This is a genomic window from Streptomyces sp. AC558_RSS880, assembly GCF_019049255.1.
Classification (GTDB): Bacteria; Actinomycetota; Actinomycetes; order Streptomycetales; family Streptomycetaceae; genus Streptomyces.
Genome location: NZ_JAGMUJ010000030.1, coordinates 1 through 226442, shown reverse-complemented (window position 1 = coordinate 226442; position 226442 = coordinate 1). Strand labels below are relative to the sequence as shown.

229 protein-coding genes, 1 other RNA gene and 6 pseudogenes are annotated in these 226442 nt (G+C 70.6%); 115 read left to right on the top strand and 121 right to left on the bottom strand.

Translation table 11 applies throughout. The annotated features are described in order from the left end of the window. Positions 1-92: 92 nt before the first annotated feature. Positions 93-245, top strand: coding sequence for a hypothetical protein (locus tag KUM38_RS13020; protein ID WP_106979586.1), 153 nt, complete (start codon positions 93-95; stop codon positions 243-245). Between the two features lie 106 nt (positions 246-351). On the opposite strand, the gene KUM38_RS13015 is transcribed toward KUM38_RS13020, so the two are convergent. The 4 genes from KUM38_RS13015 to KUM38_RS13000 form a co-directional block, all read right to left on the bottom strand. Then, positions 352-957 (bottom strand): MarC family protein, encoded by a 606-nt coding sequence (locus tag KUM38_RS13015; RefSeq protein WP_217129497.1) that lies wholly within the window; start codon positions 955-957, stop codon positions 352-354. 54 nt (positions 958-1011) lie between these two features. Continuing rightward, positions 1012-1869, bottom strand: coding sequence for a PHP domain-containing protein (locus tag KUM38_RS13010; RefSeq protein WP_217129496.1), 858 nt, complete (start codon positions 1867-1869; stop codon positions 1012-1014). Between the two features lie 161 nt (positions 1870-2030). Continuing rightward, entirely contained in the window at positions 2031-2672 is a 642-nt protein-coding gene (locus KUM38_RS13005) for a DUF6758 family protein (RefSeq protein WP_217129495.1), read from the bottom strand. Between the two features lie 156 nt (positions 2673-2828). Then, a complete protein-coding gene (locus tag KUM38_RS13000) occupies positions 2829-3413 on the bottom strand; it encodes a suppressor of fused domain protein (protein WP_217129494.1) in 585 nt (194 codons plus the stop codon). Positions 3414-3907: 494 nt separating this feature from the next. On the opposite strand from KUM38_RS13000, the gene KUM38_RS12995 reads away from it, so the two are divergent. Continuing rightward, the gene (locus KUM38_RS12995) at positions 3908-5029 is read left to right on the top strand and encodes a magnesium and cobalt transport protein CorA (protein WP_217129493.1); all 1122 of its coding nucleotides are present in this window, start codon (positions 3908-3910) and stop codon (positions 5027-5029) included. 23 nt (positions 5030-5052) lie between these two features. Further along, entirely contained in the window at positions 5053-5568 is a 516-nt protein-coding gene (locus tag KUM38_RS12990; RefSeq protein ID WP_217129492.1) for a hypothetical protein, read from the top strand. Here the strand turns inward: KUM38_RS12990 and KUM38_RS12985 are convergent. After that, positions 5565-6308: a hypothetical protein gene (locus tag KUM38_RS12985; RefSeq protein ID WP_217129491.1), complete on the bottom strand. Its 744-nt coding sequence runs from the start codon at positions 6306-6308 to the stop codon at positions 5565-5567. The two genes, KUM38_RS12990 and KUM38_RS12985, sit on opposite strands and share 4 nt — an antisense overlap. A gap of 213 nt (positions 6309-6521) precedes the next feature. Between KUM38_RS12985 and KUM38_RS12980 the strand changes: the two genes are divergently transcribed. Genes KUM38_RS12980 through KUM38_RS12970 form a run of 3 tightly spaced genes read left to right on the top strand, consistent with a single transcriptional unit; the run spans position 6522 to position 9580 of the window. After that, the gene (locus KUM38_RS12980) at positions 6522-7805 is read left to right on the top strand and encodes a magnesium transporter MgtE N-terminal domain-containing protein (RefSeq protein WP_217129490.1); all 1284 of its coding nucleotides are present in this window, start codon (positions 6522-6524) and stop codon (positions 7803-7805) included. Next, complete coding sequence (locus tag KUM38_RS12975; RefSeq protein ID WP_217129489.1) at positions 7795-8403, top strand: DUF1003 domain-containing protein; 609 nt, start codon at positions 7795-7797, stop codon at positions 8401-8403. The genes KUM38_RS12980 and KUM38_RS12975 overlap by 11 nt, the downstream gene beginning before the upstream one ends. 43 nt (positions 8404-8446) lie before the next feature. Then, positions 8447-9580 (top strand): Mrp/NBP35 family ATP-binding protein, encoded by a 1134-nt coding sequence (locus tag KUM38_RS12970; protein ID WP_217129488.1) that lies wholly within the window; start codon positions 8447-8449, stop codon positions 9578-9580. A gap of 100 nt (positions 9581-9680) precedes the next feature. On the opposite strand, the gene KUM38_RS12965 is transcribed toward KUM38_RS12970, so the two are convergent. The 5 genes from KUM38_RS12965 to sigE form a co-directional block, all read right to left on the bottom strand. Next, positions 9681-10355, bottom strand: coding sequence for a hypothetical protein (locus KUM38_RS12965; protein WP_254397069.1), 675 nt, complete (start codon positions 10353-10355; stop codon positions 9681-9683). Positions 10356-10581: 226 nt separating this feature from the next. Further along, positions 10582-11022: a sec-independent translocase gene (locus tag KUM38_RS12960; RefSeq protein WP_217129486.1), complete on the bottom strand. Its 441-nt coding sequence runs from the start codon at positions 11020-11022 to the stop codon at positions 10582-10584. 126 nt (positions 11023-11148) lie between these two features. Continuing rightward, positions 11149-13107, bottom strand: coding sequence for a trypsin-like peptidase domain-containing protein (locus KUM38_RS12955; protein WP_217129485.1), 1959 nt, complete (start codon positions 13105-13107; stop codon positions 11149-11151). Positions 13108-13237: 130 nt separating this feature from the next. Beyond that, on the bottom strand, positions 13238-14194 hold the full coding sequence (locus KUM38_RS12950; protein ID WP_217129484.1) for an anti-sigma factor: 957 nt from the start codon (positions 14192-14194) through the stop codon (positions 13238-13240). Next, a complete protein-coding gene (gene sigE, locus KUM38_RS12945) occupies positions 14191-14850 on the bottom strand; it encodes an RNA polymerase sigma factor SigE (protein WP_217129483.1) in 660 nt (219 codons plus the stop codon). The genes KUM38_RS12950 and sigE overlap by 4 nt, the downstream gene beginning before the upstream one ends. Positions 14851-15192: 342 nt before the next feature. Here sigE and KUM38_RS12940 point away from each other — a divergent pair, with 342 nt between their 5' ends. Beyond that, the gene (locus tag KUM38_RS12940) at positions 15193-15825 is read left to right on the top strand and encodes an O-methyltransferase (protein ID WP_308408965.1); all 633 of its coding nucleotides are present in this window, start codon (positions 15193-15195) and stop codon (positions 15823-15825) included. Positions 15826-15925: 100 nt separating this feature from the next. Here KUM38_RS12940 and KUM38_RS12935 read toward each other — a convergent pair whose 3' ends face one another. Further along, positions 15926-16093, bottom strand: coding sequence for a DUF3117 domain-containing protein (locus KUM38_RS12935; RefSeq protein WP_003966491.1), 168 nt, complete (start codon positions 16091-16093; stop codon positions 15926-15928). A gap of 380 nt (positions 16094-16473) precedes the next feature. Between KUM38_RS12935 and KUM38_RS12930 the strand changes: the two genes are divergently transcribed. Then, a complete protein-coding gene (locus KUM38_RS12930; protein ID WP_217129482.1) occupies positions 16474-17277 on the top strand; it encodes an enoyl-CoA hydratase/isomerase family protein in 804 nt (267 codons plus the stop codon). A gap of 55 nt (positions 17278-17332) precedes the next feature. Here the strand turns inward: KUM38_RS12930 and KUM38_RS12925 are convergent, their stop codons facing one another. Both KUM38_RS12925 and KUM38_RS12920 read right to left on the bottom strand, forming a co-directional pair. Then, positions 17333-17917 (bottom strand): DNA-3-methyladenine glycosylase I, encoded by a 585-nt coding sequence (locus tag KUM38_RS12925; RefSeq protein WP_217129481.1) that lies wholly within the window; start codon positions 17915-17917, stop codon positions 17333-17335. A gap of 14 nt (positions 17918-17931) precedes the next feature. Continuing rightward, positions 17932-18288, bottom strand: coding sequence for a DivIVA domain-containing protein (locus KUM38_RS12920; protein WP_217129643.1), 357 nt, complete (start codon positions 18286-18288; stop codon positions 17932-17934). Between the two features lie 141 nt (positions 18289-18429). Here KUM38_RS12920 and folP point away from each other — a divergent pair, with 141 nt between their 5' ends. Next, complete coding sequence (folP, locus tag KUM38_RS12915; RefSeq protein ID WP_217129480.1) at positions 18430-19290, top strand: dihydropteroate synthase; 861 nt, start codon at positions 18430-18432, stop codon at positions 19288-19290. A gap of 143 nt (positions 19291-19433) precedes the next feature. On the opposite strand, the gene KUM38_RS12910 is transcribed toward folP, so the two are convergent. Both KUM38_RS12910 and dapE read right to left on the bottom strand, forming a co-directional pair. Continuing rightward, positions 19434-20192, bottom strand: a complete 759-nt coding sequence (locus KUM38_RS12910) for a TIGR00730 family Rossman fold protein (protein WP_217129479.1) — start codon at positions 20190-20192, stop codon at positions 19434-19436. Between the two features lie 109 nt (positions 20193-20301). Continuing rightward, positions 20302-21381 (bottom strand): succinyl-diaminopimelate desuccinylase, encoded by a 1080-nt coding sequence (gene dapE, locus KUM38_RS12905; RefSeq protein WP_217129478.1) that lies wholly within the window; start codon positions 21379-21381, stop codon positions 20302-20304. 153 nt (positions 21382-21534) lie between these two features. Here dapE and KUM38_RS12900 point away from each other — a divergent pair, with 153 nt between their 5' ends. Continuing rightward, positions 21535-22440 (top strand): heavy metal transporter, encoded by a 906-nt coding sequence (locus KUM38_RS12900; protein ID WP_374227052.1) that lies wholly within the window; start codon positions 21535-21537, stop codon positions 22438-22440. Between the two features lie 155 nt (positions 22441-22595). After that, entirely contained in the window at positions 22596-22898 is a 303-nt protein-coding gene (locus KUM38_RS12895) for an ATP-binding protein (protein ID WP_217129476.1), read from the top strand. A gap of 210 nt (positions 22899-23108) precedes the next feature. On the opposite strand, the gene KUM38_RS12890 is transcribed toward KUM38_RS12895, so the two are convergent. Both KUM38_RS12890 and fdxA read right to left on the bottom strand, forming a co-directional pair. Then, the gene (locus KUM38_RS12890; RefSeq protein WP_217129475.1) at positions 23109-24206 is read right to left on the bottom strand and encodes a bifunctional succinyldiaminopimelate transaminase/glutamate-prephenate aminotransferase; all 1098 of its coding nucleotides are present in this window, start codon (positions 24204-24206) and stop codon (positions 23109-23111) included. 117 nt (positions 24207-24323) lie between these two features. After that, positions 24324-24641, bottom strand: coding sequence for a ferredoxin (gene fdxA, locus KUM38_RS12885; RefSeq protein ID WP_004926152.1), 318 nt, complete (start codon positions 24639-24641; stop codon positions 24324-24326). A gap of 140 nt (positions 24642-24781) precedes the next feature. Between fdxA and KUM38_RS12880 the strand changes: the two genes are divergently transcribed. The 4 genes from KUM38_RS12880 to KUM38_RS12865 all read left to right on the top strand — a co-directional run bounded on the left by KUM38_RS12880 (position 24782) and on the right by KUM38_RS12865 (position 29189). Further along, complete coding sequence (locus tag KUM38_RS12880; protein ID WP_217129474.1) at positions 24782-25894, top strand: GNAT family N-acetyltransferase; 1113 nt, start codon at positions 24782-24784, stop codon at positions 25892-25894. 17 nt (positions 25895-25911) lie between these two features. Further along, positions 25912-26784, top strand: a complete 873-nt coding sequence (locus KUM38_RS12875; protein WP_217129473.1) for a transglutaminase-like domain-containing protein — start codon at positions 25912-25914, stop codon at positions 26782-26784. A 184-nt stretch (positions 26785-26968) separates the two neighbouring features. Beyond that, a complete protein-coding gene (locus KUM38_RS12870; RefSeq protein WP_217129472.1) occupies positions 26969-27442 on the top strand; it encodes a MarR family winged helix-turn-helix transcriptional regulator in 474 nt (157 codons plus the stop codon). Positions 27443-27602: 160 nt separating this feature from the next. Beyond that, positions 27603-29189 carry an MFS transporter gene (locus KUM38_RS12865; protein ID WP_217129471.1) on the top strand — a complete coding sequence of 529 codons (1587 nt, stop codon included), beginning with the start codon at positions 27603-27605 and terminating at the stop codon, positions 29187-29189. Positions 29190-29276: 87 nt separating this feature from the next. On the opposite strand, the gene KUM38_RS12860 is transcribed toward KUM38_RS12865, so the two are convergent. The 8 genes and pseudogenes from KUM38_RS12860 to KUM38_RS12825 form a co-directional block, all read right to left on the bottom strand. Further along, the gene (locus KUM38_RS12860; RefSeq protein ID WP_217129470.1) at positions 29277-31547 is read right to left on the bottom strand and encodes a hypothetical protein; all 2271 of its coding nucleotides are present in this window, start codon (positions 31545-31547) and stop codon (positions 29277-29279) included. 194 nt (positions 31548-31741) lie between these two features. Beyond that, positions 31742-32155 (bottom strand): DUF6113 family protein, encoded by a 414-nt coding sequence (locus KUM38_RS12855; protein ID WP_217129469.1) that lies wholly within the window; start codon positions 32153-32155, stop codon positions 31742-31744. Next, a complete protein-coding gene (gene mshB / locus KUM38_RS12850) occupies positions 32152-33009 on the bottom strand; it encodes an N-acetyl-1-D-myo-inositol-2-amino-2-deoxy-alpha-D-glucopyranoside deacetylase (RefSeq protein WP_217129468.1) in 858 nt (285 codons plus the stop codon). Before mshB ends, KUM38_RS12855 begins: the two co-directional genes overlap by 4 nt. 225 nt (positions 33010-33234) lie before the next feature. Further along, positions 33235-34122: pseudogene (locus KUM38_RS12845) on the bottom strand (helix-turn-helix domain-containing protein); the annotation flags it as partial. Positions 34123-34348: 226 nt separating this feature from the next. Beyond that, positions 34349-34819, bottom strand: a complete 471-nt coding sequence (locus KUM38_RS12840; protein ID WP_308408964.1) for an ATP-binding protein — start codon at positions 34817-34819, stop codon at positions 34349-34351. Between the two features lie 97 nt (positions 34820-34916). Next, positions 34917-36326 (bottom strand): amidase, encoded by a 1410-nt coding sequence (locus KUM38_RS12835; RefSeq protein ID WP_217129467.1) that lies wholly within the window; start codon positions 36324-36326, stop codon positions 34917-34919. 290 nt (positions 36327-36616) lie between these two features. After that, positions 36617-40090 (bottom strand): protein kinase, encoded by a 3474-nt coding sequence (locus KUM38_RS43260; protein ID WP_217129466.1) that lies wholly within the window; start codon positions 40088-40090, stop codon positions 36617-36619. A gap of 223 nt (positions 40091-40313) precedes the next feature. Beyond that, entirely contained in the window at positions 40314-40508 is a 195-nt protein-coding gene (locus tag KUM38_RS12825) for a hypothetical protein (RefSeq protein ID WP_030145837.1), read from the bottom strand. A gap of 184 nt (positions 40509-40692) precedes the next feature. Here KUM38_RS12825 and KUM38_RS12820 point away from each other — a divergent pair, with 184 nt between their 5' ends. Beyond that, on the top strand, positions 40693-42831 hold the full coding sequence (locus KUM38_RS12820) for a S9 family peptidase (RefSeq protein WP_217129465.1): 2139 nt from the start codon (positions 40693-40695) through the stop codon (positions 42829-42831). Positions 42832-42931: 100 nt separating this feature from the next. Here the strand turns inward: KUM38_RS12820 and KUM38_RS12815 are convergent, their stop codons facing one another. The 10 genes from KUM38_RS12815 to KUM38_RS12770 all read right to left on the bottom strand — a co-directional run bounded on the left by KUM38_RS12815 (position 42932) and on the right by KUM38_RS12770 (position 54983). Beyond that, complete coding sequence (locus KUM38_RS12815) at positions 42932-43987, bottom strand: ABC transporter ATP-binding protein (protein ID WP_217129464.1); 1056 nt, start codon at positions 43985-43987, stop codon at positions 42932-42934. After that, positions 43980-44954, bottom strand: a complete 975-nt coding sequence (locus KUM38_RS12810; protein WP_217129463.1) for an ABC transporter ATP-binding protein — start codon at positions 44952-44954, stop codon at positions 43980-43982. The genes KUM38_RS12815 and KUM38_RS12810 overlap by 8 nt, the downstream gene beginning before the upstream one ends. 6 nt (positions 44955-44960) lie before the next feature. Beyond that, positions 44961-45941 (bottom strand): ABC transporter permease, encoded by a 981-nt coding sequence (locus KUM38_RS12805; RefSeq protein WP_217129462.1) that lies wholly within the window; start codon positions 45939-45941, stop codon positions 44961-44963. Continuing rightward, positions 45934-46857, bottom strand: coding sequence for an ABC transporter permease (locus KUM38_RS12800; protein WP_217129461.1), 924 nt, complete (start codon positions 46855-46857; stop codon positions 45934-45936). Before KUM38_RS12800 ends, KUM38_RS12805 begins: the two co-directional genes overlap by 8 nt. Positions 46858-46863: 6 nt before the next feature. Beyond that, positions 46864-48492, bottom strand: a complete 1629-nt coding sequence (locus KUM38_RS12795; protein ID WP_217129460.1) for an ABC transporter substrate-binding protein — start codon at positions 48490-48492, stop codon at positions 46864-46866. A 213-nt stretch (positions 48493-48705) separates the two neighbouring features. Then, positions 48706-49836: an ABC transporter ATP-binding protein gene (locus KUM38_RS12790; protein ID WP_217129459.1), complete on the bottom strand. Its 1131-nt coding sequence runs from the start codon at positions 49834-49836 to the stop codon at positions 48706-48708. A gap of 27 nt (positions 49837-49863) precedes the next feature. Then, complete coding sequence (locus tag KUM38_RS12785) at positions 49864-50925, bottom strand: ABC transporter ATP-binding protein (RefSeq protein WP_217129458.1); 1062 nt, start codon at positions 50923-50925, stop codon at positions 49864-49866. 11 nt (positions 50926-50936) lie between these two features. Next, on the bottom strand, positions 50937-51914 hold the full coding sequence (locus KUM38_RS12780) for an ABC transporter permease (RefSeq protein ID WP_217129457.1): 978 nt from the start codon (positions 51912-51914) through the stop codon (positions 50937-50939). Between the two features lie 114 nt (positions 51915-52028). Further along, positions 52029-53828, bottom strand: coding sequence for an ABC transporter substrate-binding protein (locus tag KUM38_RS12775; protein ID WP_217129456.1), 1800 nt, complete (start codon positions 53826-53828; stop codon positions 52029-52031). Between the two features lie 114 nt (positions 53829-53942). Then, positions 53943-54983: an ABC transporter permease gene (locus tag KUM38_RS12770; protein ID WP_217129455.1), complete on the bottom strand. Its 1041-nt coding sequence runs from the start codon at positions 54981-54983 to the stop codon at positions 53943-53945. 441 nt (positions 54984-55424) lie between these two features. On the opposite strand from KUM38_RS12770, the gene typA reads away from it, so the two are divergent. Beyond that, on the top strand, positions 55425-57332 hold the full coding sequence (typA, locus tag KUM38_RS12765; RefSeq protein ID WP_217129454.1) for a translational GTPase TypA: 1908 nt from the start codon (positions 55425-55427) through the stop codon (positions 57330-57332). An 83-nt stretch (positions 57333-57415) separates the two neighbouring features. On the opposite strand, the gene KUM38_RS12760 is transcribed toward typA, so the two are convergent. Beyond that, on the bottom strand, positions 57416-59596 hold the full coding sequence (locus KUM38_RS12760; protein ID WP_217129453.1) for an ABC transporter family substrate-binding protein: 2181 nt from the start codon (positions 59594-59596) through the stop codon (positions 57416-57418). Between the two features lie 290 nt (positions 59597-59886). Between KUM38_RS12760 and KUM38_RS12755 the strand changes: the two genes are divergently transcribed. From KUM38_RS12755 to KUM38_RS12740, 4 genes are read left to right on the top strand one after another with little or no spacing between them, the layout of a single operon-like run. Further along, a complete protein-coding gene (locus KUM38_RS12755) occupies positions 59887-60180 on the top strand; it encodes a hypothetical protein (RefSeq protein WP_217129452.1) in 294 nt (97 codons plus the stop codon). Between the two features lie 44 nt (positions 60181-60224). Then, positions 60225-61061: a hypothetical protein gene (locus KUM38_RS12750; protein ID WP_217129451.1), complete on the top strand. Its 837-nt coding sequence runs from the start codon at positions 60225-60227 to the stop codon at positions 61059-61061. A 15-nt stretch (positions 61062-61076) separates the two neighbouring features. Further along, entirely contained in the window at positions 61077-63104 is a 2028-nt protein-coding gene (locus KUM38_RS12745; RefSeq protein ID WP_217129450.1) for a fumarate reductase/succinate dehydrogenase flavoprotein subunit, read from the top strand. Beyond that, positions 63101-63865: a succinate dehydrogenase/fumarate reductase iron-sulfur subunit gene (locus tag KUM38_RS12740; protein ID WP_217129449.1), complete on the top strand. Its 765-nt coding sequence runs from the start codon at positions 63101-63103 to the stop codon at positions 63863-63865. The genes KUM38_RS12745 and KUM38_RS12740 overlap by 4 nt, the downstream gene beginning before the upstream one ends. Here the strand turns inward: KUM38_RS12740 and KUM38_RS12735 are convergent. The 10 genes from KUM38_RS12735 to KUM38_RS12690 all read right to left on the bottom strand — a co-directional run bounded on the left by KUM38_RS12735 (position 63852) and on the right by KUM38_RS12690 (position 75151). Continuing rightward, complete coding sequence (locus tag KUM38_RS12735; protein ID WP_217129448.1) at positions 63852-64964, bottom strand: glycoside hydrolase family 18 protein; 1113 nt, start codon at positions 64962-64964, stop codon at positions 63852-63854. The two genes, KUM38_RS12740 and KUM38_RS12735, sit on opposite strands and share 14 nt — an antisense overlap. Before the next feature lie 90 nt (positions 64965-65054). Further along, complete coding sequence (locus KUM38_RS12730) at positions 65055-65615, bottom strand: GNAT family N-acetyltransferase (RefSeq protein ID WP_217129447.1); 561 nt, start codon at positions 65613-65615, stop codon at positions 65055-65057. A gap of 32 nt (positions 65616-65647) precedes the next feature. Beyond that, on the bottom strand, positions 65648-68263 hold the full coding sequence (locus KUM38_RS12725) for a SpoIIE family protein phosphatase (protein ID WP_217129446.1): 2616 nt from the start codon (positions 68261-68263) through the stop codon (positions 65648-65650). Positions 68264-68529: 266 nt separating this feature from the next. Then, on the bottom strand, positions 68530-68958 hold the full coding sequence (locus KUM38_RS12720) for an ATP-binding protein (RefSeq protein ID WP_217129445.1): 429 nt from the start codon (positions 68956-68958) through the stop codon (positions 68530-68532). A gap of 142 nt (positions 68959-69100) precedes the next feature. Then, positions 69101-69514 carry a (deoxy)nucleoside triphosphate pyrophosphohydrolase gene (locus KUM38_RS12715; protein WP_217129444.1) on the bottom strand — a complete coding sequence of 138 codons (414 nt, stop codon included), beginning with the start codon at positions 69512-69514 and terminating at the stop codon, positions 69101-69103. Between the two features lie 49 nt (positions 69515-69563). Further along, positions 69564-69752, bottom strand: coding sequence for an SPOR domain-containing protein (locus tag KUM38_RS12710; protein WP_217129443.1), 189 nt, complete (start codon positions 69750-69752; stop codon positions 69564-69566). A 510-nt stretch (positions 69753-70262) separates the two neighbouring features. After that, a complete protein-coding gene (locus KUM38_RS12705; RefSeq protein ID WP_217129442.1) occupies positions 70263-71015 on the bottom strand; it encodes a GntR family transcriptional regulator in 753 nt (250 codons plus the stop codon). Between the two features lie 146 nt (positions 71016-71161). Then, positions 71162-72361, bottom strand: a complete 1200-nt coding sequence (locus KUM38_RS12700; protein ID WP_308408959.1) for a DUF4190 domain-containing protein — start codon at positions 72359-72361, stop codon at positions 71162-71164. Positions 72362-72454: 93 nt separating this feature from the next. After that, positions 72455-74032, bottom strand: coding sequence for a S8 family peptidase (locus KUM38_RS12695; RefSeq protein WP_217129440.1), 1578 nt, complete (start codon positions 74030-74032; stop codon positions 72455-72457). A gap of 288 nt (positions 74033-74320) precedes the next feature. After that, the gene (locus tag KUM38_RS12690; RefSeq protein WP_217129439.1) at positions 74321-75151 is read right to left on the bottom strand and encodes an oxidoreductase; all 831 of its coding nucleotides are present in this window, start codon (positions 75149-75151) and stop codon (positions 74321-74323) included. A gap of 91 nt (positions 75152-75242) precedes the next feature. On the opposite strand from KUM38_RS12690, the gene KUM38_RS12685 reads away from it, so the two are divergent. From KUM38_RS12685 to KUM38_RS12645, 9 genes are all read left to right on the top strand, one after another. Then, positions 75243-76148: a LysR family transcriptional regulator gene (locus KUM38_RS12685; protein ID WP_217129438.1), complete on the top strand. Its 906-nt coding sequence runs from the start codon at positions 75243-75245 to the stop codon at positions 76146-76148. 159 nt (positions 76149-76307) lie between these two features. Continuing rightward, positions 76308-77579, top strand: coding sequence for a phosphatase PAP2 family protein (locus tag KUM38_RS12680; protein WP_217129641.1), 1272 nt, complete (start codon positions 76308-76310; stop codon positions 77577-77579). A 601-nt stretch (positions 77580-78180) separates the two neighbouring features. Further along, complete coding sequence (locus tag KUM38_RS12675; protein ID WP_217129437.1) at positions 78181-79191, top strand: hypothetical protein; 1011 nt, start codon at positions 78181-78183, stop codon at positions 79189-79191. A 22-nt stretch (positions 79192-79213) separates the two neighbouring features. Beyond that, the gene (locus KUM38_RS12670; RefSeq protein WP_217129436.1) at positions 79214-80254 is read left to right on the top strand and encodes a hypothetical protein; all 1041 of its coding nucleotides are present in this window, start codon (positions 79214-79216) and stop codon (positions 80252-80254) included. An 18-nt stretch (positions 80255-80272) separates the two neighbouring features. After that, positions 80273-81127: an ACP S-malonyltransferase gene (locus KUM38_RS12665; protein ID WP_217129435.1), complete on the top strand. Its 855-nt coding sequence runs from the start codon at positions 80273-80275 to the stop codon at positions 81125-81127. Continuing rightward, the gene (locus KUM38_RS12660) at positions 81124-84705 is read left to right on the top strand and encodes an SDR family NAD(P)-dependent oxidoreductase (RefSeq protein WP_217129434.1); all 3582 of its coding nucleotides are present in this window, start codon (positions 81124-81126) and stop codon (positions 84703-84705) included. Before KUM38_RS12665 ends, KUM38_RS12660 begins: the two co-directional genes overlap by 4 nt. A gap of 1 nt (position 84706) precedes the next feature. Further along, positions 84707-86089 (top strand): MATE family efflux transporter, encoded by a 1383-nt coding sequence (locus KUM38_RS12655; RefSeq protein ID WP_217129433.1) that lies wholly within the window; start codon positions 84707-84709, stop codon positions 86087-86089. Next, the gene (locus tag KUM38_RS12650) at positions 86086-87270 is read left to right on the top strand and encodes a glycosyltransferase family 4 protein (RefSeq protein ID WP_217129432.1); all 1185 of its coding nucleotides are present in this window, start codon (positions 86086-86088) and stop codon (positions 87268-87270) included. Before KUM38_RS12655 ends, KUM38_RS12650 begins: the two co-directional genes overlap by 4 nt. 608 nt (positions 87271-87878) lie before the next feature. After that, complete coding sequence (locus tag KUM38_RS12645; protein ID WP_217129431.1) at positions 87879-88601, top strand: glycoside hydrolase family 11 protein; 723 nt, start codon at positions 87879-87881, stop codon at positions 88599-88601. A gap of 367 nt (positions 88602-88968) precedes the next feature. Here KUM38_RS12645 and KUM38_RS12640 read toward each other — a convergent pair whose 3' ends face one another. After that, complete coding sequence (locus KUM38_RS12640) at positions 88969-90387, bottom strand: DUF234 domain-containing protein (protein ID WP_217129430.1); 1419 nt, start codon at positions 90385-90387, stop codon at positions 88969-88971. A 145-nt stretch (positions 90388-90532) separates the two neighbouring features. Here KUM38_RS12640 and KUM38_RS12635 point away from each other — a divergent pair, with 145 nt between their 5' ends. Continuing rightward, complete coding sequence (locus tag KUM38_RS12635; RefSeq protein ID WP_217129653.1) at positions 90533-90937, top strand: hypothetical protein; 405 nt, start codon at positions 90533-90535, stop codon at positions 90935-90937. Positions 90938-91187: 250 nt separating this feature from the next. Here the strand turns inward: KUM38_RS12635 and ychF are convergent, their stop codons facing one another. Further along, positions 91188-92276, bottom strand: a complete 1089-nt coding sequence (gene ychF / locus KUM38_RS12630) for a redox-regulated ATPase YchF (RefSeq protein ID WP_217129429.1) — start codon at positions 92274-92276, stop codon at positions 91188-91190. Positions 92277-92457: 181 nt separating this feature from the next. On the opposite strand from ychF, the gene KUM38_RS12625 reads away from it, so the two are divergent. Next, positions 92458-93045, top strand: a complete 588-nt coding sequence (locus tag KUM38_RS12625; protein WP_217129428.1) for a DUF6542 domain-containing protein — start codon at positions 92458-92460, stop codon at positions 93043-93045. A gap of 3 nt (positions 93046-93048) precedes the next feature. Here KUM38_RS12625 and ppgK read toward each other — a convergent pair whose 3' ends face one another. Together ppgK and KUM38_RS12615 are read right to left on the bottom strand one after the other, a co-directional pair. Beyond that, entirely contained in the window at positions 93049-93795 is a 747-nt protein-coding gene (gene ppgK, locus KUM38_RS12620; RefSeq protein WP_217129427.1) for a polyphosphate--glucose phosphotransferase, read from the bottom strand. 71 nt (positions 93796-93866) lie between these two features. After that, positions 93867-94886, bottom strand: coding sequence for a 4-hydroxy-3-methylbut-2-enyl diphosphate reductase (locus KUM38_RS12615; RefSeq protein ID WP_217129426.1), 1020 nt, complete (start codon positions 94884-94886; stop codon positions 93867-93869). A 65-nt stretch (positions 94887-94951) separates the two neighbouring features. Between KUM38_RS12615 and xseA the strand changes: the two genes are divergently transcribed. The 3 genes from xseA (at position 94952) to KUM38_RS12600 (ending at position 97164) form a co-directional block, all read left to right on the top strand. Continuing rightward, a complete protein-coding gene (xseA, locus tag KUM38_RS12610; RefSeq protein WP_217129425.1) occupies positions 94952-96175 on the top strand; it encodes an exodeoxyribonuclease VII large subunit in 1224 nt (407 codons plus the stop codon). After that, positions 96172-96441 (top strand): exodeoxyribonuclease VII small subunit, encoded by a 270-nt coding sequence (locus KUM38_RS12605; protein WP_217129424.1) that lies wholly within the window; start codon positions 96172-96174, stop codon positions 96439-96441. The genes xseA and KUM38_RS12605 overlap by 4 nt, the downstream gene beginning before the upstream one ends. A 132-nt stretch (positions 96442-96573) precedes the next feature. Further along, a complete protein-coding gene (locus KUM38_RS12600) occupies positions 96574-97164 on the top strand; it encodes a malonic semialdehyde reductase (protein ID WP_217129423.1) in 591 nt (196 codons plus the stop codon). An 89-nt stretch (positions 97165-97253) separates the two neighbouring features. Here KUM38_RS12600 and KUM38_RS12595 read toward each other — a convergent pair whose 3' ends face one another. Continuing rightward, positions 97254-97778, bottom strand: coding sequence for a DUF4245 domain-containing protein (locus KUM38_RS12595; protein ID WP_217129422.1), 525 nt, complete (start codon positions 97776-97778; stop codon positions 97254-97256). Between the two features lie 126 nt (positions 97779-97904). Here KUM38_RS12595 and glpX point away from each other — a divergent pair, with 126 nt between their 5' ends. Next, the gene (gene glpX / locus KUM38_RS12590) at positions 97905-98939 is read left to right on the top strand and encodes a class II fructose-bisphosphatase (RefSeq protein WP_217129421.1); all 1035 of its coding nucleotides are present in this window, start codon (positions 97905-97907) and stop codon (positions 98937-98939) included. A 184-nt stretch (positions 98940-99123) separates the two neighbouring features. Here the strand turns inward: glpX and KUM38_RS12585 are convergent, their stop codons facing one another. Both KUM38_RS12585 and KUM38_RS12580 read right to left on the bottom strand, forming a co-directional pair. After that, positions 99124-99498 carry a WhiB family transcriptional regulator gene (locus KUM38_RS12585; protein ID WP_217129420.1) on the bottom strand — a complete coding sequence of 125 codons (375 nt, stop codon included), beginning with the start codon at positions 99496-99498 and terminating at the stop codon, positions 99124-99126. A gap of 94 nt (positions 99499-99592) precedes the next feature. Then, positions 99593-100288 carry a DUF1707 domain-containing protein gene (locus tag KUM38_RS12580; protein ID WP_217129419.1) on the bottom strand — a complete coding sequence of 232 codons (696 nt, stop codon included), beginning with the start codon at positions 100286-100288 and terminating at the stop codon, positions 99593-99595. A gap of 146 nt (positions 100289-100434) precedes the next feature. Here KUM38_RS12580 and KUM38_RS12575 point away from each other — a divergent pair, with 146 nt between their 5' ends. The 7 genes from KUM38_RS12575 (at position 100435) to KUM38_RS12545 (ending at position 109922) form a co-directional block, all read left to right on the top strand. Further along, the gene (locus KUM38_RS12575) at positions 100435-102114 is read left to right on the top strand and encodes a fumarate hydratase (protein ID WP_302181207.1); all 1680 of its coding nucleotides are present in this window, start codon (positions 100435-100437) and stop codon (positions 102112-102114) included. A 309-nt stretch (positions 102115-102423) separates the two neighbouring features. Further along, positions 102424-103845 carry a M28 family peptidase gene (locus KUM38_RS12570; RefSeq protein WP_217129417.1) on the top strand — a complete coding sequence of 474 codons (1422 nt, stop codon included), beginning with the start codon at positions 102424-102426 and terminating at the stop codon, positions 103843-103845. A 125-nt stretch (positions 103846-103970) separates the two neighbouring features. Then, positions 103971-105374 (top strand): aspartate ammonia-lyase, encoded by a 1404-nt coding sequence (locus tag KUM38_RS12565; RefSeq protein WP_217129416.1) that lies wholly within the window; start codon positions 103971-103973, stop codon positions 105372-105374. A 72-nt stretch (positions 105375-105446) separates the two neighbouring features. Beyond that, a complete protein-coding gene (locus KUM38_RS12560) occupies positions 105447-106139 on the top strand; it encodes a DUF402 domain-containing protein (protein WP_254397066.1) in 693 nt (230 codons plus the stop codon). Between the two features lie 274 nt (positions 106140-106413). Then, on the top strand, positions 106414-108525 hold the full coding sequence (locus KUM38_RS12555; protein ID WP_217129415.1) for a SpoIIE family protein phosphatase: 2112 nt from the start codon (positions 106414-106416) through the stop codon (positions 108523-108525). Between the two features lie 385 nt (positions 108526-108910). Next, complete coding sequence (locus tag KUM38_RS12550; RefSeq protein WP_217129414.1) at positions 108911-109381, top strand: hypothetical protein; 471 nt, start codon at positions 108911-108913, stop codon at positions 109379-109381. 22 nt (positions 109382-109403) lie between these two features. Continuing rightward, positions 109404-109922, top strand: a complete 519-nt coding sequence (locus tag KUM38_RS12545) for a hypothetical protein (protein WP_217129413.1) — start codon at positions 109404-109406, stop codon at positions 109920-109922. A gap of 73 nt (positions 109923-109995) precedes the next feature. Here KUM38_RS12545 and KUM38_RS12540 read toward each other — a convergent pair whose 3' ends face one another. The 3 genes from KUM38_RS12540 to KUM38_RS12530 form a co-directional block, all read right to left on the bottom strand. Further along, positions 109996-110547 carry a hypothetical protein gene (locus KUM38_RS12540; RefSeq protein WP_217129412.1) on the bottom strand — a complete coding sequence of 184 codons (552 nt, stop codon included), beginning with the start codon at positions 110545-110547 and terminating at the stop codon, positions 109996-109998. Then, on the bottom strand, positions 110531-110719 hold the full coding sequence (locus KUM38_RS12535; protein ID WP_217129411.1) for a hypothetical protein: 189 nt from the start codon (positions 110717-110719) through the stop codon (positions 110531-110533). The genes KUM38_RS12540 and KUM38_RS12535 overlap by 17 nt, the downstream gene beginning before the upstream one ends. 102 nt (positions 110720-110821) lie before the next feature. Next, entirely contained in the window at positions 110822-113113 is a 2292-nt protein-coding gene (locus tag KUM38_RS12530) for a transglycosylase domain-containing protein (RefSeq protein WP_217129410.1), read from the bottom strand. 260 nt (positions 113114-113373) lie between these two features. Between KUM38_RS12530 and KUM38_RS12525 the strand changes: the two genes are divergently transcribed. From KUM38_RS12525 to KUM38_RS12505, 5 genes are all read left to right on the top strand, one after another. After that, entirely contained in the window at positions 113374-114309 is a 936-nt protein-coding gene (locus KUM38_RS12525) for an SPFH domain-containing protein (protein ID WP_217129409.1), read from the top strand. Beyond that, positions 114306-114560: a hypothetical protein gene (locus tag KUM38_RS12520; protein ID WP_217129408.1), complete on the top strand. Its 255-nt coding sequence runs from the start codon at positions 114306-114308 to the stop codon at positions 114558-114560. The genes KUM38_RS12525 and KUM38_RS12520 overlap by 4 nt, the downstream gene beginning before the upstream one ends. Before the next feature lie 156 nt (positions 114561-114716). Beyond that, positions 114717-115241, top strand: coding sequence for a PadR family transcriptional regulator (locus tag KUM38_RS12515; protein WP_004926339.1), 525 nt, complete (start codon positions 114717-114719; stop codon positions 115239-115241). After that, entirely contained in the window at positions 115238-115933 is a 696-nt protein-coding gene (locus KUM38_RS12510; RefSeq protein WP_217129407.1) for an ABC transporter ATP-binding protein, read from the top strand. The genes KUM38_RS12515 and KUM38_RS12510 overlap by 4 nt, the downstream gene beginning before the upstream one ends. Beyond that, positions 115930-118263 carry an ABC transporter permease gene (locus tag KUM38_RS12505; protein ID WP_217129406.1) on the top strand — a complete coding sequence of 778 codons (2334 nt, stop codon included), beginning with the start codon at positions 115930-115932 and terminating at the stop codon, positions 118261-118263. Before KUM38_RS12510 ends, KUM38_RS12505 begins: the two co-directional genes overlap by 4 nt. A gap of 29 nt (positions 118264-118292) precedes the next feature. On the opposite strand, the gene KUM38_RS12500 is transcribed toward KUM38_RS12505, so the two are convergent. Continuing rightward, a complete protein-coding gene (locus KUM38_RS12500; RefSeq protein ID WP_217129405.1) occupies positions 118293-119237 on the bottom strand; it encodes a LysR substrate-binding domain-containing protein in 945 nt (314 codons plus the stop codon). Between the two features lie 133 nt (positions 119238-119370). Here KUM38_RS12500 and KUM38_RS12495 point away from each other — a divergent pair. Both KUM38_RS12495 and KUM38_RS12490 read left to right on the top strand, forming a co-directional pair. Further along, a pseudogene (locus tag KUM38_RS12495) lies at positions 119371-119508 on the top strand (redoxin domain-containing protein); the annotation flags it as partial. A gap of 81 nt (positions 119509-119589) precedes the next feature. Further along, complete coding sequence (locus tag KUM38_RS12490; RefSeq protein WP_217129403.1) at positions 119590-121176, top strand: recombinase family protein; 1587 nt, start codon at positions 119590-119592, stop codon at positions 121174-121176. 17 nt (positions 121177-121193) lie between these two features. Here the strand turns inward: KUM38_RS12490 and KUM38_RS42895 are convergent, their stop codons facing one another. From KUM38_RS42895 to KUM38_RS12385, 22 genes are all read right to left on the bottom strand, one after another. After that, complete coding sequence (locus KUM38_RS42895) at positions 121194-121325, bottom strand: hypothetical protein (protein WP_302181206.1); 132 nt, start codon at positions 121323-121325, stop codon at positions 121194-121196. Then, positions 121322-122068, bottom strand: a complete 747-nt coding sequence (gene thyX, locus KUM38_RS12485; protein WP_217129402.1) for an FAD-dependent thymidylate synthase — start codon at positions 122066-122068, stop codon at positions 121322-121324. Before thyX ends, KUM38_RS42895 begins: the two co-directional genes overlap by 4 nt. 8 nt (positions 122069-122076) lie before the next feature. After that, positions 122077-122319 carry a hypothetical protein gene (locus KUM38_RS12480; protein WP_217129401.1) on the bottom strand — a complete coding sequence of 81 codons (243 nt, stop codon included), beginning with the start codon at positions 122317-122319 and terminating at the stop codon, positions 122077-122079. Positions 122320-122340: 21 nt separating this feature from the next. Further along, on the bottom strand, positions 122341-122592 hold the full coding sequence (locus tag KUM38_RS12475; RefSeq protein ID WP_217129400.1) for a hypothetical protein: 252 nt from the start codon (positions 122590-122592) through the stop codon (positions 122341-122343). Positions 122593-122611: 19 nt separating this feature from the next. Continuing rightward, complete coding sequence (locus KUM38_RS12470) at positions 122612-123043, bottom strand: hypothetical protein (RefSeq protein WP_217129399.1); 432 nt, start codon at positions 123041-123043, stop codon at positions 122612-122614. 29 nt (positions 123044-123072) lie between these two features. Next, positions 123073-123639: a hypothetical protein gene (locus KUM38_RS12465; protein ID WP_217129398.1), complete on the bottom strand. Its 567-nt coding sequence runs from the start codon at positions 123637-123639 to the stop codon at positions 123073-123075. A 377-nt stretch (positions 123640-124016) separates the two neighbouring features. Beyond that, a complete protein-coding gene (locus KUM38_RS12460) occupies positions 124017-124763 on the bottom strand; it encodes a hypothetical protein (protein ID WP_217129397.1) in 747 nt (248 codons plus the stop codon). Between the two features lie 89 nt (positions 124764-124852). Then, positions 124853-125179 (bottom strand): hypothetical protein, encoded by a 327-nt coding sequence (locus KUM38_RS12455; RefSeq protein WP_217129396.1) that lies wholly within the window; start codon positions 125177-125179, stop codon positions 124853-124855. 22 nt (positions 125180-125201) lie between these two features. Next, on the bottom strand, positions 125202-125783 hold the full coding sequence (locus KUM38_RS12450; RefSeq protein WP_217129395.1) for a hypothetical protein: 582 nt from the start codon (positions 125781-125783) through the stop codon (positions 125202-125204). A gap of 77 nt (positions 125784-125860) precedes the next feature. Further along, positions 125861-126277, bottom strand: coding sequence for a hypothetical protein (locus KUM38_RS12445; RefSeq protein ID WP_217129394.1), 417 nt, complete (start codon positions 126275-126277; stop codon positions 125861-125863). Between the two features lie 36 nt (positions 126278-126313). Further along, positions 126314-126625 carry a hypothetical protein gene (locus tag KUM38_RS12440; protein ID WP_217129393.1) on the bottom strand — a complete coding sequence of 104 codons (312 nt, stop codon included), beginning with the start codon at positions 126623-126625 and terminating at the stop codon, positions 126314-126316. Next, the gene (locus tag KUM38_RS12435; RefSeq protein WP_217129392.1) at positions 126625-126900 is read right to left on the bottom strand and encodes a hypothetical protein; all 276 of its coding nucleotides are present in this window, start codon (positions 126898-126900) and stop codon (positions 126625-126627) included. The genes KUM38_RS12440 and KUM38_RS12435 overlap by 1 nt, the downstream gene beginning before the upstream one ends. A gap of 15 nt (positions 126901-126915) precedes the next feature. After that, positions 126916-127248 carry a hypothetical protein gene (locus tag KUM38_RS12430; protein WP_217129391.1) on the bottom strand — a complete coding sequence of 111 codons (333 nt, stop codon included), beginning with the start codon at positions 127246-127248 and terminating at the stop codon, positions 126916-126918. Positions 127249-127325: 77 nt separating this feature from the next. Continuing rightward, a complete protein-coding gene (locus tag KUM38_RS12425; RefSeq protein WP_217129390.1) occupies positions 127326-127613 on the bottom strand; it encodes a hypothetical protein in 288 nt (95 codons plus the stop codon). A 73-nt stretch (positions 127614-127686) separates the two neighbouring features. Beyond that, entirely contained in the window at positions 127687-128418 is a 732-nt protein-coding gene (locus KUM38_RS12420; RefSeq protein ID WP_217129389.1) for a DUF2786 domain-containing protein, read from the bottom strand. Between the two features lie 136 nt (positions 128419-128554). Then, entirely contained in the window at positions 128555-128800 is a 246-nt protein-coding gene (locus tag KUM38_RS12415; RefSeq protein ID WP_217129388.1) for a hypothetical protein, read from the bottom strand. 74 nt (positions 128801-128874) lie between these two features. Further along, entirely contained in the window at positions 128875-129336 is a 462-nt protein-coding gene (locus tag KUM38_RS12410; protein WP_217129387.1) for a hypothetical protein, read from the bottom strand. Positions 129337-129366: 30 nt separating this feature from the next. Further along, positions 129367-129431: hammerhead ribozyme type II (locus tag KUM38_RS12405), an RNA gene on the bottom strand. Between the two features lie 63 nt (positions 129432-129494). Next, positions 129495-130133: a hypothetical protein gene (locus KUM38_RS12400; protein WP_217129386.1), complete on the bottom strand. Its 639-nt coding sequence runs from the start codon at positions 130131-130133 to the stop codon at positions 129495-129497. Positions 130134-130216: 83 nt separating this feature from the next. After that, positions 130217-130618: a hypothetical protein gene (locus tag KUM38_RS12395; RefSeq protein ID WP_217129385.1), complete on the bottom strand. Its 402-nt coding sequence runs from the start codon at positions 130616-130618 to the stop codon at positions 130217-130219. 875 nt (positions 130619-131493) lie between these two features. After that, positions 131494-131940, bottom strand: coding sequence for a hypothetical protein (locus KUM38_RS12390; protein WP_217129384.1), 447 nt, complete (start codon positions 131938-131940; stop codon positions 131494-131496). Continuing rightward, positions 131937-132176: a hypothetical protein gene (locus tag KUM38_RS12385; RefSeq protein ID WP_217129383.1), complete on the bottom strand. Its 240-nt coding sequence runs from the start codon at positions 132174-132176 to the stop codon at positions 131937-131939. The genes KUM38_RS12390 and KUM38_RS12385 overlap by 4 nt, the downstream gene beginning before the upstream one ends. 401 nt (positions 132177-132577) lie before the next feature. Here KUM38_RS12385 and KUM38_RS12380 point away from each other — a divergent pair, with 401 nt between their 5' ends. From KUM38_RS12380 to KUM38_RS12370, 3 genes are all read left to right on the top strand, one after another. Further along, complete coding sequence (locus KUM38_RS12380) at positions 132578-133087, top strand: DNA cytosine methyltransferase (RefSeq protein ID WP_217129382.1); 510 nt, start codon at positions 132578-132580, stop codon at positions 133085-133087. Positions 133088-133364: 277 nt separating this feature from the next. After that, entirely contained in the window at positions 133365-133499 is a 135-nt protein-coding gene (locus tag KUM38_RS42890; protein ID WP_302181205.1) for a hypothetical protein, read from the top strand. 324 nt (positions 133500-133823) lie between these two features. Next, complete coding sequence (locus tag KUM38_RS12370; RefSeq protein WP_217129380.1) at positions 133824-134048, top strand: hypothetical protein; 225 nt, start codon at positions 133824-133826, stop codon at positions 134046-134048. On the opposite strand, the gene KUM38_RS12365 is transcribed toward KUM38_RS12370, so the two are convergent. After that, positions 134045-134533 carry a hypothetical protein gene (locus KUM38_RS12365; RefSeq protein ID WP_217129379.1) on the bottom strand — a complete coding sequence of 163 codons (489 nt, stop codon included), beginning with the start codon at positions 134531-134533 and terminating at the stop codon, positions 134045-134047. The genes KUM38_RS12370 and KUM38_RS12365 overlap by 4 nt on opposite strands. Before the next feature lie 167 nt (positions 134534-134700). On the opposite strand from KUM38_RS12365, the gene KUM38_RS12360 reads away from it, so the two are divergent. The 21 genes from KUM38_RS12360 to KUM38_RS12265 all read left to right on the top strand — a co-directional run bounded on the left by KUM38_RS12360 (position 134701) and on the right by KUM38_RS12265 (position 155316). Then, positions 134701-135129: a hypothetical protein gene (locus tag KUM38_RS12360; RefSeq protein WP_217129378.1), complete on the top strand. Its 429-nt coding sequence runs from the start codon at positions 134701-134703 to the stop codon at positions 135127-135129. A 33-nt stretch (positions 135130-135162) separates the two neighbouring features. Continuing rightward, positions 135163-135528 (top strand): hypothetical protein, encoded by a 366-nt coding sequence (locus KUM38_RS41810; RefSeq protein WP_254397064.1) that lies wholly within the window; start codon positions 135163-135165, stop codon positions 135526-135528. Further along, positions 135473-136813: a terminase gene (locus tag KUM38_RS12355; RefSeq protein ID WP_254397063.1), complete on the top strand. Its 1341-nt coding sequence runs from the start codon at positions 135473-135475 to the stop codon at positions 136811-136813. The genes KUM38_RS41810 and KUM38_RS12355 overlap by 56 nt, the downstream gene beginning before the upstream one ends. A gap of 33 nt (positions 136814-136846) precedes the next feature. Then, positions 136847-138268, top strand: a complete 1422-nt coding sequence (locus KUM38_RS12350; protein ID WP_217129377.1) for a phage portal protein — start codon at positions 136847-136849, stop codon at positions 138266-138268. After that, the gene (locus KUM38_RS12345) at positions 138265-139422 is read left to right on the top strand and encodes a hypothetical protein (RefSeq protein ID WP_217129376.1); all 1158 of its coding nucleotides are present in this window, start codon (positions 138265-138267) and stop codon (positions 139420-139422) included. Before KUM38_RS12350 ends, KUM38_RS12345 begins: the two co-directional genes overlap by 4 nt. Before the next feature lies 1 nt (position 139423). After that, positions 139424-139954, top strand: coding sequence for a hypothetical protein (locus KUM38_RS12340; RefSeq protein ID WP_217129375.1), 531 nt, complete (start codon positions 139424-139426; stop codon positions 139952-139954). A gap of 78 nt (positions 139955-140032) precedes the next feature. Continuing rightward, on the top strand, positions 140033-141094 hold the full coding sequence (locus KUM38_RS12335) for a hypothetical protein (protein ID WP_217129374.1): 1062 nt from the start codon (positions 140033-140035) through the stop codon (positions 141092-141094). A gap of 76 nt (positions 141095-141170) precedes the next feature. Continuing rightward, entirely contained in the window at positions 141171-141632 is a 462-nt protein-coding gene (locus tag KUM38_RS12330) for a hypothetical protein (protein ID WP_217129373.1), read from the top strand. After that, positions 141629-141964 carry a phage head-tail adapter protein gene (locus KUM38_RS12325; protein WP_308408958.1) on the top strand — a complete coding sequence of 112 codons (336 nt, stop codon included), beginning with the start codon at positions 141629-141631 and terminating at the stop codon, positions 141962-141964. The genes KUM38_RS12330 and KUM38_RS12325 overlap by 4 nt, the downstream gene beginning before the upstream one ends. After that, positions 141964-142347: a DUF5403 family protein gene (locus tag KUM38_RS12320; RefSeq protein ID WP_254397062.1), complete on the top strand. Its 384-nt coding sequence runs from the start codon at positions 141964-141966 to the stop codon at positions 142345-142347. The genes KUM38_RS12325 and KUM38_RS12320 overlap by 1 nt, the downstream gene beginning before the upstream one ends. Further along, complete coding sequence (locus KUM38_RS12315) at positions 142347-142841, top strand: hypothetical protein (RefSeq protein WP_217129371.1); 495 nt, start codon at positions 142347-142349, stop codon at positions 142839-142841. Before KUM38_RS12320 ends, KUM38_RS12315 begins: the two co-directional genes overlap by 1 nt. Before the next feature lie 77 nt (positions 142842-142918). Further along, the gene (locus KUM38_RS12310) at positions 142919-143659 is read left to right on the top strand and encodes a hypothetical protein (RefSeq protein WP_217129370.1); all 741 of its coding nucleotides are present in this window, start codon (positions 142919-142921) and stop codon (positions 143657-143659) included. 107 nt (positions 143660-143766) lie between these two features. Continuing rightward, a complete protein-coding gene (locus KUM38_RS12305) occupies positions 143767-144105 on the top strand; it encodes a phage tail assembly protein (RefSeq protein ID WP_217129369.1) in 339 nt (112 codons plus the stop codon). Between the two features lie 194 nt (positions 144106-144299). Further along, positions 144300-144485 (top strand): hypothetical protein, encoded by a 186-nt coding sequence (locus tag KUM38_RS41805; protein WP_254397061.1) that lies wholly within the window; start codon positions 144300-144302, stop codon positions 144483-144485. Between the two features lie 4 nt (positions 144486-144489). Beyond that, positions 144490-149265, top strand: a complete 4776-nt coding sequence (locus KUM38_RS12295; protein WP_217129367.1) for a hypothetical protein — start codon at positions 144490-144492, stop codon at positions 149263-149265. Next, positions 149262-150110 carry a phage tail domain-containing protein gene (locus tag KUM38_RS12290; protein WP_308408957.1) on the top strand — a complete coding sequence of 283 codons (849 nt, stop codon included), beginning with the start codon at positions 149262-149264 and terminating at the stop codon, positions 150108-150110. The genes KUM38_RS12295 and KUM38_RS12290 overlap by 4 nt, the downstream gene beginning before the upstream one ends. Next, the gene (locus tag KUM38_RS12285; RefSeq protein WP_308408956.1) at positions 150110-152572 is read left to right on the top strand and encodes a siphovirus ReqiPepy6 Gp37-like family protein; all 2463 of its coding nucleotides are present in this window, start codon (positions 150110-150112) and stop codon (positions 152570-152572) included. Before KUM38_RS12290 ends, KUM38_RS12285 begins: the two co-directional genes overlap by 1 nt. 12 nt (positions 152573-152584) lie before the next feature. Continuing rightward, positions 152585-153895 (top strand): tail fiber domain-containing protein, encoded by a 1311-nt coding sequence (locus KUM38_RS12280; protein ID WP_217129366.1) that lies wholly within the window; start codon positions 152585-152587, stop codon positions 153893-153895. Next, positions 153892-154245, top strand: coding sequence for a DUF2746 domain-containing protein (locus KUM38_RS12275; protein ID WP_217129365.1), 354 nt, complete (start codon positions 153892-153894; stop codon positions 154243-154245). The genes KUM38_RS12280 and KUM38_RS12275 overlap by 4 nt, the downstream gene beginning before the upstream one ends. A 64-nt stretch (positions 154246-154309) precedes the next feature. Continuing rightward, positions 154310-155119 carry an N-acetylmuramoyl-L-alanine amidase gene (locus KUM38_RS12270; protein ID WP_217129364.1) on the top strand — a complete coding sequence of 270 codons (810 nt, stop codon included), beginning with the start codon at positions 154310-154312 and terminating at the stop codon, positions 155117-155119. After that, the gene (locus tag KUM38_RS12265) at positions 155116-155316 is read left to right on the top strand and encodes a hypothetical protein (RefSeq protein ID WP_217129363.1); all 201 of its coding nucleotides are present in this window, start codon (positions 155116-155118) and stop codon (positions 155314-155316) included. Before KUM38_RS12270 ends, KUM38_RS12265 begins: the two co-directional genes overlap by 4 nt. 55 nt (positions 155317-155371) lie before the next feature. Here KUM38_RS12265 and KUM38_RS12260 read toward each other — a convergent pair whose 3' ends face one another. The 3 genes from KUM38_RS12260 to KUM38_RS12250 all read right to left on the bottom strand — a co-directional run bounded on the left by KUM38_RS12260 (position 155372) and on the right by KUM38_RS12250 (position 157485). Then, positions 155372-155704 (bottom strand): hypothetical protein, encoded by a 333-nt coding sequence (locus tag KUM38_RS12260; protein WP_217129362.1) that lies wholly within the window; start codon positions 155702-155704, stop codon positions 155372-155374. 74 nt (positions 155705-155778) lie between these two features. Beyond that, entirely contained in the window at positions 155779-156480 is a 702-nt protein-coding gene (locus KUM38_RS12255) for a hypothetical protein (RefSeq protein WP_217129361.1), read from the bottom strand. A 42-nt stretch (positions 156481-156522) separates the two neighbouring features. Further along, positions 156523-157485: a helix-turn-helix domain-containing protein gene (locus KUM38_RS12250; RefSeq protein ID WP_217129360.1), complete on the bottom strand. Its 963-nt coding sequence runs from the start codon at positions 157483-157485 to the stop codon at positions 156523-156525. 183 nt (positions 157486-157668) lie between these two features. On the opposite strand from KUM38_RS12250, the gene KUM38_RS12245 reads away from it, so the two are divergent. From KUM38_RS12245 to KUM38_RS12150, 21 genes are all read left to right on the top strand, one after another. Continuing rightward, a complete protein-coding gene (locus KUM38_RS12245) occupies positions 157669-158118 on the top strand; it encodes a hypothetical protein (RefSeq protein WP_217129359.1) in 450 nt (149 codons plus the stop codon). 248 nt (positions 158119-158366) lie between these two features. Further along, positions 158367-158792, top strand: a complete 426-nt coding sequence (locus KUM38_RS12240) for a hypothetical protein (RefSeq protein WP_217129358.1) — start codon at positions 158367-158369, stop codon at positions 158790-158792. Further along, positions 158789-159721, top strand: a complete 933-nt coding sequence (locus KUM38_RS12235) for a hypothetical protein (protein WP_217129357.1) — start codon at positions 158789-158791, stop codon at positions 159719-159721. Before KUM38_RS12240 ends, KUM38_RS12235 begins: the two co-directional genes overlap by 4 nt. Before the next feature lie 45 nt (positions 159722-159766). Next, positions 159767-160255 (top strand): hypothetical protein, encoded by a 489-nt coding sequence (locus tag KUM38_RS12230; protein ID WP_217129356.1) that lies wholly within the window; start codon positions 159767-159769, stop codon positions 160253-160255. A gap of 5 nt (positions 160256-160260) precedes the next feature. Continuing rightward, the gene (locus KUM38_RS42885) at positions 160261-160386 is read left to right on the top strand and encodes a hypothetical protein (protein ID WP_302181204.1); all 126 of its coding nucleotides are present in this window, start codon (positions 160261-160263) and stop codon (positions 160384-160386) included. After that, entirely contained in the window at positions 160383-160820 is a 438-nt protein-coding gene (locus KUM38_RS12225) for a hypothetical protein (protein WP_217129355.1), read from the top strand. The genes KUM38_RS42885 and KUM38_RS12225 overlap by 4 nt, the downstream gene beginning before the upstream one ends. Positions 160821-160882: 62 nt before the next feature. Continuing rightward, a complete protein-coding gene (locus KUM38_RS12220; protein WP_308408955.1) occupies positions 160883-161293 on the top strand; it encodes a deaminase in 411 nt (136 codons plus the stop codon). Beyond that, on the top strand, positions 161277-162140 hold the full coding sequence (locus KUM38_RS12215) for an AAA family ATPase (RefSeq protein ID WP_308408954.1): 864 nt from the start codon (positions 161277-161279) through the stop codon (positions 162138-162140). Before KUM38_RS12220 ends, KUM38_RS12215 begins: the two co-directional genes overlap by 17 nt. A gap of 15 nt (positions 162141-162155) precedes the next feature. After that, complete coding sequence (locus KUM38_RS12210; protein ID WP_217129353.1) at positions 162156-162533, top strand: hypothetical protein; 378 nt, start codon at positions 162156-162158, stop codon at positions 162531-162533. Beyond that, the gene (locus tag KUM38_RS12205) at positions 162530-162682 is read left to right on the top strand and encodes a hypothetical protein (RefSeq protein ID WP_217129352.1); all 153 of its coding nucleotides are present in this window, start codon (positions 162530-162532) and stop codon (positions 162680-162682) included. Before KUM38_RS12210 ends, KUM38_RS12205 begins: the two co-directional genes overlap by 4 nt. A gap of 107 nt (positions 162683-162789) precedes the next feature. Then, complete coding sequence (locus tag KUM38_RS12200) at positions 162790-163095, top strand: CHC2 zinc finger domain-containing protein (protein WP_254397092.1); 306 nt, start codon at positions 162790-162792, stop codon at positions 163093-163095. Further along, a complete protein-coding gene (locus KUM38_RS12195) occupies positions 162989-163594 on the top strand; it encodes a topoisomerase (protein WP_217129652.1) in 606 nt (201 codons plus the stop codon). Before KUM38_RS12200 ends, KUM38_RS12195 begins: the two co-directional genes overlap by 107 nt. Beyond that, entirely contained in the window at positions 163591-163956 is a 366-nt protein-coding gene (locus KUM38_RS12190) for a hypothetical protein (RefSeq protein WP_217129350.1), read from the top strand. Before KUM38_RS12195 ends, KUM38_RS12190 begins: the two co-directional genes overlap by 4 nt. 59 nt (positions 163957-164015) lie before the next feature. Beyond that, entirely contained in the window at positions 164016-164204 is a 189-nt protein-coding gene (locus tag KUM38_RS12185) for a hypothetical protein (RefSeq protein ID WP_217129349.1), read from the top strand. Beyond that, positions 164201-164410, top strand: a complete 210-nt coding sequence (locus tag KUM38_RS12180; protein ID WP_308408953.1) for a hypothetical protein — start codon at positions 164201-164203, stop codon at positions 164408-164410. The genes KUM38_RS12185 and KUM38_RS12180 overlap by 4 nt, the downstream gene beginning before the upstream one ends. Positions 164411-164413: 3 nt before the next feature. Then, positions 164414-165607, top strand: coding sequence for a hypothetical protein (locus KUM38_RS12175; RefSeq protein WP_254397059.1), 1194 nt, complete (start codon positions 164414-164416; stop codon positions 165605-165607). Continuing rightward, positions 165604-165924: a hypothetical protein gene (locus tag KUM38_RS12170; protein ID WP_217129348.1), complete on the top strand. Its 321-nt coding sequence runs from the start codon at positions 165604-165606 to the stop codon at positions 165922-165924. Before KUM38_RS12175 ends, KUM38_RS12170 begins: the two co-directional genes overlap by 4 nt. Continuing rightward, positions 165921-166304 carry a hypothetical protein gene (locus KUM38_RS12165; protein WP_217129347.1) on the top strand — a complete coding sequence of 128 codons (384 nt, stop codon included), beginning with the start codon at positions 165921-165923 and terminating at the stop codon, positions 166302-166304. The genes KUM38_RS12170 and KUM38_RS12165 overlap by 4 nt, the downstream gene beginning before the upstream one ends. Further along, positions 166301-166723, top strand: coding sequence for a hypothetical protein (locus tag KUM38_RS12160; RefSeq protein ID WP_217129346.1), 423 nt, complete (start codon positions 166301-166303; stop codon positions 166721-166723). Before KUM38_RS12165 ends, KUM38_RS12160 begins: the two co-directional genes overlap by 4 nt. 2 nt (positions 166724-166725) lie before the next feature. After that, positions 166726-168870, top strand: a complete 2145-nt coding sequence (gene nrdJ, locus KUM38_RS12155) for a ribonucleoside-triphosphate reductase, adenosylcobalamin-dependent (RefSeq protein ID WP_254397058.1) — start codon at positions 166726-166728, stop codon at positions 168868-168870. A gap of 75 nt (positions 168871-168945) precedes the next feature. Further along, positions 168946-169218 carry a hypothetical protein gene (locus KUM38_RS12150; protein WP_217129345.1) on the top strand — a complete coding sequence of 91 codons (273 nt, stop codon included), beginning with the start codon at positions 168946-168948 and terminating at the stop codon, positions 169216-169218. A 119-nt stretch (positions 169219-169337) separates the two neighbouring features. On the opposite strand, the gene KUM38_RS12145 is transcribed toward KUM38_RS12150, so the two are convergent. Both KUM38_RS12145 and KUM38_RS12140 read right to left on the bottom strand, forming a co-directional pair. Next, positions 169338-169580 carry a hypothetical protein gene (locus tag KUM38_RS12145; RefSeq protein ID WP_217129344.1) on the bottom strand — a complete coding sequence of 81 codons (243 nt, stop codon included), beginning with the start codon at positions 169578-169580 and terminating at the stop codon, positions 169338-169340. Positions 169581-169748: 168 nt separating this feature from the next. Beyond that, on the bottom strand, positions 169749-169979 hold the full coding sequence (locus KUM38_RS12140) for a hypothetical protein (protein WP_217129343.1): 231 nt from the start codon (positions 169977-169979) through the stop codon (positions 169749-169751). Positions 169980-170137: 158 nt separating this feature from the next. Between KUM38_RS12140 and KUM38_RS12135 the strand changes: the two genes are divergently transcribed. Both KUM38_RS12135 and KUM38_RS12130 read left to right on the top strand, forming a co-directional pair. Beyond that, positions 170138-171352 carry a helix-turn-helix transcriptional regulator gene (locus tag KUM38_RS12135; RefSeq protein ID WP_217129342.1) on the top strand — a complete coding sequence of 405 codons (1215 nt, stop codon included), beginning with the start codon at positions 170138-170140 and terminating at the stop codon, positions 171350-171352. A gap of 14 nt (positions 171353-171366) precedes the next feature. Then, complete coding sequence (locus KUM38_RS12130; RefSeq protein ID WP_217129341.1) at positions 171367-171732, top strand: hypothetical protein; 366 nt, start codon at positions 171367-171369, stop codon at positions 171730-171732. Between the two features lie 47 nt (positions 171733-171779). Here KUM38_RS12130 and KUM38_RS12125 read toward each other — a convergent pair whose 3' ends face one another. Further along, positions 171780-172775, bottom strand: coding sequence for a hypothetical protein (locus KUM38_RS12125; RefSeq protein WP_217129340.1), 996 nt, complete (start codon positions 172773-172775; stop codon positions 171780-171782). Between the two features lie 366 nt (positions 172776-173141). Between KUM38_RS12125 and KUM38_RS12120 the strand changes: the two genes are divergently transcribed. Both KUM38_RS12120 and KUM38_RS12115 read left to right on the top strand, forming a co-directional pair. Beyond that, on the top strand, positions 173142-173711 hold the full coding sequence (locus KUM38_RS12120) for a peroxiredoxin (RefSeq protein ID WP_217129339.1): 570 nt from the start codon (positions 173142-173144) through the stop codon (positions 173709-173711). A gap of 6 nt (positions 173712-173717) precedes the next feature. After that, complete coding sequence (locus KUM38_RS12115; protein ID WP_217129338.1) at positions 173718-174251, top strand: alkyl hydroperoxide reductase; 534 nt, start codon at positions 173718-173720, stop codon at positions 174249-174251. A 255-nt stretch (positions 174252-174506) separates the two neighbouring features. Here KUM38_RS12115 and KUM38_RS12110 read toward each other — a convergent pair whose 3' ends face one another. The 6 genes from KUM38_RS12110 to KUM38_RS12085 form a co-directional block, all read right to left on the bottom strand. Then, positions 174507-175895 carry an AI-2E family transporter gene (locus KUM38_RS12110; RefSeq protein ID WP_217129337.1) on the bottom strand — a complete coding sequence of 463 codons (1389 nt, stop codon included), beginning with the start codon at positions 175893-175895 and terminating at the stop codon, positions 174507-174509. A 146-nt stretch (positions 175896-176041) separates the two neighbouring features. Then, positions 176042-176740 (bottom strand): transglycosylase SLT domain-containing protein, encoded by a 699-nt coding sequence (locus tag KUM38_RS12105; protein WP_217129336.1) that lies wholly within the window; start codon positions 176738-176740, stop codon positions 176042-176044. 418 nt (positions 176741-177158) lie between these two features. Continuing rightward, on the bottom strand, positions 177159-178484 hold the full coding sequence (locus tag KUM38_RS12100; RefSeq protein ID WP_217129335.1) for a PhoH family protein: 1326 nt from the start codon (positions 178482-178484) through the stop codon (positions 177159-177161). A 305-nt stretch (positions 178485-178789) separates the two neighbouring features. Continuing rightward, positions 178790-179563, bottom strand: a complete 774-nt coding sequence (locus tag KUM38_RS12095) for an isoprenyl transferase (RefSeq protein WP_217129334.1) — start codon at positions 179561-179563, stop codon at positions 178790-178792. Between the two features lie 741 nt (positions 179564-180304). After that, positions 180305-181114, bottom strand: a complete 810-nt coding sequence (locus tag KUM38_RS12090; RefSeq protein ID WP_217129333.1) for a class I SAM-dependent methyltransferase — start codon at positions 181112-181114, stop codon at positions 180305-180307. Between the two features lie 42 nt (positions 181115-181156). After that, entirely contained in the window at positions 181157-182032 is an 876-nt protein-coding gene (locus tag KUM38_RS12085) for an LLM class flavin-dependent oxidoreductase (protein ID WP_217129332.1), read from the bottom strand. A 379-nt stretch (positions 182033-182411) separates the two neighbouring features. Here KUM38_RS12085 and KUM38_RS12080 point away from each other — a divergent pair, with 379 nt between their 5' ends. The 3 genes from KUM38_RS12080 (at position 182412) to KUM38_RS12070 (ending at position 185456) form a co-directional block, all read left to right on the top strand. Beyond that, positions 182412-183092, top strand: a complete 681-nt coding sequence (locus KUM38_RS12080) for a DUF4232 domain-containing protein (protein ID WP_217129331.1) — start codon at positions 182412-182414, stop codon at positions 183090-183092. A gap of 93 nt (positions 183093-183185) precedes the next feature. Beyond that, complete coding sequence (locus KUM38_RS12075; RefSeq protein ID WP_217129330.1) at positions 183186-184709, top strand: alpha-1,2-mannosidase; 1524 nt, start codon at positions 183186-183188, stop codon at positions 184707-184709. A gap of 381 nt (positions 184710-185090) precedes the next feature. Next, on the top strand, positions 185091-185456 hold the full coding sequence (locus KUM38_RS12070; protein WP_217129329.1) for a DUF192 domain-containing protein: 366 nt from the start codon (positions 185091-185093) through the stop codon (positions 185454-185456). Positions 185457-185658: 202 nt separating this feature from the next. Here KUM38_RS12070 and KUM38_RS12065 read toward each other — a convergent pair whose 3' ends face one another. The 14 genes from KUM38_RS12065 to KUM38_RS12000 form a co-directional block, all read right to left on the bottom strand. After that, a complete protein-coding gene (locus KUM38_RS12065; RefSeq protein WP_217129328.1) occupies positions 185659-186306 on the bottom strand; it encodes an OmpA family protein in 648 nt (215 codons plus the stop codon). An 8-nt stretch (positions 186307-186314) separates the two neighbouring features. After that, positions 186315-186893, bottom strand: coding sequence for a hypothetical protein (locus KUM38_RS12060; protein WP_217129327.1), 579 nt, complete (start codon positions 186891-186893; stop codon positions 186315-186317). A gap of 34 nt (positions 186894-186927) precedes the next feature. Then, on the bottom strand, positions 186928-187530 hold the full coding sequence (locus tag KUM38_RS12055) for a pilus assembly protein TadG-related protein (RefSeq protein ID WP_217129326.1): 603 nt from the start codon (positions 187528-187530) through the stop codon (positions 186928-186930). Next, complete coding sequence (locus KUM38_RS12050; RefSeq protein ID WP_217129325.1) at positions 187527-187760, bottom strand: hypothetical protein; 234 nt, start codon at positions 187758-187760, stop codon at positions 187527-187529. Before KUM38_RS12050 ends, KUM38_RS12055 begins: the two co-directional genes overlap by 4 nt. 160 nt (positions 187761-187920) lie before the next feature. Continuing rightward, positions 187921-188784 (bottom strand): response regulator transcription factor, encoded by an 864-nt coding sequence (locus KUM38_RS12045; protein WP_308408952.1) that lies wholly within the window; start codon positions 188782-188784, stop codon positions 187921-187923. Further along, a complete protein-coding gene (locus KUM38_RS12040; RefSeq protein WP_217129324.1) occupies positions 188781-190319 on the bottom strand; it encodes a sensor histidine kinase in 1539 nt (512 codons plus the stop codon). Before KUM38_RS12040 ends, KUM38_RS12045 begins: the two co-directional genes overlap by 4 nt. A gap of 11 nt (positions 190320-190330) precedes the next feature. Further along, positions 190331-191218, bottom strand: a complete 888-nt coding sequence (locus KUM38_RS12035) for a DUF5936 domain-containing protein (protein ID WP_217129323.1) — start codon at positions 191216-191218, stop codon at positions 190331-190333. Positions 191219-191240: 22 nt separating this feature from the next. Then, positions 191241-192185: a type II secretion system F family protein gene (locus KUM38_RS12030; RefSeq protein ID WP_217129322.1), complete on the bottom strand. Its 945-nt coding sequence runs from the start codon at positions 192183-192185 to the stop codon at positions 191241-191243. A gap of 11 nt (positions 192186-192196) precedes the next feature. Further along, on the bottom strand, positions 192197-193534 hold the full coding sequence (locus tag KUM38_RS12025) for a CpaF family protein (RefSeq protein ID WP_217129321.1): 1338 nt from the start codon (positions 193532-193534) through the stop codon (positions 192197-192199). Between the two features lie 14 nt (positions 193535-193548). Further along, a complete protein-coding gene (locus KUM38_RS12020; RefSeq protein ID WP_217129320.1) occupies positions 193549-193944 on the bottom strand; it encodes a TadE/TadG family type IV pilus assembly protein in 396 nt (131 codons plus the stop codon). Position 193945: 1 nt separating this feature from the next. Further along, positions 193946-194362: a pilus assembly protein gene (locus KUM38_RS12015; protein ID WP_217129319.1), complete on the bottom strand. Its 417-nt coding sequence runs from the start codon at positions 194360-194362 to the stop codon at positions 193946-193948. After that, the gene (locus tag KUM38_RS12010) at positions 194359-195612 is read right to left on the bottom strand and encodes an AAA family ATPase (RefSeq protein WP_217129318.1); all 1254 of its coding nucleotides are present in this window, start codon (positions 195610-195612) and stop codon (positions 194359-194361) included. Before KUM38_RS12010 ends, KUM38_RS12015 begins: the two co-directional genes overlap by 4 nt. 9 nt (positions 195613-195621) lie before the next feature. Beyond that, on the bottom strand, positions 195622-196329 hold the full coding sequence (cpaB, locus tag KUM38_RS12005; RefSeq protein ID WP_217129317.1) for a Flp pilus assembly protein CpaB: 708 nt from the start codon (positions 196327-196329) through the stop codon (positions 195622-195624). A 62-nt stretch (positions 196330-196391) separates the two neighbouring features. Beyond that, positions 196392-197225 (bottom strand): hypothetical protein, encoded by an 834-nt coding sequence (locus KUM38_RS12000; protein ID WP_217129631.1) that lies wholly within the window; start codon positions 197223-197225, stop codon positions 196392-196394. Positions 197226-197630: 405 nt separating this feature from the next. Between KUM38_RS12000 and KUM38_RS11995 the strand changes: the two genes are divergently transcribed. From KUM38_RS11995 to KUM38_RS11985, 3 genes are all read left to right on the top strand, one after another. Beyond that, on the top strand, positions 197631-199340 hold the full coding sequence (locus tag KUM38_RS11995; RefSeq protein WP_217129316.1) for a chitinase: 1710 nt from the start codon (positions 197631-197633) through the stop codon (positions 199338-199340). Positions 199341-199502: 162 nt separating this feature from the next. Next, positions 199503-200012: a SigE family RNA polymerase sigma factor gene (locus tag KUM38_RS11990; RefSeq protein ID WP_217129315.1), complete on the top strand. Its 510-nt coding sequence runs from the start codon at positions 199503-199505 to the stop codon at positions 200010-200012. 62 nt (positions 200013-200074) lie between these two features. Next, positions 200075-201349, top strand: coding sequence for a hypothetical protein (locus KUM38_RS11985; protein ID WP_217129314.1), 1275 nt, complete (start codon positions 200075-200077; stop codon positions 201347-201349). Positions 201350-201358: 9 nt separating this feature from the next. Here the strand turns inward: KUM38_RS11985 and KUM38_RS11980 are convergent, their stop codons facing one another. Then, complete coding sequence (locus KUM38_RS11980) at positions 201359-202681, bottom strand: Nramp family divalent metal transporter (protein ID WP_217129313.1); 1323 nt, start codon at positions 202679-202681, stop codon at positions 201359-201361. A gap of 184 nt (positions 202682-202865) precedes the next feature. Here KUM38_RS11980 and KUM38_RS11975 point away from each other — a divergent pair, with 184 nt between their 5' ends. Further along, positions 202866-204206, top strand: coding sequence for a M14 family metallopeptidase (locus KUM38_RS11975; protein ID WP_217129312.1), 1341 nt, complete (start codon positions 202866-202868; stop codon positions 204204-204206). Positions 204207-204215: 9 nt separating this feature from the next. On the opposite strand, the gene KUM38_RS11970 is transcribed toward KUM38_RS11975, so the two are convergent. From KUM38_RS11970 to KUM38_RS11945, 7 genes are all read right to left on the bottom strand, one after another. Next, on the bottom strand, positions 204216-204791 hold the full coding sequence (locus tag KUM38_RS11970; protein ID WP_217129311.1) for a hypothetical protein: 576 nt from the start codon (positions 204789-204791) through the stop codon (positions 204216-204218). A gap of 147 nt (positions 204792-204938) precedes the next feature. Next, positions 204939-205073, bottom strand: a complete 135-nt coding sequence (locus tag KUM38_RS42880; RefSeq protein WP_302181203.1) for a hypothetical protein — start codon at positions 205071-205073, stop codon at positions 204939-204941. A 52-nt stretch (positions 205074-205125) separates the two neighbouring features. Further along, positions 205126-206259, bottom strand: a complete 1134-nt coding sequence (locus KUM38_RS11965; protein ID WP_217129310.1) for a hypothetical protein — start codon at positions 206257-206259, stop codon at positions 205126-205128. 137 nt (positions 206260-206396) lie between these two features. Next, positions 206397-207884 carry a GntP family permease gene (locus KUM38_RS11960; RefSeq protein ID WP_217129309.1) on the bottom strand — a complete coding sequence of 496 codons (1488 nt, stop codon included), beginning with the start codon at positions 207882-207884 and terminating at the stop codon, positions 206397-206399. A 134-nt stretch (positions 207885-208018) separates the two neighbouring features. Further along, positions 208019-208429: a RidA family protein gene (locus KUM38_RS11955; protein ID WP_217129308.1), complete on the bottom strand. Its 411-nt coding sequence runs from the start codon at positions 208427-208429 to the stop codon at positions 208019-208021. Then, positions 208426-209190 (bottom strand): IclR family transcriptional regulator, encoded by a 765-nt coding sequence (locus KUM38_RS11950; protein ID WP_217129307.1) that lies wholly within the window; start codon positions 209188-209190, stop codon positions 208426-208428. Before KUM38_RS11950 ends, KUM38_RS11955 begins: the two co-directional genes overlap by 4 nt. Further along, positions 209187-210305, bottom strand: coding sequence for a sugar kinase (locus tag KUM38_RS11945; RefSeq protein ID WP_254397082.1), 1119 nt, complete (start codon positions 210303-210305; stop codon positions 209187-209189). Before KUM38_RS11945 ends, KUM38_RS11950 begins: the two co-directional genes overlap by 4 nt. Positions 210306-210464: 159 nt before the next feature. Between KUM38_RS11945 and KUM38_RS11940 the strand changes: the two genes are divergently transcribed. Next, entirely contained in the window at positions 210465-211730 is a 1266-nt protein-coding gene (locus KUM38_RS11940; protein ID WP_217129305.1) for an amino acid deaminase, read from the top strand. A 9-nt stretch (positions 211731-211739) separates the two neighbouring features. After that, a complete protein-coding gene (locus tag KUM38_RS11935; protein ID WP_217129304.1) occupies positions 211740-213350 on the top strand; it encodes an amidohydrolase family protein in 1611 nt (536 codons plus the stop codon). Positions 213351-213376: 26 nt separating this feature from the next. On the opposite strand, the gene KUM38_RS11930 is transcribed toward KUM38_RS11935, so the two are convergent. Both KUM38_RS11930 and KUM38_RS11925 read right to left on the bottom strand, forming a co-directional pair. Beyond that, on the bottom strand, positions 213377-214309 hold the full coding sequence (locus tag KUM38_RS11930) for a serine protease (protein ID WP_217129303.1): 933 nt from the start codon (positions 214307-214309) through the stop codon (positions 213377-213379). Between the two features lie 234 nt (positions 214310-214543). Beyond that, complete coding sequence (locus KUM38_RS11925) at positions 214544-215356, bottom strand: hypothetical protein (protein ID WP_217129302.1); 813 nt, start codon at positions 215354-215356, stop codon at positions 214544-214546. A gap of 124 nt (positions 215357-215480) precedes the next feature. On the opposite strand from KUM38_RS11925, the gene KUM38_RS11920 reads away from it, so the two are divergent. Together KUM38_RS11920 and KUM38_RS41800 are read left to right on the top strand one after the other, a co-directional pair. Further along, a complete protein-coding gene (locus KUM38_RS11920) occupies positions 215481-216692 on the top strand; it encodes a pyridoxal phosphate-dependent aminotransferase (protein WP_217129301.1) in 1212 nt (403 codons plus the stop codon). A 91-nt stretch (positions 216693-216783) separates the two neighbouring features. Next, entirely contained in the window at positions 216784-217209 is a 426-nt protein-coding gene (locus KUM38_RS41800) for a hypothetical protein (protein ID WP_254397081.1), read from the top strand. Between the two features lie 83 nt (positions 217210-217292). On the opposite strand, the pseudogene KUM38_RS43575 reads toward KUM38_RS41800, so the two are convergent. Further along, positions 217293-218969: pseudogene (locus KUM38_RS43575) on the bottom strand (Ig-like domain repeat protein); the annotation flags it as partial. 280 nt (positions 218970-219249) lie between these two features. Here KUM38_RS43575 and KUM38_RS41795 point away from each other — a divergent pair. After that, positions 219250-219924, top strand: coding sequence for a hypothetical protein (locus KUM38_RS41795; RefSeq protein ID WP_254397056.1), 675 nt, complete (start codon positions 219250-219252; stop codon positions 219922-219924). Positions 219925-220194: 270 nt separating this feature from the next. Here KUM38_RS41795 and KUM38_RS11905 read toward each other — a convergent pair whose 3' ends face one another. Beyond that, a complete protein-coding gene (locus KUM38_RS11905; protein WP_217129300.1) occupies positions 220195-221010 on the bottom strand; it encodes a hypothetical protein in 816 nt (271 codons plus the stop codon). Between the two features lie 73 nt (positions 221011-221083). On the opposite strand from KUM38_RS11905, the pseudogene KUM38_RS43570 reads away from it, so the two are divergent. Beyond that, a pseudogene (locus KUM38_RS43570) lies at positions 221084-221242 on the top strand (IS5/IS1182 family transposase); the annotation flags it as partial. A gap of 368 nt (positions 221243-221610) precedes the next feature. On the opposite strand, the gene KUM38_RS11900 reads toward KUM38_RS43570, so the two are convergent. Then, the gene (locus KUM38_RS11900) at positions 221611-222339 is read right to left on the bottom strand and encodes a hypothetical protein (protein WP_217129299.1); all 729 of its coding nucleotides are present in this window, start codon (positions 222337-222339) and stop codon (positions 221611-221613) included. Between the two features lie 231 nt (positions 222340-222570). Between KUM38_RS11900 and KUM38_RS41785 the strand changes: the two genes are divergently transcribed. The 3 genes from KUM38_RS41785 (at position 222571) to KUM38_RS11885 (ending at position 225375) form a co-directional block, all read left to right on the top strand. After that, the gene (locus tag KUM38_RS41785) at positions 222571-223113 is read left to right on the top strand and encodes an SMI1/KNR4 family protein (protein WP_254397055.1); all 543 of its coding nucleotides are present in this window, start codon (positions 222571-222573) and stop codon (positions 223111-223113) included. 181 nt (positions 223114-223294) lie between these two features. Further along, entirely contained in the window at positions 223295-224677 is a 1383-nt protein-coding gene (locus tag KUM38_RS11890) for an SMI1/KNR4 family protein (protein ID WP_217129298.1), read from the top strand. Further along, positions 224674-225375, top strand: coding sequence for a hypothetical protein (locus KUM38_RS11885; RefSeq protein ID WP_308408951.1), 702 nt, complete (start codon positions 224674-224676; stop codon positions 225373-225375). The genes KUM38_RS11890 and KUM38_RS11885 overlap by 4 nt, the downstream gene beginning before the upstream one ends. 7 nt (positions 225376-225382) lie before the next feature. Here KUM38_RS11885 and KUM38_RS11880 read toward each other — a convergent pair. Both KUM38_RS11880 and KUM38_RS11875 read right to left on the bottom strand, forming a co-directional pair. Beyond that, a pseudogene (locus KUM38_RS11880) lies at positions 225383-225565 on the bottom strand (DUF397 domain-containing protein); the annotation flags it as partial. Positions 225566-225592: 27 nt separating this feature from the next. Further along, positions 225593-226442, bottom strand: a pseudogene (locus tag KUM38_RS11875) (ATP-binding domain-containing protein); the annotation flags it as partial.

The window sequence follows — 226442 nt, the reverse complement described above, 5'->3', positions numbered from 1 at the left end:
GACCCGTCATGGACCAGGGGCCCCAGCGGCCCGTGAGCCACCCACCGAGTAGTTCTCCTTCAGGAGGATGACCAGACGAAGGGAGAAGCCCCATGCGCTTCGAAATCATGCGACTCGACGACGTCGACGGCACGCCCGTGGACACCACCGTCGTGGACGCCGCCTCCGTCAACCGCATCGTTCAGCAGGCCGCCGCCATCGGACAGCGCCTGTGGATCCGCCCGGCCGACACACCGGCCTCATAACGCGCGGCACGCGGAAGACCGGCCACACGGGCCGGTCCTCGCGCATGTACGCCCCGGAGCCCCCGTACCGTCACCGGTACGGGGGCTCCGCGCGTCCGGCGCCGGGTCAGCCGCCCCGGATCACCTGGGTGACGCCGTTGATGATCTGCTGCACGGCGATCGCGGAGAGCATCATGCCGGCCAGGCGCGTCACCAGCACCACGCCGCCGTCCTTGATGACCCGGATGATCAGCAGCGAGTACCGCATCACCAGCCACAGCACGACGTGGATGGCGAGGATCGCCGACCACACCGAGACCTGCCCGGTGACGCCGTCGGCCTTCTGCACGGCGAGGATGACCGACACGATCGCACCCGGCCCCGCCAGCAGCGGCATGCCCAGCGGGACCAGCGCGACGTTGACGTCCTTGGTCTGCTTGGGCTCGTCGGTCTTGCCGGTGAGCAGGTCCAGCGCGATCAGCAGGAGCAGCAGTCCGCCCGCGATCATCAGCGCGGGCACCGACACGTGCAGGTAGTCGAGGATCTGGTGGCCGAGCAGTCCGAACACGGTGATCACACCACCGGCCACACAGACGGCCTGGAAGGCCATCCGCTTCTGCATCTTCGCGGGCCGGCCCGCGGTCAGGCCGAGGAAGATCGGGGTGATCCCAGGGGGATCCATGATGACAAAAAGGGTCAGGAAGAGAGAGCCGAAGACGGCGACGTCGAGCATGACAGCCTTGCTGAGGAGCGGATGGAGAAAGGTGCGGGAGGAGGGGGAGAAGCCTCAGACTCCGCCGGTCCCCGGCACCGGGAACGCCCCGGTCGCCCGCCGCGTGATCTCGCCGTACACCTCGGGGTCCGTCATGAACTCGCCGAGGACGCAGGTCTTGCGGCTGCCGTGGTAGTCGCTGGAACCGGTCACCAGGAGCCCCAGTTCCTTCGCGAGGCCGCGCAGCCGCGCCCGCGTCTCCGGGCCGTGGTCCATGTGGTCGACCTCGATGCCGTCGAGGCCGGCCGCGGCCAGCTCGGCGATCGCGGACTCCGGCACCGTCCTGCCCCGCTTGCTCGCGGCGGGGTGCGCGAAGACGGCGACTCCGCCCGCGTTCTTGATCAGCCGCAGGGCCTCGAAGGGGTCGGTCTCGTGCTTCTCCATGTGGGCCCGGCCGCCGTCGGCCAGCCACTCCCGGGTGAAGGCGTCGCTCACGGTGGGCACGACGCCCAGCTCGACGAGTGCGCTGGCCACGTGGGGGCGGCCCACCGAGCCGTCGCCGGCGATCCGCGCGACCTGCTCCCAGGTGACCGGTACGCCCAGCGCGTTCAGCTTGGCGATCATGCCCTGGGCCCGTGGCACCCGGTCGTCCCGGACCAGCTCGCGCTCGGCGAGCAGCGCGGGCTCCTCGGGGTCGAAGAGGTAGGCCAGCATGTGCATGCTGATGCCGTCGAGCCGGCAGGAGAGTTCCGCTCCGGGGACCAGTGTGAGTCCCGGCGGGAGCACGGAGAGCGCCTCGGCGTACCCGCGGGTGGTGTCGTGGTCGGTCAGCGCGATGACGTCGAGACCGGCGGCGGCCGCCTTGCGGACCAGCTCGGCCGGCGTGTCCGTACCGTCGGACGCGGTGGAGTGGGTGTGCAGATCGATACGCACGACGCAGGACTCCAAGCGGTGACGGACGGACGGGGACGCTCCAGGATAACCGGATTCTCACACGTCCCTGTCACACCCGAACCCGCCGTGCGCCCCCTACCGGCCCGCCGTACGGCGACTACCGGTCCGCCGCGCGCCCTCACCGGCCCGCCGTACGGTGTCTACGCCTCCAGCAGGCGCGGTGACAGCGCACCGCAGGGCACCAGCTCCACCTCGGCCCCCACGTCCCGCAGGTCGGCGAGGACCAGCTCGTCGTACATCAGCATCCCGGACTGCTCCGGCCACACCACCGCCCACAGCCACATCCCGAGCGCCTCGCCCGCGAAGACGGCACGGTCGTCCGGCGTCTTGGCGACGTGCCAGAGCGGGGTCGGGCGGCCGGCCGCCAGCACCTTGGCCTGGGGTGGCTTCTCGATGTTCATGTACGGCCCCGGGTCCGGGCCGTCGACGCCCGCGTACCGCGCGCCGAGGCCCACGCCGAGTTCCTCGGCGACCAGGATGAGCTCACCCATGCCGCCGAGCGGTCCCGGCCCGGTGCACGCGACGGCGGTCGCCCGGCCCCCGCTGCGGTCGTCGCCCGCGCTGGCCACGCCCGTGAACAACCAGCCCACCGGCAGCGGCCACGGCATCCACACCGGCACCCTCGTGCGGTGCACGACGACTTCGAGGGCCTCGACGCTCGGCGGTATCACCGGCTGCAGCGGGTGCACGGTGCCGTGCACGTCGCACTGCCAGGCATCCGAGAAAAGGCCGGGAGCCCTGACCCGGCCACCACACTTCGGGCAACTGGGTTCGCCCCTCATAGGGCCCCACGGTCCTACCCCTGCCGCGCCACGTCAAGGACGATCACCCGGCCGGCGCACGCGTCTTCCGGAACGAACGGACGACCGCGGGTGACCATTCGCTCCGGTGGCCGCACCGCGGACCGCCCGTCAGGCGATGAGTTCGAGCCACTGGTGTCAGGCCAGCGGGACGGACTTCCGGGACGGATCCCGCAGGTCCGTGCCCTGGTTCAGCCAGCGCTCCTGGAGGGCCTGGGCACCGTGCACCCGCTTCCAGGCCGCCTCGTTCGGGGTCATCGGCAGCAGCGGCAGGAACCGTACGGGATCCAGGGGCTCGTCGAGCTCCAGGTCCTCCACCAGGCCGCCCGGCTCGGCGACCAGCACCGAGGTGAACGGGGCGCCGGGCCACAGCGGTTCACCCACGTCCAGCGAGGCACCGGGGGCCACGACCACGCCCTCGACCTGCGGGGACGCGGCCAGCACGGCGAGCGGACGGAGCACCTTGTCGGTGTCCGCGACACCGCCGCGGACGGACAGCACCAGCTCGACGCGCGGCCCCCTGACCGGGTCCGCGATCACCGCCGTGGGATCGGTCATGGGCTGCGCGGACATGCCGAGCGTGGCGTAGCGCACGATGTCGCCCTCGTGGAAGCGCAGCACCTCGATGCGGTCCGTGCCCAGGAAGGTGACCGCCGCTCGGGCGTCCGGTTCGCCGAGCGTCGTGCACAACCGGGCCTCGACCAGAGGAAGAACATCAGCCATGCGGCGAGCATAGAACTCGTCAGTACCGGGCAAAGCAGAGCCTTGACACGGCAGTCGGCTGATACGCTTGGCCGGTGGTTCGGGCAGCACGCAGAAGCGTCCGATCGTCCCGAACGCCTGTGTGATGCCCCCCACTCAGGGGGAATCCCCAAGGGGATTGTGGATCGTCCCCCACGGGGGACCGGCCGGAGGAGGTGGGGCTGGCATGGACCGAAGTCGACCGTGCAGTAGCACCCGCTCTTCCGCCCGCTGATGCAGCTGCTCCTGTCTGGCTCCCGCCTTTCATCCGCGCGTCTTCATCGGAAGAGCATTTCGTTTCGTTCTGTCTGATCTGCCCCCGTAGCTGTATCAGCGACGAAGCTCGCCACCGCGACGGTGCGGTGCTCCCCGCTTTGTGGACGTGCCAAACATCCGCGGTCCAGGACGTCCTCATTCCGGGTTGTTCCACCCGTCGTTCCGGCGCCTTTCGTTGCATGTATGCGAAGGAGCCCGCCATGTCGATGATCCGCGACCTGCGCGCCGTGGTCCGTCCCTCCTCCCGTGTCTCGCTGCGCAAGGAGAGCGGCCCGTACGACGCCACCCGTGACCCCGCGACGACCACCGCCGTCGTCGACTGCGCCGTCTACCGCGACGGCCGCCGCCTGGTGACCGAGGGCGGCCCGCTCACCCCGCACGAGGCGATGCGGCTGGTACGCCGCGACGGAGGCTTCGTGTGGATCGGCCTGCACGAGCCGAACGAGGCCGAATTCGCCGGGATCGCCCGGGAGTTCGGGCTGCACCCGCTGGCCGTGGAGGACGCCGTCCAGGCCCATCAGCGGCCCAAGCTGGAGCGCTACGACGACTCGCTGTTCACGGTCTTCAAGACCGTCCACTACGTCGACCACGACGAGCTCTCCGCCAGCAGCGAGGTCGTCGAGACCGGTGAGGTGATGTGCTTCACCGGCCGGGACTTCTTCATCACCGTCCGGCACGGCGGGCAGGGCTCCCTGCGGGCCCTGCGGCACCGCCTCCAGGACGACCCCGAACTGCTGGCCAAAGGGCCCTCGGCCGTACTGCACGCCATCGCCGACCACGTGGTGGACGGTTACATCGCGGTGGCCGACGCGGTGCAGGACGACATCGACGAGGTCGAGACGGAGGTCTTCTCGCCCGGCCGCAAGGGCACCCCGCGCGGCACCGACGCCGGACGGATCTACCAGCTCAAGCGCGAGGTGCTGGAGTTCAAGCGGGCCGTGTCCCCGCTGCTGCGGCCGATGCAGCTGCTGAGCGAGCGGCCGATGCGGCTGGTCGACCCGGACATCCAGAAGTACTTCCGGGACGTGGCCGACCACCTGGCCCGGGTGCAGGAGCAGGTCATCGGCTTCGACGAACTGCTGAACTCCATCCTCCAGGCCAACCTCGCCCAGGCGTCCGTGGCGCAGAACGAGGACATGCGGAAGATCACCTCGTGGGCCGCGATCATCGCCGTACCGACGATGGTGTGCGGGGTGTACGGGATGAACTTCGACCACATGCCCGAGCTGCGGTGGAAGTACGGCTACCCGCTGGTCCTGGGGATCACGGTGGCCCTCTGCCTGGGCATCCACCGGACGCTGAAGCGCAACGGCTGGCTGTGAGGACACCTGGATAGGCTGGGCCCATGACAAGTGCGCTGCTCGACCGGGCCCTCATCGAGGAGGCCACGAAGAAGTCCGGCCTCGTCTGGGTCAAGGGGCCCGGCGCCGCGGCCCGCGCGCTGTGGCACGTGTGGCACGAGGGTGCCGCGTGCGTGGTCGGCGACGGGCCCGGGGAGCAGCCGCTGCCGGGGCTGGCCGACGGCGTGTCCGCCGAGGTGACGGTCCGCAGCAAGGACAAGGGCGGCCGGCTGGTCTCCTGGACGGCGACGGTCGTCGAGCTGCCGTCCGGTTCCGAGGAGTGGGCGGCGGCGGTCGCCGAACTCAAGGGCAAGCGGCTCAACGCGCCCGACGGCGAGGCGATGACCGGGCGCTGGGCCCGCGAGTGCCGGGTCCTGCGCCTGGAGCCGACCGGGGCGACGGCCCCGCTCCCCGACGGCTCCCTGGCCGAGGCCCCGCTGCCGACGCCGGTGACGACCCGGCGCCCCGCCCCGGCGGGACTGCCCCGGCTGCTGCTGAAGCGGAAGCGGCGACAGCGCTAGGAAGCGGGGAGCTGCTTGCCGTAGTCGAGGGTCTCGTCCTCGGCCGGTTCCTTCAGCTCGAAGTCGGTGCCCCAGGACGAGAACGTGAGGGTGCCCGCCTTCCCGGCCCGCACCAGGCGCACCGGGTACGGCTTGCCCTCCAGCGAGACGTCCAGGGTGCCGCCGGAGCCCTCGTCGCCGGTGACGCGGATGGTGCGTACGCCCGACTGCTCGTGATGGCCGTCCGTGGCCAGCTTGCCGTGCAGGGTCAGCAGACCGCCGAGGAGGACATTCTTGTCCGTGAAGCCGATGAACTTCTTGTACGACGGATCGCCCTGCGGCACCTTCACGTACTTCTCGGCGAGCTTGTCGGCCGCCGCCTCGCCGTCCTCCTCGCCGTCCCCTTGGCCCCAGAACTCGGCGCCGGCCTTCAGATACAGCTCGTCGTCGACCCGCAGCAGGCGAAACGTCTCCCCCTCGGTGGTGACCGAGCCGATGCCGCCCTGCTCCTTCAGCCGCATGTCCAGCGTGTACGTGCGTCCGCTGGTGACCACGGTGCCGTGCAGCCGTACGGCGCCGACCGACTCGGCGGCCTTCTGGGATCTGCTCTGGATCTGGTCGGCGGACAGTCTGCCGACACCGTTGGTGCCCTCGTTCGGATCCTCGGAGCATCCCGTGAGCGCCGTCCCCGTCACGAGCAGCGCGCACACGGCGCCGGCCAGCACGGCCCTGCGGGAACGGCCCCGGTAGATCGGAATCACAGGTGGGCTGCCTCTCTGACGGGGGACCTGAACGGCGTACCGCAGGGTACCGGGGCCAGGTGGACGGGGCGGAGCCAGTCCGTCCGGACCGGTCGCCGACGCACGGCCGATCGGTACGGGCTAGCCTGAAGCCCACCCGAGCGGGCAATTCGGAAAAGAAACACAGCAGGCGGTACCCGCGACGAAACACCCGCACGGAAAGGAGTGGCGGCCATGGCAGGGGGCGCCCCCCGGTTCTTCGTCTCGCACGTCTCCGGTGTCGCCGTCTTCGATCCGGCCGGCGACCAGGTGGGGCGCGTGCGCGATCTGGTCGTCATCCTGCGTCCCGGCCGGCGTCCGCCGCGACTGCTCGGCCTGGTGGTCGAACTCTCCACCCGCCGCCGCATCTTCCTGCCCATGAACCGGGTGACCGCCGTGCAGTCCGGCCAGGTCATCACGACCGGGGTGCTCAACGTGCGGCGCTTCGAGCAGCGGCCCACCGAGCGGCTCGTCTTCGGTGAGCTGCTCGACCGGCGGGTGACGCTCGTGGAGAGCGACGAGGAGGTCACCGTCCTCGACCTGTCGGTGCATCAGCTGCCGGCCCGCCGCGAGTGGGAGATCGACCGGGTGTTCGTGCGCAAGGGGAAGAAGGGCGGCGCGTTCCGGCGCGGCAAGGGCGAGGCGCTGACCGTCGAGTGGTCCGCCGTCACCGGGTTCTCCCTGGAGGAGCAGGGGCAGGGCGCCGAGAACCTCCTCGCCACCTTCGAACAGCTGCGCCCCGCCGACCTCGCCAACGTCCTGCACCACCTCTCCCCCAAGCGGCGCGCGGAGGTGGCCGCCGCCCTCGACGACGACCGGCTCGCCGACGTGCTGGAGGAGCTGCCCGAGGACGACCAGATCGAGATCCTCGGCAAACTGAAGGAGGAGCGCGCCGCCGACGTCCTGGAGGCCATGGACCCCGACGACGCGGCCGACCTGCTCGGCGAGCTGCCCGAGGCGGACAAGGAGCGGCTGCTGAGCCTGATGCAGCCCGACGACGCCGCCGACATGCGGCGCCTGATGTCGTACGAGGAGCACACGGCGGGCGGTCTGATGACGACCGAGCCGATCGTGCTGCGGCCCGACGCCACCGTCGCGGACGCCCTCGCCCGGATCCGCGAGCCGGACCTCTCCCCCGCGCACGCCGCGCAGGTCTACGTCTGCCGTCCGCCCGAGGAGACACCCACCGGCAAGTACCTGGGCACGGTCCACTTCCAGCGCCTGCTGCGCGACCCCCCGTACACGCTGGTCGGCTCGATCCTGGACGACGACCTCCAGCCCTTGGACCCGGACGCGGCGCTGCCCGTGGTCGCCGGGTTCTTCGCCACGTACGACATGGTGGCGGCGCCCGTGGTCGACGAGACGGGGTCGCTGCTGGGCGCGGTGACGGTGGACGACGTCCTGGACCACATGCTGCCCGAGGACTGGCGGGAGACCGAGTTCCACCTCGACGAGGAGGTGGTGACCGATGGCTCCTGAGCGCGAGGGAGGGCGGGAGCGCCAGCCGGTCGGCGCCACGGCCGCCGGACGGTCGCGGGGGCCCCGGCTGGACCAGCCGCGCGCCCCCCGGCGGCGGTTCCTGCCCGAGTGGGACCCGGACGCCTTCGGCCGGCTGTCGGAGCGGGTCGCGCGCTTCATCGGCACCGGGCGGTTCCTGGTCTGGATGACGGTCGTCATCATCCTGTGGGTGCTGTGGAACGTGTCCGTGCCGAAGGAGCTGCGCTTCGACGAGTACCCGTTCATCTTCCTGACGCTGGCACTGTCCCTCCAGGCCTCCTACGCGGCCCCGCTGATCCTGCTCGCGCAGAACAGGCAGGACGACCGGGACCGGGTCAACCTGGAGCAGGACCGCAAGCAGAACGAGCGGTCGATCGCGGACACCGAGTACCTGACCCGGGAGATCGCCGCCCTGCGGATCGGGCTCGGGGAGGTGGCCACCCGGGACTGGATCCGCTCGGAGCTCCAGGACATGGTCAAGGAGCTGGAGGGGCGACAGAACGGCCACAAGGGTCATCAGGGTTCTTTCCCGGCGATGCGGGCGGAACACCCGCCGGGACGTGACGCAGACGACCGCTGACGTCCTTACCGGCGGGTGCACCCGGCGCCGTACCATCGTCTCTATGGCTACGGAAGACGCGGTGCGCGAGGCACTGGCGACGGTGAACGACCCCGAGATCAACCGGCCCATCACCGAGCTCGGGATGGTCAAATCGGTGGAGATCGGTGCGGACGGTGCGGTCGCGGTCACCGTGTACCTGACGGTTTCCGGCTGCCCCATGCGGGACACCATCACGCAGCGCGTGACGGACGCGGTCTCCCGGGTCGAGGGCGTCACCCGGGTCGACGTGACGCTGGACGTCATGAGCGACGAGCAGCGCAAGGAACTGGCCAGCGCCCTGCGCGGCGGCCAGACCGAGCGCGAGGTGCCCTTCGCCAAGCCGGGCAGCCTGACCCGGGTCTACGCGGTCGCCTCCGGCAAGGGCGGCGTCGGCAAGTCGTCGGTGACGGTGAACCTGGCGGCGGCGATGGCGGCCGACGGTCTGAAGGTCGGTGTCGTGGACGCCGACATCTACGGCCACTCGGTGCCGCGCATGCTGGGCGCCGACGGACGCCCCACCCAGGTCGAGAACATGATCATGCCGCCGTCGGCGCACGGCGTGAAGGTCATCTCCATCGGCATGTTCACCCCGGGCAACGCCCCGGTGGTGTGGCGCGGCCCGATGCTGCACCGCGCGCTCCAGCAGTTCCTGGCGGACGTGTACTGGGGCGACCTGGACGTGCTCCTCCTGGACCTGCCGCCCGGCACCGGCGACATCGCGATCTCCGTGGCCCAGCTGGTGCCGAACGCCGAGATCCTCGTCGTCACCACGCCCCAGCAGGCGGCGGCCGAGGTGGCCGAGCGGGCGGGGTCCATCGCCGTGCAGACGCACCAGAAGATCGTCGGCGTGGTCGAGAACATGTCCGGCCTGCCCTGCCCGCACTGCGGCGAGATGGTCGACGTCTTCGGCACGGGCGGCGGCCAGACCGTCGCCGACGGCCTGACCCGCACGACCGGTACGAACGTGCCGGTGCTCGGCGCCATCCCGATCGACGTCCGGCTGCGCGAGGGCGGCGACGAGGGCAAGCCCGTGGTGCTGTCCGACCCGGACTCCCCGGCGGGCTCGGCGCTCCGCTCGATCGCCGGCAAGCTCGGCGGGCGGCAGCGGGGCCTGTCGGGCATGTCCCTGGGGATCACCCCGCGCAACAAGTTCTGAGGGTCCCACGCGGAAGGGCGCCGTCCGGTGTGGACGGCGCCCTTCCGCGTGCTCGCTCAGGCGTCTCCGCGTGCCCGCTCAGGCGTCTCCGCGTGCCCGCTCAGGCGTCGTACGCGGCGATGTTCTTCACCACGGCGAAGCCGAGGCCGTACGCGCTCATGCCCCTGCCGTACGCGCCCACGTGCACGCCCTCCTGCGTGGAGCCCGCGAGCACCCAGCCGAACTCGGACTCCCGGTAGTGGAACGGCGTCGGCACCCCGTCCACGGGCAGGGACAGCGTCGACCAGTCCTCGCCCTCCAGATCGTCCGCGAGGACCCAGGCCGTCTCCGTCTGCTGCTCCAGCCAGTCGTCGCGCAGGGAGTGGTCCATCTGGCCGGGCCAGGTGAAGGACAGCAGCCCCACCCCGGCGAGCCAGGCGGCGGAGGAGACCGAGGTGGCCTCCAGCAGACCGGTGCCGTCGGCGCTGCGGCGCACCGGGTTGGCGGCCACGGTCACCACGACCGCGAACCTCTCCTTGGTCTCCTGGTCGCTCCCGGCCGTGTACTCGCTGCGCACCGAGGGCTCGTCGCCGTGCCCGACCGATCCGTGCGCGACGGCTCCGTCGGCCGCCAGTCCGACCTGCATCAGCCAGCGCGGTCCCGTGAAGGCCTCGTCGAGGCCGTACCAGGGGAAGGGCGCACGCAGGTAGCCGTCGACCGTACGCCGGACGGAGGGGACGTGCTGTCCGTCCTCCTCGGCCGGCGCCTGCGCGACTGCCCGACTCGTCGTCTCCATGTGCCCGGACGCCTCCTCAGCTCTCGTCGGACCGGACGGCCCGCCCCCCTTCGGGCGTACTCGTCCGTTCCGCACAACAACTCGGCAGCATAGCCACCTTGACGCCACAGGCTGGAAAACCGCCCGGCGCGTGGGCCGCACGGACGCCCTGATCAGGTCGTGCGCGGCCCGGGTGGAGTATGAAACGCGTCACGTACGCGGGAGCGTGCGCTCCCCCACGCCGGGCTCAGGTGGCGTCCGCGTCGAAGGGCGGGCGATCGTCGGCCGCCGGTGTCCCGGGCCTCTTGGTCATGTCCACGCGGCCGTCGGCCGAGCCGGAGGCGGACGACGGGGAGGGGTCGGTGTCGCGGCCGTGGACGGCGTCCGCGACCTCGGCCATCTCCTTCTTCAGGTCGAAGCCGTTACGGATCTCCTTGAGCCCCAGGTCGTCGTTGTCCAGCTGCTTGCGGATGAACGTCTTGGGGTTGAGGTCCTCGAACTCGAAGTCCTTGAACTCCGGACCGAGCTCCTGCCGGATGTCCTGCTTGGCGTTCTCCGAGAAGTCACGGATCTTCCGGATCGTGCGCGTCACGTCCTGGATGACCTTGGGGAGCTTGTCCGGACCGAAGACGAGCACGGCGAGGACGATGAGCGTCACCAGCTCGAGCGGTCCTATGTCATTGAACACCTGAAGCTCCTCGCGATGCCTTCGGTCCTCGGTCCTCGGGGCGGCCTGCGGTCTTCCGTGGTCCGGGCCGGGTCCACGGTACCCGGCCACCCCGTGCGTCCGGTACCGTCCCGGGGTTCATCCGCCTCAGTCGCCCTCCGAGGAACCGAGCGTCAGGGTGACCGTCCGCTCGTCGCCGTCCCGCTGGAGGGTGAGCTCGAGGCGGTCGCCGGGGCGGTGGGCACGGGTCTTGACGATGAGTTCCTCGCCGGAGTGGACGCGCCGGCCGTCGACCTCCGTGATGACGTCGCCGGCCTTGATCCCGGCCCGGTCGCCGGGGCCGCCGGTGCTGACCGGGGGTCCGCCGTCACTGCCCTCGGCGGCGACGCGGGCGCCGTCACCGCCGTACTCCATGTCGAGGGTGATGCCGATCACCGGATGGCTGGCCTGCCCGGTGTTGATCAGTTCCTCGGCGACGCGCTTGCCCTGGTTGATGGGGATGGCGAAGCCGAGTCCTATGGAGCCGGACTGACCGGCGTCGGGGTCGGCACCGCCGTCGGCGGAGCGGATGGCCGAGTTGATGCCGATCACACGGGCCTTGGCGTCGAGCAGGGGGCCACCGGAGTTGCCGGGGTTGATCGGCGCGTCGGTCTGCAGGGCGTCGACGTACGACACGTCGCTGCCGTCGCCCTTCTCGCCGCCGGCGGTGATGGGCCGCTCCCTGGCGCTGATGATGCCGGAGGTGACGGTGCCGGCCAGGTCGAAGGGGGCGCCGATGGCGACGACGGGGTCGCCGACCCGCACGTTGTCGGAGTTGCCGAGCGGCAGGGGGGTGAGTCCGCTGACGCCCTTCACCTTCACGACGGCGAGGTCGTAGCCGCTGTCCCGGCCCACGACGGTGGCTTCGGCGGTGTCGCCGCTGTGGAAGGTGACGGTGATCTCGCCGTCGTCCCCGGCGGGTTCGACGACGTGGTCGTTGGTGAGGATGTGGCCGCGCCCGTCGAGCACGAAACCGGTGCCGGTGCCGGCCTCGCCGGCGCCGCTGACGTGCAGGGTGACGACGCTGGGCAGTGCCTGTGCGGCGATTCCGGCGACGCTGCCGGGGGCGCGTCCCGACGCCTCCTTGCCGGCCTGCGGAAGCTCCACGGTGCCCACGCCGCCGTTGCGCTCCAGATACGTGCCGACGATCCCGCCGATGCCGCCGGACACGAGCGCGAGCAGCAGCGCGGCACCGACGAGCACCCGGCCGCGCCGCCGCTTCCGGTCGACCACGACGTGCCCGGCCTGCTGCAACGGCGCGGCGGCGGCAGCCGCCGCCCAGGGGTCGTAACGGCCCCAGGGGTCGGCGGTCGGGGTGTCCTGGGGCGGGGACGCCTGGGTGTCCGGGTGCGCTTGCGCGGGAATGGCGGCCGCCGCGGGGGCCCCGTGCGGCCCGGCGTCCGCCAGGGCGGGAGCGCCGTGCGGCGCGGGCGTGCCCGGGGGCACGGGCGTGCCGTGCGGTCCTGTGCCCGGGCCCGGGGGAGCCGCCGGGGGTGTGCCGTGCTGCGCGGGTGCGGTGGGGGGCGCCGCGTCCGGGGCCGTGGGAGGGGCCGCGAGCGCCATGCCGTGCGCGGGTGTCGCCGCCGGGTGCTGTACGGGCGGGGCGGGTGCCCAGGGGCCCGGTTCGCCGTACGGCGGGGTGCTGTAGGGATCGGGGTCGTGCAGGGGCCTCTGCTGCCCGGGGACGGAGGGCTCGAAAGCCACCGGCGGTGGGTCGGAGACCGCGGGGGCCGGGACGGCCGGGGACGAGGACCCGGCGGAGGTGCCGGACGCGCCGGGTGCCGGAACGGCCGAGGACACGGACCCGGCGGGCTCGTCGGCAGGGGCGCCGGATGTCGCGGGCTCCGCGGCTCCGGGACCGGACGTGGGGGCGCCGGGGCCGGGCTCGGCGGGTGGGGCCTCGAGGCCCTCGGGCCGCAGGGGGCGGTCCAGTTCGTAGTCGCCCCGGTGGTCGTCGCCCGCGGCGGCCGGCTCGCGGTCCGGGCGGGCCAGTTCGAAGTCGCCGTCGTGTCCCTCGGGACGCGTGGTCGGCTCCTCCCCCGGTGGGCCCGGCTTCCCCTCGTTCATGCTCTCCCCACGGCTGGACACGGCACCGCGCGACGGCGGCGGTCGCGAAACTACTGGCTCGGCACCCGGCAGGGCCTGGGCGCGCCCCCTGGATTCAATCAGGTTCGCGCGCCCCTGCGCACTGGACGGTTCAGCGGGACGTCGGCGTGGGGACCGGTGTCGTGCCGGCGGTGACGAGGCCGGGGTCCTTGAGCCCGGCGGAGACGGCCCACGTGGTCAGGGTGAGCGGCGGGGTCGAGGTGAGCGGTCGTATCAGCGGGGACAGGGTCGTCGCACCGCCCGTCATCGGTGTGCCCGGCACGGGGTGGCGCTCCGTCGGCGCCGGGATCCCGGGCAGCAGCGGCGCGGAGACCGCGGTCGGGGCGGCCGGGGTCTCCGCGGCCGCGCTCTGGCCCGTCATCTGGCCCAGCAGCGGTCCCACGCCGCGGCGCCGCTGGGACTCGGGCACCGCCGCGCCCGTGCCCTGCGTGCGCATCGGCGTGACGTTGCTGCCCTTGCCCGTACCGCGCGCCTCCGTGTCGGTGGGCGTGCTCGTGGTGACTCCGCCGAGCGCGATCGCGGCCAGCGACACCGCCCCGGCGGCGACGAACGCGAACCGCAGCCCGCGGGAGGACGGCCGGTCGGTCTCGTGGCGGCTGACGTCGTGGAGGGCGAAGCCCCGGCCGCCCGCGACGGCCGGCAGCGCCGGCTCCTGCCGCCGGACGGGCGCGTAGGCGAACTCGAAGCGCTCGCTCCGCCTGGTCCCGAAGACCCCGGAGCCCCCGCCGAACCGCCCCGGCGTACCGCCCGGCAGTCCTCCGCCGCCCAGCGGCGAGCCGCCGTCACCGAGGTCGCCCCCGGCCGGCAGCCCTTGGAGGCGGGCCAGGAAGCTCTCGGAGGGCGGCGGGGGCGCCGCCTGGGCGAACACGTTCTTCAGACGGCGCTGCGCGTCCACCTCCGCCCTGCACTTCGCGCAGGTGGCGACGTGTGCCAGTACGCGCTCGCGCGCGTCATGACCGAGCTCTCCGTCCACCAGGGCGGAGAGTCGGTCTCCCAGGTGCTGCTCTGCGAGGTGTCCCTCGGAAGACTTCGGCTGTGAACCGCTCACGCGCTCGCGCCCCCTCCTCCCAGTGCGGGAACACGCGGCACGAAGGAGCGGCGCTCCGCGCGCGCCTTGGGCGAGCGGTGCGCGAGGGCCTTGCGCAGCTGGGAACGGCCGCGGTGGATCCGGGACCGGACGGTGCCGAGCTTGACGCCCAGGGTGGCCGCGATCTCCTCGTACGACAGGCCTTCGATGTCGCACAGGACGACGGCGGCGCGGAACTCGGGGGCGAGGGTGTCGAGGGCCTGCTGGACGTCCGCGTCGAAGTGGGCGTCGTTGAACACCTGCTGCGGCGTGGGCTCCTTGCTGGGCAGCCGCTCGGCCGCGTCCTCGCCCAGCGCGTCGAAGCGGATGCGCTGCTTGCGGCGGACCATGTCCAGGAAGAGGTTGGTGGTGATGCGGTGCAGCCAGCCCTCGAAGGTGCCCGGCGTGTACGTCGACAGGGAGCGGAAGACGCGGACGAAGACCTCCTGGGTGAGGTCCTCGGCGTCGTGCTGGTTGCCGGTGAGGCGGTAGGCGAGCCGGTAGACCCGGCCGCTGTGCATGCTGACGATCTCCTCCCAGGTGGGCGGAGTCCACGCCTGCCCGTCCGCGTCGGTGGAGAAAGTCGCGGTCTGGGCCGGGTCGCCGGCGCGGTCGTGGTCAGCAGCGGTGTCGTTCACGGATTTCGGCCTGCCCGCCGATCCGAGGAAGCGCCGCAGCACTCCTCCGCGATCCACAGGCGCAGCCGCACCTCCCCTGTCGGCTCTGGTGGTGTCCAGTGGAGCCCCTACCATAGCCACCTCGCCCGTTAGCTCCGGATAAGCGGTTTTACGAGAATTTGATCTGGGCTGCCACGGCTCGTACGGCTGCGTCAGCACTTGCTCGGCGTCCTCGTCCACTACCTGCCCCCCGTCACGGCACACGCCACTTGCTCATCCCTTTAAACGACCGGTCCCATCTGCGGGTTCCCGACGCCAACGGATACAGTCACGCCCAGGCATCCACGGGGACAGGAGAGGGTCATTACCGCCAACCGGCAGACGAGCTGGGCGTTCGCCGACGCCTATGTCGCCGAGGACGAGGTGCTGCACCGGGCCCGGGACCGGGCCCGTGTCGCAGGGCTGCGCTCGGTGTCGCCCGGCACGGGCGCGGCGCTGCGGTTGCTCGCCGCCAGCGTGGACGCCAAGGCGGTCGCGGAGATCGGCACCGGCTGCGGGGTCTCCGGGATCCACCTGCTGCACGGGATGCGGCCGGACGGGGTGCTGACCACGGTCGACCAGGAACCGGAGCACCAGCAGTCCGCCCGGCAGGCCTTCCGCGACGCCGGTTTCGCCGGGAACCGGGCCCGGTTCATCCCCGGCCGCGCGCTGGACGTCCTGCCCCGTCTCGCGGACGCCGGTTACGACCTGGTCTTCTGCGACGGCGACCGGCAGGAGTACCAGGACTATCTCGCCGAATCGTTGCGTCTGCTGCGCCCGGGAGGCCTGGTCGCCTTCGAAGGGGTCTTCGCGAACGGACGCACGGTGGACTCCGGACCGCAGCCCACGGAGGTGCTGCGGCTGCGGGAGCTGGTGCGGACCGTGCGCGAGAGCACGGAACTGGTGTCGTCGCTGCTGCCGGTGGGGGACGGGCTCCTCTGCGTCGTCAGGCGGTGACCGGCGGACGCGGTCCGCTCCCTTCCACCCGGACGCGAAACAGCCGCCCCGGCACCGCGTGCGGCGCCGGGGCGGCTGAAAGGGTATGGTCGCTTGCGCGTCAGCCGACGACCTTCTTGAGGGCGTCGCCGAGCGCGTCGGCCTCGTCCGGGGTCAGCTCGACGACGAGCCGACCGCCGCCTTCGAGCGGAACGCGCATGACGATGCCCCGCCCCTCCTTGGTCACCTCGAGCGGGCCGTCGCCCGTCCGCGGCTTCATGGCCGCCATGCTCGTTCCCCTTCCTGAAACCCAGCTAAACCGTCTGAGCCGACGGCCCACTGAAGGGCACCTGCGGTCCTTGAAGCAGGACACACGCCACCGGCATCGAACACATTGCTTCCAGGCCATTATCCCGCATGGCGGGACCCGATGACCAACATCGGTCGGCATCGCTTGGGCAACGCGCGCGAGCAAAACCACTCAATTCGGCGATGTGACTGCGATACTGCGCCGCCGCACACACGTCCACCGATCGGAAACCGACGGGAATTGTTTGACGCAGGTCACACATCGGCCGCCCGCCACGGTCGGTGATCTCCGTCATGCTGTCCTGCAGACAAGGGCGTACCGGCCGGTACGCCCCGAGCCGCCACACGGAGGGACACACCATGGCCGACACCGTGCTCTACGAGGTGAGCGACGGGCTCGCGACGATCACGCTCAACCGCCCGGAGGCGATGAACGCGCTGAACGTCGCGGCGAAGGCCGCCCTCCGGGACGCGGTCCGATCCGCCGCGGACGACGACGCCGTACGGGCCGTGCTGCTGACCGCGGCCGGGGACAGGGCGTTCTGTGTCGGGCAGGACCTCAAGGAGCACATCGGGCTGCTGGTCGAGGACCGGGAGTCCGGTTCGGGGCAGACGATGAGCACGGTGCGCGAGCACTACAACCCGATCGTGAAGGCGATCGCCGGGGCCGCGAAGCCGGTGGTCGCGGCGGTGAACGGGGTCGCGGCGGGCGCCGGCTTCGGCTTCGCGCTGGCCGCGGACTACCGGATCGTCGCGGACACCGCGGCGTTCAACACCTCGTTCGCCGGGGTCGCGCTGACCGCGGACTCCGGGATCTCCTGGACGCTGCCGCGCGTGATCGGCCCCGGGCGCGCCACCGACCTGCTGCTCTTCCCGCGCAGCGTCTCCGCGCAGGAGGCGTACGAGCTGGGCATCGCCAACCGGCTGGTCCCGGCGGCGGAGCTGCGCGCGGAGGCGGAGAAGGTGGCGCGGGCGCTGGCCGAGGGTCCGACGGTGGCGTACGCGGCGCTGAAGGAGTCCGTGGCGTACGGGCTGAGCCACTCGCTGGAGGAGGCCCTGGAGAAGGAGGACGAGCTCCAGACCCGGGCGGGCTCCTCGGAGGACCACGCGATCGCGGTGCGGGCGTTCGTGAACAAGGAGAAGCCGAAGTACCTGGGTCGCTGACCCTTCGTACCCGGTGTCGGGGCTGGCCTGTCCGAGGGCTCCGCCCCCGGACAGGCTATTTCCGTGCCGCGCACGTCTCCAGGTGATCGTTCACCAGCCCGCAGGCCTGCATCAGGGCGTACGCCGTGGTCGGGCCGACGAAGCGCAGGCCCCGCTTCTTCAGGGCCTTGGACAGGGCCGTCGACTCCGGGGTCACCGCGGGGACGTCGGCGAGGGTCTTCGGTGCCGGCCGGCCGTCCGGGTCGGGGGCGTGGGACCAGATCAGGGCGTCCAGGTCGCCGGGCGCCCACCCGGCCAGTTCGCGCGCGTTGGCGAGGGTCGCGTCGATCTTGGCGCGGTTGCGGATGATGCCCGTGTCGGCCAGCAGCCGCTCGCGGTCGGTGTCGGTGAACTCCGCGACCGTGGCGATCTTGAAGTCGGCGAAGGCGGCGCGGAAGCCGGGGCGGCGCCGCAGGATGGTGATCCAGGACAGACCGGACTGGAACGCCTCCAGGCTGAGGCGCTCGAAGAGGGCGTCGTCGCCGTGGACCGGGCGGCCCCACTCCTCGTCGTGGTACGTCACGTAGTCCGGGGTGGACAGGGCCCAGGGGCAGCGCGGGAGGCCGTCCGGGCCGACAGGGACGGCCGGCTGCTCGCTCACTGCTGCCTCCTCGCTCACTGCTGCTCGTCCTCGCGGTGCGGGGCGGGCTTGTCCAGGGAGATGTGGGCCGCGGCGGCGCGGGCGCCGGCCAGCGCGGACTCCAGGTCGGCGATCCGGGCGTCGCGCTCGGAGAGCTCCGCGCCGAGGCGGCCGAGGGCGTCGTCCACGTCGGCCATGCGGTAGCCGCGGGCGGCGAGCGGGAAGCGCAGGCCGTCCACGTCCGCGCGGTCGACCGGCCGGTCGGGCGGCAGGGTGTCCCGCAGACGCTCGGGGGCCGCCTCGGGCAGCGGGCCGTTGTCACCGCCGCCCACCACGGCGAGGGTCACCGCGGCGACCACGACGGCGAGCGCGACGACCAGGAACAGGAACATAACCATCGCCGGGGCCCCCACGGTCGGATGAGTCGGAGTCGGATGTGTGGCTCCGATCGTGCCATGCGAGTCTGACAGTCGGGCCGCCGGGCGTTTCGAGGCGGCCCGGAACGGGATCGTACGAGGAAGAGGTCACAGGGGATGCTCAGGCTGGGCAGGCGGGAATTCGCACCGCACGAGCGGGTCATCATGGCGATCGTGAACCGGACCCCGGACTCCTTCTACGACCAGGGCGCCACGTTCCGCGACGAGCCGGCGCTCCTGCGGGTGGAGCAGGCAGTGGCGGAGGGCGCCGCGATCATCGACATCGGCGGGGTGAAGGCCGGGCCGGGCGAGGAGGTCACGGCCGAGGAGGAGGCGCGGCGGACGGTCGGCTTCGTCGCCGAGGTGCGGCGGCGCTTCCCGGACGTCGTGATCAGCGTGGACACCTGGCGGCACGAGGTCGGTGAGGCCGTGTGCGAGGCGGGCGCGGACGTGCTGAACGACGCGTGGGGCGGGGTCGACCCGCGGCTCGCGGAGGTCGCCGCGCGGTACGGCGCGGGGCTGGTGTGCACCCACGCGGGCGGTGCTCAGCCGCGGACGCGGCCGCACCGGGTGACGTACGACGACGTCATGGCCGACATCCTCGAGGTGACCGTGGGGCTGGCGGAGCGGGCGGTCTCGCTGGGGGTGCCGCGGGAGTCGGTGATGATCGATCCGGGGCACGACTTCGGGAAGAACACGCGGCACAGTCTTGAGGCGACCCGGCGGCTGGGGGAGATGGTCGGCACGGGGTGGCCGGTGCTCGTTTCGTTGTCCAACAAGGATTTCGTCGGCGAGACGCTGGACCGGCCCGTGAAGGAGCGGGTGGTGGGGACGTTGGCGACGACGGCGGTGTCGGCGTGGCTGGGGGCGCAGGTGTATCGGGTGCATGAGGTTGCCGAGACTCGGCAGGTGTTGGACATGGTGTCGGCGATTGCCGGGGAGCGGGAGCCGGCTGTTGCTCGGAGGGGGCTGGCGTAGGGGTTTTTCGCCCTCGCCGCCCCTTCCCGTCCCGGCCCCGGGGGCTCCGCCCCCGGACCTCCGGCCTTTGCCCACCCAGCCACCCGACTCGGGAGTTGGGAAGGCGCCCTCAAAGCACCCTCAAAGCACCCTTCCGCAGGGTTCTAGCGGCCCGCCTCCTTCGAAACCAGGGCCACCGCCTCCTCCACGTCGTCCGTGACGTGGAACAGGAGGAGGTCCTTCTCCGCCGCCTTGCCCTGGGCGATGACCGTGTGGCGGAGCCAGTCGACCAGGCCGCCCCAGTAGTCCGTGCCGAACAGGACGATGGGGAAGCGGGTGACCTTCTGGGTCTGGACGAGGGTCAGGGCCTCGAAGAGTTCGTCCAGGGTGCCGAGGCCGCCGGGCAGGACCACGAAGCCCTGGGCGTACTTGACGAACATCATCTTGCGGACGAAGAAGTACCGGAAGTTCAGGCCGATGTCGACGTAGGGGTTGAGCCCCTGCTCGAAGGGCAGTTCGATGCCCAGGCCGACCGAGACGCCCTTCGCGTCGCACGCGCCCTTGTTGGCCGCCTCCATGGCTCCCGGACCGCCACCGGTGATCACCGCGAAGCCCGCCTCGACCAGGCCCCGGCCGAGCCGGACGCCGGCCTCGTACTCCGGGGAGTCCACCGGTGTGCGCGCCGAGCCGAAGACGCTGATGGCGGGCGGGAGTTCGGCGAGCGTGCCGAAGCCCTCGATGAACTCCGACTGGATGCGCAGCACCCGCCAGGGGTCGGTGTGGACCCAGTCGGACGGAGCACGCTCGTCCAGCAGCCGCTGGTCGGTGGTGCTCGCCTGCACCTGGTCCCGCCGGCGGAGGACCGGCCCCAGGCGCTTCTCCTCCGGCGGCTGCTGCTTCCCCTCGGGGTTGCCGGTAGCCATGTGCGCTCCCTCCGTCGTGCCAGTCGTTCCACCTCAGCGTAGATCTACGCGGGTTACGTCCGAGGGACCTGAGCATGTCCGGAACACAGCGGCGCAAACCCGGTCCGCGTCACGACGTCAGCCAGGACCGCAGCCGCTCCTCCCCCGCGAGGATCTTCGCGGTGTCCACGCGCTCGTCCCGCTTGTGCGCCAAGTGGGGGTTGCCGGGGCCGTAGTTGACCGCCGGGATGCCCAGCGACGAGAAGCGGGAGACGTCCGTCCAGCCGTACTTGGGCTGCGGGGTGCCGCCCACCGCCTCGATGAAGGCCGCCGCGGCCGGGTGGGACAGGCCGGGCAGCGCCGCGCCGCTGTGGTCGTCGACGACGAAGTCCGTCACTCCGCAGTCCGCGAAGACCTCGCGGACATGGGCGAGGGCCTCCTCCTCGCTGCGGTCGGGGGCGTAGCGGAAGTTCACGGAGACGACGCATTCGTCGGGGATGACGTTGCCGGCCACTCCCCCGGAGATGCCGACCGCGTTCAGGCCCTCGCGGTACTCCAGGCCGTCGATCACCGGGTAGCGCGGTTCGTAGGCGGCCAGCCGGGCGAGGATCGGGGCGGCGGCGTGGATCGCGTTGGAGCCCATCCAGCTCCGCGCGGAGTGGGCGCGCTCACCGGTGGTCTTCAGCAGCACCCGCAGCGTGCCCTGGCAGCCGCCCTCCACCTGTCCGTCGGAGGGTTCGAGGAGCACCGCGAAGTCGCCCTCCAGCCACTCGGGGTGCGCCTCGGCCACGTGCTTCAGGCCGTTGAGGTCGGCGGCGACCTCCTCGTTGTCGTAGAAGACGAAGGTCAGGTCGCGGTTGGGGGCGGGGACCGTGGCCGCGATGCGCAGCTGGACGGCCACGCCGGACTTCATGTCACAGGTGCCGCAGCCCCACAGCGTGCCGTCGCCGTCGAGCCGGGAGGGGACGTTGTCCGCGATCGGGACCGTGTCGATGTGGCCGGCGAGGATCACCCGCTCCGGGCGCCCCAGCCGCGTACGGGCCACGACGTTGTTGCCGTACCGGTCGACCGTGAGGTGCGGCAGGGCGCGCAGCGCGTCCTCGATCGCGTCCGCGAGCGGCTTCTCGGTGCCGCTGACGGAGGGGAAGTCGACGAGCTGCGCGGTCAGGCGCGCGGCGTCCAGCGTGAGGTCAAGCGGGGTGTCGGCCATGCGGTCGACCCTAGCGCGCCGGGAGTCCGGACCACTGTCCGCACCTGGCTCACATGGAACCGTACTCTCCAGTACCTTGTACGCGTGCCAGAGCCGTCTCTTCCTTCAAAGCGCACACGTCGCGGCCGTTTCCTCCGCTGGAGTGCGGGCCTCGTGGTGCTGTCCGCGGTCGCCGGATACGTCGTGGTGCGGTACGACGCCGGGAGCGCGGGCGATCCTGGCTGCGAGGTCGTGTCCGGCAAGGGCGACGGGGCGACGTACGAGTTCACGCCCGAGCAGGCGGTGAACGCGGCGACGATCACCGCCGTGGGCACCGCGCGCGAGCTGCCCGAGCGGGCGGTGACGATCGCGCTGGCGACCGCGCTGCAGGAGTCGGCGCTGCGCAACATCGACCACGGCGACCGTGACTCGCTGGGCCTGTTCCAGCAGCGTCCCTCGCAGGGCTGGGGCACGCCGGAGGAGATCATGGACCCGGTGTACGCGGCGGGGAAGTTCTACGAGCACCTGGAGGAGGTGCCGGGCTACACCCGGCTGCCGCTCACCGTCGCCGCGCAGCGGGTGCAGCGCAGCGGCTTCCCGCAGGCGTACGCCAAGCACGAGCCGGACGCCGCGCTGCTGGCCGCCGCCCTCACCGGGCGCTCGGCGGCGACGCTGACCTGCGAGGGCCGTCCGGCGGCGACGCGGGCGGCGGGTGCGGACGCGGTGCGTGCCGCGCTGGCTCGGGACTTCGGGCGGGACACCCTGGAACCGGCCGGTGCCGAGGTGGGGGCGACGCCCTCGCCCTCGGTGAGCGTTCCGGCGGACTCCGGCGGCTCCGACGGGGGGACCGTGCGGCTTCCGGTCACGGCCGAGGAGGGTGCCGACACCGGGGCACGCGGCTGGCAGCTGGCCCACTGGGCCGTGGCCAACGCCTCCGAGCTGCGCATAAAGCGGGTGTCGTACGCGGGACGGGAGTGGACGGCCGGGAACACCGACAGCCAGTGGCGGCCGACGGACGGCAAGAACGCGGAGGACTCGGCCGACGGCGCGGATGTCGTGACCCTCACGACCCTGCCGTAGCGCGACCGCGCAGGCGTGCGGAGGGGTCACCCGCAGGCGTCATGTGCGGCCGATAATGCGACGCATTGCCAACTCTTTGCGTTGCCCCGCCGCAACCTTCCCGGCGGTCGAGCGGTAGTCACGGCGTCATCGTTCTCTCCCGTCGAAGGAGCACCATGTCCCTCCCCCTGACCCGTCGGATCGCCCGTGCCGCGCTGCTCGTCGCTGCGGGAGCGGCTGCCGGGGTCGGTGCGGCCGGTTCCGCCAGTGCGGCTCCGGAGCTGCCGGCCGCCCAGAACCTCGGCGCGCTGACCGCTGTCGACGGGGCCGCCGGCGGCGCCGTGGACGACGTGACGAAGGACGTCACGAAGACCGCGGGTGACGCCGACAAGGTGGCGCCGGCCACCGGTAAGACCGTGAAGAAGACTGCCGGGTCCCTCACCAAGGACGCGCCCGTGAAGGAGCTGCCGGTCGGCTGAGGGTTGGCCTGCGGCCGGCTTTTGTCACGGCGACGGGGTCTGGGGCGTGTTCCCAGGCCCCGTCGTTTTGCGTGCCTGCGTGGGCGCAGTGACCGTGTGCCGGCCGGGTGCCCGGCGTTGGTGGCTGTGCCCACCCTCCCCCCTTGCCCGAAGGGCATGGGAGGTGCCCCCACCGCCCCGCGGAACGACTGCCCACGGCCGGGCCGGGGTTCAGACGGCCAGTCGGGTCACTGCCGCGCGGACGCGTTCGTCCGTCGCGGTCAGGGCCACGCGGACGAAGTTCTCGCCCGCCGGGCCGTAGAAGTCGCCGGGGGCGACCAGGATGCCCCGGTCGGCGAGGTGGGCGACCGTGGTCCAGCAGGACTCGTCCCGGGTGGCCCACAGGTAGAGGCTGGCCTCGCTGTGCTCGATGCGGAAGCCGTGGGCGAGGAGGGCCTCGCGCAGGGCGGTGCGGCGGGCCGCGTAGCGCTCCCGCTGGACGCGGACGTGCTCGTCGTCGCCCAGGGCCGCCACCACGGCCGCCTGGGTCGGCGCGGAGGTCATCATCCCGCCGTGCTTGCGGATCTGCAGCAGCGGACCGAGGACCGCCGGGTCACCGGCCAGGAACGCGGCGCGGTAACCGGCGAGGTTGGACCGCTTGGAGAGGGAGTGGACCGAGACGATGCCGTCGTACGACCCGCCGTTGACGTCGGGGTGCAGCACCGAGACCGGGTCGGCCTCCCAGCCCAGCTCGATGTAGCACTCGTCGGAGAGGACGAGGACGCCGTGCTCGCGGGCCCAGGCGACGATCCGGGTCAGCTCCTCCTTGGACAGCACCCGGCCCGTCGGGTTGGACGGGGAGTTCAGCCAGAGCAGCTTCAGGCCCGCCGGGTCCAGCTCGGTCGGATCGTCGTAGACCTCGTACCCGGCGCGGGCGAGGCGGGCGCCGACCTCGTACGTCGGGTAGGCCAGGCGCGGGAAGGCGACCTTGTCGCCGGGGCCGAGTCCGAGCTGGGTGGGGAGCCAGGCGACCAGTTCCTTGGAGCCGACGACCGGCAGGACGTGGTGGTGGGTGACCCCGCGGGCGCCCAGTCGGCGCTCCACCCAGCGGGTGAGCGCGTCGCGCAGCTCCGGGGTGCCCCAGACCGTGGGATAGCCCGGGGAGTCCGCCGCGGCGATCAGGGCCTTCTGGATCGGCTCGGGCACCGGGTCGACGGGGGTGCCGACCGAGAGGTCGACGATGCCGTCGGGGTGCGCGGCGGCCGTCTTCTTGTAGGGCTCCAGCTTGTCCCAGGGGAAGGTGGGCAGCCGGTCGGAGACTGCGGACACGGGTACGGGCTCACTTTCTGGTCCGGCAAACGCCTCGGTCCCGTACGGCGATCGGGAGGATCGGGCCGTACGGGACCGAGGCGGCACGTCGTTGCGGGGCCGCTTCTCGCGGGACGGCTACGCCTGCGGCGGCAGCGCGGCGATGAACGGGTGGTCCCGCTCGATCAGGCCGAGCTTGCTGGCGCCGCCGGGCGAGCCGAGCTCGTCGAAGAACTCGACGTTCGCCTTGTAGTAGTCCTTCCACTCCTCCGGAGTGTCGTCCTCGTAGAAGATCGCCTCGACCGGGCAGACCGGCTCACAGGCACCACAGTCGACGCATTCGTCCGGGTGGATGTACAAGGACCGCTGGCCCTCGTAGATGCAGTCGACCGGGCACTCCTCGATGCACGCCTTGTCCTTCACGTCGACACAAGGCTGCGCGATGACGTAGGTCACGCTGTCGTTCCTCCTCGATAGGGCGCTGGCGGGCCTCCTCAGGCTCCGCCGCCTGGCGCGCGGGAGCGCGGCGTCGTCGATGCCCGCCCCTAGTATCTCCGTTCTTGGGCATGATCCGAACAGGAGGGGTGAACTGACCTGTGGAAATCTCTGCCGCCGGGCGCCTCGAGGTCCGTATCACCACTGCTGACGTGGGGAAACGGGTCTCCGTACGGAGCTTGATCGAACATGGTCCCCCAGGTGAGAAGTTCACCGACACGGTCGGTGTTCTCACATCATGGGACAACGGTGTGCTGCGGATCACAAGGAAGAGCGGGGAAAGTGTCCGCATCGCGGAGTCCGCGCTGGTCGCGGGCAAGGTCGTGCCCTCCGCCCCGGCGCGTCGGCGCGGTCCCGCGGCCTCGTACGAGGAGCTGGCGCGGGTCTCCGCGCGGGCGTGGCGGCCCGTGGAGAGCGAGCGGCTCGGCGAGTGGGAGCTGCGGGCGGCAGTCGGGGAGGTGCCGCGCGATGGGGGTCCCCCCGGGCATTCGGCTCCGAGGGAGCGTCCATGGGGGGCGGTGGCCGGGCGACGGGTGGGATTCACGCGGCGGGCCAACTCCGTGCTGCCGCTCGGTGACCCGGGCGTGCCGCTCGACGAGGCGCTGACGGCCGTACGCCGCTGGTACGCGGTGCGCGGGCTGCCCGCGTACGTGCAGACCGCGACCGGTGCCGAGGGGACGCAGGAGCTGCTCTGCGCGGAGCTGGAGCGGCGGGGCTGGGTCCGGGAGGTGACCGCCGAGCTGTGGGTGGGTCCGTTGGCGCCGGTCGCCGACCTGGGCGGGGAGCCGTCCGGGGTCGTGCTGTCGCGGGAGGCCGACGAGGCGTGGCTGGCGCGGTATCAGCGCAAGGGGGTGAGCGAGGTCGCTCTGCGGGTGCTGGGGAGCGGGGCGTCGGTGTGGTTCGCCACGGTGCCGGGCTCCGGCACGGACGCGCCGGCCGCCATCGGGCGGTGTGTCGTGGACGGGCGGTGGGCCGGCTTCGCGGCGGTCGAGGTGGATCCGGCGCGGCGGCGGCAGGGGCTGGCGACCGCCGTGATGGCCGCGCTGGCCCGGCGGGCGCTGGACGAGGGCGCCTCGGCCGCCTGGCTCCAGGTCGAGGACGACAACGCGGGGGCACGGGCGCTGTACGCCGGTATGGGCTTCGCCGCGCACCACGCGTACCACCACTACCGCGCGCCGGAATCGTCGGCTCCGGCGGGTGACGAAGCACCGTGAGCGGGCACGAACCGGGTATGCGCCCTCCGCATCCCCCGTCGCCCGAGCGCTCCGCGGAACTGCGCCGGCGGTTCGCCGAGGAGGCCCGCTGCGAGCGGCCGGACCTGTCCACGCTCTGCCTGCTGATCGGCGCGGAGGCGGACGGCGCGCTGGACGAGGCGGGCATGGACGCCGTGGAGGTGGAGCTGGACCGGCTGGCCGGTGAGCTGCCCTACCGGCCCGGTTCGCCGCGCGCGTGGGCGCTGGCGCTGCGGGAGCTGCTGGGCGTGCGGTACGGCTTCCACGGCGTTCCGGACGACTACCAGCGGCTGGAGTCGTCGCTGCTGCACGAGGTGCTGCGGCGGCGGCGCGGGCTGCCGATCCTGCTGTCGGTGGTGTGGATGGAGGTGGCCCGGCGGGCGGGGGCGCCGGTGTACGGGGTCGCCCTGCCGGGGCACTTCGTCGTCGGATTCGGGGAGCCGGGGGCGGGCGCGGGGTCGGGCTCGGGGCAGGTGCTGGCCGATCCGTTCGACGGGGGGCGGGTGCTGACCGGTGCCGACGCGGAGCTGCTGGTGGCGGGGGCGACGGGGGCGGCGCTGGACGCGTCGATGCTGACGCCCGCCGGGGTGTTGGACGTCGTCCTGCGCGTTCTGAACAACGTGCGGGCGTGGGCGGCGGCGCGGCCCGAGCACTCGGGTGTGGGGCTGTGGGCGGTGGAGCTGTCGCTGCTGCTTCCGTCGCACGCGGCGCGGCTGCGGTACGAGCGGGCGCGGTTGCTGGTGCAGCGGGGGGAGTTCCTGGCGGGGGCCGGGGAGCTGGAGGCGTATGCGGAGGTGGTCGCCGCGGTGGACGAGGCGGCCGGGGAGCAGGTGCGGAGGGAGGCCCGGGCGGCGCGGGCGCTGCTGAACTGACGTCCGTCGGTTGAACTGACGCCCGTCGGTGTGGGCCGTGGGCCGGGGGTGTTGCGCAGCCCGGCGCTTGCAGGGTGCCGTCGCGCCCACCCGTGCCGCCCCAGCGGCACGACTGCCCGCGGGAACGGGGGCACGCGGGGCTTTTCTTTGACATAGGTATGGCGGGATACCTATGGTTGCGTATATGTCCGAGAACAGTGCCTCCGAGCAGCGCATCGCGCACGTGGCTTCCGAGCTCACGGCGTGTCTGCCCGCGCTGCACCGGGCACTGGAGCGGCGGGTCGGGAGCGAGTACCCCCACCCGAAGCCGCCCGAGGGACAGCTGGCGCTGCTGCGGTACGTCGCGCGGCACGAAGGCGCCACGGTGGGCGAGGCGGCCACGGCGCTGCTGATGAAGCCCAACAACGTCAGCGCGCTCGTCTCCCAGCTCACGGAGCGGGGCGAACTGGAGCGCCGCCAGGACGGCGCCGACAAGCGGATCGCCCACCTCCACCTCACCGCGACCTCGCGTCGGCGGATCGCCGAGGTGCGCGCTCTCGAGGAGCGCCTCCTCGGCCAGGCCCTGCGGTCCGTCACCGACGGGGAGATGGACGCCCTCGGTTCGGCGCTCGGTGCGCTGAAAGCACTGACGCACCACCTTCACGCCGCGACCCGCTGACGGACCCGCCCGGGCTGCCTCTCCGCCCTGTCGGCGATCCCCCGCGCTCCTGTACCAGCCACCCGCTCTCCAGCCGGGGTGGCCGACTCGGCGCGCCCGAAAACCGCGCCCCTCCCCCGTACTCCGTTCGTCCCCCTTTGAGAAAGAAACGGCTTCCTCCATGTCGTCCACTTCCGTGGATCGCTCCGCCGCGCGCCGGGGCAACCCCTGGCTCGCGCTGATCGCCGTGTCGTTCGGCCTGCTCATGGTGCAGCTCGACGGCTCCGTCGTCGCCATCGCCAACCCGGCGATCGGCAAGGACCTCGACGCCAGCACCGCTGAACTGCAGTGGGTCACCAACTCCTACCTGCTCGCGCTCGCCGCCTCGATGATCCTCGGCGGCAAACTCGGCGACCGGTTCGGCCGACGCCTGTACTACCTCGTCGGCGTCGGCGGATTCGTCGTCACCTCGGTCGCCATCGGCCTGGCCGGCAGCATCGAGGGCGTCATCCTCTTCCGTGCCCTGCAGGGCCTGTGCGGCGGCATCCTCATGCCCAACACCCTGGGCATCCTGCGCGCCGTGTTCCCCCCGAGGAAGTTCGGGCTCGCGGTCGGCATCTGGGGCATGGTCTCGGCCGTCTCGACCTCGCTGGGCCCGATCATCGGCGGCCTGCTCGTCGAGCACGTCGACTGGACGTGGGTCTTCTACATCAACGCGCCGATCGGTGTCGTCGCCCTGGTGTTCAGCGCGACGGTCCTCGCCGAGTCCAGGAACTCCGCCGGGGAGCAGCGCTTCGACATCGCCGGCGTCGTCCTGCTCGCCGCGGGTCTGCTCGTGCTCGTCTTCGGCATCGTCAAGGGCGAGACCTGGGGCTGGACCTCCGCCGGAACCCTCGGCTCCATCGCCCTCGGCCTGGTGCTCCTGGCCGTCTTCTGCCGGTACGAGACCCGGCAGCGGCACCCGCTGCTGCCGATGCGCCTGTTCCGCGACCGGTCGCTGAGCACCGGTGTCGTCATGACCGCGCTGAACTTCTTCGTCATGCTCGGCGGCATCTTCTTCATCATGCTGTACCTGCAGAACGTGCGCGGCTACACGCCCGTCGAGGCCGGTATCAGCACGCTGCCGATGTCGCTCGCCTCGCTGGTCGCCTCTCCGGCCGGCTCCCAGCTCACGGCCCGCTTCGGACCGCGCGTCACGATCCCGCTGGGCCTGGCCCTCTCGGCCGCCGCCATGTTCTCCATGCTCACCTGGACCGTCGACTCGTCCTACGCCACGATGTGGCCGCCCTACATCGCGCTGGGCCTCGGCGTCGGCATCGTGCTGCCCGCCACCGCCGCCGTGATCATCGGCAACGCGCCGGTCGAGGACGGCGGCGTGGCGTCCGGCCTGCAGTCCACGATGCTGCAGATCGGTGGCGCGCTGGGCACCTCCGTGCTGGTCACCGTGATCGCCGGCAAGGTCGGTTCCTCGCTGTTCGGCGAACTCACCGGGGCGGGCGTCCCGACCCCCGTGGCGCACGGTCTGGAGAAGGCCGAGGACGCCGTGACGATGGGGATCGCCCCGGTCTCCGCCGACATGCCGGCGCAGCTCAAGGCCGCGGTCGTCGAGGGCAGTGGCCAGGCGTTCGTCAACGGTCTGCACTCCGCGGTCGTCGTCACCGGGGTCCTGTGCCTGATCGGTGCCGTGGCGGCGGTGGCCGGCATCGAGCGCCGCTCGCGGGAGACGGCCGAGAACGCGGAGGCCCCGGTGATCGTCGCCGCCCACTGAGCGACGGAGCACACCGGAGCACGCCGGACGGAAGAGCGGTGCCGCACGGATCCGTGCGGCACCGCTCCTGTGTGTGCGGAGACCGTGTCAGCTGGGGTTCGTCTCGATGACGGCGACCCGGTCGGTCTTGCTGATCAGCGCCTGGCGGAGGGCGCCGTAGACGTCCTGGGGGGTGACCGGCGTCTTCTTGCCGTTGCCCCGGGTGATGAGGACGCCGTCGAACGCCTGGCCGTAGAGCTCCTCCAGGGCCTTCAGGTCGGGCTTGTCGACCAGCTTGCCGTTGACGGCCTGCACTCCGAGGAACTTCCACAGCGAGTTCTCGGGGCTCATCGGCACCGAGTGCGCCGCGTCGGTCTGCACGGTCACGTTGGCCGACATCGCCGGCTCGGCGAACTCCTTCATCATCCGGTCGACCTCGGCCTTGGTGACCTTCGGCTGCTGGTCGGCCGTCGGGACGTTCACCGCGGCGGACTTCCCGGTCTCGACCTGGGTGCGGTACGCCTCCGTCACCACGTCGGTCGCCTTGGCGACGTCGATGCCCTGGCCGCCCTCGGGGTAGACCGGGACGGCCTTGCCGGACTTGAAGGTGATCGAGCCCTCGGTCACCGAGCCGGAGCCGCCGGCGGCGTCCTCCAGGGCGGCGTGCAGCTTCTCCTCGTCGACGGGCATGACCGGCTCGACGACGCGCTGGTTGCCGATGAGGGAGCCGATGACGTTGACCGGGTTGTAGTCGCTGCCGGTGGCCGCGTCGACGGTGGCGTCGGTGTCGAACTGCAGGCCCGCGTTGTCCGGCTCCAGCTCGACGCTCTTGCCGTCGACCGACAGTTTCAGCGGCTGGTTCAGCCGGTCGTCGAGCGCCGCGTCGAGCTTCTTGACGGCCTCGTCGCGGGTGCCGCCGCCGATGTCGACGCCGAGCACGGTGGTGCCCTTCGGGACGTCGGAGCGGTTCATCAGCAGTCCGGCGCCGTAGGCGACGCCGGCGAGGAAGACCACGCAGCCGCAGAGCAGGACGAGCTTGTTGCGCCCCTTCTTCTTCGCCGGCTTCGAGGAGCTCGCCGGGGGCGGGGAGACCGGGTCGGGCAGCTTCGGGGGCGTGTGCGGCCGCGGGCCGTCGGCCGGGGCGCCGGGAGCGTTGAAGTCCGCGCCCGGCGGGACGACCGGGATGCCGCTGGTGACGGTGTGCCCGGAGACGTTGTCGTGGCGGGGGCCGTAGCCCGGGGTGCCGGGCTGGGCGGGCCGCTGCGGGGTGAGGATCGCGGTGTCGTCGCTCAGACCGCCGCCGGGGACGCCTGGAGCGCCGGGGCTGCTGCCCTGGTCGGCGAAGTCGGCGGGGGCGCCCTGGGCCGTCCGCTGGGCACCGGGGCGCGCGGGGGCGCCCTGCGCCGCCTGGGCACCGGGGCGGACCGGAAGGGCGGGGAGGCCCGGGCCACCGGGAGCACCGGGGCCCTTGCCCGCCTGGCGAGCGACCGGGCTCGAACCGGTCGCCGGTCCGGTGGTCGGGCCCACGGGACCCTGCGGACCACGCTGACCGGGCTGGGAAGCCTGGCCCGGCCGCCTGTCGCGGCCGCCCGGAGCCTCGTCCGCGAAGAACGGCAGGTCGTCGCGGTGCGGCTCGTCATCGTGCCCCGCGCCCGGACGCGTACCGGCACCCGCCGGCCCGGCGGCCAGCGCTTCGGTCACGTCGAAGGAGCCGGTGCCGCCACCGTGTCCGGGGGCCACGGGCCCGCCGGTCGCACCGGTCGCGCCGGTGGGTCCGGAACCCTGCGCGCCACCGGGACGGGAACCGCCCGGCGCGCCCATGGATCCGCCGGCGCCACCGGGACGCCCGGCGCCCGGCCGCGCGCCACCGGACGCACCGGCGGGGGCGGAGGGAGCGGAGGGAGCCTGTGGGGCGCCGCCCGCGGCGGGGCCCGAACCGCTCGGCGCGCCCGCGCCGTTGGCGGATCCGCCACCCGGGCCACCCTTGCCCCCGCCCGACTTGCGCGGCGCGAACCAGTCGCTGGCCGGCTTCTCCTCGGCCGTCGGCCGGTCGGGCTGAGCGGGAGGCTCGACCGCGTCGGCGGACGGGGCCGGGGCCGGCTCCGACGCCTCGGCATCGGCGGTGCCCTTGCTCTCCGCGTCCGTGACGGGCTTGCGCACGACGACCGGCGGAATGGGCCGCGATCCGGGGATGTTGATGCGGATCCGCGTCGTCAGCGTGGTCTCGGTCTTGCGTTCCTCCGGCCGCGCGGCCGAACGGCCCGCGCCCGTACCCTCGTCCGGAATCGCCGGAATCCCGTAGGGCGGCGTGCCCGACGGGTAGGCGGCTCCGCCGCGCCCGTTGGGCCCGGAGGACGGAGTGTCAGTTTCACGACTCAAGGCAGGTTCTCCCGGTTGGCTCCGCCGCCCGTCACGACCTCACGGTGGGAGTCCTCCCAGCTCGGGCGAAGCCGAGGGTTCGAGGGAGGCTCGGCGGCGCGCACCACCTTACTGGCCATGTCCGGCCCGCATCCCAGTACCGCCGGGGAAACCCACACCGGACCCGCACGCCCATGACACGGCGAAGTGGTACGTCACTTGCCAAGTCGGACGGGACGGCCGTCCGGTTGCCGTCCGGGAGCGAGGGTGGCACAGATCACAGCCACGGCGATGCCGCCGAGGAGGAAGAGATAGGAGCCGCCGCCCGCGGCGAACAGGAAGTCGCCCTCCGGCCGGCTGGCGGTGAGCAGGATGACGGCGAGCATCCAGCCACCGGCGGCCCAGACGCCCCCGGCCCGGCTGCGGAGCACGCGGGTGGCCCCCAGGACCAGCCCGGCCTCACCGGCGAGGGCGAGCAGCAGACCGCCGGGGAACCACGCGGGCTGCACCAGCGCCCCGGCCGCACCGACCACGGCGCCGAGCAGGAGCAGTCCCAGGCAGGCGGCGGCCCGTCCGGCGGAGGGCGGTCGCAGCGGCTGGGCGAGCGCGGAGGACGACCGGTCGCTCACGACGCCTCCTCGATCCCGGCGAACAGGTCGCTCTCCCGCTTCTCCGGACGTGTGCCGCGTACCAACTCGTAGTACTCGGTGGTGAAGAGCGGCTGGGCGAGCTCGTTGGAGAGCACGAAGTACGGTTCGGCCACGGTGATCTGGGTGGCGTGCGCCCGCATCGCGGCGGCCTTGGCGGCGGCGTACGCGGTGCCGTCGATCGCGGTGGTGACCTGCTCGTCGTCGACGACACCCGGTACGTCGCCGAGGGCGGCCGCCTTCTCGAAGGGCAGCCCGGGCAGGTCGCCGTCGAGGCGGGCGAAGGACTCCTCGGCGACGGACCGGGGCACGCGGTTCCAGTAGACCTTGGGGATGTCCCAGCCCTGCCCGGCGGCGAGTTCCACGGCGCGCATGGCGACGCGGTGGGCCTGGATGTGGTCGGGGTGGCCGTAGCCGCCGTTGTCGTCGTACGTGACGAGAACCTGCGGCCGCACCTCGAGGATCACCTCGGCGAGCAGCCCGGCGGCCTGTTCGACGTCGGCCTGCCAGAAGCAGCCGGGGTCGTCGTTGTCGGGCAGTCCCGTCATCCCGGAGTCGCAGTACCGCCCGGCCCCGCCGAGCAGCCGGAAGTCCTCGACCCCGAGCTCCCGCATCGCGTCCTTCAGCTCCCCGAGCCGGTGCCCGCCGAGGGCGGCCCCGCTCAGGTGGGCCAGTCCGGGCGGAATGACCTCGCCCCGCTCACCGAGCGTGCAGGTGACCAGCGTCACACGGGCACCTTCGGCGGCGTACCGGGCCATGGTCGCGCCGTTGTTGATCGACTCGTCGTCCGGGTGGGCGTGCACCAGCAGCAGACGCCGGTCGGGCAGTTCTGTCATAAGGCCAGCCTACGAGGCACTGTCGTCCTGGTAGCGCGGAAGACCACTTGTGGAAATGGTCCACTCCCCGATCGTGACGTCCTCGCCGTGGACGAAGTTCTTGCGCACCGCGTAGCGGGGGCCGCCCGGGGTCGAGTGCATGTCGGTGAAGACGGCGCCGGTGCCGGTGCGGAGATCGAAGCTGCCCGGCACCTCTATGTCCGTCCACGCGATACGTTCATGCCAGGCGACCCCCTGGAGGTCGGTTCGGCAGGCGCGGCAGCGGCCGGGGTGGGGTGCGCGGAAGGCGTGGTCGCAGCCGTCCCAGTTCTGCAGGGGGTGCCGGACGGGCGGCGGGGCGGCGGCCGGTGCGCGGAACGGGGGCGGGGGCGGGAGCCGGTCGGCGAGGCGGCGGGCCAGGAGGGCGGCGGGCCGGCGTACGCCCTCGGGCGGCAGGTCGGCGGTCAGGGCCCGGCGTACGGCGGCGGGGGCAACGTCCCGCTCCAGCCAGGCGGCGACACCGGGGGCCAGGTGGGCCGTGTCGCCGGTGGAGAGGAGCAGCCGGGAGTCGTGGCGGTGGAGGTCCGCGAGGAGGTCGGTGGCGGCCCGGAGGAGCTCGGGAGCGGCGTACGCGGGGCTCGGCACCGCGGGGAGGGGCTTGCGGGGTGCTCGTTGTTCACGCTTCGGCCGTGGTGCGCGCTCTTCGCAGGCAGCAGCCCGGGTGGGCGCTTCGGTGGGGTGGCGGGCCGCCGCCGGCTGGTTGCACGAGGTCGTGCGGGTGACGATGCGGCCGGTGGAGGTGCGGACGCGTTCGCGGCGCAGGTAGCCGTGGGCCTCCAGTTCGCGCAGGGCGGCGGCGATCCGGGCGGCTCCCTCGGGGAACCGGGCGGCGAGGGTCTTGATGTCGGCGGGGGCGCCCTTCGGCAGCGACTGGAGGTGCGTGCCGAGCCCGATGGCGAGGAGCGAGAGCTCCGGGTGCTGGGCGAGGTGGTTGCCGATCACCGTGAAACGGGTGGTGTGGCGGGTGTTGTCGTGCTGGAGCCCGCCGGTGGTGCGGTGGGCCCGGTTCGGGTGCTTGTTGCCCGCATCGTGGGCCTGGGCGTGCGGGGGCACGCTAGGGTTTTGCGTATCCATCGGGAAGGTTCCAGCTTCCTTGGTGGTCAGGCCCTCGCAGTGGGATGCCAGTCCCGGCGGGGGCCGTCTCATGTGTGCGGTCGTGGTGGTGCGTTGCGCTGAGCGTCGGGCCTGGGCGGCCCGGAAATCCAGCCGAACCGGGGATGTTCACCCGCCCGAGTGAGTGCGACCACGGGCGGGAGGGGTGGGGTTTGGTGGGGTGCTTTCCCCCGGGATTCTTTGTCTTTCAATCGCCGACGGCACCGGAGCGCGAAGGTGCGGGTTCCGGTGGCGAAAAGCCCTGTTCGGCCCAGACGGTCTTGCGCGGGAACCGCCCCTCGGTCGCTCCCCAGCGGTCCGCCGGCGCGTCGACGAGCAGCAGGCCCCGGCCCGACTCGGCTGCCACGTCCGGTACGTGCGGCGCGGGCATCCGGTCACCGCGCGTGTCGGTCACCTCGATGCGGAGCGTGGCGCCGACCACGTAGAGCGTCAGCCGGAAGCTGCGGCCGGGGAGGCGGCCGTGGGTGGCCGCGTTGGCCGCGTTGGCCGCCAGTTCCGCGACGACGTGGCTCGCCCGCTCGTGCGGAAGTCCCCAGCTCCGGCGCGTGTCCACCGCGAGCAGGCGGGCGAGGCGGGCGCCGCGCGGGGTGGACGACAGCGCTCGCCTTCGCCCCCGCCGCGCGGGCCGGCTTCCTGCCGTATGCGGTCGAGGGCTGATCCGTCGCCCCCTCCCGCCCACCACACCCCTCGAAAAACCGTGAACACTGAACCGGTTTAGTGCTCACGGTTTTCGACACCCCCTCCCCGCATCCCCGTCAGACATCCCGAAGGCGCCGGAACGGCTGGTCCGCCTCCAGGGCGAACGCCAGCTCCAGAAGCGTGCGTTCCGCTCCCGGGCGGCCGGAGACCATGACGCCGATCGGGAGACCGTCCGGCGTCGCACTCGCGGCCGGTACGGAGATCGCCGGGGTCCCGACGACGTTGTTGACCGGGGTGAACGCCACGTAGGCGAGGAGCCGTTCGATCAGTGTGGCGTACGGGACGGTCGGGCTGAGGTGGCCGAGCGGTGGGGTGGTGTGGGCGAGGACCGGGGAGAGGATGACGTCGAGGCCCCGGAAGCCTGCCGCGTACGCCTCCCGCGTGCGCTTCAGCCTGCGCAGCACACCCGGCGTGTTCCTCCACTTCCCCACGTACGTCTCGCGCAGGCCCCGGCTCAACCCGTCCATGCGACGGCGGTCGAAGTCCGCGCCCAACGTCCTGCCGGTGACGCCGATCAGGAACGACAGCAGGCCCCAGTAGGTGAGGAAGTCGTCCGTGAAGTGCGGGTCGATGGACAGTTCCACCGGTTCCACGGTGTGACCGAGCCGCTCCAAGCGCCGGGCCGTCTCCGTCACCGCCGCGCGGGTGTCCGCGTCGGAGCGGACGCCGTTCGGGGAGTCCAGCAGGAGTCCGATGCGCAGGCGTCGGTCCGAGGGGCCCTCGACGAGGCCGACGGGTGGGAGCTTCGGGTTCCGCCAGTGCCGTTCCGCTGCCGCGAGGAACGCCGCGCTGTCGCGTACCGAGCGGCTGACCACGCCGTCGGTGACGAGGTCGATGGGCAGTTGGCGGCCCTGCGCGTTCGCCACCATCCGGCCGCGGGTGGGCTTCAGGCCGACGAGGCCGCAGCAGGCGGCGGGGATGCGGATCGAGCCGCCGCCGTCGTTGGCGTGCGCGATCGGCACCGCTCCGGCGGCGACGAGCGCCGCGCTGCCGCCGGACGAGCCGCCCGCCGAGTGGTCCGTGTGCCACGGGTTGCGGACGGGCTCGGCTTCCTCGTACTCCGTGGTGGGGCTGAACCCGAACTCGGGCAGCCGGGTCTTGCCGAGCACCGTGACGCCCGTGCTCAGGAACTGGCGGGTGAACGGGGCGTGCCGCCGGGCGGCGCGGGGCGCGAACGCGACGCTGCCGTGGCCCGTCGGCAGCCCCTGGTAGTCGGTGTTGTCCTTGACGAAGGTCGGCACCCCGGCCAGGAGGCCACCGGAGCCGTGCGCCGGGACGTCGAGGTGCACCTGGACCGCGTTGAGCCGGGGCTCGACGGCCCTGACCCGGGCCGCCGCGTCGCGGGCGGCCTCGGCGGCACTCACCTCGCCCCGGCGGATCGCCCGGGCGAGGCCGACCGCGTCGTGGTCGCCCAGGGCGTCGTCCTGGAAGGCGTGCACCCTGGTCCGTTCCTCGGAAGTGGTCACCGTCGACTCCGCCCCTGCATGCGTGGATGAGTGCCCGCCATCATTCCTTACCGGCGAGTAACAGGCGAGGGGGCGGTGGGCACGAGTCAGTGGGCACGAGTCGGCGCGCCCGGCCCATACAGCCGGGGCCGGTCCACCGTCTCCCGTCTGCCACCTCCCGTCACCCGCCTCCCGTCACCCGTCACCCGCCTGCCGCCTCCCGCCTGCCGACATCGCCTGCCGCCTGCCGCCTGCCGACACCGTCACCCGCCACCCGCCACCCGCCACCCGCCACCCGCCACCCGCCAGGCTCACCCGCTCCGGCCGTCGTCGGCGGCCAGTTCCCAGTCGATCTCCCACACCCGCACGGTCCCGGCCGAGTCTCCGCAGACGACGTGACGGCCGTCGGGGGTCGGTACGGCCACCAGCGGGCCGTCCCCCTTCGCGTCGGGCAGGGGGGAGCACCGCCCCGTGCGGACGTTCCACACCTCGATCTCTCCCCGGCTGTCGCACACCGCGAAGCGGCCGTCCGCCGTGAGGCGGGCGCCGGATGAGGAGTAGCCGTCGAAGGTCCTCAGGCAGTCTCCGGTCGTCGTGTCCCAGAGGCGCCGGGCGCGTTCCCGGTGGTCGCCGCCCGAGAGGGCGTGGCGGCCGTCCGAGCTGAGCCACACCGACGTCACGGCGCGGGTGTGGCCCGTCATGACGCGCAGGCACCGGCCGCTGTCGAGGTCCCACAGGCGGACGGCCCTGTCGTCACCCCCGGTGACGGCGAGCCGGCCGTCCCCGGCGGTCCACACCGCGTTGACGGAGAGTTCCAGGCCGTCGAACGCGCGCAGCGGCCGGTCGTCCTCGACGTCCCACAGCCGCAGCTTCCGGCCCGTACCGCCGATGAGCGCGCGGCGGCCGTCGGGGAGCAGCCGGGCCGACGAGCCGTAGGCCTCCCGGTCCAGCACCCGCAGGCACGTCCCGGAGGCCACGTCCCACAGGCGGGCGGTCCGGTCCCGGCCGAGCGACAGCAGGCGGCTCCCGTCGGGGCTGAGGCTGATCTCCTCCACCAGGTGCGCATGGCCCGCCAGCACGCCGACGCACCGCGCGCCGGCGAGGTCCCACAGCCTGATGGTGCGGTCCCCGCTCGCGGACGCGGCGAGCCGGCCGTCCGCGGAGAGGTCGATCCGTGTGATGTACCCGGTGTGGCCGGCGAGTTCGTGGGCCGGCCAGCCCGTGCGCAGGCCCACGCGCGTGGTGCGGTCCTCCAGCCGCCGCCAGTGGGCGAGGAGACGCGGGGCGCGTTCGTGGCCGGGGACGGAACGGGCGAGGGTGAGCCGGTCGAGTGCGCGTGCCGTGTCGCCGTCGGCCAGGGCCCGTTCCGCCTCGGCGACGAGGGCGTCGACCCGCTCGCCGAGGCCGGACAGTTCGACCGGGGGACGGGGACGGCTGAGGTGCGGAGGTGCCGTGTACCCGCCGGGCAGCGCCCACCGCCGCAGCGTGTTGTCCTGCGCGGCGGACAGACCGTGCCGGGCGTCGGGGGAGAACCGCACGGCGGTCACCGGACCGCGGTGCCCCTTGAACGTGCGCAGGCACCGGCCCGTGTCCAGGTCCCACAGACGCACCGCGTGGTCGTCCCAGCCGGACAGCGCGAAGCGGCCGTCCGCGCTCATCGCCAGCGACCGGACGGAGCGCCGGGGCCCGTGGAGCGTGCGCAGCAGCCGGCCCGAGTCCACGTCCCACAGGTGGATCGTGCCGGTGCCGTGCCCGCTCAGCGCGCGGCGGCCGTCCGCGGCGAAGCACACCGTCCACACGAACGAGGAGTCGCCGCCGTGCAGGAGGCGTACGGAGGCGTCGGTCAGGGAGACGAGCTGGAGTGTGCCGCCGGTGCCGCCGGCCAGCGCCCAGCGGCCGTCCGGGGCGACCTCGAGCGCGTGCACCGGTTCGTCGGCCCGGCCCGACCGGTTGACGGACCGCAGCGTGCCGCCGCCGAGGGTGACCCCGATGACCGTCCCCTGGTTCGTCCCGAACAGGACCGCCCGCCCGGCCGGGGTCAGCCGCACCGGCGCCACCGTGAACCCGCCCTCCGCGGGCGGGGGGAAATCGGCCGCGTACAGGCACCGTCCGTCGGTCAGGTCCCAGAACCGGACGTCGCGGTCCACGCCGACGGACACGGCGGTCCGCCCGTCGCGGCTCACGTCCACCGCCCTCACCGGCTTCCCGTGGGCCCGGACGACGCGCAGGCACGCGCCGTCCGGTGCGGACCACAGCCGCACGGTGCCGTCCCAGCTCCCGGTCAGCACGGTTCCCGCCCGTGGACCGAACCGGATCCGGATCTCCTTCGCGACGTGGTCCCGGTCGGTCATCCGCTCGCGCGGGTACGACTGCCAGGGCACCGGTGTCACCTCGACGCAGCGCGCGTCCACCACGTGTCCCGACTCGATCGCCCGGAGCGCGTCGGCCGCGTCCGGGTCGTCGGGCCGCTGCTCCAGCAGCGCGCGGGCGGCGGGCAGATCGCCGCGTTCCAGGTGGACCTGGGTCAGCAGGCGGCCGACGACGACGGCGGCGGGCACGGCGCTCGCGGCGTTCGCGGCGACGGAGGCAGCGGCGGTCCAGGCGGCCTCCAGGGTGGCGACCAGGTGCTCGTCGGTGATCTCGCCCCGTCGCCAGCGCAGCAGACCGGCGTTGTAGTGGGCGGCCGGATGGTGCGGGTCGGCGGCCGTCGCCCGCCCGAACGCCTCCTCCGCCTCGGCCGGGCGTCCGAGGTCGAGCAACGACAGGGCGCGGTTGCTCAGTTCGTCGGCGCGCAGCTCGGCCGGGACCGGCACGGGGCGGGGGTACGGACGGCCGGTCAGCCGCTCGTACGACGCCACCAGCCCGGCGGCGACCTCGGCCGCCGAACCGGGCCGGTCGGCCGGGTCCACCGCCAGGCACCGGGCGAGCAACGCCGCGACGTCCTCCGGTGGTCGGAGTACGCATCCGCCCGACACCCGCAGGTCGGCCAGGGTCTCCCCGGCGACCGGGCCCGCGAACCACGTGACGTCACCGACGAACATCTCCAGGACGGACACGGCGAAGCTGTAGAGGTCGCTGCCCGGCCCGACCCGATGCCCCAGGAACTGCTCGGGGGACGCGTAGGCCGGTGTCATGCCGAGACGGGTGACGAGCACGCTCGCGGGGGGCACCCCGCCGGTCCCGGCCTCCCCCGTCGGCCGTTCCCCCTCGCTCTCCTCCGCCACCCGCGCCACGGGCACGCCAGGGTCGGCGCCCCGACCGGTGGTCCGCCGCCCGCCGCGCCACGACCGCGCCAGCCCGAAGTCCGTCACCTTCGCGACACCGTCCCCGACGAGGATGTTCGCCGGTTTGACGTCCTGGTGCACCAGGCCCCTGCGGTGCGCGTGCTCCAGGCCCCGCGCGCACTGCACGGCCAGATCGAGGACACGGGCCAGCGCCTCGCGCGGCGCCCCCTCGTACAGGCTCCGGTCGGCGATCCGGTCCCGCAGGCTGCCGCCGGACACGTACTCGGCGAACACCCTCGGCACCCCGTCCAGCGTGCGGACGTAGTAGCAGGCGCAGACGTTCGGATGCAGGCCCAGCGACACCCACTCCTCGGCCTCGGCGACGAACCGCGCCCGCTTGTCCGCGTCCCGGTACACGTCCGGCCGCGGGCTCTTCACGGCGAGGTCGATGTCCCACCCCAGGTGACGCACCCGGTGGACGAGCCCCATGGCCCCCTGCCCGTGCACCCGGGTGACCTCGTACCGCCCGTCCACGACGTCCCCGACGCGCCACTCCCCCACTGCCTCCCCCTCCCCGCGGCCCGCCCCTCCGGGCCGGCGGTGTCACGGCGTCCGGCCGCGACGGAGGGCAGGACGGAGCGGACACGCGCCCCCCTCGGGCGGCGCCGGTCCGAAGCTTACGGAGCCCGATGCGGGGAAGCCGGAGGGGAGGACGGACGGGACGTGGACTCCGGCTGGGTCCCGGGACGTGCCTCGGGGCCCGGCCGGAAGACGAAGCAGCCGCTCAGAAGTTGATGCTGCCGATCATCCCCGCGATGTTCGTCGTCAGCTCGCTGATGGTCGGGGCGATCGTCGACGAGGCGAGGTAGAAGCCGAGCAGCATGCACACCACGGCGTGCCCTGCCTTCAGGCCCGACTTCTTGACCAGCAGGAAGACGATGATCGCCAGCAGCACCACCGCCGAAATCGAGAGTGCCACGGCGGTTCACCTCCAAAGGTCCCAGGGCGCGGGGTAGGGGGACGTAGGAACATGGGGGCAGGTAAAGCGACACAGCAGCCAGCAGGTTCATACCCACTATGCGCTAACGATCATAACTATCCGTACGTGCGCATCGGTCGGCGCACGGCCGCACAAGGGGGCGCATGGCCAATATGGTCAGGGCATGACGACCGAGGCTGACTCCTTCCCCCGACGGCACGCCCGTACCCTGCGCTTCACGCTCGGCGCGCCGCGTTCGTTCAGCGTGGCTCCCGACGGCTCGCGCGTCGTGTTCCTGCGCTCCGGTTCCGGTACGGACCGGGCCAATTCGCTGTGGGTCCTCGACACGGAAGGGGGCGGGGAGCGCGTGGCGGCCGACCCGCGCGCCCTCCTGGGCGGGGCCTCCGAGAACCTCTCCGCCGAGGAGCGCGCACGGCGCGAGCGGAGCCGCGAGGGCGGTGCCGGCATCGTCGGCTACGCCACCGACGCGGCCGTCGAGTTGGCGTCTTTCGCCTTGTCAGGACGGCTTTTCACGGCCGAACTGCGGGCCGGGACGGCACGTGAACTGCCCGTGCCGGGGCCGGTGATCGACCCGCGTCCGTCACCGGACGGACGGTACGTCGCCTACGTCTCCCGGGGCGCGCTGCGCGTCGTGGGGGCCGAGGGGGCGGACGAACGGGCGCTGGTGGCCCCGGAGTCGGAGGGCGTCACCTACGGCCTGGCCGAGTTCGTCGCGGCCGAGGAGATGGGCCGCTCGCGGGGCTTCTGGTGGGCGCCGGAGTCGGACCGGCTGCTGGTGGCGCGCGCGGACGACACGCCGGTACGGCGCTGGTGGATCTCCGACCCGGCGCATCCGGAGCGGGAGCCGCAGCGGGTGGCGTACCCGGCGGCGGGCACCCCGAACGCGGACGTCCGGCTGTTCGTGATCGGCCTCGACGGAGCCCGCACCGAGGTCTCCTGGGACCGTGCGCGCTACCCGTACCTGGCACATGTGCACTGGTCAGCGGCGGGTGCCCCGCTGCTGCTCGTCCAGGCGCGCGACCAGCGCGCCGCGCTGATCCTGGCCGTGGACCCGGACTCCGGGGCGACCCGGATGGTGCACGCCGACGAAGATCCAATTTGGCTGGAACTTTTCCCCGGGGTTCCGTGCTGGAGCCCTTCCGGGCAGCTGGTGCGGATCGCGGACGAGGGGGGCGCGCGACGACTCGCCGTCGGTGAACGACCGCTCACCGGAGCCCAGTTGCACATCCGTGCCGTACTGGACGTCTCCGACGACGACGTGCTGGTCTCGGCGTCGGCCGGCGAGGAGGCGGCCGACCCCGAGATCGGCGAGGTGCACGTCTACCGGGTGAACGAACTCGGCGTGGAGCGCCTCTCGCGGGAGCCCGGTGTGCACTCGGCGGTGCGCGCCGGGGGCGTGACCGTACTCGTCTCCGCGACCCCGGACCGGCCAGGTTCGCGGGTCCAGGTGCTGCGTGACGGGAAACCGACGGCGACTGTCCCCTCGTACGCCGAAGACCCCGGTATGTCCCCCCGCGTGACGCTGACACAGGGGGGCGCACGCCGAATTCCGTGCGCCGTGCTTATGCCCCGGGACTACGCCGGTGACACCCCCCTGCCGGTGCTCATGGACCCCTATGGCGGCCCGCACGGGCAGCGGGTGCTCGCCGCCCACAACCCGCACCTGACCTCGCAGTGGTTCGCCCACCAGGGGTTCGCCGTGATCGTCGCGGACGGGCGCGGGACTCCGGGCCGCTCGCCCGCCTGGGAGAAGTCCGTCCGGGACGACATCGCCGCCGTCGTCGTCCAGGACCAGGTCGACGCCCTCCAGGCGCTCGCCGCCGACTTCCCGCTCGACCTGGACCGGGTCGCCGTCCGGGGCTGGTCCTTCGGCGGTTACCTGGCGGCCCTCGCGGCGCTGCGCCGCCCCGACGTCTTCCACGCGGCCGTGGTGGGCGCCCCGGTCACCGACCTGCGCCTGTACGACACCCACTACCAGGAGCGCTACACCGGCCACCCGGACGAGCAGCCGGAGGTCTACCGCCGCAACTCGGTGATCGACGACGCGGGCCTGGTCGACGCCGCCGGACCGCACCGCCCGATGATGATCATCCACGGGCTGGCGGACGACAACGTGGTGGTCGCCCACTCGCTGCGCCTCTCCTCCGCACTGCTGGCGGCCGGCCGGCCCCACGAAGTGCTGCCCCTGTCCGGCGTCACCCACATGACCCCGCAGGAGGAGGTCGCCGAGAACCTGCTCCGGCTCCAGCTCGGCTTCCTCAAGCGCTCCCTGGGGCTCACGAACGGGGACGAACCGCGTTAACACACAGGCAACTTCACGGAAGCGGTTCCGATATACGGACACGGCACGCTGATCAGCGTACGGCCGTGCGGGTGCCGTAAGCGGGCCGGGGTGCGCCATGTCACCCCGGCCCGTCGCCGTGCCCTTCCACGGCCGCGGGCACCACGGCCCTCTCCGCCGCGAAGTGACAGGCCGAGTCGTGTGCCGCCGGGCCTCCCGTCGCGCCGAACCCGGCCGGCACCGCGAGCGCCGGCACCTCCCGCGCGCAGCGCTCCCGCGCCTTCCAGCAGCGGGTGCGGAAGCGGCAGCCGGAGGGAACGTCCGTCGGGGACGGGACGTCCCCGCTGAGGATGATCCGCTCGCGGTGCTCCCGGGCCTCCGGGTCCGGTACGGGCACGGCGGAGAGCAGGGCCTGGGTGTACGGATGCGTGGGGTGCTCGTAGATCTCGGTGTCCGTGCCGGTCTCCACGATCCGCCCCAGGTACATCACCCCGACCCGGTCGGAGATGTGCCGGACGATCGACAGGTCGTGCGCGATGAACACGTACGCCAGGCCGAACTCGGACTGCAGCCGGCCCATCAGGTTGACGACCTGGGCCTGCACCGACACGTCCAGCGCGGAGACCGGTTCGTCGGCGACGATCACCTCGGGGCGCAGCGCCAGGCCCCGCGCGATGCCGATGCGCTGGCGCTGGCCGCCGGAGAACTGGTGCGGATAGCGGTTGATGTGTTCGGGGTTGAGACCGACCACGTCCAGCAGTTCCCGCACCCTCCGGCGCCGGTCGCCCTTGGGGGCCGCCTCGGGGTGGATGTCGTACGGCTCCCCGACGATGTCTCCCACCGTCATGCGGGGGTTGAGGGAGGTGTACGGGTCCTGGAACACCATCTGGATGTTGCGGCGTACGGCCTTGAGCGCCCGGCCCGACAGACGGGTGATGTCCTCGCCCTTGTAGCGGATCGAACCGGCCGTCGGGCGTTCGAGGTTGACCAGCATCCTCGCGACCGTGGACTTGCCGCAGCCGGACTCGCCGACGATGCCCAGCGTCTCGCCCCGGCCGAGGCGGAAGTCCACGCCGTCGACCGCGCGCACGGCGCCGACCTGCTTGCGGAACACGACGCCCCGCGTCAGCGGGTAGTGCTTGACCAGGCCGCTGACCTCCAGGACGCTCTCAGCCATCCAGGCACTCCCTCCAGAAGTGGCAGGCGCTCCCCCGCGTCGCCGAGACCTCGTACGGCGGTGGCTCGTCGGTGCGGCAGACGTCGCGGGCCAGCGGGCAGCGGGGGTGGAAGGCGCAGCCCGGCGGGATGTGCGTGAGACCGGGCGGCAGGCCCTCGATGGCGTAGAGCGCCCGGCCCTTGAGGTCCAGGCGCGGGACGGAGTCCAGCAGACCCCGGGTGTACGGGTGGGCGGGACTCTTGTAGAGGTCGTGCACCGGCGCCGACTCGACGATCCGGCCCGCGTACATCACGGCGATGCGGTCGGCGACGTCGGCTACCACGCCCAGGTCGTGGGTGATGAGGATCAGGCCCATGCGCAGCTCGCGCCGGAGCTCCGCGAGCAGCTCCATGATCTGGGCCTGGACGGTGACGTCGAGGGCGGTGGTCGGTTCGTCGGCGATGATCAGGGCGGGTTCCAGGGCCAGCGCCATCGCGATCATGATGCGCTGGCGCATGCCGCCGGAGAACTGGTGCGGGTACTGCCCGGCCCGCTCCCGGGCGGCGGGGATGCGCACCCGGTCCATCAGCTCGACGGCCCTGGCCCGCGCGTCCCTGCGCGACATGCCCCGGTGCACGGTGAACATCTCGGCGAGCTGGTCGCCGACGGAGAGCACGGGGTTCAGGGAGGACAGCGCGTCCTGGAAGATCATCGCCATCTCGGCGCCCCGGACCTTGCGCCGCTCCTCCTCCTTCAGCTTCAGCAGGTCCCGCCCCCGGAACACGACCTCGCCGCCGGTGATCCGGCCGGGCGGGGTGTCGAGGATGCCCATGACCGCCTGCGCGGTCACCGACTTCCCGGAGCCGGACTCGCCGAGCACGGCCAGCGTCTCGCCCGCGTCCACGCCGTAGCTGACGCCGTTGACGGCCTTCGCGACCCCGTCCCGGGTGTGGAACTCCACGCGCAGGTCCCGCACTTCGAGCAGCACGGCGGCTCACCTCAGCTTCGGGTCGAGGGCGTCGCGCACCGCGTCGCCGAGCATGATGAACGCCAGGACGGTGACCGCAAGGGCCCCGGAGGGCCACAGCAGCGCGTGCGGGGCGTTGCGGACGTACGGGGAGGCGGCGGAGATGTCGATGCCCCAGGAGACGCTGGGCGGCTTCAGGCCGACGCCGAGATAGGACAGGGTGGCCTCCAGCGCGATGTACGTGCCGAGCGCGATGGTCGCGACGACGATGACGGGCGCGACGGCGTTGGGCGCGATGTGCCGGAGCATCAGCCGCGCGTCGGAGGCGCCGAGGGCCCGCGCGGCCTGGACGTAGTCGTTCTGCTTGGCGGTGATGACGGAGCCGCGGGCGATGCGGGAGATCTGCGGCCAGCCGAGCAGCACGATGAAGCCGATGACGGGCCAGACGGTGTCGCTGGTGATGACGGAGAGCAGCACCAGTCCGCCGAGGACGACCGGGATGGCGAAGAAGACGTCGGTGATCCGGGACAGGACCGCGTCCCAGACGCCGCCGAAGAAGCCGGCCAGGGCGCCGAGGACGCCGCCGAGGACGGAGACGCCCAGGGTGGCGAGGACGCCGACCGCCACGGACGTACGGGCGCCGTAGACGGTGCGGGTGTAGACGTCGCAGCCCTGGCCGTCGAAGCCGAAGGGATGGCCGGCCCGGGAGCCCTCCTGGGCCCTGGACAGGTCGCACTCGAGGGGGCTGCCGGAGGCGATCGCCGACGGCCACAGGGAGATGAAGACCAGGAAGAGGACGACCAGGGCGGAGACGAGGAAGACGGGGTCGCGGCGCAGGTCGCGCCAGGCGTCGGACCACAGGGAGCGGGGCCGGTCCGGCGGCCGGGGACCGTCCGGGCCCTCCGGCCGCTTCTCCAGGATCCCGGCCTCCTCGACGCCCAGGCCGATGGTGCCGCCCGGGCCGGCTCCCGCGACGGCGGGCTCGGGTTCGTAGTGCTGCTCAGGCATAGCGGATCCTCGGGTCGAGGACGGCGTAGAGGAGGTCGACGACGAGGTTGGCGACCAGGAACACCAGCACGAGCACGGTGACGAAGCCGACGACGGTCTGGGTGTTCTGCCGCAGGACGCCCTGGTAGAGCTGGTAGCCGACGCCGTGGATGTTGAAGATCCGCTCGGTGACGATCGCGCCGCCCATGAGGAAGCCGACGTCGGCGCCGATGAAGGTGACCACGGGGATGAGGGAGTTGCGCAGCAGGTGCCGCACGACCACCCGGCGGTGGGGCAGGCCCTTGGCGACGGCGGTGCGGACGTAGTCGGAGCGCCGGTTCTCGGCGATGGAGGCACGGGTCAGCCGGGTGACGTACGCCAGCGAGACCGAGGCCAGCACCAGGCCGGGCAGGAGCAGCTCGCCGAAGGGCGCCTCGGAGGAGACCGAGGGCCGGATCCAGCCCCACTCCACGCCGAGCAGCAGCTGGAGCAGCAGGCCGGTGACGAAGGTGGGCACGGAGACGACCACGAGGGTGAGCAGCAGGACGCCGGTGTCGACGGGACGGCCCCGGCGCAGTCCGGTGACCACGCCGAGGGTGATGCCGACGACGATCTCGAGGAGGACCGCGATCAGGGTGAGGCGGATGGTGACGGGGAACGCCGTCGACATCAGCTCGGTGACCTCCTGGCCGTTGAAGGCCGTGCCGAAGTCGCCGGTGAAGACGTTCCCCATGTACGTCAGGTATTGCCGCCAGACCGGCTCGTCCAGGCCGAACTCCCGCCTCAGCCGGGCGGCGGTCGCCGGATCGCACTGGCGTTCGCCGCACAGGCCCGCGACGGGGTCGCCCATCACGTTGACCATGAGGAAGATCAGCAGCGTGGCCCCGATGAACACCGGGACCATCTGGAGCAGCCGCCGGACGGCATAGCGCCCCATGGCCGGTCAGCTCACCTTGATCTGGTCGTACACGGGGACGCTGAAGGGGTTGAGCCTGACGCCGGACAGCCGTTCGGACCAGCCGGCGCTGCCGTTCTGGTACCAGAGCGGGATGGCCGCCATGTGGTCGCGGAGGACCTCCTCGGCCTGCTGGAACAGGCCGACGGCCTTGGCGTCGTCGGTCTCCCGGTTGGCGCGGTCGACGAGGTCGTCGAACTCCTCGTTGGACCACTTGCCGTCGTTGGAGGAGGCACCCGTGTAGTAGAGCGGCTGGAGGAAGTTCTGGATGAGCGGGTAGTCCATCTGCCAGCCGGCGCGGAACGGGCCGCTCATCTCACGGCCGGTGATCCGGCCGCGGAAGTCCGCGAAGGTGCCGACGGGTTCGGCGGTGCAGGCGCGCTCGTCGTCCAGCGCGTTGTTGATGGAGTTGCAGACGGCGTTGACCCATTCGCGGTGGGAGCCGGTGTCCGCGTTGAAGGTGATCGTCACCTTGCCGCCGGGCAGTCCGCCGCCCTCCTCGATGAGCTTCCTGGCCTCGGCGGGCCTGTACGCGCAGGCCTTCCCGCACAGGCCCTTCCGGAAGCCGCCGTCCTCGCCGAGGACCGGGGAGGTCCAGTCGGTGGCGGGGGTGCGGGTCCGCTGGAAGATCGTGTCGGTGATCTGCTCGCGGTCGATCGCCATGGACAGGCCCTTGCGGACCTTCTCCGAGCCGGGCTTGTTCCAGGCGTCGTCGTAGTGGGGGAAGGCGAGGGTCTGGATGATGCCGGCGGGGGTGTTGAGGTAGCGGTCGCCGAGGTCGTTCCTGACGTTCTTCAGCTGGGCGGCGGGGACGTCGTCGACGAGGTCGAGGTTGCCGGCCATCAGGTCGGTGTAGGCGGTGTTGCTGTCGGTGTAGACCTTGAGGTCGACGCCGCCGTTCCGGGCCTTGTCGGGGCCGGGGTAGTCGTTCCACGTGCGCAGGGCCATCTGCGAGCCGCGGGTGTACGAGTCGACCAGGTACGGGCCGTTGCCGACGGGCTTCTTCACCCAGGCGTCGTGGTCGTCGAAGAAGGCGCGGGGCAGCGGGGCGAAGGCGTTGTAGCCGAGGGTGTCGGGGAAGGTGGAGAACTTCTGGGTGAGCCCGACGGTGAAGGTGCGGTCGTCGACGACCTTCAGGCCGGACAGGGTGTCGGCGCTCTGCTTGCCGCCGTCCTCGGGGTGGACCTCGTCGTAGCCTTCGATGTAGCCGAAGAAGTACGCGTTGCGCTGGTTGTTCCTCAGACTCGCGCCGTAGTTCCAGGCGTCGACGAAGGACCGGGCGGTGACCTTCTCGCCGTTGCTGAAGGTCCAGCCGTCCTTGACGGTGATGCGGAAGTTCCGCGAGTCGGAGGTCTCGATCCTCTCGGCGAGCATGTCCTTCGCCTCGCCGGTGACCGGGTCGTAGCGCTTCAGCCCCCGGAAGATCATGTCGAGGACCTTGCCGCCCTGGACCTCGTTGGTGTTGGCCGGCTCCAGCGGGTTCTGCGGGTCGCCCCAGGAGGCGCTCAGTACGGCACCGGCGTCGCTGCCGCCGCTGCCCTCGCTCCCGCAGGCGGTGGCGGCGAGGGCGACCGCCACCGCGCAGACGGCCCATCGGGCGTGCGTGGCTCCGCGCATGGGTGCCTCCTCGTACGTGGGCTGAGTACGTGCGCCGGTCCTTCACGCCAATATCGACGCAAAGGGTGCATCACGCACATGTACGGCACCTGTACGAGGGGGACTCCAGCCGTATGTACGTATGAGACGCCCGGAGAGGGCAGCCGAAAGGGCACGGGTGCGGGAGTCCTGCGCTCCCGCACCCGTGCCCCGGGTCCCTTCAGGGGGCCGGCGTCAGGCCTTGGCCACGCCGCCCTGCTCCAGGGCCTTCAGCCCCGGGTCCATCACCACGTCCTCGGCGCGGGCCTCGGTCGTGGGCTCCTCCGGGAAGTGGCAGGCCGTCAGGTGTCCCGGCTTGCTGCCGTCGATCCGGACCAGCGGCGGCTCCTGCGTCGCGCACTTGTCCTGCGCCTTCCAGCAGCGGGTACGGAACCGGCAGCCGGACGGCGGGGCGATCGGCGAGGGCACGTCGCCCTCGAGGCGGATGCGCTCCCGCTTCTCCGCGTCGATGTCGGCGTCCGGAACCGCGGACAGCAGCGCGTGCGTGTACGGGTGGCGGGGCCGGTTGTAGATCGAGTCGCGGTCCGCGATCTCCACGATCTTGCCGAGGTACATCACCGCGACGCGCTGCGAGAAGTGCCGCACGATCGCCAGGTCGTGGGCGATGAAGACGAAGGCGATCCCCATCTCCCGCTGCACCTCCTGCAGCAGGTTCACCACCTGGGCCTGGATCGACACGTCGAGGGCCGAGACCGGCTCGTCGGCGACGATCAGCTTCGGCTCCAGCGCGATGGCACGCGCGACACCGATGCGCTGGCGCTGGCCGCCGGAGAACTCGTGCGGGAAGCGGTTGTAGTGCTCCGGGTTGAGACCGACGATCTCCAGGAGTTCCCGGACGCGCTTCTCACGGCCGCCCGGCGGGTTGATCCCGTTGATCTCCATCGGGCCCGCGATGATCGTGCCCACGGTCTGCCGGGGGTTCAGCGAGGCGTACGGGTCCTGGAAGATCATCTGGATCTCGGACCTGATCGGCGCCAGCTCCTTGCGGCCGGCCCGGCTGATGTCCTTCCCCTTGTACTCGATGCTGCCCGTGGTCGGCTCGTACAGCCGGGTCAGCAGCCGGCCGGTCGTCGACTTGCCGCAGCCGGACTCGCCGACGAGGCCGAGGCTCTCCCCCGGGAAGACCTCGAAGTCGACGCCGTCGACCGCCTTGACCGCGCCGACGGTGCGCCGGATCGGGAAGCCGCCCTTGATCGGGAAGTGCTTCGTCAGACCACTGACCTTCAACAGCGGTGCGCTGTCACCGTCCCGCTGCTGCGGGACCGTGTCGGCGACCGCCGTGGTCGTCTTGCTGTTGTCGCTCATGGTGATGCCCCAGTCGCCGGTTTCCGCTCAGCCCAGCCGGGGCTGAATCGTCTCGATGAACACCTGCTGCCGCTGCTCCGCCGTCAGGTGGCAGGCGGCGGCACGCCCCTGGGCGAGCGCCGGGCGCTCGCCCGAACAACGGTCCCCGGAGACCTTGTCGGTGAAGCCGCACCGCGGGTGGAACGGGCAGCCCGAGGGCGGGTTGAGCAGGGAGGGCGGCGATCCGGGGATCGGCATCAGCGGCTCGTCGACGGAGGCGGAGAGCCTCGGCATCGATCCCAGCAGGCCCCACGTGTACGGGTGCTGAGGCGACTTGAGCACCTCGCGCACCGAGCCGCGCTCCACGGCACGGCCGGCGTACATCACCAGGATGTCGTCGGCCATGTTGGCGACCACACCGAGGTCGTGGGTGATCATGATGATCGCGGAGCCGAACTCCTGCTGCAGGTCCTTGAGCAGGTCGAGGATCTGCGCCTGCACCGTCACGTCGAGCGCCGTGGTCGGCTCGTCGGCGATGAGCAGGTCCGGGTCGCAGGAGAGCGCCATGGCGATCATGGCGCGCTGCCGCATACCGCCGGAGAACTGGTGCGGGTAGTCGTCGACCCGCTTCTGCGGGTGCGGGATGCCGACCTTCTGGAGCAGGTCGATGGCGCGCACCCGGGCGTCCCTCTTGGAGGCGCCGGTGTGCTTCATGAACGGCTCACCGATCTGGCGGCCGATCGTGTAGTACGGCGACAGCGCGGTCAGCGCGTCCTGGAAGATCATCGCCATCTTCTTGCCGCGCAGCGTCTCCAGCTGCTTCTCGGCGGCCGTGGTCAGCTCCTGGCCGTCCAGCGTGATCGACCCGTCGATGGCGGTCTTCTTGCGGTTGTGCAGGCCGAGCACGGCCAGGTTGGTCACCGACTTGCCGGAGCCGGACTCGCCCACGATGCCGAGGGTCTTGCCGCGCTCCAGGTCGAAGGAGAGCCCGTCCACCGCCTTGACGATGCCGTCGTCGGTGGAGAAGTGGACCTTGAGGTCGCGCACCGAGAGGAAGGCTTCCCCCGCGGCGGCGGCCGGAGCCTCTTCGGGCTTGGTCTGAGTGGTCACGGTGGGTTCTCCTAGGACAGACGCACGCGCGGGTCGATGACGGCGTACAGAGCGTCCACGATCAGGTTGAAGAAGATGATGAGCGCGGCACTGACCAGCATGACGCCCATCAGCATCGGCAGGTCCTTGTCGATGACGGAGGACAGCGCGAGCCGGCCGAGCCCGGCCAGACCGAACGTCAGCTCCGTCACCATGCCGCCCGACAGCAGCGAGGACAGGTCGATGCCGAGGATGGTGATGATGGGGATGAGGGAGCCGCGCCAGGCGTAGCGGAAGAAGACGAAGTTGCCCGACATGCCCTTGGCGCGGGCCGCCTTGACGTGCTCCTCCTGGAGCTGCTCGATCATCGACGACCGGCTCATACGAGTGTAGTTGGCGGTGAAGATGGTCGCCATGACGACCCAGGGGATCAGCAGGCCCATGAACCAGCCGCCGAGGTCCTCGGAGAAGGGCACGTACTTCGGCTTGTCGAGCCATCCGGTGCTGTAGACCAGGCCGAGCAGCACCAGCGGGCCGAGGAAGTAGATCTGCATGGAGCTGATGACCAGCGAGCCGGAGCTGAAGGTCTTGTCCACCCAGGTGCCGCGGTACTTGGCGGCGAGCATGCCGGCGCCGAGGCCGACGATGAGGAAGACCAGCAGGCTGCCGACGGTCAGCGAGAGCGTCAGCGGGAAGCGGTCGACGATGGTGTCCCAGACGTTCTGGTCGTTGGCGAAGGAGACGCCGAAGCAGGGGGCGTCGCAGTGGCCGACGGCGAAGTCACGGCCGGCGAAGATGCCGATCAGGAAGTTCCAGTACTGGACGGTGACCGGCTGGTCGAGGCCGAGGTTCTTGTGGATGATCTCCAGCGCGTCCGGGGTGCAGTTCTTGCCACAGGCCAGCATCGCCGGGTCCTGCGGGATCGCGAAGAACATGAAGAAGGTGAACGCGCTGATCAACAGCAGGATCAGCGCCGCGCCGAACGTCCGGCGAATGAGGAATGGAAGCATGGCAGGAAGCTGCTCTCAGGACGGCGGCAATTCGGAGGGGGAGGCTGGGAGACGTCCGGGACCCGGTGGGGGGCGCTCCGCCGCGCGCCCACCACCGGGATCCCGGGCCGGCGGTTACTTCTTGAGGAAGACCCGGGTGACGTCCACGTAGCTCGAGTCGGAGCTGTAGCGGATGCCGCCGACCTTCGAACCGAAGATCTGGAAGACCTTGGTGTAGTAGATCGGGGCGGCCGGGTTGACTTCCTTGGAGATGTACTCGCTCAGCTCGGCCCACGCCTTGGTGGCCTCGGCGGTGTCGGTGATCTGCAGGATGCGCTTGATCTCCGAGTTGACGTGGTCGTCGTTGATGTGCGAGTAGTTCGACGCGCCGTCCTGGATCTGCGTGCCGTCGTACGACGGCGGGATGACCGTGGAGGCGGACGGCCAGTCCTGGCCCCAGCCGGTCATGTACAGGTCGTAGCCGTTCTTGACCTTGCCGACCTGCTCGTACCAGGTGGCGCTGTCGATCTCCTTCTTCTGGATGTCGAGACCGATCTTCTCCAGGGCGTCGGTGATCAGCACGGCCTGCTGCTGACGGACCGGCGTGTTGGCGTAGGCGTAGACGAGGCTCTTGCCCTCGAAGCCGCCTTCCTTGATCAGCTTCTTGGCGGCCTCGATGTCGCCGTTGGGCTTCTTCGAGCGGTTGAACGGGTCGAAGGAGTCGTTGTAACCCGGGGTCGTCGGCGACGTCAGCGAGTTGGCGACCTCACCACCGTAGGCACCGCCGTCGGCCTTGAAGACCGAGGCGGAGGGCATGGCGAGGGTGATGGCGTCACGGAGCTTCTTGTCCTTGACGCGGTCCATGTTGAAGTTCATCTGCCACACGTAGGGCGCGTAGCCCTGGATCGTGCGCTTCATGGCCTCCTTGTTGCTCACCACCTTCTGCAGCTGGGTGGTGGCGACCTGGCCCGTGAACATCATCGCGTTCTTGGCCTCGCCCTGGTCGGCCAGGAGGGTCTTGGTCTGGTCCTCGTCGTCGTGGTTCATCGAGATGTCGAAACCGTCGACGTACTGGTGGCGCACGGAGTCGGACTTCGCGTCCCACTCGGCGTTCTTGACCAGCTTCATGGACTTGCCGGGCTTGAAGTCGGCGATCTTGTACGGCCCCGTGGCGACCGGGTCGGAGTCGTACTTCTCCTTGGTGTCCGTCTCCTCCGGGACGATGCTGTAACCGGGCATGGTCAGCATCTGCGGGAGGTCGGGCTGCGCGGTCTTGAAGTGGAAGACGACCGTCTTGTCGTCCGGCGTCTCCAGGACGTCGTCCGGCAGGTGCTTGCCCTTGAACGGGCCCTCGTACGCGTCGCGGTAGGTGGTGCCGGCGCCGGACAGCCACTGCTGCAGGTAGCTCGGACCGTCGGTGATGAACGAGGCGTACATGCGCTCGACCGTGTGGCGGATGTCCGCCGAGTTGATCGGGTTGCCGTTCTCGTCCTTCAGGTTGTCCTTCAGGGTGTACGTCCAGGTCTTGCCGCCGTCCGAGGCCTTGCCCGCGTCGGTGGCGAGGTCACCCACGACGGTCAGGTTGCCCTGGTCGTCCTCGGAGTACTGGGTGAGACCGCGGTAGATGAGGCGGCTGAGCAGCTTGCCGTCCGAGACGTAGATCTGCCCCGGGTCCAGGTGGGAGAAGTCGTCCTCCTGGTAGACGGCCATGGTGCCGCCCGGCTGGGCGCCCGGGACCTCGGGGGCCGGACCGGTCGACGCCTTCACGTCACCGATCTGCACCGGCTTCGACTGCGACTTGGCGTCCTCTTTCTGCTTGCTGTTGTCCTTGGCCGGACTGTCGCTGCCGCCGCCACCGCAGGCGGTGAGGGTGAGGGCGCCGGCGGCGACCGCGACGATCGCGGCCGTGGCGGCACGGTTACGGAAGATGCTCATGGGGACGGATCCACCTGCCTGTGAGTAGTGAGCACTGCTGGTACGTGGTCGGATCCGGGCCGTACGGCGCCGGGGACCGGCCGGGCGAGAGTGTGGGGGGACATCCCCTGTGGCTCAGCGCCCCGTCTTGGGATCGAAGGCGTCCCGCACCGAGTCGCCGAGGAGGTTGAAGGCCACGACGAAGATCACCATGGCCACTCCGGGGAAGAGCATGTAGTACGGGTCCTGCTCCACGGTGCTGGCGCCGATGGCGAACATCCGGCCCCAGTCCGGCGTGGGCTCGACGTACCCGACGCCCACGAAGGAGAGGAACGCGATACTGAGGATGGTGGCGGGCAGCATGAGCGTCGCCTGCACCAGCGTCGGCGTGACGATGTTGGGCAGCAGTTCCTTGCGGATGATGCGCCAGGGCGAGGCCCCGGAGATCCGCGCCGCCTCGATGAACTCCCGGTCCCGCAGGGAGAGCGCGGCGCCCCGGACGATGCGCGCCATGCTCATCCAGCCCAGGAAGGACAGCACGATGATGATCGCGCAGGTGCGCACGTAGGTGGGCGTCTCCTTGTCCGGGGCGACGAACACCGTGGTGATGACGGGCATCGCGGCGACGAAGAACAGCTGGCTGGGCAGGGCCATGAAGAAGTCGGTCATCCGGCCGAGCCAGTAGTCGATCTTCCCGCCGAAGTAGCCGCCGGCGAGGCCGATCAGCACACCCAGCACCGTCATCAGGAGCGTCGCGGCCAGCGCCGTGGCGAGCGAGGTCCGGATGCCGTACAGCAACTGCGTGAACACGTCACGGCCCAGACCCGGCTCGACGCCGAACCAGAACTCCCCGTCGATGCCGCCGAAGGGCTTCGCCGGCATGGTGAACATGTCGAGAAGCTCCGGGTTGTCCTGCCCGTAGAGGGTGTACGGGTCCTTGCCGTACACCTTCGAGATCAGCGGGGCGCACGCGGCGGCCACGAAGAAGAAAATCACCACACACGCGGCGACGACTCCGGTACGGTCGCGCTTGAAGCGCTGCCACATCAACTGGCCGGGGGAACGACCCTCGGGCTGCTTGACGCCCTTGACAACCGTGTTTTCGGCGGTCGCCGCGAGCTCAGGGTCCAAGACAGCCGCGGACCCGGAGTCCTCGGCCTTGATTGGACTGGTCATCGTGTTCGTCCCCCGGGGGGTTGGAGAGTTGAGCGCAGCACAGATACCGGCAGGTTCTGTGGTTTGGGGGAACTTTCGCCAAGACAGTCAACGCGCGTCAAGGGCGGAAGGCATAGGGATCTCCCTACCGTTCATATTTTGAGCGAAAATTGCAAAGATTGACACCTACGCGCGCTTGACACCTTCAGAGGTAAACCGGCAATTCGGACAATTAGGTACAGCTTTTTGTTTACATGTCCGAAACGCGTTCGCGCGCACACCGATATCCGAACGGACCTTCACGGTTCCCGGGAGCAGCGTAGGGCCCGCGGGCTCGCGAGGACGGACCGCGCGGCGGCCCCGTACCATGGGGTGAGGCCGAGGCGTGTTCAGCCCGGCAGGGCCCGCACACCACAGACGCTCGTGCGGGGCATTCCTCAGCACTCCGGGAGTACGCCTTATATGGCCACGCGCCACGACATCCGCAACGTCGCCATCGTCGCCCACGTCGACCACGGCAAGACCACCATCGTCGACGGCATGCTCAAGCAGGCCGGCGCCTTCGCCGCGCACCAGCTCGACCAGGTCGACGACCGCATGATGGACTCCAACGACCTGGAGCGTGAGAAGGGCATCACGATCCTCGCCAAGAACACGGCGGTGAAGTACCACCCCAAGGACGGCGGGGAGCCCATCACCATCAACATCATCGACACCCCCGGCCACGCCGACTTCGGCGGCGAGGTCGAGCGCGGTCTGTCGATGGTCGACGGCGTGGTGCTGCTGGTGGACGCCTCCGAGGGCCCGCTGCCGCAGACCCGCTTCGTGCTGCGCAAGGCGCTCCAGCAGCGGCTGCCGATCATCCTCTGCATCAACAAGACGGACCGTCCGGACGCCCGGATCGACGAGGTCGTCAACGAGACCTACGACCTCTTCCTCGACCTGGACGCCGACGAGGACCAGATCGAGTTCCCGATCGTCTACGCCTGCGGTCGGGACGGCGTGGCCTCCCTGACCAAGCCCGAGGACGGCACGGTCCCGGGCGACTCCGACTCGCTGGAGCCGTTCTTCTCCACGATCCTGGAGCACATCCCGGCCCCGACCTTCGACGAGGACGCCCCGCTCCAGGCCCACGTCACCAACCTCGACGCCGACAACTTCCTCGGCCGCATCGCCCTGCTCCGCGTCCACCAGGGCGAGCTGAAGAAGGGGCAGACGGTCGCCTGGATGAAGCGCGACGGGTCCGTCGCCAACGTGCGCATCTCCGAGCTGATGATGACCGAGGCGCTCACCCGCAAGCCCGCCGAGAAGGCGGGCCCCGGTGACATCTGCGCGGTCGCCGGCATCCCGGACATCATGATCGGCGAGACCCTGGCCGACCAGGAGAACCCGGTCGCGCTGCCGCTGATCACGGTGGACGAGCCGGCGATCTCCATGACCATCGGCACCAACACCTCCCCGCTGGTGGGCCGCGGCGGCACCGGCAAGGGCGCCGACAACAAGGCGGCCGTCAAGGACCGCAAGGTCACCGCCCGCCAGGTCAAGGACCGCCTGGACCGCGAGCTGATCGGCAACGTCTCGCTCCGCGTCCTGGACACCGACCGCCCCGACGCCTGGGAGGTGCAGGGCCGCGGCGAGCTGGCGCTGGCCATCCTGGTCGAGCAGATGCGCCGCGAGGGCTACGAGCTCACCGTCGGCAAGCCGCAGGTGGTCACCAAGGAGATCGACGGCAAGGTCCACGAGCCGGTCGAGCGCATGACCATCGACGTCCCCGAGGAGCACATGGGCGCGGTCACGCAGCTCATGGGCGTCCGCAAGGGCCGGATGGACAACATGTCCAACCACGGCTCGGGCTGGGTGCGCATGGAGTTCGTGGTGCCCTCCCGCGGTCTGATCGGCTTCCGCACGGAGTTCCTGACCCAGACCCGCGGCACCGGCATCGGCCACTCCATCCACGAGGGCCACGAGCCCTGGTTCGGCACGCTCACCACCCGTAACAACGGCTCCCTGGTCGCCGACCGCGCCGGCGCGGTCACCGCGTTCGCGATGACCAACCTCCAGGAGCGCGGCGTGCTGTTCGTCGAGCCCGGCACCGAGGTGTACGAGGGCATGATCGTCGGCGAGAACTCCCGCTCCGACGACATGGACGTCAACATCACCAAGGAGAAGAAGCTCACCAACATGCGGTCGTCCACGGCCGACGTGGCCGAGTCGATCGTGCCGCCGCGCAAGCTGTCGCTGGAGCAGTCCCTGGAGTTCTGCCGCGACGACGAGTGCGTGGAGGTCACCCCGGAGGCGGTCCGCATCCGCAAGGTGAACCTGGACGCCCGCGAGCGCGCCCGCGCCGCGAGCCGCGCCAAGCACGGCTGACACCGACACGTGAGCGGCACATCCCCGGCGGGGGTGTGCCGCTCACGCGTGTGCGGGGGATGTGCCGCTCCCGCGTGTGCGCGTCAGTCCCCGGCCGACGGCCCGGCGCTCCCGGCACCCGGCCCGCCCGCCGGCTTCTTCAGGAAGCCCATGTCCTCGTAGACCGGCGTACGGAAACCGAACGCGCCGGCGTTGGCCAGGTTCTTGCGGGCGGCGGTGAGCTGGGGGCGCTGGTAGAGGGGGATGGAGCCGGCCGCCGCCCAGATGCGGGAGTCCGCCTTGCGGAGCAAGGCGCGGTGCTCGGAGTCGTCGAGCGTGGTGACGGCCTGGTCGAAGAGCTGGTCGACCTGGTCGGTGCCGACGCGGGTGTAGTTCTGCTCCACGTTCAGGGAGCCGTCGGCGGCCGGGACCGGTTTGGCGTGGACGGGACGGGCGTCGGTGGCGGGGTAGGCGGTCGCGGGCCAGGAGTACAGGGCGAGGTCGTACTCGCCGGACGCGACGTGGTCCTTGAAGTAGCTCTCGTCGTCGACCTTGGAGATCTTCGTGCCGATGCCGATCCGCTCCAGCATCTTCGAGATCCGGCCGGCCACGGTGTGCAGCGTGTCCGAGCCCGGCCCCGAGGGCAGGACGAAGCGGAGGGTGAGCGCCTTGCCGTCCTTGGCGACACGGGCGTTCCCGGCCCGGGCCGGGGCGGCGGTGCCCCGGGGGGCGTAGGCGCCGGGGGCACCGCCCTGCCTCAGCTGCCTGGTGCCGGTACCGGAGTCCCGCGGGGCCTTGCCGTCGTCCCCGCCGTCCCCGTTGCCCCCGTCGTCCTCTCCGACGATGTACGTGCCGTCGTCACCGCCCTCGGACTCGCTCCCGGAGTTCCCTTCCGAGCCGGCCGCCTTCTCCTCCTTGTCCTTCTTCTTCACCGGCCCGCCCGGCACCCAGCCGGCGTCCGCGAGCAGCGCCCGCGCCTCCTTGGCGTCCTGCTCGCCGAGGGCTCCGCTGCCGTCGGCGTAGGCGGCCTGGCCGGACAGCGCGAGGTGGCTGCCGAGGGGCTCGGCGGGCAGGCCCAGCGGCTTCAGGACGGCCTCGGCGATCTCCCGCCGGTCCAGGGCGCGGGCCACGGCACGGCGGACCCGCTCGTCGGCGAGGGGGCCGTCGGCGCCGTTGAGGGCGAGCTGGGTGTGGGCGGGCTCCAGTGACTTGCGCACCTCGAAGCCGCCGAGGGCCTTCTGCTGACGGGCGTACTTCGCCATCTTCTTGCGCAGCTTCTTGCGGGCCGAGATCTCCTCGTCGGCGGCGTCCTCGTCGGAGCCGTTGGCGACGGCCCAGGAGCGCAGCGCGTCCGCGGCGGACCGGTCCGCGCCGGGGCCCGTCAGGGGGCTGCTCCCGCTCCGCGGAAGCGCGGCGGCGGTGATGCGGCGGGCGGCGGCCGGGTCGATCTCGGCCAGGTCGACGGTGCCGGCACTGAGCGCGGAGATCCGCTTGTCGTGGGGCACGGCCCGCAGCACGATCTTGGAGAGCCTCGCCGGGTCGCCCCACCAGCGCGTGCTGCGGGTGAGGGTGACCTCATCCTTCCCGGTGTCGACCTTCTTCACCGTGAAGGGCCCGGCGGTGACCTTCAGCTTCTTGCGGGCGCCGTCGTTGAAGGAGTCCGGGGTGCCCATGACCTCCTTCGGGTACAGCGGCGTGAACAGCGACTTCCAGTCGGCGTAGGGACGGCTGAAGGTGACCTTGACCTCGAGGTCGTTCTTGCCCCGCTCGATCTTCTCGATGCGGTCGTAGCCGGCGTTGCGGGCGGTCCAGTAGGCGGTGTCCTTGCCGGACAGGGCGCGCCACTGGGCGGCGAAGTCGGCGGCGCCGATCTCGCGGCCGTCGCTCCAGACGGCCTGCTGGTTGAGCCGGTAGAGGACCACCTGTTTGGGCTCGGTGCCGACGACCTCGGCGGACTCCAGGTAGTCGGGGTTGCGCACCGGCCGGCCCCGGCCGTCCATCCGGTACATCGACGGCAGGACGGCCTGGGCGATCCGGGTGGTGGTGGCGTCGGCGTCCGACTGGAAGGTGTTCAGGGTGTCCGGGACGGTGTCCACGGCCCAGCGCAGGGTGCCCCCGTCGGCGATCCCGGACCGGTCGGTACGGGCGATGTCCGCTCCCGCGAGAGGCTTGCCCGCCGGGTCGTCGGAGCCGCATCCGGCCAGCGCGGGCACCGCGAGCATGCCGGCGGTGAGGAAGGCGACCGATCGCAGAGCCGCGCGCGGGCCGACGCCGTCGTGGGACATCTCTGGGTACCTCCGGGAAGCCGCGGGCGTTACGATCACTTTTGGTGGTATTTGGAGCTCATCCGATGTACGCGGCCCACTGAAGAGGAAAGGGTTCGGCAACCCGGGGCGACACGGCGACCACGGACGGCAAGCCCACCCGTGCGGCGCAAAGCACCGTCCGGTGCATCCGTACGCCTCGGCCAATCGATGCACATCCCTTCACAGCACAAGGCGTGACGCGCAACACTCTCAGGCGCACGAACGTTGCCACCTTGGGCCTGAAGGACCTGTGGAAGTGAGGGCAAGTCATGTCCGTGCACGACGAACTGGCATCGGTCCAGCGCTGTCTCGACGACCTGATCCGGTCGGTGGGACGGCTGGAGAAGCAGTTGGGCAGCGGCGGCCTGGAGATGCGCCGCGTCCGCGCCGACACCAATCACCTGCGTGAGAGCCTCGCGCTGCTGCGGGAGACGGCCGCCGCCACCGTGGCCCCGCAGAAGCGGACCGATCTCGTGACCATCTCCGACACGCCGTACGACCCCTCGCTGTGGGTGGACACGGACGACGAGGGCCTCGGCGCCCGCGACCGTCGCGCCCCCTGACCCCGCCGATCGCGACGCCCCCCGACCCCTACCGGAGTGGACAAGTGGCCACTGGTACGGAACCCCCCGCCACAGAACCCCGTCCCCGAAGCGGCGGTGTGAGAACCGGTACGCGCGCCGCGATCGCCGCCCCGCACCTGCGGACCGACCGCTGGTGGCTGGCCCCGGCCGCCACCGCGGCCGGGCTGCTCGCCTTCGTCGTCTACTCGACCTGGCGGGCCTTCGCGAACGCCGACTACTACGCGGCGCCGTACGTCTCGCCGTTCTACTCGCCGTGCCTCGCGGAGAACTGCGAACCGATGAGGGCCGGGCCGAACTGGGAGATCTTCGGCAGCTGGTGGGGCATCTCGCCGGCGATCATCATCCTGATCTTCCCGCTCGGCTTCCGGCTGACCTGCTACTACTACCGCAAGGCCTACTACCGGGGCTTCTGGGCGTCCCCGCCGGCCTGCGCGGTCGCCGAGCCGCACGCGAAGTACACCGGGGAGACCCGCTTCCCGCTCATCCTGCAGAACGTCCACCGGTACTTCTTCTACGCGGCGATCCCGGTCGCCGGCATCCTGACCTACGACACCGTGCTCGCCTTCCGCGACGAGCACTACGACTGGGGCCACATGGGGCTCGGCACCCTGGTGTTCCTGGCCAACATCGTGCTGATCTGGGCGTACACCCTCTCCTGCCACTCCTGCCGGCACATCGTCGGCGGGAAGCTGAAGCACTTCTCCCGGCATCCCGTGCGCTACCGGATGTGGCAGGTGGTGGGCCGGCTGAACGCCCGGCACATGCAGCTCGCCTGGGCGTCGCTGCTGAGCGTGGCGCTCGCCGACCTCTACGTCTACCTCGTCGCGTCCGGTGTCTTCGACGATCCGCGCTTCTTCTAGCTGGGGGCCTTGCCTATGTCCGTGGTCGACCGACAGGAGTGGGACGTCGTCGTGGTCGGTGCCGGCGGCGCGGGCCTGCGCGCCGCCATCGAGGCGCGCGAGCGGGGCGCCCGTACGGCGGTGATCTGCAAGTCGCTGTTCGGCAAGGCGCACACCGTGATGGCCGAGGGCGGCATCGCGGCGGCGATGGGCAACGCCAACCCCGGGGACAACTGGCAGGTCCACTTCCGCGACACCATGCGCGGCGGGAAGTTCCTCAACCAGTGGCGGATGGCCGAGCTGCACGCCCAGGAGGCGCCGCAGCGGGTGTGGGAGCTGGAGACCTGGGGCGCGCTGTTCGACCGGACGAAGGACGGCCGGATCTCGCAGCGCAACTTCGGCGGCCACGAGTACCCGCGCCTGGCCCACGTGGGCGACCGCACCGGCCTCGAGCTGATCCGCACCCTCCAGCAGAAGATCGTGGCCCTCCAGCAGGAGGACTTCCGGGAGACCGGGGAGTACGAGTCCCGGCTGAAGGTCTTCCAGGAGTGCACGGTCACGCGCGTGCTGAAGGACGGCGGGCAGGTCAGCGGGGTCTTCGGCTACGAGCGCGAGTCCGGCCGCTTCTTCGTCCTCGAGGCGCCCGCCGTGGTGATCGCGACCGGCGGGATCGGCAAGTCGTTCAAGGTGACGTCGAACTCGTGGGAGTACACCGGCGACGGGCACGCGCTGGCGCTGCTGGCCGGGGCCCCGCTGCTGAACATGGAGTTCGTGCAGTTCCACCCGACGGGAATGGTCTGGCCACCGTCGGTGAAGGGCATCCTCGTCACCGAGTCGGTGCGCGGGGACGGCGGGGTGCTGCGCAACTCCGAGGGCAAGCGGTTCATGTTCGACTACATCCCGGACGTCTTCAAGGAGAAGTACGCCGAGTCCGAGGAGGAGGGCGACCGCTGGTACGACGACCCGGACCACAACCGGCGTCCCCCCGAACTGCTCCCCCGCGACGAGGTGGCCCGTGCGATCAACGCCGAGGTGAAGGCGGGCCGCGGCTCCCCGCACGGCGGGGTCTTCCTGGACGTGTCCACGCGGATGCCGGCCGAGGTGATCAAGCGGCGGCTGCCGTCGATGTACCACCAGTTCAAGGAGCTGGCGGACGTCGACATCACGGCGGAGGCGATGGAGGTCGGGCCGACCTGCCACTACGTGATGGGCGGCATCGCCGTCGACTCCGACTCGGCGGCGGCGCGCGGGGTGCCGGGGCTGTTCGCGGCCGGTGAGGTGGCCGGCGGGATGCACGGCTCCAACCGGCTGGGCGGGAACTCCCTGTCCGACCTGCTGGTGTTCGGGCGCCGGGCGGGCCTGCACGCGGCCGAGTACGCGAGCGGGGCGGGGGCCGAGCGGCCCCGGGTGGACGACGTACAGGTCGACACGGCCGCCGCGGAGGCCCTGCGTCCGTTCTCGGCGGAGGGCGGGGAGCCGGACGGGGGACCGCCGGAGAACCCGTACACCCTGCACCAGGAACTCCAGCAGACCATGAACGACCTGGTCGGCATCATCCGCCGCGAGCACGAGATGAAGCAGGCCCTGGAGAAGCTCGCCGAGCTGCGGGTACGGGCCCGCCGGGCCGGGGTCGAGGGGCACCGGCAGTTCAACCCGGGCTGGCACCTCGCCCTCGACCTGAGGAACATGCTGCTGGTCAGCGAGTGCGTGGCCCGGGCGGCGCTGGAGCGCACCGAGTCGCGCGGCGGGCACACCCGTGAGGACCACTCCGAGATGGAGCGCTCCTGGCGCAACGTGAACCTGCTGTGCGCGCTCACCGACCCGACGGGCGGTCTCGCGGGCGCCGACCCGACGGGCGGTCTCGCGGGCGCCGACCCGACGGGCGGTCTCGCGGGCGCCGACCCGACGGGCGGTCTCGCGGACGCCGACACGGCGCGCGGCCGGATCACCCTCACCCGCGAGACCACCGAACCCATCCGCCCCGACCTGCTCGCCCTCTTCGAGAAGGAGGAGCTGGTCAAGTACCTCGCCGAGGAAGAGCTGGGAGAGGAGCTGTACGAATGAGCAGCTACGAGGCCCGCTTCAAGGTGTGGCGGGGGGACGTCGAGGGCGGCGGCCTGGAGGACTTCGCGGTCGAGGTGAACGACGGCGAGGTGGTCCTCGACATCATCCACCGCCTCCAGGCCACCCAGGTCCCCGATCTCGCCGTGCGCTGGAACTGCAAGGCCGGCAAGTGCGGTTCGTGCTCGGCGGAGATCAACGGGCGCCCCCGGCTGCTGTGCATGACCCGCATGTCGGTGTTCGAACGGGACGAGACGATCACCGTGACGCCGCTGCGGGCCTTCCCGGTGATCCGCGACCTGGTGACGGACGTCGGCTTCAACTACGCCAAGGCCAGGGAGGTCCCGGCCTTCGTCCCGCCGGAAGGGGTCGGTCCGGGCGAGTACCGGATGATGCAGGAGGACGTGGACCGCTCACAGGAGTTCCGCAAGTGCATCGAGTGCTTCCTGTGCCAGGACACCTGCCACGTGGTGCGCGACCACGAGGAGAACAAGCCCGCGTTCGCGGGGCCCCGTTTCCTGATGCGGATCGCGGAGCTCGACATGCACCCGCTGGACGCGGCCGGGGAGACCGGCCTGGACCGGGGGCGCACGGCCCAGGACGAACACGGCCTCGGCTACTGCAACATCACCAAGTGCTGTACGGAGGTCTGCCCCGAGGGGATCAGGATCACGGACAACGCGCTGATCCCGCTGAAGGAACGGGCGGTGGACCGCAAGTACGACCCGCTGGTGTGGCTGGGGTCGAAGATCAGGAGGCGTTAGGGCGCAGCCAGCCCTCCCGGTACTCCTTCCAGTTCGTCTCCGTCGCCGCGAAGTCGATGTACGGGGCGACGCCGAAGAGCTCCCGGTCGGGGTCCGTCCGGGAGAGGCCGAGGCGGGCGCCGCGGACGGCGGCGGCGACGGTCTCGGCGTGGCCCCAGTGGTCGAAGTTGCTCTCGTGGTAGAAGGGCAGGCCGATCAGTAGGTGCGTGGTGGGCGGGGTGACCTCCAGAGCGAGGGAGGTCTGCTGGGCGACGTAGCCGCCGTAGGTGCCCTCCAGGGGCTGCGCGGTGTCGTACGACATCACGGCGATCTGGTCGACGCGCCGGGCGACCTGGCCGAAGAACTCCTGCGACCACCACTTGGGGTGTTCGGTGAAGAGGCCGAACACGGAGTGGAGGGCGGGGAGCGGGTCGATCTGGTGGGCGGCCACGGACAGCTGCGCGTCCTCGGCGCGGGTGACGGCGCGCAGGTCGTCCAGGAGGGACAGGTAGTCCCGGTCGCCGGAGTGCAGGGGCTCCAGGTCGAGGTGGACGCCGTCGTAGCCGGTGTCCAGGACCTGACCGGCGCTGCGGACGACTTCCGCGCGGGTGGCGGCGCGGTCCAGGCGCAGGCCGTCGGGACCCCCGTTGGCGAGGACGTCCCCGAGGAAGGCCTGGACCCGGACGCCCGGCAGCTCCCGGTGCACGGCGTCGATCAGCCAACGGGCGCGCGGGTACGCGGACTTCGGCAGGGTTCCGTCGTGCTCCAGCGGCCCGGAGTGGACGTACAGGTCACGGATCCCGGTGCCCTCGAGACGGCGGGCGAGCGCGGTGACGTCGGCGTCCTTCTTCCGCCCGTCGACCCAGGCGTGCCCCAGCCACATGGCGTCCCGGTCACGGGTGTGGGTCCCGTCCGCCGGGTCTCCCATGTAGTTGATCCGCAGGGCGGTCTCGGCGGTGAGGAGGGGGACGACCAGGAGGAGGGCGAGCGCGAGGGCGGAACGTCCGACCCGGCGAACCCAGGGTCTGCGGCGTCCGGTCGACGGCTCATCGGGGGCTTCGGCGGTCTCGGCGGTCTCGGCCGGCGCGGTCGTCGGCTCCTGCGGCTCCGTACGTTCCATGCCGGCTCCCCTTCGCCTGTCGGCTCCCGCCGGGCAGCCGCGTGGTCGATGTCGAGGGGAGGACGAGAGGAACGGGCGTTCTGGTTCCGGTCATACGGCGGAGGGCGCCTGCCGTATGTGCTGGTGGCCGTCGAGGGGGAAGGCCGGCGGGGCGGCGGGGAGCAGGCCGGACAGCGCGAAGCCGCTCTTCTCGGCGACGCGGCAGGAGGCCGTGTTGTCGACCTGGTGCAGCAGCTCCAGGCGGGTCAGGCCCTCGTGGGCGAAGGTGGCGAAGGCCCAGTCGGCCACGGCGGTCAGGGCTCGCGGGGCCACTCCCCTGCCCCGCGCGTGGGCGGCCGTCCAGTAGCCGACCTCGGCCGTGGCGGCGGTCGCGGCCGTCCGTTTGAGCACGACATGGCCCGCCGGCCGGGCGTCGGACGCCTCCGTCTCCCGCACGGCGAAGGCGAGGCGTTCGCCGGTCTCCCAGCCGCGCCGCTGCTCGGCCACCCAGCGCGCCGCGCTCGGCTCGTCGTGCACGGGCGCGCTCGCCCAGCGGCGCATCGCCTCGTCCCGGTACAGCTCGGCCAGGACGGCCGCGTCCCCGGGCGCCCAGGGACGCAGCGTGAGGGGGCCGGCCGTCAGCCGCACCGGGGTGGTCGGGGTGGTGTGCACGGCGGGAGTGTACGCGCCGCGCCGACGGGTCGTCAGAACAGGCTCAGCAGTGCCTCCGCCGGGTCGGTGAGGGTGGTGTCCGTGCCGGGGAGGGGGAGTTCGAACCAGACCGTCTTGCCCCGGGGGGTGCGGCGGGAGCCCCAGGCCGCGCTGAGCAGGCCGACCAGCTGGAGGCCGCGGCCGCCCTCGTCGGTGTCGCGGGCACGGCGGCGGCGGGGCTGGACGAGACCCGAGTCCCAGACCTCGCAGACCAGGGTCCGGTCGAGGAGGAGACGGAGTCTGATCTCGCCCTCGCCGTACCGCAGGGCGTTGGTGACCAGTTCGCTGACCAGGAGCTCCGTGGTGTCGACCAGGGGTTCCATGTCCCAGCCGAGCAGCTGCGCGCGGGCGTACTCGCGGGCCCGGCCGACGCTGCGGGGCTCGCGGGGCAGGGTCCAGTCGCCGACGGACTCGGCGGGCAGTCCCTGGACGCGGGCCATCAGCAGGGCGATGTCGTCCTCGCCGTGGTGGGTGTCGAGGGTGTTGAGGACGTGGTCGCAGACATCCTCCAGGGGTGCGGAGGGGTCCCTCAGGGCGTGCACGAAGGCCTGGAGGCCCTCGTCGAGGGGGTGGTCGCGGCTTTCGACCAGTCCGTCCGTGTAGAGCGCGAGCAGGGCACCCTCGGGCAGTTCGACCTCCACCTCCTCGAAGGGTTCGCCGCCGACGCCGAGCGGCATTCCGGGCGGTACGTCCAGCATCAGCGCGGGCTCGCCGGGTTCGACCAGGACGGGCGGCAGATGGCCCGCGTTGGCGAAGGTGCAGCGCCTGGTCACCGAGTCGTAGACGGCGTAGACGCAGGTCGCCAGGTAGACCTCGGAGAGGTCGGCCTCGCGGGGGCGGCGGGCGGCGCGGGTGGCCTGCTGGACCCCTCCGGGGGCGCCGAGGCCCCGGGCGATCTCGTCCAACTGGGAGAGCACCTCGGCGGGTTCCAGGTCGAGCTGGGCCAGGGTCCGTACGGCGGTGCGCAGTTCGCCCATGGCCACGGCCGCGCGCAAGCCCCGCCCCATGACATCGCCGACGACCAGCGCGGTGCGGTGGCCGGGCAGTTCGATGACGTCGAACCAGTCGCCGCCGACCTCGCTGGGCCGGCCGGTGGCCACGTTGCCGGGCAGGTAGCGGCAGGCGATGTCGAGGCCGGAGGCCTCCGGGTCGCCCGGCGGGAGCAGCGAGCGCTGCAGTATCAACGCGCGTTCGTGCTCGCGCCGGTAGAGACGGGCGTTGTCGATGCAGACGGCGGCGCGGGCGGCCAGTTCGACCGCGAGGTCGCGGTCGCGGTCGCCGAACGGCTCGCTGCCCTTGGTGCGGGCGAACTGCGCGAGTCCCACCACCGTGTCGTGGGCGACCATCGGCACGGCGAGCGTGGACTGCACCAGGCCGCCGTCCCCGCCGGGGACGCTCTGCGGGCGGGCGGTGCGCAGGGCGTCCGCGCAGGGCGAGTTGAACGGGTAGTGGTGGACGGCGCCCAGTTTCACCGGCTCACCGGTGCCGCTGAACGGCGCGTCGGACACGGCGCTGGCGAAGGCGACGCGACGTACCTCCGCGCTGCCGTCGGCGAGGCCCGGTGGGGTCTCGTCACCGGCCAGCAACCCCTGGTACAGGTCGACGGTGGCCAGGTCGCAGAAGCCGGGGACGACGACGTCGAGGAGTTCGCGGGCGGTGGTCTCCAGGTCGAGGGAGTTGCCGATCCGGGCGCCCGCCTCGTTGAGGAGGGCGAGATTGCGCCGCGCGGCGGCGGCCTCCCGGGCGGCGGCGCGGCGGGCGGTGATGTCCGTGCCGAGCCAGGAGATGCCGATGGGCCGGCCGCTGCCGCTGTGCACGCGGTAGAGGTTGACGGACCAGTGGCGGCGCTCGTCGGAGCCCGGTACGAAGCCCGTGACGTGCATGTCCGTGATGGAGTCGCCGGTCTCCAGGACCCGGCGCAGGGTCGCGGCGACCCGCTCGGCCTCGCCGCGCGGCAGGTAGTCGTGGACGCCCTTGCCGCGGTGGTCGTCGGGGGTGCCGCCGAAGATGGACGCGAACCGCTGGTTGGCGCGGCGTACCCGCAGGTCGGGGTCGATCAACAGGAAGCCGAACGGAGATTGGCCGAATATGGCCTGCGAGGCGGCGAGGTCGGTCTCGATGCGGCGCAGGGTGCGGACGTCGACGACGATGCAGACGGCGGCCTTCTCCCCCTCCTCGGTCCGCGTCGGCATGACGTAGACCTCGGCGAGGCCCTCCCGGTCGCGCTCGTCCGCCGTCAGCGAGTCCGGCAGCCGGAAGGGCACCACTCCGGTCCATTCCCGGCCGTCGAGGATCTCGGCCATCTTGCGCTGGCCGCGCTCCCGCCGGACGGGCTCGATGAACGCCTCGATGGGGTCCACGCCGACGGCGCGCTCGGCGGGGATGCCGAAGATCTGCTCGGCGCGCAGGCTCCACTGGTCGACCAGCCCGTCCGGGCCGATGGAGAAGGAGGCGACCTTGATGTAGTCGTACATGGAGCCGGGCGGACTGCTCTGCCACATCGCGTCGCCGGACGGAGCGTCGCCGGAGAAGGGGCCGTCGGCGGCCCCACTCCTCGCGCCGCCCGACGGGTCCTCGGACTCCGTGGCCTTCGCTGGTATCTCGCTCACGCGAACCGTCCCCTCCAGCTCACCGCGTCCGGCACCGGTCACCGGGGGCGGCTGCCCGCAGTATCCAGCACTACGGTGCCGCACAACACGGTGTTCACGATCACAGCACGGTCCCGATGCTTTTCGGTCCGCACCGTGAGAACACTTCCAGTCTTCTAACCAGCGGACACGTCGTCGAACCCCCCTCTTCGACAACCTCTGAAGTACTGAACCGGTCACTCGACGGAAGTGGCGGGCGCGTACACCCTGAACGGGCGTGCGATCCCTCATCTCGGCACCGCGAGTTCGAACCACACGGTCTTGCCGGGGGCGGCCGGCCGGGTGCCCCAGCGGCGGGAGGCGGAGGCCAGCAGCTGCAGCCCGCGCCCGCCCTCGTCCTCGGGCCGGGCGGCGCGTTCGTGCGGGGGCTCGGGGAGGGGGTCGGAGACCTCCACCAGGAGGACACCGCCGAGGTCCGTGGGGCGGGTCAGGCGTACGCCGATGGGTCCGGTGGCGTACCGCAGGGCGTTGGTGACCAGTTCGCTGACCAGCAGGGCCGCGAGGTCGCCGACGCTGTCGAGGTCCCAGATGCGCAGTTGGTCACGGACGGCGCGGCGGGCGGCGCGTACGGTTCCCGGGTCCGCGGAGAAGGTCCACGCGGCGCGGTCGCCGTCGGTGTCGATCACACGGATCACTTCCCCGCCGAGGGAGTCCACCCATGTCCGGTTTCATGGGGTTAATGGGCACATACCCGATATCCCGGACGGAGTACCGCGCTCGACGGCGCATCGTGGCACGAGCGGCGCGGGAAGGCGCCCACGCCCCGTCACTCCTGCTCCCGCGCGCCGGACCCGCACTTCACACGCCCTCCCGGAGGCCGAGGTGGGTGAGGGTGTCGCGGACCGCGGGCACGTCGTGGTCGAGCCAGTCGACGTCCCAGATCCGGTCGGGGGTGAGCCAGCGCAGCTCGTCGTGGTCCTCGAGGGGCCGGGGCGCGGCGGATCCGGGGCGCAGGCGCGCGGTCCACACCCGCATCACGTACGGCGTCCGCAGCGGCCACTCCCCCGGGACGCGCTCCGCGGCCTCGGCGTCGACGCCGAGCTCCTCGCGCAGCTCCCGCACGACGGCCGCCTCGGGGGCCTCCCCCGGTTCGACCTTGCCGCCGGGCAGCTCCCAGCGCCCGGCCAGTTCGGCGGGTGCGCTCCGGCGGGCGGCGAGCAACCGCCCCTCGTGCCACAGGGCCGCACCGACCACCACGATCCGCTCGTTCATGCGCCGGAGCCTACGGGAGGGGCGGGCAGGGGGCCGCCGGCGGTCCGGGTCAGTCGGCGGACGTTCCGTTCTGACCGATCCGCTCGACCCAGTAGAGCTGCTTGTGTCCGCGCCCGTCGAGGCTCTCCGCGATCCTCTCGGCCTCGGCGCGGGTCGCGTACCTGCCCACTCGGTAGCGGTTGCCGTTGTCGTCCTGGCGCACGACGAGCCAGGGAAGAGTCACCGTCCCGTCGTTCATCGCTCCCCTCCACTTCCCGTCCGCGGCCGGTGCCGCGCCCCGCCCGATAAGGAAACCCCAGTCCGCATATGCCCGAGCCTACGCCTTACCTTCACTGAGCGAATACGCCTTTTCACAAAGAGGCACGCAACCAGCCAGAACACAGGGGGCGCACGGTGGCGGATGCGCCGTGCGGGGAGGCCGACGCGTCCGGTCAGCGGCATGGTGCCCGGCGCGCCGCGCTCCGGGGACGACCTGGGAAAACGGCCAGATTGCTACGGCGCGGGGGCGACGGCGCCGCGGGGGACACGCCGGAGCGGAGGCGGGCCGGGGGCGCGGAAGGGGCGCACGGCGGGTCGGTGGAGGAGCGTGACGATCACCGCCGGGGGAGCGGGCGGGGAGCCGCGAGGAGCACGAACCGGCCGGCGTGGGGAGCACGAACCGGCCGGCGTGGGGAGCGCCGACGGGAGGCGCGGGCACGGGTCATCGGACGCGACGGGGCGGGAGGCCCGTCCCTCACCGCCGGGTCCGCTACTTCACCGGGAGGTGGTAGGCGGCCCGGTAGCGGTCGGCGGGGATGACCACGTCGGCGGTCTCGACCGGCCGTCCCGAGGCGAAGTAGGTGCGCTGGATGACCAGGACGACATGCCCGGGGACGCCGCCCAGCAGCACCAGTTCCTCGGCGAGGCCGGGACGGGCGCCGACCTCCTCGGTGACGTTGTCCACGATCACGTCGATGGCGCGCATGCGCTCGACGACCCCCATGCCGCCGAGCGGTCCCTCCTCGGGCAGCATCACGGGGGTCCGGCCGGTGAGGGCGAGCGGCTCCCAGGAGGTGGAGAGCATCATCGGGTCGCCGGCCTCCCGGAAGAGGTACCTGGTGCGCATCACGCGGTCGCCGGGCTCGATGTCCAGCCGCTCGGCGATGGCACCGGGGGCCTCGGCCTGCTCGCTGCTGGACTCCCAGGTGCCCCGGACGCCCGCGTCGGCCTGCTCCTGACGGAACGGCGTGGCCCCGCGCTCCGGCCGGAACCCCGAGCGGGCGACCCTCCGGGGCACCGGCCGCTCGCGCACGTACGTCCCCGAGCCGGAGCGGCCCTCGACGAGCCCCTCCGCCATGAGGACCTTGCGCGCCTCCAGCGCGACCGTGTCCGAGACGCCGTACTCCTCGCGGATTCTCGCCTGGGAGGGGAGCCGCGTGTGCGGCGGCAGCCGGCCGTCGACGATCTTCTTGCGGAGATCACCCGCGACACGCAGGTACGCCGGCTGCTCACCGAATGTCACGGGCCGCTCCCATCAGGTTGTACAGACAGCAACAGCGTCGCAACCGTAGGTTGTGCCAGGCAAGCAAAGGCCAGAGAATCACTCGTTGTGATGACGCTGTCGAACGGGGGCTTTACGCAGGCACTTTCTCCCCGTTATGGCGGCCGTCACACCTTCATGTCCCCGCCCTCCGGCTCACGCGCCGCCTCCTCGTCGTACAGGGGCGGGGACGCGGCCAAGCCCAGGGCCTTGCGTGCGGTGACGGAACCGTCGGGGTCGATGAGGTTCCATCCCCTGCCGGAGTGCTCGTAGTAGGTGTCCGCGTCACCGGCCCCGGCGGCCTTCGCCCACTCCTCCTCCGCCTCCTCCAGTTCGGCGACGAGCCCGCTCACCGGCTTCTCGGCACCGGCGGGCCACTCGTGCGCGCGCAGCGTCCGGGTCTGCTCGGTGAGCGCCGCCGCCACCTCGCCCGCCCATTCCCTGTACCCCGGCAGGTCGTCCTCGACGAACTCGGCCTCGGGGGCCCCGTCCAGAGCGGTGTCGAGCACCCGGGCCGCTTCCAGATAGGCCAGTTGGTGCTCGTCGAGCGTGGTCCCGTCCCGGCGCAGCGACCCGGTGAGCGGCGACCGCGCGTCCCGGTCGCCGAGGACACAGACGATCTCGCGGTCGCCGAAGCGCCAGCTCTCCGAGGACGGGACGAGGTGGTAGACGTCCACGTGACCGGGCAGCGCCCAGGAATCCATGACGTAGTCGTCCCGGAGGTCGTAACACCGCTCGTCCGCGGTGCCGGTGAGGCTGTCGTCGCCCGGGTAACGGCCGTCGGGGAGGGTGACGACGGCGAAGACCTCACCGTCGTGCTCCCGCGCACAGGGCACCCGGTCGGCGTCGGTGGCCCAGCCCTCCAGCCCGCCGGGCGAGTTGAAGCAGTCGCCCTTGCCCAGGGCGAGGACGCTGTCGCCGCGCGTCCCGTCCTTGAGGCCCTCCCAGACGTCGGTCAGGACACCGGAGGCGAGGGCCGCCACCCACAGCGCGAGCCCGAGCGACGACAGCACGGTCCCGGCGACCGCCATCCCCCGCCCCCGCTCCCCCCGCCGCTTGATCTGCCGCAACGCGACCAGCCCCAGCACCAGCCCGACGGCCGGCACCAGGCACAGCACGCCGAACACCAGGGCGGCGACGGCGACACCGTTGACGACGGCCGGCGGCCGGGGACCGTACGGCCCGTAGAGCCCGTACGGCGCGAAACCGGGCCGGCCTCCGTAGGTGAACTGCGGCGGCGGATACGGGACCTGGCCCTGGGGAGCGGGCTGCTGACCCTGGGGGCCCTGAGGTTCCTGCGGGGGCCCGTAGGGCGGAGGTATGGACACGAGCGGCATCGTAGGCGCGGGACGACGGGCCCCGTCCCCGGGGCGCCTTCCCCGGGGACGGGGCCGTGGTGCGGTGAGCGGCGTTCGCCGGAGCTAGAACTGCAGCGCCCAGCCGTTCAGCCGCCCGGTGTCCCACGACGCGTTGTCGCCGACGCGCAGCTTCCAGGTGCCGTTGGCCGTCTCCGCGGAGGCGTCGACGGTGTAGGTGGTGGCGATGTCGTTCGCGCTGCCGCCGGTGCCGTACGGCTTCAGCGTGTACGCCGTGCCGTCCGGGGCGATCAGCTGGACCTGGAGGTCGCCGATGTAGGTGTGGGTGATGTCGACCTCGACGGCCAGGTTCGAGGGCGCGTTGCCCGAGACGCCGGAGACGGTCACCGGGGACTCGACGGTGGAGTTGTCGGCGATGGCGTAGTCGGCGGTGTTCTCGAAGCGGTCACCGGTCGGCGGGGTGGTGTCCCCCTCACCCACGTACAGCAGCCGGTTGGGCGATCCACTGCCCGGGTTGCCGACGACGCCGGTGGTGGCGGCGGAGGTCAGCGCGGAGGAGACCTGGGCGGGGGTGGCCGAGGGGTTGCCGGCCAGGTGGAGGGCGGCCGCGCCGGCGACGTGCGGGCTCGCCATGGACGTGCCGGAGATGGTGTTGGTGGCCGTGTCGCCGGTGCGCCAGGCGGAGGTGATGGAGGAGCCGGGCGCGAACAGGTCCAGGACGGAGCCGTAGTTGGAGTAGCTGGCGCGCGCGTCACTGGACGTGGTGGCGCCGACGGTGATCGCCTCGGTCACCCGGGCCGGGGACTTGGTGGAGGCGTTGGTGGACTCGTTCCCGGCCGCGACGACGAAGGTGACGCCGGAGGCGATGGCGCCGCGGACGGCCTCGTCGAGGGCGCTGTCGGCGCCACCGCCGAGGGACATGTTGGCGACGGCGGGCTTGACCGCGTTCCGCGCCACCCAGTCGATGCCGGCGACGACCTGGGCGGTGGTGCCGGAGCCGGAGTTGTTCAGCACCCGGACGGCGACGACCTTCGCCTTCTTCGCCACGCCGTAGGAGCTGCCCGCGACCGTGCCGGCGACGTGCGTGCCGTGGCCGTGGCCGTCCTGGGCGACGTTGTCGTTGTCGATGGCGTCGTAGCCGTTGGAGGCACGGCCGCCGAAGTCGCTGTGGCTGATGCGGACGCCGGTGTCGATGACGTACGCCGTCACGCCCTCCCCGGCCGCATCCGGGTAGGTGTACGAGCTGTTGAGCGGGAGGCTCGGCTGGTCGATCCGGTCCAGGCCCCAGGAGGGCGGGTTCGGCTGGGTGCCGGTGACGTGGAAGGTGCGGTTCTGCACCACGGAGGCGACGGCAGGGTCGGCGGCGAAGCGTTTCGCCTCGGCCTCGGAGGCCTCGACCTCGTAGCCGTTCAGGGCCTTGGCGTACGTGCGCTCGATGGCGGCGCCGTACTTCTCGGCCAGGGCGCGGCCCTCCGCGGAGCCGGAACGGGCCTCGTCCGCCTTCAGGGTCACGATGTAGCTGCCGGCGACGGCGTTCGCGGCGCCCGCGTACAGGACGCGGCCTTCGGGAGCGGCCGGGGCCGCGCCCGCGGGGAGTGCGGAGACGAGGCTCGCGACGAGGGCCGCGGTGGTCGCGGCGCCGAGGGCGGCCAGTCTTCGCCGGGGGTGACGCATCACTGCCATGTGAGGGTTCCTCCTCGGTCGGTGGTGCGCGTGGGGACCGGCCGTTGACGTGATCATGTCACCTTTGACGGCCGAGTCCGGGCGTCAGCCGAAAGATTGAGGGTTGCACAGGAATTGCACAAGGGGCCCCGCACGAACGCGTGGACCGGATGTCCCGGCGACACGACGGCGGATGCCCCTACGACACGACAAGCGGGCGACCCTGCGACACGACAGTGGGCGGCCCTGCGACACGACAGCGGGTGACCCGCCCACGGGGCGGGTCACCCGGTTCCGCTCGGGCGGTGCTCAGTCGTCGAAGGCCGTGGCGCGGGTGCGCTTCTCCCAGGCCAGGACGTCCTCGCGGACCTGGTCGAGGTGGCCGAGGACCGCGCCGACGCCGTCGTCGCCGAGCGGCAGCCGCAAGGGGGTGTCCGCCGCCTCGAGCGCGGCCAGGATCAGGGCCGCCGCCTTCGCCGGGTCGCCGGGCTGGGAGCCGTCGCCGCCGGCCACGGCGGAACGGGTCTCGCCGACCTTGGCGTACAGACCGCTGTCCGGGCTGACCCCGGCCCTGTTCGTCTCGAACAGGCCGGTGCGGAAGGCCCCCGGCTCGACGATCAGCACCTTGACGCCGTACTCCCGCACCTCGTCCGCGAGCGCCTCCGACATGCCCTCCAGCGCGAACTTCGTGCCGCTGTACGCTCCGAAACCGGCGATGGACATCTGCCCGCCCATGCTGCTCATCTGCACGATCGCTCCCGTGCGCCGCTCCCGCATGCCCGGCAGCACGGCCCGCACCAACGCGGCGGGGCCGAAGACATGCACGTCGAACAACGCGCGCAGCTCGTCGTCGGAGGTCTCCTCGAGGGCCCCCACATGGGTCCGCCCCGCGTTGTTGACCAGGACGTCGATGCGTCCGTGCCGCGCCACCACGTCCCGCACCACGGCCTCGGCCGCCGCGACGTCGGTGACGTCCAGGCGCAGCGCCTCCGCCTGGCCGGTGTGGGCGGCGACCAGGTCGTCCAGCGCCTCGGGCCGGCGGGCCGTGCCGATCACCACATCGCCGTCGGCGAGGGCGGCCTCGGCGATCGCCCGGCCGAACCCGCTGCTCGCGCCCGTGATCAGCCACACCTTGTTCATCCCGGCTCCTCGTGCCTCGGCTGTCCCTCGATGACGTCAACCACCTTGTCGCCCGGGCCGGTTGCCCGTCCAAGACCTACGCTGACAACCGATGGCTATGAAGACGGACGTTCACCTGCGGGACCTGCGCTACTTCCTGGTCGTGGCGGAGGAACTGCACTTCACCCGCGCGGCGGAACGCCTGTACGTGTCACAGCCCGCCCTGAGCAAGCAGATACGGGCGCTGGAACGGCGGCTGGGCACCGAACTGTTCCGTCGCGACCGGCAGGGCGTGGCACTCACCACCGCCGGTACGGCGCTGCTGCCCCACGCCCGGCGCCTGCTGGCGGCGTGGGAGGAGGGGGCCGCGGCGGTGGAGCGGGCGGCACGGCGCAGCACGCTGGTCGTGGGCATGAGCACCAGCCTCGGCCGCGGCGGCCTGCTCCCGGCGATCCGCTCCCGCTTCACCGCCGCACACCCCGACACCGAGGTGCGGCTGCGGCAGGTCAGCTGGGAGGACCCGACGGCGGGCCTCGCGGACGGCGGGGCGGACGTGGCGTTCGTCTGGCTGCCGATGCCCGACGCCGGCCGCTACGAGTGGACCGTGGTCGCCGAGGAGCCCCGCCTGGTCGCCCTCCCCGAGGCGCACCCCCTGGCCGTCCGCGCGGACCTCACCCTCGCGGACCTCGCCGACGAGCCGTTCCTGGCCCTGCCCCCGAGCACGGGCGTCCTGCGCGACCACTGGCTCGCCCTCGACGAACGCCCCGGCGGCTCGCCCCTCATCGGCGCGGAGATCGCCGGTACGGAGGAAACGTACGAGGCCCTGGTGGCGGGCCTCGGCATCTGCCTGGTGGCCGCCGGCAACGCCCCCCTGCTCACCCTGGGCGGCGTCACCACCCGCCCGGTCCACGGCCTCTCCCCGACCCGGTTCGCCCTGGCCTGGCGGACGCAGGACGGTGCGCGGCCCCTGGTCCGGGGCTACGTGGAGGCGTGCCGCAGGGCGACAGGACAGGCGTAGTCCGGGAGAAGATCCGCCCTGAACCACAGGAAACGCACAGACGTCGCTAACATGTGCGAACTCATGACGATCTCCCGATCATCCGATCTTCACGCATAGACCGAACACGTGAACACCACACCAAGACGCACACCGGAGCGCATACGCCGGCCCCGGGCGATGCTGTGGGCGGCGGCGGGTGCCGCGACCCTCGGATTCCTCATCGCGCTGGAATGCGCCGCGCGCCGCTACGGCCTGCCGGGGCCGATCACCCACCACGCGCGGGAGGTGGTCTTCGCCCCTCATTCGGGACCGCTGCTGTACGCCGGTATGGCGCTGGCGATGGTGGTGCTCACCTGGCGGCAACGGCTCGTCGCGGTGGGCGCCGCGATCGGCATCGACGTCGTCTTCTTCCTGGTGCGGTGGGCGGCCGGCGCCGAGACGAACTTCGGCAACGGTGCGCTGTGGGTGGTCCTGGGCATCGCGGTCGTCGCCGTCACGCGCCGTACCGGGCCGGAACGCCTGCTGCTGCTGAAGGGTGCCGGTCTCGGCCTGCTCCTGGTGGCCGGTCACAAGACGGGCGACACCTGGCTGCTCATCACGTCGAAGACCCGCCCGACGGTGCTCGACCCGTACGTCGCGCTCGCCGATCACGCGCTGGGCGACCCGTCGTGGCTGGCCGGCCGGATCGTCGAGGCCACCGCACCGATCAGCACCGGCGTCCTCCACGTGGTCTACGGCCAACTCCCGCTGGCGGCCGCCCTCGTCGGGCTCTACCAACTGCGTCACGTCGCGGTCGAGCGCCGCTTCCCGGCCCACCACCTGGTGCGCACGTTCCTGGTCATCGGTCTGCTCGGACCGGCCGTCTACATGATCTTCCCGGTCGTCGGACCGGTCTACGCCTACGGCGCCGACGGCGGACAGTGGGCGGCGAGCCACCTGTGGCCGGACACGCTGCCGTCCATCGGCGCCCCGCACCCGATCCCGTTCGACGGGATCACCCCGCGCAACTGCATGCCCAGCCTGCACACCGCGTGGGCCGTCACCCTCTTCGTCCACACCCGCACGGGCTCGCGGGCGATGCGCTTCGCGGGCACCTTCTGGCTGGTCGCCACCCTCTCGGCGACGCTGGGCTTCGGCTACCACTACGGCGTGGACCTCGTCGCCGGCGTGGTGTTCGCGCTCACGGTCGAGGCGGCGATGCGCTCGCTCGCACGCGGCTGGGACCGGCCGGCGACCTGGCTGGTCGCCTACGGCACGACGGTCTTCACCGTGCTCCTGGTGGCGTACCGCGGGCTGCCGACGCAGATGGCCGAGTACCCGTGGGTGTTCGGCCCCCTCCTCGTCCTGCTGATGACCTCGGTGATCCACGGCTACGCGCGCACCACCGCGCTGCGGGAGACGACGACCGTGCCGGAGCGGCAACGGGAACCACGGCCGGAACTCGCCTGAGCGGCATGCCGTGACGTGACGTCGGGCACCGGTCGGCACGGAGAGCGCCTGCGGCTCGGTGGCACCGGGGACGACCCGACTTTCACATGCGTTGGAACCATCGATACTTTCGAGCGAAACGGCCCGCGATTTCCCGCTCCACCCGGGCGCGCATCCGGGTGACAGCCACCCCCTCACACTCCGGCGCGACACCTGCGTCGACAGCTCCACCGCGTTGACCTGCGATGAACTCCAGTACAAGCCAAGTCGTATGACTTTTATTGCCCCGTTACCTGGGGCCTGCCATGATGTCGCGCACCGGGCGAACAGTCGAACGTCATCCGAATCGACCTCGAATGTTTCGCCGCCCGGGTCCCGCAGGACCCGTCTGCTCGTTGTTTCCGCGCCTCGCCGGAGATCGCCCAATGGCGGGAATCCCCGGCGCGCGCCGCGAAGAGCATCCGCACATCGTCGTGCACGGCCCGACCGCGCCCATCGCGCCCACCACGGCACCGCCGTCCCGCGTGACGGATCGAACCCGTCGGAGTACGGCACTCCTCGCTCCGGCATCCGCGGCGAAGGCGTCGCCGAACGGAGGTTTACGCTGTTGTCCGTCGACCAGATGATCGAGTTACCGGGCCTGGACCGGATCCGCACCCGGGACCCCAACAACCACCTGCACTGCCGCAAGACCCAGCTCCTCGCGTATGTCGGCGGCCGCACCCCCTGGTCCGACCTGCTGATGTACCGGGCCCTGGGCTCCACTTCGGCCGTCCACCGCCACTGCCACCTGCGCGGCGGGGACCGCTGGGCGTTCGACACCCCGTACGTGAACGACGACGACCTGGGCCTGCTCGGGTTCGAGGTGCTCTCGGCCGGGACCGTGGACCTGGCCCGCTTCGCGTCCGGCCTGACCGACTTCCTCGCCGCGGGACAGCCGGTGTTCTTCTACGCGCCCCGGCACCACTTCCCCCACTGGGTGGAGTTCATGCGCCGGGCCGGCACGCTCCCCGAGGAGTACCGGCTCCTGCACTCGTTCCTCGTCTGCGGGGCGAGCGGCACCGACGTCCTGCTGGTCGACAACACCGCCGACGACCACGAGTACTTCCCGCTGACCGTGGGGTGGGACGTGCTGCGCGACGGCTACGCCCGGGAACCCGAACGCTGGTTCACCGGCTGCGCCACCGTCCGGCAGGTGGCCGAGCCCGACCGGGACGGGTTCGAGAACGCCTACCGCGCGTTCCTGGCCGGCTTCCGCGACGGCTTCGAGCTCTACGACGTCATCGGCGACAACCTCGTCGTGGAGCGCACGTCGGTCGCCGCGACCTATCGCGCGCCCGGCGTCAACAGCATGGCGCTGCTGGCCGGTTCGCGGACCCTGTTCTGCCGGTTCCTGGCGCTCACCGAGCACAGCGAGCGGGTCCGCGCCGCCTACGCCCGCGTCGCGCAGCTGGCCACCGTGCTGTCGGACCGGGTCACCGCCTTCCAGGCCGGGCTGCCCGCCCTGCCGGCGGACCGGATCCGCCGCGGCCTCACACAGCTGCGGCTGCACGAACAGCGGGCGGCGCGGCTCCTCGTCGACGAGGCGGCCGCCCTCCCGCAGATCCTGCCGGTCCCGGCCAGTGGCCGGTAATCGCCTCACCCGGGGAAGAGAAGTGCGACGGTTATACCTGTTCAGCGGCATGGCGGGCATACAGGGCCCGCCGCTCGCCGCACTGCGGGCGCTGTACGCGCGGCCGGAGAACGCGCGGTACTTCACCGCCGCGGCCGAGGCGGTGGCGCGCGTGCTCGACCACGTCGGCGCGGACGCCTACCGCCGGGAGCTGCCCGGCGGCATCCCGCTGACCGCCTGGCTGCGCGGCGACCCGCCGGACGCGGGCGCCCTGGAACACTCCATCGTGGACGGCCTGTGCGCCCACATCTACCACCTGTGCCTGCTGCAACCCGCCGTCGGCCGCGCGGACGGCGACCGGTCCGCGCCGGTGGCCGCCATCGGCCACAGCCTGGGCCTGATCGGCGCGATGGTCGCGGGACTGAGGGTGACCGGCCGCCGGCAGTACACGGCGCTCTGCCACGACGTGATCGCGATGACCGCGCTGACGCTGATCCGCTGCCATCAGCTGACACCGCCGCGGAAGGGCGCGGCCACACCGATGGCGGCCGTGACGGGCGTGCCGGCCGAGGAGCTGCGCGCGCTGGTGACGGACTCCCCGGTGCACCTGGCCCTCGCGAACTCCGGCCGCTCGCACGTGCTGGCCGGGGACCCGGACGACCTCGCCGGCTTCCGGGCGAGGCACGCGCGGCGACTGGCCGAACCGGGGGTGCGGTGGACCCACCTGCGCAGCACCGCGCCGTTCCACACGCCGCTCCTGGAGCCGGCGGTGCGCGCGACGCTGGAGGAGCGGCACTTCATGACGTTCCCGCTCACCGGCGACCGGCTGGCCGTACCGGTGTACGTCGCCGACGCGCCGGTCAACCTCCAGCACCGCGGTGACCTGTTGCCGGACGTCCTCGCCCACGCGGTGTGCCGCCCGCTGGACTGGCCCGGCACGGTCCGCGCCGCGATCGAGGACTGCCGGCCCGACCAGGTAGTCGACTTCGGACCGGGCCCGTCGGCCCGGGTGTTCACCCGGGAGACCCTGCGCGGCGGCCACCACGGCCTGCGCTACCGCAGCGTCCCCGCACCGACCGCTTGAGTGAAGGAGCGTCCACGCATGCACTGTCTGGTCTTCCCCGGCCAAGGCGTACAGCGCAGAGGCATGGGAGGGGAACTGTTCGAGCGGTATCCGCGGGAGACCGCGGCCGCGACCGAGTTGCTCGGCTACTCCGTGGCGGACCTGTGCCGCGACGACCCCGACGACCGGCTCGCCGACACCCGCTACGCGCAACCGGCCGTCTTCCTCGTCAACGCGCTGTCCTGGATGGACCTCGAGCGCGCCGGCCGACGGTACGACTACTTCGCCGGGCACAGCCTGGGCGAGCTCAACGCGCTGGTGGCCGCCGGCGTCATCGACCTGATGGACGGCCTGGCGCTGGTCCGGCGCCGCGCCGAGCTGATGGCCGGCGTCACCCGCGGCGCGATGGTCGCGGTGGTCGGGCTGAGCTCGGCGCGGGTCGAGGCGACCCTGCACGGCGCCGGGCTCAACCTGGTGCACGTCGCCAACCGCAACAGCGACCAGCAGGTGACGGTGGCCGGGGACCGGCCGCAGCTGGCGCTCGCGGTCAAGGCACTGCGCGGCCGGGGCGCCCGGGTCCTGCCGGTGTCCGTCAGCGGCCCGTTCCACACGCCCCTCATGGCCTCGGCCGGCCGGGCGTTCGCGACGGTCCTGCGCGAGTACGCATTCCGCGCCGGGCACACGCCGGTGATGTCCAGCGTCACCGGCACGGAGTTCGCCCCGGATCAGGCGGTCCGACTGCTCAGCGGGCAGATCCACCGCCCGGTGGAGTGGGTGCGCACGGTCCGGGCCCTGCGCACGGCCGGCGTCGACCACTTCGACGAGGTCAACGGCACCACCCTCACCGCCTTCATCGCACGGATCGCCGCACAGCCGACGGAGGAACTCGTATGACCACGGACATCGCTGTCGTCGGACTGTCCGTCGAAGTGCCGGACGCGCCAGACCAGCACGCGTTCTGGGACATCGTCCGCACCGGCCGCAGCCTCACCCGGCCGTTCCCGGCGCAGCGGCGCCGGGAGATCGAGGAGTACCTGCGCTACCACTGGGAGTCGGCGCTGGTGCCGGACGCCGAGGAGCGGGTCGAGTTCCACGACGGCAGCTTCCTGGACCGGGTGGACCTGTTCGACCACGCCTTCTTCGGCATGACCCCGAAGCAGGCCGCGGTCACCGACCCGCACCAGCGACTGGTCCTGCGCACGATGTACCGCGCGCTGGAGGACGCCGGCTACACCGGCGAGCGGCTGGCCGGCAGCCGCACCGGCGTGTACGTCGGCTACGCCGGCAACCCCGGCGGGTCGTACCTGGACTACTTCTGCCGCATCGACCCCGCGCTGGGACAGCTCGGCATCACCGGCAACATCGTCACGATGCTGGCCAACCGGCTCTCGTACCTGCTCGACCTGCGCGGCCCGAGCATGGTGATCGACAGCGCCTGCTCGGCGTCGCTGCTGGCGCTGCACCAGGCCAGGGCCGCGCTGCTGCTGGGCGACTGCGAGATGGCCGTGGTGGCCGGCACCCGGATCGTGATGGCGCCGGTGCGGCACCCGCACACCCGGATCGGCATCGAGTCGTCCGACGGCGTGACCCGTACGTTCGACGAGGGCGCGGACGGCACCGGCTTCGGCGAGGGGTCCGGGGCGGTCGTGCTCAAGCGGCTGGACCGGGCGCTGGCCGACGGCGACCAGGTGTACGCGGTCGTCAAGGGGAGCGCGGTCAACCACGACGGCAGGTCCGAGATGATGACCGCGCCGGACTCCCGCGCCCAGGCCGACCTGCTGGAGGCCGCGTGGCGGGACGCGGGCGTCGATCCCCGCACGATCGGCTACCTGGAGGTGCACGGCACCGCCACCAAGGTCGGCGACCCGATCGAGTTCGAGGGGCTGCGGCGGGCGTTCGCCGCCCGGACCGACGACCGGCGCTTCTGCGCGGTGGGCACGGTGAAGGCGAACATCGGCCATCTCTTCGAGGGCTCGGGCCTGATGGGCGTGATCAAGGCCGCGCTCGCGCTGCGGCACCGCGTGATCCCGCCCCTGGCGAACTACGAACGGCCGAACACCGCCATCGACCTCGACGACGGCCCGGTGTACGTGCCGCGGGAGGCCCACGCGTGGCCGGAGGGGGACGGCCCCCGCCGCGCCGGGGTCAGCGCCTTCGGCCTCGGCGGGACCAACGCGCACGTCGTGCTGGAGGAGTTCACCGCGGCGCCGGCGGAGTCCGGCGGGGGCCGGCCGCCCTACCTGTTCACGCTCAGCGCGCAGAGCCCGGCGTCGCTCGGCCGGCTGGTCACCCGCTACCGCGAGGCGATCGACGACGGCCGGATCGACGGGAGCGTCCGGGACGTGTGCTGGACGTCGAACGTCTCCCGCGCCGGACACCGGCACCGGCTCGCCTACACGGTCGCCGACCTGGCCGAGCTGCGGGCGGCGCTGGCGGCCACCGAGGCCGGTGAGGTGCCGGACGCCGCCGGCACCGAAGCCGCCCGCGCCTGGACCGGCGGCGCCGACCTCGACCTGCGGGCGCAGTACCACGGGCTGGGCCCGAGGACCGTGCACCTGCCGCCGTACGAGTTCGACGAGACCCGGGCCTGGGTCGACTTCCCCGACACCTGGCGCGACCGGTTCGCGCTGGCCGCACCGCGGGCCGAGCACCCGCTGACGCACGCGGTGGGGTTCGCGCCGGCGCCGCTCGCCGGGTCCGGCGACCCGTCGGCCCGCGTGATGGCACTGGTGGGTCCGGCCGCGGCCGACGCCGTGACCGCCGCCCTGCCGCCGGACGCGGTGCTGCGCACGCCGGACGCCGCGGACGCCGAACCGGACCGGCTCGCCGAGGAGCTCGTCGACGAGGGCTACACCCACCTGGTGTACGCCCTCGCCTTCGACGGCGAACCGGCGGACGGTCCCGCGGAACTGGACCGCCGCGTCGACGAGCACCTGACCGGCCTCTTCCGGCTGGCGAAGGCGCTGATGCACGCGAGCGCGGCGGTCGACCTCGTGGTGCTGACCCGGCGGGCGCTGGCGGTCGTGCCCGGCGAGACGGGTGTGGTCGCGGAACACGCGGCGCTCGCCGGGCTGGCCAAGGCGATCGGCCGGGAGTACCCGTACGTGACCGTCCGGCTGCTCGACGTCGACGACGCGGTGCCGGCCGCGCTGCTGCGCACGGAGATCCTCGCCGCGCAGGCCGGCGTGTACGCGCTGCGCGGCACGGACAAGTACCGCGAGTCCTTCGCCGAGCTGCCGGAGATCCCGGCGGTCCGCGACACGTACCTGCGGCCCGGCGGCGCGTACCTGATCACCGGCGGTCTCGGCGGCATCGGTCTGGAGACGGCCCGGCACTTCGCGGCCGGCGCCCCCGGCGTCCACCTGTACCTCCTCGGACGCACCGCCCTGCCACCCGAGGCCGAGTGGGACGCGGTCGCCGCCGACCCGCAGCATCCCGCCGCGGCGCGCGTCACGGCGGTCCGCGAGATCGCCGCGCTCGGCGCCGGTGTGCACCCGGTGGCCGCCGACGTCGCCGACGAGGCCGCGCTGGCGGACGTGCTGGCCGCGATCCGCGCCGCGCACGGCCGGGTGGACGGCATCGTGCACGCCGCCGGCGTGCCCGGTGACAACCTCATCGCGTACCGGGACGCCGACGGGTTCGCGTCCGTCCTGCGGCCGAAGCTGCGCGGCGCGTTCTTGCTGCACCACCTGACCCGGGACGACCGGCCCGACTTCGTGCTGCACATGTCCTCGGTGGCCGCGGTGTTCCCGGCCCTCGGGCAGGCCGACTACGCGGCCGCGAACTTCTACCTGGACCACCTGGCCCGCACGCTGAACACACCGGAGCACCGCGTGGTCAGCGTCGACTGGGTGGCCTGGCGGGAGGTCGGCATGGCGGTCGCCACCGGCGTCAGCGAGGACCTGGTGTTCCGGTCGCTGCGCACCCGTACCGGCCTCGATCTGATCGACGCGGCGCTGCGCGGGGACCGGGCGGGGTTCTTCGCCGGTGAGATCAACTACGCCGGCGACCTGATGAGCGTACTGCCGACGTACCACGTCGCCCTGTCCGCGGACATCGAGGGCAAGATCGAGACGGGACTGGCGGCGCTCGAGGAGCGGTCCAGGCGGAGCCTCGCCCGCGTACGCGAGGCCGTGGAGTCCACCGAGGTACGGCTCACCGGGCGTCCGGACGACGGGTACACCGACAGGGAACGGATGGTGGGCCGCTGCCTGGCGCACACCCTCGGTCACCCGGTGATCGACGTCCACGCCGACTTCCGGGACCTGGGCGCCGACTCGATCATGGCGCTGACCATCGGCAACAGCATCTCCGCCTGCCTTGGCCGCCAGTTCGACACCGTCGACCTGATGAGCGAGCGCACCGTGGCCGCCGTCGCCCGGCTCATCGAGAACAAGTACGACACGGACGCGCCGGACGACGACGGCGACGACGCGTGGCTCGACGAGCTGCTGACCATGCCCGGAGACTGACGTGCCGGACCTGACCCGGGGCCCGGTCCTGACCGGCATCGTCGGCACCGCGGCCCCGCTGGCCCTCGCCAATCTGCTCCAGCAGGGCTACCTGCTGGTCGACAGCGCGGTCGTCGGCCGGTACGTGGGCGTCACCGGGCTGGCGGCGCTGGGCGCGGCACAGCCGCTGTACTCGATTCTGACCTCGCTGTTCACCGGTGTGTCCGGCGCGTTCACGGTACGGCTCGGGCATCTCGCCGGCGCCGGGCGGCGTGACGATCCGAGCGCGCTGCTGGCGCTGGCGGCCTGCACCGCGGTGTGGTCGGCGCTCTGCGCCGCGGTCGCGGTCCTGGCCGCGGCGCCGCTGCTGGCGCTGACGGGCGTGACCGGCGAGGTCGCCGCCGAGGCCCGGACCTTCGTGGTGACGCTGTGCTCGGGCATGGTCGCGGTCTACGCGCTCGGCGCGGTGTGCGCGGTCCTGACCGGCCGCGGCGACGTTCGCCGGGCCACCGCCTTGATGATCGCCGCGAGCGTGCTGAACGCGGTGTTCGCCTGGCTGTTCGTGGGTCCCTGGCGGCTCGGGATGGCGGGCGCGGCGCTGGCCGTGGTGGCCTCCAACGCGCTGACCGCGGTGGTCGGCCTGACCCGCCTGGTGCGCGAGCAGCGCCGGCCGCGGCCGGCCGGGGCGGCCGCGGTCACGGCCGCCGCGGTGCGCGCCGAGGTGCGGCGCGGCCTGCGGATCGGCGCGCCGATGGCCGTGCAGTACCTGCTGATCGGCGTCGGGGTGCTGGTGCTGGTGTGGATCATCACGCCGTTCGGCGAGGAGGCCCTCGCGGCGCTGACCGTCGTCGCCCGGCTGGAGCTGCTGACCAGCGTGCTGTTCCTCAACCTGTCCGGCGCGCTGATGGTGTTCACCGCGCAGAACACCGGCGCCGGCCGGGCCGCGCGGGTCCGCGAGGGGGTCCGTCACTCCGTGTGGCTGGGCGTCGCGCTCACCGCGGTGGTGTCCCTGCTGCTGCTCGTCGGACGCGGGCCGATCGCCGCGCTGTTCTCCGGCAGCCCCGAGACCCGGCTGGTGACCGAGCGGTACATCCTCATCACGGCGCCGTTCTTCCTGTGCTACACGCTGACGGTCGTGCTGCACGGCTGGTTCAACGGCATCGCCCGCACCGTCGTGCCGCTGATCTGCACGGTGGCGTCGCTGGGCGTGGTCCGGCTGCCGTTGTCGTACGCGCTGGGCCACGCGTGGGGGGTCGACGGCATCATGTGGGCGACGGTGATCGGCTGGGTCGTGGGGCTGGGCTACACGCTGCTGGCCACCCGGCACGCGGTGACCGCGCCGCGGGCCGGCCCCGACGGGGAAGCCGGCCCGGTGGCGCGGCCGGACGGGAGGGCCGTCCGGTGATCCGGTCGTTGTTCGTCAGCGACGTCCTGCCCCGCCGCCCCGCCGGCGGCGCGGTGCAGCGGATGGACCTGGTCACCGGGGCGCTCGCCGCACTGGGTCCGGTGGACGCTCTCTTCCTCGCGCCGCCGGACACCGTGCCGCCGCCGGACGAGACCGTCCGCTTCGCCCGCACCGGGGTCGCCGCCGTACCGCCGTACACGGGCGCCCGCGCCTTCCTGGAGATCGCCGCGCGCGGGCCGTCCGCCGCCTACGCGGGTCACCAGCGGCGCACGCTCACGCCCGTCCTGCCCGGCTGGTCCACCGGCACCCGCTACGACCTGGTGTGGTTCAACCGGGAACGCGCCTGGCTGCCGCTGCGCGGCCGGTTCACCGGCCGCACCGTCGTCGACGTGGACGACTTCGAGGACGTGCTGATCCGCCGCTGGTCGCGGCTCGGCCGGGGCGTGTGGGGCGTGCCGCTGACGCCGTGGCAGCGCGTGCAGGCGCGGCGTTCGATCGCCTGGTGGGGCCGCGTCCACCGGCGGGTGGCGCGGGAGGCGGACGTGGCCGTGGTCGCCTGCGCCCGCGACGCCGCCCGGCTGGGCACGGGGCGGACGGTGGTGGTGCCGAACACCTACCCGGCCCGTCCGCCGGGGCCACCGCGCACCGGCGGCGGCGCGACCATCCTGTTCCAGGGCTCCTTCGACTGGGCGCCCAACGCGGACGCCGCCGCCTGGCTGACCGGTGAGATCCTGCCGCTGATCCGCGAGCGGGTGCCGGACGCGACGGTCGTGCTGGCGGGCGCGTCCACCCCGGAGGTCGCCGCGCTGGCGGGCCCGCACGTCGAGGTCACCGGCGCGGTCCCGAGCATGGCGCCCCACCTGCGCGCCGCCGACCTGGTCGTGGTCCCGCTGCGCGTGGGCAGCGGCACCCGCATCAAGATCCTCGAGGCGTTCGCGCACGGCGTGCCGGTGGTCAGCACCACGATCGGCGCCGAGGGCCTCGACGTGGTCCCCGGTGAGCACCTGGCCCTCGCCGACACCGCCGAGGACCTGGCCCGGCACTGCGCGGACCTGCTCACCGACCGGGCCCGCAGGGACGCGACGACCGCCGCCGCGAGCCGGCTGCACGCCGGCCGGTACCTGCCCGAACACGCGACCGCCCGCGTGCGGGAGGCGGCCCTGCGGGCGGTCGCGGGTTAGCACCGGGGCGGCACGGACACGGCGGTGGGGCCCACCCCTTCAGGGACGCTGTCGGCGAATCCGGCTCCAGGACGTCGACGGGAGCGGATGTCCCGGTGGAACGGCGCGCCGATGGCGTGTCTCCGGGACATCCGCTCCCCTCGAGACCCCGAGGTCTCCGTCTGACGGAATCACGGAAGCGGAACCGTCCACGACAACGCCGCCGCCTGCCGGCGCCGGCACGTCGGCGGAGTGCCGGAGCTCCCCTCCCCCGCCTTCGAAACTTTCGAATTGACCTCACATACTTGCGCCCCACTCCAACCCGAACCCTCTTCACCCTGCTCGTCGATTCGCGCGATCAGCGATCTGAACAGGGAAGATGCATTTTTCAAGCACCCCTTCGAGTGCGGAGATGTTTCCGAAAGAACGTCGAAAGTGTTGACAGGAACATGAGGTCTCAGAAAACTAAGGCCGCCGAAGCAGAAGACCGCGTTCCCCTCGCGTCCCGCGACGAGGACCTGGTCGCTCGGTACCGCACAACGGTGGGCGCCCCCGCCGCGTTCCATGCAAGGCCGCCGGACGGCAGAAGGCCGTGCGGCCCCCACCTGCCTTGATCGGAAGGAAACAGCATGCACCAGGACGGCACGCAGCAGGACCAGACCCAGCAGGCGATCATTCCCCCCGGCCTGAGCCGTCGGGGCTTCCTCGGTGGCGCCGGCGTCGCCACGCTGGCCACCGCGTCCGGGCTCCTGCTGCCCGGCACCGCCCACGCGGCCACCACCATCACCACCAACCAGACCGGTACCGACGGCATGTACTACACGTTCTGGACCGACGGCGGCGGCTCGGTCTCCATGACCCTCAACGGCGGCGGCAGCTACAGCACCAGGTGGACCAACTGCGGCAACTTCGTCGCGGGCAAGGGCTGGGCCAACGGCGGGCGCAGGACGGTCCGTTACACCGGGTACTTCAACCCGTCGGGCAACGGCTACGGCTGTCTCTACGGCTGGACCTCGAACCCGCTGGTCGAGTACTACATCGTCGACAACTGGGGCAGCTACCGGCCCACCGGCGAGTACAGGGGCACCGTCCGCAGCGACGGCGGCACGTACGACATCTACAAGACGACGCGGTACAACGCCCCCTCCGTCGAGGGCACCCGCACCTTCGACCAGTACTGGAGCGTCCGCCAGTCGAAGGTGACCAGCGGCTCCGGCACCATCACCACTGGCAACCACTTCGACGCCTGGGCCCGCGCGGGCATGAACCTCGGCCAGTTCAGGTACTACATGGTCATGGCGACCGAGGGCTACCAGAGCAGCGGCAGCTCGAACATCACCGTCAGCGGCTGACGTCCGTCCCGCGCACGACCGGCTGCGGGCCCCGTCCTCATGACGGAGCCCACAGCTGGTGTCGTCCCCTGGCGCCGAGGAGCCCGGCGATGCCGGTGGGCCGCCGGCGGTGCGAGTGCGGTCGCGGTCATGCCCGCGATGAACCCCGGAACCTGACGCAACCGCTCTCCACAGGCCATGCCGCACTCGGGTCCAGGGGGCGACGAAGCCGGCACGGCACGGGATCCGCGACGAGGCACGAGAAGGCTCAGGACCGCCAACGCTGCACAACAGCGCAGGCTACGGGCCGAGGTCCGATGGACTTCTCCGCAACGTCTGCGGCCTGATCGGGCTCACCGACTCCCGTGCCTGGCCTGCCGTTCGCCACTCACAGCGGCCAGGCGGTCAGCAGATCGCCGGGGCCGTAGACGGCATCGAGCCCCGGACAGCCGACACCGCTGCGCGAGACCGCCACGACCGGAACGGGTTCGTCGGTGAGGGCGGCCCGGTGTCGATGGAGAGCTGCCAGGTCGTGCCGGTCGAAGGGCGACTGCTCCAGCCACTTGATGGAGCCGAGGAAGAGCAGCTCCTTGGCGATGGGGGCGCGGTCCGCACCGATGATGTCGATCTCGACGTCGTTGGTGCGGGTCCAGTAGCCGCCCACTGCGGGGGCTGCGGGGAGCTGGTCGTCGGGCAGTATCCGGGCGAGCGCCTCGCGGATGAGCGGCTCGACCGCCCGGCCGCGCCAGCTGGTCCAGCTCTCCCGGATCCGCGCCAAGGTCAGATCGCCCCGCCCCCGCTCGATCTCCTCCATGGCGGGGCCGAGCAGGTGCAGCCAAAACCGCAGGTAGGGATCTGCCACCCGGTAGCGGCGATCCTTCGACGGGCGCAGCGATACGGGCAGCTCCGCAGCGACGATCCGCTTGTCCGTGAGCAGCTCCAGCGCTCGTTGCAGCGGCGTGGCCCCGATCCCGCCGGCTGCACGAGCGATGTTGGTGAAGGTCCGCTCACCACTGCCGATGGCCGCCAGCACCGTACGCGCCTGAGCCTGCGGGGGAAATTCGGCAGCCAGCGAACGCTCGGCCGACACCAGCAGGGCCGAGACCGGGTCGCTCAGCGCCTCGCCGAGGAAGTCCCACAACCCCGCACCCCGCGGCCACTCCGCGCAGATCAGCGGCAGCCCGCCGGTGACCAGCGCGGCGTCGAAGGCTTCCGCCGGTTCCAGCCCGAGCATCCGCCCCACCTCGGCGGGGTTCAGCGGTCCCAGCACCATCTCCCGGCCGCGCTGATGGAAGGGGCGCCCATAGCTGTTCAGGGCCTCCATCATCGACAGATCGGAGCCGATGAGGACCAGCAGCACCGGCTTGGTCTCCAGCACCCGGTCCCAGGCCCGTTGCAGCATCCCCTCAAAGGCGCCATCGGCGTCCATCAGGTACGGCACCTCGTCGATGACCAGCACGCTCGCCCGGTCGGCGGGCAGCGCCGCAGCCAGCAGGTCGAACGCGGCATCCCAGCTCTCCGGCCGTGCGGCGGCCACGAGCCCCGCCAACGGCAGCGTCGACACCTGGGCGTCCCGGGCCAACCGTGCCAGATCATCCCTGGGGGACGCACCGGTCGCCGCGTAGAACAGGAACGGGGCACCGGAGCGCTCCGCGAACCGCTCGACCAGCCGCGACTTGCCCACCCGGCGCCGCCCGCGCAACATCACGCACCGACCGGGCCGCTCCCCGCCGACCCCTGCCGCCACCTTCCGCAGCTCTCGCTCCAACCTCGCCAGCTCCTGCCGACGACCCACGAAGTCCACCATGCCCACTCACCTCCACGCATGTCACTAACATGAACGTTAGCAACATGCACGTTAGTGAATGACCTCGTCGGGCGACAGGAGGCCGCCACTCCAGGTGCGGTCGCCAAAGTCTCACCCTGCCGTTCTCGATCACTCTGTCCCGAGCATGGCCGAAGCGGCTTGCGGCGAGGAACGGACGGAGAACGCCGGAGGACGGAAGAGGCAACAGGCAACCCCACCGAACCTCGATCCCCGAGGCGCACCTCGTGCCAGTCGCGACAGCGGCCGGTTCGGCACCGGCTTCGCGGGATGGCTCGACCAGGCGATGCACGCGGCGCCCGACCTGGACAGCGAGGTGGTCGATCCAAGTACGGGGGAGGCGATCGCCATCGCCACCGCCTACTGGCCTCATGGTCTCCAAGAGGAGGTGGGCGGGTCTGTGGTCCTGGCCATCGACACGACACCCGCAGAGCAGGCAGCGATGGAAGCGAGCGACTATCGCGTCTTCCACAGCGCCGACGCCCTGCGCCGGTACGTCAGGAACATGCGCGCCGAGCACGCATCAACGTGACCTGAGACAGACGAGAACAATCTTCACGGGACGCCTGGTGAAGCCACAGTGGTGCCGCGCCCGGCGCTCCCTCCGCAGCGACGGACCTCCAGGTCGCCGAACCCCGGCATCCGCCGAAAAAACCTGGAGCTCCATCGCCAACCCTGAGAAGCCGGCTCACGGTAAAGACGAAGGGGGCGGACTCGATCGAGTCCGCCCCCTCCTGACCTGTGTGTTTGCCACGTGAGCGACGTGATGTCACTTCATCCGGTCACACGTTGAAGCGGAACTCCACCACGTCCCCGTCCTGCATCACGTACTCCTTGCCCTCCATGCGGGCCTTGCCCTTGGCGCGGGCCTCCGCGACCGAGCCCGTCTCGACCAGGTCGTCGAAGGAGATGACCTCCGCCTTGATGAAGCCCTTCTGGAAGTCGGTGTGGATGACACCGGCGGCCTCGGGGGCGGTGGCGCCCTTCTTGATGGTCCAGGCGCGGGATTCCTTCGGGCCGGCCGTGAGGTAGGTCTGCAGGCCGAGGGTGCGGAAGCCGACGTGGGCGAGGGTGGCGAGGCCGGGCTCGTCCTGGCCGACCGACTGGAGGAGCTCGAGGGCCTCGTCCTCGTCCAGCTCTGCGAGGTCCGCCTCCAGCTTGGCGTTGAGGAAGATCGCCTCGGCGGGGGCGACCAGGGCGCGCTGCTCGTTCTTGAAGTCCTCGTCGGTCAGCTCGTCCTCGTCGACGTTGAAGACGTAGAGGAAGGGCTTGGTGGTGAGGAGGTGCAGGTCGTGGAGGAGTTCCGCGCGCTCGGTGCCCTGGACGATGCCCTGGGAGAAGAGCGTGTCACCCTTCTCCAGGATCTCCTTGGCCTCCTCGACCGCCTTGACCTTCGGCGCGATGTCCTTCTTGATCCGCGACTCCTTCTGGAGGCGGGGAAGGACCTTCTCGATGGTCTGGAGGTCGGCGAGGATCAGCTCGGTGTTGATCGTCTCGATGTCGTCCTTCGGCGAGACCTTGCCGTCGACGTGCACGACGTTCTCGTCCTTGAAGGCGCGGATGACCTGGCAGATCGCGTCGGACTCGCGGATGTTCGCGAGGAACTTGTTGCCGAGGCCCTCGCCCTCCGACGCGCCGCGCACGATGCCGGCGATGTCGACGAAGTCGACCGTGGCCGGGAGGACGCGCTGGGAGCCGAAGATCTCGGCCAGCCTGGTCAGCCGGGGGTCGGGGACACCGACGACGCCGACGTTCGGCTCGATCGTGGCGAACGGGTAGTTGGCCGCCAGCACGTCGTTCTTGGTCAGGGCGTTGAACAGGGTCGACTTGCCGACATTCGGCAGACCGACGATTCCGATCGTGAGCGACACGTTGCGACTTCCCGTACGTGAGGATGGGGGCGAGGACCGGCCGACTGGGCTGCGTGGGCCGATCCACCAGTCTACGGCGTGCCCGCCCGCGACCCGGCGGTGTGTCGAACGTCCGGCCGGACTCCGATCCCCGGCGTGTCTGACGGGCTGTTCGGCACATAAAACGACCTACGTTGGTGCTGTGGAGCAACACAGGACGCGACCCGCGCGGTACGGACGGTACGGACCGCGACGTGACAGCCCGGCCGGACCGGTCAAGCCTCCGCTGCCCGCGCAGGCGGGGAGGGCGACGGGGGGCGGGGTCAGGCGGCCCGCCCGTGTGCCGGAGGGCCGGCCCGCTCCCCCGCCCGCGGCCCGGCGGCTGCCCAACCCCCGGCTCACCGGGCTGGGCTCGACCCTGTTCTGCGGGCTGGTGATGCTCGTCCTCGGTCTGCTGACCGAGGCGCTGTTCGGGGCGTCGGGGACCGTGTACGGCGTGCTCTTCCTGCCGGTGTGCGTGCTGACCGCGCTGTGGGTGCGCGAGGGGGACCTGCTCGTCGCGCCCGTCGTGGTGCCGATCGCCTTCGCCGTGGGGCTGGCCCCGGTCGCCGACCACGGCGACGGCGGCCTCCTCGACCGGCTGATGGGCATGGTGACGGGCCTCGCCACCCAGGCCGGGTGGCTCTACGGCGGGACGCTGGTCGCGGGTCTGATCGTGCTCTCCCGCAGGATGCGCCGGGTCCGCGCGGCCAACCGGCGCACCGCGCGGAACCGCCCCGCCCGGCCGTGAGCCCTACGCGCCCGTCGCCGCCCGCATCGCCGCGCCCACGATGCCCGCGTTGTTCTGCAGCCGGGCCGGGACGATCTCCGCCTTGATGCCCTGGATGTGGTCCAGGAACTTGTGGGACTTGCGGCTGACACCGCCGCCGATGATGAACAGCTCGGGCGAGAACAGCATCTCCACGTGGGCCAGGTACTTCTGCACCCGGTGCGCCCAGTCCTCCCACGACAGGTCGTCGTCCTCCCTGGCCTTGCTGGACGCCCGCTTCTCCGCGTCGTGGCCGTGCAGCTCCAGATGGCCCAGTTCGCTGTTGGGGACGAGGACGCCGTCCACGAACAGGGCGCTGCCGATGCCGGTGCCGAAGGTCAGCAGGATCACCGTGCCCCGGTGGTGACGGCCGGCGCCGAAGTGCATCTCGGCGACGCCGGCCGCGTCCGCGTCGTTGACCACCGTCACCGGCAGGCCGCCCAGCCGGTCGCCGAGCAGCACGCGCGCGTCGGTGTCGATCCAGCTCTTGTCGACGTTGGCCGCCGTACGGATCGTGGTGCCGCCGGTGACGACACCCGGGAAGGTGACCCCGACCGGTCCGGTCCAGCCGAAGTGGTCGACGACCTGCTTCACGCCGTCGGCCACCGCGTCGGGTGTGGCCGGGTGCGGGGTGAGGACCTTGCAGCGCTCCTGCGCCAGGTCCCCCTTGTCCAGGTCCACCGGGGCACCCTTGATCCCGGAACCGCCGATGTCCACACCGAAGATCTGCATGGCCCTACGTTACGACGTACGACGGACAGTCACGTCAGTCGGCCTCCGTGACCGTCACACCCGCTCCACCGTCACCGCGCGGAATCCGCCCCGGATCCGCCACGCTCGGCCACCAGGGCCGCCGCCTCCTCGCGCAGGTCGCGGCGGAGCTCCTTGGGCAGCGAGAAGATGATGGACTCCTCGGCGGCCTTGACGATCTCGACGTCCTCGAAGCCGCGCCGCGACAGCCATTCGAGGACCTGCTCGACGAGGATCTCCGGCACCGAGGCGCCCGAGGTGACGCCGACCGTGGTCACGCCCTCCAGCCAGGCCTCGTCGATCTCGTCGGCGAAGTCCACCAGGTACGACGCGCGGGCGCCGGCCAGCTTGGCGACCTCCACCAGCCGCTTGGAGTTGGAGGAGTTGCGCGAGCCGACCACGATCACCAGGTCCGCCTCGGCGCCCATCTGCTTGACCGCGAGCTGGCGGTTCTGCGTGGCGTAGCAGATGTCGTCGCTGGGCGGGGAGATCAGCTGGGGGAACTTCTCCTTCAGCGCGTCGACGGTCTCCATGGTCTCGTCGACGCTCAGCGTGGTCTGGGAGAGCCAGACGACCTTGGAGGGGTCGCGGACCTCGACCTTCGCCACGTCGCCCGGCCCGTCGACGAGCTGGATGTGGTCCGGGGCCTCGCCGGAGGTGCCGATGACCTCCTCGTGGCCCTCGTGGCCGATCAGGAGGATGTCGTAGTCGTCGTTGGCGAAGCGGACGGCTTCCTTGTGGACCTTGGTGACCAGCGGGCAGGTGGCGTCGATGGTGGCGAGCCGGCCGCGCGCGGCCTCCTCGTGGACGACGGGGGCGACACCGTGCGCGGAGAACATGACGATGTTGCCCGGCGGGACCTCCTCCGTCCGCTCGACGAAGATCGCGCCCTTCTTCTCCAGGGTCTGCACGACGTATTTGTTGTGCACGATCTCGTGCCGGACGTAGACGGGGGCCCCGTACTGCTCGAGGGCCTTCTCGACGGCGATCACGGCGCGGTCCACTCCCGCGCAGTAGCCACGGGGGGCGGCGAGCAGGACACGGCGGCCAGGCGAAGCGGTCATGCGTCCCATCGTAAGGCCGCGCTCGGGGGCGCGGTCACGGTGCGTTGTCGGTGGGGCGCACTACTCTCGCGGGCATGGCTCTCAACACGTCTGCGGAAGCGCCGCTGCCCGTCGGTGAGGTGTCGCGGCTGATCGGGGGGTGGATCGACCGGCTCGGCGCGGTGTGGGTCGAGGGGCAGATCACCCAGTTGTCGCGGCGGCCGGGCGCCGGGGTGGTGTTCCTGACGCTGCGCGACCCGTCGTACGACGTCTCGGTGGGCGTGACCTGTTACCGGCAGGTGTTCGACGCCGTCGCGGACGTGGTGAGCGAGGGCGCGCGGGTGGTGGTGCACTGCAAGCCGGAGTGGTACGCGCCGCGCGGGCAGCTGTCGCTCAGGGCCGCCGAGATCAGACCGGTGGGGGTGGGTGAGCTGCTGGCGCGCCTTGAGCAGCTGAAGAAGTCGCTCGCGCGGGAGGGCCTGTTCGCGCCGGAGCGGAAGAAGCCGCTGCCGTTCCTGCCGCGGCTGATCGGGCTGGTGTGCGGGCGCGCCTCGGCGGCCGAGCGGGACGTGCTGGAGAACGCACGGCACCGGTGGCCGGCCGTGCGCTTCGAGGTGCGCAACGTGCCCGTGCAGGGGGTGCACGCGGTGCCACAGGTGGTCCAGGCCGTGAAGGAGCTGGACGCGGTCGACGAGGTGGACGTGATCATCGTGGCGCGGGGCGGCGGCAGCGTGGAGGACCTGCTGCCGTTCTCCGACGAGCAGCTGGTGCGGGCGGTGGCGGCGTGCCGTACGCCGGTCGTCTCCGCGATCGGGCACGAGCCGGACAACCCGCTGCTCGACCACGTGGCCGATCTGCGCGCCTCCACGCCGACCGACGCCGCCAAGAAGGTGGTGCCGGACGTGGGTGAGGAGTACGAGCGGGTACGGATGCTGCGCGACCGCGCGCGGCGCTCGGTCCAGGCGCTGCTGGAGCGGGAGGAGCGTGGGCTGGCCCATGCGCTGGCCCGGCCCTCGATCCAGGATCCGCAGCGGATGGTCGACGCGCGGGCGGAGGAGGTCACGGCGCTGCTGGAGCGGGGCCGGCGCTCGCTGCGGTACCAGCTGGACCGGGCCGACTCCGAGCTGACGCACACGCACGCGCGCGTGGTGGCCCTGTCCCCCGCCGCGACGTTGAAGCGCGGGTACGCCGTGCTCCAGCGGGCGGACGGGCACGCGGTGCGGGATCCGGCCGAGGTGGAGGCCGGCGAGGCCCTGCGGGCGCGGGTGTCCGAGGGCGAGTTCACAGTTCGAGTCGATACACAGAGGGTGGACGGATGACCGGCAAGACGGAGCAGACGGCGGCGGCGACGGCCGAGGCGCTCGGGTACGAGCAGGCGAGGGACGAGCTGATCGAGGTCGTACGACGGCTGGAGGCGGGCGGTACGACGCTGGAGGAGTCCCTCGCGCTCTGGGAGCGGGGCGAGGAGCTGGCCAGGGTGTGCCGGCGCCGGCTGGACGGGGCGCGGGCCCGGCTGGACGCGGCGCTCGCGGAGGAGGACGCCGGGTCGGAGGAGTCCGGGGCGGAGGACGCCGGGGAGGCCTGAGACGTGAAGTGAATCACCGGGCTCCGCATTTAGTTGAGCATTGAACTTCATAGGCGTACGGTCGAGTCCGTCAACCGGTCCGTGGCCCCTGCACGGACAGACGGACCGACGTACCCCCGAGAAGGTTCACGCATGTCTCTCGCCCTTGACCCCGCCGCCCAGGACCTGCTGTTCCGCGAGGCGCGCACCGCCAACACGTTCACTGACGAGCCGGTGACCGACGAGCAGGTGCGGGCGATCTACGACCTGGTCAAGTACGGCCCCACCGCCTTCAACCAGAGCCCCCTGCGCATCACCCTGGTCCGCTCCCCCGAGGCCCGCGAGCGTCTCGTCCGGCACCTGGCGGAAGGCAACCAGGCCAAGACCGCCGCCGCCCCGCTGGTCGCCATCCTGTCCGCGGACAACGAGTTCCACGAGGAGCTCCCCGCCCTGCTCCCGCACTTCCCGCAGGCCAAGGACGCCTTCTTCAGCGAGCGCCCGGTGCGGGAAAGCGCCGCGGCGATGAACGCCGCCCTCCAGGCCGCCTACTTCATCGTCGGCGTGCGCGCCGCCGGCCTGGCCGCCGGCCCGATGACCGGCCTCGACTTCGAGGGCGTCCGCAAGGAGTTCCTGGACGACGACCACACCCCGCTGATGGTCGTCAACATCGGCCGCCCCGGACCGGACGCGTGGTTCCCCCGCTCCCCGCGTCTGGAGTACGAGCAGGTCGTCACCACCGTCTGAGCGTCACCAGCACGGACCACAGGGGCGGGGCCCCGTCGGATCGGCCGATCCGACGGGGCCCCGCCCCTGTGCGTCCTCGTGCGTCTTCCTCACTCCGTGCGCAGCGCCCCGGCCATCTCCGCCAGCCGGCCGAACGATCCCGTGCCGGTCACCACCGTGGTCGAGCCCTCGGTGCCCTCCAGCACCAGCGCGTCGTAGTGGTCGCCCTCGTAGCGCGTCCAGGTCTTGCCGTCGATCCGCTGCGTGGCCTCCGTCTTCGCGGCGCCCTGCGTGCTGTCCTCGATGAACTCCGACCGCTTGCCGGTGGACTGCTCGACCGCCACGTACTCCCCGTCGGGGGCGCGGAAGCCGAGGTGCCAGGCCTCGGACTCGGCGCCCCGGTAGCGGACGGAGGTGGGCTTCCACGCCTCGGGCAGCCCCTCGGGCGCGGCGACGGGGTAGGAGGCGGCCCGGCGGGCCGTGAGCAGGTCGACCCGGTAGTCGACCCGCTTGAGGTCGGGTTCACCGTCCTCGTGCGGGATGAACAGCCAGACCACTCCCGCCACGAGCATGATGAGGGCCAGGGAGAGGATCATGTCCCGGGCCGTTTTCTGCACGCTCTTCGTTCCTGCCACGCCCCCTATCGTCGCAGGTGCCCGGTGCGCTCATCCGTGGGGGGCCCTGCTCATTTTGTCGGACTGGCGATAGAGTCGTGCCCCACACCCTCATCCGGCCGTCGTCGTACAGAAAGGTGCGCTCCGATGACCGAACACCATCACTTGCCGTCCGAGCTCGATGTCCCCTCCGAGGCCCCCGACCGCAACCTCGCCCTGGAGCTCGTACGGGTCACCGAGGCCGCGGCGATGGCCGCGGGCCGCTGGGTAGGGCGCGGTGACAAGAACGGCGCCGACGGTGCCGCGGTGCGCGCCATGCGCACCCTCGTCTCCACCGTCTCGATGAACGGCGTCGTCGTCATCGGCGAGGGCGAGAAGGACGAGGCCCCGATGCTCTTCAACGGGGAGCGTGTGGGCGACGGGACCGGCCCGGAGTGCGACATCGCCGTCGACCCGATCGACGGCACGACGCTGACCGCCAAGGGCATGTCGAACGCCATCGCGGTGCTGGCGGCCGCCGAGCGCGGCTCGATGTTCGACCCGTCGGCCGTGTTCTACATGGACAAGCTGGTCACCGGGCCGGAGGCCGCCGACTTCGTCGACATCAACGCGCCGGTGAACGTGAACATCCGCCGGGTCGCCAAGGCCAAGCGGGCCACCCCCGAGGACGTCACCGTGGTGATCCTCGACCGGCCGCGGCACGAGGGCATCATCAAGGAGATCCGGGAGACCGGAGCGCGCATCAAGCTGATCTCCGACGGTGACGTGGCCGGCTCCATCCTCGCGCTGCGCGAGGGCACCGGCATCGACCTCCTGCTCGGCGTCGGCGGCACCCCCGAGGGCATCATCTCGGCCTGCGCGGTGAAGTGCCTGGGCGGCACCATCCAGGGCAAGCTGTGGCCGAAGGACGACGAGGAGCGGCAGCGGGCGGTCGACGCGGGGCACGATCTCGACCGGGTGCTGACCACGGAGGACCTGGTCACCGGGGACAACGTGTTCTTCGTGGCGACGGGCATCACCGACGGTGAGCTGCTGCGCGGGGTGCGGTACCGGTCGGAGACGGCCACGACCGATTCCATCGTGATGCGGTCCAAGTCGGGGACGGTACGGAGGATCGACTCCGAGCACCGGCTCAGCAAGCTGCGGGCTTACAGCGCGATCGACTTCGACCGGGCCAAGTGAAACGTCACTTCGGTGCGGGGGCCTGCGGCGCGGGAGTGAGTGCGGGGGCGCTGCGGCCGGGCACGCTCACGTGGCGGGGCCGCATGTGTCACAGCCCCGCGCCCCTGAGGTGAGCTGCCCCTGGCCGGTGTGAGAAGGCGCCCCCTGTGCGGAGGGGGCGCCTTGCTCGTTGCGCGCGTTCGTGTCAGCCCGCCGCCGCGATGCGGCCCGGGCGGGGGGTCTTCTTCAGTTCCATTTCGCGGCGCCTGCGGCGGGCCAGGACCACGCGGCGTTCGGCGGCGGTGAGGCCGCCCCAGACGCCGTAGGGCTCGGGCTGGAGCAGGGCGTGCTCGCGGCACTCGACCATCACCGGGCAGCGGGCGCAGACACGCTTGGCCGCCTCCTCGCGGGAGAGCCGGGCGGCGGTGGGTTCCTTCGAGGGTGCGAAGAACAGCCCCGCCTCGTCGCGCCGGCACACCGCCTCGGTGTGCCAGGGGGCGTCCTGGTCCCTGTCCCGCGCTACCGCTCGCTGGGCCGGAACAGCGGCTATCTGCAGGGACGAATGCGGCGGTTGCAGCACGGTCTACTCCTGACGACGGCTTCGCAAGCGAGACACGATGCAGCAAGGCTTACCCGATGTGCGCGCGCCTATGCACTGAGTTCCTATCCGTACGTCAGTGGCCCAGGTGTTTGCGCATGCTCCTGTCGACCGTGCGCTGCACCCGGTCGAGGATGTCCGCCACGAGCTTGCCGCGCTTGGGCCGCGCCTCGACGCTGCCCAGCACCGCCCAGCCGTCGACGTAGACCACCGGGGCCTCGTCGTCGGTCGCGTCGAGCGTGTCCACCTCGAAGGCGCCGAGCACGCCGCCGCCCATGCCGCGCAGCGACACGTTCTCCGGGACGCGGACCTCGACGCTGCCGAACACGGAGAACGCCTTGATCATGACCTGCTGGTGGTCGAACAGCGCCTCGCTGAGGTCGATCTCGACGCTGCCGAAGATCGCGTACGCGTGAATGCGGCGGCCGGTGCGCCAGCGGCCCTTGCGGGTGGCGGCGCTGAACACCGCGACCACGTTGTCGTCGGGGTCCATCGGGATCGCGCCCGCGGTGGGGCGGCTGGGGACGGAGGCGTGTGCCGCGCGCCGCTGGTGGGCTATCGGCAGGTCCTGGATGAACACGTCCAGCTCCCCCACCGTCTTGGCGGCCAGCACGCCCTCGACGCGCTCCGCGTGCTCGTCGGCGGTGAGGCGGCCCTCGGCGAGGGCCTCGCGCAGGAGGTCGGCGATACGGTCCCGGTCGGCGTCGGAGGCGCGCAGCTCGGCCGTCCGCGGTGCCGTGTCCGGCTGCTGGGCGTGCTTCTGAAGGTCCACGGCACCAGCGTACCGAAACGCGATAGATCGCGACTACCCCTCGGCGGGGACAACTGAGGACAACCTCACAAGTCCGCCACGAGGAGCAGGTCCTACGCTGGTGGGCGCCCGCCAACGTCGGCGGGCGGCCGTCTGTCGAGTGAGGAATGGGCGAGATGCCTGAGTTCGAGTACGCCGATCTGCTCCCCATGGGGGAGGACACCACCCCCTACCGGCTGGTGACCTCCGAAGGTGTCTCCACCTTCGAGGCCGACGGGCGGACGTTCCTCAAGGTGGAGCCGGAGGCGCTGCGCAAGCTCGCCGAGGAGGCCGTCCACGACATCCAGCACTATCTGCGCCCGGCCCACCTGGCGCAGCTGCGCCGCATCATCGACGACCCCGAGGCGTCGGGCAACGACAAGTTCGTGGCGCTCGACCTGCTGAAGAACGCGAACATCGCGGCGGCGGGCGTGCTGCCGATGTGCCAGGACACCGGTACGGCGATCGTCATGGGCAAGCGCGGGCAGAACGTGCTGACGGAGGGACGTGACGAGGAGGCCCTGTCCCGGGGCATCTACGACGCGTACCAGAACCTGAACCTGCGCTACTCGCAGATGGCTCCGCTCACCATGTGGGAGGAGAAGAACACCGGTTCCAACCTCCCCGCGCAGATCGAGCTGTACGCGACGGACGGCGGCGCGTACAAGTTCCTGTTCATGGCCAAGGGCGGCGGGTCGGCCAACAAGTCGTTCCTCTACCAGGAGACCAAGGCGGTCCTGAACGAGGCCTCCATGATGAAGTTCCTGGAGGAGAAGATCCGTTCGCTGGGCACGGCCGCCTGTCCGCCGTACCACCTGGCGATCGTCGTCGGCGGCACGTCGGCCGAGTACGCGCTGAAGACCGCGAAGTACGCCTCCGCGCACTACCTGGACGAGATCCCCTCCGAGGGGTCGCCGCTCGGGCACGGCTTCCGGGACAAGGAGCTGGAGGAGAAGGTCTTCGAGCTGACGCAGAGGATCGGGATCGGGGCGCAGTTCGGGGGCAAGTACTTCTGCCACGACGTGCGGGTGGTGCGGCTGCCCCGGCACGGGGCGTCGTGCCCGGTCGCGATCGCCGTCTCCTGCTCCGCCGACCGCCAGGCGGTCGCGAAGATCACCGCCGAGGGCGTGTTCCTGGAGCAGCTGGAGACCGACCCGGCGCGCTTCCTTCCGGAGACGACGGACGAGCAGCTCGACCCGGAGGGCGACGTCGTCAGGATCGACCTCAACCAGCCGATGGACGAGATCCTCGCCGAGCTGACCAAGTACCCGGTCAAGACCCGGCTCTCGCTTACCGGACCGCTGGTCGTGGCGCGCGACATCGCGCACGCCAAGATCAAGGAGCGGCTGGACGCGGGTGAGGAGATGCCGCAGTACCTGAAGGACCACCCGGTGTACTACGCGGGACCCGCGAAGACGCCGGAGGGGTACGCGTCGGGGTCCTTCGGGCCGACGACGGCCGGGCGCATGGACTCGTACGTGGAGCAGTTCCAGGCGGCCGGCGGGTCCAAGGTGATGCTGGCGAAGGGGAACCGGAGCAAGCAGGTGACCGACGCGTGCGACGCGCACGGCGGGTTCTACCTGGGGTCGATCGGCGGGCCGGCGGCCCGGCTCGCGCAGGACTGCATCAAGAAGGTCGAGGTCGTCGAGTACGAGGAGCTCGGGATGGAGGCGGTGTGGAAGATCGAGGTGGAGGACTTCCCCGCGTTCATCGTGGTCGACGACAAGGGGAATGACTTCTTCCAGGATCCTTCGCCGCAGCAGCCGACGTTCACGTCGATTCCGGTGCGGGGGCCCGGGCTGGCGTAGTTCCGCGGGGCGGGGCGGCCGGGGTGTTGTTTTCGCCCCCGCCGCCCCTTCCCGTTCCCGCCCCGGGGGCTGCGCCCCCGGACCCCCCTTTCGGCCCTGAACGGGCCTCGTCCTCAAACGCCGGACGGGCTGTCCGACGGCGTCCGCATAGCGGATCTCGTGTGCTGCTTTCGGACAACCTCGCCCTCTCGGCGCCCGTTCCGTTGACTGGCCCCATCCATCACTGTGAGTCTTCTCGCCACTCCGACATGCTCATGCCATGTCAATCCTGTGTGGCCCACCCCACGGCCACCTCCCGGAGGAGACAAGGTGAAACGAAGATTCGCCGTGGCGGGCGTCTCGCTCGCCGTCGTGCTCGGCTGCGGCACACTCCCCGCCGTGGCCGCCGACTCCGCACCCGCCGCGGACACCCTCGCCGCGCCCGACGTCGACGTGACCAAGGTGAGGACGCACCTGAGCGAGCTCAGCGCCATCGCCGGGCGGAACGGCGGGAACCGCCGGTCCACCGGCCAGGGTTACCGCGACTCCGTCGCCTATGTGAAGGGCAAGCTGCAAGCCGCCGGATACACCGTCACCGAGCAGCCGTGCACCTCCGGCTGCACCAGCGGGGCCGGGCCCAACCTGATCGCCGAGTGGCCCAAGGGCGACGCGAACAACGTGTACATGTTCGGCGCCCACCTCGACAGCGTCTCCGCCGGACCCGGCATGAACGACAACGGCTCCGGCTCCGCCGCCCTGCTCGAGAACGCCCTGACGCTCGCCCAGCAGAACCCCACCATGCGCAACCGGGTCCGCTTCGCCTGGTGGACCGACGAGGAACAGGGCCTCAACGGGTCCGACTTCTACGTCCGTTCACTGCCGTCCACCGAGCGCGCGAAGATCAAGGCGTACTACAACTTCGACATGATCGCCTCCACCAACGGCGGCTACTTCATCAACCACATCACCTCCTCGGCCGCCGCGCCGATGAAGGCGTACTGGGACTCCCTCGGGCTCCAGCCCGAGGAGAACACCGAGGGCGCGGGGCGCAGCGACGACTACCCCTTCGAGCAGTACGGCATCCCCACCTCCGGTTACGCGATGGGCGCCAGTGCCCGCAAGACCTCCGCGCAGGCCGCGAAGTGGGGCGGGACCTCCGGGTCCGCGTACGACCCCTGCTACCACCGGTCGTGCGACACCCTCACCAACATCAACACCACCGGCCTGGACCGCGCGTCCGACGGCATCGCGTACACGCTCTGGCAGCGGGCCGTGGACACCGGCACCGGCGGCGGTGACTGCGACACCGCCGGCGTCGTCGCCAACGGCGGGTTCGAGAGCGGCACCTCGCCGTGGACCGGGGACACCGGGAGCATCGGCGCCCACTCGGGCCAGGCCGCCCACACCGGCACCCGGTTCGCCTGGCTGGCGGGGTACGGATCCACCCGCACCGAGTCGATCAGCCAGACCGTGACCGTGCCGGCCGGGTGCACCCGGGCCGCGCTGAGCTACTGGCTGCACATCGACACCGCCGAGTCCGGATCGACGCCGTACGACCGGTTCACGGTGAAGGCCGGCGGCAGCACGCTCGCCACGCTGTCCAACGCCGACGCCGGCAGCGGTTACGTGCAGCGGTCGGTCGACCTGTCGGCGTACGCCGGGCAGACGGTGACCCTGACGTTCACCGGCAGTGAGGACTCCTCCCTGCAGACCAGCTTCATCCTGGACGACGTCACCCTCCGAAGCAGCTGACCTCCCCCACGGGACCTTCCCCCCACGGGACCTCCGCCCCGCCGCGCGTCTCCTGCGGCGGGGCGGAGGCCGTCCGGGAATAGGCTCGTCCGACGCCGCTGCTGTGAATCCTCGGAGGTACGACGATGACGACCACGGACGACGACCGGCACTACCGCGTCGAGCACGACTCCATGGGGGAGGTGAAGGTACCGGCCGACGCCAAGTGGCGCGCGCAGACCCAGCGCGCCGTGGAGAACTTCCCGGTCTCCGGGCAGCGCCTGGAACGCGCCCACATCGAGGCCCTCGCCCACATCAAGGGCGCCGCGGCCAGGGTGAACGCCCGGCTCGGGGTGCTGGACGAGGACATCGCCGAAGCGATCCAGGAGGCCGCCGGCGAGGTCGCCGAGGGCCGGTGGGACGAGCACTTCCCGGTGGACGTGTTCCAGACCGGGTCCGGGACCTCGTCCAACATGAACACCAACGAGGTCGTCGCGACGCTCGCCGCCGAGCGGCTGGGACGGGACGTGCACCCCAACGACCACGTCAACGCCTCGCAGTCGTCCAACGACGTCTTCCCCTCGTCGATCCACATCGCCGCCACCGCCGCCGTCACCCGCGACCTGATCCCGGCGCTCGACCACCTCGCCGCGTCCCTGGAGCGCAAGGCCGGGGAGTTCGCCGACGTGGTGAAGTCCGGGCGGACCCACCTGATGGACGCCACGCCGGTGACGCTGGGCCAGGAGTTCGGCGGGTACGCGGCCCAGGTGCGGTACGGGATCGAGCGGCTGAACGCCTCCCTGCCGCGCCTCGCCGAGCTGCCGCTGGGCGGGACCGCCGTCGGCACCGGCATCAACACCCCGCCGGGGTTCTCCGCCGCCGTCATCGAGGAGGTCGCCCGCGCGACCGGGCTGCCGCTGACCGAGGCCCGCGACCACTTCGAGGCGCAGGGCGCCCGGGACGGCATCGTGGAGACCAGCGGGCAGCTGCGCACGATCGCCGTCGGGCTGACGAAGATCGCCAACGATCTGCGGTGGATGTCCTCCGGGCCGCGCACCGGCCTCGCGGAGATCAGCCTGCCCGACCTCCAGCCCGGCTCCTCGATCATGCCCGGCAAGGTCAACCCGGTCGTCCCGGAGGCCGTGCTCATGGTGTGCGCGCAGGTGACCGGCAACGACGCGACCGTCGCCGCCGCGGGCGCCTCCGGCAACTTCGAACTCAACGTGATGCTGCCGGTCATCGCGAAGAACGTCCTGGAGTCGGTGCGGCTGCTCGCGAACGTCTCCCGGCTGCTCGCCGACCGCACGGTCGACGGGATCGTCGCGCACCGTGAACGGGCCCGGGAGTACGCCGAGTCCTCGCCGTCGGTGGTCACCCCGCTCAACAAGTACATCGGCTACGAGGAGGCCGCCAAGGTCGCCAAGAAGTCCCTGGCCGAGCGGAAGACGATCCGGCAGGTGGTCCTGGAAGGTGGTTACGTCGAACGCGGCGACCTCACCGTGGAGCAGCTCGACGAGGCGCTGGACGTCCTGCGGATGACGCGCCCGTAGCGCCTCGCGCGCCGGGCGTGAACCGTGACGGGGGCCGCAGCGTCGTATGCGCATGGCACCTACTATCTGGCCATGGCGGAGGGTGGAGCGACGATGCGCGGGGAAGCGGGCGGGACGGCGGGATTCTGGGCGCCCGGGACACAGATCCTGTGGCGGTACCGGGAGAACGGTGGCGCGCGCATTCACATCGCGCGCCCCGTCACGGTCGTGCGCGACGGCCCGGAACTGCTCGCGGTGTGGCTGGCGCCCGGCACCGAGTGCGTGAAGCCGGTGCTCGCCGACGGCACTCCCGTGCACCAGGAGCCGCTCGGCACCCGGTACACCAAGCCGCGCACGGTGCAGCGGGACCGCTGGTTCGGCACCGGTGTGCTGAAGCTGGCCCGGCCCGGCGAGCCCTGGTCGGTGTGGCTGTTCTGGGACCCGGGCTGGCGGTTCAAGAACTGGTACGTGAACCTGGAGGAGCCGCTGGCCCGTTGGGCGGGCGGAGTGGACTCCGAGGATCACTTCCTGGACATCTCCGTGCACCCGGACCGGAGCCGGCACTGGCGCGACGAGGACGAGTTCGACCAGGCCCGGCGGGACGGCCTGGTGGACTCCGCGCTGGCCGGAAGGGTGCGGGCGGCCGGGCGGGCCGCGATGGAGGTGATCGAGGCCTGGGGGCCGCCGTTCGCGGACGGGTGGGAGAACTGGCGCCCGGACCCGTCGTGGGCGGTACCGTCACTGCCACAGGACTGGGACCGCACTCCCGTGCATGTGTCCTCGTGAGACCCTTGCTGCACCCCCGGGCGGGAAACGTAGGATCGTCCTCCGCAAGGGTGCGGGGCAGCAACCACCGGAGCGCGCACCGGGCTTGACCGATCGTCACCGAGGGGCGGCAGGACGTGAGCGAGGGGTACGGAAACACCGGTGCAGGCCGGGAACGGCCGGCCAACGGCACAGGAACAACCTCTGACCACGCGGAAATCCCGTTCCGGGGGCACGTATTCCGGGTATCGGAGTTTCGGCGGGACGAACCGCGCGCACGGCGTGCGCCGGACGGATGGACTCGACACGCGTGACGGAGCAGCCGACCTCTTTCGAACGCCCGCAGCCGGGCGTCGACCCCACGGATCCCCGCGGGGCGCTCCTGCGTACCCCGCCACCGGCGCGTGTGCCGGACACGGGGCCCGCCTTACCCGTTCAGAGCCGCTCCGGCGGTGAGCCTCCCGCGTCCGGGGCCGCGTCCCCGGGGTCGCCGGGCACGGTGACGCCCGACGGCACGGGCCAGGACCCGGTGACGGATCCCGGCTCCGAGCACTCGCAGCCGGGTGCCGGGCAGGGCGCCGGGCCGGACACGCACCGGCCGCGTCCCGCGCCCGAGGGCATCCCGGTGCAGCCGGCCGTGGGTCCCGACGGCAAGGAGCGGCGCACCGGGCAGGTCGCCCAGCCCGGTCGGCCCACGCCGATGCGCCGGGACGGGGACCGGCTGCGGTTCGTCGGCGCCGCGACCCGGCGGATCGCCCGCGGCATCGACCTGGACGAGATCGTGATGGGGCTGTGCCGGGCCACCGTGCCCACCTTCTCCGACGCCATCCTGGTCTACCTGCGCGATCCGTTGCCGGTCGGCGACGAGCGGCCCACCGGTCCGCTGGTGCTGCGGCTGCGCCGCACCGACCGGATCCCGGCCGAGCGGGACACCGAGGGCGGGTTCACGCCGGTCGCCCCGCCGGAGCCGTCCGAGCTGGACTCGGTCGGCGCGGAGCTGTGCACCGTACGGCCCGGCAGCGCGCTCGCCGAGGTGCTGCGCGGCGTACGGCCGGTGTTCACGGACGCGCCCGCGGCCCGCGCCGCGCTGCCCGAACTCCTCGGTGAGGAGGGCGCGTCGGCCGTGCCGGACGGGCAGCGGGCGATCCTCGCGCCGCTGCGCGGCCGGCGGCGGGTGATCGGCGCGGCGCTGTTCCTGCGCCGCCCGGAGCGCATCCCGTTCGAGGCCGACGACCTGCTGGTCGCCGCGCAGTTGGCCACGCACAGCGCGCTGGGCATCGACAAGGCGGTGCTGTACGGGCGGGAGGCGTACATCGCGGACGAGCTGCAGCGCACGATGCTGCCGGAGCACCTGCCGCGCTGCACCGGCGTGCGGCTGGCGTCCCGGTACCTGCCGGCCGCGGAGACCGCGCGGGTCGGCGGCGACTGGTACGACGCCATCCCGCTGCCCGGGAGCCGGGTCGCGCTGGTGGTCGGTGACGTCATGGGGCACTCCATGACGTCGGCGGCGATCATGGGCCAGTTGCGCACCACCGCGCAGACCCTGGCCGGGCTCGACCTGCCCCCGCAGGAGGTGCTGCACCACCTCGACGAGCAGGCGCAGCGGCTCGGCGTGGACCGCATGGCGACCTGCCTGTACGCGGTGTACGACCCGGTATCGCACCGCATCACCATCGCCAACGCCGGCCATCCGCCGCCCGTCCTGCTGGAGTTGGGCGGCCGGGCCGAGGTGCTGCGGGTGCCGGCGGGCGCGCCGATCGGTGTGGGCGGGGTGGACTTCGAGGCCGTGGAGCTGGACGCGCCCGCCGGGGCGACCCTGCTGCTGTACACCGACGGCCTGGTGGAGTCCCGGCTGCGGGACGTGTGGACCGGCATCGAGCAGCTGCGGGAGAAGCTCGCCGCGACCGCGCAGCTCACCGGGCCCGATCATCCGCCGCCCCTTGAGGCGCTGTGCGACGAGGTGCTCGACATGCTCGGTCCGGGCGACCGGGACGACGACATCGCGCTGCTCGCCGCCCGCTTCGACGGGATCGCGCCGAGCGACGTGGCGTACTGGTTCCTGGAGCCGGAGGACGCGGCCCCCGGCCGGGCCCGCCGGCTGGCCCGGCGCGCCCTGTCCCGCTGGGGTCTGGAGGAGCTGAGCGACTCGGTGGAGCTGCTCGTCAGCGAGGTGGTGACCAACGCCGTGCGGTACGCCACGCGGCCGGTCACGCTGCGGCTGCTGCGCACCGACGTGCTGCGCTGCGAGGTCGGCGACGACGTGCCGCAGCTGCCGCGGCTGCGGCAGGCGCGGGCCACGGACGAGGGCGGGCGCGGGCTGTACCTGGTGAACCGGCTGGCCCGGCGCTGGGGCGCGACCCGGCTGAGCACGGGCAAGGTGGTGTGGTTCGAGCTGAACCGCGGCTGATCTCCGGGGACGGGAAGCGGCGATCGGGACCGGGCGGGGCCGGGCGGGACCGGCCCCGATGCCGCCCGTGGTCGGCCCGCACCGGCCCTGGCCGAATGCCACGGGTGTGCGCGCGCCCCCGGGCCAGGCGGTGACCGGCGGCGGGCTCGTACCTGCGAGCACGGTGACGACGGGCCCGTGCCTGCGAACACGACGGCGGCGCGCTCGTCCCCGCGGACACGGTGGCGGCGCGCGGGCGACCGCAAGGGGTACGGGGCGTGCCGCTGTTCGAGTGGTTCGCGTGGACTGCCGCGCACGGTGCGTTGCGCGGCGGGGCTCCAGTGCGTGGAATGCGTCACCGACGCTCCTTCATGCCGAGCGTCCACAGCACACCTGGAGGATTTTCATGCCCTCTGCCACCGTCCGCAGCGCCCTGACCGTTGGCGCTCTGGCCGCAGCCCTCTCCTTCTCGCTCACCTCGCAGGCCGCCGCAGATGTCGGGGACGAAGAAATCGTGCGGTTGCAGCTCGTCGGAGTCGTCGAGACCGACACGAGCCCCAAGACCGTCAAGGCGGGCGACACCTGGACCACGTACATGCACCTGTACACGCACGACAACAAGCACGTCGGCGACGCCGGCTCCCGGTGTACCGCCGTCGAAGTCGGCAAGAAGGTCACCGCCCAGTGCACGCGGGTGCTGCGCATGCATGACGGGGAGATCACCCTCCACGACATGATCAGCCGCAAGGGCGACCAGCGGATCACCAGCAAGACCGCCATCGCGGGTGGCACGGGCGTCTACAACGACGCCGAGGGCGAGGGCTACATCACCCTCGAGGGCAACCGCGTCCACTTCGACCTTTCCGTCGATGACTGACCCCGCCCGGACTGGAGGTTCCGTGATCACATCGGCTGTCCGCGGGGTTGCCGTCACCGCCCTCGCCGCCACGCTCGCCCTCTTCCCGACACTGGCGCACGCCGCCGAGGAGAAGGACGAGATCGACACCGAGAGGGTCGAGCTCCTCGGCATCAGCCGGCTCGACACCTGGCCGGCCCGGGGCGTCTCGACCGGCGACGCCTGGACGAACCACCTGGACCTGTACGCCAAGCACACGGCCGCGTCGGACGGGACGGACGCGGGGAAGGGGCGGCAGCTCCGGCACGTCGGTGACGGCCAGTCGGACTGTGTGGCGGTCAAGGTCGAGGGCCACGAGGTGACCGCGCAGTGCACCCGCGTGCTGCGCATGGCGAACGGCACCCTGACGCTCAGCGACATGATCAGGTACAGCCCGCCGGAGCGGGTGACGTCCAAGACCGCCATCACCGGCGGAACCGGCCACTACCGCTCCGCCTACGGCGACGGCTCCATCACCATCGAGGGCCGTCACATCCACCTGGTGCTCAACGTCGACGAGTGACGCGGCGGAGCCACGACCGACCGGTGCGGGAGACGCGGTACGCGCTTCCGCGCCGGTTTCGTTTCCGCCGGCGTCATTCCTGTATGCCGGAGGTCTTCTCGATGAGGCGGGTGAAAACGATGAGCGCCCCCAGCGCGGGGAGCAGTCCGGCCAGCGTCCACAGGACGCAGAAGCCCGCTGCCGCACCGGCCGTCATGCGCAGGGCCGACGGGGCGTCCTCGGATATACCGGCCACCACCATCAGGAAGAGGATGGACAGGACTCCCATCGCGATGATGGTGAAGAACGGCCACAGATAGTGCACGACGGGCAGCAGGCCCGCTTTCCTCGCCTTCCTCAAGAACGAGTTGTCGCAGGCGCGTGTGATCATCGCGAGGATGGCGAACACGGATCCGATGATGACACCGACCATGGAGACGGCGACACCCATCACCTCGTCCAGTGGCAGGTCGTCGTCGTGGCCGAGCCAGGCCCCGCCGGCCCCGCCGAACGTCGCGGCCAACGGTTCGCCCCACCACCAGCTCCGCAGGCTCACGTGCACGAGCCTCACGAACTCCTTGAAGTACTTGTCCCCCGTGGTGCGCCCACGGGGTTCCTCCGAGTACGGGTCAGAACCTGAGGCCATCACCACCGTCCGTGGACCTTTCCGCCTCTGCCTTCGCCCCGTAGGCGCCCATGTTCCGTATCGCGTCGTAGAGCGACGCGCGGTACCGGTCCAGAGGGTTCACCCGGGGCTCCGTCTCCCGTATTCGGGCATCACGGACGAGACGGGTACGGGTGTTCTGCTGCTGAAGCATGCGCACCACGATAGGGCGGTTCCGTTGAGCGGGCCCGCCACGGTGACATTCGGGTGAACGTCGGGTGAACTGTCGGACCCGCTTCAACTGTTGCGTCTTCTCCTACTGCTCCTGCTCGTCGTCCGGGTCCTCCGGGCCCCCCGGGAGCTCGAACGTCGGCGGTGCGGAGGTGGTCGGGTCCGTCGGCGGCTCCGACGTCGGCGGCCGGCTGCTCGGCGGCGCGGACGACGGCGGCGCGGAGGTCTCCGGCGGCGCCTGGGTGGTCGGCGCCTCGCTCGTCGGCTCGTCGCTCGGCGTCCCGGACGGTGATTTCGAGACCGACGGCGAGTTGCTCGGCTTCTTCACCGCGTTGCCCTGCTTGGTGTCCAGGTCGAACTCGGTGACCTCGTCCATGACGCCGAAGGTGTACGCGGCCCAGATCTCGGCCGGGGGGCCACCGCCGTTGACGCGGTAGTCGACGCCGGCCGCCCGGTACATCGGGACCTGGGCGAACGTCTTCGAGTCCTCACCGAACAGACCGACCGAGGTGACCAGTTCGGGGGTGAAGCCGGTGAACCAGGCCGACTTGTTGTTGTCGGACGTACCCGTCTTGCCGGCGACCACCTGGCCGTCGCGCAGCGGGTTGTCCCGCACGGACTTCTTGGCCGTACCGTCGTCGACCACGCCGGTGAGCACGGAGGTCACCGTGTCGGCGGCCTCGCGGCTGATGACCTGCTCACCGATCGGGTCGGGGAACTCGACCTGGCGGTCCTTGTGCTCGACCGACTTCACGATGGCCGGGGTGACCTTCTTGCCGTGGTTGTCGAGGGTGGCGTAGACGCCGGCCATCTCCAGCGGGCTCGCGCCCATACTGCCCAGGGTCTGCGCGGGCACGGCCTCCATGCCCTCGGTCTCCATGCCGAGTTCGCCCGCGGTCTCCACCACCTCGGTCATGCCGACGTCGATGCCCATCTGTGCGAAGACCGAGTTGACGGACTTGTTCATCGCCTCCTGGACGGTGATGTCGCCGTAACTCCGGTCGTCCTCGTTGGGCGGCGCGAAGCCGACCTTGCGGCCGTCGTCCATCACGGGGCGCTCGCTCGTGCCGTCGTACATCGTGTTCGCCGTGATCGGCACGCCGTCCTGCGTTTCGGCGTCCTGGTCCACGGCCGCGGCGAGGATCACCGGCTTGAAGGTGGAGGCGGCCTGGTAGTCGTCGCGGGTGGCGTTGTTCCGGTAGTGCTTCACGTAGTCCACGCCGCCGTACATCGCCACGACCGCGCCCGTCTTCGGGTCGACGGACACGGCGCCGGCCTGGACGTCGGCGTCGACCTCGCGTTTGTCGGGGTCGAGCTTGCTGGTGAGCCGGGTCTTGACCGCCTCCTCCAGCGCCTTCTGCTTCTTCTTGTCGATGTTGAGCGTGACGGTGTAGCCGCCGAGGTCCAGCATGGCGTCGGCCTGCTTCATGTCCTCGGCGGTGCCCTGGGCGACGAGCTGCTGCTTGATCGCGGTGTTGGCCGCCTCCACCAGGTACCCGGCCTGGCCCTCCATGCCGGGGGCGGCCTTGGGCTCCTCGGGAACCGGGAACTTCATGTTCCGGCGGTCGGCCCGGTCCAGCCACTTCTGCTCGACCATGTTGTTCAGGACGTAGTTCCAGCGCTCCTGGACGAGTTCCTTGCCGGTGTCGCTGGCGATCGCCCAGTCGTACTGGTTCGGCGCCTGGAGCAGCGCGGCGAGGTACGCGCCCTGCTCGACGGTGAGGTCCTCGGCGTCGACGCGGTAGTAGGCCTGCGCGGCGGCCTGGATGCCGTAGGCGCCGCGGCCGTAGTAGCTGGTGTTGATGTAGCCGGCGAGGATGTAGTCCTTGGACTTCTCCCGGTCCAGCTTCAGGGAGATGACCAGTTCCTTCAGCTTGCGGCTGACGGTCTGTTCCTGGGACAGGTAGTAGTTCTTGACGTACTGCTGGGTGATCGTGGAACCGCCCTGCGCGCCCTTGCCGGAGAGCGTGTTGAGCACGCCGCGCGCGGTGCCCCTGAGGTCGACGCCGGAGTCCTTGTAGAACGACTTGTTCTCGGCGGCGACGAAGGTGCGCTGGACGTCCTTGGGCACCTTGGCGAGGTCGACGATCTCGCGGTTGTAGCCCTTGCGGGCCATGATCGAGCCGTCGCTGTACTTGTAGACGTTGCCCTGCAGCTCGGCGTCGGCGTTCCCCTCGGGGATGTCGATCACCATGTACAGCACGATGAAGGCGCCCATGCCGAGCAGGCAGAGGCCGAAGAACGTGCCGAGGATCTTCTTCCAGGTGAAGAGGCGGCGTATGCCGCTGCGGCCGGCCGCGCCCGACGAACGGCGGCCCTTGGGTGCCGCACGGCGCCCACCGCGCTGTCGTGCGCGTCTTTCTTCCGCTCGTCCCATGCGTCCGTTCCGCTCCGCTTCGTTCGTGTGTGCTCTTCAGCCACACCAGTTCGCCGCTCAGGTCAGCTCAGAAAGCTAACACCGGAAGCTGTGACAAAGGGCCGCCGATCCGGCCTTTACGGGCGTGACAATCAGCACCCGCCTCAACGGAACCGACGTACGAGAGGGGTGTGAGGTTGCCGCGACGGGGTAAAGTGTTATCACTTAGATAGGCAGGTGCTAGCCGCTCGGCGGGCACCCGGAGAAACGGGGGATCACCCATGTCCACACATGACACGCAGGTCACGGCCGATGTGCCCGAGATGCCGGCGCCACGCGTGCGGGAATTCGCGGCGCACAGCATCGGCGGCGGGCTGGCGCTGCTGCTCGGACTGGTCGGACTGCTCATCGGCGCGGCGCTGATCGCCGCCGCCACGGCGGCCACCGGGGCCGGCGCCAAGGCCGTACTGATCATCGTCGGCATCCTGGTCGCCGTCGCCGCGTTCCTCGCCATGTGCGGGCTGAACATGGTGGCGCCGGGCGAGGCGCGGGTGGTGCAGCTCTTCGGCCGCTACCGGGGCACGATCCGGCAGGACGGGCTGCGCTGGGTGAACCCCCTCACCTCGCGCAGGAAGATATCGACGCGGGTGCGCAACCACGAGACCGCCGTCCTGAAGGTGAACGACGCCTACGGCAACCCGATCGAGCTGGCCGCGGTCGTGGTGTGGCGGGTGGAGGACACCGCCCAGGCCACCTTCGAGGTCGACGACTACATCGAGTTCGTCTCCACCCAGACCGAGGCGGCCGTGCGGCACATCGCCATCGAGTACCCCTACGACGCCCACGACGAGGACGGCCTCTCGCTGCGCGGCAACGCCGAGGAGATCACCGAGAAGCTCGCCGTCGAACTGCACGCGCGCGTGGAGGCGGCCGGTGTGCAGATCATCGAGTCCCGCTTCACGCACCTCGCGTACGCTCCCGAGATCGCCTCGGCGATGCTCCAGCGGCAGCAGGCCGGCGCGGTCGTGGCGGCGCGGCAGCAGATCGTGGAGGGCGCCGTGGGCATGGTCGAGTCGGCGCTCGCGCGGATCGCCGAGCAGGACATCGTGGAGCTGGACCCCGAACGGAAGGCGGCGATGGTGTCCAATCTGATGGTGGTGCTGTGCGGTGACCGCTCCGCGCAGCCGGTCCTCAACACCGGGACGCTCTACCAGTGACGAATCCGTCCGGGGGTTCGGCCCCCCAGGGCCGGCCGCAGCGCAAGCAGGTGCTGCTGCGGCTGGACCCGTCGGTGTACGAGGCGCTGGCGCGCTGGGCCAACGACGAGCTGCGCTCGGCGAACGCGCAGATCGAGTTCCTGCTGCGGCGCGCCCTCGCGGAGGCGGGGCGGCTGCCCGGTGAGGCGGGGCCCCTGCCCCGCCGTGGCCGTCCACCCGGGGGCTCCACCCCCGGACCCCCGTCGGCCTGAACGGCCTCGCCCTCGAGCGCCGGACAGGCCGACCGCGCCCGGCCGCGGTAGCAGAACCGTGACAATCGGCTCCCACCAGCGCTCTCCCACGCCCCGCCACGGTCTACACACTCGGCGTATACATACGGCGTATACACCGTGTGTAGAGTGCTCCGCATGTCCATCGGTCACACCCTCCTGGGGCTCCTGGAGTCCGGCCCGCGTCACGGTTACGACCTGAAGCGGGCCTTCGACGAGAAGTTCGGTCACGACCGGCCGCTGCACTACGGCCAGGTCTACTCGACGATGTCCCGTCTGCTGAAGAACGGGCTCGTCGAAGTCGACGGCATCGAGGCCGGCGGCGGCCCCGAGCGGAAGCGGTACGCGATCACCGAGGCCGGCATCACCGATGTCGAGCGCTGGCTCGCCACACCGGAGAAGCCGGAGCCGTACCTCCAGTCGACGCTCTACACCAAGGTCGTTCTCGCCCTGCTCACCAGCCGGGACGCCGCCGACATCCTCGACACGCAGCGCTCGGAGCATCTGCGCGGCATGCGGATCCTCACCGACCGCAAGCGCAAGGGCGACCTCGCCGACCAGCTCATCTGCGACCACGCCCTGTTCCACCTCGAGGCCGACCTGCGCTGGCTGGAGCTGACCGCGGCGCGTCTCGACAAGCTCCGTGAGGCGGTGGCCCGATGACCACGTCCCCTCCCCCCGGTTCCCTGCTCACCGCGCAGGACCTGCGCAAGGCCTACGGCCCGACCACCGCGCTCGACGGCGCCGCCTTCTCCATCCACCCCGGCGAGGTCGTCGCCGTGATGGGACCCTCCGGGTCGGGCAAGTCGACGCTGCTGCACTGCCTCGCCGGGATCGTCACCCCCGACTCCGGGTCGATCACGTACGACGGCCGTGAGCTGACCGCCATGAGCGACGCCGAGCGCAGCGCGCTCAGGCGCTCGGAGTTCGGCTTCGTCTTCCAGTTCGGGCAGCTCGTGCCGGAGCTCACCTGTGTGGAGAACGTCGCCCTGCCGCTGCGGCTGAACGGCACGCCCCGCAAGGAGGCCGAGCGGGCCGCGCTGACCTGGATGGAGCGCCTGGAGGTCGACGACGTCCGCAAGAAGCGCCCCGGCGAGGTGTCCGGCGGCCAGGGCCAGCGGGTCGCCGTGGCCCGGGCGCTGGTCACCGGCCCGCGGGTGCTGTTCGCCGACGAGCCGACCGGCGCCCTGGACTCCCTCAACGGCGAGCGCGTCATGGAACTGCTCACCGACGCCGCCCGGTCCGCCAACGCCGCCGTCGTCCTGGTCACGCACGAGGCGCGGGTGGCCGCGTACTCCGACCGCGAGGTCGTCGTGCGCGACGGGAAGTCCCGGGACATGGAGCGCGTCGTATGAGTGCGGGTCGGTGGGCGCGGGACCTCGGTATGGGGCTGCGGTTCGCCTTCGCCGGCGGACGCGAGGGCTGGACCCGGGCGCTGCTCACCGCCGTCGGTGTCGGGCTGGGCGTGGCGCTGCTGCTGCTCACCACCGCCCTGCCCGGTGCGCTGGCGGAGCGGGACCGGCGGGAGGAGGCGCGTCTCAACTACACCTACGGCGAGGAGATCGAGCGCGCCGACGACACCCTGATGACCGCGGACACCGACACCGAGTTCGACGGCCGGGACATCCGCGGCCGGCTGCTGGAGCCGGAGGGCGGCAAGGCCCCGCTGCCGCCGGGGCTCCGGGAGTTCCCGGCGCCTGGTGACATGGTGGTCTCCCCCGCGCTGAAGAAGTTCCTCGACTCCGACGACGGCGAACTGCTGCGGGAGCGGCTGCCGTACGACGTCGTGGGGACGATCGGCGAGCAGGGGCTCATCGGCTCGCAGGAGCTCTCCTACTACGCGGGCGCGGAGGGTCTCGCGGAGCGGGTCGGCGACGGGACGGTGGGCCGTATCGACTCCTTCGGGAACCCCGACCCGACACAGGAGGAGGCGGACCCGGTCCTGGTGCTGCTGGTCCTGGTCGTCTTCGTGGTGCTGCTGATGCCGGTCGCCGTGTTCATCGCCGCGGCCGTACGGTTCGGCGGCGAGCGGCGCGACCGCAGGCTGGCCGCGCTGCGGCTGGTCGGTTCCGACGGCGGCATGACCCGGCGGATCGCCGCGGGCGAGGCGCTCGGCGGGGCGCTGCTGGGGCTGGTGTTCGGCACCGGGTTCTTCCTGGCGGGGCGTGAGTTCGCGGCGTCCGTCGAGGTGTTCCGGATCAGTGTCTTCCCGAGCTATCTGAACCCCTCTCCGCTGCTGGCGCTGCTGGTCGCGGTGGCGGTCCCGGGGGCCGCCGTGCTGGTGACCCTGCTGGCGCTGCGCGGGGTGGTCATCGAGCCGCTGGGCGTGGTGCGCACGGCGCGGCCGGCCCGCCGCCGGCTGTGGTGGCGGCTGCTGCTGCCGCTGGCCGGGATCGGCATGCTGCTCCCCATGGTCGGCCAGGGCCGGGAGAACGGGGACTTCAACCAGTACCTGGTCACCGGCGGTGTCATATCCCTGCTCGTCGGGGTCACCGCGCTGCTGCCGTGGATCGTGGAGACGGTCGTCGCCCGGCTCGGATCGGGCAGCGTGTCCTGGCAGCTGGCGGTGCGCCGCCTGCAGCTGAGCAGCGGTGCGGCGGCCCGCATGGTCAACGGCATCGCGGTCGCGGTGGCCGGGGCGATCGCGCTGCAGATGCTGTTCGCCGGAGTGGGGAAGGACTACACCAAGGAGACCGGCTACGACGTGTCGCTGGCGCAGATGGAGGTCAGGCTGCCCGAGGGCACGGACATCGCCGCGGCCACGGCGAAGTTCGAGGAGACCAAGGGCGTCCGCGAGGTCCACCCGCTGTCCGAGGGGCACTTCGGTGACCTGTCCTGGCAGAAGGAGCCGCAGCGCTTCGCCGAGCTGACCATCGGCGACTGCACGACCCTGCGCGAGGTGGCGAAGCTGCCCTCCTGTACGGACGGCGACGTGTTCGCGGTGCGGGGCGGGGAGTACGACACGGACACCCCGTCGCTGAGCAGGCCGGGCCAGAAGCTCTACCTGGAGAAGTACGTCGGCGACGGCAGGACCGAGGACGTCGTGTGGACCGTCCCCGAGGCGCTGAAGCAGGCCGACTCCGTCAAGGACCCGACCGGGGCCAGGCGCGGCGGCTTCCTGATGACCCGGAGCGCGGTGCCCGCGGGTCTGGCGGAGGCGGTCCGCGGTCAGCTGTACCTGTCGCTCGACGACTCGGTGCCGTACGCCCGTGAGTACGTGCGCAACACCGCGGCCGCGATCGACCCGCTCTCCTATCCGATGACCTGGCAGGCCACCGAGCGTTCCGACCGCTACGAATCCATCCGCACGGGCCTGTTCGTCGGCGCCACCGCCGTACTGGCGCTGATCGGGGCCAGTCTGCTGGTCTCCCAGCTGGAGCAGCTGCGGGAACGCCGCAAGCTGCTGTCGGCCCTGATCGCCTTCGGCACCCGGCGCCGCACGCTGAGCCTGTCGGTGCTGTGGCAGACGGCGATCCCGATCGGCCTGGGGCTGCTGCTGGCCTCGGTGGTGGGCATGGCCCTGGGCGCGGTGCTGCTGAGGATGACCTCGACACCGGTCGCTGTGGACTGGCCGAGCGTGCTGCGGATGACCGGCATGGGCGCGGGCGTGGTCCTCGTGGTGACCCTGCTGAGCCTGCCCCCGCTGCTGCGCATGATGCGCCCGGACGGCCTGCGCACGGAGTGACGGTACGGACCGTACGGATGGTGGGGCGCTCAGCTCCCCACCATCCGTACCGGAAGGTCCCGCATCGCCGCGCGCAGGGCCGATGCCAGTTCCCTGTGCTCCGCCGCCCTCACCGTGCCCGTGCGCATGGCGAGGGCGATGCGGCGGGAGGGGGCCGGGTCGGCGAAGCAGGCGGTGAGCAGCCGGTTGGAGCGGGCGGTCTCGACCTGGACGGCGGTGCGCGGCAGCAGGGTCACCCCGAGGCCGCCCGCGACCAGCTGGACGAGCGTGGCCAGTCCGGCCGCCGTCGTCGTGGCCGGGACGTCGGCCCGCCCGGCCTCCCGGCAGATGTCCAGGGCCTGGTCGCGCAGGCAGTGGCCCTCGTCGAGCAGCAGCAGGTTCAGCTCGCGCAGCACCGCGCGGGGGATGCCCTCCCGGCCGCCGAGCCGGTGGCCGAGCGGGGTGACCAGGACGAAGTCCTCGTCGAAGAGGGGGATCTCGGTCACGCCGGGGACGCCGAGGGGCACGGCGAGCAGCAGCAGGTCGAGCCGGCCGCCGGCCAGTCCGTCCAGCAGGCTCGCGGTCTGCTCCTCGTGCACCTGGAGGTCGAGGAGCGGATAGCGGCCGCGGACCAGCCGCAGGACCGTCGGCAGCAGATAGGGCGCGACGGTCGGGATCACGCCGAGCCGCAGCACCCCGGTGAACGGCGCCCGCAGCGCGTCCGCCTCCTCCATCAGCGCGCCGATCTCCCCGAGGACGGCCTTGGCGCGGACGGCGAGCCGCTCACCGGCCGGTGAGAGCAGCACCTTGCGCGTCGTGCGTTCCACGAGGGTGACGCCGAGTGTCTCCTCCAGCGCCGACACGGCGCCCGACAGCGCCGGCTGGCTCATCCCGATCGCCGCGGCGGCGTCCCGGAAGTGCAGATGCTCGGCCACCGCGGCGAACGCGCGGAGCTGAGCGAAGCTGGGCTGTCTGCGCCTCTTGCCCACGGTCACTGATAGCTACCTCCGATCAACACGACCGAGTGTAGCTATTTCACTAATCAATACGCGGTGTGCCAACATCAACAAGGTCCAACCCATGAGAAACACCCGCAATTGGGGTGTTTCTTCGCTGCAAGGAGAGCCTGTGCTCACTGTCGGTGACAAGTTCCCCGAGTTCGAACTGACCGCCTGCGTCTCGCTGGAGAAGGGCAAGGAGTTCGAGACGATCGACCACAAGACCTACGAGGGCAAGTGGAAGATCGTGTTCGCATGGCCCAAGGACACTGTTTAACCCACCTGCGGAACAGATGGTTCCACATGGGATAATTGGTCCTCGCGCATAGCTCGTAGGCCGCTGACCAGCATGGACACCTGCGTCAGCGCGCAGCGAGCAAGGGAGTACCACTTGATACCCGTCGGCATGTACCGGCGCGTGTCCGAGGACAAGGCCATGAAGGGCCGGGTCTCGACATGGCGTGAGGTCGAGGAACAGGTCAAGGAACAGGAAGACGCGATACGCGCCCTGGCGGCCGTCCTCCCCGACGACGTGACGATCGTCCGCGACTACTGCGACAACAACACGCCCGCCTCGGACCCGTTCATCGTCCGTGACGACTTCGAGCGGATGCTGAAAGACCTTGAAGCTGGGGTCATTCGCGGCATCCTCTTCCTTCACTCGGACCGGCTCGCCCGCCTCGTCTACGACGCGGCCCGCGTGTGTCGGGTCTTCGAGATGAACCCCGAGTACATCGGTTTGAGCGTCGAGGGTGGCGTGAACCTCGCGACCGTCGAGGGTCGGGGCATGTTCGTCATGCAGGCCACCGTGGGCAACATGGAGATCGGCAACACGCGTCGCCGCGTCGTTCGCACGAACCGCCGTGTCGCCGAGAAGGGCGTGATGCACGGGGCGCCCCGCCCGTTCGGCTGGGACGAGGACCGGCGCACCCTGCACGACGTTGAGAGCAAGATGATTCGCGAGGCGATCCTCGCCATCCCTGGCGGGTACAAGATCGCCGACTTCAAGCGGGCCTTGACCGAGTACGGCTACGTGCCGAAGGAGACGAAGCGCTCCCGCGAGGGCGTCCGCGTCATCCAGCACACGGCCGCCGAGCAGATCCTCATGAGCCCGCGCGTCGCCGGTATCCGCTTCCATGTGCCCGAGGCGCTCCGGAAGCAGGCAGAGGGGCGCCTGTGGCTGCCGGACTTCATCGTCTACAAGGGCGGCGAGCCGGTCCGGGGCGACTGGGAGGCCCCCTGTTCGCCGGACGAGTGGCAAGCCGCGGTGGACGAGATCAAGCGGCGCAAGGAGGCGAACAAGGAGGGCCTCCCCAGCGGGAAGCACGACACGACGGCGGCCTACTTCCTGTCCGGCATCGCGCGGTGCGGGAAGTGCTCGTCGCCGATGTGGTCCAACCCCTACACGAAGGGAACCAGCGCCTACGAGAAGTGGGGCTTCCGGTACGCCTGCCTGTCGAATCAAGGCGGCTGCGGCGGGGTGACGCGCGTGGGGCCGCCGATTGACGAGCTGGTCGAGACCGCCTTCCTGCTGGAGACGCGGGCGACGCTCGGCGAGGACGTGGCGAAGGCTGACGCCATCGACGAGACGGTCCACGATAAGCGGCTCGACGAGATCGCCCAGGAGATCGCCGACGTGAACGAGCGGCGGCGCGAGAAGCGGATCTCGACCTCGGCGGCCCTGGACATGATCGAGGAGCTGGAAGGCGAGCGGGAGAAGCTCACCTCGAAGCGGGGACAGCTCGCCCTTCAGAAGCGCAAGCGGGCGATGCTCACGCCGGACGCTCTCGCGGACTGGGAGGGCCTGACGATGACGGAGAAGCGCACGCGGCTGAAGGCTGCCGTGCGAGCCGTGATCGTGCATCCCGCCGGCAGGGGAAAGCGGTTCGATCCGGAGCTGATCGAGATCGTCTGGCAGAAGAACCAGGCGGCGTAACGGGGAAGCCCCCCTCCCTACGCGGGGAGAGGGGCTTCTCTCTTGGCGGGCCGCAGCCCCCAGACCTTCATGACGTACTGCTTATGGGCCTCGTCGCGTACCGGCGCCTTGGCCAACTCGCGCTTGAGCCACTCCTCCTTCGTCATCAAGGGGCGACCCTCCCGTTCGCCTCGAAGGCGGCATGAGTGACCGGCATGAGGTCGGCGAAGATCGCCTCGGCCTTCTCGGCGCACATCTCGATCTCGCGCTGAGGGTGGGAGACGAAGGCGGCGTCCTCGCGGTGGGTACGGAGGCTGAGGAAGTTCATCAGGCCGCGAGGGTTCATGGTGACGTACATCGAGCTGTAGATGCCGACCGGCAGGGCGGCGCGGGCGATCTCGCGGGCGACGCCGGCAGACAGCATTCGCTCGTACGCCTCGTAGGCGGCCTCGTAGGCGGCGAGGAGAGAGACATCCACGATGGCGAGCTGTTCGGCGGTGCCGGGCTCGAAGCGGTAGGCGCCCGCCTTGCCCACCTGGACGAGGTTGCGCTCGGCGGCCGGGAGGTAGAAGGAGGGCCGAAGCTCGCGGTAGCGGGCAGACTCCTCGTTGTACGAGGCGATGCGGTGGCGCTGCCACTCGCGGAAGACGAAGATCGGAGCCTCGACGAACAGGGTCAAGCCGCCGTGTTCGAAGGGGCTGCCGTGCCGCTCGCGCATGAGGTAGCCGATCAGGCCCGCGTCGCGGTCCGTGTCCTCGCCGGGCTTGCCGAGGAAGGACTTGTGGGTCTGGCCGACCGTGGAGACGCGGGCGGCTCGCACGACGGCCTTGTCCGAGACGTTGTGGTCGACGAGCTGCACGGTCATGTCGGAGCGGAGGTTGAGGGGGGTCACGGCAGATTCCTTCGGTCTCATGTTTACAGTCAGGCGGCGTGGTGGGCGGTGTGCTCCTCGTAGGAGCGGCGGGACTGCTTGGTCAGGTGCCACATGCCGAACTCGCACTCATAGGCGCGGTTCTCGCGGCTGATGGGGCCGCGCCCCCGGATCGTTTGGGCCTGTCGGTCGCGCTTGGCCTGGGCCCGGCCGAGGGCCTTCTCGGCGGAGCGCTTGTCGGGGAAGGCGCGCTTGTCGGAGCAGTCGCAGGTGTGGAAGTCGACGGTCTTCATGGGGGTTCTCCTTCGGGCTGGTTACGGGCGGGGCTTTGCGACGAGGCCCTTGCGTTGGGCCATGCGCATGTAGGTGAGGACGGTCTGACGCTGGACTCCGAGGTAGTCGGCGAGGTGACGGGCGGGGTTGAGTACGCCGTCGATCTCGGCCTGTACGTAGTGGGTGGCGAGGCGTACGAGGAAGGCGTCGGTGACGTGGTATCCCTCGCGGAGGGTTCGCAGCTCGGCGATCTCGGCTTCGGTCATCTGCGGGGCGCGGAGTGCGTCGGTCATGGGGGTATCCGTTCTGGGTTCACTTCGCCCGGAACTTGTCGCACGGGCAGGTGGGGAGTTGGCAGGCGCCTCTGCCGGCGCTTGCTGCGGAGTGGGTGAAGGGTGCGTGTCCGCATTCGGGGTGGAAGCAGTAGCCCTTCCACCCCTTCTTGCCGTCCACGTTGGCCAACATCACTCCGGGGCTGTGGAGTTGGACGAGGCGGCCTGTGCCTCCGAACGCCATCTTCGAGGCGAAGGTCTTGATCTCCGCTTCGCTGCCGAACGGACCGAAGTTCAGGCCGCGGTGACCGTCCGCCCATGTGTGAACGAGGGCGATCAGGTCGCGCATTTGGAGGATCGAGGCGATCTCCTTGATCAGGGCTTTCGCCATCTGGTCGGCGCTCTCGAAGGTGGGGTCCTCCAGGAGCGCCTTGACCGCCTCGACCTCTTCCTTCCGGGGGGTCAGTCGCATGGATCAACCTTAACACCCCGGTCTCATGTTTACATGGTGAGCGGGATGAGCTGCATCACACGGTCGTGAAGCTGGGCCACGGGCCCGTCGTTGCGGATCACGTCGTCGAAGAGGTACCCGGCGAGGGCGTTCTCGCTGACGTGGTCCGCCTCGCGGATGAGCGTCTGGCCGGGGCGCTCGATGGCGATGACCAGGCCGCCACGGTCGCGGATCGCTTCCGCCTCGTTGGGGAAGCGCACGTCGGTGATGACGGTCGGGGTGTCCCAGGACTCGAAGTCGTGGAACAGGGCATCGACCCACACGTCCTCGCCGAGAACCTTCCGGCCGCCCTCGGTGCCGAGTCGCTGTTGGTAGCCCCGCACGACGGGATACATGTCCTTCACGTCCTCCCAGCCGTAGCTGTCGACCTCGTACCGCAGGGTGGTGGCCCCCTCCTTGTACTCGGGCTCGATCAGTACGGGGTCGAGGGCGTACAGCACCTCGCGCACCTTGTCCGCGAAGGCTCGGCGGGTCCAGCCCATGTCGAGGAGGGCCTGAGCTGCGGTGTCCTTGCCCGAGCGTGCGGCGCCGGCAAGACCTATCAGGGGAGCGGTCATCTGTCTGTCTCTCTTTCGTTCCGGTCAGCCTTCGCGGCTGTCGATCAGTCGGTACAGGCCAGGGGCGGTGACGCTGCCCTCGCATACGTCGCAGTCGCAGTCGTGCAGGCAGATCCCGCATGTGGACTCGTCGCAGTAGGGGTCGGGCCCGTGCCAGTTGTGGGAGGGGTCGGGGTCGGGGCAACCCCAGGCTTCACAGCGCCGGTCCTTGGCCCACGTCGGATAGACGATGTGCTCGCGGCGGCTGAGGAATCCGTGAACGAGCGGGCGGCCAGGGCAGTTGAAGCGGGAGCGGTCAGCGGTGTCCTGCCCCGTGAAGGCCGCCCGGCATCGGGTGCACTGAAGGCGGCCTTCGGGGCGCTTGCGCAGGTGGTGCTTCACTCAGCAGCCGGGGCGCCGAACGCAGGGACGGGAGCGCCAAGTGTCCACGTCGGCTTGGACTTCGGGGCGGCGTCCTCGATGGCGGTTGCGAAGGACCACTCGCCTTCCATGAGGCTGCGGCGCATCTGAAGCTCGGCGTGGCGGCCCTGGAGTTCGCGGAGCATCCGGTCGACCTCCCGGTACTCGTCCCGGAGCTTGGCCGTGCGCTTGGCGCGCAGCTCGCGGGCGAGCGCGGCGGCCTTCGCGTGGACGAGGGCGGCGTCCTCCTGGTGGACTTTGACGAGGGCCTGGATCAGCTCGCGCGTCTTGTCGCGGGTGCCCCTCGGCGCCGGGTAGTCGTCGATGCCGCCCTCCCTGCGGCGCACGGAGAAGTTCCAATCCATCTCGCGCTTCGTGTAGACGTGCACGCCTTCGGCCAGGGTCGACCCCCAGACTTCGAGGTCGCCCTCGCAGTCGACGTAGTGGGCCCGGCCGTACCCGACATAGAAGCCGGACGGGAGGAACTCCCACGCGTTCTCGTTGGCTCCGTTCGTGTGCCAGGTGACGAGCGGCTCGTCGTACTTCGGCGTGATCCGGACCGTCCCGCGGATTCGGGGACCGGTCACCCGGTAGGCGGTCACCCACGGCCGGTCGGTGGTCGCCCACGGCTTGTCGTTGGGCTCCTCGGCCAGGCGCTCGAAGTAGACGGTCCCGAAGGACAGGCCGACGTGCCCGGCGTACTCGAAGGTCGCGTTCTCGTTCATGGTGTCTCTGCTCTCTCGCGAGGGGGCCGCCCCTGCCCTCTCCCTGTGTGGACGGGGGCGGCCGTGATGGTGGGTCGTGCGGGGGGTGGTCAGTCGCCGTAGCACTGCGAGACGGGGATGCCCTCGCCTCGGGCGTGGCGGATGCAGCTCTCGGCGCACTCGGTGAAGAACGCGAGGGCCTTCTCGGCGCCCTCGGCCACGGTGCCGGCGGATTCGTAGCGGGAGTTCTGCATGCGGAGCAGCTCGTCGCCGAACATCAGGTAGAGACCTTCGCCGCTCCAGAAGATCCGGCCGCCCCCGCGGGGGTTGTTCGTGTTCTGCTCGTGGAAGACCGCGTCTCCGGTGATGCCGCGCTCGATGCGGACTCGGACCGTGGCGCCGTCCGAGAGGGTCATGCGGTCGGTGTAGGGCTTCATGTCGGGTTCCTCTCTGGGGTGATCAGGCGGCCTGAACGGCGTTGCGGGCGGCGTAGAAGTCGAGGGCCTCGCGGGCCTGGGAGCGGGCATAGGTGCGGCCGTAGAAGCCGAAGCAGGAGTCGACGTGCTCCCACGTCTGCATGTGCTCGTCCTCGTCGTCGTCGCGGGTCCAGTCGGCGCGCTCCTCGACCACGAACCCCCACACGTCGCCCGAGGCCCACGCCTCGTACTCCTCCATTTCGGCTTCGATGTAGCCCTCGGTCAGGAGTCCGGCGTCGAGGGCGACCGCCTCTTCGCCGGTCATGTACCAGAGGGAGCGGGGGCCGCCGGTCGGGGAGGACTCCAGCACGATTCCGCCGTGGAAGATCGAGACGTAGCGGGTGAAGATGTCGATGCCAGTCCAGCGGTTCCACTTCAGGCGCTCCCACATCTCGGCGAGCGGGCCGCCGTCCATGTCGACGGGGTGGTACTGCCCGCCGTGGGTGTCGATGGTGATGACGTGGGCGAGTGTCTCCGCGTCGTGGCGGGGGTTCTCGGCGTGCTCGTCGTGGACCAGGCGCACGCGGAAGCGGCCGTCTTCGGTGGTGGCGAGAACGTCGGACATGTGAGTCTCCTTCGAGGCGTCGGGGGTGGGCCGCCCCGGCTCTCCCTGTGTGCAGGGGCGGCCCGTGAGTGGGTGGGTCAGGCAGCGAGGGCCGCGACGGCGGCGCGAGCGTCCTTGTCCCAGTCGGGGAGGGCGAGGCCAAGTTCGATGTAGCGGGCGGCGCGGGCCTGGGCGCGACTGGGCCCGGAGAACTTGCAGCCCTTGTGCCGGCGGGGCGGGGCGGGGTTCTTGCCCGTGCGCTCTCGCATGTGGCTGGGGTAGGGCTCGATGTCGACGGCGCAGAGGAGGCAGCGCAGGGCCCATCGGTGCTCGCTGCCGGGGTAGCCCTGGTGGACGCCCGCGCATCGGGTGCGGGTGCAGCCTTCCGGCTCGTCGACCGGAGTAGCTCGGAGGGCGTAGCCGAGTTCGAGCACGCGCGGCCATACGGCGGCGAGGGAGTCGCGGTTTCGCTTGTTGTCGGGCAGGAAGGAGGAGAGGAACGGTCCGGCGGTCATGTGTCCTTGCCTTTCGGGGAGTTGAGGGGGGCCGAGTTACTCGGCTTCGTCCTCGTCGAAGTGCTCACAGCACGTGCAAAGGGGGTCTTCCTTGATCAGGAAGGAGTCGATCGTTTCCCCGGCTCGGGCTCCGGTTGCGGGGTCGTCGCGCCAGGTGTAGAAGGCGAAGACGGTGAACTCGGCCCAGTTCTCGGGGCAGCGCCAGCGGTAAACGGCGTGACCTGCCTGGATGCCGGGGAATTCCGTGACCCACAAGGCGATCAAGGTGCTCCACGTGTCGTAGTGGAGGGCAAAGCGGTACTCGTCGTTTCGGCCGGGGACGATGTGGTGCTTGGTGATGGTGGTCATCAGGCGGCCTCGTCCGAGTCGGCCTCGTCGGCGATCTCGTCGAGCACGGCGTCGCAGTGACGCTGGAGGATTCCGAACGCGACTTCGTGGGAGCTGTAGGCGTCGGCCATGATCCGGAGGATTCGGCCGTAGTTGCCGAGGAAGCGGAGGTACACGTCGATGGGGAGGGACTGCGCCTCGCGCATGTCCGACTCGATCTGCGCCTTCTCGGCGGCGTAGTCCTCACCGACCACGGACTTCGTGCGGTAGGGGGTGCGGTAGGGCTGGGTGGTCATGTTGCAGTCCTTCGGTCAGGAGTGGTCGGGGAAGCGGAGGCCCGCACGGGCCGCGTAGAGGAGTTCGTCGACCGCTTCGAGGAAGGAGCGCAGCGAGTCGTGCTCGCACCAGGAGCCGGGCTCGTCCTCGAAGTAGGCGTCGAGGGCCTCGCGTGCCCACTCGGCGGTGACGGCAGGGTCGGCGACGATCACGAGAGTGCCGGCGACGTTGACCGCCCACACGTCGGAGCCGTCGAGGCTGATGTCGCGGGGGGCGAGTTCGTGGGCCTGGCGGCCGTCGCACTGGAAGAGGCCATCCGGCCGAAGGCCGTAGCGGGCGCCGCATTCACCGCAGCGGATCGAGTCCATCGGGGTTGTAGCCTTTCGGTAGGGCCGCCCCTCCCCTCTCCCTGTGGGGAGAGGCGGCCTCTTGCGTGGGGTGGGGGTCAGTCCTTCGAGAGGCTCGCGAGGATCTCCAACAGCTCGCCTACGGCCGCGTACTCGCTCGGGCTGACGTAGCGCCACTCCTCCTCGGGGAGCATCTCGACCGGCAGGGCGTAGACGAGCCGGGCCGCCGTCTGGGCGAGGTTCAGCAGGGTGTACGACTCCTGGGTGCCGGGGTCGTGGCCCTCCCGTCCCTTCTCGACCTCTCGGGCGATCGCGAGGACTTCGCGGGCGGATTCCTTGATCCGGTCGAGACCGATCGACTCGGGCTGTTCGATGGTGGGGAACATGTCTGCCTCTCTGGGCTGATCGGGGGCCGCCCCCCGCTCTCCCTGTGTGCAGGGGGCGGCCGGTGAAGGTGTGTCAGGCGCTCAGCGCGCGGCGTCGCTGACCGACGCGGGTCTGGCCGAGGTCGGCACGGTTGGCCGCCTCCCGTCCCGCGTCGAGGCCGCTTCCGCGACGACGCGCGGAGCCCGTAGGCGTGACGGCGTTCGGGTAGGCCGCCGCGAAGCGGGCCTCGACCACGGCCTTGCGGTCCGCGAGGACCAGCTCTGTGGAACGGCCGGAAGCGGCTGCCGGGGCTTCCTGCTGGGCGCGGGCCTCGATCTCCCGGAGGCGCTCGTCGATGCGGACGATGAACCCGGCGGCCCACGCCTTCCGGTAGGTGACCAGGCTTTCCCCACGCGCGGGGCGGCCCTGGCGCATGCCGTTGAACATTTGGAGCAGGAGCGAGGTGAACAGCAGCTCCACCCGGTCGAGGTCGGACTCGTACCCGAAGATGTGGACCTCGGTCCGGCCTCGACCAACGCGCCTCTTGATGCTGGTGCAGTGGAGAGCGTCGGCCACGTAGCCGAGGAGGTACAGGCGGTCGGTGGTGTAGCTGCCCTCGACGGTGATCACGCGGTCGCCAGGCCGGTCGGCGTTCGGGTCGGTGGCGGCGAGCATCGCGCGCTCGATCCCGTACTTCGCCATCAGCTCGGCGGCCTTGCCGAAGTACACCTCGGCCTCTTCCGGCGTGGTGGCCGAGTCCTCCGCCTTCGCGAGGAGAGCGCGGATCTTGGCGAGCTTGCCGTCTTCAGGCATGGGGGTAGCCATGTCGGAACCTTTCGGGGGTTCGATGCGGGCTGGCATCGTCAGAGGGGAGGTACCGCCTCCCACTGACGCCCTCCCGTTGCGCCCGAACCGGGGGCGCAAGGGACTACAGGGCGTTTCGCCTTTGCATCCGGTGAGGTCAGGCGGCGAGCAGCTCCCAGCCGTCGAGGATGTGGCCGATGGCCGCCCCGTCGATGTGGGCCTTCGCTGCCGCCTCGCGCTCCTCGTACGTCGGCAGGTCGAAGTTCATGACCACCTGCTCGCGGGGGCTGACCTCCAAGGGCTCGAAGAACCCTGCGATCACCACGTCACCGATCCGGAGGAGGAGAGAGATTGCGCCGCAGTCGGGGGCGAAGAAGGCGATCTGGTCGTCGGGCTTGATCATGATGTGGCTCGCTTTCGTGAAGGGTGGGCCTCCCCGCTCTCCCTGTGTGCAGGGAGGCCCGAGGGGGGGAGGGGTCAGACGGTCGCGGCGCGCACGGCGTCGCGTACGGCGGTGAGTGCGGTCTTCAGCTCGGCGAACTTCGCCGCGTTCTTCTCGGCGCGGTCCCGCTCCCAGACCCAGATGTCGCGGTACACCTCGTCGTCGGAGTCGCCTTCCAGGAGCTTTCGGGCCCGGTCGTACTCGACCAGCTCGTACGCCTCGCGGCGGACCACCGCTCCCAGGAGCGCTTCCCAGTGGGTTTCGATCAGCTCGGCGTCGTCCATGAACCGCCACGAGACGGCGTGGTGCAGTCCGGCCGCGTGATCGGCTCGCTGGTGGTACTCCTTGGCCATGTGCGCCAGGCCCCTGTTCTCGTACTTGCGGGCCATGAGCCGGAACTCTTGGCGGTCGTAGCCGAGGGCGAGGCAGTAGTGCGCGCTGTGCGAGAGCAGGGTGCCGGCGGCAGCCTTCACCGCGGATTCGACCTGGGGGTCCATGTGTCCTCACGTTCGTGTGTTGGGGGTCGACGCTGGCTGGCATCGTCAGAGGGGAGGTACCGCCTCCCGCTGACGCCCCGAGGGGCGTTTCGCCTTTGCGTGTTGGGGGCCGCCCCTCCCCGAGAGGGGGAGGTCAGGGAGGGACGGCAGTCGAGGGGTCAGGCTCGGCGGAGGTCGCTGTTCGAGGTGACCTCCTGCACAGAGATCCCGTGCTCGTGCATCACGCCGCAGTCGTCGCCCTCGCAGTAGCCGGACTCGGCGCACTCGCGGCGGAGTTCGGCCGCGTGCATCTCGGCGCAGCCCTGGGCGTACTGCCAGGCCGACCACAGGGAGGTGAAGCGGGACTCCGCGTCGCGCTCGTATCCCTCGCGCTGGGTCACCAGGACTCGGCCGGTCGCCTGCGCTTCGACCTCCCAGAGGCCCACCAGGTCGCCGTTCTCACGCCAGACCCGGACCTCGTGGTTCGGCTCGCACTCGCCCTCGAAGGTGCACCCGGAGCCGTCGCAGTAGCCGGTGAAGCAGTGCCACGAGTTGGCCGGGTCGCAGTCCTCGTTGCGACAGGACTCGCACTCGTGGGCGTTCATGATGTGCATCCCGCAGCACTCGCAGTCATGCGCGCCTCGGATGATCTCTCGGGACTCGTCTTCGAGCAGGTCCCAGCCCTCGGGGATGAACTCCCACACGTCGTCGGGTTCGTCGTCGAGGTAGTGGTCGATGTACGTCGTCTCGCCTTCGGCGTCCTCGACGATCAGCATCAGGTACCAGCGGGCAGCGGACGGGGCGACGATCGTAGACATGTGTCCTCGCATTCGAGAGAGGGGCCGCCCCTGCCCTCTCCCTGTGTGGGAAGGGGCGGCCGGGTCAATGTTTACACGGGGGTCTAGTAGTCGACGGTCTCGACGAAACCGGCGTCCTCACGGTCGGCGAGCTGTTCCTCCAGATCCGCGATCCGCTGACGCGCCTTGTCGTAGGCGTACGACACCTCGTCCAGTCGCATCCGCAGGTGGAAGGCGATGGACAGCAGGTCGAACCGCTGCACGTCGGGCTTCGAGAGGTTGACCGGCCGGGCCTGCTTCGGGGCCTCCATCTGGGCGATCATCTGCGGGGTGATGAAGACGAACCCCCCGCAGTAGGAGCACCGCTCCTCGGCGTCCCGCTCGGACACCTCCGCCTCGTAGAAGGCGAAGTCGATGCACTGGTAGCACCTGAAGTCGCCGTCCGACTTCTTGACCCCGACCCGTTTGCCGTACTCGCGGTCGGCGTCGCTGAACACGTACTCCATGTGGCCTTACCCTTCGAGCTTGGCTGGTCTCAAATTTACACCAGCCGCTTTGTTTCGCCGAACCGGGCTGGTTCGGCGTGGTCTCAACTTTACCACACTCTCGGAGTGGAGTTTCGCGTTTGGCCTGGTCAGCGGTAGGCACTCCCATTGTCCTACCGCCCGGACCGTTGGCCGGTCGCTTCCCTCCCGAACCTTGCGGCCCGTTCGGTGGTGTGGTCACACCTTAACACGTTTCCCGGTCCGTTCCGCAACCCCCTTGCGTGAGCTGCGGTTTCCCGGTCCTGCGTGCCATTCCGTCCGTCCCGTTGCCGGGCCGTTCGTCGTGGTGTGGTCACACCTTAACACGACCGACCGGCCGCACCACAACCCCCGTTTCTCGCCGCTCCCCTGGGGTGCCGCAGTCCTTAGCCTCTATACGCGCGTGCGCACCTGCCCGCTCTGGCCTGGTGTGCGCTGTGTGCCCTGCCTTGCCCTGGCCTGTGCCCTTGTGTGCTCTCTGCCCTGTGTGTGCGCCGCTGTGCACTGACGTGCCTATGCGAAATGACATGCGCTCGATGCACGCATGTGGGCAAGTGTGTCCGTTTGCGCCCCTAGACGGCCGGCCTGGTGCTTCAATGTCCGATTCACACCCAAACGGCCGGCCTGGTCGACGTGCGTCCGATTCGACCAGCCGTGGGCGGAGGGGTGGGGGTATGACCCCGGCTCGGCGTCTTTCCCGGCCGCCACGTCTTAGCAGCTCGGATTCTGCCACGGTTCCAGGGTCGACGAGAGCCCTGCGGCCTCCCGCCCGCGCCGCACATTCGCGCAGATCAGAGGCGGAATGACCGCCCTGCAGAGCGTCCGCCGGCACCGCACAGGAATGAGGCTGCGGCAGATCAGCCCTTGTCGTCGCCGAGGATCTTCCGCGCCTCGTTCGGCATCAGGACGAAGCGCACGCGGTGCTCGATATTCCGAGGGGTCAGACCGTCGAACTCCCTCGCGTCCCGCATCGCCTCGGCAAGCTCCTGGCGCTTCACGTCCTGGGCAAGGTCAGCGACCTGCGCCTCCTCGATCGCGCACTCAAGGGCGAGCGTCGGCCCGTGAACCGGCGTCGGGTCGTCGATCACCGCGTGGCGCCCGTCGTCGCTGTGCACCTCGACGATGGCAGGAAGCCCCTGGTACTTCTCGGGGGTCTTCTCGCGCCAGCCCTTGAGGACCAGGCGCCCGAGGTCATGAGCAGTGCCGCCCCAGGTGGTCATCGCGCCCTTGTCGGCAGGCTTCTCCCACCCCTCCTCGGCGTTGGCTGCCGCCGGCACTCGAAGCTCGTACGTGAAGGTGCTCATGCCTGGGACTCCCCGCCCTGCTTCTCTCGGTGCGTCACAACGGCCGAGAGGATCTCCATGTCGAGCGCCTCCGCGACGCGCTCCATGTCGTCAGCGCTCAGCGGGCGCTCGCGGTGCGCGTCAGCGATGTTCCGGATCATCTGGGCGACGGAGTGAGCCGAGAAAAGGGCCTCGCCGTTCTCCGTGTTGATCAGCACGTCTAGGTTCATCGGCACGCTGCGCAGGTCGTCGCTCATGCGGCCACGATAGCGGCGCTCGCCTGACTGAAGTACGTCTTCGCGTCTTCACGAAGGGGCGGCCGACAGGCCGCCACAGCCGCTCGTCGCCTTCACGCTGTCCGCCCTCCGGGCGGCATCACTCCTTCGCCGCTGCACTTCTCCGCCGTCGCCCTTCGGGCGCCGCCGAAGTGTGACCGAGGTCACGTACGTTCGTCTTTCCGGAACCAAGATCAACTAGCGACTTATAAGTGTAAGTACGTAAGTCGCAAGGCTTGAGCCCCTGACGGGGCTCGCCTGCATGAAGACGCCTTGCGTAATTCGCGCGTTCGCGAATTGCAGGCTTGGCCCCGCAGGGGCCACCTGATGAAGACGAAGTACGTACGCACGTATTCACGTACTTCGCACGCGAGGGGGTCTTCTTGGAGATCCTCGAACTCTGCGCCGGTTACGGCGGGCTGGGTATGGCTGTAGCTCCCCTGGTCAGCGGTCGTGTGGCGTACGTCGCCGAGACCGCACCAGGCCCGAGTGCAGTCCTCGCCGAAAGGTATCCGGACGCTCCGAACCTCGGCGACATCCGCGAAATCGACTGGACCGAGCTTGTCGGCCTGGTCGAAGTAATCACCGCAGGCTTCCCCTGCCAGGACATCTCGATTGCGGGGAACCGGGTTGGAATTCGAGGCTCTCGTTCTGGAGTCTGGGTCAATGTCGTTGACGCAATTCGCGTCATACGACCGAAGCTCGTCTTCTTGGAAAACGTCTCGAACATCCGGACGCGCGGGCTCGAAGTCGTCCTCGCTGACCTGGCCGAGATCGGGTACAGCGCGCGATGGGTGTGCGTACGAGCTACCGCAGCTCAAGCCCCTCACCTCCGTGACCGCTGGTTCTGTATCGCGACCCCTGAAGACGCCGACCGCGAACCTGGGCAGTAACGGCGGCGCCCGTCACCCTGACGAACGTCGAGCTGGTGGTCACGGCCCCACGCTCGACGACGAGGCGTGCTACCTCCTCCCCTACTCGGACGCGATCCGGGAAGGCCGCGAGCCGGAAGCCGCGGTGGACGGGCCGCAGTCTCCCGCCCACTGGTGGGGTGAGTACCTCCCCGCCATCCGGCAGTGGGAGGAAGTGACCGGCCGCGCCGCTCCCCCGCCTACCGAGCCGGGCCGCAAGGGCGGACCCCGTGTAACCGTCGAGTGGGTTGAGTGGCTCATGGGCCTCCCCCTCGGCCACGTGACCGGCGTCCCCGGCCTGACGCGCGGACAACAGCTCCAGATCCTCGGTAACGGCGTCGTCGTGCAGCAGGCGACGACCGCGTACGCGGCACTCCTCGATCTGGGGGTCTGATGCCGAACTGGGCTTCATCCGACCGGCGCGAGAGGTTGCCGGCGGATTGGCCGAAGATCCGACTTCGCGTCCTTCGCAGGGACGGGAACCGCTGCACGGCCCGCGATCAGTACGGGCAGCGCTGCGAGGAACCGGCCACGGACGTAGATCACATCGTGCCTGGTGATGACCATCGAGAGACCAACCTACGAGCACTCTGCGGGTTTCATCACCAGGCCAAGTCCTCTCGCGAGGGAGCCCTCGCACTCGCCGCACGGCGGCGCCGGATCGACAAGCGCTTCAAGCGGACGGAGTCCCATCCGGGGCTTCTCTAAGGGGGTGGCCGTGTTCACTGCCGCGTGGGTCGCCTGGATCGCTGCCTTCTGTGTAATCGAGGGCGTCGCCCTCTACCGCAAGCAGCCGGGCGACACCTTGTCCGAGCACGTCTGGAAGTGGTTCCACACCGCGAAGGGCACCGTGCCCGACCGGACAACCCGGCTGCGGCGCTTCGTCCTGGTCGCGTTCCTGGCCTGGCTCTCCGCCCACTTCCTGACGGGCGGGACGATCTAAGTGGCCTTGTCATCAAAACTCTTGCGGTACTCCGACAGAGCCTTGGGCCAACCATCGTTCACGAATTGCCCGGTGGCGGCGGTCCACGAATCATCGTGTATCGGGTGACCGCTCTGTTCAAGTAGCTTTCGCAACTGAGCCGCGAATAGGTTCACGTTTTTCGCGTCGCCGTCCAACGAGATCGCTGTACCGAGCCTCATCATATTAATGGGCTCAAAGTCCACAGGTGGCACCACTACCGGGAGCATCTGGAGGCGGCTGGCGAGCCGATCGGCTTGATCGCGTCGACGGCGACTGATCGCGTAGCCCACTTCCAGCAGGCAATTAGGCCGCTCCAAGAACACCTTTGTCGTGAGCTGCAAGAACACTGCCGTCTGGTCCAGAAGACCGTATATCTGCGATGCGTCATTCTTGCCCGGAGTGAACCAGTACGGTGTCTGTGAGCTGCAAAAGTAGTCTCCGGAGCCCAGTCCTGCGGCTTTCATGAAGGCACATAGAGCTTCGACCAACGGCTTGTCCGAGTCGGCCGTGGCGTGACTGATGAAGATGAGCGGCCCCCTCCGCTCCTTCCGCCTCCGTCGCTCCCGTTTTCCCATAGTTCTTTCCTAGCTACTGATCTTCTTGATCGCATCCGCACGGGGGGGGTGACGACATGCCCGGCCCTGTACCGAACCGCGAGGCCGATCTCGCCCGCCCGCGTGAGCGCAAGGGCGGAGACGTGCAGTCGGTGACGCGCGGCCTCGCCCGGCCTACGAAGGTCCCGAACGGCGACCGCTCCTGGCATCCGATCGCGAAGCGCCTGTGGGACTCCCTGAAGGAGTCCGGGCAGGCCGACTTCTACCAGGCGTCCGACTGGGCCCTCGCGTACTCCCTCTGCGAAGACCTCTCCTTCTACAAGAAGTCAGGGAAGCGGTCGGGTCAGATGCTCCAGACCATCTACAGCGCCTTCGAGCGACTCCTCGTCGCCGAGGGCGACCGGCGCCGTGTGCGCATCGAACTGCATGAGCCCGAGCCCGAGGAGCAGTCCGCGGCCGTGCTCGCCATTGCCGACTACAAGAAGGATCTCGGACTCGCCGAGTGAGTCCCTCCCTGTCGGCCCGAACGCCGAGGGGAGGTGAGTCCCATTCCAGCCCTCACCGCAGAAGAGATCGACGCCCTCGAACCCTCCTTCCTCGGCCCCACCTGGCTCCGCGAGCCTGACGGCTCCTGGAAGCTCCCCGAGCACACGCTCGGGTGGCAGATCGCCGGATGGTGCGCCGAGTACCTGAAGGCCGAGGACAGCGGGCCCTGGCGCTTCACGCGCGAGCAGCTCCGCTTCGTCTTGTGGTGGTACGCGGTCGACGACACCGGCCGCTTCATCTACCGCAAGGGAGTCCTTCAGCGCCTCAAGGGCTGGGGATTACGGCAAGGACCCGCTTCTCGCCGTGATCAGCCTCGTCGAGTTCGTCGGCCCGAGCCGCTTCTCGCACTGGGGCCCTGACGGGCAGCCGGTCGGCGTGCCCCACCCGCAGGCGTGGGTGCAGATCGCGGCCGTCTCGCGCGACCAGACCCGCAACACCATGACCCTGATGCCGAGCCTCATGAGCGACAAGCTCATCGAGACGTACGGCATCAAGGCGGGCGCCGAGCTGATCCGTGCGAACGGCGGCCGGCAGCGACTCGAAGCGGTCACCAGCTCGTTCCGCGCCCTCGAAGGCGGCCGAGTCACCTTCACCGTGCTGAACGAAACGCACCACTGGGTGACCGGCAACAACGGCGACCGCATGTACGAGACGATCGACGGTAACGCGACGAAGAAGGACTCGCGGTATCTGGCGATCACGAACGCTTACCTTCCCGGCGAAGACTCCGTGGCCGAGAAGATGCGCGAGGCATTCGAGAAGATCCTCGAAGGCCGCGCGGCCGACATCGGCTTCATGTACGACTCGATCGAGGCCCACCCCGCAACACCCCTGACGCCCGAGGCGATTCGCATCGTCCTGCCGAAGATCCGGGGTGACGCGGTCTGGCTGCGCGTCGAGACGATCCTTCAGTCGATCCTCGACACGACGATCGCGCCGAGCCGCTCGCGGCGTATGTGGCTGAATCAGATCGTTGCGAGCGAGGACGCCCTCTTCGGCCCGGCCGAGTGGGACGTTCTCAGGGACGACGACAAGCAGCTCCAGCCCGGCGACGAGATCACGATCGGGTTTGATGGCGGCCTCCGCGACGACAGCACAGCCCTGGTGGCCGTGCGCGTCAAGGACATGTGCGCCTTCGTGCTCGGCCTGTGGGAGAAGCCGGACGGCCCGGCCGGTAAGGACTGGGAAGTGCCCCGCGCACAGGTCGACTCGGCCGTGCACGACGCCTTCCGCCTGTTCGAGGTGCAGGGCATGTACGCGGACGTGGCGCTCTGGGAGTCCTACATCTCCGAGTGGTCCGAGCTGTACGGCGAGGGCCTGGCCGTGAAGGCGCCCGGCAAGGACGCGATCGGCTGGGACATGCGTACCAGCCTGAAGGCGTCGACCCTCGCGAACGAGCGCCTCATGCGCTCGATCTTCGACCGCAAGCTCGCCCACGACGGCGACCGCAAGCTCCGCCGGCACGTGCTGAACGCGCGGCGCCGAACGAACAACTACGGCGTGAGCTTCGGCAAGGAAGGCCGCGAGTCGCCCAAGAAGGTCGACGCGTACGCGGCTCTCATGCTCGCGCACGAGGCCCTGTTCGACCTCCGCGCCCGAGGCAAGAAGGTCCGCAAGCGGACCGGCCGAGGGTTCTTCCTGTAGCGCTGTAAACATGAGACCCAAGGGTGGTGAACCATGGCCGAACCCACGCCCGCCTCACTGGCGGTGCAGCTCCTCGCCATCCTTGGCCGGGACAAAGACCGGCTGACCCGGATCGACAACTATCTCCACGGCAGGCATGACGACCCGTACATGCCCGCCATGGCTGACGACGAGTACCGGCTTCTCGCGAAGCGGGCCGTGTCGAACTGGACGCCGCTCCTGGTGAACACCCCGGCGCAGGCTCTCTACGTGGACGGCTACCGGTCGGGCGACGAGGACTCGACGGGATCGGCAACCAACCAGGCGTCCCCCCAGTGGGAGCACTGGCAGCGGTCCCGCCTCGACGCCCGGCAGTCGGCCGTCTACAAGGGCGCGCTGACGTACGGGCACTCGTTCACGCTGACCGAGCGCGTCAAGGGCGTAGTCCTGACGAAGGGCCTGTCCGCGCTGCGGACGGCCGCCCTGTACGAGGACCCCGCGAACGACGACACCCCGTATGCGGCGCTGACCGTGACGGCCTGGCCCTCGGGCGAGTCCGCCGGCACCGCCCGCATGTGGGACGGCCGCTTCGAGTACGCGGTCACCTTCAAGGCACTCGACGACGCCGAGGGCGTCCGCGTGGGCAAGGGCAAGCGCCACGGCGCGAGCGAATGCCCCGTGACCCGCTTCGCTGCGTCGGTCGACCTGGAAGGCCGCACGGTCGGCGTGGTCGAGCCGATGATCCCGTTGCAGAACCGGATCAACCAGACGATCTTCGATCTCTTGCTCGCGCAGTCGTACGGAAGCACGAAGGTCAGGACCGTGACGGGCATGGCCCCGCCGGTCCAGCGCGACCCGGAGACGGGCGAGGTCGTCTACGACGAGCAGGGCAACCCGATCCCCCTGCCGATCAACCACAACGCCAAGCGCTTCCTTTTCGCGGAAGACCCGGATGTTCGTTTCGGGTCGCTGGACGAGACTCCGCTCGGCGGGTTCATCGACTCGATCGACATGAGCATCCGGCACCTCAGCGCCGTTGCGCAGGTGCCCCCGCATCACCTACTTGGACAGATCGCCAACCTCTCGGCCGAAGCCTTGCAGGCCGCCGAGACGGCGCTCAGCCGCAAGATTCAGGAGTTCCGTACGGCATTCGGAGAAGCCTGGGAGAGGGTCTTCCGTTTGGCCGCCGAGCTGGAAGGCGCGGGCGGCGAGGACGACTTCAAGGGCGAAGTGATCTGGCGCGACATGGAACAGCGCTCGTTGGCGCAGGCCGCTGACGCACTGGGCAAGCTGCGCGAGCAGCTCGGCATCCCGGCCAAGGGCTTGTGGAAGCGCGTCCCGAACGTCACGCAAACCGAGCTGGACGAGTGGGACGAACTCGCCGAGGACGAAGACTCGGTGGGGCAGCTCGCTTCCGCGCTCACGCGCGCTACGCCTGAACCGGTCACCGCGGATTCCGTCGCGGTGGCGGCATGAGCAAGGCGACGAGGCAGGCCGAGACCGATGAAGTCTCGGCCGCCTTCCACGTCGCACTGACGCAGATCGGCGCACAGACCACAGCTGAGGCCCTCGCCTTGTGGGCGGATGTGCCGGTCGAGCGGCGTGCGGCCACGGCTGGCGGCTGGCTCCGTAAGGCGATCACGCTCGTCATGGGCAGACGCCGACAGTCCCGCGATCTGGCCCGCGCCTACTACCGGCTCGCCCGAGCACTTCAGACGGGCCGGACCGTCGCGGACCCGTACCACCCTGAACCGTCGTACGTGACTCTGGCCGACCTGCGGCGGGAGTTCGCCGAACTGGCGGGCACCTACACGCCGCCTTCAGAGCAGGGGGGCGAGGCCGCGACCGTCGCTGACGGGGAAGCCTCGCCCGCCCGACCCGCCGAGGACAACGCAGAGGAGACGCCGGGCCAGGCGCCCGGTAGCACCCCTGGGGACGACCTCGACGACGAAGAAATTCTCGAGGTCGCCGGCACCAACGACGACGGCCAGGACGAGGACGAGGACCAGGACGACGACGAGGACTGGGAACGGATTCTCGTCGAGGAGCTGGAAGGGCTTCGCGAGGAAGAGGAGCGCGTCGAGCGCCAGGCCGAAGAGGAACTTCGGATCGCGCTGGAAGCCCTCGGTACCGCGAACCTCGACCGGCGCATGTCCCTTGAAGACGCCGACCCGGACGAGTCTCACCGGCAGGCAGGCGCACAGCAGGCCGCAGCCGCATCGCGCATCGCGATGAACGGCGGCCGGTCATCGAACTGGACGCACATGACCCGCGACCGGCGGGCCCTGGGCTACGTGCGTCTTTCGCGCACGGGCACCCCGTGCGGCTGGTGCGCCATGTTGATCAGCCGGGGGCCGGTCTACAAGAGCCGCGAGTCCGCCACGTTCAACGACGGCGACCGCTATCACGACAACTGCCACTGCTACGCGATGCCGGTCTGGAGCCGGGATCAGTACCAGTCGAGCGAACTGACCGCGCTCTCGCGGCAGTACGAGGCTCTGTGGCCAGAGGTCACGAAGGGCCATTCCGGCAAGGCCGCGGTGAGCGTCTGGCGCCGGTTCATCCGCAAGAAGCAGAGAGCCGCAGCCCTGGAGGCGCGGCAGTCCACTGACACGACCCCGGAGGCGTGAAGTGCCCGAAGAGAAGCCCGAGGACATGAGCGGCGAGAACCCGCCCGGCGAGACTCCGCCCGAGCAGAAGCCGGACGACGAGCAGAAGCCGGACGACAAGGCTGGTGCCGGCGGCGAGTCCACCAACGAGGAAGACCAGCTTCCCCCGTGGGCCCGCAAGGAGCTGGCCAAGGTCCGCAACGAGGCGGCCGGTTACCGCACTCGACTGCGAGACGCCGAGACGAAGCTCTCCGGGGCCAAGAGCCCGGAGGAGTTCGAGGCCGCCCTCGCCGACGTGAAGCAGAAGAACGCGGATCTGGAGCACTCGCTCGTCGTCGCGTCCGTGGCCCGGAAGTACGACCTTCCCGAGGAGCTGGCCGGACGCCTGCGCGGCACCACTCCCGAGGAGCTGGAAGCCGACGCGAAGGCCCTTCAGGCACTCGTCACCCCTGCCGCTCCTCCCGCCCTGGGAGGCGGCCTCACGCCGTCCGACGACGAGGACGACGGCGAGATGGACCCGCGCAAGCTCGCGCGGCGTTCACGGCGCTTCTAGCGCCCCCGATGACCCCCCTTACTCAACCCCCGTGCTGACTCGGCCGGGGGTTTCTTCATGCCCCCGGAGGTAGCTCCCTTGCCCACCCCTCAGCACCAGGTAGTCAAGCCGCAGAAGCTCGTCAATGCCGCAGTCGGCATGCTGGAGCAGGAACTCGTCATCCCGAACCTGTTCCAGAAGCAGGGCGTTGACCAGTTCAAGGGCGCCGAGAACGACACGATCTCGATGAAGGTCGAGGGAATCCTCCCGTTCCACGACTACGGGTGGAGGAACGACCGAACCTCGCCGATCGTCTTCGACGAGTACAGCGAGCGGACCATCGCTGTCACCTTCGGCGGGAACGTCTACTCGGCTGTCAAGCTCACCGACGAGCAGAACGACTTCGACATCGACAACTGGTCGAAGCTCCTGCGTCCGCAGTCCAAGGCGGTCGCTCGCGGTCTCCAGCGCCGGGCCGTCAACCTTCTGACCGGCCAGACGTACAACGCCGTCATCGGCAACACGGCCGCGAACCTGCGCGGCGCGCTGATCGAGGCCCGCCGGGTCCTGAACGCCTTCCACGCGCCGAAGGAGGGCCGTTACCTACTGGTCGGCACGGAGTTCGAGTCTGCGCTCCTGAACGACGACAAGCTCAACCTCGCGCAGAACGTCGGCGACAGCGAGGCCGAGACCGCGCTCCGCACCGCCACCATCGGTGAGCGTTTCGGCTTCCGCATCGTCGTCGACCAGACCATCCCTGCGGATGCCGCGTACGCCTTCGCGTCCTCGGCGTTCATCTTCCTGTCCGGTGCGCCGAGCGTCCCGCAGTCCGTTCCCTACGGCGCGACCACCTCGTTCGAGTCCATCGCCCTGCGGTGGGTCCGCGACTACGACCCGCTTTACATGCAGGACCGCTCGGTCGTGAACACCTACGCGGGCTTCCGCTCCGTGACCGATGTCCTGGTCGGCTGGGACGCGGTCAACGAGAAGGAGATCGTCTCGACCGGCGAGCACTTCGTCCGGGGCATCAAGCTCACCCTCGACGGCGCGTCCAACTACCCGGCGGCCTCGTCCGAGCTGGCCACGATCACCGGCGTCTCGGACGCGAAGGTGTGGACCCCGACCGGCATGAAGGCTGAGACCGACCCGGCCAACGCCTGATCGTGAACGGGGGGCCGCGTGACCTGGGGCAGACCGGGAGCGCGGCCCCCCGGCCGTTCGGAAAGGAGGTCGGGGCTTGGCTTACGCAACCCTCGACGAGCTGAAGGGCCGCCTCGACTGGGACCTCGACCCCGACGAGCTGCGCATCGCAGCCGGGGCCTTGGAAGACGCGTCCGACATGGCCGCCACCTACGGCCGCGAGTGGCCCGAGGAGTCGGCGCCGCGCCTTGTGCGCACGCTGGTGCTGAAGTCAGCAGCGCGGTACCTGCGCAACCCCAACGGCTACACGCAGAGCCGGGCCGGGGACGAGACGCTCGCATGGTCGGACGCCCACGGTCGTGACGCCGGGACCGTCTACTTCACCCGCGAGGAGATCCGGCTCCTGGAGGAACTCGCCGGGCGCAAGCGCGGCATCTCCAGCGTGGCCGTCTCGTCGTGGGGCACGAAGCTCCCCCATCGTGATGCCGGCGGACACGTGCCGGTGGACTACGGCGGCGACACCTTCCCCCTCTTCGGTGACGCGGTGAGCCCCTGGTGAGCGTTCAGCGCAGGCGCGGCCAGACGGCCCGCGTATGGCGGACCAAGGAAGTCATCGACAACCGGGGCAACACGGTGATCACCGTGGACGAGGACAGCCCCGTCACGGTCAAGGCCGCCTTCATCCCCCAGCGAAGCGGCAAGGCCGAGGTCCCCGGCCAACAGCAGATCAACGTGACGCGGATGATCGTGGACGCCCATGTCGAGGGCGTCACCTTGTGGTCCCGCGTCGAGTACCAGGGCCGCATGTGGGACATCGTGACGCCGCCCGCTTACCACCACGGCGAGCGCCGCACGCGGCACTGGTCGATCGACATCCGGGAGCGGCCCTGATGGCAAAGATCTACAACCGGAAGGGGAGGCGACAGCTTGAGAAGCTCGTCGCTCTCCTGCCCGGCGTTCAGGACTCGCTCGACGAGGCCCGCTTCGAGGTGGCCGCGCGAGCCGAGGCCCTGCTTCTCCAGCACCGCCAAGAGGGGCACGCGTCGATCGACGTTGAGGACGGCGACGTGGACAAGTACGTGGTCCTCGACGACGAGCGTGGCAAGCAGGCCGCCTTGTCCATCGAGTACGGCCGCGCCGAATCCGTGGTTGTGCGCAAGCGCAAGGATGGCTCGACCTACCTCGACGTAATGCCGGCATCCGATGGCCTGTTCATCCTGGCCCGCGCGGCGAACCTGCCCAAGAAGCGGAAGGGCAAGGTGCACCTCGACTGATGGCAGGACTCCCCGACCACATCAAGGCCATGGCGGAGCTGTCGCCTGTCGAGGATCTCCTTCTCGCGGTGCTGCGCGAGGGCCTGCCCGGCGTCCGGGTGAAGTCCCTCGTTGACGCACACGAGACGTTCCCTCTCGTCCTGGTCCGACGCGACCCGACATGGGGTGAGTGGCAGGGCGACACCCGCTTCACGGACGCGGCCCGCATCGTCGTCAACACCTTCGCGCCGGACCCCAACGGGGACGAAGACGCGGCCGTTCTCGGCGAGGCCGTCCGCGTCGTCATGCGGAACGCCTGGTTGAACCAGAAGGTCTATCCCCGCCTTGGCCACATCATCCGCGTGGATCTGAACTCCGCGCCGAGACGGGCCACGGACTGGGCGACCGCGACGGGCCCCGTCCAGTACGCCGACCTCCCTACGGGGATCTGGCGTTACGAGTCGATCTACGACGTGCAGATCCGCAAGCCGCGGACTCGCCCCTACACCCCCTAACAGTTCCCTTCACGCAAGGCCCGGACCCCATCGCGGGGTGCCGGGCCTTCGTCGTGCGCGAGTAAGGATGCAGCCTCTTGGCGATCAACGATGACGCGACTCTTGTCGTCGGCTCCGGTAACTACCTGACGGCCCCGGTCGGCACCGCCATGCCGGCGGATCTCCTGACGCCCACTTCCCCGTGGCAGAACGTCGGGCACACGTCCCTTGAGGACATCTTCGGCATCACGTCCGAGGGCGGCGAGGCGACCACGATCGGGTCGCTTCAGAACAAGTCCCTGCGCACGAAGTACAGCGCGCGGACCGAGACCATGACCTTCACGCTTCAGCAGTTCGACACGGCCGCGCTGAAGCTCTACTTCGGTGCGAACGCGCCGATCCTGCCGGACGGTTCGGTCGGTGTCCCCACGGACCCGGAGCCGACTCAGGCCGGGTTCCTGGCGGTCTTCGTGGACGGCGAGAACCACTTCGCCTTCTACGCCCCCCGCGCGGAGATCTACCGCGCTGACGACATGGCGATCTCGGACACCGAGTCTCTCGCCGGTCTGCCGCTCGGCGTGAAGCCGATGGCCTACGGCTCGAACGTCTGGACCTACGCCATCACGCCTCTCGGCGGAACCCTGGCGACCGGCGCATCCGCCGGCACCCCCGGCGCCTTCAGTCCGGACGGCGCTGTCGCCCCGGCGAACCTGGCCGGTCTGGCTGGTGTCATCGCCACTCCGACGAGCGCGTGGACCACCGGTCAGCACGTCGTCCTCGGCGACGGCTCGAAGGCGTACTGGAACGGCACTGCCTGGGTGGCTGGCCAGGCCGCCTGATAGCTCCCGGCGCGGGTGTGTTGCGGACCCGCCCGCGCCGGGCTCCCCCCCCTCTCTCTCAGGTCCGCAGCCCTTCCCTGTTCTTCTCACTGGAGGTCCGCAACCCCATGGCTTCTTTCTCCCTCGACGACATCCGCGCCGCCGCTGAGCGCAAGTACGGCTCGACCGACATCACCCTCGGCGAGGACACTGTCCGTCTCCTCAACCCGCTGCGCCTGCCGAAGGCTCGCCGCGACGCGCTCCTGTCCCTTCAGGAGCAGATGAGCGCCGACGACGCCGACCAGGCCGCGCTTCTGTCCGACGCGATTCGCACGATCGCCGAGTCCGAGAAGGCCGCCGAGAAGCTCCTCGAAGCCGTGGGCGGTGACCTCGCGGTCCTCGCCGAGATCTTCGGCCACTACGGCGAGAGCACCCAGGCGGGGGAAGCCTCGGCCTCGCAGGACTGATCGACGAGTACGGAGAGGGCATTTACCCGGACCTGCTTTTCCACTTCGGCATCAACCTCGCCGACGTGATAGCGGGCCGGGGCCCTTCCCCTGCACTCGTCCTTCTCCTCGTACAGAGGCTTCCCGACACCTCCCTTACGGTCGCCCTCGCGTCCGGCGGCCGTGACCATTTCGGCTGGGGTCAGGACCGGCACATGTCGGCCGACCTCTTCGACGCGATCAACCAGAACACCCGCGCAACTGGCCAGTGGGGCAAGGGCAAAGCGCCGAAGATCCCCGCCTATCCGAGGCCGCAGGCAAAGAAGGCCGAAAAGAAGAAGAACAAGGCCGTTAAGCCGCGCTCGGTCGCGGAGATTTACAAGCACTTCCAGCGGAGGTAACTGGGTGTCGGACGCGAACATAGTCGGCCGGATCGCGGTCAAGGTCATGCCGGACACGTCCGGCTTCAAGGAAGACCTGAAGAAGAAGCTCGAAAAGGTCGAGAACGATCTCGCGCTTACGATCCGCACGAAGGCCGACGCAGCCGGCGCCCGCAAGGACGTTCTCGAAATCGTCCGCTCGATCAACGCGGACAACAAGAAGACGGACTCCCGCAAGATCCGCTTCTACACGAAGCTCGACCTCCACGGCATGGCCAGCGAGGTCAAGCGGGCGGCCCGCGAGTACCAGGCCCGTGCGAGTCAGCACAAGATCGTGTTCAACGCGACCGGCCGTCAGCTCGTGCAGGCCGCCCGCCAGGCCAGCCAGGATGCACAGAGCGAGCTGTCGGACCTGCACGTCGGCGTGAACCTCGACTCGCAAGGCTCGGTCATGGCTGCGGTCGCCAAGGTCCGCGCCGCGATCGAGGCCCTCGGCGAGACCGATGTCGAGATCGGCATCAACACCGACGACCTGAACGCGGCCGTCGACATGTTCGAGGAGCGCCTCGACGAGATCCGGCACATCACGCTGCGGGTCGACAAGGACTCGCAGTCCTCCGTGCAGGCCGCCATCAACCAGATCGACCGCGAGCTTTCCGACCTCCGCGCCGTCGAAATCAAGGTCAAGCTCGACCGGGAATCCCTCGAAGCCGAGCGCAAGAAGCTGCAACAGCTCCTCCGCCTGGAGCTGAAGTTCGACCCGCGCTCCACGAATTCCGTGAAGGCCGCTATCGCGCGGATCGACGCGGAACTCGCGAAGTTCAAGGAGATCGACCTCTCGGTCAAGATGGACGAGAAGTCGCTCCAGAAGGCGCGAGCCCGTCTCGAAAAGCATCTGACCCTTGACCTTCAGGTCGACAAGAAGTCGATGTCCTCCGTCGAGGGCGCCCTGAAGCAGATCGAAGACCAGCTCGCCGAACTGGGCCGGGAAGAGATCAAGGTCAAGATGGACAAGCGGTCTCTTCTGACCGCTCAGGCCGACATGAAGGCCATCCTCAACGCCGAGATTCAGGCGAAGGTCACCGCGGATCGCGGAGCCGCGCAGAAGGCGCGCGACGAGATTCAGGCGCAGATGGACGCGATCCGCGTCCGGCCGAAGCTCGACGAGCAGATGGTCGCGCAGACGAAGCGGCAGCTCGAAGCCTCCTTCGAGCAGATGCGGGAGCTGAAGGCGAAGATCACGCCCGAGCTGGACGCGATGGAGAAGCGCAAGGTCGAGCGGGACATCGAAGACCTTCAGGAGAAGATCGACGGCCTCAAGGCGACGATCGAGCCCGAGGTCTCCCGAGGCGGCATCCTCGCGACGATCGCTCACATGGCGGTCCTCTCGCGGGACCGGATCGTCGAGCTGATCCCGCGCGTGAAGGTCTCGGCCGCCGCGACGGCTGTAGCCATGCTGCAAGCCCTCTCGGGCGCCCGCGTCCTGGGCGACATGTTCGAGCGCCTCGGCAACATGATCAAGAACCTCGACCGGTCGGCGCCGATCATCGGCACCCTGGCCACCGCGATAGCGGGCTTGTCGTCCTGGGGTATCGCGGCTGCGAGCAACCTCTTCACGATGTCCGCCTCCCTGGCGCAGATCGGGGCAACCTCCCTCGCCCTGCCGGGAATTCTCGGCGGAATGGCGATCGGCCTTGGCGTCACGGTCGCGGCCCTCAAGGACTTCAACAAGGTTCTGCCCGAGGTCAAGGGCAAGTTCTCTGAGCTTCAGAACTTGATCAGCGAGAACTTCTGGGCCAAGGCCAAGGCGCCGATCCGGGACCTGATCGACAGCCTCTTGCCCGAGCTGACGGCCGGGTTCGGGAAGACCTCCACGCAGCTCGGTTCGTTCTTCGGCGGATTCGCCACCGCCATTCAGTCCACTCTCGCCCCCGCGCTGGGCGGCATGTTCGACGACCTCTCGAAGTCGATCGAGATCGCCACGGGTGGAACTGACACCTGGGCGAACATGATCAAGATCCTGGGCGAGGTCGGCGCGGGCTACCTCCCCCAGCTCGCGCAGTGGTTCGTGAACGTCTCCGAGAAGGCGAACGCCTGGCTCAACAAGAAGGGCGAGTCCGGCCTCCGCGAAGAGATCGACCAGGGCATCCAAGCCCTGAAGGATCTCGGCGGGATCTTGTACGAGGTGGGCGGCATCTTCGCCGGCATCTCCCGCGCAGCCTCCGAGGCTGGCGGGTCCACGCTCGGGATGATCCGCCAGACCCTCGCCGGGGTTCACGAAGCCGTCGACAGCAGTGGCGTACAGGCCAAGCTCGTCGGCCTGTTCACCGCCGCGCATGACGCGATGTCCAACATGGCGTCCACTGGCGGCGCCGAAGTGAAGGCGTTCTTCAGTGAGTTCGCCACACAACTGACGGTCCTCCTGCCGCAGGTCGGCACGATCCTCGGCACGGCGGTCGGCGCCATCGCTGCCGCACTGAACCAGCCCGAGGTGTTCGTCGGCCTCTACAGCCTCTTCGACGGCGTACAGGCCGCAGTGGAAGCCCTCGCCCCCGCGATGGCCCCGCTGGGCCAGGCCCTCGGCGCGGCTCTGTCCCTGGTCGGCTCGTTCCTGACGATGCTCGGCCCGCTGGTCGCGGCCGTCCTGACGCCCCTCTCCGAGGCGTTCACGATGCTCGCCCCGGCGATCGAGCCCCTGATCGGTCTCCTCGGCGAAGCCCTGGGCGGCGTCGTCGCTGCGCTGGCCCCGCTCATCATGACCGTGGTCGAGGCGTGCGTCCCGCTTATCGAGGCGCTGGTCGCAGGACTGTCCCCGATCATTCCTGTGATCGTGGAAGCACTGGCCACGATGTCGGCTGCCCTTCAGCCGATTATCGAGATCCTGATGCAGATTCTCACGGCCGCGATTCTGCCGCTGATTCCAGTGGTGCAGTCGCTCGCCGCCGAATTCCTGCCCAAGATCTCGGAAGCCTTCGCGGCGGTCATGGAGGCTGTTCGGCCTCTCCTTGAAGCCCTCCTTGCGCTCGTCGATTTCCTGATGCCGATTCTGGCGCCAGCGATCGAGTTCATCGCCGGGCTTTTCCTCGACTCGCTCGTCATGGCGATCAAGGGCGTGGCCGATGTCATCACCGGACTGAAGAACATCTTCGTCGGTGTCTGGGACTTCCTCGTCGGCTTCTTCAAGACGGTCATCGGCGTCTTCGTCGGCCTGATCACGGGCGATTGGGGCATGGCCCTAGACGGCCTGAAGCAGATGTGGAGCGGCGTCAAGACGTTCCTCTCTGGCCTCTGGGACACCATCAAGGGCCTCTTCATGGTCTTCCTGAACGTCGGAATTCTCGGCGTCGGCAAGAAGCTCCTGACCGCAATCAAGAGCCTGTGGGACAACTCCTGGAGCGCCGTCAAGACGGCAGCCGTCAACGTCTGGAATGCAACGAAGACCAACTTCGCGAATTTCATGACGGCCCTGAAGAACGCTCCGGGCGCGGCCCTTCAAGCGATCATCAAGTTCTTCGGCGAAACGTGGACGAAGATCAAGTCCGAGGCGGGTACCGCCTGGGAAGCGGTCAAGACGATCTTCTCTCAGAAGGTCAAGGACTGCGTCAACTTCGTCAAGGATCTCCCAGGGAACGTCAAGCAGATCTTCAGCGACGCCAAGTCTCTGCTTGTCGATGCAGGCAAGAAGATCATCACTGGCCTGATCGACGGTCTGAAGTCGATGTTCGGCTCGGTCAAGAGCACCCTCGGCGATCTGACGAGCAAGCTGACCGACTGGAAGGGCCCGGCTCCGAAGGACGCCAAGCTCCTCTATAACGCCGGTCGGCTGATCATTTCGGGTCTGATCAAGGGTCTGGAATCTCAGTACGCCAACGTCAAGAAGTCGCTTAACGAGCTGACTGCGAAGATCCCGAAGAACGCCTCGAAGGGCCTCAAGGACCGGATCAACAAGGACCGGACCCAGCTCCTCAAGCTGGCCGCTCAGTGGGAGGCCGGGGCAAAGAAGCTCAAGGCGGCTCAGGAAAAGCTCGACAAGCTGCGCGAGCAGATGAGCGATTACGCGAAGCAGGTTGCGGATCGGGTCATCGACACGGGCGACGTGACGAAGGTCAAGGACGCCAGTTTCGATGCGATCGCGGGTTCCCTGAAGAACGCGGTAGAGGAAGCCAAGCGGTTCGCGGCTGTGCTCGCGAAGCTCAAGAAGCTCGGACTGAATCAGACCACGTTCGATCAGATCGCTATGGCCGGACCAGAGGCCGGACTCGCCGCAGCCGAGGCCATCGCCAACGCGGGTGTATCCGGCGTGTCCGAGATCAACGACCTGCAAAAGGAGCTGGAGAAGTACGCCAAGAGCGCCGGGTCCACCGCTTCGCACTACATGTACGACGCGGGAATTCAGGCGGCCGAGGGGCTCGTGAAGGGCCTCGAAGCGCAGCAGGACAAGATCGAAGCGCAGATGCTCAAGATCGCCGACGCGATGGTGAAGGCCATCAAGAAGGCGCTCGACATCCACAGCCCTTCGCGACTGTTCCGCAAGCTCGGCTCGTTCGTCGGCAAGGGCTTCGGCCTGGGCGTCGAGGACGAGCGGGGCCGCGTCGAGCGTGCAACAAACGCGCTCGCGTCGAGCGCCACCTCGGGGGCGTCTCGCGAGGTCACGGCCGCTGTCTCTGGCGGCCTCTCGGCGGCTGGCTCGGGCCAGGCCGTGACGAAGGTTCTCAACTACTACGCAGGTTCCGGAAGCTCCCTCTCGTCCGAGGAGGAGCTGTTCGCGGCTGCCTCGCGGGCAAGGATGGTCGGCTGGTGAAGTTGGAACTGAGTTCGGCCTCGGACAGGCTCAGCCTGGACGGGTTCGAGACGGATGGGCTGGGGTTTCAGGCCCTCGCCGGGGCAACCGGCCTGGGCCTGCCCCAGCTCTCCGTTCAGTGGCTCGAAGGCGCAGGGGACGGCGCCGCCTACCGTGGGCGGCGCGTCCTCCCCCGCGACATCGACATACCCCTCGACATCGTGGGGCGGGACAGGGCGCACCTGTCCGGGCTGGTGACTCGTCTCGCGCGCGTCCTGGCGGACGAGAGCGGTCTCACGCTGACGTACATCGACAGCGGGGGCCTGCGCTGGTCTACCTCGGTCGCATGGATCGGTGGCGGCGAGATGGACGCCGGCACCAGCGCGCGGGACGTGCAGACCGTCATCACGCTGCGGGCGCCGAGCCCGTACTTCCTCGCCGAGTCCCCGCAGACGGTTCCGCTCGGCGGGGCCTCAGCGGGCGCATTCCTGTCGTCCATGTCGTCCATGCCGCTCGCCTCGTCGCAGGCGATCGGCGCCGTGCAGCTCTCCAACGAGGGCGACGTGAACGCCTTCCCTGTATGGGAGGTGACCGGGCCGGGCGACAACTTCAAGGCGATCAGCGCGACCGGCAAAACTCTGCACTGGACGGGGACGCTCACGGCCGGACAGAAGCTGATCGTCGACATGGGGGCGGGCACGGTCAAGGACGGCACCGGAGCGAACCGGTACGCCTCGCTGGCTCCCGCCCCGCACTTCTGGTCGGTCCCGCCGGGCGTCTCGACGGCAACGGCCTCTCTCCTCAACACCACGTCCGCTTCGCGGGTCGTGTGCTCCTGGCGGCCTCGTAAGTGGGTGGTGATCTAGTGCGGCAAGAGGATCTCCTCGTCGAGGTTCGGGACAAGACCCTGACCCGCGTCGGGGCCATCCCCGCGGATCTCCTGACCATGGATGCGGAGGACGTACACAACAACGTCGGTACCTGGAAGCTCCAGATCAACGCCGAGCATCCGCTCGCCGCCGTCCTGTCCACGCCTGGCGCGGGCATCATCGTCACCGGCCCTACGGATGTCCTCTTCTCGGGGCCGGTGACGAAGACGGAGACCGCCGTCACCGCGACCGACCCTCTCGGCACGCTGACCGTCGAGGGCGTGGACGACACGATCATCCTGTCGGACATGCTCGCCTGGCCCGACCCGGCCAACGGCAACGCCGACACTCAAAACTTCGCGTACGACGAGCGGACCGGCCCGGCCGAGACGCTCATGCACACGTACGTCAACGTCAACTGCGGGCCGGGCGCCCCGTCCAACAGGCGCCGGGCCGGGCTCATCATGGGCACGAACAGCGCGCGGGGAACGTCGGTCTCGAAGGCCGCCCGCTTCCAGCAGCTCGGCGAGCTGTGCAAGGAACTGGCCGAGCCTGCCGGGCTCGGCTTCCGAGTGGTGCAGCGCGGCGCGAACCTCGTCTTCGAGACGTACGCCGTGCAGGACCGCACGAAGGAAGCTCGCCTCGGCGTCGTGAACAACACGCTCGCCGGTCAGCGCGTCTCGGTCTCGACGCCGGCAAAAACTCGAGTAATCGTGGGCGGCGACGGGGACGGCTCGAACCGTCTGTTCGTCGGCGTCGACAGCGCGGACTCGCTCGCGGCCGAGGCCGACTGGGGCCGCCGGATCGAGTCGTTCGTCGATGAGCGGTCCTCGACCGACACGGCCGAGCTGACGCAGAAGGGCACGGAAGCCCTCGCCGATGGCGGCACGACCGTCAAGGCGGCGCAGGCCGTACCGATGGAGGACAGCGCGCTCGACTTCGGCGTGGACTGGTTCCTCGGCGACAAGGTGTCCGTGATCGTGGGCGGCTCCGAGATGGCGGCCGTCGTCACGAGCATGGTCCTGAAGGTCGACTCGGACGGCTACCGGCTCGGCGCAGTCCTGGGCGACCCGACCCCGCTCGACGCGGCTGCGGCCGAGGCGAAGGCCGCGAAGGAGCTGGAGTCCCGCGTCTCCTCACTGGAGCGGACGGCGGAGGCAACTCCGGCCGGACCTCGCGAGGTCGCGTCCGGCGCCCTGACGCAGGCCAGCGCCCCCGACGACTGGCCCGAGGGCGCCTCGCTCATGTTCCTCAACTCGACGCAGTCTTCGGCCGGCGGATGGGACTTCGCGGGCAAGGTCGGCTACGTCACGACCAGGCGCTTCGCGAACGGCGACGCGGCGCAGACGTTCACCCGCGTGCACGCCAGCGCGACCCCGCATGAAGAGTGGGTGCGTGGCGGGAACCGCGCCTCGGGCTTCGGCCCCTGGCGGCAGGTCTCTTGGGACAGTCAGCTCACCGCGGCTAACTACACGCAAGCCTCGCTGCCGACCGCCTACCCGCACGGCGACTCTTGGGTGGTGCTGGACACGACGCAGGCGAGCGCGGGCGGCTGGGCCTTCGCCACCGCCGGGTACGGCGTCCTGCGCACGTTCCGCAATCCGGCTGGCACCTACGCTCACCAGCGCTGGAGCCGACTCAGCACGACTGACGGCACTCAGGAGTGGGAGCGCAGCGGGAGCGACGCGGACGGCTGGGGCGCCTGGCGGCAGGTCGGTTTCGACGGCCAGGTCACGGCGGCTTCGATCACCCAGTCGTCCCCGCCTTCCAGTTACCCCGGCGGTCTGTCGACGTGCATCATGACCAACGACGAGTCGATGGGTTGGGACTTCGGCGGCTCGGGCCGGTACTGCCTTCTCCAGACCTACCGCCCGGATGGCGGCAGTTACGCCACGCAACACGCCACACACTTCAACTCCACGAAGGCGCGGGAGTGGGTGCGCGTCGGCTCGAATGCTTACGGCTGGGCGCCCTGGCGACCGCTCGCGTTCGAAGACAGCAGGGCTCGGGGCGTCATCGCCATGCAGACGCTCGCCACCTCGGCGTACGTCGGCGACACGTCGACGCTGATCTACAGCCAGCAGTTCACGGCCGAGGCGGGCCGTTGCTACAAGGTCGTGCTCAGGATCGCGGCCATCGACACGGACGGCACGGGCGACAACTCCACCGTGCGGTACGCCAAACAGGGCGCATACACCACCGTTCGATGGGCGGCCGGATCGACGGTTTCCACTACCGGCACGCTCGTCGGCGACGCCTTCAGCACGACCTTCGATGACGACTCGAACACGGCCACCGGCCTAGACATCAACTGCTACATCAACAACCCCCCGGCCGGTCTGATCACGGTCGGCGTCACGCTCAACTCTCGCCGAGCCGCAGCGACGTACGGCATGGTCCGCTACCTGCCGGGCTCCCTGTCGCAGTTGGTCATTGAGGACGCGGGCGCGGCCATCTAAGGAGTCTCCCTCTTGGCTATCACCTCCTACCCCTTTGACGCACAGGTCGTCACCGAGACGCAGTACAGCCAGATGTTCCGCGAGTTCCAGGACTCGGGTGTCGTCGCCTCGTTCGGCTCGTCCTCGGGCTTCCAGGTCACCGCCGGCACCGGCATGAACCTCAACGTATCGGCGGGCCTGGCCTTCCTGCGGGGCTTCATGGTGCAGTCCACCGCGACCGAGGTCATCGCGATCCCGGCCGCGAGCACGTCCGTCCGCGTCGACCGAGTGATCCTGCGCCTCGACCCGTCCCTGAACAGCATCGTCCTGGCGGTGAAGCAGGGCACCGCAGGCTCGACGACTCCCCCGGCCCTGACCCAGACCGACACGGGCATCTTCGAGCTTGGGCTCGCGTCCATCACGGTCAACGCGAACGTCACCTCGATCACGGCCGGGGACATCATCCGCATCCGCCCGTTCGTGGGACACCGCGTCGGCGTGTGGAACACCAGCACCCGCCCGACTTCTCCGCGCTTCGGGATGCTCGGCTACAACGCCGACACGAGCCGGTGGGAGTTCTGGAACGACACGGCGTGGACGCCGCTCATCTCGAATGTGGACTGGGCCAACCTGTCCGGCAAGCCTGCGACGTTCCCGGCGTCCGTGCACACGCACACGTGGTCACAGATCACCGACGCGCCCACGTCCCTGCCCCCGGCCGCCCACACTCACGACTGGTCGCAGGTCACGAACAAGCCGACGAGTTATGCCCCGAGCGCGCACGGCCACGCCTGGTCGGAGCTGACCGGCGTCCCCGCGACGTTCGCCCCGTCGTCCCACTCTCACACGTGGTCGAGCATCACCTCGAAGCCGACCACGTTTCCGCCTTCGTCCCACTCCCACTCGTCCTACCTGGAGTCCGGGGACACGATCGCCTGGGCCAACGGCACGAAGCGCGTCCACGCCGACTCTGTGTCCGGCTCCGGGACGTACTACGCGGTGTGGGTGCAGGGTGACGGGACCTTCGCTCGCAACACCTCGTCCCGCCGCTTCAAGCAGAACATCAGGGACATCGACATCGACCCCGATGCAGTTCTGTCCCTGCGTCCCCGCATCTACGACCGGCGCCCGAAGGAAGAGGGCGGCGACTACCTGCGGGACGAGTTCGGCCTGATCGCCGAAGAGGTCGCGGAGACGCTTCCCGAGATCGTCACCTACGACGAAGAGGGACGCATCGACGCCCTGCGCTACGACCTTCTTGGGGTCGCTCTCCTGCCCGTCGTGCAGGCGCAGGCCGACCGCATCGAGCGTCTGGAGCGCCTCGTCGAGGAGCTGACCCGATGACTTTTGACCCCTCCGTTCAGGTCGCCATGATCTCTACCGGCGGAGTGGTCACCGCGGCCTTGGTCGGCGTCCTCGTCGAGCTGGTGAGACGGCAGGGGACAGCCCTCAACGAAGTGCGCGAGCACACGCAAGAGGCCCGTGATCAAGTCTCCAACACCCACAGCACGAACCTGCGAGACGACCTGGACCGCGTGATCTCGGGACTCGATCTCGTCCTCGCGGGACAGGCCGAGCACAGCCGGGACATCCGCGAACTGCGCGCCGAGCTGTCCCACGAGCGCGTCGAGCGCCTGGCCGTCTCCGAGCGTCTCGACACCCACATCACTTCCGCTGTCCTGCGAGACAGCTGACCCGATTACGTCCCCTGCGGCCCCGCCTGGTGCGGGGCCTTTGTCATGCCCGGAGGTATGTCCCGTGTCTGTCTCGATCGTCAGCCGTAAGTCCTGGGGCGCGAAGCCCTGGAACGGTGACCCCGCAGATGTCCCGCTCAGTGCGCGCACCGAGTTCTTCGTCCACTATCACGGCGGTGTCCCCGCCCACTCGACCGGCGTTGCTGTCCCGCGCGAGGTCGAGAAGATCCACGTTGGCCAGGGCTGGGCCGGGACTGGCTACAACTTCATGGTTGACCAGAACGGGACCGTCTACGAGGGCCGAGGGTGGGGCCTTCAGGGCGCCCACTGTCCCGATCACAACGTCTCCGGGTTCGGCGTGTACGTGGCCATCGGCGGCGACCAGAAGCCCTCGGACAAGGCGCTCGCCTCGGTGCGTGCGCTGTACGACGAGGCGTGCAAGCGGACCGGCCGGGCCCTGGCCAAGCGGGGACACAAGGACGGCTTCGCGACCGCCTGCCCCGGCGTCCACCTGTACCAGTGGGTGAAGGACGGCATGCCCGCCCCGAAGTCGGCCGAGCCCGAGAAGCCGAAGCCGCCGGCATCGAAGCCCGCTCCGAAGCCTGCCCCGAAGCCCGTCTCGAAGATCGTGGCCCTGTCCCCCAAGGTGAAGCCTGGCGCCCGGCACGCTCAGGTGAAGGAGCTTCAGCAGCTCCTCGTGAAGGCGGGGTACGGCCCGATCGCGGGGGCGTACACCACCCTGTACGGCCCGGAGACTCAGCGCGCCGTCGCCCGCTTCCACGACCGCAACCCGAAGTACCGCAGCGGCCTGCATGACCCGAAGATCGGGCCGCAGGGCTTCATCGCCCTTCAGAAGCAGGCGGGGCGCCGGTGAGCAAGCATCGCAAGCCCGCAGCCGTGTTCCTGTCCGTCCTGCCTGTTCGCTACCGCTCGCGCGTCGGGGCCGTCTTCGCGGCCCTGGGCGTCCTGGTGAGCGTCGCCGCCATCGTCTATGCCGACAAGCCCGAGGTCGCCCTGATCGTTCAGGTGGCGACCTCTCTGGGCCTGGTCGAGCGGCCCGGCGACGAGTAGCACTGCGCCCCCCTGTTGGCCCTCGCGGGCTGGCAGGGGGGCGCTTTTGTGCGTCTCAGGACTGGGCGGCCTTCTTGGCGGCCTCGATCTCTTCGAGGGTTCGGACCGGCGTCTTACCCCGCCTGCGAGAGGTCGTCCTCGCCGGGGCCTTCTTCTCGGCCTTCGCTGCCGGCGCCTTCCTCTGGGCCGGGGGCTTGTCTTCGCTCGGGACGGACTCGGGGGCGCCCTCGGGGGTCAGATCGAAGACGGCGAGCACGGGGGCCGCATCCTCGTTGCACAGGTCGCGAGTTACGGTCTCGTCCCCATCGGGCGTGAGGCTGTAGCGAGTTGCGGGCTTGTCCCTGTCCTTGCAGATGTCACATACGCGCACGGTGATCGTTACGTCCATCTCTCCGCTTCCTCGCCCATGGGGGACTCTCGCTGTTGAGATTGTCCCCCATGGACGGGTGCGGGTTGCAGTTGTCAGGCAGTGGCTTCGTTGAGCCGGGAGAGGTAGCGGCTACCGGTACGGCGGTCGCGCCCCATGGCCTTCGCGAGGTTCGGGCCGTTGACCTCGCGGCCCTGGGCGATCAGGGTCTTCGCGGCCTCCTTGATCTCGTCGAGGCTGGGGGCCGGGCGGCCGGGGCGACGCTTTTCGCGGGCCTTGGCCACCTCGTCGACCGGCGGCTCGGTTCCGTCGAGGGTCGGCTGAACGGGCTCGGCGGGCTGGTCCTGGTGCTCGTCGTGCTCCTGGTCCTCGACGACCACCGCGGATTCCGCCGGCACCGGCTTGGCAGCACGGATGACCATGTGGGCGACGTGCCCGGCAACGATCGCGGGGACGGCGGAGACAGCGGCGACCAGCTCCTTCGACGAGACCATGTATCCGGCCGAGATCCAGTGGGCGACGATCTGACCAGCGAGGGTCATCCCCAGGGCGCCCACGGCGCCAGCGATGGCGCTTCCACGGCCCTTCTCGCCCTTGGCGCGGCTCTCGGTGAACCAGACCGCGACGACGGCGTACACGGACATGCAGACCGGCATACCGGCGGCGACCCACTCGTTCCATCCGGCCGTACGGGCGAGCTGGTACTCGCCAGGGGCCGACATCGCGAGGGCGACGGCGAGCACCAGGCCGCCGACGATGTAGGCGTAGCGGGGCATGCGAGGCAGGGGGGAAGACATGGATGTGCCTTTCAGGTGGCGCGAGTGAAGGAAGACGGGGGGTTACAGGCCGTGGGCCGCGCGGGCGGCGCGGAAGGCGGCGAGGCCCTGGGGCGCGAGGGGGCCGGACACGTCGAGAGCGGGGGCTTCCGGGGTCTCGGCGATCTCGCCCGTCATGCAGTCGATCTCGAAGTACGGGGCGGCGCCGAGGGCGCACTCGGTGCAGATGCCCGTCTCCTGACCGGCGGGCAGCACGTTGCCGCAGCCCTCCGCGCAGTCGGCGTACTGCTTCCACTGCCGCTTGCGCTCGGGGCGCTTGCGGTCGAGACGGTCAGCGATCAGGCGCGCGGCGCTGTAGACCTTCGCGGGAAGGCCCTGGGTCACGGCGTCGGTGATCTCGGTGATGGTGGCGCCACGGTCGAGCCAGTCGGCGACGGACGGGGCGAGCTTGGCGACCTGCCGGTCAGAGAGCTTCAGGCGGGTGTCGATCGCAGCGAAGCGCCGCAGGATGCGGGCGGCCTCGGTCTCCTGCTTGCCGTTCCTCTTGTCGCCCTCTCCCTCCCTGTCGGCCTCGGGCGCGGACGGCGCGGGCTCGTCCTCGGCAGGAGGGAAGGGAGGGTTCTTTTCCCCGTACTTAGAAGAGTCCTTTTCCCCGTTAGGGGACGTGCCCGTGTTCCGGGTGGCCGCAGGGCTGGTGACCGGACGGGTGGGAACCGGGACAGAGGCCAGGTTCGGCAGCTCGTACACGTCCACGGTCGAGACGATCTGGTTCGACTCGTCGTCGCGGACCGTCTTCGTCACCCAGTACCCGAACTCGCGCAGCTCCTTGACGGCATTGGCCACCGCGGATCGACCCTGCGGGTAGTTGTCGGAAAGGGTGCGGACGTTCTCCTTAACCCCGCTGGGCAGGGACAGGACGAGAGCGAGGATGCCGCGCGCCGTGTGAGAGATGCGCGGGTCCTGGATCGCCTTATTGGCGATGATCACGAAGTCCCGCTCATGCGTCGGGATACGATGGATCTGCATTGGGAGCTACCACTCTCAGTGCCGGACCCCGGAGCGTTGGCGCGCTGCCGGGGTCACCTGTTTACGTTTGGTGTGCGGTCACAGCTTGACATGATCATCGGCAGTGGGTCAACCTTTACGCACTACACAAGAGGTTGTACGCCCATGCCCGACTGAGACCACCGCCACAAAGCAGGGGGAAACATGCCACCGAGGAAGATCCAGGACGAGCAAGAAGTCGTCAGATGGTTCGAAGAGGGCAAGACCTACGAGTGGATGCAGCAGACCTACAGGGAGAAGTACGGGATCGAGACCACGATCCCGATGTGGGCTGCGTTCCGCCGGCGGAAGGGGCTTGACCGGCGGAATCTCCGCGCTGACGACCTGCTCCCCTGGAAGGTGAAGGCCGAGCACAGGCACCTCTATCCAGCGATCATGCTTCGCTTCGAGGCTCGATCTCGGGCAGGCCGCGAGTTGAACGACCGCGACTCGCGACGCCTGGCGAACTGGAAGCAGATGCTCGAAGAGGACAAGCTCGTCGTGCACTACGACGAGGAGACGGAGGACGGGTTCTTCTACATCCCGCGCGAGGACAGCGACACCGATCTCATTCGCAAACCGAAGCTCGCGACCGGCAACCAGGCGCGTGACTGAAGTCTGCCACTGTTCGAATCCTGTTCGAATCAACCCCTCGTCTGAGCTGACGAGGGGTTTTCTCATCCTCAAGTCGGACGGGGCCCTGATCTTGGCCGGATATCGTTTACCTTCCGTTCACCTGACATGCACATCTGCATCATGTCCAGTGGGTGAACCGGCGGGCACCGTCAGTTGACAGGTGCGAAGGGGGCCACGTACAAAGGTTCCAGCAAGGTTCAATGTTTACACGCAGGGGGGCCACGGCCATGCCGTTCACTGGGGTTTTGCGCACTGAAGGCGCAGAGAAGTCGCCCATTTACGGCACGAAGTGCCTCTTCGTTCGCGACAAAGAAGACGTGCCGCACGAAGACTCCCTGCCGGACTTCTACGCGCTCGGCGAGGACTGCCCCGTTCGGTGCGTGTTGGCGCGTAGCAAGATGACCCTACCGGCCGGTATGGAACTGGTCGGAGACTCCTCCGAATGGGACCGCGCCCTGATCGTCCAACCCGGCACCTCGGCCTCGGACATGCGTAAGGCCCTCGCCGTGGTCCGGCTCCTCGGCCTTGAGCCGCTGGGCGAGGACGAAGACGAGCCCGAGCTTCTCGAAGACGGATCGGTCCGCCTGTGGCTGGTCCCCGTCAATCCTGACGACCCGTTCGAATCCACTGAAGACATGGAGGCCACCGCTTGAAGATCGTCGACCTGACGCCCGCGCCGACCATCCCCCGCGATGGATGGGACCGCCCCCTCGTCATACCGAAGCAGGGCGGCAAGCCGGTCGCCCTGACCCGCACGACGACGTTCATCGACTGCATCGAAGACAAGAGCGCACTGTCCGACTGGAAGTCGCGCAACACCCTGATCGGGGCCGCCAAGCGCCCTGACCTCCTCGACGTGGTGAGGCAGCTCGACCCGGAGGACCCGGCCGACAAGCGCAGGCTCAACGAACTCGCCGAACAGGCGCAGGACATCGCCGGGGCCAACGTCAAGCGGGAGAAGGGCACCCACCTGCACACGCTGTCCGAGTACGTGGACCGTGGCGAACCACTACCCGCCGGCACATCGGCGAGGGACCAACGCGACATGACCGCGTACCTGATGGAGACGATCGACTTCGAGGTCAGGGCCGTGGAGAAGTTCGTCGCCGTGCCCGAGCTACGCACGGGCGGAACCTTCGACCGCACCCTCGAATACGCCGGGCCCGACCCGGACGGCAACCACATCGAGGGGCTGTTCATCGGCGACCTGAAGACCGGCTCCGTGAAGTACAGCGAGCTGAAGATGGCGATGCAGCTTGCCGTGTACTCGCGCGGCGAGTTCTACGACTACACCCGCTTCCCCGTGGACCGCGCGGACAAGAAGGCGTTCGCGGCCTGGAAGAAGCGTGAGGTGCCGGCGGAGGAAGCCGCGCAGGCGTACACGCCGCTGACCGGGGTGTCGCAGAAGTGGGGCATCATCATCAACCTGCCTGCGGGCTCCGGGGAGTGCACGCTTCATTGGGTCGACCTGGAGATCGGCTGGGCCGCCGCGCGCCTGGCCCTCGATGTCCGTACGACCCGCAGCGTGAAGGGCGCGATGCGCCCGTGGGTGAGGGGCGTCACAAAATCCGATGCTGCATAACGTCGGACATCGTGTTAAGTTTGGACCTAGAGAGAGGGAGTTGAAGTGAAGGCAGATCAGGCGGAACTCGTGGCGTCCTACCCGGACGGCACGATCGGCGTCACCATCAAGTACGGCAAGGGGTATGAGGACACGTGGGCCGTGTTCCGTGGCTCTGTGAGGCAGGTCCGCGAACTGATCTGCGACTACTTCGGGTTCGAGTGTAAAGATGAGACCGGCCTCTCGCTGAGCGACCTCGTTGTGAACGCGACGAACCTCGCTCACGGCAAGGGCAACGTCGCCTCGATCCTCGACGCCCGAGTCATCTCCGACTCTCCCGCGCAGTCCCCGGCGGACGACCCGTGGGCGGCTGCCTCGGCCTCGAAGCCCGAGCAGACCACCGACGACAAGTCCGCCTGGATTCTCGGCGAGATCGAGAAGCAAGGCAGCCTCGACGACCTCAAGAAGGTCTGGGCGGCGAACCAGGCGATGTTCTCCGATCCCGCCGTCATGACTGCCTACAAGGCCCGCGGCCGGGCTCTGAAGAACGGGTAACGCCCGTGCCCGCCGTGATCCTCGCCTTCGTTCTGGTCGCCTCCGCGCTGGGCTCTTTCATCGCCCCGCGCTTCTCGGAGCCGACCCCCTACTACCGCAACGACATCCCCACTGAAGGAGAAACCGAGTGACCCTGAACTTCGTCGAGATCCCGACCGCTGGTGGCGGCTGGTTCAAGCCTTCCGAGGTCAAGGATGCGGTCGCGTTCCTGATCGAGGTCAACTCGTACGAGGCGCAGAGGCCGACCCCGAACGGCCCGAAGGACTCGGCACTGTGTGACGTGACCGTGTTCAAGGACCGCGACAGCCTCGACAAGCTCGCCCCCGAGATCAACAAGGGCACGAGGATCGAACAGACCCTCCTCGCCCGCGACCTGGAGAAGGTCGTCGGCAACGCGACGATCGTCAAGCTGGATCAGGTCCCGCCGAAGCGGCCGGGCGCTCACCCCGCCTGGGTCTGGCGCCCCGTCGCCGACGCGGGGGTCCGACAGAAGGTCATCGAGTACGCGCAGGCTCGCGAGGCCGCCGTGAACGCGGCCGTGGCCGACGCTCCCGACTTCGACTGACACACGCGAGGGCTGGGGGCCGGTCGCCTGGCTGGCCCCCGCCTCGCGGGTCTGGAGGACCCGTGCCCCGTCCCTCCTGGGACTGCTGGGCCATGAGCCTTGCCGAGACCGTAGCCACCCGTGCGGACTGCACGCGGGCTCAGGTCGGCGCCGTGCTCCTGTCCCGAACGAATCGAGTGCTGAGCGTCGGCTACAACGGCCTGCCGGCGGGACTGCCCGGCTGTGCGTCGGCCGCGAACTGCCCACGAGGGCGGCTCACGGTCGAGGAGTGCGCCCGCGATTCGGACTACTCGAACTGTGCGGCCGTCCACGCGGAGGCCAACGCGATTCACCACGCCAACCCGGACGAGCTGAACGGCTCGACCTTGTACGTCACGCGCACGCCGTGTCCGGCCTGCCTGACCCTGATCCGCTCGGCCGGTATCCGCCGCGTCGTCCACAGAGAGGAGCCCCTACGTGCTGACCCCCGCTAGGTCCCTGGCGCTGCATGCCGAGTCCGGCAAGGAGCTGCCGAGGATCGAGGCGTTCGACGCCCTGTACGGCATAGGGTGCCGCCCGCGTCACGGCGAGGTCATCATGATCGCGGGCCGGTCCGGCACTCAGAAGTCGGGCTTCGCCCTGTACTGGGCCGCGATGATGAACTTGCCGACGCTGTACTTCAGCGCGGACATGTCGGCCTTCACCGCGAGTTCGCGCCTGGCGTCGATGGCGACCGGCGACACCACGGAGATGGTTGAAGCCGGGATGGCTGCGGGCGGACGGCACCGCGAGGAGTACCTGTCCGCTCTCGCGGGCTCGAACATCACCTTCGCCTTCGGCTCGCCGATCACCTGGAAGAACATCGACGAGGAATTGGAGGCGTTCATCGAGCTGTGGGACGCCTATCCGCAAGTCTTCGTGTTCGACAACTTGATGGATTTCGACGGGGCCGAGTCCGACTACACCGAGCAGATGGCCGTGATGAGCGGCCTTACCGAACTGGCCCGCGCGACCGGCGCGACCGTCATCGTCCTGCACCACGCGAGCGATAAGAGCTGGGAAGCGAAGTCGGACCCGTGGGCACCGCCGAGCCGCGATCAGGTGAAGGGCGGCCTCTCGGAGAAGCCCGAGCTGTCCCTCTCCGTGGCGCTGGACCCGACCTCGCACGAGTACCGGGTCGCCGTGATCAAACAGCGCATGGGCCCCTGTGACCCAACGGCCAGACGGTACGCGTCGATGCGCTGCCACCCCGAGGTGACGCGGTTCTCGAAGCTCGAACGTGCAGTGCCGGCGGCCACTCCAGCGAAGCCCTGGTCTCCGACCGATGCCCTGATGAAGTAGAAGGCGGTGTAAAGTTTGACCACGATTAACGCACGGAACCGGGCCAACAAGCGCAAGGGTGCCGACTGGGAGATCGAGTTGATGACGGGCCTTCGGTCTGTCGGGGAGGACGCCGAGCGGCTGCGGCTGACCGGCGCGGAGGACGAGGGCGACCTCGCCATCCGTGAGGACGGCGGCCTCTTCACGATCGTCGAGGCGAAGAACGCGAAGTTCGAGCCGGGCCCGTTCCTCGACGAGGCCGAGCGCGAGCGCCTGAACTTCGCCAAGCACCGAGGCATCGACCCGGAACGCGTGGAGTCGATCGTCGTCGTCAAGCGACGCGGGAAGGGCTGGCGCAAGGCGTTCGTCCTGACCACGGTCGAGGCGTACTTCGGCTTGGACGACGCCGAGTGAACGCCATCACCTTCGAAGAGGCCAACGAGTACGAGCGCCTGGTCGACGAGCTGAACCACTTCGACGTGGAGACAGCCGGGGCCGCAGGGCTGGAGTCCCTCGGCTACGACGACCGGAAGGGCTGGTTCGTCGGCAGGCGGGTGCCGTGAGGTTCAGCCGGATCGACAACGACCACCAGGACGACGCCGAGAAGCCGACGCTCGAAGCCGTCTTCGAGCACTACGACATCGACTTCAACTCGCAGCGGGTCACGGGCATGACGACCTGCCCACTGCACGAGGACAACACCCCATCCATGTCCTTCAACACGGACAAGGGCCTCTGGAAGTGCCACTCCTGCGGGAAGGGCGGCGACTCATTCACTTTGATCATGGAAAAGGAAGGCACTGACTTTGTCGGAGCACGAGCCCTTGCAGCCTCTCTCGCCTTCGCAACGCGAGATGCTGGAGGAGGCGGTGAGCGCGTATCAGGCAGCTCTTACGCCGGGCGTCGCGCGGTATCTCCTCGACCGGGGAATCGGCCGCGAGGAGGCGGTTACACACCGGCTTGGCGTCGTCGGTGACCACCCGTTCCCCGGCCATGAGCGCTTCCGCGGAATGCTCGCGATCCCGTATCTCGACCGCCACGACAAGCCGCTGACCGTCCGGTTCCGCTGCCTGGAAGACCACGACCACAGGGCCGCCTTCCACGGGAAGTACAACACGATCAAGGACGACCCGCCCCGCATGTACGGCATCGCCGACGTGCACCAGGCCGGGGACACGATCGACGTGACCGAGGGCGAACTCGACCGGATCATCCTGCGGAAGGTCGGCCTTCACGCGGTCGCCATCCCCGGCGCCGCCCTCTGGCAGGGCAGACACAGACGGATGCTCGCAGGCTTCAACCGCGTGCGCGTCTGGGGCGATCCAGACGACGCGGGCGCGGAGTTCACCGCCCGTATCTGCCGGTCCCTCCGCTCAGCGAAGGGCGTCCGGCTGCGGGACGGGGACGTGACCGACACCTACATGCAGGGAAGCGCTCAGGCGCTTCTCGACCTGATCAAGGAGGACAACCAGTGACCGAGACGACCGCCAAGAAGGCCGCCCCTCGCAAGGCGCCGGCACGCAAGGCCGACCCCTTCGCGGCCGTCCTCGCCGAGGTGGGCACGGCGGCCCGCAAGGTCGGCGACCTGCCCTCGGCCCTGGTCGGCGGACACCTCCCCTCGCGGGGGGCGGAGTCCTACCGCAGGCGGGCCGAGGACTGGGACGCGATCAACGAGGCCCGCCAGGACGCCGGGACGTTCGGCGTTGACGGCCTGGCCGTACAGGTCGCCTTCTCCGCCTTCGGTGGGCGCACGGTCGAGGAGATCCGCGAGGGTCTCGTCCGGCTGGCCTCGCTCGCGCTCGCGGCCGTCGAACAGATCGACCGGGGGGCCGAGTGACCACCGGCCTTCCCTGCCCTCAGTTCATGGACGGTCGCGGCTGCGGCCACTACGAGCCCGTGCGCGACAACGAGGGCGCCGCACGTGAGCGCCTGCGCAATCACCTTCGCGGCCTGCACGGCGGGGTGGTCTGGTCGGAAGACGAGATTCGCCGCAGCGTGGGCCATGTACGGCCCCGCCCGCTGGAGACGCTCGCCCACCAAGTCGAGACGGCCTGTCGCGAGCACCTTGCCCGGAGGGGCCTGTGAGCGAGTCACTGCCGGGCAACCCTGGCCCGACCCTGAAGCGCATCTACGAGGAGCTGGAGCCGGACGTACGGGAGACCGTCGTTCTGCGGCTCGTCGACACCGGCTCCTCCGCCGAGCGCCTGGCCCTCGTCCTCCGCAAGCACGGGCACACCGTGTCCGCTTCCACGATCCGCACGTACCGCCGTTCTCTCCGTGATGGGGTGTAAACTTTGGACCGTTCCGAGCTGCTGAACGACCTTCTCCGTACGCCGACCGCTCCGGCCGTCCCCGGCCGCCAGGCCGACCCCGAGAAGGACTTCACCCGCCAGATAGAGGTGTCGGGCGACGCGGCCGAGGTGACCGTGCGGGGCCCCGAGGGCATCGACCCCGAGTCCACGGCGGCCGACGTACTCCGCGCGCACCACCTCGACCCCGCCGAGTGGGAGGTCACCGGCTTCCGGTCGAGCGAATGGACCATGGCCAGCGGTGAGCCCGGCGTCTCCGCCCGCTTCTCATTCGGCCGCCGCAAGGTGCCGGCGGTTCTCGAGCGACCGAACATCGACGAGCTGCTGTCCGTCTTCGACGAGGCGCCCGGCTTCGTTCAGGACGACGACGAGGGCGAGTTCACGTACGTCGTCGCCCTGGGCGACATGCAGTTCGGCAAGATCGACGGCGACGGCTACGAGGGCACCCTGAAGCGAGCGATGCACTGCATCGACCGGGCCGCCGAACTGCTCACCGAGTATCAGAAGCGCTTCGACATCGAGCACGTACACCTTGCGTGGCTCGGTGACCATGTCGAGGGCTACGTCTCGCAGGGCGGTGCGAACGTCTGGCGGACTCAGCTCACCCTCACGGAACAGATCCGCCTCACCCGCCGACTGATGGCGTACGCGATCATCCGCTTCGCGCCGATGGCGAACCGGCTGACCGTCGTTGCGGTGCCGGGCAACCACGGCGAGGCCGTACGGCCGGGCGGCAAGGGGACGACCCGCTACGACGACAGCCACGACACGGACGCGCTGATCTCGGTCAGCGAGGCCCTGGCCCTGGCAGGCGAGGAGTTCGCGCACGTCGAGGTGTACGTCCCCGACACGGACGAACTGACCGTTGTCGTCGAGTGCTCGGGAACGGTCGTCGCCCACGCCCACGGGCACCAGTGGCGGCCCGGCAAGCACTTCGAGTGGTGGCGAGGCCAAGCCTTCGACAAGACGAGTGCGATGCACACCGCCGATCTACTGCTCGCTGGTCACCTGCACCACGAGTTCGTCGACACGGACGGGCCGAGGACGTTCGTGCAGGTGCCCGCGATGGAGTCCGAGTCGACGTGGTGGCGGCATCTGAAGGGCACGCGCGGCGCCCCTGGCCTGATGGTCATGGTCACCAGGGACGGCGAAGTGCCGGTCAAGGAAGTGGTCCGGTGACTGCCCCCGACTGGCGGGTCCTCGACCTGCCCGAGGTGGTGGCCCTCGCAGGCCGGGCCGCCCGCCGCATCGCGGACGGCTACGAGGACACGCTGACGATGGAGTACGAGGACGCCCGGCAAGAGGCGTTGATCATCCTGGCGACGAAGCCCTCGATGGTGAACGAGTGCCTGGCCGACCCGAACCTCGGGCTCGGCGTCCTCTATCACCGCCTCGTCCTCGATCTGGTCGACCGAGTGAAGACCGAGGCCAAGCGCCGCATCCGGCACACCTCCTACGAGGCGGCCTGCGATGCGGCCGAGAAGGGGCGCGTGTGAGCGGGTACGACCGGCGCCTCGTCGAGCACCTGCTTCCGGCCGTGTGGGACGTGGAAGCCGCCTACGGCATCCGCAACCCCACGGCCCCGGACGCAGACATGCCCAAGGGGACCGTCGACAAGAAATCCGCGGGAGTCCTGTTCGCCCACCTCGCCGACATCCGGCGGGGCTGGGTGACGGCCCCGCTCTCCCTGGTCGAGCGTCGGGCGCTGTTCATGCGCTTCGGCCTCGACTGGGAGGACCGCCGGATAGCGGCGCGCGAGGCGGTCACCGACCGCGCCATCCGCTACCGGCTCGAACGGGGAATCGGCAAGCTCGCCGCCCACCTCAACGGCACTGACTACGTGGACAGTTACGACGAATTGGAGAACGCAGCGTGAGCGAAATGCCACCCGAGGAGCCGCCCGCCGAGGAGCCGCCCGCCGAGGAGCCCGCGCCCGGCGTGGAAGCGCCCGCCGGCATGGCTCCGGAGGAGTACGAGTTCTGGGACGACGCGACCCTGACCTACTACGAGCGCCGGGCGGACGGGACGGTCATCGCCCGGCCCTACTCCGAGGCCGAGGTCACCCAGCATCAGGACGAGTTGGCCCTCGACAGCCTGCACAGCGAGGCCGCGTTCGCGATCGGCTACCTGGACACGCGAATCAACCTGAGCCTGGCCTTCCTGGCGCTGCCCGAGCCGACCAGCGAGCAGACGGCGGCGCAGATCAAAGTGCTGTCCGATCTCGCCGCGTACAGCGCCGGAACGCTCAAGCGGCTGATCAAGGTTCTGTCCGTCATGTTGAACAAGCCGGTCTGATCTTGGCCGAGCTGCTGATCACCACCAACGCCACCACTCCCAAGGAGCGACCCATCACCACCGCCTCTGTCCCGTTCGGCCCCACCGGTCAGACCGTCTACGAGCGCACCTACAGCCGCACGAAGGCGGACGGCTCCCGCGAGACGTGGCCCGAGACGGTCCGCCGCGTGGCGGCCGGGAACCTCGGCCTCGTCTACGGCCCTGCCGAGGGCTGGAGCGAGGCTGTACGGGCCGAGCATGACGAGCTGGTCGCCCTCATGGACCGCTTCGCCGTACTGCCCGCAGGGCGCCACCTGTGGGCGTCCGGCGTGAAGGGCAGGCAGTACCTCTTCAACTGCCACGTCTCGGGCTGGGGCGAGAAGCTCAGCCGGCACTTCGAGTTCAGCTTCCTTCGGCTGATGGAAGGGGGCGGGGTCGGTGCCAACTACAGCACGAAGTACCTCCGCCCGTACGGGGCCCCGCGTCGGGAGCTGAACGTTCACGTCGTGTGCGACCCCGCCCACCCCGACTTCGAGGACATGAAGGCCGCGGGCGCCCTCTCCAGCGAGTACGACTCGGACTGGGCTGGCGCCTTCGAGGTCGAGGACTCCCGCGAGGGCTGGGCCGCCGCGATGGTCGACCTGATCGACACCTTCATGACCGATAGCGAGGTCAAGCACAGCGACCGCGTGTACGACGTGTCGCGCGTGCGCGGGAAGGGCGCCCGCCTGAAGACCTTCGGCGGCGTCGCCTCGGGCCCGGCCCCCTTCGCCCGCATGATGCAGGAGATCGGCCGCGTCCTGTCCACCTCGGCCCGCGAGTCCGGCCTCTGGCACGACGCCGACTACCTCACGCCGACTGAGGCCATGGAGATCGACCACGCCATCGCGGAATGCGTGGTCAGCGGCGGGAATCGGCGTTCCGCGAGGATGGCGATCTGCGCGTGGAACGACCCGCACATCGAGGACTTCCTTCGCTGCAAGAGCGACCCCTCGCGGCACTGGACGACGAACATCTCCGTCGAGATCGACCAGGACTTCGTCGACTACCTGTCCGGCGAGAAGCACGACGACTTCGGGCCCGGCGGGAATGAGTGGGCCTACATGGTGCATCGCAAGGTCGTCGCCGGGATGCTGAAGAACGGCGAGCCCGGCTACTGGCACTCGACCGCCTCGAACGTCGGGGAGGTTGGTACAGTTGTTGCTACAAACCCGTGTGGCGAAATCGCACTTATGCCCTGGGAAAACTGCAACTTGGGGCATATCAACCTCGATGCGTTCGTACTGGACGGGCACGAGGCGTACGACGAGACGGGCCTGAAGCGGGCGCACGAGCTGATGGCGCGCTTCCTCGTCCGGGCGACGTACGGCGACGTGAACGACGCCGAGCAGGCCGAGCGCCTGGCCGCACAGCGACGGATCGGCGTCGGCCACCTGGGCGTGCAAGGGTTCCTCGCGAAGCAGGGCATCCGCTACAGCGAGGCGCCGGCACACACCCGCTTCCGGCTTCTCCTCGGACGGCTGAAGCGGATCGTCCGCCAGGCCGCCCGCGAGTACGCCTTCGAGCTGCGCATCCCCGAGCCGGTCAAGGTCACGACCGTCGCCCCCACGGGCACGATCGCGAAAATGCCGGGCGTCACGGAGGGAATCCACCCCGTCTACGCCCGCACCTTCCTGCGGCGCGTCCGCTTCTCGATTGCGGACCCGGATCAGGCCGCCAGGGTCGCCGCCTTCGAGTTCGAGGGATACAAGGTCGAGCCGTGCGTCTACGACCCCAGCGGGAACACGCTGGTCGTCGAGTTCCCCACGCTGGACAAGCTCGTCGCCGAGGTCGAGGCGCGCGGCTACCCGGCGGATCTGGTCGAGTCGGCCGACGAGCTGAGCCTCGACGACATGCTCGCCTTCCAGGCGATGTACCAGGCCGAGTACGCGGACAACGCGGTCAGCTTCACGGCGAACGTGCCCGAGGGCCTCGACCTCGACGAGACGGCGGACGTGATCGAGAAGTGGCTCCCCCACCTGAAGGGGACAACGATCATGGTCGACGGCACCAGGCCGCAGGCTCCGTACGAGCGGATCACCCGCGACGAGTTCGACGCCTACGAGTCGTATCGGGTCGAGGACTCGACCGACGAGGAGTGTTCGACCGGCGCCTGTCCGGTCCGCTAACTCCCTTACCCACGTGTAAAGTTGGGACCTTCGCGAGGAGGTCCCTTCCGCGCGTTCTGGCGTTAAGCTGTGACCATGTTCAAGATGACGTGGGCGCTGGTCGCCGAGCATGCAGACGAGTGGACCGGCGACGACTTCGGCCAGGCCGCGAGCGTCCTGAACGAGAAGGTCGGCGCGGCGGTCGCCGGGAGCGGCATGAAGCCCGAGGCGCAAGCGCACTTCCGCGAGACGTTCCTCGCCCCCGTCCGGGACGGCATTCGCCGCGAGGGTCGCGCCGCAGTCGAGGCCGGGCACGCATGGGACGACGCGGCCGGTCCGCTCCTGGTCGTCCTGACCCCGGCCGCATAACGCACGACCCCCCTCCGGGCGCTCATCCAGAGGGGGGTCTCTTTGCGTCACGACAGCTACGGGGGGAGCTGCCGCCCGCGAGCGAGGGGACCAGGGGAGGGCGACCCCGCTCGCAAGTCTCAGGTCTTCATGGTGGCGATGACGAAGCGCTTGTACGTCTCCTCGAACCGGCCGTGCCCCGTGTCTGCCCGATGCCGGGCGATCCACTGCGTCACCTCTTGCTGGTCCTGCGTCTCGGGGGATTCCTCGCCGCAGTCCCTCTCCTCTCCAGAGACGCACGTCGCCTTCATCACCCAGTCCGCCAACGGGTCGGGGTCCACCCGGTAGTCGACCATCCGGAAGACGCGGGCACCGGCTCTCACTCGGCGGCCTCCATCCGTACGGGCGCGTCTGTGTGCTTCTCGGCGAGGTGCCGGCGCAAGAGGACGTTGCAGTCGATCACCGCACTCTGGTCGCCTTCCCCGCGCTTTACCGCCCGCTTCCTCGCGATGTCCAAGCAGGTCTGGCACGTCTTGACCGGCTGCGGCTCGTCAGTGGTCAACACTGAACGCCTCCCCGAAGTCGTACTCGGGCTCGTCCTCGGCCGGGCGGGGGCGAAGGCGCCTCGCCTCTTCCGGGGTGACCGGGCGGGCGGCGCCCTTCTCGACCTCCCACTCCCTACCCCCGCCGATGGGGCGGAACAGCCAACGCCCGCCGACCGTCCCCATGAACTCACCGGCCTTGCCGTTGTTGTCGATCATGAGTTGCTTCTCAGTCGGCATCGCGTCTCTCCTAACCGTCCTTCATCGCCAACCCCCGGCGTCCAGTTTTCGCCTGCGCGATCAGTCCGGCCACGGCAGGATTGATGCAGTGATGACGCATTCGTGATGCACGTCGTTGCACTGGGCAGACCAGAGGCAGGCGACGAAGGGGGTAGGCCGTGGGCCTAAAGGAGCAGCGGAAGGCGTGCGGCTACAGTCAGGAGTCCCTCGCCGCCGCGATGGGCGTCGACCGAACCACGGTGGGCCGCTGGGAGCGTGGAGAGACTGAACCTCAACCGCCCCTGCGGCCGAAGCTCGCTGACCTCCTGGGCCTGAGCCTCTCCGAGCTGGACGCCCTTCTCTCGCCACAAGCCGTCATTCCGGAGGTCGAGGGGAACCTCGACAGCCCGACTCCTGACGGCGGTGACGACATGATCCGACGAGACTTCCTGCGTCTCCTCGCGGTGGCCGGAGCCCTGCCTGCCTTGCCGGCGGATGAGCCCTTCGACGGGGCGGCCGACTTCCGCGCGATGAACGCCCATCTGTGGCAGGTGTACCAGCTCGCCCGCACGAAGCAGGGCGTGTATCCGATCGTGCGGGACCAGCTCGCCGCCCTGGCGGAGGAGCTGGAGGGCAGCCGCGACACGTCGGGCCTGTGCGTGGCGGCCGGTGATCTCTTCCAGCTCGCGGGCGAGCTTGCGTTCGACCAGAACCGCTACACGGATGCGGCGGCCTCGTACACCCTGGCAGCCTCGGCCAGTCGGGAAGCCCGGCACTACGACCTGTGGGCGTGCGCGCTGACCCGGCATGCGTACGTGTCCCTGTACGAGCGACAGTGGGCGGATGCGGTGAGCGTGCTCACGGCCGCCGCGAGGGTCGCCCGGCGCGGGGACGGCCACCTCGCTACCCGGCATTGGGTCGCGGCCGTGCAGGCGCAGGCGTACGCCGGTCTGGGCGATCTCGACTCCTGCGAGCGAGCCCTCGACGAGGCCGAGCGGGTCCTCGACCTCACCGCGGATTCGGTGAATGGCGGATGGCTACGGTTCGACGCCTCTCGCCTGGCCGAGGAGCGCGGGGCCCGGTACGTCGAGCTGGGGCGCCTGGACCTCGCCGAGGTCGCCCTACAGCAGGCACTCGCACAGGTGCAGTTGGGCCGGGGTCAGTCGTACCGGCGCCGAGGTGCCGTCCTTGTCGACCTCGCCGTCATAGGCGCGAAGCGTCGGGACCTCGACGAGGCTGCGACGTACGCACGCGAGGCGATGGATCTCGCCCGACGCTCGGGGTCGGGATATGTGGCCCGTAAGCTGCGAACGCTCCGGGTCGAGCTGCGACCGGTCGCCAGCGATGTGCGCGCGGCCGAGCTGGACGCCGAGCTTGCCGAGTTGGCCGCCTGACGAGAGGGGACAGCGTGTCGGAGGAGAACGGGCGACGGTTCCGCGAGGCGTGGATCGCGGGCGTGCGGAAGCACTTCCCTGGCGAGCCGAAGCCGAGCTACGTCACCCCGTGGGAGGAAACGCCGGACTGGGAGCGCCAGGCCGCCGCGTCCGTCTGGGAGCAGATCGCGCAGTTCCTCGACCTGTCCGAGGGGCACGCGAAGCGGCTCTCGCGCGAGCAGAAGGGCCGGTTCGTCGCAACGTGCTGGACGGCGCAGATGTTCAAGCACTTCGGCGACCCGAAGCCTGCCTACGTGGCTGACTGGCCGGACCTGCCGGACTGGCAGAAGGAGACGGACAGCGACATCTTCGAGGCCGTCGAGGACGCCCTCGGTCGCTGAACGTCTGGCGTGCTGGCCCGGCTGCGTGTTGGCGGCCGGGCCTTGTCCTATACGGCCACGCCCGCTTCGAGCATGACATCGACGGCCTGCCCAATGGCGACCGCGTCAACAACGTGCTCGCTCGGGCAAGTGTCGGTCTCGTCGGCCAGGACCGCGCCCGTCTCGGTGTCCGTGACGACGCTGGTCACTTCGGGCTCGACGCTCGACTCGCTGTCCATGGCGGCCGTGACCGTGGTCGTGATGGTGAGGTCGTCGGCGAGCGGCGCCTCGACGTGCATCATCAGGCGATTGCCGCCGTTGCCCACGAGCGAGAACGTCTGCGGAGTCTTGGCGGACGACGCGCTGAGCCAGTTCGTGAAGTCGTTGACCCCGTCCACGACCTTTTCGAGCGTGGGCGGAAGGGCTTCCTTCAGGCTGCCCTCGTCCTCGTACAGGTTCTCTCCGGTGGACGGGTAGTAGGGGTCGACGGACGTGGTGCCGGCGGAGGGGGCCTCGTCGGCCTTCGTGCTCGGCTCCTCGGCGGTGCTCGACGAGCCAAACTCGTCCGTGCCCGTGGTGGCCCCCTGGCGCTTCGTCTGGCCCTTCGCGGGCTCCTGGGCGCCGGACTGTTCCTCGCCCCTCTGTGGCGCTGCCTGGCCCCCCGTTGGCGCCTTCTGGTCCTCGCCCATCGCCTTCGTGTTGGACCGCGCGGGCTTCCGCGAGTCCGTGGGGTTCTTGACGTAGACCGGCCCGTTCGGCACGACGACCTCGCCCGTGTGGACGCTCACTGTGCCGTCCTTGTTCACGCGGATGGTGGCGTTGTCTCCGTACGCGAGGGCGTAGGCGTCGGCGGTTGCCATGCCCCGGCGCATGGCCTCGCGTATGAGGGCCTTGCGCTGTTCCTCGGTCAGCGGGACTCCCGCGATGCCGCCTCCGCCGTCGAGGTAAGTCGGGGCGTAGCCGGGGCCCTTGGAGTCCGTGAAGACGTCGCCCTTCTTGGTGCCGTGCGCCGTGTCCGGGCGGCTGTCCCTGGCGCGCACGGGGGCGTCCTGAAGAGTCGTCATCGCGAAGGTTCCGAATGCGGCCGTCACCAGCATTCCGTACCCTGTGAGCGCCATCTTTCGGCCGCGCGCCCCTCTCGCAGGGATCGCCAGCAGTCTCCCGATCGGGTGTGTGCTGATGGCTTCCTGCGGTGCCGCGTCGTCCCGGCGCATGGGTATCCCCCTCCAAGCGGATTGTGCTCCTCCGCAAGGGGACCATGCGGACAAAGTTAACAGAAGGTTAAGTTCTTAATGGTTACCGCTTGACACGTGGCGCCGTCCGGTTATCGGACGCACCTATCAATCAGGTCGGGATCTTCAATTTCTGCCTATTGATCACCATGTGCGAAGGTGAGCCGGTCCGACCCCCACCTCTAACGGAGGAAGTAAGTGCTCACCGTTGGTGACCAGTTCCCCGAGTTCGATCTGATGGCCTGCGTCTCGCTGGAGAAGGGCAAGGAGTTCGAGCGGATCGACGCCGAGTGGATTAAGATCAACCGTGAGAAGAAGGGTTGGTTGGTGGTCTTCGCGTGGCCCAAGGACTTCACCTTCGTGTGCCCGACCGAGATCGCCGCCTTCGGCAAGCTGAACGACGAGTTCGCCGACCGTGACGCCCAGGTCCTCGGCTTCTCCGGTGACTCGGAGTTCGTCCACCACGCCTGGCGCAAGGACCACGACGACCTGCGCGACCTGCCGTTCCCGATGATGGCGGACTCCAAGCACGAGCTGATGCGCGACCTCGGCATCGAGGGCGAGGACGGCTTCGCCAAGCGCGCCGTCTTCATCGTGGACCAGAACAACGAGATCCAGTTCTCCATGGTGACCGCCGGCTCCGTCGGCCGTAACCCCAAGGAGGTCCTGCGGGTCCTGGACGCCCTGCAGACCGACGAGCTCTGCCCGTGCAACTGGAGCAAGGGCGACGAGACCCTGGACCCGGTCGCCCTGCTGGCCGGGGAGTGACCTGACATGTCGCTCGACTCCCTGAAGTCCCGCATACCGGACTACGCCAAGGACCTGAAGCTCAACCTGGGCTCGGTCATCGGCAACTCGGACCTGCCGGCCCAGCAGCTGTGGGGCACGGTGCTGTCGACGGCGATCGCCTCGCGCTCGGCGATCGTGCTGCGCGAGCTGGAGCCGGAGGCGAAGGCGAACCTGTCGCCGGAGGCGTACACGGCGGCCAAGGCCGCCGCCGCGGTGATGGCGATGAACAACGTCTTCTACCGCACCCGTCACCTGCTGTCGGACCACGAGTACGGCAACCTGCGCGCCGGGCTGCGGATGAACGTCATCGGCAACCCGGGCGTCGACAAGGTCGACTTCGAGTTCTGGTCCTTCGCGGTCTCCGCGATCAACGGCTGCGGCATGTGCCTCGACTCGCACGAGCAGGTGCTGCGCAAGGCCGGCGTGGAGCGTGAGGTCATCCAGGAGGCCTTCAAGATCGCCGCGGTGGTCCAGGCGGTCGCCGCCACGCTGGACGCGGAGGCGGCCCTGGCGGAGTGACTCCGCACGCCGTCCCACGCGTCGGGCCCGTCCACCATGACCGGTGGGCGGGCCCGACCCGTACACCCCGCACTCCCGCACTCCGCGGGCAGCCGTGCCGCGACCGGCGTAACTGCGGGCAATCGTGCCGCTGGGGCGGCACGGGTGGGCGCAGCGGTACCCCGCAAGCGCCGGGCTGCGCAACACCCCTCGCCCCGCACCGACACCGCTCACCGGGTACCGCAGCTGCGTCGCCGGACGGTGCGGCAGCCCCGCCTACTCCTCGCCGGTGTCCCCCGGCCGCTTCTCGCCCCCCGGAGGCCGGACCTCCGGCACCGCCGGCACCGCCGGCAGCGGGGCGTCCGGTTCGGACATCGCCGTGGCACCGCGCGGCCGGGGGGCCTGGGTCGCGGCCTTCTCGTGGGAGTACGCGCGCAGATAGCCGACGACGGTGTTGGTGACCGCGACCAGCGGCACGGCCACCACCGCTCCGCCGATGCCGGCCACCATGCCGCCCGAGGCGACCGCCAGCACCACCGCGAGCGGATGGACCCGGACCGCGCGGCCCAGGATGAACGGCTGGAGGATGTGCCCCTCGATCTGCTGCACCGCCAGCACCACCACCAGCGTCATGACGCCCGTGAACACCCCCTGGGTGACGAGCGCGACGACCACCGCGAGCGCTCCCGACACCACCGCACCCACGAGCGGGATGAACGAGAACAGGAAGATGAACACGGCGAGCGGCACCGCCATCGGCACGTCGAGGAAGTAGATGCCGAGGCCGATGAAGATCGCGTCGATCAGAGCCACTATCACCGTGCCGCGCACGTACGCCGTCAGCGTCCGCCACGCCGCCGGACCCGCCCCGGCGACACCCGGACGGGCCGCCGCCGGAACGAGCTTCAGCGACCACTGCCAGATCCGCTTGCCGTCGTAGAGCAGGAACAGCGTCGAGAAGACCGCCAGCAGGATGCCGGTGAGCGCCTCGACCACGACGGTCACGCCCTCCAGGCCCGCCGAGGTGATCTGCTCGGTGTTGGCGCCGACCGCTTCCCGCAGGTTCTTGGCGATCTCGTTGATCTGCTTGTCGGTGACGTGGAAGGGGCTGTTGAGCAGCCAGTTGCGCAGCTCGTCGATGCCGTCCTGGATCTGGTCGGAGAGGTCGTCGATGTTCTCCATGACCTGCCAGGTCACGAACCAGCCGATGAGGCCGATCACGACGAACCCGAACAGTGCCGTCAGCGCGGTGGCCGGCCCGCGCGGCACGCCGAGCCGCTTCATCCGCGCCACCGTCGGCTGCAGCAGCGCGGTGATCAGCAGCGCGGCCACGAACGCCAGTACCACCAGCTGTACGGCGCTGATGACCCGCATGAGCACCCAGAGCGTGCCGGCCAGCACCAGCAGCCGCCAGCCGGCCTCGGCCGCGACCCGTACGCCCCAGGGCACGGCCTGCGCCGGGTCGGGGCGGGCCGGGACGACGGTGGTCAGGTGCTCGAGCGGCGGCTCGGGGTCGGGGCGCGGGGTCTCCACCCGTTCGGGTCCGGGGTCCTCGGCGTCCGGCCGGCGGTCCCGCTCCACCTCGGCGCGGCGCTCCTCCAACCGCTTGCTGACCTCGGTCAGTCCGGCTCCGACCCGGCCGAGCCACCCTGGCACTCGCGACATGATCCGTCCTCTTCCCCCGTTTCTCCCCACCACTCACCCCTGGAGTCGTCGGTCAGACCGTACATGGCGAAAGCCCCGCACCGTAGGACGGTGCGGGGCTGTGCCGTGGTTGAGCGGGGGCCGGAACCGAAGGGTTCCCGGTCCTTCTAGTACCAGTGGTTGGCCTGCCAGAAGTTCCAGGCGCCGCAGGGGCTGCCGTAGCGGTCGTTCATGTAGCCCAGGCCCCACTTGATCTGCGTGGCCGGGTTCGTCGCCCAGTCGGCTCCGGCGGAGGCCATCTTGGAGCCCGGGAGCGCCTGCACCAGGCCGTAGGCGTCGGAGGTGGGGTTGTCGGCCTGGTAGTTCCAGCTCGACTCGTGGTCCACGATGTTGCTGAAGCACTGGAACTGGTCCGCCGGCACGAGCTGCCGGGCCATCGCCTGCACTTCGGCGATCGTGTAGGACGACTGGACCGCGAAGCTGGACGCGTCGCGGACCGCGGAACGGCTGGCGGCGGCCTTGGCCTCCGCGCGATCCTTGGCGGCCTGCTTCGCCTTGTCGTCCGCTTCCTTCTTCTTCGCGACCGCTGTCTTGGCGGCGGCCTTGCGGGCGGCCTCCTCGGCGTCCTTCTTGGCGCTCGCGTCCGCGGCGATGGCCATCGTTTCGGCCTGCTGCGTCAGGGACGCGGTCTGCACCTGGGCCTGCTGGCCCGCGGGGATGTCCGCGAGCAGCGTGGTGCCGCTTGCCGTCGCTTCGGCGTCGTTGTTCTGCGCGGTGCTGCCCGAGGCAACGCCGACGACGCTTCCGACAGCGGTGACCGCGGTGGCCGAGGCCACTGCGAATCCCCGGACCGAGATCCGGCTCACACGGTTTCCTTCCAGCATCGCCCGCTTCGGTGACCCTCGCGGACGCAATCGTGCCCCTGGCACTGGCCTCCCCAACTACGGGTCACGGAAGGCGCGGGCCCGGTGGGCAACTCCTACGAGGGAGCGCCGCGTGGTGCTCGGGCGGCATACGACGACGCTATGGAGTTGGAACTGTGTCCTGCTGTGGTGCCGTACCGCTGGGGGTACAGATGTGTCGTATGCGGGGCCTGACAGGAGTGAGACTCTGCCGTAACCCGACGCCGCAAGGCAATTCTCTGTTGCGTGTGAAAGCTCACATCTCGTTTGGCCCCAGGGAATCCCGGAAATCCGCACACACGCCGACGCCGCCCGGCTAGGCTCTACGCCTTTCCGGACGGCGCCAACTACTGGGTAACCGACCCTTGTTGGAATGTGCGGGTCAGATCTGCCCGTCTTCCAGCATTTCGGTCACCAGTGCGGCGATCTGGGACCTCTCGGACCGCGTCAGGGTGACGTGCGCGAACAGCGGGTGCCCCTTCAGCTTCTCGACGACGGCGACCACACCGTCGTACCGACCGACCCTCAGATTGTCCCGCTGGGCGACATCATGGGTCAGCACGACCCGCGAATTGGCCCCGATACGGGACAGAACGGTCAGCAGGACGTTCCGCTCCAGTGACTGGGCCTCGTCCACGATCACGAACGCGTCGTGCAGCGAGCGGCCCCGGATGTGGGTGAGCGGCAGGACCTCCAGCATGCCGCGCGCGGTGACCTCCTCGATGACCTCCCGGCTGGTGACCGCCGACAGCGTGTCGAACACCGCCTGCGCCCAGGGGCTCATCTTCTCCGCCTCGGAACCCGGCAGATAACCGAGCTCCTGCCCGCCCACCGCGTACAGCGGACGGAAGACCATCACCTTCTGGTGCTGCCGGCGCTCCAGCACCGCCTCCAGGCCGGCGCACAGGGCCAGCGCCGACTTGCCGGTGCCGGCCCGGCCGCCCATGGACACGATCCCGACGTCCGGGTCGAGCAGCAGGTCGAGCGCGATCCGCTGCTCGGCGCTGCGGCCCTTGATGCCGAACGCCTCCCGGTCGCCGCGCACCAGACGGACGTTGCCCTCGGCGGTGACCCGCCCCAGCGCCTTGCCGCGCTCGGACTGGATGGTCAGCCCCGTGTGCACGGGCAGCTGGGCGGCCTCGGGCACGTACACGTGACCCTCTTCGAAGAGGACGTCCACCTGCTCGCCCGGCAGGGTCAGTTCGGACATTCCGGTCCAGCCGGAGGAGTCCGTGATGGCGAGCTCCGCGCGGTACTCCTCGGCGAGGAGTCCCACGGAGGACGCCTTGATCCGGAGCGGGAGGTCCTTCGACACGACGGTGACGTCGAACCCCTCGGCCTGCAGATTGCGGGCGACCGCGAGGATGCGGGAGTCGTTGTCCCCCAGGCGGTAGCCACTGGGCAGCACGCTGGGGTCCGAGTGGTTGAGCTCGACCCGCACGGTCCCGCCGAGGTCCCCGGTCGGAATGGGGGCGTCGAGACGGCCGTACCGCACCCGGTAGTCGTCCAGCAGACGCAGCGCCTGCCGGGCGAAATAGCCGAGTTCGGGATGGTTCCGCTTGGCCTCCAGCTCTGTCACCACGACGATGGGGAGCACGACCTCGTGCTCGTCGAAGCGGCTCAGGGCATGGGGATCGGCCAGCAGGACACTGGTGTCGAGAACATAGGTGCGCCGGTCGGGCTTGTGGCGCTTTGCGCTGGTCACCACGGAAGAACGTACCCCCTCGGATGAGGTCGGGGAGCGACGAGGCGGAGCTGGACCGGTCGACGGCCCTCATGCACAGCGGGCCGAGAACCGGCCCTCCGCCGCTTCTTCCGTGCCGTGACCGCACGGTCGGGCTGGTGCAAAGGGCCTCCCGGGCGGACGGCTTCTGCGCCGCCCGCTGAGATCCGACACCCGTGGTTCGGGTGTCGACCTGTCTGACTTATGCCCTCGAACGAGTGCCGCCATGCCACGGCATATGACGGCGCGCCGGTGAACTCCGTGTGACGTGCGGTGGCCGCGCGGGGTGTTCAGCCGCCGTAGCGCCGGTGACGGGCGGCGTAGTCGCGCATCGCGCGCAGGAAGTCGACCTTGCGGAAGGCCGGCCAGAACACGTCGCAGAAGTAGTACTCCGAGTGCGCGGTCTGCCAGAGCATGAATCCGGACAGCCGCTGCTCACCGCTGGTGCGGATGACGAGGTCCGGGTCGGGCTGGGCGCGGGTGTAGAGGTGACGTCCGATCATGTCGATGTCGACGGCCTCGGCGAGCTCGTCCATCGACGTGCCCCGCTCGTGGGCGTCCAGCAGCATGGACCGCACCGCGTCGGCGATCTCCTGGCGACCGCCGTATCCGATGGCGACGTTGACCACTATCCCGTCGACGTCCGCGGTGGCCTGCTCGGCTTCCTTCAGGGTGGTCTGCATCCCGGAGGGCAGCAGGTCGCGCGTGCCGACGTGATGCACCCGCCAGCGTCCGTCGGCGGCGAGGGTGCGCACCACGTCCTCGATGATGCCGAGGAGCGGGACGAGCTCCTCCTTCGGCCGGTCGAAGTTGTCCGTCGACAGCAGCCAGAGGGTGACGACCTCGACGTCCGTCTCGCTGCACCAGCCGAGGAACTCCTCGATCTTGTCCGCGCCGGCCCGGTGTCCGTGGACGGTGCTGGAACCCGCGGCCTTCGCCCAGCGGCGGTTGCCGTCCATGATGACGCCGATGTGCTTGGGCACCTGAGCGGTGTCCAGGTGACCTTCCACCCGGCGTGCGTACAGCCTGACCAGCAGGCTCCGCAGCTTGTCGCGCAGGTTCACGTGATCGTCAGCCCCTCCGTGCGGATCGGACAGGCGCGGCGCTCCCCCGCCGCGTCGCGCGGCGGGCGGCCCGGTCTCGGCAGCGGGCGGCCCCTGTCCGTGTGGCGGTCCCCGAAGGCGAAGCGTACCCCTGCCGGGGCGGGGGCCCCCAAAGTCCGGGGTGGTCGCGCCCGCCGGCCGTCCGGCGGCGGTGCGCGGTCCGTCACTTGCGCTCGTACGGGTACCGCACGCGGTTTGCCCGCCGCCCCCGGACCACCGCCCCGTCGGGCGCTCGCCCCGGGCCAAGAAAAAACGGGCCGGTCCGTGGGGGGGGGAGACGGACCGGCCCGAGGGGGGGTTTCCACCATAACCCTTCGTAAGTGATGCTGCGTACATCGGCGCGCCACAACTACTCTCCGAAACCGCCCGACAACGCGTAGACGCCCCCGGAAGGCGCTTTTCAGGGCCCTGAGGTGGCCGAAACACGGCGAAAACGCGTGAAAAAAGATCGATGAGGGGACTCTGTGCCGGATGTGGCACCATCCGCCGACAGGGTGACCACACTTTCGGCCATCCCTCCGACGGGCGACCCGGGCGCAGACACCGGATTGACCCGAGGGGGCCGACTCGGGCACCGCGCAGCCCCCTCCGCTGCGCGGTACCGCCGCCCCCGCGCAGCTTTGCTGGCGCGAATCATCTTGGTCCGAACCTATGTGATCCCCTGCTCCGCGGACCAGCCGCATCCCATAACGATGCGGAAACTCATGAGCGCGAGGCGCGGCCCCCTCCGCCCTTGCGGGCGTGGAAGAGGTGCCGGGTGCTGTGGGCCACGAAGGCTCCCTCCGCCCCGATCCGCTCGTGCAGGGCGCGCAGCCGCGGCAGATACGCCTCGACGGTGAAACCGGGGACCATCCAGATCACCTTGCGCAGGAAATGAACGACGGCGGCGATGTCGTAGAACTCGACGCGCAGCCGTTCGGCCCGCAGATCGACGATCTCCAGCCCGGCGGCCTCGGCCGCGCGCCGCTCACGGTCCGGATGCCGCGCGTCGCGCCGCTCGTCCGGCTGCGCCCCGAGGAAGTGCTCGACGAGCTCGTGGACGCTGCCGGGCCCGACATGCTGGGCAAAGTAGACGCCACCGTCCTGGAGGACCCGCGCGATCTCCTTCCACGGGGCCTCGACGGGATGCCGGCTGACGACGAGGTCGAAGGCCCCGTCCGCGAAGGGCAGCGGCGCGTCCTCGGGCGAGGCCACGACGGCGACACCGCGCGGCCGGAGCACGGCCGTGGCCTTGGCGACGTTAGGCGCCCAGCCCTCGGTGGCGACGGCGAGCCGGGGCCGCCGAGGGGCGTGGGCGAGAGCGAAGTCCAGGACCTCCCCTCCCCCGGTCTGGACGTCGAGCACGGCGTCGGCCCGGCCCAGCCACCCGGCCATCGTCGTGGCATACCCCCACGAGGGCCGGGCCTCGCTGGCCCGTCCCTCGAACCAGGAGAAGTCCCATCCCTCGGTGGGCACGGAGGCGCCTTCCGCGATCAGCTCTTCGAAGGTGCGGTGGCTCGCCCTGTCCGTCATGTACCGATCATGCCCGGCGGAGCCCCGCGCTGTCCTCCGGCTTTACGGCACCAACGGCCGTACCTCCTCCGCCACGAACCGCACGAACCCCTCCGGGTCCGGTTCGTCACTGGTCGGCTGGAGAATGACCGAGTCGGCCCCGGCCTCGGCGAGCCGCCGTACGGCCTTGGCGACGGTCCCCGCGTCCCCGGCGACCCCGACTTCCGCTTCCCCGTCGACCCCCTCGGCGACCAGATCGGCCCGCACCCGCTCACCGGCACCGACTCCCGTGGCGGCGAGCAGATACACGACGACCTTGTGGGGTCCGTCGGTACGCCCCGCCGCGGCCCGCCCCTCGTCGATGAGCCGGCGCGCCTGCCGCACCCCCTCGGGCGGGGTGTCGGCGGTGAGGATGGTCCCGTCGGCGGCCTCACCGGTAAGCCGCACGGTACGGGGCCCGGTGGCACCGGCGAGGACCTCCACCGGCCCCTGCGGCGGCCAGTCCAGGGCGACGTCGTCGAGCCTGACGTACCGTCCCTCGGTGGTGACCCTCTCCCCTCCCAGCAGGGCCCGCAGCGCCACGAGATGCTCCCGCAACAGGGTGAGCGGCGACTCGGCCCGCGCCCCGACCTGCCCCATCCAGTCCTGCACCCCGTGCCCGACGCCGAGGATCGCGCGCCCCGGGAACATCCGGTGCAGGCCAGCGGCCTCCATGGCCGTCATGGCGACGTTCCGCAACGGCACGGGCAGCAGCCCGACCCCGACCCGCACCCGCTCGGTCCACGCCAGCGCGGCGGCGGCGGTCGAAATCCCGCCCTCCCGGAAACAGTCCTCCCACAGCCAGAGCTCCTCGAGCCCGACATCGTCGGCGAGTTCGGCAACGGCACGGAGTCGTTCGGGGGCGAGCTGGGGGCGGAAGACTGCGCCGAGTGTGGTCATGGGGGTCTTCCTACCCACCGGGGGGTGGACGGGGAAACATGCTTCGCCTGGCGGCTCGACCTCGATCGTTCGAGCGAGCAGCAGGGGATCCCGGGCGATCCGGTCAACGTACGTACTGGTTGTCACCTGTTCGCCGGCAGCGCCCGCCCGAGCCCGGCTCCGCCAGTCGGGGCGACCGGGTGGTGAGCGGTGGGCCATCGGTTCCAACTCGGCCATGCGTCGGACGAGTTCGTGGTCATGTCACCCTTCTGTGACAGCGATGTCGTGGAACGACGGCAGCGGGATCCCTTCGGCTCGCGGACCCCTCATAGTGATCAAAGAAGCACCGAGAAGGCCGGAACCGCTTCGGTCTCACCCACCGACCACCAAGGGGATTTCAATGTTCGGCAACCGTCGTAAGGCCTTCCTCGTCTCCGCGGCCCTCGTGGGCGGCGCCATGCTGATGACCGCCTGCCAGGACACGGACGCGGACACGGACACCGGTGCCGCAGGCAGTTCTTCGTCCGCCGCCTCGACCGGCGGTGCGGCCGCCCCGTCGTCCGGTTCGTCGGCCAAGGGCGGCGGTCAGGGCACCGACGAGGGCGCGGACACGACGAGCAAGGGAACCGGGGACGGGGCCGGCTCCGGCGTCGACACCGGTGACGGGGAGCGGGCGGCGGTCGAGCAGACCTGCGGCGCCAACGACATCTCCTGGAGCACCAGGTCCGAGACGCAGGGCGGCGGATACATCCTGATCACGGCGAAGGCGAAGTCGGGGATCACCTGCTACCTGCCCGCCGCGCTGCCGACCGTGGCGTTCGGATCCGACGGCACCGAGGCGGGTCCCGCGGAGCAGTCCGTCGGCCGGCAGATCAAGCTGACCGGGAGCACCACCGCCTACGCCGGGGTCAACCCGAAGACCACCAATGGCGACGGTGGCAAGGAGCTGGACAGCATCATCGTCGGTGTCGGTGACGCCGACCCCAACCCGGTCTCCCTGCCGGTCGACACCATCACCGTCGAGGACCCGATCGTCACCAACTGGCACACCTCCCCGGCGGACGCCGTTCCCTTCTCCTGAACGGCGATGTCAGTCCGGCCCACTAGGGTCCTGGATCACAGTCACCACCGCGTGGTGATTCTTGCTGACGACTCGTCATGACATGGAGTGCTCATGGGCTTTGAGGCCACCTACGCCGACTTCTCCGTCGATCCGACTCGGCTGGCGAACTCCGATGTCAGGTTTCACGGCGCCCGGTTCGCCGGGTCGCACGTGGCGTTGAGCGCGGGCGGGAGCGTGACGCTGGACTTCGAGGTGGAGGACCCGGAGGACGTCCCCCAGGCGACGCTCACCGTCACGGCCCTCGTCTCCAAGCTCGGCTCCGACCTCGGGTACGCCCCCATGACCGTGCTGCTCCAGGGCGAGACGCTGGCCGAGGACCTGACGGTGCCCGGCGGTGGGGACCTGCCCCAGGACAACGTTTTCGCCGTGCCCGGGCGTCTGCTGAAGCCCGGCACCAACACCCTGGAGATACGCTCCTCGGCCAAGGCCGGCAGCATGCTCTGGCTCTACCGGATCACCCTGGACCCCGTCTGGGAGCGCGGCCGTTCCGAGCGTGCGCGGGTGGCCGAGGCCGCCCGGGACTCGGTCTTCTCCTACCGTACGGAACTCCGCCCCGCGCACTCCTCTTCCGCCTCCTGGCAGGCGGCCCCCCGGCTGCTCTTCCACATCGACCGGGACGAGCACTCCCTGCCCGCGCAGCTCGGCTGGCGCGGTGAGGACGGAGCCGAGTCCGCCATCAGCTTCCAGTCCAACATGTCCGACTTCCACGGCGTGTACCGCGCCGCGGACGGTACGGCGTACGAGTACCGGGGGCGGCTCACCGACCGCCGGCCGTTCTCGGAGGACACCGCGAACCTCTCGGCGTCCCCCCTGCACCGCTTCCACACGGAGGAGGGGTGGGGCGGCCGCTGGCACACCTCCCACGAACTGCGCCTGCTGGTCGACGACGGCGGGGCGCCCGTCGAGCGGGTGACCTGGCGCGACCAGCGGGGCAACTCCGGGGTGGCCGTGCTGCACGCCGCCGCCTCCGAGGTCGAGGTGACCGGCGTCGAGGCGAGCGACGAGTTCGACGAAGGGGGCGAGGGAGCCGACAACCTCCTCGAGGACCAGCGCAGCAAGTGGCTGACGTTCGAGGAGACCGCCCACCTCGACTTCACCCTCGCCCGCCCCGCCTCCGTCGCCTCGTACTCCCTGATGTCGGCGAACGACTTCGCCGAGCGCGACCCCCGCGACTGGACCCTCCTCGGCTCCCACGACGGCCACACGTGGACGCCGCTGGACACGCGCGGCGGTGAGAAGTTCACCGAGCGCTTCCAGACGAGGGAGTTCCACCTCCGCTCCACCGCCCGGGCCTACCGCCACTACCGTCTCGACATCACCCGCAACGCCGGCGGGTCCGAGGTCCAGCTCGCCCAGGTCCGGTTCGCCGAAGCGCCCGCCGGCCAGGCGTTCACCGGCTACTACCAGCGCTACAACGAGGGCCCCATCGGCTACCGTGGCACACCGGTCGCCGCCGCGCCCTCCGCCCTCCCCACGGCTCCCCTCGTCGCCTCGGAGCTCCAGGCCGCCGTCGCGAGCCTGTCCGAGACGGCCCAGACGCTGGCCGCGCTGGCGGCGCAACTCCGCGCGCACTGATCTCGGGCGGCCTGCGGAGACACGTTCGGTGCGGACGGTCGGGGACGTCGCACGCGAGTCGGTTCCGCAGGCACGCACGGGGGGCGTCAGCGCTCGATCACCTTCGGGGGTCCGGGTCCGGCGCGTGTGATCCACAGGGTGCGCCGCTCGTCACTGCTTCAGATACGCCGGGTCGGCGGAGGCGTGGTCGAGCTTTTGAAAAAGCGGGAGCATCTCGGTCTTCAGTGTTCATGTTCTGCTCATTTGAGCGCGCGAGTGGCATTCGGCCGCCGGATGCTCACTCTTTTCGCAGAGTGAGGAGTCATGCGCCCTCGGGGCGCCCTGGGGATACGTTCGGTGTGGACGTTGCGGTCGGTCGGTGGCGGAGGGGGTCGGTCGGGGATGGGGCGCTGGCGGGACGGGCACGGGGAGTTGACCGTACGGGGGAACGGTGAGGGGGCGCCGGTACGTGTTCCGCTGGAGACAGCCACCTCCTACCGGGCCCGTACCAGAGGGCTGCTGGGGCGGGACTCCCTGGACGGGGCGCTGCTGCTCTCCCCCGCCAACAGCGTGCACACCTTCCGTATGCGCATGTCCATCGACGTCGCCTACCTCGACCGGCGGCTCCGGGTCATCGCCGTCCGCACCATGCCGCCGGGGCGGCTCGGCCTGCCCCGGCTCCGGGCACGGCATGTGCTGGAAGCCGAGGCCGGGGCGATGGAGGGATGGGGGCTTCGGGTCGGGGCCCGGGTGGAAGTGAACCTTTAGGACGCCGGCGCAGGCCAGCACCCGGAGCGCGGTTCGACGGCGGGTGACACAGGCCGTCGCGGGCATGGACAACTCCTGGCGGCGGGTGGTTTGCGGCTCCGCCCGGTGGCTCGTCTCCCTGGACGCGAACACACCCCTCCCAGGGCAGGAGAGTACGGGCGGGCTCGCGCGATGCCGTTGCCGACCACCTGCTCCAACCGGCTCAGCTCGCCGTGCGCGGGAAGGTGATCTCGACCCTGCGGTTCTTCTTGCGGCCGGCCTCCGTGGAGTTGTCGGCGATCGGGTACTGCTCGCCGTAACCGCGCACCTCGTAGGTGATGTTCGCGTCGCTCAGCTCCTGTCCCAGGATCGCCTGCACGGCGTTGGCACGCCGGCGGGACAGGACGTCGCCGTGGGCGGACGAGCCCAGGTTGTCGGTGAAGCCGAAGACGCGGACCTTCGTCGCGTTCTGCGTCTTGATCTCGCCCGCGATCGTGACGATACGGGCCTTCGCCTCCGCGCCGAGCTTCGCACTGTCCTTGCCGAACAGCACCTCGGCCTGGAGCGCGAACGTCACGTCGGAGTTGGTGTCCTCACGACGCTCGTCGCCGCTCTTGTCCTCCACGATCTGCTTGATGTCCAGGACCTTGGGCTCGGTGAGGGTGGCGCCCTCCGGGAGCTTGAGGTCGGGGTCGTTCGGGTCGACTTCGACGGGCGCGGACGCGGACGCTTCGGTTCCCGGGGGAACACTGGGGCCGTCGTCCGCGTGAGCCACCGCCGCGCCGTACAGGTTGGTGGCGACCATGACCGTGGCGGCCGACAGAACCAGGGCGAGGCGGGGCGGCGCCGGGCGGGTCGGGGTTCGAGTCATGGCCGACCTCACCCGGAGATCTTGATCGTGCCGCTGGCGAACGTCGGTACCTGGAGGTCGACCTCGATCGTGTTCGTCGGCGGCGCGGGGAACTGCATGAAGACAGGCAGGGTCTGCCCCGCTTCCAGATTTCCCAGGCCCGTTGTGGTCAGCGGTCGGCCGTCCGTGTCCCGCAGTACGTAATAGCGCTTCTTCCCCTTCGAGTCCACGAGGGTGGCTCCACCGAGCGACGAACCATGCTTGACGACCTCGGTCTCGTCACCGCTCGTCTGTGGCGGAACCACCACTGATTCGTCACCGTCGTTCTTCACGGTCCCGTTCACCGTGATGAATCCGCCGGAATCACGCTTGGCAGAGGTGATCTGGAGGAGCAGCCCATCCGTGCCCCGCAGCTCGGCCAGGGGCGTCTTCGTCTGTTCCTCCTGAGCACTCGGGTTCGATCCACTGTCCTTGGAAGCGGATGACGAAGGCTTCGGCTTGTCGTCGTCACCACCGCCACCGCAAGCCGCCATGCCGAGAGCCAGACCGGCCACAGCGGTCAACGCGACCATCCCCCTGCAGGTCTTGGCAGTGATCCGAATGCTCATCTCTCTGCTTCCTTCATCACTCGTCGTTCGCTTGTCAGTCGGCCAGGTGGACTTCGAACAGGTCCTCGGGCTCGGGAAGGAGGTCGAGGGGCCCTTTCGGGTCCAGCTCCCATTCCTCGCCCTCGCAGGTGAGCAGCGGCAGTACGTCCTCTTCAGCGTCCTCGGACGGGAGCTGGAAAGTGCAGCGGGGCTCGATCACAGCCGTGGCGGTCGCGTGGGAACGACGGTTCTCCGTGCCGGGGACGATGGAGTCTCCAACGGTCCTATTGGTCTGAACCTCGACCTTGTAGCCGAGAAGGCCCTCCAGACCGCATCCGACCACGCTGGCGTCGTTCCGCGCGGCAAGCTCGTACGCCCGCCCGCAGGTGAGACCGATGCCATCGACATTTCCGTCGAAGATGGCCTGCCACTTTGCCGGGTCGAGCAGGTCCTGAACCCATCGGTCCGCGAGTGCGTCCCTGGTCTCCTGTGCTGCTGCGAGCGCCGCCGCATCGGCAGCGGTCTGCGCGCCGTTCCGATTCGCCGCGGCCTGGCCGACCGCGAAGTACGCGAACGCGAGAAAGAGCAGGCCCCCCACCACCGTGATGTAGATGGGAAAGGCCTGCCCTGCGTCGCCGTACCGGTGGAATCGCCTCAAGGAGCGACCTTGGCGATCTGTGCAGTGATCTTGCCGAAGATTGTCTGGCCGAGACTGGTGCCGTTGACCGCGAGCACGATCAGCACCACCACCGCGATGATGCCCAGGTACTCGACCGCCGTCTGCCCCTTGTCGGCGTTGCGGCGCCGCAGGGCCTCGACCGTCGTGTTCTTCCAGCCGTTGACGCGGACCTTGGTCGCGACGGCGGTCTTGATCATCAGGTCGCTCATGGTGTTCCCCTCCGGCTGACGCGGTAGCGGCCTGCTTCACAGGGCCGCTTTCGGCGTCTGCAACGTACGGGCGGGAGCCCCGTCCGTCGGAGGGCCCCAGGGCCCAATCCCGGGCCCAGGCGCGGGCCCAGCTCCTCGTCCCCCCTGCCGTCACCGAAGGTCACCCCACCCCTCGCTCCGGACCCGGTGCCGTGCCGAGCCACTTCGCCGCGGCCTCGGAACGGCTCGTGCTGTGGAGCTTCGCGAAGATGCGGTTGATGTGGTTCTTGACCGTCTTCTCGCTGATGAAGCACATGGCGGCGATCTGCTGGTTGGTCATGCCGGATGCGATGAGGTCCATGATCTCCGCCTCCCTCGCGCTGAGTCGGTACCCCGACCTGTCGGGAGCGGCCGGGCGGCCGCCTGTCCAACCAGACGACGATCGTGCCACATTCGGTTGCAGTCGCGAAAGGTTTTCCGCAGAAGTAGGCGGGGGCGGGATGTGAGGGAGGCCGAGTCCGTTTGTGGTGGGGTTAGTTGCGCGTGCGGCACCCAGTCCCTCCGGGAGCGTCCTGGGCGGTCGCGGGTCTTGGCGTAGTTGCGAGAGCAACGCTCCCGCCGCCGTCGGGGTGAAGTGGGGCCTGCCCTCCCTGATGTCGCGGATCGCCGCCACCAGTTGGTCCGCCGTGAACTCGCCGTGGACCAGGTAGCCGCCCGCTCCCCTGCGCAGGGCCTCCTGGACGATCTCCGACTCCCCGCTGTACGTCAGCATCACCACGGGTGCGATCCGTACCAGGTACGGGAGGGCCGAGATGCCGTCCACGCCGGGCATGCGGACGTCCAGGAGGACCACGTCGGGGCGGTGGGTGTGGGCCGCCTCGTAGGCCTCCCGGCCGTCGGCCGCCTCCGCCACCACCGTGATGTCCTCGCGGCCGGTGAGGAGGGCGGTCAGGCCGGCGCGGACCACCGGGTTGTCGTCGGCCACCAACACCCGGAGGGAGGCCGGGGGCGGGACGTTCGCGAAGGGGTTCGGTGGTGTCGTCACGGGGTGGCCTCCGTGGGAGTCGTCACGGCCGCCAGCGGGAGTTCCAGGCGGACTTCGGTGCCTCGGGTGTGTTCGCCCCGGCCCATGCTGATGCGGGCGCCGACCGAGGCCGCCCGCTCGACCATGCCGACGAGGCCGAAGTGACCGGCGCGGCGGAGTTGTTCGAGGTCGGTGCCGGGCGGGAGGCCGGTGCCGTCGTCGTACACGCTGATGCGGAGCAGGTCGCCGTGGACGCCGGCGTGGACGTCGACCCTGGTCGGCTCGGCGTGGCGGTGGGCGTTCTCCATGGCCTCCGAGGCGATGGTGAGGAGTTGGCGGGCCACGGCGGGCGGGACGGGCGGGAGTGCGTGCTCGCCGGTGGGGTGGTAGGCCGCGGGGACGCCGGTGCGGGCGGAGAAGTCGCGGGTGCGGGCGGCCAGTTCCACCAGGACGTCCGTGCCCTGTGCCGGGTCCGACTCCCTGCGCAGGTCGGCCAGGAGTTCGCGGGATTCGGCGGCGGCTCTGCGGGCCGAGCGGGCCACGAGTTCCGCCTGTTGTTTCACCAGGGCCGGGTCCGGGTGCGGGGCGCCCGCCGTGCCGGCCAGACCGTCCGCCGCCAGGGCCACTCCGTGGAGGGTCTTGGCCACCGAGTCGTGCATCTCGCGGGCGAGGCGGGCGCGTTCGGCGCTGACCGCCTCCGTGACGGCCAGGCGGGCCTGGACGGTCGTCAGGGCCTGGGTCGCCGTGCCCAGGCGGAGCATGAGGTTGCGGAGGCTGGAGCCGACCGCGCCCGCGATCACGCAGAGGCCGGGGAGGAGGAGGGCTTCCGCCGGGTCCGTCCGTGGGTTGTCCAGGGCCGCGTGGACCAGGAGGAGGATCAGGCCCTGGAGGGAGGCGAAGACCGCCGCGCCGCGCCAGCCGTAGATCAGGCCCGCGAGGAGGGGGGTGCAGACGCTGACGTAGGCGAGGGTGGTGTCGGGGCCCGCCGAGATGAGGAGCAGGGCTCCGAAGAGGGTGTCCGCCGCGAGGAGGGTGGGGTGGCGGAGGAGGAGGGGGCCGAAGCGTTCCCAGTCGCGGAAGAGGACGTAGGAGGCCATGAAGGTGGCCACCACCGCCATGCCGACCAGGCGGGTGCTCCAGCCGGGGGCGGCGTTGAGGAGGGCGGAGGGGGCGGCCAGGGCGATCATCGCCAGGCGGAAGCCGAATGCCTGCCGGCAGAGGGCCTGGAGGGCGTTGACCTGGATCTGGACGTCCGGTGCGGGGTGTGGGGGGTGTGTCCGGCCTTCGGCCGGACGGGGGTTCCCACCCGCACCCTCCGGGCGGGTCTCGTCGTCGGGTGCGGGTGACCCCTGTGGGGGCTGACCGCCGTCGGCGGCTGCCGCTTCGTGGGCCTGTGGGGGTTTGGTCCCGTCGGCGGTGTTCCCGCCGTGCGGCGGGCTGTCCGGGGCGCCTGTTCCGGTGTGGGGCGGGAGGACCGTGCCCGTCGGCGGGGTCGTGATCTCCGACGGTTTCGCGGGACGGCGGAACAGCCTCGAGCGTTCCCTTGTCGTCGTCATCGCCCCCTGCCCTACTCGCCCGTGACCGCGCCGAAGTCGATGCCGGAGCCGAGGATCAGGCCGGCGCCGAGGAGGATCATCGTGGCCGGGACCATGAACGTGGTGATCATCATGGTGGCCTTCGGGACCGCGCGGGCCGCCTTGCGGCGGGCGTTCTGCGCGTCCGTGCGGCGCATGTCCTTGGCCAGGGACACCAGCGTGTCGACGATCGGCGCACCCAGTTCCTCGCCCTGCTGCAACGCCGTGACGAACATCGCGACCTGTTCGGAGTCGTTGCGGCGGCGCAGTTCCGCGAAGGCCTGGCGGCGGCTCATGCCCAGGTCCATCTGGCGCAGGGTGATGCGGAGTTCGTCCGCCCACGGGCCCTCGTACTTCGACGACACCCGGTCCAGGGCCTGCCGGAAGCCCAGACCCGCGCTCACCACCACCGCCAGTACGTCCAGGAAATCCGGCAGCGTCCGTTCGATGACGTCCCTGCGGATGCGGATCGCCGACCAGATGCCGACCTCCGTCCAGAACGCGCCGAAGGCAAGGAGCAGCAGGGCCATGAAGAGCTGGCCGCGCATGAGGAACACCAGGAAGCCGACGACGCCCAGGAAGCCGTACACCGCGCGGCGGGCGGCGTAGCGGTCGATGGTGAGGCCGCCGGGGTTGCCCGCCAGGTCGATCTTGCGGCGGTACTTGGCGACCTGCTTGGGGCCCATGGCGCGCAGCACGGCGGGGGCGTAACGCATGCCCATGCGGTCGACGAGGGAGTCGACCGCGCCCGTGCGGGTGGAGCCGACCTCCAGGGCCAGGGCCAGGTCGCCGGGGAGTTTCGCCTCCGCCCGGTACATGCGGACGCCGGCGAAGACGCCGTAGACGGCGAGGCCCATCAGGAGGGCCAGGAGAAGTGCCATGTCGGTCGGTCCTCCTCGCCGTTCAGACGTCGATGCGGGACAGGCGGCGGATGAGGACGAAGCCGATGGCGTACAGGCCGAACGCGATGATCACCGCGGCCTGGCCCGCCGGGGAGCCGGTCATGCGCTCCAGGGCGCCGTCCTTCACGCCGTTCATCAGGAAGAGGGAGCCGACGCCGAGCACCGGGACGGCGTACGACGTCATGCTGACCTGGGAGAGCTGGGTGCGGACCTCCCGCCGGGTCTCCTTCCTCTCCTCCAGCGTCTCCGTCAGGTTCCGCAGGGCGCTCACCACCTGGCCGCCCGCCCGGTTGGACAGCACCAGGGTGGTGACCAGGACGACCAGCTCACGGGAGGGGAGGCGGTCGGCGAGTTCGCCGAGGGCGTCGTCCATGGAGGCGCCGACCGCCAGCTGGTTGGCCACCTTGGACAGTTCCTCGCCCGCCGGGGCCTCCAGCTCCTCCGCCGCCATGCCGACGGCCGTACGGAGGGCGAGACCGGCCTGGGTGGCGTTGGCGAGGATGCGGGCCAGCTCCGGGAGCTGGTTGATGAACTTCTCGATGCGCTTCTGCCGCTGCCAGTTGAGGAACTGCAGCGCCACCCCGATGCCGAGCAGGCCGGCGATCGGGCCGAAGAAGGGGGCGAGGGTCGCCTGGCCGATGAGCCACAGGCCGGCGACCGTGGCGAGCATGTAGACGAAGAACTCGCCGGGGGTGACGTCCAGGCCGGTGGCCGCCAGGCGCAGTTCGAGCTTCTTGCCGAGCCCGGTGCGGCGCAGGCGGCGGTCCAGGGTGGGGAAGTGGCGCCGACGGCCGGTGAGGGGGACCTGGCCGGTGGCCGACAGCCGGTCCACCAGCGCCTGCCGCTGTGCCCTGCCGGTGGCGTACGCGTGCACGCCGACGACCGCGAGGACGCAGGTCAGCAGCGTGATGCCGGTGGTCAGCGTGATCAGGTTCTGCAGCTCCATGGGGGCGGTTCCTACCTGGCTTCTCGGGTGGCGAGCTGGTCGTAGGACTGGGCGATGCCGAACGCCTGGGGGACGGGCTGGCTCGCCATGTAGAGGCGGTCGGCGGTGCGGCGCGGGAGGGGGTAGTGCTCGTAGGCGCCGTGGACGCGGCCGTCGGCGGTCATGGGCCGGGCGTGGAAGCGGGCGACGGTGGCCAGCCGGTACGGCTCCGAGCCGTGGCTCTCCAGCAGGGCGACCTCGGTGATGCGGCGGGCGCCGTCGGCGAAGCGGGTGAGCTGGACGATGACGTCGACGGCGCTGTTGATCTGGTCGTGGAGCGCCACGAAGGGGATCTCGACGTCGGACATGGAGGCGAGGGTCTGGAGGCGCATCAGCGCGTCCTCGGCGCTGTTGGCGTGGACGGTGGCCAGGGAGCCGTCGTGGCCCGTGGACATCGCCTGGAGCATGTCCAGGGACTCGCCGCCGCGGACCTCACCGACGACGATGCGGTCGGGGCGCATGCGGAGGGAGTTGCGGACGAGGTCGCGGATGGTGATCCGGCCCTTGCCCTCGACGTTCGGCGGGCGGGACTCCAGGCGGATGACGTGTGGTTGCTGGAGCTGGAGTTCGGCGGAGTCCTCGATGGTGATGATGCGTTCGCGCTCGGGGATCAGGCCCGAGAGGGCGTTCAGGAGGGTCGTCTTCCCGGTGCCCGTCGCGCCGGAGACGATGACGTTGAAGCGGGCCTGCACCAGGCCGGCGAGCAGGTACAGCATGTGCTCGTCGAGGGAACCGAGGCCGATGAGTTCCTGGAGGGTGAAGGAGCGGGGGAAGCGGCGGATGGTGAGGGTGGCGCCGGTCAGGGAGAGCGGCGGGATGATGACGTTGACGCGCTCGCCGGAGGGGAGGCGGGCGTCGACCATGGGGTTCGACTCGTCGACGCGGCGGTTGACGGTGGAGACGATGCGTTCGATCGTCTGCATGAGCTGGTCGTTGGAGGCGAAGCGGAGCGGGAGCTGTTCCACGCGGCCGCCGCGCTCGACGAAGATCGCGTCGGGGCCGTTCACCATGATCTCGGTGATGGACGCGTCCTCCAGCAGGGGCTCCAGGATGCCGAGGCCCAGGGCCTCGTCGACGACCCGGCGGATCAGCTGGGAGCGCTCGACGGTCGACAGGACCGGGCCCTCGCGGCTGATGATGTGGCCGAGGACGCGTTCCAGCCGGGCCCGGCGCTCGGCCGCCGCCAGCGAACTCATCTCCGCGAGGTCGATCTCCTCCAGGAGCTTGGCGCGGTAGGAGGCGACCAGGTGGCCGTCCTCGCCCCGTCCGGCCGTCTCCTCGGGGGAGTTGATGCGTGCCCGCAGGCTCATGGGTCGCTCGCTCCTCAGTGGTCTCGCGGCATCGTGGCGGACTTGCGGGCGGGGCCGAAGTCCCAGCCCGGCACGATCGAGGGGATGTCGACCGTGGCGGTGACGGTGATCTCGTCGCCACCGGGATAGCCCTCGCAGGAGGTGCCGTCGGCGAGCCAGTCGCTGATGGCGGCCCTGCAGGTGGAGCCGTACGCCTCGCCCAGCGACGCGCTGCGCGCCGCCGCGCGGGCCGCCGTGCCGGCCTGCTGGGCGGTGTAGGCGATCAGGCCGAGCTGGACGGCGGCCATGGCGACGACGAGCAGGACCGGGAGGAAGCCGAGGTATTCGATGGCGACCTGGCCGCGGTCGCGGGGCCGGGGACGGGGCCGGAACCGGGGTCGTGGTCGGGGTGCGTGCGGCGTGTACGGCATGTCAGTCCGTCTCCTCCTCGACCGCGCCCGCGTGTCCCTCCACGTCGAGGGGGAGGGAGATGACACCGGGGAAGAGGAGGGGGACGCTCAGCTTCACGTCGGCGGTGACGAGACCGCCCCCGGTCGTGCAGTTCACGGTCGCTCCCTCCGCCCACGCTCCCGACAGCTTGTCCACTCCGGCCGCCCGGCAGGCGCCCTGGCGTGCGCCCGGTGCCGCCGCCGTGCCCGCCCGTACGGCCTCGTCCGCAGCATTCCCCGCGAGGATGAACGCGTACCCCACCAGGACGAGCTGCCACAGCACCACCAGCGTCACGAGGATCGTGGGGGTCATGCCGAGGAACTCGATGGTCACCTGGCCCCGGTCACGGTCCCGGTCCCGGTCGCCGTCACGCGCGGGTGATGCCGCTTTCCCGGTCATCCCCCTCCGTCCCTGCGCCGCCGGAAGCTCACCGATCCGCGGTCGCCGCGCAGCCGGCCCGTGCGCCGGTCGCCCACGGTGGCCTTGACCAGGCCGAGTTCGCCGGCCAGACCCCACAGGGCCTGCTTCACCGTGCTCTTGTTCTCCAGTTCGTGGACGCGGCCGGCGTCCACGACGGCCTGCAGTTCCTTGAAGTGGGCGGGGATCGCGGTGGCCGCGACCGCGGTGCCGGTGATCTTCCGGATGAGCGGGGGCTGGATCTCCGTGGACCGGGTGTGCCGGTTGACGACCACGGTGGTCTCCTCGGCCTTGCGGATCTGCAGCCGGTCCCACATCCGCACCGCCCGCTTGGCGCCCCGTACGGCGATCACGTCGGGGGTGGTGACCAGCAGGGCGGTGTCGGCCATCTCCACGGCCGCCGCGCCGGCGCCGCCGAGCTGGGCGCCGCAGTCGATGACGACGACCTCGTAGCGGGAGCGCAGGGCGCTGACGATCTGGCGGGCGGCGCGGTCGGTGACGTCCTCGCCGCGTTCGCCCTCGCCGGGGGCGAGCAGCAGGGCGAGGCCGGTGTCGTGGCGGAAGACGGCGTCGGCGAGGACACGCGGGGAGATGTCGTTGATGGCGGCGAGGTCGACGACGGAGCGGCGGAACTGGACGTCCAGGTAGGCGGCGACGTCACCGGTCTGGAGGTCCATGTCGACGAGGGCGGTGGTGCGGCCGGAGGCCTGGGCGGCGAGGGCGAGCTGGACGGCGGTCAGGGTCGTGCCGACGCCGCCCTTCGCCCCGCTGACGGTGACGACGGTGCCGCCGGCGCCGGTGAACACGTCGCCGCCGGAGCCGAGGTGGCGTCGTACGCCGGCGGACCACTGGGCGACGGCCTGGACGCGGCTGGCGAGTTCCTCGTAGCTGAGCGGGAGGGGGACCAGGCCGCGGGCGCCGTAGTCCATGGCGGCCTGGAAGAGGCCGGGGCTCGCGTCGGAGGTGACGAGGATGACGCCGACGGCGGGGAAGCGCAGGGCGACTTCGCGGATCAGCTCCAGGGCGGGGACGGGGCCGATCCGCTCGTGCACGACCACGACCTCGGGCAGTTCGTCGACGGACTCGGCGGCCAGGCGGGCGAGGGTGTCGACGAGCTGGGTGGAGTCGGCCACCGGGGCCACCGGCTCGGCGTCCGGGAGCTGGCTGAGCAGTGTGGTGAGGGACCGGACCGCGTCCGCGTCGCCGACTGCCGGGAGGATCCTCGTGGGCATGCGGGCCTCTCACTTGTCCTTCGCGAGTTCGTACGTCCGGTCCTGCTCCGGGACGGTGGTGTCGGTTCCGGGTGCGACCAGCGCGAGGCGGACCTGCTGGGCGAACGACTCGGCGTAGGTGATGCGCTGGGCGTCGATGGCGGACAGCGCGAAGGTGATCGGGACGGCGTCGGTGGGCTCCCGGCCGCGGTCGTTCTCGTCGGGCTGGAGGGCGGTGAGCCGGCCCACGTCGAGGACCTTGGCGTTGGTCACGATGACCCTGGACTGGTCGGGGTCGCCCTCGCGCTCGCCCTCGAAGGTGGCGTAGACGTTGACCGAGGCGCCCGGTGTGATCTTGCCGGCGACGCCGGTCGCCGCGTCGATCATGATGGCGACCTCCTGCTGTCCCGGCTGCAGGGCGGGCCGGTCCACGATCATGTCGCTCTGCAGCAGGGAGCCCTCCCGCAGTTCGGTCACGGCGATCTTGCCCCGGATCTCGCCCAGGTCGGTGACGGCGTTCTTCGACAGCCACCGCTCGGGCATCGAGATCTTCTCGAACTGGTCCGTGCTGAGGGGGGTGTAGGGCTTCACCTCCGTCTTCAGCCGGTACGCGGTGACCTCGGGGCCGACCTTGGACTCCACGTCGCTGATGACGGAGAGCACGCCGGCGAACGCGCCGAGGGCGCACAGGACCGACAGAAGGAGGAGTATCACGCCGCGGCGCTGACGGGAGTTCATGAACCGTGCAACCTCATCGGGGATATCGGTCGAGCGGAATCGGGACTGTGCGGTGGGCGGGGTCAGGTGCCCCGGGTGAGGGCCGGGGTGCCCTCGGGGGCGGGTGGTACGGCGGAACAGAACACGCACCGGTCGCCGATGACGTCGATGCCGCACCAGTGGCAGCTGCCGCGCCGTACGGAGGTGACCAGCTGGTACAGGACGGACAGGTCGGGCAGGTAGGCGCAGAACTCGACGATCCTGCCGGTCCCCCACCAGCCGGGGGACTCGGCGGGCAGCGGTGTCTCGCGCAGGCCCTGGACCTTCCAGGAGGGGGCCAGGGTGGTGGTGACCCAGTCGGACTGGAGCTGGCCCTTGGCGACGAGCATCCAGGTGCCGAACTCGGGTCCGTCGAGGGAGGTTTCCGGGCCGAGGCGGACGAGTTGCGGCCGCGGGTGGGCGAGTACGGCGAACTGGCTGCCGGGCATCCAGGACTTCGCGTGCTGCTTCAGGTCGACGGGGACGCGGTCGAGGCGGGCGACGGAGCCGAGCAGGGCCCCGGAGTGGATGTAGTGGATCAGCAGCCGGCCGGCGGACGCGAGGACGCCGGGGCTGAGGTCGCAGGAGGCGAGCTGTCGCAACTGGCGGGCCAGGACCGCGAGTCCGAGGGGCGGGAGATCGGGGCGGAAGAGGGCTATCCGGTCGCTCTCCAGCAGGGAGCGCAGGGTGTGCAGGCGCCGCTGGACGGCGAGGGGGGCGGCCTGGGAGCAGACCACGATGACGTGCCCGTGGTGCTCGACGAGCAGTTGCAGCTCGGACAGGACCTGTTCGAGCGGGCGGGTGTCGACGTCCCGCAGCACGACGGCGGGCAGGGTTCGTTCGTCCTGGGCCGGCAGCGCCATGTCGGCGCCGGTCACGGCAATGGCAGTTGGCACGCGCGGCTCCCCGTTCTCCCCAGGCCCCTCGGCCCACCGGGCGTCACTCCGATGCACCCCGGTGACTTCACTGCGTGACTACGTCAGCACTGTATCCGCGGGCCTGTGACCGGAGAACAGCGTTTGAGTAGCCGGACGGCAACTACCGATGCACAAGGTGCGCCAAAACGGGACACGTTGAGCATCTCGCCGGTCTCGATCGGGCCCCGTAGGTGTGGATCTCGTGCACCGCCTTGACGCCGGACGGTGTCCTGAGGTCGGCTCACCGGTCGATTTTGGTCTGGACCTATTGACAACAGGATTGGTCTGGACCACCTTGTGCTGCACACGGTGGCCACCGTCGCCCGCTCCTCCCTCCCCCACCCTTCTCCCCCACCGGAGGCCCCCATGAACCGCGCACCAGGAACACCCGTCCGCCGCAGACGTCTCTGGGCCGGAGCCTTCGTCTCCGTCCTCGCCCTCGCCCTTCCCCTCGCCGGCGCGGGCCAGGCGTCCGCGGCGGACGTCAACAACGCCAAGAACGCCGGTTTCGAGGCGGGCCTGAGCAACTGGACCTGTTCGGCGAACAGCGGCACGACCGTCTCCTCCCCGGTGCACGGCGGTACGGCCGCGCTCAGGGCCACGCCCGCCGGGCAGGACAACGCCCGCTGCACCCAGACGGTCGCGGTGAAGCCGAACTCCACGTACGACCTGAGCGGCTGGGTGCAGGGCGGGTACGCCTACCTGGGCGTGACCGGCACCGGCACGACGGACGTGTCCACCTGGACCCCGGACTCCGGCAGCTGGAAGCGGCTGTCGACGAGCTTCACCACCGGCTCCTCCACCACCTCGGTGACGGTCTACACCCACGGCTGGTACGGCCAGGCCGCCTACCACGTGGACGACCTGTCGGTGTTCGGCCCCGACGGGGGCGGCGGCGGTGACACGGAGCCGACGGTCCCGGGCACACCGGGCGGTCTGTCCGTCTCCGGTACGACGTCGTCGTCGGTGTCGCTGGCCTGGAACGCGGTGTCCGGGGCGACCGGGTACACGATCTACCGCGACGGTGCGAAGGTGACGGCCGTGTCGGGCACCTCGGCGACCGTGACCGGGCTCGCGGCCTCGACGTCGTACTCCTTCCAGGTCGCCGCCACCAACGCGGCGGGCGAGTCGCCGAAGTCGACCGCGGTGACGGCACGGACGAAGGAGAACGACTCGGGCGGGGGCGGTGACCTGCCCGAGCACGCCGTCACGGGTTACTGGCAGAACTTCAACAACGGCGCGGCGGTGCAGCGCGTCTCGGACGTCCAGTCCCACTACGACATCATCGCGGTCGCCTTCGCCGACGCCACCGGCACTCCGGGCGCCGTCACCTTCAACCTGGACTCGGCGGGCCTGAACGGCTACACCGTCGACCAGTTCAAGGCGGACGTCCGGGCCAAGCAGGCGGCCGGGAAGAAGGTCATCATCTCCGTCGGCGGCGAGAAGGGCACCGTCTCGGTGAACGACTCCGCCTCGGCGACGAACTTCGCGAACTCGGTGTACGCGCTGATGCAGGAGTACGGCTTCGACGGCGTCGACATCGACCTGGAGAACGGCCTCAACGCGACCTACATGACGCAGGCGCTGCGGTCGCTGTCGGCCAAGGCCGGTCCGTCGATGATCCTGACGATGGCACCGCAGACCATCGACATGCAGTCGACGTCCAACGCGTACTTCCGCACCGCGCTGAACGTGAAGGACATCCTCACGGTCGTCAACATGCAGTACTACAACAGCGGTTCCATGCTGGGCTGCGACGGCAAGGTCTACAGCCAGGGCTCGGTCGACTTCCTGACCGCGCTGGCCTGCATCCAGCTGGAGGGCGGTCTCGACCCGTCCCAGGTGGGCCTCGGCCTGCCGGCCTCGACGCGGGGCGCGGGCAGCGGCTACGTCTCCCCGACGGTCGTGAACAACGCCCTGGACTGCCTCACCAAGGGCACCAACTGCGGCACCTTCAAGCCGTCGAGGACCTACCCGTCCCTGCGGGGCGCGATGACCTGGTCCACGAACTGGGACGCCACGGCCGGCAACGCCTGGTCCAACGCGGTGGGCCCGCACGTCCACGCCCTGCCGTAACCGACGCGCCGGCGCCCGTACTCCGCCCCCTGCCCACGGTGACGTGGGCGGGGGGCGGTCGCGTTCCGCCGTGAAGTCCGCATGAAACATTTCCCCCGCCCCACCGCATCAATGAGGTGAAGGCAGCGGACGCGGGGCGGACGAGCACAGGGGGCGCGGCAGATGAGACAGACGCGGGCGGACGAGTACGCCGAGTTCGCGGCGGCGCGGGCGGGGCACCTGTACCGGTCCGCGTGTCTGCTCACCGCCGGGGACACGCATCTGGCCGAGGATCTCGTGCAGGAGACCTTCGGGCGGCTGTACGTCCGCTGGGGACGCGTCTCCCGGGTCGGGAACCCGGCCGGGTACGCGCAGACCGTGCTCACCCGGACCTTCCTCGCCCACCAGCGGCGGCGCAGCAGCCGTGAGCGGGCGACGGACGTGTTCCCCGACCTGCCGGGCGCCGCCGACGCGGACGCTCCCCTGCGCCTGACCCTGCTGGACGCGCTCGCCCGGCTGCCCGCCAAGGACCGGGCCGTCATCGTCCTGCGGTACTGGGAGGACCGCTCGGTCGAGCAGACCGCCGACGTGATGAACGTCAGCTCGGCGGCCGTGCGGACGCGGTGCGTGCGTGCGCTCGGCCGGTTGCGGGAGCTGCTGGGGGAGGACCTCTCGGAGTACTCCAGATCCTGACGCCGGCCGTCCCGCCTTCCTCGGACCTCATATCTCACACCTTGCGGAAAGGGTGGTTCGTCATGCCCGAACACCAGCACCAGGACCCCTTCGAGGACCGGCTCGCCGCCGCCCTGCGCGACACCGGCGGTGATTTCCGGGCCGACGGCACGGCCCTCGCCGCCGGCGGGCGGACCCGCGGGCGCCGGGCGCTGACGCGGCGCCGGGCCGGCGTGCTCGGCGGGGTGGCCGGGGTCGCCCTGGTCGGGGTGGGCGGGGCCCTGCTCCTGCCGCCGGACGGCTCCTCCGACCCCGAGCGACGCACCGTCGCCTCCCAGGCCACCGCCGGCGCGTCCGCCTCGGCCACCCCGGCCCCGCCCCCCGTCTCCGGCGACGCCCTCCTCTCGTCGCTCAAGGAACTGCTCCCCGAAGGGAAGTTCAGCGAGGAGGACGCCCGGGGGTCGGGCGAGAAGCCGGGACCGTACGCGTACCTCGTGTACGACGACGCGGAGGGCGCGGCCGCGATCAGCGTGGGCCTAGCCCGGGTCGAGCCCGGAAGCGAGCAGGTGCGGCAGCTGACGGAGTGTCCGGACGAGACGTTCACCCCGTACGACGAGTGCAGCTCCACCCGGCTGCCCGACGGCTCGCTGCTCAAGCTGTTCCAGGGCTACGAGTATCCCGACCGGCGCGTCGACACCAAGCTCTGGTCCGCCGACCTCGTCACGAGCAAGGGCCAGCACGTCACCGTGAGCGAGTGGAACTCCCCTGCCCAGAAGGGCGCCCCGGTGACACGGGAGGACCCGCCGCTGTCCACCGCGCAGTTGAAGGAGGTCGTCACGGCCGACGTGTGGCGCCGGGCGGTGGACGCCATCCCGGTCGAGCCGACGCCGCCCGGGTCCGCCACCGCGCCGGAACACGCGCCGCCGGGCGCCTCCGGCAAGGACATCTCCCAGACCCTCGTCGGGCTGCTCCCCAAGAATCTGGACGTGGTCGAGCAGGGCGGCCAGGACAGCGGGTTCAGCTACGTCGTCGTCGACGACGGCCGGGGCGGGAGCCTCGTCCAGATCAACGTGCAGCACGGCATGAACGACGTCGCCGACCAGCTCTACCGCTCCGGCGAGACCCTCCCCGACGGCACCCGCGTCGCCGTACGGCAGGGCGACGGTGACGACCGCGTCGCCGGGGTCGTCATGTGGACCGTCGACACCCTGCGGCCCGGCGAGGACGGCTTCCGTGTGGTGGTCAGCGCGTTCAACAACGACGCCACGCACGCCGAGCCCACCCGCGACGCTCCCGCGCCGACCATCGACCAGCTGCGGGAGATCGCGCTCAGCCCGGAGTGGGAGAAGCTGCGGTAGGGGACCGGCCTAGAAGAACTCCGACCACGGCTGGTCCCAGATCTGCTTCACGCACAGCACCAGGAACAGCAGCCCGGCCACGGCCAGCATGCCGTTGCTCAGCCGGCCGTTGCGCCACTCGCGCGGTGTGCGGGCGGAGTTGAGGAGCCACAGCAGGGTGAGGGCGAGGAAGGGCATGAAGGCGGCGCCCAGGACGCCGTAGATGATGATCAGGCGGAAGGGCTGGCCCTGGAAGAGCAGGACCATGGGCGGGAAGGTGAGCCAGAGGAGGTAGGCGCGGAAGGCCCAGGAGCGTTCGCGGCGCCCCGAGGCCAGCTCGTCGCCCCGCGCCTCCCGCTCGCCCCGCCGCCGGGCCAGGAAGTCGGCGAACATCAGGCTCACTCCGTGCCAGACGCCGATCAGGGAGGTGAAGGAGGTGGCGAAGAAGCCGATCAGGAAGAGCTTGCCGGTGGCCGTGCCGTACTGCTGCTCCAGGATGTCGCCGAGCTGGATCAGGCCCTTGTCGCCGCTCGCGATCGCGATGTTCGCCGAGTGCAGCAGCTCGGCGCCGACGAAGAGCATCGCGACGACGAAGACGCCGGTGGTGGCGTAGGCGACCCGGTTGTCCAGGCGCATGACCTTCATCCAGCCGGTGTTCGTCCAGCCCTTGGCGTTGACCCAGTAGCCGTACGCGGCCAGCGTGATGGTGCCGCCGACGCCGCCGATCAGGCCGAGGGTGTTGAGGACGGAGTCCTTCTCGTCCGGGAGGACCGGGAGGAGTCCGGCGAAGGCGTCGCCGAGATTCGGGGTGACGCGGATCGCCAGGTAGACGGTGACGACGAACATGACGCCCACCAGGACCGTCATGACCTTCTCGAAGACGTCGTACTTGTTGAACCAGACGAAGACCAGGCCCACCAGACCGCAGGCGATGCCCCACCATTCGAGGTCCATCACGTCCGGGAAGAGGGCCTGGAGCGGCAGGGCGCTGGACGACATCGCGGCCGCGCCGTAGACGAAGCCCCAGATCACGGCGTAGACGGCGAAGAACCAGGTCGTCCAGTTGCCGAGGCTCGCCCAGCCGTCGAAGAGCGTGCGCCCGGTGGACAGGTGCCACCGGCCGCACGCCTCGGCGAGGGAGATCTTCACCAGACAGCCGATGACCGCGGCCCACAGCAGGGTGTAGCCGAAGTTGCTGCCCGCGATGAGAGTGGCCACGAGGTCGCCGGCGCCGACACCGGTCGCGGCGACGACGATGCCGGGACCGATGTGACGCCAACTGGACTTACGGGGAGCCGGGCCGGCCCCGCCTGGTGCGCCGGTGTCTCTGATGTTGCCCGTGGTGTCCGCCATGGAGGTCAAGAAAGCCCATGGCCGCCGGTCGGACAAGAGGGCGTGCGGGGATCTTCACGGGATGCACCTGGTCGAGTGATCGGCCGGAACCTCCATCTTGACCGGGCCATGTCACTCCGTGACGATGACCGCACCGCACCACGCACGTCGCCATGAACAACCCCACCTCCCACAAGGAGACTTCATGCGACTCCGCATCCGCGGCAGACGGCGCTCCGCCGCGCTCGCCGCCCTCCTCGCCCTCGCCCTCGCGGCACCCCTGTCGCTGACGGCGACCCAGGCCGGCGCGGCCGGCGCCGGCCGCGCCGCACCCTCGGCCGACGACATCCGCCAGTACGAGATCCACCAGCACACGACCCCCGTGACCCGTACGGCGATCCAGCGCTCCGGCGTCACCGTGGACGAGGCCGACGAGGAGACCGTGGTGGTCTCCGGGCGCGCGGACCAGATCCGGGCGCTGCGGCGACAGGGGTACGAGGTCACGCCCCTGGGCGCCGCTCCCGACCGCTCGTCCGCCGCCGACGGCGCGCGGCTGTTCGACTTCCCCTCGGCCGACTCCCGCTACCACAACTACGCGGAGATGACCGCGGAGATCGACCAGCGGCTGTCGGCGTACCCGGGCATCATGAGCAAGCGGGTGATCGGCAAGTCCTACCAGGGCCGCGACATCGTCGCCATCAAGATCAGCGACAACGTGGCGACCGACGAGAGCGAACCCGAGGTCCTGTTCACCCACCACCAGCACGCCCGCGAGCACCTCACCGTGGAGATGGCCCTGTACCTGCTGCGCGAGCTCGGCGCCGGGTACGGCAGCGACTCCCGGATCACCAGCATGGTCAACGGCCGGGAGATCTGGATCGTCCCCGACCTCAACCCGGACGGCGGCGAGTACGACATCGCCTCCGGCTCCTACCGCTCCTGGCGCAAGAACCGCCAGCCCAACTCCGGTTCGTCGTACGTCGGCACCGACCTGAACCGCAACTGGGACTACCGCTGGGGCTGCTGCGGCGGCTCCTCGGGCTCCACGTCCTCCGAGACGTACCGCGGTTCCGCCCCCGAGTCCGCGACCGAGGTGAAGGTCGTGGCGAACTTCGTGCGCAGCCGGGTCGTCGGCGGGGTGCAGCAGATCAAGGCCGGCGTCGACTTCCACACCTACAGCGAGCTGGTGCTGTGGCCGTTCGGCTACACCTACTCCGACACCACCACCGGCATGACGGCCGACGACCACGCCGCGTTCAAGGCCGTCGGCCAGAAGATGGCGGCCAGCAACGGCTACACGCCCCAGCAGTCCAGCGACCTGTACATCACGGACGGGTCGATCGACGACTACCTGTGGGGCACGCACCGGATCTTCGGCTACACCTTCGAGATGTACCCGGGTTCCAGCTCCGGAGGCGGGTTCTACCCGCCCGACGAGGTCATCGAGCGGGAGACGTCCCGTAACCGGGACGCCGTCCTGCAACTCCTGGAGAACGCGGACTGCATGTACCGCTCCATCGGCAAGGAGGCGCAGTACTGCCGTTGAGGGCGGCCGCTACTTCCCGGCGTCGTCCTCGGTGCTCTCCGCGGCCTCGGCGTCCTCGGTGGACTCGCCGGCGTCGTCCTCGAAGTACTCGTCCAGGACCGCGTCCAGAGCGGTGTCCCACTCGGCGAAGCGGCTCCTGGACGGGGCCTCGATCTCCAGCGGGTACCAGCGGCTGTCCGGGGTGTGGACGGTGACCGTCCAGCGCTTGCCGAAGCGGGCGGTCTCCGTCTCCACCGCGCCGATCTCGTCCCAGCGGAACTCGCACTCCTGGTCGTCCAGGCGCAGGCGTACCCCGCTGTGGTCGGCGACGATCCGGGCGCGGCGGTCGGACGCCTCGAAGACGGGACCGTCGGGGGCCACGTCCTCCTCGGGCGCGGCCTCCGCCCCCGGCTCCTGCTCCGCCTCCGGCTCCGGGGTGGCGTCCTGCTCCGGGGCCGTCCCGGGGGCGGTGTCCTCCGGCTCGTCCGTCTTCGCCTTCGCGTCCACCTCCCGGCCGGACGCGGGTGAGGTGAGCCCGGGGATGAAGGCCGGGTCGAATCCGGCGCCCTCCAGGGGCTGGCTGCTCGAACCTATGCGCTGCTCCACACCGCAGGAGTATGGTCGATAAACCTGTGCCGGGAACAGCCACCCCGCCGTTCATTCGCGCTCACCCACGTCACAGTGGTGCATCGGCCGTCATTCGTCCATGAATACGATGCGCCGCGTCCTGCCCCCCGTCGCCCGGTACGGGCGTCACCGCGCCCCGGCCTGGCGGCGGCGGACGACGGTCAGCAGGGCGGCGAGGCGCTCGCGGGTGGGGCCGGTGACGAGGTCGGCCGGCCGGTGCCGGTCGGCGGCGGCCGCGGCCGGCACGGCGTACGGATTCACTGCTCCCCCTTGCCGTCGGTTGCCCGCCGTCCGTGCCGGCCGGCCGGCGGGACTACGGACGCCTCCCGGCCAGAAGCCGTTCCACCAGGTCGGCACGGGCGTGGCGGCGCATCACCAGGTGGACGTCCCAGGGGGCGCCGCGCGCCAGTTCGGCCTCGACGGCCGTCCACAGCGCGCCGAAGCTCTCCAGGGCGGACAGCCCGCCGCGGCCGGCTCCCAGCAGGGGCAGGCAGATGGAGGTGAGCGGCGGGTCGTGGCGCCCGGACTCCGCGGTCAGCTGCCGGAAGGCCCGGCCGACGGCACGGGTGATGTCGGCCGGCTGGACGTCGTAGTCGTTGGTCCCGGGGCGGGGCACGGCGACGGCCAGATGGTAGATGTGGCGGACGCCCTGGTCCGCGAGGGCGCCGGCGGAGGTGACGGCGACCGTGCCGGGCAGGGCCGCCCGGCCGGGGATGCCGTGGCGCACGGCCCAGTCGCGCAGTTCGTCGTGGACGTGGTCCTCGACGACGCCGCCGGTCGCGTCGGTGCGCGCCCCGGCCCGGCGCAGCGTCGCGGCGACCGAGGCTTTGTAGGGGGCGGGCAACGCGAAGTACGTGTTGGAGGGGGAGACGACGACGTCGACGCCCCGCAGGAGGTCCACCGAGTGGACGTGCAGGGTGACCGGCACGGTCCGGCCGTGGACGTGCGGCTTGACCACGCGGTGCGCGGGGGCGAGTTCGGGCCGCCCGGCGGCGGGCGTGTCGTGTCCGGTCCGGGGCGCGGGGAGCCGCACGGCGTCGGTGGCGGGGGCCGCGGCACCGGCCGCGAGGCCGAGGATCCGTTCGGTGATCTGTCCCAGCACCATCAACTCGTGGTGCTTGCGGAAGCGTTCGACGCTGACGCCGTACACCTCGGCGGCCCGGCGGCGCCGGTCGGCGGGGGGCCAGTCGCGGGTGCCCTGGGCGAGACCGAGGGTGTACTCGGCGGCGTCCTGCAGGGTTCCGCCGCCGATGCCGGCGACGGCTTCCCGGAGCAGCCGCTCGACCGCGAGGACGGGTAACTCCCCCGTCGTGCCGAGGCGTTCGCGGGCGATGCGGGAGAGCTCCGGGGTGTCGAGCCCCCGGAGCCTGACGACTCCGGCCCGCCGCACCGCCCTCACCTCGGCGAGCACCGCGGCGTGATCGGGCTGGCGAGGGGGATGCGACATGGCATCAAGAATCCCATTGCCGCCTCCGCCCTCACAAGCCCGATCCGGTGCTCCCCCGGTTTCCATCGCACCGCACGGGCCGGTCGGAGGCGGGGCTCTCTCCGGTCACTTCCCGGTCGTCCCGGCGCCCGGGTGGCTCACACGACGAGACTGAGCGCGGCGGCGACCACGAAACCGGCCACGGACAGCACGCTCTCCAGCACCGTCCACGTCTTGAGCGTGTCCCGCTCGCTGATGCCGAAGTACTTGGCGACCATCCAGAAACCGCCGTCGTTGACGTGCGAGGCGAAGATCGAGCCCGCCGAGATGGCCATGATGACCAGCGCGACGAACGCCTGCGAGTGGTCCCCCTCGGCCAGCAGCGGGGCCACGATGCCCGCCGTCGTCACGATCGCCACCGTCGCCGAGCCCTGCGCGACCCGCAGCACCACGGAGATCAGGTAGGAGAGGACGATCACCGGCAGGCCGACGTCGTTGAAGGTGTCCGAGAGCGCCTGGGCGACCCCGCTGGCCTTGAGGACCGCGCCGAAGACCCCGCCGGCGCCGACCACCAGCAGGATGTTGCCGACCGGCTTGAGGGAGGACGTCGAGACGGTCTCCAGGGACTTGCGGGACCAGCCGCGCCGGATGCCCAGCAGGTAGTACGCGAGGAACAGGGCGAGGGTGAGGGCCACGAAGGGGTGACCGAAGAACTCGATGACCGAGCGGAGGGTGGAGGGGTCCAGCGCGATCGAGGAGAAGGTCGCCGCGAGGATGAGGACCAGCGGGGTGCCGATGATGCCGAGGACCGTGCCGAGCGGCACCGGCGCCTCCCGCGGCTCGACGCCGGAGGCGCGCTGCTCGGCGACGACGGCCCGCTTGGCCTCCTCGGCGGCCTCGACCATGTCCTGCGGTACGGCGACGAAGATGCGCTTGCCGATCCAGGCGGAGTAGACCCAGGCGGCGGCGACGGCCGGCAGACCGCAGACGACGCCCATGAGGATGACCCAGCCCAGGTCGACGTGGAGCAGTCCGGCGGCGGCGACCGGGCCGGGGTGCGGGGGCAGGAAGGCGTGGGTGACGGACAGGCCGGCGAGGAGGGGGAGGCAGTAGAGCAGGATCGACTTGCCGGAGCGTTTGGCGGCGGCGTAGACGATCGGCGCGAGGACGAAGATGCCGACGTCGAAGAAGACCGGGATGCCGAAGATCAGACCGGTGAGGCCCATCGCGAGCGGGGCCCGCTTCTCGCCGAACAGACCGAGCAGCCGGCCCGCCAGCACCTCCGCGCCGCCGCTGACCTCGAGGATCGCGCCGAGCATGGTGCCCAGGCCGATGATGATCGCGACATGGCCGAGGATGCCGCCCATACCGGACTCGATGGTGGACACCGCGTCCGAACGCTGGACCGTGCCGAAGAGTTCGGTGACCGACAGGCCCGCCATCAGGCCGACGGCTATGGAGACGGCGAGCAGCGCGACGAACGGCTGGAGCCGGACCTTGATGATCAGGAAGAGGAGGAGCGCGATGCCGATGGCGGCGACGGTCAGCAGGCCCGCCGTGCCGTCGAGGAGGAGGAGCAGTCCTCCGGTGTGCGGTGGTGTCTCCGCGGGTGCGGAGGCGGCGAGCGGGAGGAACGGATGGGACATGCGGGGGTCCTCTGGGTAAGGGCATGGGGCTTTCGGGCAGGGGGGATCGCGGCACGGCGTCCCAGGGGTGCGGGACGCCGTGCCGTGACGACGTACGGCGGTGAGGGGGATGTGGGGGGAGAGGGAGGGCGCGGTCAGCCGAGGACGGCGAGCGCGTCGATCTCGATGAGGAGGCCGGCGGGGAGACCGACGTAGACGGTCGTGCGGGCGGCGGGCGGCTGGGTGAGGCCCTGCTCCTCGAAGTAGGCGTTGTAGAGGTCGTTCATCTCCGCGAAGTGGTCCACGTCGGTGAGGTAGACGCGGATCATCATCACGTCGTCCCAGCTCGCACCGCCCTCCTCGAGGATCGCCTTGACGTTGGCGAGGGTCTGGAGGGTCTGCTCGCGCAGGGTCGGGCCGGCGGGCGTGGGCGGCTTGCCCTCCTCGGCGGGCAGGAACCCGACCTGGCCGGCGACCTGGAGGATGTTGCCCTTGCGGACGCCGTGGGAGAACTTCGCGGGCGGGGTGGTGTGGGTGGAGGGGGTGAGCGCGGTCTTCTCGGTCATGCGGAGCTGTCCTTCACTGGGGTTCTGCCGGAGTACTCGCCGCTGATCGCGTCCGCCGTACGGCGCACCAGCGGGAGCAGGGTGAGGAGTTCGTCGGCGGTGACGACGACGTTCGGCGCGGAGACCGACATCGCGGCGACCACCCGGCCGTCGGCGCCGCGGATCGGCGCGGCGACGCAGTTGATGGACTCCTCGTGGCCGCCGAGGTCGGTGGCCCAGCCCTGTTCGCGCACCTTGCCCAGTTCCTGGAGGAACGCGGCCGGGTTGGGTGTCGAACGGGACGTGTACATGGGGTAGTCGAGCTTCTCCGCGAGGGCGCGGCGCTCGTGCTCGGGCAGGTCGGCGAGGAGCAGCTTGGCCACGGCCGCGACGGTGATGGCGACGGGCTTGCCGATCCGTGAGTACATGCGCACCGGGTAGCGGCTCTCGACCTTGTCGATGTAGAGGACCTCGTTCTCCTCGTACACGGCGAGGTGGACGGTGTGTCCGCACGTCTCGTTGAGGCGTACGAGGTGGGCGTGGGCGATCTCGCGGACGTCGAGGTTCTCCATCGCCTCCTGGGCGAGGGCGAAGAGGCGGGCGCCGAGGCGGTAGCGCTGGTCGGACTGGCGGTAGACCAGGCCGTGCTCGTGGAGGGTGCGGAGGAGGCGGAGGGCGGTGGACTTGTGCACGCCGAGCCGGTCGGCGACCTGGCCGAGGTCGGCGGGGCCCTCCGCGAGCAGCGGGAGGATGCTCAGGGCGCGGTCTACGGTCTGGCTCATGGGGTGCGTGCCTCCTTCTCGGCCCATTCGTCTTCATCGGCTTGCGTCCAGCCGGGGCCGAGTCGCAGTCTCCCCCACGCGGTGTCGTCGAGGGCGGCGAGGCGGTCGGCGAGGGTGCGGGGCGGGGGTGGGGCGAGGTCGCCGGGGGTCGTGAGGGTGGCGGCGGCGGTGAGGTGGCCGTGGCGGAGGCGGTCGCGTACGGGCAGGCCGCGGAGGGTGGCGGAGAGGAACCCGGCGGCGAAGGCGTCCCCGGCGCCGGTGGTGGCGACTACGTCGACTTTCAGGGCGGGTTCACAGGTGCCCTGTACTGGTGCGGGACGGGGGTGGGTCGCGCGGCCCGGCGCTTGCGGGGTGCCGTCGCGCCCACCCTCCCCCACTCTCGGCTTCGCTCGAGCGGGGGGACCCCCATCGCCCCAGCGGCACGACTGCCCGCGGTGGACGGGGAGTGCGACTGCTCCTCGTGCGCCCTGTTTGACCACCAGGATGTCCGGTTCCGGGAGGGCTTCGCGGATGGACGATGGGCCGCCTGTGATGCCCCAGGCCTGCTCTGCCTCGTCCTCTCCCACGAAGACGATGTCCGCGCCGCGCGCCAGCTCCAGCAGCACCTCGGGTCCGTGGGCGTCGCGCCACAGGCCCGGGCGGTGGTTGACGTCGAAGGAGATCAGCGGCCGGTCGGGGTGGGGTGCGGTCAGCTCCCGCATCAGGGCCAGGCAGTCGGCCGACAGCGCCGCCGTGATGCCCGACAGGTGCAGGATGCGTCCCGCGCGTACCGCCTCCAGGTCGAGGTCCGCGGCCGTCATCGCGGAGGCCGCCGAGCCCGCCCGGTAGTACGCGACCTCGTGGGCGTCGGTGGAGCGGTCGCCGGCCGTGCGGAAGTAGATGCCGGTGGGCCGGGCCGGGTCGCGGCGGACGTGGGAGACGTCGACGCCGTAACCGCCGATCGCCTCGACGAGGTGGTCGCCGAAGCCGTCGGCGCCGACCCGGCTGATCCACCGGGTGGTGTGGCCCGCCGCCGCCAGCACGCACGCCACGTTGGACTCCGCGCCGCCGATGCCCCGGTCGAAGGAGGGGACGTCGGCGAGGCGGCCCGGCCGGGTGGGCAGGAACGTCACCATGGACTCGCCGAGCGCGACAACGTCCACGGCGCGGCTCCTTCTCTTCTGCGGGTGGGGCGGTGTCCGTTGACCCCGCGTGGCCGAGATGTTAGACAGCGTTAAGCGATATACGCAACGGGTGTTGCAGACAGTGCAACACACCTGATCAGGGAGGTTCCGATGGTCCTCGACGCTCTCGCCCGCCTCACCGAGGAACGGGTCGACCACCGCTTCAAGGGCCTCCCGCCGGACGCGGAGGGGCTGACCGTCGGCGAGCTGGCCGCCCAGCGCCGCAACCTCTTCACCGACGGCTTCACCACCCCCGTGCTCGCGCTCTCCGCCGAGCGCCTGGAGCACAATCTGAGGCTGATGGAGACGTACGCCGCACGGCACGGGCTCGCCTTCGCGCCGCACGGCAAGACCTCCATGGCGCCGCAGCTCTTCCACCGCCAGATCGAGCACGGGGCGTGGGGCATCACGCTCGCGGTTCCGCACCAGGTGCGGGTGGCGCGGGCGTTCGGGGTCCAGCGGGTCTTCCTCGCCAATGAGCTGATCGACGCGGCGGCCCTGCGGTGGATCGCCGCCGAGCTGGACGCCGACCCCGGGTTCCGTTTCCTCTGCTACGTCGACTCCGTGCGCGGGGTCGAGCTGATGGACGCGGCGCTCGCCGGGGCTTCCCGCCCCGTGGACGTGGTCGTCGAGCTGGCCGCCGGGGAGGGCGCGCGCACCGGTGTGCGGACGGAGGCGGAGTGCGCCGCCGTCGCCGACGCCGTGGCGGGCGCGCGGGCGCTGCGGCTGGTCGGGGTCGCCGGGTACGAGGGCGAGGTGCCGCGGGCGGACCCGGAGCGGGTGCACGCCTGGCTGCGGCGGCTGGTGTCGCTCGCCGTGGACTTCGACAAGGCGGGGCGGTTCGCGGGCCTCGACGAGATCGTGGTGAGCGCGGGCGGCAGCGCCTGGTTCGACGCGGTGGCCGATGTCTTCGCCGAGGTCCCGGACCTCTCCGCGCCCGTGCTGAAGCTGCTGCGCTCGGGCGCGTACGTCTCGCACGACGACGGTCACTACCGCAAGCTGACCCCCTTCAACCGGGTCCCGGAGGAGGGCGCGCTGGAACCGGCGTTCCGGCTGTGGACGCAGGTGGTGTCCCGGCCGTCCGCCGAGCAGGCGTTCACCAACGCGGGCAAGCGGGACGCGGCCCACGACCTCGATCTGCCGTTCGCCCAGGTGGTCCGCCGGGACGGGAGCGAGCGCCCGGCCACCGGGATCTCGGTGACCGGGCTGTCCGACCAGCACGCGTGGCTGCGCACCACCGGGGAGGCCGACCTGGAGGTGGGAGACTGGGTGGGGCTCGGGCTGTCGCACCCGTGCACGTCGTTCGACAAGTGGGTGCTCATTCCCGTCGCCGAGGCGGACGGCACGGTGGTCGACTACGTCCGTACGTTCTTCTAGGAGGCCGGCATGGAAGAGCTCGTCATCCGGGACGCGGACGTCGTCGACGGCTCCGGCGACCACGCGTACCGCGCGGACGTGGTGGTGGACGGTGGCCGCATCGTCTCCATCGTGAAGGAGGCGGCGGACGCGGGCTGTCAGCGCCCGAAGGCCCGCCGCGAACTGGACGCCGAGGGGCTGGTGCTGGCCCCCGGCTTCATCGACATGCACGCCCACAGCGACCTGGCGCTGCTGCGCGACCCCGACCACAGCGCCAAGGCCGCACAGGGCGTCACCCTCGAGGTCCTGGGCCAGGACGGGCTGTCGTACGCGCCGGTCGACGACCGGACGCTCGGCGAGGTGCGCCGGGCGATCGCCGGGTGGAACGGCTCCGGCGACGACATCGACGTCGACTGGCGGTCGGTGGGCGAGTACCTGGACCGGCTCGACCGGGGCATCGCGGTCAACGCCGCGTATCTGATCCCGCAGGGCACGGTCCGCGCGCTCGCCGTCGGCTGGGAGGACCGGGAGGCCACGCCCGAAGAGCTGGACCGGATGCGGCGGTTGGTCGCGGAGGGCATGGAGCAGGGCGCGGTCGGCATGTCGTCGGGGCTGACGTACACGCCCGGCATGTACGCCAAGGACGCCGAACTGACCGAGTTGTGCCGGGTGGTGGCGTCGTACGGCGGTTACTACTGCCCGCACCACCGCTCGTACGGCGCCGGGGCGCTGGAGGCGTACGAGGAGATGGTGGCGCTGACGCGGGAAGCGGGCTGCCCGCTGCATCTCGCGCACGCCACGATGAACTTCGGCGTGAACAAGGGCCGGGCGCCCGAACTGCTGGCCCTGCTGGACGACGCGCTGGACGCCGGGGCCGACATCACGCTCGACACCTACCCCTACACCCCGGGCTGCACCACCCTCGTGGCGCTGCTGCCGAGCTGGGCGAGCGAGGGCGGTCCGGAGGAGATCCTGCGGCGGCTCGCCGACGACGGGACCGCCGAGCGGATCCGGCACCATTTGGAGGTCACCGGCTCGGACGGCTGCCACGGCGTGCCCGTGGAGTGGGAGACCATCGAGATCTCGGGGGTCGGCGACCCGGTGCTCGGCGAGTACGTGGGCCGTACGGTCCTGGAGTCGGCGCGGGCGCGCGGCGAGTCGCCCTGGACGGTCGCGCGGGAGCTGCTGCTGAAGGACAGGCTCGCCCCGACGATCCTCCAGCACGTCGGCCACGAGGAGAACGTACGGGCGATCATGCGGCACCGGGTGCACACCGGCGGCTCGGACGGCATCCTGCAGGGCGCCAAGCCGCACCCGCGCGCGTACGGCACGTTCCCGCACTACCTCGGGCACTACGTGCGGGAGCTGGGGGTGCTGTCGCTGGAGGAGTGCGTGGCGCACCTGACCTCGCGCCCGGCCGCCCGGCTGCGGCTGCCGGACCGGGGGCTGGTCCGCGAGGGGTACCGGGCGGACCTGGTGCTCTTCGACCCGAGGACCGTTGCCGCGGGGTCGACCTTCGCCGAGCCCCGGACGCTGCCGACGGGCATCCCGTACGTGCTGGTCGACGGGCGGTTCGTGATCGAGGACGGGCGGCGCACGGACGTGCTGGCGGGACGGGCGGTCCGCAGGACTCCCCGCTGACCGCCCGCCCTCGCGTCCTCACGTCCTTACGGCTTGGGGACGGCGCAGCCGCTCGCGCTCAGGTCGAGCTTGTTGTCCACGCCGAAACAGGCGGGGAACAGGTAGGTCTGCTGGGCGTAGTTGATGCCCTGGCGGACCGTGACCCGGCCGTTCTCGTCGACCTCGCACGGGTTGTTGACCGTGCAGCGCTCGCCGTCCGTGTTGCCGGTGTTGTTGACGGCGACCACCTGGCCGGTGGCGCCGTCGACGACCGGTGAACCGGAGGTGCCGCCGATGGTGTCGCAGGCGGAGGTGTAACGGACCGAGTCCTTCCAGGTCCAGTCCCCCTCCTTCATGCGGTACGCGAATCCGTCGATGGAGCAGGTGTAGATCCGCTTCCAGTAGCCGGACACCACGCTGATGGCCGTACCGGCCGTCGGGCGGGTGCCGCTCAGCTTCAGCGCGTCGATGCCGTACGCGCTCTTGATCTGCGCGTACGTCGTGCCCAGCCGGTAGATCGCGGCGTCCGTGTCGGTCATGGTCGCGTAGACGAGCCGGTCGGCGCGCAGGGTGGCGACCTTGGAGCCGGCGGAGTTCAGCAGTCCGAAGGTGCGGCTGGACGCCCGGTCGACGAGGACCTGGCCGGGTGCGGGGAAGCCGCTCTCCAGGCAGTGGCCGTTGGTGAGCACGAGTGCCGGGTCGTCGTCCGCCGAGCCGGGCATGCGGACGACGGAGCCGGAGCAGTTGCTGAGCGAGACGGTCCCGGCGAAGTTCACCGCGCCCTCCTCGGGCGCGGTGAGTCCGGACAGGGTGTCCGCCGCGGTCCCGACCACGCCGTTGACGACATCCGTCAGCGTGGTCGGGACCGCGTCCGTGGTCGTGTCCGCGCCCGTGGGGGAAGGCGCGGCGGCGACCGCGGGAGTCGCGCCCGCCCCGGCGAAGGCCAGGGCGCAGAGCGCGACGACGAGAGGTTTTCTCATGGGGGTCCCCTCTTGCGGCGTCGGGCGGCCGGGAATCCTCCGGCCGCCCACAGAATTGTCATGCGCATTGTCAGCACGTGAGCGGCGAGGGGACAAGGACTTGTTTCCGGCCGGTAGCTTCGTCGCGTGATCAGGGTCCCCCGAGGGGGCGGGGGCGGAGGCGACGGGCGCGGGGAGAGTCCGTGTGAAGGTGATGGACGGAGGGGGCGGAGGGGATGAAGGGGCGGGCGGTCGTCACCTGGACCACTTCGGCCCCTGCCCCCTCCCCGGCCGGTCGTCGGAGTCGCTCGGGTCGGGGTCGCCCGGCTCCGTGGTGACGGGGGGAGCCACCGTCGGGTCGTCCGCCGGTGCGGTGGTGGTGCCGGTCGACGGCTCGGCCGACGACTCGGTCGACGGCTCGGCCGACATCCCGCCGGACGGGTCCTCTTCGCCCTTCCGGTCCTCGTCCGGGACGCTCGCCCCCGGGGAGCCCCGACCGGCCGAGGGGCCGCCGCCGGCGGACGGCTCCCCGGCGGGAAGGGACGCGCCCGGCTCCCCGGACGACGCACCCGGTTCCCCGGACGACGCCCCGGCCTCCCCGGCCTCCCCGGCCGTCGGTCCCGTACGGCCGCCCTTGCCGCCGGAAACGCCGGACGGCGAGCCCGAGAAGGCGAACCCCGCGATCAGCGCCGCCACCGACACCGCGCCCACCGCTCCGGCGACCGCCACCGCGCGGCGCGAGCGCCGGGCGCCGGCCGCACGCCGGCCGCGCCTGCCCGAGCCCCGGCGCGAGCGTCCCGCACCGTCCGCGGCCACGCCGCCCTCACGGGGACCGGGCACGCCGGGCCGCGGCCCGTCCTCCCCTCGTACGGAGGACGCGTCCTGCTCCCCCACCGACGGCAGCTCGCGCGTCTCGTCGTACGCGTTCTGCCAGCCGTGAGCACTCGCCGGGTCGACGTACGCGTCGTACTCCGGGGGCGGGGCGGTCTGCGGGAGGTACACGTTCGGCGGACCCTGGGGCGCCGGCGTGCCGTTCCCCCCATCGGCGTACGGAGAAGGGATGGACATGGCGGCGCATTGTAGGGAAGCGGGGCGCTCCGAGGACAGTGAGCGGACAAACCATCCGAATCGGAGCGTCTCACGTGGCGGAAAACACGGTCCGAGGGTCCATACCGGGCCGTAAGCTCCCAGCATGCAGGTGATCCAGTCGACCAAGCTCGCCAACGTCTGTTACGAGATCCGGGGCCCGGTGCTCGAGGAGGCGATGCGGCTGGAAGCGGCCGGTCACCGCATCCTCAAGCTGAACACCGGCAACCCGGCGGCGTTCGGCTTCGAGTGCCCGCCCGAGATCCTGGAGGACATCCTCCGCAACGTGTCGACGGCACACGGCTACGGCGACGCGAAGGGCCTGCTGGCCGCGCGCCGGGCGGTCGTCATGCACAACCAGACCCTCGGCATCGAGACCGACGTCGAGCACGTCTTCATCGGCAACGGCGTCTCCGAGCTGATCGTGATGGCGATGCAGGGCCTGCTGGACGACGGCGACGAGGTGCTCGTCCCCGCGCCCGACTACCCGCTGTGGACGGCGGCCGTCTCCCTCTCCGGCGGCACGGCGGTGCACTACCGCTGCGACGAGCAGTCCGACTGGATGCCGGACCTCGCCGACGTGGAGCGCAAGGTCACCGACCGCACCAAGGCGATCGTCATCATCAACCCGAACAACCCGACCGGCGCGGTCTACGACGAGGCGGTCGTCAAGGGCCTCACCGACATCGCCCGCCGCCACAACCTGCTGGTCTGCTCGGACGAGATCTACGACAAGATCCTCTACGACGACGCGAAGCACATCCCCACCGCCTCCGTAGCCCCCGATCTGCTCACCCTCACCTTCAACGGCATGTCGAAGGCGTACCGGGTGGCCGGCTACCGGGTGGGCTGGATGTCGATCTCGGGCCCGCGCGCCCACGCCGACTCCTACATCGAGGGCCTGACGATCCTGGCGAACATGCGCCTGTGCGCGAACATGCCGGGCCAGCACGGCGTGGTCGCGGCGCTCAGCGGACGCCAGACGATCAACGACCTGGTGCTGCCGGGCGGGCGGCTGCGCGAGCAGCGGGACACGGCGTACGAGCTGCTGACCCAGATCCCGGGCGTGAGCTGTGTGAAGCCGAAGGGGGCGCTGTACCTCTTCCCGCGGCTCGACCCCGACGTCTTCAAGATCAAGGACGACCGGCGGATGGTGCTCGACCTGCTGCGCCGCGAGAAGATCATGGTGGTCCAGGGCACCGGCTTCAACTGGCCGGAGCCGGACCACTTCCGGGTGGTGACCCTGCCGTCGGTCACCGACCTGCGGGACGCGGTCGGGCGGATCGCCCGCTTCCTGGACGGTTACGGCCAGCCCTGAGACCTTTCGCGAACATCCTTTTTATGAACGACTCAACTTTAGACTGAATCCAAGCTAGGATGGTTTCCTGTTGCATCACAGGAGGCCATCCATGTACGAACCGATCCGTGCCAAGTCGGTCCACAGCACGATGGCCGGCACCCCCCACGACTTCCCCCACCGCTCCCGTGAGGAAGAGCTGGACATCCAGCTCGCGGGGCATCTCGCCGCGCTGCTCGCCGTCACCGACGAGCTGCGCGCGGCGGTCCCCTCGGCCGATCTGGACGCCGCGGCCGAGCGGCTCGCCGGGCAGATAACCCGCCTGCGGGGAGGACGTACGCCAGCCCGCGCGTCGGCGACCACGACGGGTCGCGAGCCGAACGCGGCGGCCCTGCACCGGCGGGCCCACGCGCTCGCCGGCCGCGCCCTGGTCGTCGCCGCCTCCCGCGCCGACACGGCGGCTGCGATCCTCGCCGCCGAGCGGATGGACGCGCACACCGCGGCCCTGGAGCCGCGCGCCCTCGCGTCCTCCCACTGAGCCCCCACGGGGGCTCCCCCCGACGGCCCCGGTCCGCGTGCACCCGCAGCGACGCGCGGACCGGGCGCCACACATCCCCCACCGTCGACGGGCCAGCTGACCGTGTAGGTCGTCTCGCGCCGGGTGCGCGGCAGATCGTCGATGGTGAAGGTGCCGTCGGCGGCGACCGTCACCGACGACAACGTGCCGGTGCCGAGCCGGTCGGCGCGCTCCACCTTCAGCACGGCCCGCTCCGGCAGCGCCTTGCCCTGCGCGGCGAACGTGCCGGTGATCCGGACGCCGGTGCTCATCGACGCCTCCGCCGGAGCCGTGAGCGCGATCGAGCTGGCCGCCTTGCCGACGGACACCGTGTGGGTGACGTCGGTGGCCGGGCGGTGGGTGAGGTCGCCGAGGAACGACACGGTGTACGTGGCGTCGCCGACCAGGTCCGGCTCGTCGAGGACGGTGAAGGTGCCGTCCGCCTTGACGGTCGCGGTGCCCAGCTCGTGCGTGCCGTTCGCGTCCGTGCGGGTCGCCGTGACCTTCAGCGGCTCGGCGGGGGCCGGGCCGTCGAACTCCAGCTTCCCGCGCACCGCCAGCGGCTCGCCGGCGGTGGCCTGGCTGTGGGTCAGCCCGCCGGTGAAGCGGCTGTCGTACTGGACGGCCGGCGGCTGGACGATGTGCAGCCAGTACTGGTTGCCGGCCGCGTTGGTGGTGACCGCGAAGAGACGGGAGCCGTCGGCCGACCACTCCATGCCGCGCGGCGCGACACGGTCGCCGTCCTGGCTGCCCTCGAAGACGAACTCGAGCGGGGCGGTGGAATCAGTCGGGTCGGCGGGCTGGACCAGCAGGTCGGGGGTGGCGCCGGTGGCCGAGGCGCCGCGTGCGATGTACGTGCCGTCGCCGCTGAAGGCGACCGAGCTGGCGGTGGCGCCCGTGGGCAGGGCCTGGTAACCGTTCGCGTCGTCCGACAGGTCGCCGGTGTTCAGCAACCGGGTGCCGGCGGAGGCGTCGGCGAGAGCGACCTTCGTGCCGTCCGGGGAGACGGCGATGTCCTTCAGGTTCAGGGCGCCGTTGCCCGCGCTGTCGGCGAACCGGCGGGTGGCGTTCCGTACGGGGGTCTCTCCGCTGCCGTCGAAGACGCTGACGAACGGGTTGGGCGCCGAGGAGTTGAGCACCCCCTGGCCCATCACGAACGTGTCGTTCGGGCCGCCCTCCAGCAGGAGCTTGCCGGAGTCGTTCCAGCCGGTGCGCTGCCAGCCGCCGTTGACGACCGTGTCCATGTGGGACGTGGCCGTGGAGCACTGGGAGAGAGGGTCGGCCACCTGCGAGGTGTAGTAAGGCTTACCGCCCGCGACGACGACTTCCCGACCGCAGTAGTCGCTGTTGGCGTTGGCCGTGCTCTTGAGTGCGAGCGTGGTGGTGTCGTAGGCGTAGAGCCGGTAGCGGTCCCCGGCGAAGAGGGTGCCGGCGTCGGCGCTGAGCGCCAGGCCGGAGGCGTGGTACGGCAGGGTGATGGTGGAGACGCGCACGCCCGTGAAGTCGTAGACGGCGATCTGCCCGGTGTTGCTGGAGGAGCCGAGGTTGGCGTCGGCGAGGAAGACACGCTGATGGACGTTGTCGACGGCCAGCGCCGAGTACGTGGTGAACGGCAGCTTGGCCACGCTGTCGGATGCGGCCGCGTGCGCCGCGGGCGCGACGGCGACGGTGAGTCCGGTCCCGGCGAGTGCGGCGGCGAGAACGGTGGCCGCGAGGCGTCTGGATCGTCGTGCTGTATTCAACTGTGCCCCCCACAGGCTGTGTCGGCGACCCGCACGGAAGGCCGTTCTCACCCGCGGAACGGGGGAACAGCCGTTCGGGTCGTACAAGATCGGGAGCGTACACCGGCACACCGCGCGTCGCGGCGGGTTTCCGACGGCGTGGCGCCGCACCTCCACCCCGGCCGGACGGACATCCGCATCGCACGGTGTGCCCCTCGGGTTGACTCGGCGGCGACGCGGTGCCCGATAATCGTCCGCCGCATCCGTGGCGGCGTCGGCCCGACATGGCGGAAGGAGCCTGGTGACGGCAACGACTGGCCTGTGGCTGCGCGGTTTCCTGGCCGTCGGCCTGTACGCCGTCGCGGTCGGCACGCTGGCCCTGGCCCTTCCCGCCGTGGGCGCCGAGCACACTCCGACCAGCGACCCCGACACCGCCGCCGGCGCCTTCCTCTGCCTGACCCTGTCCACCCTGTCCCTCGCCCTCACCGCGGGGGTGTCGCGCCGGTGGAGGACCGCACGGCTGCTGTGCCTCCTCCATCTGGTGCTCGTCGTGATCGTCTGGACGCGGGTGCCGAGCCCGTTCGCCTCGTACGGCGGGGAACCGGAGCGGCGCTTCCCGGGCGCCTTCCCGGGCAGCATCACCGATGTGAGCGCGGACCGGGCGTTCCGCGACCACGGGCTCCGGGTGCCGGCGACGGCGGAGGTCGTCGGGTACTGGGCGTGGTCCGCGGACGACACGTACCCGATGGCGGCCGTGCTGCGGATGCCCTGCTCGGCGCTGCCGGACTTCGTCTCCGGCAGCGGGCTGCGCCCGGCCTCCTCCGCCGAGGGGGGCGTCACCGGTGTCCGGGTCTTCGCCGAGGACCACGGGTGGGCCGGCGACGAGTCGGACCCGCTGTACCTGCGGGACCGGGACCACGCGGGCGTCATCACCCACCGGACCGGCCCGGAACGCACGGTGTACCTGCACACATGACCGGCGTACGGATACGCGCGGCCCGCGAGGCGTCGGCCGGCACCGGTCCGGTTCGCGGCACTCCTCGACCACGCCCGGACGGCCGACCGGCTCCCGCCCGGCCCCGAGGAGTCTCCATGGAGAAGTCAAGCTAGTTGGCCGCGAGGGCACAGGCCCCGCCAACGACACGGTCGGCATCGCTGCCCTATTGAGCCCTCAAAGCCGTTGGGTGGAGTTCCTCTGCGGAGAGAGCTGATCCGGCGAGACGCTGATCGGGGGTGTGAACAGTGGTCAACTGCGAGTCAGAGCTCTCAGCTTGCCGCTGATGTCCTGTTGGAATGAGCTCTGCATGTCTTCGTACGGGGTGGTCGAATACCAGCGTCCCTCCACGAAGAGCGGATGGCCGGACGCTGTGAGCCGGCAGGGGATGTCACCCTTCTCCAAGTCGGCAAGGAACACGTCCGCCTTCACGACGGCCGCTTCGTACTCACTCGCTTCGGGGTCCCGGTAGGTCGTCACGCGGAACAGCAGGGCGTAGCTCTTGTTCAGCCCGACGTCGAGGATCTTCCTGAGCCGCTTGGCGGGGTCCTTCTCGACGCCCTTGTACGGCTCGTAGCCGTATTGGCTGGTCACCTCGAAGTGATGGGTGCCCAACGGACCCTGCGGGCCGGTGATCCACATGCCGCGGATGAGCCAGCCTGGCGCCACTGCGAACCTGCCCAGCCTCCAGCCGGGATTGTCCGCGATCCGCTCCGGGGCGCCGGCCTCGCTCGCCAGCGCTATGTCGACATTGCCCCCTTGGCCGGGGCTGTTGTAGCTGTCCAGGACAAGGGACTTGTGGTCGAAGTAGTGGAACTCCGGCTGCGGGTCCAGCACTCTGTCGCACGAGTCCTTGCCGGGGTTCTCCTTGGGCACGTGCGAAGCGGCGGCGGCGAGAGCCGCACGTCGCTGCTCAAAGCGCGGCCGGTACTCCTTGAGAATCGCCTTCAGGGCCTTGTCCGTGCGCTCCTCCTCACTCTCACCGCCCCCGCCGCAGCCGGACAGCAGCATCGCGACCCCGACCGCCGACATGCCCAGGGCGGCGCCCTTCCCCGTCCTCGTGCGCATCGGAGCCCTTCCCCTTGATGTCACCGTCCGCAAGCGTGCCCGACACTGGCTTCCCTGACACCGGTATGGGGGAATCGGCCGGTCACGGGGCGGACTCACAACGAAAATCCACCTGCCAAGCGACGGCGGCTGTCGTCCGCTGGCCGCCCTGATCATGGCGGGACAGTGGGGTACCGCCCCTCAGCTCATCCCGGTCATGGACCGCATCCGTGGTCCCAGCCCTGCTCAGGGGCCTCACCCTCGCTAAGAACTTAACGGCTCCGGCTGAATGGGGGGTAGCCCTGGGAATGGCTCGAATCACGAAATGGTACGGCGAGCGAGCTCGTGACGGCAGTGGCCAGAACGCACCCCTCTTGTCGAAGGGGACGGCCACTCCTCGCTAGCCACTCCTCGCTAGCCACTACTGGCAGGCCCTACTCAGCCACATCCGGCCCTCCCGGACCGCCTGACAACTTACGGAGACCCTGCTGGACGAGTGCCGTGTGCGGTGGACGGGTGTGTACGTCCTCCTCTACGCCGATGACCGGCTCGAGCCGACCCACCTGGGCGTCTTCGGATACTCGGGCGACTGAGCCGTGGAGCTGCTCGGAGAGCTCCCGCTCACACCCGGGAGGCATCCGGCTCCAGGAAAACGGCGACGAGCCGGTCGCTGAAGGAGCCGGCGGCGCTGTCGCCTGTCGTCTCGGCGCGGTACGCACGGATCGCCGGGTCGGTGAGGGTGAGAGTCAGCACCGGGCAGTCCGCAACGTCGTTGGTGTGCTCGGGCGAGCACGTGTTGACGTCGAGCAGGCTGTGGCCCGGACACACGGCCCCGGCAGGCAACTCCACGTCCAGAAGCAACTCCTCGCCCGGATCGACACGGAAACGGCCGGATGCCGGGACGTCCACAGGCTTGCCCATGAAACCGCTGTCCACGACGGTCGCGGTGAGACCGCGGGCGGATGCGCGGACGCCCTCACCGTGGGGGCCGTAGAGATCGAGCGTGACCCGGCCTTCGGCCACCGGTGCGTCGAGTACCAGGGGGCGGTCGCCCGTTCGGATGGCCGCGTGGACGGTGAAGCGGGGTTCGCCCGGCGTCTTCGACCCCGGGTCGTGGTAGCCCCAGCTGGTGAGCACCAACTGTGGGCCCCTGCTCCCCTCACCTTCCCCTTCCCCCCGCGGTTCCGGGCGCGGCCATTCGTCCATCCCGCATTTCGAGAGCTGGGCCGTGCCGCCGGCGGAAAGCGGACTGTCCCGCAACGGCTCGGCAGCGGGCTGCCGATCCGCGGATGCGCGCGGCTCGGGCGTTGTGGCGGAATACGTCAGTACCAACAGACCCACGACGAGCACGGCGAGGATCGACCAGGAGCGCAGGGAAACGCGGAACACTCAGCCACGTCCTCGCGCTCGGCCGACCGTCCCGGCACCGTCACCGTCACCGGCACCAGGTCGTCCGCGGTCGTCGGCCCGGGGGAACCATTCCATGACGCTCATGATTCTTTCTGCGCACTCGACGGCAAGAACGTCACTGGAGTGCCCGCCGGCCACGGTGGGCAAGAACAACGCGGATCGGCGGGCGACATGCTGAGGATCGAAGAGCTGGAGGCCGTACTGCCGTCGATGACACGATGGCGTGTTCATGGGGAGCGCGGCGTGAACTGGGCTCTCCTCGAGGCGGAGCTCGGGTCGGCACTGCCCTCGGACTTCCGCTCTCTGGCGGAGGCGTATCCGGTCCTGGTCATCGGCGGGTTCCTGACAGTGTCCGTTCCCCGGCCCGGGGCTGAGGCCTTGTGGGCGTCCGAGTCCAGGGAGGACGAGGTCCTTCACGATCTGTACGAGAGGGACGACACCCACGGCTACATCCCCTTCCCACAACCGGGAGGCCTGCTCTCCTGGGGGGAGTCGCACTCAGGGGATTCCTTCTACTGGAGGACGAGTCCCGCGGACCCGGACGCATGGCCGGTGGTCGTGCGCGGAGACAACGGAGACTGGTCGGAATTCCCGGTCGGCGCTGTCGAATTCCTGACCGGCGTGTACCGGCGCACCATCCACGTACCCGGTATGCCCAGGGGCTTTCCGAGTGACTCCCCCGAGGTACTGGGCCTGAGCGACCGCATCGACTGAGCTGAACGGTCGGAGCCCCGTCCAGCGGCCGCGCCACCCCGTGTCAGTGGGCGACCCTATGATCACGCCCGGATCCCGGAGGCGGCCCACCTGAGCATCTTCGGACACTCGGGCGACTGAGTTGCCCCGCCGTGACCCGTCGTTTCCCTGCCCTCGACCACCCACCGACCGGAGAGTGCCGTTGTCCTCGATACATGACCTCGCGACCTGGGAGCCGCTGCTGCGGCTGGTGCGGGACTCCCACGCGGAGCAGCTTGCCGCGCCGGGTGGTTGCTTCACGGGCCAGATCGGTCTGGGCGGTTGGACCCTGCCCGCGCCGCAGCCGCGACCGGAGCCGGGGCGAGCCTTGCAGGTGGCGGACATGCAGGACCAGTTCACCGCCGTGGAACGGGTACAGGACGCCCTCCGGGCCGACGGCGTGAACAACGTGTCGTACGTGGTCGAGACGGCGCCGGACGGGAGGTCGCTGCTCCATGTCGTCGACTCGGGCCCTGCCGTGGAGTACGGCGTCGTCAGCCCCTTCCTGGGAGCTCTGCTCCTGGTCGAGGGCGCCGTTCCCGAACCCTGGCGGCGCCTGCCCGAGGCGGTGCCGGGTGCTGCGCCGGCGCCGTCGGCGGACCCGGCGCTGCTGGAGCGGACTCTTCGCGAGCGGCTTCCCGACGCCATCGGTGCCACCGAGGAGGAGATCGCCGCAGCGGAAGCGCGCCTCGGTGTCGCGCTGCCCGACGAGCTCAAGGCGCTCTACCGGGTGACGCGGGCGCGGTGGCAGGACTGGAGCGGCGACTACGAGGCGCAGGAACGCGTCAGCGACGCGGTCGGCTGTGAGCTCTTCTCCCTGGACGGGCTGTACATAGCGGACGCGGCCTCCCGTCCCTGCCCTTGGCAGTTCGCTGCCGACGACGCCGTCGTCACCGCCCCGGACGCCGCCGTGCAGGGCCTCGTCGGCTCGCCCGGCTGGATCGTCTTCGGCGACAACGGGGGCGGCGACCGGCTGGCCCTCGACCTGACGCCGGGCCCGGGTGGACACACCGGGCAGGTCATCGTGATCGACCACGAGCGGACCATCGGCGCCGGACTGTGTGCCGAGTCCCTCACCGACATGGTGATCAACCGCCCCGACGGCCGACACCAGGACCGTGACGCGGACAACCCGCCGGTGGTGGCCCGGGTGAACATCCACTACCTGGACAGTGTGGAGGCCGCCGCCCGTCCCGAGCTGGAGGTGCTCGGCATCGGCCGGCGGAAGGGCGAGCCGGTCAGCCTCGCCCCGGTCGTCGGGCTTCCCCGCCTGCGGACCCTCACCGCCATTCCGGGCACGCTCGCCGACCCCCTGGAGATCGCCGGGCTGACGGGTCTGGAGTACCTGAGTCTCGGCCCCGAGGACTGGCGTGTCCTGCTCGACGCCGGTGCCGTCCCCCGGAGCCTGTCGGCGGCCCACATCGAGGTGCAGGGCGAACAGCACCCGCTGCCGATCCTCGACCTCGCCAACGAACTCCTCGCCCTGTGGGACCGCCCCCTCATCAGCCGGACGGTCTTCGAAGCCCGCCTGGACACCGACCGGTGAGCGAGGACGGACTGGAGGAGTGGGCGCCTCCGCGCGAGTACGAGATCGAGATCGGTACCGAGCCGCTGGACCGGCCGGCCCGGAACTCGGTCGGCGGATGGCCCTACTTCGACGACGACCAGGAGTGGCCGCGGTGCTTCTGCGGCGAACGTATGGCGCTGTTCTTCCAACTGGATCTGCCGGACGACATCGAGTTCTTCGGCGGAGAACACCTGTCGGTGTTCCAGTGCGCCCACCACAACAGCGCGTCGAACCCGGTGGCGGTCGACGACCGCCTCGTGCCCCGGTTCTGGGAGGCTCCGCAGCCGCCGTTCCCGGGCTCGTTCTGGCGGGTGCTGCTCCAGCGCGACCCGGGGATTCCGGAAGCGGAACCCGAACCGACCGTACGCGCCCTGCCGCTGGCCCTGCGGCCCTGCGTGGCCACGCACGGACCGTTCACCATGTTCTTCAAGGTAGGTGGTACGGCGGCCTGGGCGCTGTACCCCGAGCACTACCGGTGCGCGTGCGGCGCGGAGATGGCGTTCGTCTGCCAGATGCCGGAGTTTCAGGAGTTCGGCGTCCACCCCGGGGCTCCGGTGCAGCCCCACAGCATCCGGGACGACGCCTACTTCCTGTTCCTCGGCAACGAGGTCTACCTGCTGGCCTGCCCGAAGCGTTGCGACCCGGCGGCCGTCTTTCCGGTGAACCAGCGCGGCTGACCTTGGATCACTTGAGGGACGCGACGAACGACGTCCACGCCGGGGCCGTGATGGTGAGGACCGGGCCGTGGGGGACCTTGGAGTCACGGACGGGGACTACGGCGGTGTGGGCGTCGCAGACCTCGAGGCAGTCGCCGCCGTCGCCGTTGCTGTAGGTGCTCTTGCGCCAGCGGGCGGCGCCGGGTGCGCCCGCGGCGTCGCCGCGGGCGCCGAGCCGTCAGGCGGGCTGGACGGTGAGGGTGCAGAGGCGCTTGGTGGCCCGGGTCAGGGCTACGTACAAGTCCCTTTCCCCGCCAGGGCGGGCCGTGATGATTTCCTCGGGGTTCACGACGACGACCCCGTCGAATTCCAGGCCGCGCGCCTCGGACGCCGGCACGATGCGTGCGTGGGGAGCGACGCCCTGGGCCGTCAGCTCGCTCACCCTGGTGTCCGCGCAGATCACTCCCAGAAGCTCGCCCGGATGCGCGGTGCTCTGGGCCCGGAGTTCCCGAACGACGGAGGTGACCAGCCCGTCCGGAGGTGTGGTCACGGTGCGAGGGCTCTCACCGCTTCGCAGCGACCGTGTGGGCTTCTGGTCCGGAGCGATCCGCGTGAGCAGGTCCCGGACGCTCTCCAGGATCTCCTGCGTGGTGCGGTAACTGACGGTCAGATGGTGCAGCTTGAACCGCGGTCCGACGTGGGGGCTCAGTGCTTCCTTCCAGTCGCGTGCTGTCGCGACCGGGCCTGCCTGGGCGAAGTCGCCCACCAGCGTCATCGCCCTCGCCGGGCAGCGGCGGACGATCATCCGCCACTGCATGGCGGTCAGTTCCTGCGCCTCGTCGACGACGACGTGCCCGTACGTCCGCTCAGGGGGGCCGTCGACCAGGCTCGCCGCCTCGTCCAGCAACGGCACATCGGCATCGGTCCACGGGGCGTCCGGACCGCGCAGCAGAAGGGACCGCTCCTGCGCGGTCAGGCGGGGCAGGTGCTCGGCGAGAGCGCCGGCGTCCGTCAGGAGCATCTTCACGAGGTCACCGGGTACCAGCCGCGGCCACAACGCCTCGACCGCTCGGTCGACGCCGGCGTCG

Bases quoted from the DNA above. Each gene is read 5' to 3' on its own strand.
- KUM38_RS13020 (WP_106979586.1), top strand. From the start codon at position 93: ATGCGCTTCGAAATCATGCGACTCGACGACGTCGACGGCACGCCCGTG.
- KUM38_RS13015 (WP_217129497.1), bottom strand. From the start codon at position 957: ATGCTCGACGTCGCCGTCTTCGGCTCTCTCTTCCTGACCCTTTTTGTC.
- KUM38_RS13005 (WP_217129495.1), bottom strand. From the start codon at position 2,672: ATGAGGGGCGAACCCAGTTGCCCGAAGTGTGGTGGCCGGGTCAGGGCT.
- KUM38_RS13000 (WP_217129494.1), bottom strand. From the start codon at position 3,413: ATGGCTGATGTTCTTCCTCTGGTCGAGGCCCGGTTGTGCACGACGCTC.
- KUM38_RS12995 (WP_217129493.1), top strand. From the start codon at position 3,908: ATGTCGATGATCCGCGACCTGCGCGCCGTGGTCCGTCCCTCCTCCCGT.
- KUM38_RS12990 (WP_217129492.1), top strand. From the start codon at position 5,053: ATGACAAGTGCGCTGCTCGACCGGGCCCTCATCGAGGAGGCCACGAAG.
- KUM38_RS12980 (WP_217129490.1), top strand. From the start codon at position 6,522: ATGGCAGGGGGCGCCCCCCGGTTCTTCGTCTCGCACGTCTCCGGTGTC.
- KUM38_RS12975 (WP_217129489.1), top strand. From the start codon at position 7,795: ATGGCTCCTGAGCGCGAGGGAGGGCGGGAGCGCCAGCCGGTCGGCGCC.
- KUM38_RS12970 (WP_217129488.1), top strand. From the start codon at position 8,447: ATGGCTACGGAAGACGCGGTGCGCGAGGCACTGGCGACGGTGAACGAC.
- KUM38_RS12965 (WP_254397069.1), bottom strand. From the start codon at position 10,355: ATGGAGACGACGAGTCGGGCAGTCGCGCAGGCGCCGGCCGAGGAGGAC.
- KUM38_RS12955 (WP_217129485.1), bottom strand. From the start codon at position 13,107: ATGAACGAGGGGAAGCCGGGCCCACCGGGGGAGGAGCCGACCACGCGT.
- KUM38_RS12935 (WP_003966491.1), bottom strand. From the start codon at position 16,093: ATGGCGGCCATGAAGCCGCGGACGGGCGACGGCCCGCTCGAGGTGACC.
- KUM38_RS12930 (WP_217129482.1), top strand. From the start codon at position 16,474: ATGGCCGACACCGTGCTCTACGAGGTGAGCGACGGGCTCGCGACGATC.
- KUM38_RS12920 (WP_217129643.1), bottom strand. From the start codon at position 18,288: ATGTTCCTGTTCCTGGTCGTCGCGCTCGCCGTCGTGGTCGCCGCGGTG.
- folP (WP_217129480.1), top strand. From the start codon at position 18,430: ATGCTCAGGCTGGGCAGGCGGGAATTCGCACCGCACGAGCGGGTCATC.
- KUM38_RS12910 (WP_217129479.1), bottom strand. From the start codon at position 20,192: ATGGCTACCGGCAACCCCGAGGGGAAGCAGCAGCCGCCGGAGGAGAAG.
- dapE (WP_217129478.1), bottom strand. From the start codon at position 21,381: ATGGCCGACACCCCGCTTGACCTCACGCTGGACGCCGCGCGCCTGACC.
- KUM38_RS12895 (WP_217129476.1), top strand. From the start codon at position 22,596: ATGTCCCTCCCCCTGACCCGTCGGATCGCCCGTGCCGCGCTGCTCGTC.
- KUM38_RS12875 (WP_217129473.1), top strand. From the start codon at position 25,912: ATGCGCCCTCCGCATCCCCCGTCGCCCGAGCGCTCCGCGGAACTGCGC.
- KUM38_RS12870 (WP_217129472.1), top strand. From the start codon at position 26,969: ATGTCCGAGAACAGTGCCTCCGAGCAGCGCATCGCGCACGTGGCTTCC.
- KUM38_RS12865 (WP_217129471.1), top strand. From the start codon at position 27,603: ATGTCGTCCACTTCCGTGGATCGCTCCGCCGCGCGCCGGGGCAACCCC.
- mshB (WP_217129468.1), bottom strand. From the start codon at position 33,009: ATGACAGAACTGCCCGACCGGCGTCTGCTGCTGGTGCACGCCCACCCG.
- KUM38_RS12820 (WP_217129465.1), top strand. From the start codon at position 40,693: ATGACGACCGAGGCTGACTCCTTCCCCCGACGGCACGCCCGTACCCTG.
- KUM38_RS12815 (WP_217129464.1), bottom strand. From the start codon at position 43,987: ATGGCTGAGAGCGTCCTGGAGGTCAGCGGCCTGGTCAAGCACTACCCG.
- KUM38_RS12805 (WP_217129462.1), bottom strand. From the start codon at position 45,941: ATGCCTGAGCAGCACTACGAACCCGAGCCCGCCGTCGCGGGAGCCGGC.
- KUM38_RS12800 (WP_217129461.1), bottom strand. From the start codon at position 46,857: ATGGGGCGCTATGCCGTCCGGCGGCTGCTCCAGATGGTCCCGGTGTTC.
- KUM38_RS12795 (WP_217129460.1), bottom strand. From the start codon at position 48,492: ATGCGCGGAGCCACGCACGCCCGATGGGCCGTCTGCGCGGTGGCGGTC.
- KUM38_RS12790 (WP_217129459.1), bottom strand. From the start codon at position 49,836: ATGAGCGACAACAGCAAGACGACCACGGCGGTCGCCGACACGGTCCCG.
- KUM38_RS12780 (WP_217129457.1), bottom strand. From the start codon at position 51,914: ATGCTTCCATTCCTCATTCGCCGGACGTTCGGCGCGGCGCTGATCCTG.
- KUM38_RS12775 (WP_217129456.1), bottom strand. From the start codon at position 53,828: ATGAGCATCTTCCGTAACCGTGCCGCCACGGCCGCGATCGTCGCGGTC.
- KUM38_RS12770 (WP_217129455.1), bottom strand. From the start codon at position 54,983: ATGACCAGTCCAATCAAGGCCGAGGACTCCGGGTCCGCGGCTGTCTTG.
- typA (WP_217129454.1), top strand. From the start codon at position 55,425: ATGGCCACGCGCCACGACATCCGCAACGTCGCCATCGTCGCCCACGTC.
- KUM38_RS12760 (WP_217129453.1), bottom strand. From the start codon at position 59,596: ATGTCCCACGACGGCGTCGGCCCGCGCGCGGCTCTGCGATCGGTCGCC.
- KUM38_RS12755 (WP_217129452.1), top strand. From the start codon at position 59,887: ATGTCCGTGCACGACGAACTGGCATCGGTCCAGCGCTGTCTCGACGAC.
- KUM38_RS12745 (WP_217129450.1), top strand. From the start codon at position 61,077: ATGTCCGTGGTCGACCGACAGGAGTGGGACGTCGTCGTGGTCGGTGCC.
- KUM38_RS12740 (WP_217129449.1), top strand. From the start codon at position 63,101: ATGAGCAGCTACGAGGCCCGCTTCAAGGTGTGGCGGGGGGACGTCGAG.
- KUM38_RS12735 (WP_217129448.1), bottom strand. From the start codon at position 64,964: ATGGAACGTACGGAGCCGCAGGAGCCGACGACCGCGCCGGCCGAGACC.
- KUM38_RS12715 (WP_217129444.1), bottom strand. From the start codon at position 69,514: ATGAACGAGCGGATCGTGGTGGTCGGTGCGGCCCTGTGGCACGAGGGG.
- KUM38_RS12710 (WP_217129443.1), bottom strand. From the start codon at position 69,752: ATGAACGACGGGACGGTGACTCTTCCCTGGCTCGTCGTGCGCCAGGAC.
- KUM38_RS12695 (WP_217129440.1), bottom strand. From the start codon at position 74,032: ATGGCAGTGATGCGTCACCCCCGGCGAAGACTGGCCGCCCTCGGCGCC.
- KUM38_RS12690 (WP_217129439.1), bottom strand. From the start codon at position 75,151: ATGAACAAGGTGTGGCTGATCACGGGCGCGAGCAGCGGGTTCGGCCGG.
- KUM38_RS12685 (WP_217129438.1), top strand. From the start codon at position 75,243: ATGGCTATGAAGACGGACGTTCACCTGCGGGACCTGCGCTACTTCCTG.
- KUM38_RS12680 (WP_217129641.1), top strand. From the start codon at position 76,308: ATGCTGTGGGCGGCGGCGGGTGCCGCGACCCTCGGATTCCTCATCGCG.
- KUM38_RS12675 (WP_217129437.1), top strand. From the start codon at position 78,181: ATGATCGAGTTACCGGGCCTGGACCGGATCCGCACCCGGGACCCCAAC.
- KUM38_RS12665 (WP_217129435.1), top strand. From the start codon at position 80,273: ATGCACTGTCTGGTCTTCCCCGGCCAAGGCGTACAGCGCAGAGGCATG.
- KUM38_RS12660 (WP_217129434.1), top strand. From the start codon at position 81,124: ATGACCACGGACATCGCTGTCGTCGGACTGTCCGTCGAAGTGCCGGAC.
- KUM38_RS12645 (WP_217129431.1), top strand. From the start codon at position 87,879: ATGCACCAGGACGGCACGCAGCAGGACCAGACCCAGCAGGCGATCATT.
- KUM38_RS12640 (WP_217129430.1), bottom strand. From the start codon at position 90,387: ATGGTGGACTTCGTGGGTCGTCGGCAGGAGCTGGCGAGGTTGGAGCGA.
- KUM38_RS12635 (WP_217129653.1), top strand. From the start codon at position 90,533: ATGGCCGAAGCGGCTTGCGGCGAGGAACGGACGGAGAACGCCGGAGGA.
- ppgK (WP_217129427.1), bottom strand. From the start codon at position 93,795: ATGCAGATCTTCGGTGTGGACATCGGCGGTTCCGGGATCAAGGGTGCC.
- KUM38_RS12615 (WP_217129426.1), bottom strand. From the start codon at position 94,886: ATGGGACGCATGACCGCTTCGCCTGGCCGCCGTGTCCTGCTCGCCGCC.
- xseA (WP_217129425.1), top strand. From the start codon at position 94,952: ATGGCTCTCAACACGTCTGCGGAAGCGCCGCTGCCCGTCGGTGAGGTG.
- KUM38_RS12605 (WP_217129424.1), top strand. From the start codon at position 96,172: ATGACCGGCAAGACGGAGCAGACGGCGGCGGCGACGGCCGAGGCGCTC.
- KUM38_RS12600 (WP_217129423.1), top strand. From the start codon at position 96,574: ATGTCTCTCGCCCTTGACCCCGCCGCCCAGGACCTGCTGTTCCGCGAG.
- glpX (WP_217129421.1), top strand. From the start codon at position 97,905: ATGACCGAACACCATCACTTGCCGTCCGAGCTCGATGTCCCCTCCGAG.
- KUM38_RS12575 (WP_302181207.1), top strand. From the start codon at position 100,435: ATGGGCGAGATGCCTGAGTTCGAGTACGCCGATCTGCTCCCCATGGGG.
- KUM38_RS12565 (WP_217129416.1), top strand. From the start codon at position 103,971: ATGACGACCACGGACGACGACCGGCACTACCGCGTCGAGCACGACTCC.
- KUM38_RS12560 (WP_254397066.1), top strand. From the start codon at position 105,447: ATGGCGGAGGGTGGAGCGACGATGCGCGGGGAAGCGGGCGGGACGGCG.
- KUM38_RS12555 (WP_217129415.1), top strand. From the start codon at position 106,414: ATGGACTCGACACGCGTGACGGAGCAGCCGACCTCTTTCGAACGCCCG.
- KUM38_RS12550 (WP_217129414.1), top strand. From the start codon at position 108,911: ATGCCCTCTGCCACCGTCCGCAGCGCCCTGACCGTTGGCGCTCTGGCC.
- KUM38_RS12540 (WP_217129412.1), bottom strand. From the start codon at position 110,547: ATGGCCTCAGGTTCTGACCCGTACTCGGAGGAACCCCGTGGGCGCACC.
- KUM38_RS12535 (WP_217129411.1), bottom strand. From the start codon at position 110,719: ATGCTTCAGCAGCAGAACACCCGTACCCGTCTCGTCCGTGATGCCCGA.
- KUM38_RS12530 (WP_217129410.1), bottom strand. From the start codon at position 113,113: ATGGGACGAGCGGAAGAAAGACGCGCACGACAGCGCGGTGGGCGCCGT.
- KUM38_RS12525 (WP_217129409.1), top strand. From the start codon at position 113,374: ATGTCCACACATGACACGCAGGTCACGGCCGATGTGCCCGAGATGCCG.
- KUM38_RS12515 (WP_004926339.1), top strand. From the start codon at position 114,717: ATGTCCATCGGTCACACCCTCCTGGGGCTCCTGGAGTCCGGCCCGCGT.
- KUM38_RS12510 (WP_217129407.1), top strand. From the start codon at position 115,238: ATGACCACGTCCCCTCCCCCCGGTTCCCTGCTCACCGCGCAGGACCTG.
- KUM38_RS12505 (WP_217129406.1), top strand. From the start codon at position 115,930: ATGAGTGCGGGTCGGTGGGCGCGGGACCTCGGTATGGGGCTGCGGTTC.
- KUM38_RS12490 (WP_217129403.1), top strand. From the start codon at position 119,590: ATGGACACCTGCGTCAGCGCGCAGCGAGCAAGGGAGTACCACTTGATA.
- thyX (WP_217129402.1), bottom strand. From the start codon at position 122,068: ATGAGACCGAAGGAATCTGCCGTGACCCCCCTCAACCTCCGCTCCGAC.
- KUM38_RS12480 (WP_217129401.1), bottom strand. From the start codon at position 122,319: ATGAAGACCGTCGACTTCCACACCTGCGACTGCTCCGACAAGCGCGCC.
- KUM38_RS12475 (WP_217129400.1), bottom strand. From the start codon at position 122,592: ATGACCGACGCACTCCGCGCCCCGCAGATGACCGAAGCCGAGATCGCC.
- KUM38_RS12470 (WP_217129399.1), bottom strand. From the start codon at position 123,043: ATGCGACTGACCCCCCGGAAGGAAGAGGTCGAGGCGGTCAAGGCGCTC.
- KUM38_RS12465 (WP_217129398.1), bottom strand. From the start codon at position 123,639: ATGACCGCTCCCCTGATAGGTCTTGCCGGCGCCGCACGCTCGGGCAAG.
- KUM38_RS12460 (WP_217129397.1), bottom strand. From the start codon at position 124,763: ATGAACGAGAACGCGACCTTCGAGTACGCCGGGCACGTCGGCCTGTCC.
- KUM38_RS12455 (WP_217129396.1), bottom strand. From the start codon at position 125,179: ATGAAGCCCTACACCGACCGCATGACCCTCTCGGACGGCGCCACGGTC.
- KUM38_RS12450 (WP_217129395.1), bottom strand. From the start codon at position 125,783: ATGTCCGACGTTCTCGCCACCACCGAAGACGGCCGCTTCCGCGTGCGC.
- KUM38_RS12445 (WP_217129394.1), bottom strand. From the start codon at position 126,277: ATGACCGCCGGACCGTTCCTCTCCTCCTTCCTGCCCGACAACAAGCGA.
- KUM38_RS12440 (WP_217129393.1), bottom strand. From the start codon at position 126,625: ATGACCACCATCACCAAGCACCACATCGTCCCCGGCCGAAACGACGAG.
- KUM38_RS12435 (WP_217129392.1), bottom strand. From the start codon at position 126,900: ATGACCACCCAGCCCTACCGCACCCCCTACCGCACGAAGTCCGTGGTC.
- KUM38_RS12430 (WP_217129391.1), bottom strand. From the start codon at position 127,248: ATGGACTCGATCCGCTGCGGTGAATGCGGCGCCCGCTACGGCCTTCGG.
- KUM38_RS12425 (WP_217129390.1), bottom strand. From the start codon at position 127,613: ATGTTCCCCACCATCGAACAGCCCGAGTCGATCGGTCTCGACCGGATC.
- KUM38_RS12420 (WP_217129389.1), bottom strand. From the start codon at position 128,418: ATGGCTACCCCCATGCCTGAAGACGGCAAGCTCGCCAAGATCCGCGCT.
- KUM38_RS12415 (WP_217129388.1), bottom strand. From the start codon at position 128,800: ATGATCAAGCCCGACGACCAGATCGCCTTCTTCGCCCCCGACTGCGGC.
- KUM38_RS12410 (WP_217129387.1), bottom strand. From the start codon at position 129,336: ATGGACCCCCAGGTCGAATCCGCGGTGAAGGCTGCCGCCGGCACCCTG.
- KUM38_RS12400 (WP_217129386.1), bottom strand. From the start codon at position 130,133: ATGTCTACGATCGTCGCCCCGTCCGCTGCCCGCTGGTACCTGATGCTG.
- KUM38_RS12395 (WP_217129385.1), bottom strand. From the start codon at position 130,618: ATGGAGTACGTGTTCAGCGACGCCGACCGCGAGTACGGCAAACGGGTC.
- KUM38_RS12390 (WP_217129384.1), bottom strand. From the start codon at position 131,940: ATGAGCACCTTCACGTACGAGCTTCGAGTGCCGGCGGCAGCCAACGCC.
- KUM38_RS12385 (WP_217129383.1), bottom strand. From the start codon at position 132,176: ATGAGCGACGACCTGCGCAGCGTGCCGATGAACCTAGACGTGCTGATC.
- KUM38_RS42890 (WP_302181205.1), top strand. From the start codon at position 133,365: ATGGGCCTCCCCCTCGGCCACGTGACCGGCGTCCCCGGCCTGACGCGC.
- KUM38_RS12365 (WP_217129379.1), bottom strand. From the start codon at position 134,533: ATGAAAGCCGCAGGACTGGGCTCCGGAGACTACTTTTGCAGCTCACAG.
- KUM38_RS12360 (WP_217129378.1), top strand. From the start codon at position 134,701: ATGCCCGGCCCTGTACCGAACCGCGAGGCCGATCTCGCCCGCCCGCGT.
- KUM38_RS12350 (WP_217129377.1), top strand. From the start codon at position 136,847: ATGGCCGAACCCACGCCCGCCTCACTGGCGGTGCAGCTCCTCGCCATC.
- KUM38_RS12345 (WP_217129376.1), top strand. From the start codon at position 138,265: ATGAGCAAGGCGACGAGGCAGGCCGAGACCGATGAAGTCTCGGCCGCC.
- KUM38_RS12320 (WP_254397062.1), top strand. From the start codon at position 141,964: ATGGCAAAGATCTACAACCGGAAGGGGAGGCGACAGCTTGAGAAGCTC.
- KUM38_RS12315 (WP_217129371.1), top strand. From the start codon at position 142,347: ATGGCAGGACTCCCCGACCACATCAAGGCCATGGCGGAGCTGTCGCCT.
- KUM38_RS12305 (WP_217129369.1), top strand. From the start codon at position 143,767: ATGGCTTCTTTCTCCCTCGACGACATCCGCGCCGCCGCTGAGCGCAAG.
- KUM38_RS41805 (WP_254397061.1), top strand. From the start codon at position 144,300: ATGTCGGCCGACCTCTTCGACGCGATCAACCAGAACACCCGCGCAACT.
- KUM38_RS12275 (WP_217129365.1), top strand. From the start codon at position 153,892: ATGACTTTTGACCCCTCCGTTCAGGTCGCCATGATCTCTACCGGCGGA.
- KUM38_RS12260 (WP_217129362.1), bottom strand. From the start codon at position 155,704: ATGGACGTAACGATCACCGTGCGCGTATGTGACATCTGCAAGGACAGG.
- KUM38_RS12255 (WP_217129361.1), bottom strand. From the start codon at position 156,480: ATGTCTTCCCCCCTGCCTCGCATGCCCCGCTACGCCTACATCGTCGGC.
- KUM38_RS12250 (WP_217129360.1), bottom strand. From the start codon at position 157,485: ATGCAGATCCATCGTATCCCGACGCATGAGCGGGACTTCGTGATCATC.
- KUM38_RS12245 (WP_217129359.1), top strand. From the start codon at position 157,669: ATGCCACCGAGGAAGATCCAGGACGAGCAAGAAGTCGTCAGATGGTTC.
- KUM38_RS12240 (WP_217129358.1), top strand. From the start codon at position 158,367: ATGCCGTTCACTGGGGTTTTGCGCACTGAAGGCGCAGAGAAGTCGCCC.
- KUM38_RS12200 (WP_254397092.1), top strand. From the start codon at position 162,790: ATGACGACCTGCCCACTGCACGAGGACAACACCCCATCCATGTCCTTC.
- KUM38_RS12150 (WP_217129345.1), top strand. From the start codon at position 168,946: ATGTTCAAGATGACGTGGGCGCTGGTCGCCGAGCATGCAGACGAGTGG.
- KUM38_RS12140 (WP_217129343.1), bottom strand. From the start codon at position 169,979: ATGCCGACTGAGAAGCAACTCATGATCGACAACAACGGCAAGGCCGGT.
- KUM38_RS12125 (WP_217129340.1), bottom strand. From the start codon at position 172,775: ATGACGACTCTTCAGGACGCCCCCGTGCGCGCCAGGGACAGCCGCCCG.
- KUM38_RS12115 (WP_217129338.1), top strand. From the start codon at position 173,718: ATGTCGCTCGACTCCCTGAAGTCCCGCATACCGGACTACGCCAAGGAC.
- KUM38_RS12110 (WP_217129337.1), bottom strand. From the start codon at position 175,895: ATGTCGCGAGTGCCAGGGTGGCTCGGCCGGGTCGGAGCCGGACTGACC.
- KUM38_RS12090 (WP_217129333.1), bottom strand. From the start codon at position 181,114: ATGACGGACAGGGCGAGCCACCGCACCTTCGAAGAGCTGATCGCGGAA.
- KUM38_RS12085 (WP_217129332.1), bottom strand. From the start codon at position 182,032: ATGACCACACTCGGCGCAGTCTTCCGCCCCCAGCTCGCCCCCGAACGA.
- KUM38_RS12080 (WP_217129331.1), top strand. From the start codon at position 182,412: ATGTTCGGCAACCGTCGTAAGGCCTTCCTCGTCTCCGCGGCCCTCGTG.
- KUM38_RS12075 (WP_217129330.1), top strand. From the start codon at position 183,186: ATGGGCTTTGAGGCCACCTACGCCGACTTCTCCGTCGATCCGACTCGG.
- KUM38_RS12070 (WP_217129329.1), top strand. From the start codon at position 185,091: ATGGGGCGCTGGCGGGACGGGCACGGGGAGTTGACCGTACGGGGGAAC.
- KUM38_RS12065 (WP_217129328.1), bottom strand. From the start codon at position 186,306: ATGACTCGAACCCCGACCCGCCCGGCGCCGCCCCGCCTCGCCCTGGTT.
- KUM38_RS12060 (WP_217129327.1), bottom strand. From the start codon at position 186,893: ATGAGCATTCGGATCACTGCCAAGACCTGCAGGGGGATGGTCGCGTTG.
- KUM38_RS12050 (WP_217129325.1), bottom strand. From the start codon at position 187,760: ATGAGCGACCTGATGATCAAGACCGCCGTCGCGACCAAGGTCCGCGTC.
- KUM38_RS12040 (WP_217129324.1), bottom strand. From the start codon at position 190,319: ATGACGACGACAAGGGAACGCTCGAGGCTGTTCCGCCGTCCCGCGAAA.
- KUM38_RS12035 (WP_217129323.1), bottom strand. From the start codon at position 191,218: ATGGCACTTCTCCTGGCCCTCCTGATGGGCCTCGCCGTCTACGGCGTC.
- KUM38_RS12030 (WP_217129322.1), bottom strand. From the start codon at position 192,185: ATGGAGCTGCAGAACCTGATCACGCTGACCACCGGCATCACGCTGCTG.
- KUM38_RS12025 (WP_217129321.1), bottom strand. From the start codon at position 193,534: ATGAGCCTGCGGGCACGCATCAACTCCCCCGAGGAGACGGCCGGACGG.
- KUM38_RS12020 (WP_217129320.1), bottom strand. From the start codon at position 193,944: ATGCCGTACACGCCGCACGCACCCCGACCACGACCCCGGTTCCGGCCC.
- KUM38_RS12015 (WP_217129319.1), bottom strand. From the start codon at position 194,362: ATGACCGGGAAAGCGGCATCACCCGCGCGTGACGGCGACCGGGACCGG.
- KUM38_RS12010 (WP_217129318.1), bottom strand. From the start codon at position 195,612: ATGCCCACGAGGATCCTCCCGGCAGTCGGCGACGCGGACGCGGTCCGG.
- cpaB (WP_217129317.1), bottom strand. From the start codon at position 196,329: ATGAACTCCCGTCAGCGCCGCGGCGTGATACTCCTCCTTCTGTCGGTC.
- KUM38_RS11995 (WP_217129316.1), top strand. From the start codon at position 197,631: ATGAACCGCGCACCAGGAACACCCGTCCGCCGCAGACGTCTCTGGGCC.
- KUM38_RS11990 (WP_217129315.1), top strand. From the start codon at position 199,503: ATGAGACAGACGCGGGCGGACGAGTACGCCGAGTTCGCGGCGGCGCGG.
- KUM38_RS11985 (WP_217129314.1), top strand. From the start codon at position 200,075: ATGCCCGAACACCAGCACCAGGACCCCTTCGAGGACCGGCTCGCCGCC.
- KUM38_RS11980 (WP_217129313.1), bottom strand. From the start codon at position 202,681: ATGGCGGACACCACGGGCAACATCAGAGACACCGGCGCACCAGGCGGG.
- KUM38_RS11975 (WP_217129312.1), top strand. From the start codon at position 202,866: ATGCGACTCCGCATCCGCGGCAGACGGCGCTCCGCCGCGCTCGCCGCC.
- KUM38_RS11965 (WP_217129310.1), bottom strand. From the start codon at position 206,259: ATGTCGCATCCCCCTCGCCAGCCCGATCACGCCGCGGTGCTCGCCGAG.
- KUM38_RS11960 (WP_217129309.1), bottom strand. From the start codon at position 207,884: ATGTCCCATCCGTTCCTCCCGCTCGCCGCCTCCGCACCCGCGGAGACA.
- KUM38_RS11955 (WP_217129308.1), bottom strand. From the start codon at position 208,429: ATGACCGAGAAGACCGCGCTCACCCCCTCCACCCACACCACCCCGCCC.
- KUM38_RS11950 (WP_217129307.1), bottom strand. From the start codon at position 209,190: ATGAGCCAGACCGTAGACCGCGCCCTGAGCATCCTCCCGCTGCTCGCG.
- KUM38_RS11945 (WP_254397082.1), bottom strand. From the start codon at position 210,305: ATGGTGACGTTCCTGCCCACCCGGCCGGGCCGCCTCGCCGACGTCCCC.
- KUM38_RS11940 (WP_217129305.1), top strand. From the start codon at position 210,465: ATGGTCCTCGACGCTCTCGCCCGCCTCACCGAGGAACGGGTCGACCAC.
- KUM38_RS11935 (WP_217129304.1), top strand. From the start codon at position 211,740: ATGGAAGAGCTCGTCATCCGGGACGCGGACGTCGTCGACGGCTCCGGC.
- KUM38_RS11930 (WP_217129303.1), bottom strand. From the start codon at position 214,309: ATGAGAAAACCTCTCGTCGTCGCGCTCTGCGCCCTGGCCTTCGCCGGG.
- KUM38_RS11925 (WP_217129302.1), bottom strand. From the start codon at position 215,356: ATGTCCATCCCTTCTCCGTACGCCGATGGGGGGAACGGCACGCCGGCG.
- KUM38_RS11920 (WP_217129301.1), top strand. From the start codon at position 215,481: ATGCAGGTGATCCAGTCGACCAAGCTCGCCAACGTCTGTTACGAGATC.
- KUM38_RS41800 (WP_254397081.1), top strand. From the start codon at position 216,784: ATGTACGAACCGATCCGTGCCAAGTCGGTCCACAGCACGATGGCCGGC.
- KUM38_RS11905 (WP_217129300.1), bottom strand. From the start codon at position 221,010: ATGCGCACGAGGACGGGGAAGGGCGCCGCCCTGGGCATGTCGGCGGTC.
- KUM38_RS41785 (WP_254397055.1), top strand. From the start codon at position 222,571: ATGCTGAGGATCGAAGAGCTGGAGGCCGTACTGCCGTCGATGACACGA.